The organism is Tellurirhabdus rosea, from assembly GCF_026278345.1.
In the GTDB taxonomy this organism is placed as follows: domain Bacteria; phylum Bacteroidota; class Bacteroidia; order Cytophagales; family Spirosomataceae; genus Tellurirhabdus; species Tellurirhabdus rosea.
The window spans coordinates 5420172-5582807 of the sequence record NZ_CP111085.1 but is presented as its reverse complement, the minus strand read 5'-3'; the positions used below and the strand labels follow the sequence as shown (position 1 = coordinate 5582807).

The following is a 162636-nucleotide window of genomic DNA, read 5'->3' as shown; positions in this document are numbered from 1 at the left end:
AATGTGCCAGGAGGTTAAGGTCTAAAAATTCAGGTTCACACCGAGTGTATAAGTGCGCGGAACCGGATAGTTCGACAGGTCGAGGCCCTGACTCAGGTTGCCGCCGTCCCCGTTGCCGTCGCCCTGGGCGCTGGTTTCGGGGTTGGGGCCGCCCCGGTACTTCGTGAAGACGTAGGCCTGCTGGACGGAGGCGTAGAGCCGGGCCGACTTGAAGAACTTCCGCACCGCTCCCATGTTGTAGCCGAGCGTGATGTTCCGGATGGTGAAATACGAGGCATCGGCCACAAAATGGCTGCTCGGCCAGTCGCGCTCAATCCCCGTAAAGTTCCCCCCGCCGTTGGTGACGCCAAAGATGCCCGCACCCGGCGTAATGACCCGTCCGTCCGGACCCACGCGGAAGCGGTCCTTCACCCCCGCGACCATGTTGAACACGCCGTCGAGGTTGGCCGTGCTGTAGAGGTGGCGCACCCACAACTGGTTGCCGTGGGAGCCGGAACCGACAATCGAAAAGTCCCAGTTGCCGTAGCTGAAGTTGTTGGTGATCCCGTAGACGAATTTGGGAAAGGGGTTGCCGATGATGGCGCGGTCGTCGCGGTCGCCGCCGAACGTGATGCGGCCGTCTCCGTTCACATCGCGGAACTTGATGGTGCCCACGGCCGAGCGGCCGGCAATGGTGGGTAAGGTCTGCACCTCACTGGCGTTCATATAAAAGCCCTCTTTGACCAGCCCGTAAAACTGGCCAAACGGCTGCCCGACCTGCGTGATGTGGAACGTGCCGTATACCCGGTCAATGCCCGGTGCCAGCGCTTCCACCCGGTTGCGGTTGAACGAGATATTGGCGTTGGTCGTCCACTTCAGCTTGCCCGCCGTGTTGCGGGTGTTGACGGCAAACTCGTGGCCCCAGAACCTGATTTCCCCGATGTTGTCGTTGAAGTTGCTGAAACCCGATTCCTGTGGCACCTGCACGGCGTAAAGCAGGTTGGTGGTGCGCTTGGTGAAATAGTCGTAGGTGAACTGGATCCGGTCGTTGAACAGGCCCAGGTCAAGGCCGAGGTCGAGTTGCCGGGTGGTTTCCCAGCCCAGGTTCGGGTTTGCCAGCGAGGTGACGACGGCCCCGGTGCCTACGGTATTGCCGAAAACGGCGTTCACCGTGTTATTTACCAGCGCATATTGGGTGTAGTTACCGATGTTGTTGTTACCGATGATGCCGTAGCTGGCCCGCACCTTCGCAAACGAAACGCTCGGCAGCGTTTTCATAAAGTTTTCGTCCGAAAGCACCCAGCCCGCCGATACGGAGGGGAAGGTACCCCAGCGGTTGTTGGCCCCGAAACGGCTTGAACCGTCGGAACGAAGAGCCGCCGTGAACAGGTATTTGCCTTTATAATTGTACGTCAGACGCGATAGATACGAGGTCAGTGCCCATTCGTTGACGCCATTGACGGTCTGGGGCCGGTTGATATTCAGAGCCCCCTGGATCGTCGGGAGCCGGTCGTCGGCGTACGTGTCGGCCTGAATCCGCGAAAAATCAGACCGGAAGTGCTGGTTTGTGAAACCGGCGAGCACTTCGAAGTTGTGGTCCTTGATGCTGCGGTTGTACGTGATCAGGTTTTCGTTCAGCCACGAAACGCTTTCGAGGGCCTGCCGAATAGAAACCGCCAACGTCGGAATCGGAACGTTGATCTGGTTGGTGGCCGTCGACGGGTTGAAGAAGAAGAACTTCGACCCCAGATATTCCACGTTGATGGTGGACTTCAGCGTCAGACCTTTGAGGGGCTCGTACTGAATGAAGGCGTTCGAGAGCAGGTTCGTATTGCGGGTTTCGTTGGTGATTTCCGAGGCCGCACGCACCCAGTTGGGATAGGCGAAGATGTTGCCCGTACTGCCCGGGAACGTGTTGAACTTGGTCAGGTCGCCGTTGGCGTCGTAGATGGGCATCACGGGCCAGGTGTGCAGGGCGTTGAACAGAATCCCGGTCCCCCGGTCGCCGTCCGTCCGGGGCGTATTGTCGAAGACGTAGGAGGGAGCGAGGTTGAAACCCAGCGACACTTTATCGGAAATGTTGTAGCTGGAATTCATCCGCAGCGAATAGCGCTTGTACTCGTTGTTGAGCACTACGCCCTGCTGGTTGAAGATACCGGCCACTACCGACGTTTTGGACCGTTCGCGGTTGGCGTTGATGCTCAGGTTGTAACTCTGCACCGGAGCATCGCGGAGCACGGCACCGTACCAGTCGTTGTTTTTCCCGGCATAATCGGCGGGATTGGCAAATTCGGCCGGAACGGGGCGTCCCTGGTCTTCAAAAAACTCTTTTTTAAACTGGGCAAACTCCTGGGCGTCGAGCATTTTGATGCGGCCGCGCTCGGGCACCTGCTGGACACCCGCAAAGGCGTTGAAACTGATGCTGGTCTGGTTGGCCTTGCCCTGCCGGGTCGTGATGAGCACTACCCCGTTGGCCGCCCGCGATCCGTACAGCGACGTCGAAGCGGCGTCTTTCAGGACCGAGATGTCCTCGATTTCGTCGGGGTTCAACTGGGCGATGTTGCCCGTAATCGGAAAGCCGTCCACGACGTATAGCGGGTCGCTGCCGGCCGAGACCGACAACTGCCCCCGAATCCGGATGTTGATGCCCGAGCCGGGTCGGCCGGTGGTCTGGTTGATCTGCACCCCGGCGAGACGTCCCTGGAGCTTCTGTCCGATCTGCGATACGGGCAGGTCCTTGATTTCGGCGGCGCCGATGGTCTGTACGGCCCCGGTAACTTCCTTCTTGATCTGGCTGCCATAGCCCACGACCACGACCTCCTGCAGGGATTTGGTGTCCGCCTTCAGCTGAACATTGACGGTCGTGCGGCCCCCGATGGCGACTTCCTGTGTTTCGTAGCCCACGTACGAGAACACCAGCGTACCATTGGCCGCCGGGACCGATATGGTGTAGCTCCCTTCGCTGTTGGTGCTGGCCCCGGTCAGGCTGCCTTTCAGCACGACGCTCACGCCGGGCAGTCCGTTACTCTCTTCGTCGGTTACCTTCCCCGAAATGCTCACCGCGGCGACCTGGGAAGCGGCTGTCTGAAGACCGGGCGCGGTGGCCGACTTGGGGTCGGTCTGTCGAAGCAGAATCCGGTTGGAAACGAGCTGGTAGGAGATGTTCAGCGGCTGGAGCAACTGCTCCAGAGCCAATCCAAGTTTTTGATTCTGAACCTGGAACGTGATTTTCCGGTCCGTCCGGATAAGTTCACGGCTGTAGACGAACTTGACGCTGGCCAGCTCTTCAATTTTGCGAAGAACCGTTCCCAGATGCTGGTCTTCCACGCGCAGGGAAATGTGGCGGTCCATCACTTCCTGAGCATGTCCCGGACGCGCCAGCGAGGCGGCGGTCAGCAGACAGGCGATGACCAGTTGTACCAATGATCCTTTCATAAGGCTGTAGATCAGTACACGTAATTGTAGATGTCGCGTTTTTTTCATACTTTCGACATGTTTTATTTTGAGAAAATAAGACAATAGACCCTTAACTCTTCCGGATCGGAGGAGGCTCAGCAGAAACGGGGGTCGACCGGGCCAATGGTGTTGCAGCACCGTTGGCCGATTTTTGAAGAGGGGTTTTCAGGACATAGGCGGGCTGGTTAAATGGTTAAGAGTTAAGGATTAAGGTTTAAGGTATCTGTTGAAGAACTACGCTTTGCTGATTAAAAGCCATTCCAAATAACCGGTTCAGCGACACCCCCGGCCGAATACCAGAATGTGAGTCCCCCGAACCTCATAAGCTGCATTGACCGACTCGCAGATAAGCTTCAGTTTTTCCTCCAGCGACAAACCGGTGAGGTCACCACTGAACGAGCAGCTTTCCAGCTTTTCTTCCGCCAGCATAAATTCAACGCCATAGCCTTTTTCCAGCGTCCGGAAGACCTCGGGCAGGGGCGTGGCATCAAACGTAAAGGCAGGGATTTGCTGCGGAGGAATAATTAACTGAGGGCGGGCCACCAGCCCGGTTACCAACTGGCGCTGCTGGGGATAAAACACGACTTTCTGATTGGGCGTCAGCACCACTCCGTTGCGTTTGGGGTACGCGGGCGTGCTCCTGACGCCGCTGGTCTCTTTGGCGTTTTCGAACACCGTAACCCGCCCCGAACGCACGGCTACCTCCACCGGCGTCTCTTTGCCCTGCGAACGAATCCAGAACCGGGTGCCCAGCACCTGGGTAATGGTTGGGCCGCAGTAGACCAGAAAGGGTCGGTCCGGAACGCGGACAATGTCGAAAAAGGCGTTCCCCTGCAATTCAACTTCGCGCCGTTCGCGGCCAAACCGGGCGGAAATGTACAGGACGCTCCCCGGCTGGAGCACCACCCGGCTGCCGTCTGACAAAGAGACCGTCCGGGGGTTGCTCTGCGCCCGGTGCACAGCCGGAGGGTTCTGCTGTGCCGATAAAAGGGGCGCATCTCCCGGGGCAGCGTCGGGACCGGACTGGCTGAGGTAAAGCCAGAGGCCGGAAAGCCCCAGCAACAGAAACGCCGCTACCCAGCCAAAGGGCCGGGTCTGCCAGAGCCGCCGGAGCGGCACGACCGGAGTCGTTGATTCAGTCCGCCGCCGAATATGCGCCAGCATGCGGGCCTGAATCGCTTCTCTCTCGGCCTCGTCCAGTTCCTGAACCGAGCCGGACGCCAGCTGCGCAAACCACGTTTCAACGCGCCTTGCTTCGTCCGATGTGCAGGTGCCCTGGCTATAGCGTTCCAGTAATTGTTCGAATGCGGCTCTGGTCATTTTCCGGCGACATTTTCCGTGAATAAGTCGCAGGATTTAGGATAAACCCTAAAATATTTTAAGGAAATATGAGAAAAATTATACGAATTGCAAATTGATTTCCTAAAAGTTCCTGAAAAAGCGCAATCGAGAAAAAGTCGGAACTTTAGGCGAGCGGGAGGAGCATCGTGCAATACAGGGCGTTGCGCAAATAAAGCCGCAGTACTTTCAGGGACTTCGTAAGGTGGTACTCAATGGCTTTGTCTGAGAGGGCATAATGCTGGGCGAGGCGTTCAATGGGCCATCCTTTCAGCCGGTGTAGCACAAAAATCTGTCGGGTCTTATCCGGCAGCAGCTCGATGCCCCGGTTGAGCTGCTGCTGGGCCACCTCCAGCGAGTCTCCCTCCCCGCTGTGGTCGTCCGTCAGCATGAACAACTGGTAATATTCCAGGCGGCGGTTTTGGGAAATCTCCCGGCGGATGTAGTCGATTACAGCGTTACGGACCGCGCGAAACAGGTAGTTTTCCAACCGGTCGATGTGCTGCGTTTCGCGCCGTTCCCAAAGCTGGATAAACAGATCCTGCACAATTTCCTCGGCTGATTCGCGAACGTGAAGGCGACAATATGCAGTCCGGTAAAGAGGTTCCCAGTAGCGCCGGTAAATCTGCGTAAAGGCGTCACGGTCGCCCCTGCGCAAGGATTCCAGAAGAAGATTTTCGGAGGCCATCGCTAAACGGTTCATAATCCTGAAGAAATGGATGTGGCGGTGAATGTAGATTAATGGCTAAGCGCAGAAAAAGGCAACGGTCAATCCGCTAGCTAAAGCCTGCGGGCTGAAATGATCTACCTTTTGTTATGTACTTTTTTTAAATATTGCTATTATTTGGCCCTACAAACTTGGCAACCAGGGCAGAAATTGGGCCTGCAATGCGGGAGAGGCATAATTATTCGTTAAATAGCTACCTTTAAGCATGCGGACACTACTTTTGCGTCCGAAACCTATGATGATGGATTCTGCTCCTAAAATAAAACCTCTGATCAACCGTCGAACCTTCACAACGGGCCTCTTGGCGACCGGCTTTCTTTCGGCCGCCGCCCGATTTGCTGAACCGTACTCTTCTATCCGCATGACTGATTTGACTGCTACCGAGTCCGACAAACTTGTTATTTACCAGATTTTCACCCGCCTCTTCGGAAACCAGAAAACGACGAACAAACCCTGGGGCAGCCGCGACGAAAACGGCGTCGGGAAGTTCAACGACATTACCGAAAAGGCCCTCGACGAACTGAAGAAATTCGGCGTGTCGCACGTCTGGTACACCGGCGTGGTTGAACACGCGCTGATGACGGACTATTCGGCTTTCGGCATCAGAAAAGACCATCCGGCCGTGGTGAAGGGCCGGGCCGGGTCGCCCTACGCCATCAAGGATTACTACGATGTCAATCCGGACCTGGCGGTGGACGTTAAAGCCCGCATGAAGGAGTTTGAGGCGCTGGTGAAACGTTCGCACGCCGCCGGGCTGAAGGTGATTATTGACTTCATTCCCAACCATGTGGCCCGGCAGTACCATTCGGATGCCAAGCCCCGCGGGGTGAAGGACCTGGGCCAGGGCGACGACGTAAAGACGGGCTTTAGTCCGTCCAACAATTTTTACTACCTCAACCAGCCTTTTGAGGTGCCCAGCGAAGTGCACGTACCCGTCCCCGCCGATGGCCCGTATACCGAAAATCCGGCCAAAGCGACCGGAAACGACGTGTTCAGGGCCCAGCCGGACATCAACGACTGGTTTGAAACCACCAAACTCAATTACGGCGTCGATTACCAGAACGGCCGACAGACCCACTTCGACCCCATTCCTTCCACTTGGGCCAAAATGCGGGATATTCTGCTTTTCTGGGCCAAAAAGGGAGTGGATGGCTTCCGCTGCGATATGGCCGAAATGGTGCCGGTCGAGTTCTGGGCCTGGGCCATTCCGCAGGTGAAGGCCGCCAAACCGGGCATTGTCTTTATCGCCGAAATCTACAATCCGCAGCAGTACCGGAATTACATCTTCACGGGCAAATTCGACTACCTCTACGACAAGGTCGGCCTCTACGACGCCCTGCGGCGGCTGATGGAAGGCAAGGGCTCGGTCGAGGACATTACCCGGGTCTGGCAGCAGGAATCCGGCGATTTCGCCAACCACATGCTCCGTTTTCTGGAAAACCACGACGAACAGCGCATTGCCAGCAAATACTTCGCCGGGAATCCGTGGACGGCCGTTCCGGCCATGACGCTGTCGGCGACCCTGCACACGGGTCCGGTCATGATCTATTTCGGACAGGAAGTGGGCGTCAACCCGACGCAGTCGGAAGGGTTTCAGGGCGAAGACGGCCGCACGACGATTTTTGATTACTGGGGCGTGCCGGAATTTCAGGCGTGGGTGAACCGCCGGGGCGACGGACCGGGCAAATTCGACGGCGGCGGGCTTACGGCCGACCAGAAGGCGCTGCGAGCCTTTTACCAGCAGCTTAATCAGTTGGTCAACAGCTCTGACGCCATCCGGACGGGCGGCTTTTTCGACCTGCAATACGTGAACAGCAACGGCCAGAGTGAGGGCTATGACCAGCACCGGCTCTACAGCTACCTCCGGCATTCGGACGGGCAGAAGCTGCTGATCGTCTGTAATTTCGATAAGGAAAAGCCGGCAAAAACCACCGTACGGATTCCGGAAGCGGCCTGGCAGGCCATGAAGCTTGACGCCTCGAAAACCTATGCCTTCAACGACATCTTCCGGACCAAAACCCGTTTGAAAGCCGCCGCCTCCGCGGGCGTCCCCATCGAACTGCCCCCGCTGGGTGTACTGGTGATGGAAATTAAGTAGGTTTAGAGTTTATAGTTTAGGGTTTATAGTTGCTTCGCAAGGCCCGGAAATGGCGGAGCAACTTTAAACTATAAACCCTAAACCCTAAACTATAAACCCTAAACCTTAAACGACTTTTAAAATAAACTATATGTCCTCCGTTTCAACAACCCTTCGTCGCAAACCGTTGCTGAGCTTTGCCCAGATCTGGAACATGAGTTTCGGATTTCTGGGAATCCAGTTCGGATTTGCCCTGCAAAATGCCAACGTCAGCCGGATCTTTGAAACCCTCGGCGCCAACGTGGACGAAATTCCGGTGCTGTGGGTGGCCGCTCCGCTGACGGGCCTGATCGTACAGCCGATCATCGGTTACTTCAGCGACCGGACCTGGACCCGCCTCGGTCGTCGACGGCCGTACTTTCTGGTCGGGGCCATTCTGGCGACCGGGGCGCTTTTCCTGATGCCCAATTCACCCGCCCTCTGGGTCGCCGCCCTGATGCTCTGGCTCATGGACGCCTCGATCAACGTCTCGATGGAACCGTTCCGGGCGTTCGTGGGCGACAACCTGCCGTCCCGGCAGCGCACGACGGGCTTCGCCATGCAAAGCTTCTTTATCGGCGTGGGCGCGGTCGTGGCTTCCGCCTTGCCCTGGATGCTGACCAACTGGTTCGGCATGTCCAACGAAGCGCCGGCGGGCACCATTTCGGATTCTGTGAAATGGTCGTTCTACCTCGGCGGGGTCGTGTTCCTGCTGGCCGTGCTCTGGACGGTCTTCACCTCCAGAGAATACTCCCCGCAGGAACTGGCCGAGTTTGAAGACAATGTCGAAGAACCCGCCGGACGCGAGTACGACCGTCCGGAAGTCTACGCCGCGGCGGGCGCCCGGCAGCTCCGGAACGGCCTGATTGCGGTGGTGCTCGGGGCGCTGCTGTCTTTCTGGTTTACGGCGCAGAACCTCGACAAGCAACTGCTTATTTTCTCCGGAATGATTACCATCGTCGGGCTACTCTTCGCCGTTTCGGGCCTGATGCAGCGGCAGGGAAGTTACCGCAACAGCTACGTCGGGATCATCAACGACCTGGAAAACATGCCTTCGACCATGAAGCAGCTGGCCGTGGTGCAGTTCTTTTCGTGGTTCTCCCTGTTTTCGATGTGGATTTACACAACGGCGGGCGTGACCAGCCACATCTACGGCACCAAAGACACCACCTCGGCGCTTTACAACGACGGGGCCGACTGGGTGGGCGTGCTGTTTTCGGTCTACAACGGCGTGGCGGCCATCGTGGCCTTTGCCATTCCGCTGCTGGCCCGCCGGACGAGCCGCCGCATGGCGCACCTGATTTGCCTCGTCATCGGGGGGCTGGGCCTGATGTCGGTTTATTTCATCAAAGACCCGAATCTGCTGGTGCTGTCGATGGTGGCCGTGGGTATTGCCTGGGCGAGCATTCTGTCGATGCCCTACGCGATGCTGGCCGGGGCGCTGCCCGCCGGTAAAATGGGTTACTACATGGGCGTTTTCAACTTTTTCATCACCATTCCGCAACTGGTGGCGGCCGCTTTGCTGGGCTTCATCGTCAAGAATTTCTTCAACGGCGAACCCATCTACGCCCTGCTGGTCGGTGGCGTCGCGATGGTGGTGGCCGGGCTGCTGAGCCTGATCGTGAACGACCGGGACGATATTCGGGTGGAGGAAATCGGCAAATAGCCCCGCTTGCTGCCGGGTTTGGCCCCTATTTTGTTTTAATCGCTCAACAGCGGACGGAATATTCCGTCCGCTGTTGTATTTTCGTCCAGTTTGATGCCCACTTGACCGGAATGATAAGAAGTTTTACCACGCTGTTTGTCCTACTGTTTACCGCTTTTTACGTCCAGGCCCAGAACGCGCCCGTTTCGGAATTCGCTTCCTTAACGCTAACCACCGGTCGTACCCCTGCCGAAACGATGCTGCAGGTCGGCAAGGCCTTTTTGGGGAAACCGTACGTGCCGCATACCCTCGACGGAACCGAGACCGAACAGCTAATCGTCAATTTCGAACAGTTCGATTGTACCACCTACCTCGAAACCACGGTGGCGCTGACGCTGGCCCTGCAGCAGACAAACGGCAGTACCGCCGCCGCAAAACTGGAGCCTGCGTTTCGCAAAATGCTGACCCAGCTGCGTTACCGGGCCGGAGTTATCGACGGTTACGCCAGCCGCCTGCATTACTTCTCCGAATGGCTTCAGGATAACGAAAAAAAAGGACTGATCCGGGACGTGACGCGGCAGATCGGCGGCATGCAGGTTTCCAAACCCGTCAATTACATGACGGCCTGCACCTGGAAATATCCCCGCCTGAGCGACCCCGCCATTTTCAGACAGATTGCGCAGGTGCAGGAGTCGATCAGCAAACAAAGTTTCTGGTTCATTCCCAAAGCGCGCCTCCGCGAGGTGGAAGCCAATATCAAAGACGGGGATATTATCATGCTGACCGCCGCCCGGCCCGGCCTGGACATGAAGCATGTCGGGTTTGCCGTCTGGCAGAACGGGCGTGTGCACCTCCTGCACGCTTCCTCCGACCTCGGCGAAGTGGTCATTACCCAGCAACCGCTGGCGGAGTACGTCCAGTGGAACCGGCGCCTGTCGGGAATCCGGGTCGCCCGCCTGAAGGAATCCGGCCAGCCGATGATGGTACGGGCGGAGAAGTGAAGAAGGCGTGCTTTCGCAGGTTATTGGTTCCCGATGCAGATTAGTTCTCGAAGATTTACGCTGATTGTTTCTGCGTCTGTCTGCGTTTAAAAATCGGCGTCGCAACGGCGAACCGTAAACCTGCGGGAACCAACCTATCGAATCATCACAAACTGCCCTTTGTAGGTTACTTCCTTGTAGCCGGTTTTGATGCGGTAGCTGTAGATTCCGGCAGGAAGCAGGTTGCCCTGATAGCGGCCGTCCCAGGTTTCCTCGTATCCTTTCGAGAAAAACACCAGTTCGCCCCAGCGGTTGTAAATCATCACTTCGCAGTTCCGGTAGGTATCGATGTTCTGGATGACCCAGGTGTCATTGATGCCGTCGCCGTTGGGCGAGAAGGCATCCGGCATATAAAGCCTCCGGGCAACTTCCACGGCCACGCTGGCGGTTGCCGAGCAGCCCGCGGGCTCCGTGATGGTCAGGACGTAACTGGTCGTCTGAGTCGGGGCGGCGGTCGGGGTCAGAATCTGGGTGTTGTTCAGTCCGGCCGGCGGGGTCCAGCGGAAGGTGCCCTGCTGCACGTTGGTCTGAACATTCAGCCGCACGCTGTCGCCTTCAAAAATCAGGTAAGACGTTTCCGCCTGAACGGTGGGAGGAGGCAGCACCTGTACGGTCCGGGACGTCTCGTTACTGCACCCGTTGGCGTTGGTCGCTTTGTAGGTAATCCGGTGCTGACCGGGCCCCGCCACGGCCGGATTAAACTGGACTCCCTGCACTCCGGTGCCCGTAAAAGCTCCTCCCGACGGCTGGCCGCGCAGAGTCAGAGTCCGCCCCGCGGCGCTGCAAACGGGCGCCAGGGAGTCCATCGTGACCACCGGTTTGTCGTAGCGGACCAGCGTGGTGGTGGCTGTCACCCGGCAAAGTTCAGGCGTAGTCACCAGCACGGAATACGTCCCGGACTGGCGGGCGAAAATCTGGTTGGCGGTAGGAGAAAGGCGGTTGCCGTTCAGCGACCAGGCGTAGGTAAAGTCAGCCCCAACGGCCGTCGAAAGCCGGAGCGAATCCCCTTCGCAGAAACGGGTGGCCGTGCTTTGAATGGTGATGTTGGGCGGCGAAACGGTCCGTACCCGCAAGGTGTCCGAACTGACGCACTCGGCCCCGGAGGCCGACACCCGTACGGTGTATAAACCCGGCGTCCGGATGAGAAGGCTCGGCCGGTTTGCGCCCGCAAGGGGTTGCCCGTCGAGCAGCCAGCTGTACTCCTGACCCGCGACGGCGGTACTGGTCACCGCGCTCAGCGTGAGGGTGTCGTTGTCGCAGATGGGAATGCGCCGGGCGGGGTTGATTTTAACGGTAACGCCGGTCCCGATCATGACCTTTGCTTCCTCCGAAATGGTATCCCTGGAACATTGGTTTGAAAAGCTTTTCACGACGCTGTAAACGCCGGATTCCTTGACGGTGAGGGTAGGTCTGTTCTCGCCGGGAATGTTGTTGCCGTTCAATTGCCACTGGAAAGCCCAGCCCGGCTGCGCCTCGACGTTCAGCACCAGCGGGTCTTTGCTGCACCAGTTAAGATCCCGGACCTGCGTCGTGCCCTGCATGATGACGGCCGGGGGCGGGGTGTTCATGGAGCAGTCCACGACCGGAAGCTGAAAATCCCGGCGCACCAGCCCGATGACGGCTCCGTTCCGAACTTCCTCCACCAGGACCGTAAAGACGTACATGCCCACCTGCGTCGGTCGGACGGTCAGTTCGCCCGTTCCCGGATTGATGCGCAGGGCGGGGCTTCCCGGAATGGCATTCTGCTCATTGATCCCGGGGGCCCAGGTAACGGGCGGGTAAAAGTCCCGCGGCTGCGTGGTGCCGTTGAGGTTACTGCTGGTGGTGTAGCCGCGGTAGGGAGTCACCAGCGAATACCGGAGCTGGTCGCCATCGGCATCCCGGGCGCTGAAATTCATGGTAAACGGGGTGTTGACGCAGATATAGGCCCCGTTGGGCGTCAGAAATTCGGGCGACGAATTGCGGAAGGGCTGCCCGTTGCGGTTCATGGCCGGAAATTCCATGTAGAACGCCATGCCGGTGTCTCCGGCCCCCGCCAGGTTCGTGATGTCGTTGTCCCGGCAGCAGCGTTCCCAGACGATGTAATACCCGCCCGGATCGGTATACCGGCTCACATCAAACTGGTACTGAATGGAGTACCGGATGCGGACAATGTTCAGTCGGCGGGCCTTCGAACAGGCTTCGTTGCCGTAGACGAGCTGGGTGATTTCGGGGTTTCGTAAAGTTATGCCTTCAATAAGCTGGGGATTTTGTTTTTGAAAAATGTTGATGCGAATCTGCGGGTCAATCGTCGAGGGATCGTAAACCGCTCCGTTGACAAACTGGTTGACTTCGATCCGAAAAAGCCCGGTGGTGTTCAGGGCCTGCATGGTAATGTCGCCGCCGTGGATGTGTCGGCTGTGGGCTGTTATTGCGCACCACAGCAGCAACCATACGGTCAACAGACGCTTCATTATCGACATGAGCGCTCAGGTTCAGGAATTAAATGGTGTGTGAAAACTCAGCTAACCTAATTCGCTTCTACTCTTAATCGAATTAGTATATGTTAGCTGTAGACTGATAAAGTTAACAAACCGTTGCGGGAAGAGCGTTGGATAACGTGCTAATTTTATTAAATGAATCAATAATCTTTTTAAATGAAAAAGACGCCCCGAAAGGCGTCTTCTCCAGGCGGAAACGAAGGGGTGATCAGGGGAATTTCGGAAACTTGCTGAAATCCGGCTTCCGTTTTTCCAGAAAGGCGTTTTTGCCTTCCTTGGCTTCGTCCGACAGGTAATACAGCAGGGTGGCATCCCCGGCCAATTGTTGAATACCGGCCTGACCGTCGAGTTCGGCGTTGAAGGCGGCCTTCAGCATGCGGAGGGCAATCGGGCTCTTTTCCAGCATCTTACGGCACCAGTCGAGCGTGGCGTCTTCGAGCTGCTCCAGCGGAACTACTTTGTTGACCAGACCCATGTCTAAGGCTTCCTGCGCGTCGTACTGGTCGCAGAGGTACCAGATTTCGCGGGCTTTTTTCTGACCGACGATCCGGGCCAGGTACGAAGCGCCGAAGCCGCCGTCGAACGAGCCGACTTTCGGGCCGGTCTGTCCGAAACGGGCGTTATCGGCCGCAATGGAAAGGTCACAGACCACGTGCAGCACGTGACCGCCGCCGATGGCCCAGCCCGCCACCATCGCCACGACCGGCTTCGGAATCCGGCGAATCTGCATCTGCAAATCCAGCACATTCAGGCGGGGAACGGAATCTTCGCCGATGTAGCCGCCATGACCCCGCACCGACTGGTCGCCGCCCGAACAGAAGGCCTTGCCGCCTTCGCCGGTCAGAATAATGACGCCCACGCGTTCGTCCTGCCGGGCCAGTTCCATCGCCTCGCTCATTTCCCTGACCGTCAGGGGCGTGAAGGCGTTATGTTTCTCCGGTCGGTTGATGCTGATTTTCGCGACACCTTCAAAATACTGAAACTTGATCTCGCGGTACTCTTTGAGGGTCTCCCAGGGGTATTTGCTTTGCATAAAAAGATTGAATTTTGAATGACTGAATGATTGATTGACTGAATGACTGAAAAAAATAGCAGAGCAATTCAATCATTCTGTCATTCAATCATTCAGTCATTATTTTGATAATCATGGTACGTCACGTCCCACGTATGGTCGGCCAGCAGGCGGACGGTGGCGACGCAGCGGTTGAACGGAAATTTACGGCCCCATTCGTTCGGGGCGATCATCGAGAGCAGGTCCGTGCCGTCCCGTTTTTCGTAGAGATAATACGTGTGATTGATGATCGGCTCGAAGCTCATCTGGGCCATGTAGATGCGCTCGGACACTTCGACCCGGTTGCGGATCGCCGTCGCCTGTTCGGCCAGCAGCTGCATCTGGCGGTAAAGCTGCGCCAGCTGCATGTCGGTCTGGTCGTGCATGGCGGCCACGGCCTTACCCTTGATTTTGCCCTTGTCTTCGGGGCGGATAATGGCGCTTCCGGCCGAGTGGGCGTACTCCAGCAGGCCCGGCCGGTCGGTCACTTTATCAGGAGAAATCGGATTCTGAAACTGTTCTTCGTCCATATCGGAGAAACCCGTCGTACGGGGCAACGGTTCGGGATTGTGCAAAAATCCTGTAAAAGTAGTTAGTTTTGGCTGATATGATGCAACTGGATGGCAGATCCGACCATTGGCCGGACCCGCAAACCGATTACGAACGGGAAGCGTTGTCGTTTTGCCGGGACTGGCGGAGCGGACGGGAAACTTTTGTTTTGCAGACCTCCGGGTCCACCGGCACCCCCAAACCCATTCCGCTGACCCGGACCCAGATGCAGGCCAGCGCCCGCCTGACGGGCCAAACGCTCGGACTGACGCCCGGCGACGGGGCGCTCGTCTGCCTGAATATCCGGTACGTGGCGGGCGTGATGATGCTCGTGCGCGGACTCGAACTGGGGCTGCGGATGACGGTGGTCGAACCCGCTTCCGACCCGCTGGAAACGCTGCCGCCGCCCATTCCGCCCTTCGACTTCACGGCGCTCGTGCCTCTGCAACTCGAAACGCTGCTTTCGGTGCCGGGCCGCCGGGAGGTGCTTAACCGAATGAAAGCGGTCATCGTCGGCGGGGCAGCCGTGAGTCCGGCACTCGAAGAAGCCCTGCAGGCCGTGCAGGCCCCCGTGTACAGCACCTACGGGATGACCGAAACGGTTTCCCACATCGCCCTGCGCCGCCTGAACGGATCCGACCGCTCCGATCTGTTTACGGCCCTGGAAGGCGTGGAGCTGGGCGTGGACGACCGTTCCTGCCTGAATATCCGCTCCGCCGCCACGGATTTTGCCCGTATCCAGACCAACGACGTGGTGGAATTGCGGGAAGGCGGCCGGTTTCGGCTGCTGGGTCGGGCGGATTCCATCATCAACAGCGGCGGACTGAAAATTCAGCCGGAACAGGTAGAAGCGGTGCTGAGTCCGCTGCTGGCCCCGCGTCGGTATGTCGTGGTCGGGTTGCCCGACGAGCGGCTGGGCGAGCAGGTAACGCTGGTGCTGGAGGCCGAAAAACTGCCCGAAGCCTTGCTGGCCGAAGTCCGGCATTTGGTTCGTTCGCAAATGGGGCCGTTCTTTGTACCCCGCCAGCAGCGGACCCTGCCGGTTTTTCCCCTGACACCGACCGGCAAAATTGACCGAAAAACGATTCGAACGACACTTATTCCCTGAGGCCAGCCGCCGGGGAACTTTCTATGGACGCATTACAAAACCTGCAGATACGCTTTCAGTCGGCGGCCGAGATGCCCCCGCCGTACACCCATTTCTATACCCTGACGGTTCGGCCGCTGCCCGACCGCCAATTGGAGGTCGCCTTCTCGATTACCTACACCGACCGCGACGAACTGGATGCCGACGAGATCATCGCGGAAGGATTTACGGCGGATGATGATTTTGACTGGAAAGGCAAACTGCCCGCGGTATGGCATCCGGCTCTCGAATCGCTGGTTTCCAAAACCCGCCTTCAGCCGCTTCGGGCCGACAGGCTGCCTAACGACCGGGACTTTTTTGAGCTGACCATCGGTGCCGAAAATGACAAAGGCGGCCAGCCCGCCAACCAGCCCGACTGGCAATACCTGACGCAGGAACTGATTCAGGCCATCTACGAAGCGGCCGGCCGCGAACGGCCTTTTGAACTTACGTTTGTGGATATCCAGCGCGGAACAACGGCGGAAACCCAGTTGACGGCTTCGTTCGTGAAACGAGAGTTGCTGGTCAAAAGCGGGCAGCGGAGCAAAAACCTGCCGTGGGCCGAGTTGCAGCCGCTGATGAGCGAGGTATACGGCGTTCAGTATCTGTATGAAGAGGCGCTGCCGAAACTGCCGAAACGCGACGGGCAATTTCTGAATCTGGGCGAAGAACTCTGGTTTGAACTCGGCCGCGCCGTGGTCGATCTCGACGAGCCCGGGGCCGTCGCCCGCCTGCGGAAAGCCCTCCGCCGACTGGCCGAATAACCACCAAAGACTCTAAAATCAAAGCCCGTCCCGGCAGATTCGCCGGGACGGGCTTCTTTTATTTGCGGAACTCCATTCGTTCCAGAATCTGCCGCAGGTAGTACTGAACCCGTTCCAGGTCTTTTTCCAGCAAAATCTGCTTTAGCTGGATGGCGGCGAGACTTTCGTGCAGGGTTTCCAGCGTAATCTCGTCCGGGGTTTCGATCTCCTCCGGTTCTGCGGACACTTTGGGTTCGCCAATCCGGATGACGTCCCGCGGCTTTTCTTCCACCAGCCGCGGGCCGAGGGCGGGCTGCGTGTTCGGGTCGAGGCGGTGCAGCGTGAGCACCACCTTGCGGGTCGTTTCGAGACTGGCCCGGTCGAGCAGCACCTTCTGAATGTCGTTCTGCCCGGTTCGGGTCTGAAAAAAATCATCCGCTTCGGCGAGCTTTTTCTTGATCGAACGGCCACCCAGCGATTTTTTATAACTCGCAAATAAGTCCCGCCAGTACGAAATATCGCCCTGTGGGTTAAGCAGTAACGGTTTTTCAGCCGTCATGAAGGGTAGGGGGTAATGGTTACTAAATCGTTGAAGGTTTACGGTGTGTGATCGACGGCTCAGCGCCCGGAATGCCCGGCTACTTAATCCGTTCCAGTTCGAAGTTCAGCTCGTTCACCAGCGACCGGACGCGGTCCAGCGAGGGCGGCGGCTCCGGCAACTGCTGGCTCATGAACGCCTTCACTTCCCAGACTTCCAGCACATCGCGGATCGGCACCTCCCGGCTCGGAATGGCCGATTGGTCGGAGGCAAGCAGCAGTGCCCCTTTCAGTTTCACCTGATTAAAGACGCGCCGACAGACCAGCCCCTGGTGCTGAATCAGCAGCATGTACAGTTTTCCGTCGGCAATCTCAAACCAGTTGCGGACAAACTGCCCGACCAGCAGAGCCCCCGGAAAGACAAACTCGTCGCCCGTCTCGAACGCCCGGTAATGGCCCGGCGGCAGCAGAGGCATCTGAAAGGAGGGAAGCCGGTTCAGGAAATCGAGGTGCTGATATCGCTGCTGGTATTCTCCGGCCTGGCTGAGCCGGACAAGCTGGATGGACGTCTGCGGGTGCAGGTCTTCGGCTACCGGTCGGGCGGCCGGGGCGGAGCTGTTTTCGTAGGTATTGTTGAACGCCGGGGGCGGCGGTGCCTGGTAATTGGTCACCACGAACGGAATCGAATTCCGACCGGAAACGGGCCGCGGAACAATCCGCTGCGCGACGAGCCGGATGGGTTCGGGCCCGACCGGACCGCGGGTAACCGACTTGTAATCCGGAATCAGGTCGCCCCGGCGGGGTTCGGGCGCCGGTTCGACCATCCGGGCCGGTTCGGGCGAGTGGTAAAACTTATCCAGAATGGCCGCCAGAGGTTTGGGTTCGGGCTGGCGGAGTTCAGGCTGGCGGGGTTCGGGCGCTTCGGGCAGTTCGCGGGGCAGGGGCGCGGCCGTGCCGATGGGCTCCAGCCGGTCCAGCGGAATGCTGAGGTCCGGCGTTTCGCGGAGCCGCCGCAGGTCGTTTTTAAGCAGGTGATCGACCGTCGTATTAAAGGCCCGCGCGATGGCCATCAGATTGTCCAGGTTCGGATTGGCCCGGGCTTCTTCGTACGCCCCGAGCAGCGAGCGTTTGATGCCAATCCGTCGGGCAAACTGCTCCTGGGTCAATCCGTTCAGGCGGCGCAGATATTTTATATTATTGCTGACAATGCTCATAAAATGCCTTTTGCCAAAGTTATTAGTAATCCCGCAGAAAACAACCGAAAGGCACAATTTACCCGGGCAACGGCCGAAGACCAGCGTTCGGACCCCGCTGGTTTTTAGGGAAAATTTGTATTTTTATTTCCCTGCAAGCGCCTAACCTTCACCAATATGACTACTCTTTCTCCGGAAAAAGACCTTCAAACCGCCTTAAAAGCCCTTTTTGAAGCGCAGCGGCAGCACGCTCCGCTCGTAGCCCAGACCACCGCAGACGAACGCATCGGCAAACTGAAACGGATGCAGGCGTACATCATGGACCATCTGGAAGACATTCAGCAGGCCATGTTCAACGACTTCCGGAAGCCGGGCGCGGAGGCGCTGATTGGGGAGGTCTATTCTCTCAACGGAGAACTGAAACATACCATCCGGCATCTGCGCCAGTGGATGAAACCCCAGCGCGTGCCGACCTCTCTGGCGCTCGTCGGCACGACCAGTTACATCCGCCACGAACCGAAAGGCAACGTCCTGATCATTGCCCCCTGGAACTACCCGTTCGCCCTCTGCATCAAACCGCTGATTTCGGCCGTGGCGGCCGGGAACGTGGCTATTCTGAAGCCGTCGGAGATGACGCCCCACACCGCCGCCGAAGTCCGGAAAATGATCGAAACCCTGTTTCCGCGCGAAGAGGCGGCCGTGGTGGAAGGAGATGCCGCCGTTTCGCAGCAGCTTCTCGAACTTCCCTTCAACCACATCTTTTTCACCGGAAGTCCGGCCGTCGGGAAGGTCGTCATGGCCGCTGCCGCCAGACACCTGGCTTCGGTTACGCTGGAACTTGGCGGCAAATCGCCCTGCATCGTCGATCGCACGGCCGACCTGAAGGCAACGGCCGAAAAAGTGGCGTGGGGAAAGTGCATCAACAACGGGCAGACCTGCATTGCGCCGGATTACCTCCTCATTCACCAGAGCGTCAAGGAGGCGTTTATGGAACAGTACGGCCGGGTCATCAAGAACATGTACGATGCCGAAGGCAAGGGCGTGGAAACGTCCGACAGTTACGCCCGCATCGTCAACGCCCGGCATTTCCAGCGCATCAAATCGCTGCTGGACGAGGCGGTTCGCGGCGGGGCGACCATCACGCTCGGCGGACGCACGCGGGCGGAGGACAATTTCATCGAACCGACCGTGGTCGAAAACGTCACGGATTCGATGCGGATTATGCAGGAGGAAATTTTCGGCCCGGTCCTGCCGGTGGTCACTTACCGGAGCAACGAGGAGGTGGTGAAGCTGATCAACAGCCGGGAAAAGCCGCTGGCGCTGTATATCAACAGCCGGGACGAGGCCAGCATCCGGTATTTTCTGGAGCACACCACGGCCGGCGACACGATCATCAACGACCTGCTGCTCCAGTTCACCAATCCGGAACTGCCGTTTGGGGGAGTCAACAACAGCGGAATCGGGAAGTCGAACGGCTTTTTTGGCTTTCAGGAGTTTTCCAATGCCCGGGGCGTGATGCGGCGGCAGTTTGGAACGATGAAGTTTATTTATCCGCCCTATACCGAAAAAGTCAGAAAACTGATCGGCTACCTGGTCCGGTACGTCTGAACCTACTCGCTGTCCATCGGCAGGCTCACGGTGTCGCGCCAGTAATTCATCAGTTCCTTCACCATCTGGATCAGGTCCGCAAAATGGACGGGCTTGACCAGATACGAATTGGCCCCAAGGCGATAGGCTTTTGCCAGTTCCGCCCGCGAGGAGGTGAGCATCAGCACGGGAATCGTCCGGAAGCGGCGGTCTGCCCGGATGGCCTGTAGGGTTTCAATGCCGTTTTTCAGGGGCATGTTGACGTCCAGAATGATCAGCGAAGGCAGCGTCTGGCCGGATTCCGGGTTAAAGCATTCCTGTAGATACGCGAGGGTCTGTTCGCCATCTTCGACAAACCGGCTATTGTCGAACAGGCCGTTCTGCATAAAGGCTTCCTCCAGCAGCATCCGGTCCTCTTCATCATCGTCGGCAATCAATACGGTAAACGGACGTGTCGATAACATACAAGTTGTGGTTGTGGGGATCACCCTGACTCCCGATTTTCCAATCGGATATTGAAGATAACCTTTGTAAAAGGTTGTAACCAACGAATTACACGAATTTAAAAGCTTTTTAATTATATGTGACCCGATTTGACTGTGCGGTTACAATTAGAAGGCAACATTTGCAGGATTTTTGTATTTCTAGCAAAAAATAAAGTACCATTGCAGAAACGGCTGCTACCTAATCTATGCGATTACTTTTCCTCGCTTTAATCTTCGTTAGTACCCTTTGTCGGGCGCAATTTCTGACCGAACCCGACCAAAACCCCACCTCGCTGCATTGGTTTGTTATCCGAAGTCCGCATTTCCGGGTCATCTATCCCCAGGGAATGGATTCCACCGCCCGGCAGACGCTCATCCGGCTCGAAACGGCCCGGGAGCCGGTCAGCCAGTCGCTGGGGCGCAGACCCCGCCCGCTGTCGGTGATTCTGCAGAACCAGACCACCGTCAGCAACGGATTTGTGACGCTGCTGCCCCGACGGAGCGAGTTTTTTTCAACGCCGCCCCAGAGCCCTTTTCTGGCCGGAACCCTGAACTGGCTCGACCAACTGGCTCTGCACGAATACCGGCACGTCGTCCAGTACGAAAAAGGGCTGACCGGCATTTCCGGAGCGTTTCGCACGGTATTTGGCGATGGCATGCTCGCCGTGATTGCGCAGGGCATGCCGGACTGGTTTTTCGAAGGCGATGCCGTCGGGGCCGAGACCGTTCTGAGCCGCAGCGGACGCGGACGCATCCCCGAGTTTGACCTCGGCCTGCGGGCCAACCTCCTGGCTGGTCGCCGCTATTCGTACCCGAAAGCGGTCAGCGGATCGTTTCGGGACAATGTGCCCAATCACTACGTCCTGGGCTATTTTCTGACCACTTACCTCAAACGCAATCAGGGAGCCAACGCCTGGGACCAGATTCTGAGCCGGTATTACCGATTCCCGTTCTACCCGTTTTCTTTTTCCAATTCCCTGAAAAAAACGACCGGCTACCGGGTGGAAGAACTCTACCGCCGGACGATGCAGGACCTCGAAACGGAATGGCGGGCGCAGCAGGAAGGATTGCCGGTGACGCCGGGAACGCCTCTGGTCACGGGCAGAAACCGGGCGTTTACCAACTACCAGTTTCCGCAGTTTATCGACAACCGCCGGACGGTCGCCGTCAAATCCGGGCTGGCCGACATTCAGCAACTGGTCATTCTGTCCCCGGAAGCTCCCGAACGGCGGGTGCATGTGCAGGGACTTTTCAACGACCCGGACCAGATTTCGGCCGCGGCCGGAAAAGTCGTCTGGACGGAATTTATTCCCGATCCGCGCTGGGGTGCCCGGATTTTTTCGGACCTGAAACTGCTGGACGTCGCCTCCGGAAAAGTGCGTCGGCTGACCTACCGCGGGCGTTTTACGACGGCTTCCCTGTCGCCGGACGCCAGCCGCCTCATTGCCGTGGAGAACGACGAAAACGGGCTGACGCGGCTGGTCGTGCTCGAAACGGCTTCGGGCCGGGCGCGGCGGTCGTTCAGCGGCGCGGCCGGGGTTTTCTACCAGCATCCGCGGTGGGCCGACGACGGCCGGACGGTGGTGGTGGTCCGGCTGGCGGCGGGCCGCAAAACGCTGGAAGAACTGGACACCGAGACGGGCACCCGGCGTCTGCTGCTGCCCGAACGAAACGAAAACCTGAGCCATCCGCAACCCTGGCGAGAGTGGGTGTTTTACAATTCGCCCCGCTCGGGCATGGACAACATTTATGCGCTTAACCGACGGACCGGCCAGCAGTTTCAGGTGACCTCCCGGCCGCTGGGCGCTTACCATGCCGCCGTTTCGCCGGATGGCACGCGGCTGGCTTTTCAGGATTTTACCGCGGACGGGCACCGCATTCTGGAAATGCCGCTGGAACCGGCGCGCTGGCGGCCGCTGGCGGAGGTCAGGGAAGAGGCGGTCCGGTACTTTGGTCCGGTGGTGCGTCAGGATGCGGGGGTGGTGCCGCTGGATTCCTCGGCTGGCCGGACCGTGGCCCGCGCCGAACGGTACCGGCCTCTGGTGCACGCCTTTAACATTTTCAGCTACGGTCCGCTGGTGAGTTCAAGCGGACAGGAACTTCAACTCGGTATTCAATCGCAGGACCTGCTGGGCACGACGCTGCTGGCCGCCGCTTACTCGTACGATGCCACGGAACAGACCGGGGCTTTTTCGACCAACCTGAGTTACCGGGCCCTGTTTCCGATTATTGACCTGGGCTTTACGACCGGGCAGCGCCGCACCTCGGTTTATGTCGACCGACGCGAGCCGCTGGATTCCCTGCGCTCGGACCGCTGGAACTACAACCAGTTCCGGGCCGGACTCCGCCTGCCGCTGAATCTGACCCGGTCCCGGTATCTGCAGAGCCTGAATGCTTCGGTCTTTTATAATTTCCAAAGTGTAAAAGGCTACGAACTTCCCGCCCGGTTTTTTACCGAAGCCGGGGGCAATTCCCTGCATTTCATGAACTACGGGCTGTCGTACAACCTTAGTTTGAAGCAGAGCAAACGGGATGTGGCTCCCCGGTTGGGTATTGGGCTGTCTGCCACGTTGCGTCACACGCCCTTTGGCGGGGCTTTGCGCGGGGAATTGTGGGGTGTTTCGGGCGGGTTGTTCCTTCCGGGTATTGGCCGGCACCACAGCATTCGCTTCCGGGGCGCTTACCAGCAGCAGCGCGGCCTGACCGATGGCGACCGTTCGCGTCTGTACCGGTTTGCCCCGGCCGTGCTGTATCCGCGCGGCGCACCCTACATTGCGTTTGACCGGTTGCTGATTGGCGGGGCCGAATACCACCTTCCGCTCCTGAACACGCATTGGGCGCTGGGCCGGTGGCTTTACGTGCAGCGGGTCAAAGGAATGGTGTTCACCGATGTGGCGCAGGGGCAAAGCCGTATCCCGGCCTCGGGCAACCGGATTCAGCAGGTGACCGGCGATGAGCACACGGTCGGAGCAGACCTTTCCTTTGTTTTTAATCCGCTCCGTTTACGAACCAACCTGGAAGTCGGCGTCCGGACCATCTACAACGTCCGCACCGGCCTCTGGGACCTGCAGCCGCTGGTAATTGATGTTGGATTTTAAAGTCCTAACTCGGAAAGTCGTAAGTCGCTCCGCCATTCCCTAACCTGGCGAAGCCGCTTACGACCGCTGGTACTGTCGTGCTTTGCAAGTTTTGAGTTAGTATTTTTTCAATATCTTTGAATTACCTGTGGGACAAGATGGCTTCGGCCTCTTGGTCCTGTGTAGTCCCGCTAGTCGGGACTATTTTTTTAGCCTGGTCCGATACGTTCTTTGTCGTAGTTGGAGAGTAACTAGGCTCGTACTCAGACCCGTTGCGCCAGAGAGCATAACATAGAGTAAGCAGCTTTTTCTGGACGGCTACATACGCTTTCATTTTGATGCGTGATCGGCTATAGACCCGCTCATAAAGGGCGGCACAGCCAGGTTCACCAAAACGCACCGCATTGAGAGCGGGTAGATGCAAGATACGACGAATGCGACTGTTCCCCTTTTTTGAGATGCGCGTCTTACCGATATGTTTGCCCGATTGGTTTTCCACTACGTCATAGCCAGCAAAGCTCACTAGTTGCCGTACGTTCTCAAAGCCCGTGAAGCCATTTGTCTCTGCCACTAGTGTAGCGGCCGACAGTCGGCCCAGCCCCTTGATGGCACTCAGCCGATCAATGCCTTCCCGTAAAGGTTGATCATCGTCCAGCAGATCATTAATGGCCTGACTGATTTCGGTCAACTGCCTGTCATAGAGAGTAATGAGGTTGTCAAGCTGTTTGAGGATGAACCCATCGCTGAACTGGCTGTACTCAATAGAGTGCTTTTGATTCTGGCTTTGGGTCTTCAGTTCCTGTAACCTTTGGTGTTGACGAGTTAGCATCCGCAGACTGTATATGTTCTTCGAGAGTGGTTGCCAAAGCGGCAGTTGCTGTTCAAGCGTCATACGAGCCAGCCCTTGTGCATCAATGCGGTCATTCTTAGACTTGAGACCCAGGCTTTTGAGGTAGTGCTTTGCTTTGTTTGGCAGGACCACACTGACCGATTGGTCTTTGGTAAACAGATACCAGGCCAGGGTCTCATGATAAACGCCTGTGGCTTCCATGACATAGCGAACCGGTAGGTCTGTCTGCTTACAGTGCTTTCCTAGCCAGGTCATTAGTCCTGAGAAAGCGGCCGCCTTGTTAACTAGTTTAGTGGTTCCTTTGACCGTCACTTTTCCGGTGGTGTCCATAACGGAAACACAAACGTGAATGGTGTCTTTGCCAATGTCAAAGCCCACCCCGTAACGTAGGAAGGTAGCTGTCGCTTTCATAGTGGATAAGGGTTAGAAGTGAACTGACCGCTTTTCTCGTCTTTTGCACATGTATGCAGGATTACAGTACAGAACCGTATCCATAGGTACTGTTGAAGTTACTGAGAAAAAGCAGGGTGGACAGATAGACCAGCGGTACAACATCGTCATCATAGACGTGTTAGCGGCGGAACCCGGGCTGCTGCCCACCCCTGTCAGGGACTAACCCAAAATTGCACTCTTTCCAACTATATCAAAGAAAACCAAAGATATGAGCGGCGGACCGCTTACGACTTTCCGACTTACGACTGATTAATAAACTTCTCTCCTTGCCGCTTTGACTGTATTCTGCATGAGGGAGCAGATGGTCATGAGGCCGACGCCGCCGGGGACGGGCGTGATGAAGCCCGCTTTGGGCGCTACTTCGTCGAACTTGACATCGCCTTTGAGGGCAAATCCGCTTTTCTTGCTGGCATCCGGGACTTTTTCGAGGCCCACGTCGATCACAACGGCTCCTTCTTTCACCATTTCGGCGGTAATAAACTCGGGTTTCCCCAGGGCGGCAATCAGAATGTCGGCCGTCCGGGTGATTTCCGCCAGATTTTTGGTCCGGCTGTGGGTCAGGGTCACGGTGCAGTTGCCGGGGTAGTCGTTGCGCTGCATCAGAATGCTCATGGGCAGTCCCACAATCTGGCTCCGGCCCACCACGACGCAGTGCTTTCCGGCCGTTTCGATTTCGTACCGTTTGAGCATTTCGAGGATGCCCTGGGGTGTGGCCGACACGTATGCCGGGAGTCCCTTGGCCATCCGGCCGATGTTGATGGGGTGAAAGCCGTCCACATCCTTGGAGGGATGAATCGTTTCCATCACCTTATCGGCCGAAATATGGGCCGGCAGGGGAAGTTGCACAATCAGTCCGTCCATGTCCGGATTCTGGTTCACCTCTTCCACTTTGGCCAGCAGTTCCGCCTCCGTGACCGAGTCGTCGAACCGGATGAGGGTCGATTTCATGCCGACTTCTTCGCAGCTTTTCATCTTGCTGGCCACGTAGGTTTCACTCCGTCCGGCGGTGCCAACCAGAATGGCGACCAGATGTGGGATTTTTTGACCATTGGACCGAATTTCGGTGACTTGCGTGGCGATTTCCTGCTTTATTTGCTGCGAGAGAAGTTTACCGTCCAGAAGTTGCATGCGTGATTGGGGCAAAGTGGAGATGCAGTATTGTTTTGTGCCGCGAAAGTAAGTCGTTTCTGACGATTTTCAAGAATTCTACCAGAAAGAGGGGTGTAAGCCGCAGTGGCCCGGATATCGATTGACTTGTCTCAATGGCTTTTAAGAACGACAAATACGACTCCGCTCTCCCTCTTTTTTATGCTCTGGATTCTGATTGGCCTGAATGGAATCATGGCGGTCCTTACCGTCAGGCTGCTGGTCATTGACCGGGAAGTTCTGGCCGAACAAGCCCGCCGCCGGATGATTGCGGCCGTTTTTCTGTTCAACATGGTGCTTCTGACCATCGCGGTGCTCCACCTCTGGAGCCGGTAACTTTCCAACGGAAAAACTCTTCGATCCGGGGTCAGGCCAGAAGCTGCTCGGCGAGCCGCGAAAGGCCCGTCGTGGCCGGTTCCTGAATAAACGTGAGGTTTTTGCGGGGCCGGACTTCCGGACTGTGGGGGTCCACCACGTAGATGGGCACGCCCGGACGCACAAAATTGATGAGGCCCGCCGCGGGGTAGACCGCCATCGAGGTACCGACCACGATAAAAATATCCGCCTCGGCGGCAATCTCCATGGCCGGTTCAATCATGGGCACCATTTCGCCGAACCAGACGATATGCGGCCGGAGCTGGGAGCCTTTTTCGCACAGGTCGCCCCGGTTGAGTTCCCAGCCTTCCACCGGGTACACGAGGGTTTCGTCGGCGGTACTCCTGGATTTGAACAGTTCCCCGTGCAGGTGCAGGACGTTGGACGAACCGGCCTTTTCGTGCAGCGGGTCCACGTTCTGCGTAATGATGAGCACCTCGTACTTTTCTTCCAGTTTGACCAGGGCGTAATGACCGGCGTTGGGCGCAACGTCCAGCGCCTGTCTGCGGCGCTGGTTGTAAAACTCCAGGACCAGGTCCGGGTTGCGCTGCCAGGCTTCAGGCGTCGCCACATCCTCGATCCGGTATTCTTCCCAAAGGCCGTTGGAATCCCGGAACGTACGGATACCACTTTCGGCACTGATACCGGCACCAGACAGAACAACAAGTTTCGGGCGTGGATTCATGATTGAGTAGAAGGCTCGGATGCACAAAGGACACCGGTGACGACTGTCAGGTCCGGTGTCCTCTGCTTACGAAAATTATTTCTTTTTGGCTGCTACTTTCTTCGTGCCTGTCTTGGCCGCCGCAGCTTTCGGTTTGGCCGCCGCAGCTTTTGGTTTGGCGGCCTTCGGCTTTTCGGCCGCCGCCGGTTTTGCGTCGGAGGATTCACCCGCCAGTTCAAGGCATTTTTCGAGCGTCAGCGTCGCCGGGTCCACGTCTTTTGGAATCTTGACATTCCGCTTGCCGACCGCGATGTACGGGCCGTACATGCCTTTGACAACCTTCACCGCCGGATTCTCGGCGAACTCCCGGATGTATTTGTTCGACTCGGTATCGCGCTTTTGCAGAATAAGTTCAATCGCCCGGTCGAGGGTAAGCCCGGCGAGCGTTTCGCCTTTCGGCAGCGAGATGTACTTGTCGTCGAACTTGACGTAGGGGCCGAAGCGGCCTTTGCCCGTCGAAACCGGACGGCCTTCAAATTCGCCCAGCGTTTCCGAGGAGCTTTCCGCCCGTTTCTGCTGGATCAGTTCGATGGCGCGGTCGGCCACGATGGTATACGGGTCGTCTTCTTTCGTGAGCGAAACGTACTTGTCGTCGTGCCGGACATACGGCCCGAACTTGCCGATGGCCACCGTCATTGGTTTGTCTTCAAAGAATCCGACTTCGCGCGGCAGCTGGAACAGGCTCAGGGCTTCCTCCAGCGTCACGTTCTCGATGAGCTGGCCCTGCCGGAGGTTGGCAAACTGCGGTTTTTCCTCGTCGGAAGCCTCGCCGATCTGCACATACGCCCCGTAGCGGCCCATCCGAGCCGTCACCGGTTTGCCTGTTTTCGGGTCGATTCCAAGTTCCTTCACGCCGGCGGCCTGTTTCAGGGACACGGTCGCTCCCGCCACGTCGGTCACCTTCGCGTGGAAACCGCCGTAGAAGTTCTTGATCATGTCCTGCCAGCCCAACTTTCCGCCCGCGATTTCGTCAAAATCCTTCTCGACGGTAGCGGTAAACTTGTAATCGACAATATCCGGGAAGAATTCGACCAGAAAGTCGTTGACCACCATGCCCGTATTGGTCGGGAACAGCTTGGACTTTTCGGAACCGAAGTTTTCCTTGTCGGTCTTCTGCTCGATGGTTTTCGTCCTGCCGCTCAGCACCAGTTCCTGGAAGGTCCGTTCCTGGCCGGGCTTGTCCTGTTTGACGACGTATTCCCGTTTGATGATCGTGGAAATCGTCGGGGCGTAGGTCGACGGGCGGCCAATGCCCATTTCTTCCAGCTTTTTCACCAGCGACGCTTCCGTGTAGCGCGGGGCCGGACGGGTGAACCGCTCGGTGGCTTTCAGCGTGTCGAGGTTGAGCTGCTGGCCGACGTTCAGCGGCGGCAGCATGCCCTTGCTTTCCTCGTCTTCGTCGTCGCGGGATTCCAGGTACACTTTCAGGAAGCCGTCGAACTTGATGACTTCGCCCTGGGCGATCAGCTCTTCCGGGGTCGTCGAGATGCTGATGGTGGCCGTCGTCCGTTCCAGCAGGGCGTCCGACATCTGGGAGGCGATGGCCCGTTTCCAGATGAGTTCGTACAGCCGTTGTTCGTTGCGGTCGTTGCTCGCTTTGCGGTTGGAAAAATCGGTCGGACGGATGGCTTCGTGCGCTTCCTGAGCCGAGTCGTTTTTCGTTTTGTACTGCCGGGTATGGGCGTATTTTTCGCCGAAATCGGCGATGATGGCGTCTTTCGCCTTCTGAATGGCTTCCTGCGAAAGGCTGGTCGAATCAGTACGCATGTACGAAATCTTACCGGCCTCGTAAAGTTTCTGCGCCAGCGTCATGGTCTGCGAAACCGAGAAGGAAAGTTTGCGGGAAGCTTCCTGCTGCAGGGTCGAGGTCGTAAACGGTGGGGCGGGCGACTTCTTGGCCGGTTTGGTTTCCAGGCTTTCGATGGTAAAGATCGCCTGGCGGCAGCGTTCGAGGAAGGCCCGGGCGTCGTCCAGCGTAGGGAGGTTTTTGGGCAGTTCGGCCGTCAGGATCTTGCCGCCTTCGATGAGGAACTGCGCCACTACCCGGTAGCTGGATTTGGCCTTGTGGCCTTCCACTTCCCGTTCGCGCTCGACAATCAGGCGAACGGCCACGGACTGCACCCGTCCGGCCGACAGACCGGCTCCCCGGGCCTTGATTTTTCGCCACAGCACGGGCGAGAGTTCGAAACCGACGAGGCGGTCCAGCACCCGGCGGGCCTGCTGGGCATTTACCAGGTCGAGGTCGATCCGGCGCGGTTGCTGGATGGCGTTCAGAATCGCATTTTTGGTGATTTCACGGAAAACGATCCGTTTGGTATCTTCCCGCAGACCAAGGGCTTCTTTTAGGTGCCAGGATATGGCTTCGCCTTCGCGGTCGTCGTCCGTCGCGAGCCAAACCTCTTCGGCCTCCTTGGCTAATTTCTTTAACTCGTTGATTACCTGCTTTTTTTCCGGCGAAACTTCGTAAACAGGACGAAAGCCGTTGTTCACGTCGATCGCCATGTCGTCCTTGGGCAGATCCCGAACGTGACCGAAGCTTGATTTTACCGTAAAATCCTTACCCAGATAGCCTTCAATGGTCTTCGCCTTAGCCGGCGACTCCACGATTACCAGGTTTTTGGACATAGAGTTATTCAGGTTAATTTGTAAAAATGCGTGTTCCCATTCCCCTCGTTTGCGCCAAAGATAGACGCAAAACCGTCAATAAATGCAAATAGTTTGATGAAACGGTTGCGAAGAGGAGCGGTTCGCAGTTGTAAAAAAGTAACGTTTTGTAGCGGCCGAACGTTCGGAAAAACCGGACCAAAATGCAGGAATAAGCTGCTGGCAAAAAGCGGAATCCGGAAAAATAGAACGGCGACCTTTTGAGAGCCGCCGTTAAAATAAAGTACGGAAGGGAGGCTATTTCTGCTCCGTGATGTTGCCCCGAATCTCTCCGCCGGGGAAAGCCGCCGAGTGCAGATTGACGTAAAACCGTCCGGCCACCATGCTGTCGATCCGGCTCTGGGCCAGCGTTGTCTGCCCGGTGATGGGCGAGGTCAGGCTGTTGAACGGAATAACGACCGGGCCATTCTGCCCCGGCGATCCGGCATGGATGTGCCCGGCTGTGGGCGTAAAGCCGCTGTAGCGGACTTCGTAAGTCATGACCCGCGTGGTCCGGTCGATGCTGCCGGTGAAGGTGCCGGTCGCGGCGGAGGTGGTGGCCGGTACTTCCTGCTGGCCGTTCAGCGTGGCCGTCAGGCGGGTGGTATTGTTTGCCGGAACGTCGTCATCGTCATCCTTGCAGCCAGTAAAAACCAGGGAGGCCGCCATCACCAGCGACAGAGGCCAGAGGAACAATTTACTTTTCATGGGTAGATCAGTAAGCGTGGAATATTTTGTTATCGAAACAAGATACGAACCGGCGCGTCATTTGGATTTTTCCGGTCGTTTTTCCGACAATACGGTCCCGGCTTATTTATATCCATTTCAATTTAGCAACATAAAATTCCGCCCGTTTTTACTTTAGACCTAAAATCATCTAATTTTGGCACGCTGAGCGGAAACCGTCCGGCCGTGAACCGAAACCCTTCCGTAAATGGTTGGTTCAATAGAGTAGTCTTAGTTTTGTTACCCGTACTTTTCACCGAATCAAATTCCTATAGCCTATGGCGTTCGATTTTGACATGATTCAGCGCGCCTACGCCCGTTTCGGCGAGCGCGTTGAAGCCGCCCGGAAGGTTGTTGGGCGTCCGCTCACCCAGTCCGAGAAGATTTTGTATGCCCACCTGAGCGCCGGCATCGCCGAAAAAGCGTATGCCCGTGGGAAAGATTACGTCGACTTTGCGCCCGACCGCGTAGCGATGCAGGACGCAACGGCCCAGATGGCCCTGCTTCAGTTCATGCAGGCGGGCCGTCCGCAGGTGGCCGTTCCCTCGACGGTTCACTGTGACCACCTGATTCAGGCGGAGGTTGGTGCCGCGCAGGACCTTGCCAACGCCAACAATAAAAATAAAGAGGTCTACGACTTCCTGGCTTCGGTCTCCAATAAATATGGTATTGGTTTCTGGAAGCCCGGTGCCGGGATCATCCACCAGGTTGTGCTGGAAAACTACGCGTTTCCGGGCGGCATGATGATCGGCACGGACTCGCACACGCCGAACGCGGGCGGTCTGGGCATGATTGCCATCGGTGTCGGCGGCGCGGATGCCTGCGACGTGATGGCGGGTCTGCCGTGGGAGCTGAAAATGCCCAAACTGATCGGGGTGAAGCTGACCGGCAAACTGTCGGGCTGGGCTTCGGCCAAAGACGTGATCCTGCGCGTAGCCGGTATCCTGACCGTAAAAGGCGGAACGGGCTGCATCGTGGAATACTTCGGCGAAGGCGCCGAAAGCCTGTCCTGCACGGGGAAGGCGACCATCTGTAACATGGGTGCTGAAATCGGGGCAACGACCTCTATTTTCGCCTATGATGAGAAAATGGCCGACTACCTCCGCAGCACCGAGCGCTCCGACATCGCCGAAGCGGCCAATGCCGTGGCGGCTCACCTGCGCTCGGATGACGAGGTTTACAACGACCCGGCTACCTACTTCGATCAGGTGATCGAGATTAACCTGTCGGAGTTGGAGCCGCACATCAACGGTCCGTACACGCCTGACCTGGCGTGGCCGCTGTCCAAATTCGCCCAGGCCGTGAAAGAAAACGGCTGGCCGGAGAAGCTGGACGTGGGCCTGATCGGTTCCTGCACCAACTCCTCGTACGAGGACATCACCCGCGCCGCTTCCGTTGCCGAGCAGGCGATTACGAAGAATCTGAAAACCAAGTCGGAATACACCGTAACGCCGGGTTCCGAACTGGTTCGCTACACGACCGAGCGCGACGGGCTGCTGAATACCTTCGAGCAGATCGGCGGCGTCGTGTTGGCCAACGCCTGCGGGCCCTGCATCGGGCAGTGGGCCCGTCATATCGACGACCCGAACCGGAAAAACTCCATCATCACGTCCTTCAACCGGAACTTCGCGAAGCGGAACGACGGGCTGGCTTCGACGCACTCGTTCGTGGCTTCTCCGGAAATCGTGACGGCTTTCTCGATTGCGGGTAGCCTGACGTTCAACCCGATGACGGACACGCTGACCAACGAGGCCGGTGAAGAAGTAAAACTTGACGAACCACAAGGTATCGAACTGCCGGTCAATGGCTTTGCCGTAGAAGACGCGGGCTACCAGGCTCCGGCCGAAGATGGCAGCGGCGTGCAGGTACTCGTCAGCCCGACCTCGGACCGTCTGCAGCTGCTCGATCCGTTCCCGGCCTGGGAAGGCACCGACCTGACGGGTCTGAAGCTGCTCATCAAGGCGAAAGGCAAGTGTACGACCGACCACATCTCGATGGCCGGTCCGTGGCTGAAGTACCGCGGTCACCTCGACAACATTTCCAACAACATGCTCATCGGGGCCGTGAACTTCTACAACGAGAAGACCAACACGGTGAAAAACCAGCTGACGGGCGAATACGCCGAAGTGCCGACGGTACAGCGGGCGTACAAAGCGGCCGGTATCGGCTCGGTGGTTGTCGGCGACGAGAACTACGGCGAAGGTTCGTCGCGGGAGCACGCCGCCATGGAGCCGCGTCACCTCGGCGTTCGGGCTATCCTGGTGAAATCGTTCGCCCGGATTCACGAAACGAACCTGAAAAAGCAGGGCATGCTGGGTCTGACGTTCGCCAACCCGGCGGATTACGACAAGGTCCAGGAAGACGACACCATCGACATCCTCGGCCTGACGGAGTTCGCTCCGGGCAAGCAGCTGACAATTCGCCTGAACCATGCCGATGGCACGTCGGACGAATTCCCGGTGAACCATACCTACAACGAACAGCAGATCGAGTGGTTCAAAGCCGGTGCGGCCCTGAATCTGATCCGCCAGAAGGTAGGCGCGTAACTGTACCGACGCATTAAATAGCGTCGATTCGGAGGCGGCAATCGTGAAAGCGGTTGCCGCCTTTGTTTTGGCTGACCTTAATCACGTCTGCGGCAAACTTTCTTCATGGGTGTGGTCTGCCGAAGCCTCTACTTTTGGTCATTCACCAGTTAAGACCAACTACCATGACAACCGAAAGCAAATACCTCTTCGACCTGCATACAGAACACACCGAATGGATAAACGCCCTGAATCTGTTTGAGGACCAGCTGCAGATCATGACCGAGCGGCTGGCCGAAGTCAGCGCGAAAAACACGGCTCCGGAGGTGAAGATGGCAGTAGAGCAGTTTCAGAACCGCCTTTACATTCAGAAAAACGAACTGGATTACCTGCGCCACGACATCAAACAGGCCGAGAATGCCGTGGTGGCGGAGGTCGAAGCGAATCCGGTGGCGACCGATCACCGCAAGATGCAGGATGATCCGCAACTCCGGGATCGCGTCAATACCTACAAAGCGTTACTGAAAAACCTCCGGGCGGAATTCAACCAGTTTGCAGGAGAAAATCTGTAGTTTCTTCATCTTCAAACGGAATGGCCGGCTGTGCAAGCCGGCTTTTTTGGTTTTATGGGCGGGGAGGAGTGGGAGAACAGGAGGGTGGGCGGCTCGGGCTAATGTAAAAGTAGTAATGAAGGAGAACACTATTTTGTCATAGAATGAAATAGAACTTCGTGTAGTTTTCGTGTCTTATGAAACAAAATTCATAGAAGGCGAATGATATTTCCTGGAAAGCGAATATTATTGCATCATATTACGCGGAGAGCTTCCTCTGATTCATCACCTGATCATGGCTCATGAAAAGGAGATTCTTAACTTGGAAACTGGAGTACTTGAAAATGTGCACAACAACTTCATGCAGCTTTAAATCGACAAGTTAGTTCTAATCATTAAGATAACCGGAGAAAACCCAATGGCCGTCAAAGTGTTTACCTAGCTTCTAAAGCTGAAGAACAAACGTAATGCCTAGATCGTATCACAGCCAACTCAAGCAGAAGTATTAAGAGTAACGACTAAAACATTTCAGTATTCTATTTTATACCGCAAAGAAAAAAAGTCTATAACAATTCTAATATCAGGAAACACAAATAGTTACGCTGTTAACGCCCAGATAGCATGTAAGCCAGACGTCCAATGCAAAAAAAAGATTTGTTTGTTGTAGGGGTTTATATCGTTGGTTCATAGCAGGAGAAACCGCTTTCTATAATACACTAATTATAGGGATGCAAAGGCCGGGCCAGTTTACAAACAGTGTACAAAATAAATTACCTAAGATGAAAGCGTAATCAGTTCTACTGGGGAACAACTGGCGAGATAAAGGTTGATTTTGCGTATATAACATGTAAGTTCTTGGACTGATAGTTGCAAGCTAGCTGGTATTTTATTATGTTAAAACTCTCAATATACATATAATATGTTGCAAAGTATTCGTAAAGATGTGATTGTGAGTTTAATTACATCGTTTATAGTTTTTGCCTTTATAAATCCTATCTCAAATTTTATATTTGAGATCCTAAAAAATTTTTTTGCTGATTATCTAGATGGCGCTTATTCTAATGCTTCGCTGGGCCAGAGGAATTGGATTGATTTTCTAGTTTACTTTATGATACATATTGTCGGTTTTGCGATTCTCTTTGATTCTTTCGCGAGTTCTGTTCGAAGGAGAAAGCGCGCAGATAAACTTAGGAATGAGCGTCGAAAAGAACGTGAAATAAAGGATAGTGAAGAACTTCGACGTATATCGAAAGAAAGTATTAAAGATTTAGAAACGCAAATTGCACAGTTAGACAGAAGATTAAAGTTTTATGATTGGAGTTTTTATATTACTACGTTTATTGGTGTTATAACTCTTATAGCTAGCGTGTTTTCAGCTTACGTCGATTTACAAGTGAATTCATCATTTAATCGTAGTTTAAACGCTATTGCGCCATATATTTCAGACTACGAGGAGGAAGTTTTAAAGTCAAAGTGGGCATTAATGAAGAGTCGTAAAGACTACGTAGAGATAAACAAAATACTTAATGATATGGGTAAAAGAAATAAAGTGTCTCTACCTGATGTCCTATTTGAATAAGTATTTCGGACGCTAAAGTGTATAGGCTTTTTGGCACATCGCCGCTCCACAGTCTGCTCCAAAAGAATTAACATGGCGGTTTTGGCCTGTCCTGTCCCCTATAAAATGAGCCATGCTAAGTAAAGGTAATTAAAGAAAAGGCAGTTGGGAGGCACAAGCGACCGAAGGGTTTGAGGTTTGGTCGATGAGAAGCCCTGGTATGGCTTTCTACAAGGCTCGACCCGGAAAGCCGAAAGTCGTTGCCCCACGAAAGGCAAAAATGGTTTAACCAAAGTTTGCCTTCGCTGGTTATGGTTTTAATGAAACCCGCGGCCTCTCTTTTTCTGCTTCTTTTCCTATCCGTCGATGTCTGGGCACAGGATGCGCCCGCCCGGAAGTGGTGGCACCGTTTTCACCCGGACTCGCTCCTGAAACGGGACGTTAAGTTTATTCCCATTCCGGTGATTCAGTCGAGCCCCGAAACGGGTCTGAAGGGCGGGCTGGCGATCGATTATTTCTTCAATACGGGCAGCAGCGATTCGACCCGGCCCACCCGCGACTCCTACGCCTGGGTGCAGGCCCTGTACAGCACCCGCCGCCAACTGATTCTGGAGCCTTTTTGGCAAATCTACACCCGCGACGAACGGTACTTCCTGCGCGGACGCGGCGGCTATCTCGATTTTTCGGAATACGTCTGGGGCGTAGGGCAGGAGACGGTCGATAAAAAGGCGTACGACAATGTGCTCTACAACCGGATCTACCTGCAAACGAAGGTGCTTCGTAAACTGTATGGCCGCACCTTTCTCGGCGTGAACTACAACTACAGCGATACGCGGAACATTCGCTTTCCCGCCGGGTCCGACATACTGCCGACCCTCCAGTCAGGCACCGGTGATACGCCGGGCCTGACGCAAAGCCGCGTTTCCGGGCTGGGTCCGAACATCGTTTTCGACTACCGGAACAATGCCTTCAGTCCGACGCAGGGCTGGTATGGCGAGTACGCCGTGCATTTCTATACCGACGAACTGGGCAGCGGCCACCGCTACACCGAACACCAGCTGGATGTCCGGAAATACTTCCCCTGGCGGGGTCGCAACCTGCTGGGTTTTCAGGCCGTGGCGCATCTGAACGAGGGCGCGGTGCCCCTGCGCGAACTGCCCCGGCTGGGTGGGCCTTTCATCATGCGCGGCATGATTTCTGGCCGGTACCGGGACCGGCAGATGGTGGCTGCGCAGGCAGAATACCGCCGGGCGTTCAACCGCTTTCTCGGTGGGGCCGTCTTCGGGGCGGTGGGGGGCGTGGCGCCGACCCTGGCCGGATTGGCTGATGCGAAAGCCCAGGTTACGGGCGGGGCCGGTCTGCGGCTGCTCCTCAACCGGAAGAAAAACCTGTATGCGCGGGTGGACCTCGCTACGTCTTCGGATCGCAACCTGGCGGTCTATTTTCGGGTGATGGACGCGTTCTGAATTGGGCAAACGCCGCTTTCAGCGTATATTGCGCCGCCCGTACAACGGGTTTTTCCGACTCATGCTTACCAAAATCAGCCAGTTTTTTAACCGCCCGTTAGCCGAAGACTTCAGTTTCCGTTATCAGTTTCGGCTGGCGCTGCAGGCGGGGTTTTACGTGGCGTTGCTCCTGTTTTTTCTCGGTGGTCCGCCGGACGCGAGCCGGGTGCTCAGTGCGGGCCTCTTTGGATTGGGCTGTTTTGCGGCCACGGTTCTGGCCAACTGCCTGATTCCGGCTCTACTGCCCCGTATTTACAATGAAGAAAGTTGGACCGTGTGGCGGCAGATTCTGCACACGCTGTTTGTGCTTTTGTGCATTTCGGCGGTCAACCAGACGCTGTTGTGGGCCCTAAACCAGAGTCGCCCGCCATTCTGGGCCATGTACGTGTACGTAACGGTGATTGGCTTTTTTCCGATTACCCTCGGTGTACTGCTCATGGAACGGCGGCGCCTGAAACGGAACATCGAACACGCCCGGACGGCCAACGAGCAGATCGACCGGCTTCACCACCCGGTTCCGGAAGTGGCCGACGAGATGCCCGAGGTCCTGGAACTGGTTTCCACTAACGGTAAAGAGCGACTGAGCCTGCTCCCGAATCAACTGTTGTACGTCGAATCCACCGGGAATTATGTGGAGGTCCACTACCTGAATTTCATGTTTCCCCAAACGGCCACGCTCCGCAGCACCCTCAAAGAAATCGAGGAGGCACTGGCCAACCAGCCGCAGTTTCTGCGCTGCCACCGGGCGTTTATCATCAACCTGAAAGCGGTCGAGAAAACGGAGGGAAACGCCCGCGGTTACCAGCTTACCCTGAGCGGCTCGCAGCGGCAGATTCCGGTCTCCCGTTCGTACCTGGAGGCGTTTGACGAGCGGATGCAGGCACTTTCGTAGCTTCCCATTCGTCCCAAAATGTGCGTTTCGTCCCAAAAAACGTACATTTGTCCCTTCCCGTTTGTCAAGCGTCCCACGCTCTTGCGGGAGGCTTCCCGGCTCCCCAATTTTGGGTCAACGATTCACCAACCGCACTCGTTGACTTTTATGATTCGCCTTACAATTACCCTCCTCGTCGTTCTGGCCGCTCTGCTGATCCGGCCTTATGAACTCTTCGCCCAGACCCGGATTACGGTTTCGGGGAAGGCGACCTACAACGGCATCCGGCCGCTCCCGGGCGTCAGCATCACACTCGATGGCACCTACGACGGAGCCACGACCAACGAGAAAGGGGAGTTTCATTTTGAAACCGAAGAGACCGGCCCCTTCACGCTGTCGGCCAAAGTCGGCGGGTTTGTGGATGTGGTGCAGAACGTCACGCTGGAAGCCGGCAAGCCGCTGCGCCTGAACGTCGTCTTTACGACCAAAGCGTTTTCGTTGAACGACGTGGTGGTCCGCCCGCGGCTCTTCGACCTCAACGATAAGAATAAATTTACCACCCTGTCGCCGCAGGACATTCTGACCACGGCCACGGACGGAAACGTCAATTCGGCCCTCAAAGCCCTGCCGGGTGCGCAGGCGGTGGGCGAGAGCGGGGACCTGTTTGTCCGGGGCGGGACCGGAACCGAAACAAAGGTGTTTATCGACGGCCTGCAGGTGGCCAATTTCAACCAGAGCGGCCCGACCAACCTTTCCACCCGCAGCCGTTTTGTGCCGGGCATGTTCAAAGGCACGTTCTTCACGACGGGCGGTTATTCGGCGCAGTATGGGCAGGCGCTTTCGGCCGCGGTGATGCTGGAGACGGAGGATGTGCCGACCAAAAGCAGTGCCGAATTCATGATTTCGCCGGTGCTGGCCAGCGGCACGGTGCAGCAGCTCAGCCGCGACCGGAACACCGTTTTCGGCGGCGGGCTTCAGCATACCAATCTGAACCTGTATCGGGCTATCGACCCCGGTGTCGTTCGCTTTACCCGCAATCCGCAGTTCTGGGACGGTAATGTCTTTCTCCGCCGTAAAACCCAATCCGGCGGCGTCCTGAAAGCGTTCGTCAACGGCGGATACAGCCGCATGGGCCTCGACCGGGATAACCTGGACTATGCCGGCGTAACCAACCGGATTGGCCTGACCAACCAGAATCTCTACAGCAACCTGACCTACCGGCAGCCGCTGAAAAATGGCTGGAAGCTGCAGGCCGGCGCGTCGTACGGCTATAACCGGGACCAGACACGGGTTGGACTGCGGTTCGAAAACGGGGTTCGGCCCGATTCCAGCCTGGCTACTACGGACGAATCGACGCTGGGGCAGGGGCGGGCGGTTTTCTCCAAACTGGTGCTGCACCGGACGCGGCTTTTTATCGGCGGCGAATACCAGTACGTTACTGAGCGGCGCAACAATACCGGTTTTACGGACCATTACGCCGCGCCGTTTGTCGAAACCGAATCGTACCTGACCGACCGGCTGTCGGTGCGGGCGGGGCTGCGGGCCGAGTATTCGTCCCTGCTCGACCGGGCCAATGTGGCTCCCCGGCTTTCGGTGGGGTATACGACCGACGAACGGGGCCTGCTGTCGCTGTCGTACGGACGCTTTTTCCAGAAGCCGGACCGCCAGTTCCTGTTGCAGAATCAGAACCTGAGCTACACGGCCGCCAACCACTACATCGTTAGCTACCAGCGCCTGACGGGCGACCGGACGTTCCGGACGGAAGTGTTCTACAAAAATTATTCAGGTCTGGTACGGACGCTGGACCGGACGGATAACGGCGGACACGGCTACGCCCGGGGTTTCGAAGTGTTCTGGCGTGACCGGAAGTCGCTGCGGGGCGTGGATTACTGGGTTTCCTACTCGCTGCTCGACACCAAACGGCAGTTTCTGGATTACCCGACGCTGGCCCGGCCCCATTTCGCGGCGCGGCATACGGGTTCGCTGGTCGTGAAGCGGTTTTTTCCGGGCTTAAAAATCAACGCGGGATTGACTTACACCTATGCTTCGGGTCGCCCGTTTGCCAATCCGAACCGGCCCGTCGCTGAATTCATGACCGACCGGACGATGGATTACCACAACCTCGGCCTGAATCTGGCCTATCTGCCGAAAATCAAGAATACGTATTCGGTGGTAGTGCTGACCGTCAGCAATGTCCTGGGCAACCGGCAGGTGTTCGGGTACCAGTACTCAGCGACGAACCCGGCCCGCCGCGAGGCCATTGTGCCCACCAGCAACCCGTTCATTTTCCTCGGTTTCATCACCAGCCTGGGCATCGACCGGCGGCAGGAAATCATCAACGCCCAGTAAACCGGTTTTCTGTTTTCTGTTTTCCGTTGCTTTTGCCATTTCAACCATTATTAACCATTCAAACCATAATAACCAGTTCAAAATCATGAAAACCATCTCAGCCTTCGTTTTTGCCCTCATTTTTACAGTCAGTTTCGCTTTCGGTCAGTCGGATAAGTACCAGAAGGCGATGGAAAAGGCCGTGGCCCAGTTTGATACCGCCCGCTCCGCCGCCGCCATTCAGACCTCCATGAACCAGTTCGAACGGATCGCCAATGCGGAAAAGAACCAGTGGTTGCCGTACTATTATGCGGGCATGTGCGCCATGCGAATGGCCAATCGGGACGACAAGACGAAGATCGATTTCTGGGCGGAAAAGTCGGATGTTTTTGCGGCGAAGGCCGATTCGGTGGGGGGCGACAAGTCGGAAGTGCTCGTTTTGAAATCCCTGAACGCGCTGGCCCGGATCAACGTCGATTTCATGAGCCGGGGACCTCAGTACGTCGGCCAGGCGATGCAGCTGTTGCAGGATGCCCGGAAAGCGAACGCCGATAACCCGCGCGTGCCGCTGATTCTGGGGCAGGTCAAGCTCAGCTCACCGGAAGGCTTCGGTGGCGACAAGGCGGGCGGCTGCCAGTTGATTGGTCAGTCGCTGGCCCTGTTTGAAAAAGCCCCGCAAGGCGGAACTCTGCCGCACTGGGGCAAGGAAGATGCCCTGCGAGTGCAGAAAAAATGCGGGGAGATGGCCGGAAAATAGGGCCGGTCGTCCCGGTTCCAACCGCAGGTGCGCGGGATTGGCGATTGGATTATGTGCCCGTGGCCGGTGTCCGCACCGGCCACGCTGAAAACGGGCCACTTGGCGAAGTTAATTCGACAGGTCTTTGATTTCTTTACGGATAAGCAATCATTAGTGAGGCATTTTTGTAAGCAGATCACTAACCTGACCGTTGTGCCGGTTCAGGTGGAAACGTAAGAATTCAATGCGTTGCTGAAAATCCAAAGGTCCTGAAATTGGGTGCGGGTGTGCCTGCAATCTCCGTTCATCGTCCTGTAGGTCTTCGCCGAATGCGCTCAGGACTTCCTGCAGGCTGCTTAGGGAGGACCGCCAGAAGGATAAGGTGCCGCCAAGCCGGGGCGCCGCCACGGCCGGCACTTTTTCCTTAGGCTGCCAGGTCAGATCAACCACCTGTTCGATGGGCATGTCCTTGTGAATCGAATCATACGTGCGGACCATACTCCCATTTCTGACGGCGTGCAGGGTTTTCCACATGCCAAGAATACCCCCTTGTTCTGCCCAGAAAAGATGTTCGGTGATTTCTACGATAGTCCAACTGTCAGGGTCAGGCTTCCAGCCCGCCTGAATCTCGGTAAGGCCGGATATGTTGTCGAGGTATGAAGTCCGGGCGATGGCTACGTCCTGGATAAGCTTTTGAACCGTATTCAATGGAAGTACAAATGTTGGGTTTACAACTATCAGTCCATTATTGCCAACACATTGTTAGCGGTTAGACGTTCTTCACGACCGTCTAATTTGCTTATTTTTTGTTGTAAGCTTAGTCAGTTGCTTCCCAAAGTTGAATTTTGTTTCCTTCTCCGTCAAGAATGTGGATAAACTTGCCATAGTCGTAAGTTTCAATTTTGTCCACTATTGTTACTCCTTCTTTTTTTAGTTCGTCAACAAGTGCTTCCAGGTTTTCTACTCGATAATTTATCATGAAGTCCTGATCAAAGTACGTTGAATCTTGTGCAAAAGGTGTCCATTGCGTTTGAGCCTTTTTGGTGCTGTCTGGACTTTCATACCACTCAAAAGTCGCACCGTAAGGATTAGTGTCAAGCCCAAGGTGTTTCTGGTACCATTCTGTTGCTGCTTTTGGGTCTTTGCATTTAAAGAAAACGCCCCCTATTCCTGTTACTCTCTTCATTTTGTTATTGTTGTTATTGTTTATCCCGTGATTGTATTAACCGCGAAACCTCAACAAAAGGCTATCGCAGGTGTCAAAATTATTGAATTTGATTTCTTTTTTACATCAAATCAATTGGCAGTTATTTAAATTTACGGTCTTTCTTTCCGCTTACCGGTGAAGTGAAACGGCTTTGCGATGTTGTGGTATTCTATGTTCCATCAATTTGAATTTATTAAAAAGGTTAATTAATAATCATTTTTTTGTACTTGATTATCAACACCATGTTGCAAACCCGATGTGCCTGCTGTTAATCTCTCTCGTTATATCGATTCAAATACTTTGCCGGCACATTGTCCGTCAACCAGACACCATTGTCTGAAAGGAAGAATTGAAAATTTTCATTGTACATTTCCTCCGCAAACACTCTAAGCACAACGGGCTTTCCATGCCGTTGCCCAACCTTGATTGCAGTTTCTGAGTCCCTACTCAAATGAACATACTGCCTGCTTTGCTTTTTAAGTCCTGAGTCAAGTATTGATTGAACGGAATTTTCGCTTGTTCCATGAAATAGTATTTGGGGAGGCTTTTGGCTATTATTTCCTAACTCAATGTCAAATGAATGCCCCTGGCTGGCTCGAATCCTTTCATAGGTATCGTTAAAAGCAAATCGTTTCTTTGAGTTCGTTGCAACGAGGTGATTTAAAGTTTCTCTGTCGAACCGTATTCCGTGGGCGTTTGCTTTTTGAATGAGATCATTGACGTCTGCCCAGCCATTTTGATCAAGTTGAATCCCAATTGCTGCGGGTTGGTGTCTTAATACAAAACTTAAAAATTTGCTAATCCTGGTTAGCTCCTTATCGCTTATCATTTCTGTCAAACTCTGAAAAAATCAACAGTAATACGTTGGCTTTTGAATGCAGGTCACGAACAGGGCTTGCCGACGTATCGGCATTAGTATTACGTCAACTTAACTTTATTGCCTTAGTTCAATTGTGTCCTATTATTTGGCGCATATCCTTTAACCTGTACATTGAGAAAACCTTGGTACCTGCCTTTAGTATTATCCATCTATTAATATTCCATTAGCTTTATAGTCGATAAAGTCTACTGTTACATGGTGACTTTCGTCATGAACGGTCGTAAAAACCATGTTCCATGTCCATGGTCTGATCTCAATACAGGGAATCGTAATACAGACAAGTTCAAACTCTTTATTGAAATCTTCAATTACAAACTCTTCTTTCCAGTTGCGAAACTCGTCCTCGATCAATGGTTTAATTTTGTCAATGTCTGATTGAAGTTGGACTGTAAATCCCGATAGAATTGCTTTTGTTCGTTGGTCGGGCCATTTTTGTCAGCCTGTATGATATATTCAATGTCATTGCCAGTCGGAGCAAAATGCCCTTTGCCTTCGAAGTAGCCTTTTGAAGCATCTTTAAAGTCTACCAAACGTAAAGCACCAAAAAAGTCATCGTTTACAATTGCTGGCTTCTTAAATAAATCAAACAGCCCCATAGCAGAGTGGTTATGTAACGGCAGATAACTCGCCAATAAAAGCAAGTTTGCCGCTCGCCGAAAGATTGAAAAAAATCGTCAAGTAACCAACAATTCCGCCCTAAAGCCCTGTACGGTCTGATCGACACCGGGTTATCTTCCAATCGCGGGCGATCATTGGACTATTGACAATACAATATACGTGATAGGGCTGGCCGGGACTAAATCGGGGTGAAGTCATTGAATCCCGAAGGAATCGGAGATTTTCCCCGGTAAAGGGGGCACTAGCGGGCGCGATGCCAAAGACGAATGCCCAAAGGCGGTGTGCAGGAAAAGCGAAAAGCCACCGCCGCCGTCCGTCCGACCCCGCTTTCTGCCTACCTTTGCGGGAATCTTAACCTGTATGCTTAAAGCCACATTTCCTTTTTTCGCCCTGCTTCTCTCCGTAACGGGACACGCCCAGACGCTGGAAACCGATACGCTTCGCCTGAACGAGGTGACGGTCCGCGCTTTTGAAAGCAACCGCCGACTGCTCGAAACGGCCGCGCCGGTGAACCTGCTCGGCCGCCGGGATTTACAACAACGCTTTGCCGGAACGCCCACGCTGGTGCCCGCCATGAATACCCTGCCCGGTGTCCGGATGGAAGAACGCTCGCCGGGCAGCTACCGGCTGAGCATCCGGGGCAGCTCGCTCCGGTCGCCGTTCGGGGTGCGCAACGTCAAGGTGTACTGGAACGACCTGCCCCTGACCGATGCGGGCGGCAATACCTACCTGAATGCCATCGATATCCGCTCTCTTGGGCGTGTGGAAGTAATTAAGGGCCCGGCAGGCAGCCTTTACGGAGCCGGAACGGGCGGTACGCTGCTGCTTTCGGGATTGAACGTGCCAGCCGGAGCGGGCCGCGCCGAAGTCGGGACGCTGGCGGGTTCGTACGGACTCTTTGGTCACCAGTGGACGGTACAGAGCGGCAAGGGAAATAATGCCCTTTCGCTGAATTACAACCATCTGCAAAGCGACGGCTACCGGCAGAACAGCAGCGCCGTTCACGACAACCTGAACCTGATGGCGACCTTCCGGGTGAGCCCCGACCAGTCGATTTCGGTGCTGGGCTTTTATTCCGACCTGAATTACCGGACGCCGGGCGGGCTGAACGAAGCACAGTACCGGGCCGATCCGCGGCAGGCGCGTCCGTCTACGCGGACCGTGCCGGGCAGTGTGGACCAGCAGGCGGGCATTTACCAGAAAACGGGGTATCTGGGCGTTTCACACCTGTACCGGTTCAGCCAGCGGGTGCAGAACACGACCGTACTGTACGGCTCGCTGGTCGATTTCGCCAATCCGTTTATCACCAACTACGAAAAACGGGCCGATCAGGGTGTCGGGGGCCGCACAACCACCCAGGTTCAACTGCTGACAGAACGCCTGCCGACCGTGCTGACTTTCGGGGCTGAATGGCAGCATAACTTTACGATTACCCGCAACTACGGCAACCGGCGGGGCGTCCTGGATACGCTGCAAACCGACGACGAACTGAAAGCCACCCAGTCGGTGCTGTTTGCCCAGACGGAAACCGACCTGCCGCTGGGTTTCCGGTTGACGCTGGGCCTGAGCCGCAACGAGGTGGCCTACGGGTTTACGCGCTTTTCCACGGTGCCGGTCCGGACCCAGACCCGGGCGTTTGAGCCGGTCTGGCTGCCCCGCGTTGCGTTACTAAAGAAAATCGGAGAGACAATGTCGGTTTTTGGCAGCCTGAGTACGGGCTATTCCGCCCCGACGGTCGCCGAAATCCGCCCGTCCGAGCGGACGTTCAACACGACCTTGCAAGCCGAGCGGGGCGTTAACGCTGAAATCGGCCTTCGGGGCCGGATTCTGGACCGCTTGCAATTCGACGTGGCCGCTTACCGGTTTGCCCTGCGGGAATCCATCACGCGGCGCACGACGGAAGACGGGTCCGAGTTTTTTGTCAACGCCGGACGAACCGAACAACTGGGTCTGGAAACCCAACTGGCCTTTGACCTCGTCCGGCCGGGTGAGGGGCGGGTTCTGCGGGTGGCGAGGCTCTGGAATAACCTGACGCTGAACAACTACCGTTTTCGCGACTTCCGGCAGGGAGCTGCCGATGTGTCGGGCAACCGAATTACCGGTGTGGCCCCGACGGTCGTGGTCAGCGGCCTGGACCTTGAAATTCAGCCCGGTTTTTACGCCCACGTGACCCAGCAGTTTATCGACAGATTTCCGCTGACTGATGCCAACACGGTCCAGTCGGAGGTGGCGCGGCTGCTGAACGCCACGGTCGGTTTCCGGCGCGCTTTCGGGGCCTTCACGGTGGACGCTTTCGCGAGCGGCGACAACCTGCTCGACCAGACTTACAGCCTCGGCTACGACCTGAACGCGTTTGGCGGCCGGTACTACAACGCCTCCGCCCGGCGCAACTTCTCGGGCGGCGTACGGCTGGGCGTGCGGTTCTAGCGCCTGCGTGGGTGTTTGTCCCGTAGACCGGGCTGGGAGCCTGATCAGGCCGCTTGTTTAAGAGTGAACCTCCTGCCGGACAAAGGGTCGCCCCGGTCCGGCAGGAGGTTCTTTTGTTAGAGGTTTTCTAATATGAAATCCGCCCGGTCAGTTCAGGGTCGTTCGCTGATTGGGCAGGAAAATGTTCTTTTCCCGCAGAAACGCCGAAATCCAGAGCAGCACCAGCGGCGTAATGGCGTTCAGGGGAGCTCCGTGCGAAAGCTCGGTTGAAAGCGCCCCGGCAAAGTAGCAGGAGAGCAAGATAAAGCCCAGTTTCATGGTTTTGGGATACAGGTACAGCAGCGCGAAACCGATCTCCATCGCGGCCAGAAACGGAATGAAGTCGCCGACTCCGGCTTTGGTCAGGCCCTCCACCACATTAGGGGCCCGCATCAGCTTGAAAGCTGCGCTGAGGAGCGTCGTTCCGACCGATAAAACGGTGAACAGAATTGTTAAAATGCGTACTATTGAAGGTTTCATGGCAAACTGAATTTGGGTGAAAAATTGAATAAAACCCGTCTGGTATGACCGGAACGACCTTGAATTAATAGACAAACGCCTGCTCCCCGGGCAGGGTCGAAACGTGTTTCATCTTGCCCGCATGGTAGTCTCCGTAGAGCCGCATGATGTCGCGCTGGGTGTCGCCGATAAACGGCCCGTACGAAACGATGGGGTCGCCCTGCGGTTGTCCGGCGTAGAGCACAACCCGTCCGCCGGTCGGTCCGCCTTCCAGTTCGAGAGTGCTGTCAGCTTCCTCCGTCCGACGGTCCAGCCAGCCGACCTGATTTTCGGCCAGCGGCGTCTGTTCCTCCCCAACGGCGACACTTCCGCCGATCCCGTACAGAAAGGCGTTGAACGAAGCGGGGAGTTGGAGCGTCGTCCGGACGCCTGCTTTCAGTTGGATATCCGCCAGAATCAGCGGTACGTGGTTTTTCAGCGGGGAGGTCACACCGGCGAGCGAGCCGCTATACACACGGATTTCCAGGCCGTCGCCGAGCACTTTGGGCACGCTTTCCAGCGCCATGTCCTGCACCCGCGGCTGGGCCCAGCGGTCTTCTTTGGACAGCGTCAGCCACATTTGCAGCAGCCGCATCCGGCTTTTTTTGTCGATTGTTTCCGTGTGAATGATGCCGCTTCCGGCCGTCATCATCTGAAAATCCCCGGCTTTCATCCGGTGCTCGCCGTTGCCGAGTTCGCCTTCGATCAGGAGCGAAACCGTCTCGAAGCCCGCATGCGGATGCGGACCGCCCGCCGGTTTTTCGTCTTTTTTATCCAGCACGTCATCCATGAGCATGATGAACGGGTCGCTTTGCGCGAAGCCGGTCTGGATGACGGCCCGGGCCTGGTGACCGGCCCCCAGAAAGCCCGGCTCGGCAGCAGGCGAGTGAACAGTGACCAGTTTACGACGGATGGTCAGGTCGTTGGGTATCAGCGTTGTCGTTTCCATAATTTGAACAGTTCCCGTTTGTTGCCGCCCCGGCAAATTTTTCGGGCGATTGACGGAGAACTGAACAAAAGTAGCTACCTTTACTATACAATTGTAAGTACTATACTTTGTGTAAGTACTATACTCTAAGGAAGTAAAGCCGATAACGATGGAAAATCTCCCGGAACTGGAGCATTCTCAATGCAGGGGTATCCTGCGGCCGGTACGCGACGCCCTTGATATTCTGAACGGCAAGTGGAAACTGCCGATTATCGTGGCCCTGATGTTCGGCGAAAAGCGATTTGGAGAAATTGCCCGCGAAGTGCAGGGCATCACGGACCGGATGCTGTCGAAAGAACTGCAGGATCTGGTGATGAACGGGCTGGTCAAACGGACCGTCGAAGATTCGTTTCCCATCAAAGTAACCTACAAGCTCACGGAGCACAGCGAGTCGCTGAAAGAGGTGATCGAAGCGTTGCGGAAGTGGGGGGCGGACCACCGGACGTACCTCAGGCAGGAAGACAAGGTGTTGTAGAGTCAGTCTATCCCATTAGGCCGCGCGAAGGATTCCCGTGGCCTTCTTACCTTTTGGCTATGGACCAGGTTAACCATCTGCTCTGGCAGGCTCTCGAATGGACGGGTCTGGAGTATTTTACGCTGCGATCCGAATCGGGCGGCTGGCTGGCCGCGGGGCAGCTCGTTGGCTTGTACGAAGACAGGCCGTACTCGATTCGTTATCGGGTACAATTGGATTCCGGGTGGCAGGTGAAGGAAGCGGCTTTCTGGAACGGGCAGGAACCCCAGCCCTTTCTCCGGCTTTTTTCGGACACGAACGGCAACTGGTACGATCACGAAAAGAAGCCGCTGCCCCGGCTGAGCGGCTGCGTTGATGTGGACATAACCCTGACGCCCTTTACCAATTCGCTGCCCATCCACCGGCTTTCTTTTCTGCCCGATCAACCCCGGTCCATTGCCGTCGCTTACATTCAGCTACCGGAAGGAAAGGTTGATCGGGCCGAGCAGATTTACACGCAACGGGCGGCCGACCTGTATCGCTTCGAGCAGCCCGCCTTAAACTTCACGGCGGATATCCGGGTGGATGCCAACGGCTTTGTGACGGATTACCCGGACCTCTTCAGACGCCTATACTGACCGGATCGTCTGCCCGGTCAAAGGACACTTACCCGCCTTATTCCCAGTGCGTTGACACGCTTTACTCTTCGTCGAAAAAGAGGTAATTCAGGTAGTCGCAGTAGGGCTTGAGGAGCCGCATGCCTTTCAGAATTTCCTCGGCAAAACCGGGACTCAGGACTTCCCGGTCCGAATACCGGTGCATGAAAAACAGCTGTTTCCGGCGCAGCAGTTCGATTTCCGGATGATCGGCGGTGTAGCCTTTCGGGGCTGTTTTCATGGTTTCGCCCCAGATTTCCGGGAAGTACGCCTTAAAGTCGGGCGCTTCGATAATGCGTTTCAACTCATCCACATTGTAATCAATCTCCTGCCGGAACTTGGCCAGATGCTGCGGCGTGGGCTGCCACATGCCCGCGCCCAGCAACGTTTCACCGCCGGGCTGGATATGGACGTAATAGTCGATCCGGCCCGAGTGCCGCCCGCCGGGACCGATGGCAATGGCAAAATTGAGTTTGTAAGGCGATTTGTTTTTTGAAAAGCGGATGTCCCGGTTGATCCGGAAAATGCAATCTTTCACCTCTGTATTGGGCAGGGGCTGAAACAGTTCCACGCCCTGTAGCAGGCTGCGCACCAGTCCTTCCACTTCTGCTTTGGCGGCCTCGTACCGTTTGCGGTTTTCGGCGAACCACTCCCGGTTGTTATTGTCAGCCAGTTCACGCAGAAAGTCGAGTGTGGCGGCCGTAAGCTGGCCCTGGGTTACGGTTTTCGTTTTCATCGTGTTTCAAAGTTAGCGGGATTTGCCGAAGTTTGCGCACGACAAAAAAGAATGACTGAATGACTGATTGACCGAATGAAAGCAAGGAGGCAGTAATTCAGTCAATCAGTCATTCAGTCATTCAATCATTCAAAATTCTCAATGGCACGCATTCTCACCGGCATTCAAAGCAGCGGACGACCGCACCTGGGCAACATTCTGGGCGCGATTCGTCCGGCAATCGAACTTTCCAGGGAACCACAAAACGAATCGTTTTTCTTCATTGCCGACCTGCACTCGCTGACCAGCCTGCGCGACGGGCAGCAGCGCCGCGAATATACCCGGGCGGTGGCCGCTACCTGGCTGGCCTTCGGACTGGATACCGAAAAAAATACCTTCTGGCGGCAATCCCGCGTTCCCGAGCATACCGAGCTGGCGTGGTACCTGAACTGCTTTACGCCCAAGCCCATGCTGGAAAACGCCACCTCCTACAAGGATAAGATGGAGAAACTGGGAATTGCCAACACGGGCCTGTTTACCTATCCCGTGCTTCAGGCGGCGGATATTCTGCTCTACGACGCGAACATTGTGCCCGTAGGCAAGGACCAGAAACAGCATCTGGAAATGACCCGCGACATTGCCAGTTCGTTCAACCGCCAGTACGAAACGGACATTTTTGTGCTGCCCGACGCCCGCATCGACGAGCGACTGATGACCATTCCCGGCATCGACGGCCAGAAAATGAGCAAGTCGTACAACAACTACATCGACATTTTTCTGCCGGAAAAAGAGCTCAATAAGGTCATCAAGAAAATCCTGTCCGACTCCACGCCGCTGGAAGAACCCAAGAATCCGGACTCCGACATTACCTTCCAGCTCTTTTCGCTGCTGGCTTCCGAAACCCAGGTTGCCGAAATGCGGGAAAACTACCTTCGCGGCGGCTACGGCTACGGCCACGCCAAAAAAGCCTTGTATGAACTGATGCTGGACGTCTTTGCCGAACCCCGCCAGCGCTACGATTATTTCATGAACAACCCCGACGCCCTCGAAGCGGAACTCCAGCGCGGCGAAACCAAAGCCCGCGAAGTCGCCAGCCAGACGATTGCCCGCGTCCGCGAAGTGCTGGGATTTAGTTAATGATTGAATGTTGAATTTTGGCGGCGGTGGGGGTTGAATTTTGAATGATTGATAGGTTGATGGGGCGAGCGGAGCCAGTTATTCAGAATTCAACCCCGCGGCGGCCCTCCATCCAACATTCAACATTCAAAACTCAAAATTCAACATTCAAAATTTCCCCATCAACCCATCATGCCCACCTCGCTGCCTTTCCGGAATTCACATCTTGCTGCTTACCACTGGCCCGTCGACGAGGCGAAAGCCGTTCTGGCGATCGTGCACGGGTTTGGTGAACATGCGGGGCGGTACGCCCACGTGGCGCAGGCGTTCAATGAGCGCGGCTATGCCGTGACGGCCTGCGATTTGCCGGGGCACGGGCATTCGCCGGGGAAACGGGGGCATGTGGATGGGTACGAGGTGCTGCTGGACAGTGTGCAGGCGCTGCTGGATTTCACCCAGAGCCTGTATCCCGGTAAGCCGGTGGTGCTGCTGGGCCATTCGATGGGCGGAAACATTGCCGCTAATTTCCTGATCCGGCGGCAACCGGACGTTCGGGCGGCGGTCATCCAGGCGGCCTGGCTCCGGATGCCCTACGACCCGCCGAAACTGGAAATCTGGCTGGCCCGACCATGCGGGGTATTTACCCCTCGCTGCAGGTGTCGTCCAGGCTGGATGCTTCGGCCATTTCGTCGGACCCGGCCGTGGTGGAGGCCTACCGGAAAGACCCGCTGGTTCACGGAAAAATTACGCCGGGCTGGTTCTTCGGAGCCTTCGAGGCGCAGCAGTTCGCCATTGACCATGTGGCCCGGATCGGGGTGCCGACGCTGGTCATGCACGGCACCGGCGACCGGATTGCAGCCCCTTCCGGCTCGGCCGATCTGGCCCGCAACGGAGGCCCAAACCTGACCTACCGGGCCTGGGAAGGACTTTTTCACGAACTGCACAATGAACCGCAGCGGGCAGAAGTCCTGCAATTCATGGTTAACTGGGTGGATTCTAAACTTCAATAGACAGCAGAAAGAAAGAGAAAAGACAAAAGAAACAGGACCCGGGTTCTGATTGGGAGCCTCCGGGTCGTTTGCCTTTTCTCTTTTTTCTTTTGTCTGAATAAACCGGAACGGCCTTTAGTTTAACAGCCTGATATGGAGACCCTCAATCGCTTCGATACGGAGCTTTTTTTGTACCTGAATAACCTGTACGCGCCCTGGCTCGATCCGATCATGATCCGGATCACGGAGCGCAATACCTGGATTCCGTTCTACGTGGCGCTGGTAATCTGGCTGGCGTACCGCTACCGGAAAAGGGCCATCGGCCAGGTGCTGATGCTCGGTGCAGCCGTTGCCCTGAGCGATCAGTTTGCGTCCGGCCTGCTCAAGCCGCTGACCCTGCGGCTGCGGCCCTGCCACGAACCTGCGCTGCAAAAGCTCATCCATCCCGTCATGGAATGCGGTGGCACGTACGGCTTTGCTTCTTCCCACGCGGCCAATACGTTTGCCCTCGCAATGGGGTTGTGGCTGCTGCTCGGGAAGGAGTACCCGCCTGTCCGGTGGGTGTTTGTCTGGGCCGTGCTGGTGGCCTACAGCCGGATCTACGTCGGGGCGCATTATCCGCTCGACATTCTGGCCGGCGCGGGCGGCGGGGTGCTGATGGCGGGCCTGAGTTATGCGGTTTACCGGCAAATTTCCCGTAAATTGGGAATAGTTGCCTGAGATTCCGTGCCGATGATAAAATTGCCTTTTTGCCTGAAGATTGTTTTCCTGTTCGCGGCCTTGGCCGGACTGCTTTCCTGCCGGGAGCCGGATTCCGAAATAACGCATTGCTGGAAAGTAAACCGGATTCAGATTGAGGAGCCCGTTCAGATGGCCGCCTTCCCGGACTTTCGGGAGCCCCAAACGCTGGACAACTGCTTTCTGCGGTTTTACCCGAACCAGACGGCGGTGATCTGGCAGAAGGAGCAGGGCTACTCGGTTTATCAATGGAGTTACTCGCCCAAAAATGAAGCGTACCTCGTCTCGGGGCCGGGCGCGCAGAGCAGTCTGCAGTTCCGCATGGTCCGGCGGGAAGGCGAATCGGCTAAACTGGCCGTCCTGAACGACGCCGACCGGGAAACGGGCGTCAACCTGCTGATTTCCACCACACGATTGTACGAGGACGACGAAATGGACCTGCTCCACCCGGACATGAACGCCTGGCGCTTCCGGCCCGCGCGCCGCGAAAGCCCCAAAGAACTCGAAAAGCGGGTCTGGGGCATGGTCAACTTCGTCGTCAATTATTTCGAACTGATCGAACGGAAAGACCAGCGTTATTTCGAAACGCCCATCCTGCAAAGTCCCTTCCGCTTCTACAGCGGCGGCATCGGCATTACGAGGGAAGAAGCCCTGCCGGACGTCTGGGTCAATTGTTTTTACGACAAAGAGGACGTTCACAAGGCGTACCTCATTCTGACCGATGCGTTTGATAAGGACATCGAGTATCCCAAAGACACCCGGAAGCACACGGAGGGATACCTTAAAGTGCTGAAGGCCGTCCGCTTCAATCTCGAATAAGCCTGCGAACCCGACGCTTCATCGTGTTTTCGGAGGATGTACAGCCCCGGCCAAACGGCGTGCTGAGTACTGGAATGCGCCCATCGCGGGATGCAATTGGCTGCTATTTTGAACGGCTCCGGGTTATTCTCCGCCAAAAACATTCCGGACGGGGGTGTCAAACCTCAAACTATTTCCGTACCTTTGCGCAAATTTTAAGTACCCATGGCCTCGCTGAACACCGTCAAAATCTTCTCCGGTAGTCAATCCCGATACCTATCCGAAAAGATCGCCCGTCACTACGGAAAAGATTTGGGAGGGTACACGCTCCGCCGCTTTTCGGACGGCGAGCTGTCGCCCAGTTTTGAGGAGTCTGTCCGGGGCTGCGATGTGTTTCTGATCCAGTCGACGATGCCGCCGGCCGACAACCTGATGGAACTGCTCCTGATGGTCGATGCCTGCCGTCGGGCTTCGGCGCACTATGTGACCGTGGTGATTCCGTATTTCGGTTACGCCCGTCAGGACCGGAAAGACAAGCCGCGTGTGTCGATTGCCGCTAAGGTGGTCGCCAACATGCTGGAATCCGTCGGCACGGACCGCCTGATGACCATCGACCTGCATGCCGGGCAGATTCAGGGCTTTTTCGACTTTCCGGTCGATCATCTGGAAGGAACGTCGGTGTTTGTGCCGTACATCAAAAGCCTGAACCTGGAAAATCTGATCGTCGCGTCTCCGGACGTTGGCGGCGCGGCCCGGGCCCGGAACTTTGCAAAGCACTTCAACGCCGAAATCGTGCTTTGCGACAAGCACCGGAAGCGGGCCAACGAAATCGCCTCAATGCAGGTCATCGGGGACGTGGAGGGCGCGAACGTGGTGCTGGTCGATGACCTGATCGACACCGGCGGCACGCTTTGCAAAGCCGCGCAGATTCTGCGCGACAAAGGGGCCAAGTCCGTCCGGGCGGTGTGTACGCACCCCGTCATGTCGGGAGCGGCCCACGACAACATTGCCAACTCGGTGCTCGAAGAACTGGTGGTGTCGGACACGATTCCGATGCGCCACCCGAACGACAAAATCCGGGTATTGACCGTAGCCGAGCTTTTCGCCAAAGCCATCGGCCGCATCCGTGACCATGAATCTATCAGTTCACTTTTTATAAATCACTGAGGGGAGACAAAAGAGAAAAGACAAAAGAGAAAAGACTGTTCCGGCTCCAAGGCCTTTAATTCTTGTCTCTTGTCTCCTGTCTCTCTTCCAAAGTCAAAAAAACATGAAAAAACACGAGATTGTAGGGTTTAAAAGAGCGAATCTCGGTCGTAGTGAGTCTATTGCACTCCGCGCCGAGGGTTATGTTCCCGGCGTACTGTACGGGGGCACTGAGCAGGTTCATTTCTACGCGCCGACGATTCTGTTCCGCCAGTTGCTGAGCACGCCGGACGCTTACGAAGTAACGCTGAATATTGAAGGTGACGAATACCGCGCTATCCTTCAGGAGACGCAGTACCACCCGGTGAGCGATCAGCTGCTGCACGCCGACTTCCTCCAGATTGTTGACGGCAAGCCGTTGAAAGTGGAGGTGCCTATCCGCTTCGTCGGTACGGCTCCGGGCGTTCAGAAAGGTGGTAAACTGATCCAGAAGCTGCGCAAAATGAAACTCAAAGGTCTGGCCGAGAACATTCCGGATTACGTGGACGTGGACGTAACGACCCTCGACCTCGGCAAGACCGTGAAAGTGGGCCAGGTAACGGTGGAAGGCGTCGAAATCCTCGACAACGTTTCCAACCCGATTGCATCCATTGAAATTCCGCGTTCGATGCGGGGCAAAGTGTAAGGTCCGCCTGCACTTCATTGCTGATAGATTACAGAAAACGCCAGCCCGCGAGGGGTGGCGTTTTTTTTGGTTTTGGATTTTCGCGTGGCTTCCAGTGAATAAAGCAGTAAGATGTTGCAAGCCGTTTTGTCGCGTAGCGACCTAATGTTTGTAGCCTTCAAGCAGTCAATAGCCTTTCGCGTGCCGTAGGTACGCTACTTACCTGAGGTTATGAGTGGCTTACCTACGGCACGCGATGCTAGGTCGCTACACGACGAACGAACCGGAAAAAAGGACCAGGCAACAAAGCCATTTCGTTTTACCAATTTAATGTCCCGTACCATTACCGCAAAATACAATTGCAACCCGGCTATTTTCAGAAGCTTCAGTTTATTCTAATTTCCTTAAATCACCTCCCGCTAAATCCAGGTTTTCAACTATACAAAACGACCCAGCCCCCTCGCGGAAACTGGTCTGTTCACTCATACGAGACAGGCGCGGTAAGGTTTACCGCTGCTCTTCCTGCTCCGGTTTGTTGGGCGTTTCTACCTCCTCGTTGTCCGCTCCGGTCGATTTTTCGAGGTCAACGTCTTCCTGACCCCCCACGGCCTCAATGCCTTCGCGGTTGGTGCGGGTGCCGGCATCTTCCGGAATGACGGCAATGTGCGGGGCGATCACCAGCGACACGATGGACATCAGCTTGATGAGGATGTTCATCGACGGGCCGGAGGTGTCCTTGAACGGGTCGCCCACCGTGTCGCCCGTCACCGACGCCTTGTGCGGCTCGGACTTTTTGTAGTACATCTGCCCGTTGATTTCCACGCCTTTCTCAAACGATTTCTTGGCGTTGTCCCAGGCGCCCCCGGCGTTGTTCTGGAAAATCCCCATCAGCACGCCCGAAACCGTCACACCCGCCAGCAGACCACCGAGTACTTCCGGGCCAAACACGAACCCGACAATCACCGGCACCGTCAGGGCGATGGCACCCGGCAGCATCATTTCTCGGATGGACGCCTGCGTCGAGATGGCGACGCACTTCTCGTATTCGGGCTTGCCCGTTCCTTCCAGAATCCCCGGAATCTCGCGGAACTGGCGGCGCACTTCCTCCACCATTTTCATGGCCGCCCGGCCCACGGCCGCAATTGCCAGCGATGAGAAGATGAACGGAATCATGCCTCCCACAAACAGCCCGGCCAGAACATCCGCCTTGTAAATGTCAATCGAGGAAATGCCCGAAATCCCGACGAAGGCCGCAAAAAGGGCCAGGGCCGTCAGGGCGGCCGACGCAATGGCGAAGCCTTTTCCGGTCGCGGCGGTGGTGTTGCCCACGGCGTCGAGGATGTCCGTGCGGCCGCGCACTTCTTCCGGCAGGTGGCTCATTTCGGCGATCCCGCCCGCATTATCCGCAATCGGCCCGAAGGCGTCGATAGCCAGCTGCATGGCCGTGGTGGCCATCATCCCGGCCGCCGAAATAGCGACCCCGTACAGCCCGGCGAAGTGGTAGGAGGTGTAAATACCCGCCGCCAGCACCAGAATCGGCAGGACCGTGGACTCCATGCCCACCGACAGACCACCGATGATGTTCGTAGCGGCCCCCGTCGCCGACTGCCGGATGATCGACAGCACCGGCCGACGGCCGATGGCCGTGTAATACTCCGTAATGATGGACATCAGCGCCCCGACAACCAGGCCCGTCACGATGGCGTAAAACACGTCCATCCGGTCAAATTCCACGCCCCGGATTTCCATCGTGCCGGTCGGCAGGATCGCCACGACGAGAAAGTAGGAAGCGATCAGCGTCAGGATGATCGAACCCCAGTTGCCCGTGTTCAGCGCGCCCTGCACGTTGCCGTTATCGTCTTTGATCCGGACAAAATAGGTGGCGATAATGGAAAACAGGAGGCCAACGCCCGCAATCATCAACGGCAGGATGATGGGCGCGTGGCCGACGATGTTGGAAGCTTCCGGCACCACGATTTCGCGGCCCAGTACCATCGTGGCCAGAATGGTCGCCACGTACGAACCGAAAAGGTCGGCGCCCATGCCCGCTACGTCGCCCACGTTGTCGCCCACGTTATCGGCGATGGTGGCCGGGTTGCGCGGGTCGTCTTCCGGAATTCCGGCTTCGACTTTACCCACCAGGTCAGCGCCCACGTCGGCCGCTTTGGTATAAATACCGCCGCCTACCCGGGCAAACAGCGCAATGGATTCGGCCCCGAGCGAAAAGCCCGCCAGCACTTCCAGCGTTTTCTCCATCGGCAGGCCATTCACGTCGGCCAGACCAGTGATGTACATATTATAGAAGACAATAAAAAGGCTTCCCAGACCCAGAACGGCGATGCCCGCCACGCCGATGCCCATGACCGAACCACCCGTGAAGGAGACGTCCAGCGCCCGGGCCAGACCCGTCCGGGCGGCGTGCGTCGTGCGGACGTTCGCCTTGGTGGCGATGTTCATGCCCACGTAACCGGCCAGCGCTGAAAGAAACGCCCCCAGCACAAAGGAAAGGGCAATGACCGGACTTGAATTTTCGACCAGCGTGCCCGACCAGCCGAGCAGGATGGCAACAATGATGGCAAAGTAGGTGAGTACGCGCCATTCGGCTTTTAAAAAGGCAATGGCCCCGGCCGAAATGTACGAGGCAATTTCCGTCATCCGGGCGTCTCCGGCTTCCTGTTTCGACACCCATAAAAACTTGGTGTACATAATCACCAGGCCAATTAGCCCCATAACCGGAACTAAGTACATACTATTATTCATGCGAAAGGATTAAAATGGTTAAGTTGGAATGTTTGCGCTCAAATATAGAGGTTGGTTCCGAAAAACAAAGGTGGATAAAATCCTTTATTAGAATTTTTTCCGGGAAAGTTTGGCTTTTTCTGGTAATAAAGTATAGCTGAGTAACAAACCCCGTATAATGCCTTTCAGAATTTTATTTTCCTGATAGAATGAGTGTTAACCGGCTTCTTTATTTTTGTTAATTCCAATCCCCGAATCGTAACAATGAAGAAAATCCTGCTCCTTTTCGGTCTGCTGACGCTGTCCGGTCTTTTCGTCCTTCAGGCCCAGCCGGCAAAATCCACGCACCCCGGTCAGCTGCTGCAAAACCTCAAACGGTTGAATGTCCTTGGCTCGGTCCTTTACGTGGCGGCCCATCCGGACGATGAAAATACGCTGTTCCTGACCTGGTTAGCCAACGAAAAGCAGGTCCGGACCACCTATCTGGCCCTCACCCGCGGCGATGGCGGCCAGAACCTGATCGGGACGGAGCAGGGCATCGAGATCGGGCTCATCCGCACGCAGGAACTGCTGGCCGCCCGCCGCATCGACGGACCGGAGCAGGCGTTCAGCCGGGCGTACGATTTTGGCTTTTCCAAGTCCACCGACGAAGCGGTCCGCATCTGGGGACAGGACAAAGTGCTCGGCGACGTGGTGTGGGCCATTCGCAAGTTCCAGCCCGACGTGATCGTGACCCGTTTTCCGCCCGATGCCCGCGCCGGTCACGGCCACCACAGCGCCTCGGGTTTTCTGGCCGAAGAAGCCTTCCGGATTTCCGCCGACGCCACCAAATACCCCGAACAGCTCGCGTTCGTCAAGCCCTGGAAAGCCCGCCGCATCCTGTGGAATGTCTTTATCCCCGGCGCTTTCGGCAGCAACAAGCGGCCGGAGGAAGCGGGGAACATGCTGGGCATGGAAACGCAGCTGTACAACACGCTGCTTGGGAAATCGTACGGCGAAATTGCCGCCGAAAGCCGCTCCCAGCACAAAAGCCAGGGATTTGGCGTGGCCGCCCAGCGGGGCGAACGCATCGATTACCTGCTGCTGAAAGACGGCGAACCCGTGCAGCAGGACCTTTTCGACGGCGTCGATCTGTCGTGGGGTCGGGTTCCGGGCTCCGGGCGCGTGCAGGCGCTCATCCGCGACGCCATCAACCATTTCAACGCCGCCAACCCGTCGGCTACCGTCCCGGTGCTGGTAGAGATTCACCGCGAATTGCAGAAACTGGACGGCAACAACGGCTACGTCGCCGCCAAAAAGAAAGAAACCGAAGCGCTGATCCGCGACTGTCTAGGTTTGTGGCTGGAAGCCAACCCGACGGACTATGCCGCCGCGCCCGGCGAAGGCATCCGGGTGAACATCAGCGCCGTCAACCGGTCGGGAGTGCCGGTCACCTGGACGCGCCTCCGGCTGCCGGAGGTCGGTCGGGATACCAGCCTGAATCTGAGCCTGAAGGCTAATGCCCAGCAGGTGCTCCCGTTCTTTGTGCAGGTAGCCCGAACGCAGAAAATCAGCCAGCCGTACTGGCTCGAAAAACCCATCGACAAGGGATTGTTTCAGGTGGCGGACCAGCGGTTGATTGGCCTCCCCGAAAATCCGCCTGCCGAAACGGCCGAGTTTACGGTCGAAATTGCCGGACAGCCGTTCACCTTCACGCAGCCCTGGATGTACAAGTCGGTCGATCCGGTGGACGGGGAAATCTACCGCCCGTTCGAAATCCGGCCGGAAGTGACCGCCAATGTCGTGGAGAAAGTGTACGTTTTTTCGGACAATGCGCCGAAAACGGTGGAAGTCATTTTGAAAGCCAACCGGGCATCCGTCAGCGGAACGCTGGCGCTGGAAGTGCCTAAAGGCTGGCGCGTGGAACCGGCTTCGCTTCCTTTTTCGATTGCCGAAAAATACGGGGAACAGCGGGTTTCGGTCAAGGTATTTCCCAACGGTTTCGGCGAAGGTACGCTCCGGGCACTGCTTAAAACGTCCGCTGGCACACTGACAACCGGCATTCGTACGATTCAGTACCGGCACATTCCCGCCCAGACTTATTTCCCGCCCGCCGAGGCCAAACTGGTCAAACTGGACGTAAAAGTGGCGGCGAAGCGGGTCGGGTACATCATGGGCGCCGGGGACGAAGTGCCGACGGCCTTGCGCCAGATGGGTTGCAGCGTGACCATGCTCGACGCTGGCGAACTGGCCAAGGACCTGAGCGGCTACGACGCCATTGTGGTAGGCGTGCGGGCCTACAACACCGAAGACTGGCTGCGCTTTTACCAGAGCAAGCTGCTGGAGTATGTCAAAAACGGCGGGACGATGGTGGTTCAGTACGTAACCCCCGGCGGGGGCGGATTTATCCAGAACGGCCTGAAGGTGAACCAGCTGGGGCCTTACCCGTTCTCCGTGGGCCGCGACCGGGTCACGGAAGAGGAAGCCAAGATGACGTTTCTGAATCCGCAGCACCCGTTGCTGAACGTGCCGAATAAGCTGACGGACAAAGACTTCGCCGGATGGGTGCAGGAGCGGGGCATTTACTTCGCCGTCGATTGGGACAAAGCCTACGAGCCGATTTTTTCGGTCAATGATACCGGAGAAGCCGCGAAACAGGGCAGCCTGATCTACGCCCGATACGGCAAAGGCCACTTCATGTACACCGGTCTGGTCTTCTTCCGCGAACTGCCTGCGGGCGTGCCGGGGGCTTACCGGCTGTTTGCCAACATGATTTCGGTCGGAAAATAATGGTCCACATCTGGATTGATACCGGCGGTACATTCACCGACGGCATTGCCCGGGAACCCACCGGCGAACTTCGGCGGGTTAAAGTACTGAGCAGCAGTTGCCTCCGAGGCCGGATAACCGCCGAAGGCCGGGTGGAAGCGCCCTGGCTGACCGCCCCGATTTTCACCGATTATCGGATAACGATTCTGGAAACGGGTGAACAGAGCCGCATTGTCGGGCTGTCTGCGGACGGGCTGCTCCGTACGGAACCCGCCCTGCAAAGTCCGTTTCCGGCCACGGTGGAGCTTTCCTCGGGCGAAGAAGCGCCCGTGCTGGCGGCCCGCCTGTTGACCCAAACGCGTTTGGGACAGCCGTTTCCGCCGCTGGAAATGCGGTTGGGAACCACCCGCGGCACCAATGCGCTGCTGGAGAAAAAAGGCGGCCGCGTCGCGCTGCTGGTGACCAAAGGGTTTCGCGACCTGCTTCGAATCGGCACCCAGCAGCGTCCGGACCTGTTTCAACTCGCCATTCCCCCGGCGGAAGTGCTGTATCAGCACGTACTGGAAGTGGACGAACGGACGGCCGCCGATGGCACCATACTCCGGGCGCTTTCGGAAGACGAAATCCGCCGCCTGGTCGATTGGGTAAGAGAGCAGGCCGCCGACGCCGTGGCGGTTTCGCTGCTGAATGCCTACCGGAATCCCGCCAGCGAGCAGCGGTTGAAAGACGCCCTGCGGTCGGCGGGTATCGGCCCTGTCACGATTTCCAGCGACATTTCTTCGGCTATTCACTACGTTTCGCGGACCCAGACGGCGGTCGTCAATGCCTACCTGTCGCCCGTGCTGAACGATTATCTGGCGAACCTCCGGCGACAACTGGGCGGCCATCCCGTTCGGGTGATGACCAGCGCGGGCGGACTGGTGCGGGCTGATTTGTTTCAGCCCAAAGACAGCCTGCTGAGCGGTCCGGCGGGCGGGGTCGTCGGTGCCGGGAAAATCGCCCGGATGCTGGGGCATCACGTCCTGACGCTCGACATGGGCGGAACCAGCACCGACGTGGCCCGTTATGAAGGAGACGTGGACTACCGGTTTACGACCCGAATAAACCAGTTCGAACTGCAACTTCCGTCGCTTTCCATCGAAACGGTGGCGGCGGGCGGGGGTTCGGTTTGCTGGTTCGACGGCGTCCGGCTGCGCGTGGGACCGCAGAGTGCCGGAGCCTCGCCGGGTCCGGCCTGCTACGGCGGGGGCGGCGCACTCACCATCACGGATGTTAATCTGCTGCTCGGCAAACTCAGTCCGGCCCATTTCAGCATTCCGTTTTTTCCGGAAAAGGCCCGGCAGGCACTGCGGACGGTCCAGAACCAGCTTAGGGAACAAACCGGGGAAATTCCCGACGAACAAACCCTTTTACGCGGCTTCGAACGGATTGCCAACGAAGCAATGGCGGGCGCCATCCGGAAAATTTCGGTCGCCCGCGGCTTTGACCCGAAAGAGTACGCCCTGCTGGTTTTCGGCGGCGCGGGTGGATTGCACGGCTGTTCGGTAGCGGATTTGCTGGGAATCAAAACGCTGATTCTGCCGTTCGATGCGGGCTTGCTGAGTGCCTACGGCATCGGCCACACGCCCCTGAAACGGATGGCCTCCCGGACAATTCTCCAGACACTCAGCGATTTTGCCGAATCAGCACCGGCCGTTGCCGAAGAACTTATTCGGGCCGCCACCGCGCAACTCCAGGACGAAACCGGGCCGCAGACGGCCACGTCTGTTCAGGAAATAACGCTTAAACTGCGGTTGCAGGGCCAGGAATCGACGCTGGACGTACCGTTTTCGGAGCGGGCAGAAAGCGACTTCCGGGTCTTGTACCAGAGCCGGTACGGGCACCTGCCGGAAAATCGGGCGGTGGAGGTGGAACGGATGGTGGTCTGGGTCAGCACCATCGGCGAGCGGGAAATTCCGGCCCGGAAGCCGCCGGTCTTTCGCCTCCTCCGTCCGCCGAAATCCGGTACTTATCCGGTCTACGAGGCAGGTTCTCTGGAGGAAGGCGATGTCTTCGACGGCCCGGCGTTGCTGCTCAACAAAACGTCTTCCTCGTTTATCGAAGCCGGTTGGCGGGTCACGGTCTGGGCCTGGGGAAATGCCGTTGCCGAACGAATGCAGGAACCGGCGGCGGACAACGCATCGGGAGCCGGACAGGGAGCCATTCAGGCCGAACTGTTTACGCGGCGGTTCATGGCTATTGCCGAAGAAATGGGCGCTCAGTTGCAGCGAACGGCCTTTTCGGTCAATGTGAGGGAGCGGCTGGATTTTTCCTGCGCCTTACTGGATGCGGACGGGTACCTGGTGGCCAATGCGCCGCACATTCCGGTGCATCTGGGAAGCCTTGGTGTTTGCACCCGGCTGGTACTCCAGCAGTTGACGCTGGGACCGGGCGACATTGCCATCACCAATCACCCTCGGTTTGGCGGTTCCCACCTGCCCGATGTCACGCTGATCATGGCGGTTTTTTCCGGGGAAGGCCAACGGATTGGCTACGTGGTGAACCGGGCACATCATGCCGAAATTGGCGGGAAAGTGCCCGGCTCGATGCCGCCCGATGCCGTCCGGCTGACGGAAGAAGGCGTGGTGCTGGCCCCGCAGTACGTGGTTCGCAACGGTGAATTTTTGTGGGAAGGGGAGAACGGCCTGGCGGCTCAATTCGTCGGCGCCGCTTACCCGACGCGCGCCCTGACCGAGAACCGGGCCGACATCGAAGCGGCCATTGCCTCGCTGAAAGCGGGAGAAACTGTCCTGCGGGCTCTGGCCGAAAAAGTTGGCCCCGCCGAAGTGCAAAAGCAGATGCAGCGCCTCCGGCAAACGACGGCCGAAACGCTCCGAAATCTGCTCCGGCGCCATGAGGGAAAGCTGTTCAGGGCCGAAGAAAGGCTGGACGACGGACACCGGATTGCCGTGCAGATTCGGGTGGAGAAAGGCGAAATTACATTTGACTTTTCAGGAACGTCCGCCGTTCATCCCCACAACCTGAACGCCAACGTGTCCATTCTGTACAGCGCCATTCTGTACGTGCTGAGGCTCTGGGTGGCCGAGGACATTCCGCTGAACGAGGGCTTGCTCGACCCGGTGCGCGTAAGGCTGCCGGACGCCTCCCTGCTGAATCCGGTCTTCCCCGACAACCCGGCCGACTGCCCGGCCGTGGTGGGCGGCAACACCGAAGTCAGCCAGCGGCTGGTCGATACGCTGCTGAAAGCGCTGGGGCTGGCGGCGTGCAGTCAGGGGACGATGAACAATTTTCTGTTTGGAAACGAGGCGTTTGGCTATTACGAAACCATCGGCGGCGGGGCGGGGGCGACCCAAAGCGCCGACGGACGGTCGGCGGTCCACCAGCACATGACCAACACCCGGCTGACCGACCCCGAGGAACTCGAACGCCGTTATCCGGTGCGCCTGCGGGAGTTTGCCATCCGGCCCAATTCGGGCGGAGCCGGTGAGCGGCGCGGCGGCGACGGCATCATCCGCGAACTGGAGTTTCTGGAACCCGTTCAGGTCACGCTGCTCAGTCAGCACCGCGTCGAACGGCCTTACGGCTTGGGCGAGGGCGAAGCGGGCCAGCCGGGCCGCCAGTTCCTGAGCCACCCAGACGGTCAAACGGAGGAGCTACCCGGTATTTTCACGCGGGCCGTGCAGCCGGGGCAGCGCATCCGAATCGAAACCCCCGGTGGCGGCGGCTATTCCCCGGAGCGGCGCTCGAAGGAAGTTTGACGCATAATTCAATTGGAAAAGACTTACTCCGGCGCAGTTAGCACTTTTGCCGTAACGAGCACTTGCCCCAGGTGCCGCATCGTATGTTCGGCGCTGTGAAAAAGCAGTCCCTGGACGGTCGAAGGAATCTGCGCGCGGCCCACACCCCTGACGTCCGTGAGGGTTTGCTCGTCGGTCTGGCGCAACTGGTCGAGGGCTTTATCGACCTGCTGGCCGAACCGCAGAAGCAGCGTCGAAACGCTCAGGTCGGCGGGTTGACCTTCGGCCGAAAGGTACGCCAGTTGTTCGGACGATAGCTGCTCTCCGCGGGCGTAGGTCAGCAGGCGGTCCAGCACGCCGGTCAGGTGCTGCAGATGGAAGCCGACCGAGGCGACCCCGGCGGGGCGTTCCCAGAGCAACGGGTCGGGGAAATCGGCCAGGGCCGTTTGCAGTTCTTCGCGGGCCTGGAGCAGGGCGTGGGCTGCCGGTTGGAGCAGGGCGGGCATGTCGGGCAGCGGGCCGCGCAGCCACACTTCGCGGGTTTCGGGAGAGGTCATGGGGAGAACGAACGGATGGTTTTGCTTTTTAACACAAGCAAATTTTCCGATTGGTTCCATGACCGCTGACCGCCGCCGTTTTCTGCAAACCCTGACCGCCCTTTCCGGCGCCCTTTGCCTGCCGGAAACCCTCGCTGCCGCCCCCGCCCGTCCGGCCGTGGCCTGCAACCAGTACAACTGGATCACCTTCTACCAGCGCGAAGGCAAACAGTGGATGCAGGACCCCGACGCCTCGCTTTCGGACTTTGTCCAGTCCGGCCTGAAAGGCTACGAACCGTCCTTCAACAAGGCCGAAGAGGTCCGCAAACTGGCTCCGTTGCTCCAGAAATACGGGCTGGAAATGCACTCGGTTTACGTGGGCAGTACCCTGCACCGGGCCGACGAATCGCAGCAGTCGATGGAAACCCTGCTGGCCATCGCGGAGGCCGCCAAACCGCTGGGAACGCGGATCATTGTTTCGAATCCCAGTCCGATAAAATGGGGCAGCGGTGAAAACAAAAACGATTCCGAACTGGAACGGCAGGCGCGTAATCTGGACCAGGTGGGGGCGGAACTCCGCAAGCGGGGCATGACGCTGGCGTATCACACCCACGACCCCGAACTCCGGGCGGCCGCCCGCGAATTTCACCACATGCTGCTGGCGACCGACCCCAAAAATGTAGCCCTGTGCCTCGACGCCCACTGGATTTATCGGGGTGCTGGAAACTCGCAGGTGGCCCTGTTCGACATTGTGAAACTGTACGGCAAACGGATTGTAGAACTGCACCTGCGGCAGTCGCAGAACGGCGTCTGGTCGGAGGTGTTCGGACCGGGCGATATTGATTATCCGCGTCTGGTTAGAGAGCTAAAGGCCCTGAATGTCAGGCCGCATCTGGTGCTGGAGCAGTGCGTGGAAAAAGAGTCGCCGAAGACCATGAACGGGGTGGAGGCTCACCGCCGGGACTTGGCTTATGCCCGGGAGATTTTCGGGCAATAAAAGGCCCGCCGCTTCTGCCGCGGGCCTGAAAAACGGACGCCAATCTTAAGGACGGGAACGCGAGACAGTTTCGCTTTTTAACCGGGAGAAAAGGTATTCCAGAACCGTATCCCGTCCGGCCTGCGTGTCCTGAGGCGACTGGGCTATCTCTACATCCGGCCGGACGCCCTGGAGTTTCGGTTCGGCGCAGGGATGCACGAACACCTTGCAGGAACAGAACGCCTGAAGGCCCGTATTCGGCAGCGCAAAATCAATCAGGTCGCCGTAAGCTATGGTCACGCCGCCGGTTTCCTGTCCGACAATAGTTCCTATTTTGTAGCATTTGAAAGCGGTGGCAAACATGTTGGCGCTCGAAAACGTGTAATGGCTGGTTAGCAGAAAAACCTTTCCGCGAAAGAACAGCGTTGAGTCCCGGAGTGGGGCCGGTTTCTTTGCTTCCTGGGTGTACGAAAGTCGTTGCCCGTCGTCCCCGGCCGATGCCGTCACCATACCCCGTTCCCGAACAATGGGAGAGATTTTGATTTCCACCCGTTCGACCTGCCGGATCGGTTTGTCGGTCAGATAGCGGAACAGTTCGTCGCCGAGGCCGGAGTTGCCGCCCCCGTTCTGGCGAAAGTCAAGGAGGAGGTTCGCTATTTTCCGGTCGCGAATCACGGTAAAGGCCGAGTCCAGAAACGATTTGAACTTATCCGGATTATTCATGGCGTTGACATGCAGGATGGCGGTGCTCTGCTCCGGACGGAGGCTGAGGGCGTAATCCTGCCGGCTGCCAGCCACCTTCAGCTGGTAAGCGCGCAGGGCGGGAATGAGTTCGGAGACCGGATTGCCCTTTATCTCGACCGTTCGCCGCTGTCCGTTCGCTTCTTTCAGCACCAGCGTGTAGGGCGCTTCCATTCCCGTTACGGACCAGAGCAGCCGCCGAAAATTGTCGGAAACCCGGTTCAGCCGGAAGTGTTCCAGCTCGCCGCTGGCGCTTTCCTTCAATTTGGCCAGAAGGGTCGCGGCGGGCATCCCGTTGAGACTGATAATTTCCGTGCCTGCCGGAATCGGGTTTTCGCTGAAATCAACTTTAACAAACAGCCTTTTCTGTTCAACGGACACGCCTAACGGGAGCAGCCGGGAGGTCTGGGTGTAGGCATTCCATTCTTCCATAGGGTAGTTCAGGCCCGTATGACCGTCCCGGAAAGCCGCCGAAAACGGAACGACCAGCCGGGCGAATTCCAGGCGGGTCATCGGACGCAGCTTTTTTTCGATGTTCTGCACCTGCTGCTCAATTTCCTTTTTGCCGACGTAGGCGTAAAGATTGGGATGAATTTGTTCGTAATTGGTGAGCAGAGCGCGCAGGTCCGCCCGGAGTTCTTCGGCCGTAAAGATTCGTCCCGGATTTTCCGCCGGAGATTGAGCGGAGGCTACTTTCGGAAAGCAGCCCAAAAACAGCAGTAAAAGGAGTTTTTTCATCGATCCGTAAAGGTTTCGGCGGCAAATTGGGCAGACTTTGGGGACGCATCAACGCTTTTATGATGAACTGTTATTATTTTACCGTCAACCGGAACGAACCCGCCGGAAACCGAAAACGGGTTCCGATTTCCGGCTTTCCCAATCCGCTCTTTATGCCAAAAAATGTCAGCTTTCGCTCCGGCTTTTCCAGCGTCCTTTTCTGGTCGATCATCTCCGCCGCCTTCATTGGACCCGGAACCGTCACGACCTGCTCAATGGCCGGTGCCCGTTTTGGACTGGATTTACTCTGGGCGCTGACGTTCTCGACCGTCGGCACAATTGTGCTGCAGGAAGCCGCCGCCCGGCTGACCATCGCGTCCGGCCGGAATCTGGGCGAAGTGGTTTCGCAGGTGGTAGGGGGCGGTGGCCGCAGCTTGTCCATGCTTCTCTTCGCGGCGGTGGCGCTCGGCTGCGCGGCTTACCAGGCCGGCAATATCGTGGGGGCCGTTGCGGGGCTGTCGCTGCTGACCGGACTTTCGACCGCCGGGCTGACGGTTGGGGTCGGCGTGCTGTGCATGGCTCTGCTCTGGGTTGGTTCTACCCGGCTGATCGCCAATTTTCTGGGGGTCGTGGTGTTCGGCATGGGGCTGGCATTTGCCTATGTGGCGTACCAGACGGGCCCTTCGGCGGCGGACACGGGGGCTGCGCTGGTGGTTCCGGCGCTGCCCAACGGTTCGCTGGTGCTGGTTATCGGACTGATCGGGACGACCATTGTGCCGTACAACCTGTTTCTGGGTTCAGGAATCGGGCAGCACCAGTCCATTGCCGAAATGCGCTGGGGAATTGCAGTGGCCGTGGTCATAGGCGGGCTGATTTCCATGGCGATTCTCGTGGCGGGAACCGGCCTGACGGGCGAGTTTACGTTTCAGAACGTGGCCGCTTCGCTTTCGGCGCGTCTGGGTGCCTGGGCGGGCTGGCTGTTTGCGTTTGGCCTGTTTGCGGCGGGATTTACCTCGGCTCTGACGGCTCCGCTGGCGGCGGCGGTCACCGGCAAAAGCCTGCTGAACTGGCCGGAGTCCTCAGCGACCTACCGGGCCGTCTGGCTGACTGTCATGGGCGTGGGGCTGCTGTTCGGGTTGCTGAACGTCAAACCGGTTCCGGTCATTATTCTGGCGCAGGCCGTCAACGGGGTGCTGCTCCCGTTCGTGACTATTTTTCTGCTGCTGGCCGTCAATACGCCCGGGGTGCTGAGCGAAACCTACCGCAACAGCCTCTGGCAGAACGGCCTGATGGTGCTGGTGGTGATGGTGACCGCCTTTCTGGGGCTGCGCAATCTGGCCCTGGCCCTGTCGTCCTTCGCGCTCTGGCCCTCGGGTTCCCCGTTCTGGGAGGTCTATCTGCCGGTGCTGGCGACGTGCCTGCTGGTGGGCTGGCTGGTGGTTCGGCTGTCGCGGCTGCGCCTGACCTAGACCGGTCGCTTTATCTTGACTTTCGGCCGTTTAGCAAAAGTCATTTGAACCCTTTTGTTCCAAATGGTATCTTTAAGACAAACAACTGGTGAACAGCATGAAACGAACGATATACTACCTGATTCTGCTTCTTTTTTCGGGAATTGCAGGCTGCGCGCCCCCGGTCTACCGCCTGACTCCCGAAACGGGCGAGGTGGCCTATGTGGAAGGGCGGCCCACGACCAAAGTAGAGCAGAACGGCCTCAAAATCGTGGCTTCCTACGAACGCCTCGACCTGAATTTTGTCGCTCTGGACGTAGAGCTAAAGAACCTGTCGGATACGCCGCTGGAAGTCAATCCGGCTAATTTCAGGTACGCGGCCCTGCAGGCGAATCAACTCGATACGCTGGAGACTCTGACGAATCCGGTCCGCAAACAGCTTTTTTCCGCCGCCGACCCGATGGCCGAAGCGGACAAGGTAAATGCCAGACAGAATCAGGAGGTTAAACGGCTGAAAACCGCCAGAATCATCAATACCGTCCTGATGGTGGCGGTGGTCGCCAGCGACATTGCCTCTTCCACTTCTTCCAGAAACCGCAGGGAGCCGGCCCGCTGGGTGCAGAACCGCGTGACGCACGAAAATCTGTACACCGCCCTCCAGGCCAAGCGCATGATCGACCACGGCATGTTCGCCGACCGGATGCAGCGGTACGATTACGAAGCCTACCGCTGGAACGAACTGGCCCTGAAACGGACGACGCTCCAGCCGGGCGAATCCGCGCGGGGTCAGGTGTTTCTGCCCCTGAGCCGGGACGCCAGTTACCTCCTGCTGAGTTATCCGGTGTCCGAAGCGCAGCCGGTCAACATCCGGTTTCGTCAGGAATGGGTCAAACGCGAACGGCCGAAGCGAACGCGAAACAGATAAAATAACCCCGGCTTCCTGTCGAGGAAGCCGGGGCAACTCAGTCGTTGATCAGCGCATAACTGCCCACCGGCGCGTTGCTGTGCTCTTTGCGGGCTTCCGGCGGTACCGGCAATGGATTCAGCGCCTTCGTCCGGTCGATGAAAATGAAACTGTCGTACCGCTGCGTCAAATCCGTCGGGACGTAGTTTCCGGCTTCCCGGTTAGGATTGTACACGACCCCGATGGCCCGCTGGCCGCGTTCGGTCCGCAGTTCCGGGATTTGCCTTAGCGACTGTAGGCTCACCAGTTTATTTTCGGCCGAGGCGGTATGCAGCAGGTCGGCCCAGCTGCCCCGCGCCGCTTTCGGAACGGGCATTCGCTGCAGCGGGGCTCCCCAGCGATTGGCGGCAATCACTTCGCCTTCGTAGGTGCCGAAGCCGACGATGTGCACGCCCTCCGTGCCGTGGGATTCGCGGACCAGTTGTCCGAGGTTGACCATGCCCGCTTCGGCCATGTCGGTATGCTGGGCGTCGCCGACATGCGTATTGTGCGCCCAGACGATGGCTTTTGCGTTGGGACCGTGCAGCCGCATGAGGCGGTCGAGGGTTTCGGCCATGTGCCGGTCGCGGACGTTCCAGGACTCGGCATCATCCCGGACCATGGCGTAATAGTACCGTTCTCCGTTTACCGCCACGAGGGCATTCTGTTCCAGATTGAACTGCTCAAGGGCCGATAGTCCGGCCGGGGGCTGTGCCCGGAGCCGTTCCAGCAATTGGGTCAATTGGGGAGCGCACCGCTGGCCGCGCAGGGTGCCCAGGGCATACGCCTGTTCATCGCCCCGGTAGACGGCCAGGCACCGGGCTGCCTCCTGCGCCAGGGCCGCGGCCTGCGGGTCGGTGTTTTGCAGGCCGGTGCGGAGCCGGTCCATCGACTCCCAGAGGCTGTAAACGTCCAGTCCGTAGAAAGAAGCCTTCTGTTCGTCCGAACGCGCATCGTTATACGTCCGCATCCAGTCTGCCAGACTGGCGACTTCTTCGTTGGCCCACATCCAGGTCGGCCAGCGGTCAAAAGCCCGGAGGACATCGCGCGCCCGGTCTGGACTGCCCGCTCCCCGGATGTATTGGTTCAGCTCGTACGCATCCGGCCAGTCACCTTCGACGGCTACGAACGTAAAGCCTTTTTCCTGAATCAGCCGTTTGGTAATGGTGGCCCTCCAGGTGTAAAATTCGGCCGTTCCGTGCGACGCTTCTCCCAGCAGGACATAACGCGCGTCGCCAATCTGGCGCATGAGCGAATCCAGATCGTCCTCGTTCGTCAAAGGCTGTGACGCTGATTGCAGGGCTTTAATGATTGCGTCGGGCTGCTCCCCGCGGGCCGTGACTGTCTCCTGTCGGCAGCCGTTAAGACTGCTCAGAAAGTATCCGAATAAAACAATGGGTAACTTTTTCATGACCCCTCCGTCCTTTTTCACCTGATTGCTAAAAGACGTGGGGAGAAAATGGTTTGGAGCAGAGACCGTCAGATGAGCTTTCGGACTTGCCTTTCCCGGAAGCGTCCGCAAACTTTTAGACAAAAGTCTTTGTTGTTCGGACAAAGTTCCTATTTTTGTTTCCACTAAACCGGGTTCGTTATGTCCAATGTTGTTCAACGCCGTCAAATTCCGCAGGACCGTTCCGCTCTGGTGCTGCTGGCCTTACAGGGCATTCCGGCGGCGGCTTTTTTTGACATTGCCGAACAGACCGGGTATCGCCGGGAGCAGTTGGCGGAGGTTTTTGATACGTCCGTAAAGACCTTCCAGCGCTATGAGCGGGAGGACCGGAAGCTGAATCCCCAGGATAGCGAAAAGGCGCTGAAAATCATGGCTTTATTCGAAAAAGGAGAGGAGCTTTTCGGCTCGAACGACCACTTCCGGCGCTGGATGGACAAGCCGGCGTTTGGTCTGGGCAGTCAGGTTCCGTTCGACCTTCTGCATACCTCCGGCGGCATTGACCTCATCATGGACGAACTGACCCGGATCGAGTACGGGGATCTGGCCTGATGCTCGTCTACCGAATCACGAAATCCCGTTATGCCGGTCAACTGCTGGCCTCCGGCGGGGCCGCCCGCTGGAACTCGCGCGGGATGTTTGTCTTGTACACGGCCGCTTCCCGGGCGCTGGCCTGTCTGGAGAACGTCGTTCACCGCTCGGGCGAGGGTTTGCAGGACGACTTTCGGGTGATGGTCATCGACGTGCCCGACCCCCTGGCCGTGGAGACCATTCCGCCCGAAAGCCTGCCTGCCGACTGGTTCGATTTCCAAAACTATTATACCTGCCAGCAGCGCGGCGACGACTGGCTGCGTTCGGTCCGGACGCCGGTGCTGCAGGTTCCGTCGGCGATCATTCCCGGCGAGTTCAATTTCCTGCTAAACCCCGCCCATCCGGAGTTCCGAGCCGTTCAGCTTCTGCGGACCGAGCCGTTTGTATTTGATCCGAGAATCAAGGAATAATATGTCAAAAGCCTATCCAAACCAGCTTTCCTACGGAGCCAACAACACGGTTATCGCGCTGAGCCGCACCGAAGTCGCCAAGATTTTCCGGGGCGATACCCGTTCAGATATAGGATCGGAGGCTGAGAAAATGAAGGTTGCCAATCAGATAAATGATCTGGTTGTAAAGTTCATTCGTTTAGATTACGACGAGCAAAATGATTGGGATATGCTGGTGATGGAGCGCCTCTACCCGCAGGATTTCCGGAGCATCGAGCAGGCCAAACGGGAATTGCTGCTTGATGTTTTTGAAGACGAACTAACGGCTTTGCACCGGGCGGGGTTTGTGCACCGCGACCTCTGCCGCCCGTCGAATCAGGGTGGGGAGCGGTACGATAATATTTTCCTGACCGATACCGGTATCCGGCTGATTGACGTGGGTATCTCGGCCCTGCAGCATCAGGTGGGCGAGAAGTTATTTGCCAAGTATATCGAGGTTGAGTTGCGGGAGCTTTCCGAATTTCGGGCGTATTTTTTGAACCGGTAAAACCGGGTATAAAAGCCAGCCTGTCAGGAAGGTAGTTGGACGGGAGCTAAAAAAAGCGCTTAAATCTAAGTGAAAGGCCGGGGTTTCTACGTCTTAACTCTGTATTTTTAACCTGAATTACATTTAGATCCTCCCTTCAGGAGTTTACTAATACAGCAACGGATTCGATGCAATTTTCCCACCTTCACTGCCACACGCAATACTCCCTGCTCGACGGGCAGGCGGATATTAAGAAGCTGATCAAAAAGGCGAAAGCCGACAATATGCCCGCCGTGGCCATCACGGACCACGGGAACATGTTCGGCGTGTTCGAGTTTGTGGCCGAGGCGTCCAAGCAGGGCATCAAACCGATTGTGGGCTGCGAATTTTACGTCGTGGAAGACCACACCCGGAAACAGTTTACCAAGGAACAGAAAGACGTCCGCTACCACCAGCTCCTGCTGGCCAAGAACCCGACGGGCTACAAGAACCTGTCCAAGCTCTGCTCGCTGGGCTACATGGACGGCCTGTACGGCAAATATCCCCGGATTACCAAAGCCCTCATCGAAAAGCATATGGAGGGGCTGATTGCCACCACCTGCTGCATTGGGGCGATGGTGCCGAAAACCATTCTGAAAAAAGGAGAGGCCGAGGGCGAAAAAGAGTTTAAGTGGTGGCTCGACCGCTTCGGCGAAGACTATTACGTGGAGTTGCAGCGCCACGAAATTGCCGACCAGATCAAGGTCAACGAGGTACTCGTCAAGTTTGCCCGGAAGTACAACGTCAAAATCATCGCTTCCAACGACTCCCACTACGTCGATCAGGAAGACTGGGTGGCGCACGATATTCTGCTCTGCGTCAACACGGGGGAGAAGATGAGTACGCCTTCCGCCAAAGAGTTCAACGACGAGGAAGGCTTCCCGAAAGGCACGCGGTTTGCCTTTTTCAACGACCAGTTTTATTTCAAGAATACGCAGGAAATGTCGACGCTCTTCAGCGATTTGCCGGAGGCGATCGACAATACGAACGAGATTGTCGGCAAGGTCGAGACGCTTAAACTAAAGCGCGACATCATGCTGCCTAACTTCCCTATTCCCAGGGAGTTCCAGGTGCACGACGACGATGTTTTGAACCAGTGGGAATACCTCAAGCACCTGACGTACACCGGCGCCAAGGAACGCTACGGCGAGATTACTCCCGAGGCGCAGGAACGGCTTGACTTCGAGTTGTTTACCATTAAGACGATGGGCTTCGCCGGTTACTTTCTCATCGTATCGGACTTCATCAAAGCGGGTCGCGACCTGGGCGTGATGATCGGGCCGGGCCGGGGCTCGGCGGCGGGCTCGGCGGTGGCCTACTGCATCGGCATTACGAACATTGACCCGATCAAATACAACCTGCTGTTTGAGCGATTCCTGAACCCCGACCGGAAGTCCATGCCCGATATCGATACGGACTTCGACGACGAAGGCCGGCAGAAGGTAATCGATTATGTGGTGCAGAAATACGGCAAGCAGCAGGTGGCGCAGATTGTGACCTACGGCACGATGGCCGCCAAATCGGCCATCAAGGACGTGGCCCGCGTGATGGAACTGCCCCTGTCGGACTCCAACGCCCTGGCGAAACTGGTGCCCGACAAGCCGACGTATAACATGACGCTCCGCAAGATTTTCGAGGACCCGATTGACTCGCTGGCCAACATGATTCAGCCCGAGGAGGTCGAGAACGTCCGGAAGATGCGGGCGCTGGAATCCGGCGACGAACGGACCGTCCGGGAAATGAAACTGCTGGCCGATTCGTCCCAGATTTCGAACGTGCTGCGGCAGGCCCGGAAGCTGGAAGGAACCGTCCGGAACACAGGTATCCACGCCGCCGGAATTATCATCGCGCCCGACGACCTGTCGAACATCCTGCCCGTAGCCACCTCCAAAGACTCGGACCTGCTGATTACGCAGTACGAAGGAAAAATCATCGAGGACGCGGGCGTTATCAAGATGGACTTTCTTGGTCTGCGCAACCTGACCATCATCAAGGAGGCCCTCCGGCTCATCAAGCAGAACCACGGCGTCGAAATCGACATCGATTACATCCCGCTCGACGACCAGAAAACCTACGAGCTTTTCCAGCGGGGCGAAACCAACGCTATCTTCCAGTTCGAATCGGACGGGATGAAGAAGTACATGAAGGAACTCAAGCCCGACCGCTTCGAGGACCTGATTGCCATGAACGCCCTCTACCGCCCGGGTCCGATCGCCTACATTCCGAACTTTATCAACCGGAAACACGGGCGCGAGGAGGTGAAATATGACCTTCCCGAAATGGAGGAGCACCTGGCCGAAACGTACGGAATCAACGTCTACCAGGAGCAGGTGATGCTGCTTTCCCAGAAACTGGGCGGCTTTACCAAAGGCGACGCCGACGTGCTGCGGAAGGCCATGGGGAAAAAGCAGAAGGAAGTTCTGGATAAAATGAAGGTCAAATTCATGGAAGGCTGCGCCAAAAACGGCCTGAACGTGAAAGCCTGCGAGAAAGTCTGGACCGACTGGGAAGCCTTTGCCTCCTACGCCTTCAACAAATCGCACTCGACCTGTTACGCCTTCGTCGCTTACCAGACGGCCTACCTGAAGTCGCACTACAAGGCCGAGTACATGGCGGCCGTTTTGACGTCCTGCCTCGGCAACATCGAAAAAATCACCTTCTTCCTCGAAGAATGTAAGAGCATCGGGATTCCGGTTCTGGGTCCGGATGTGAACGAATCGGAGCGCTTTTTTGGGGTGAACAAAAAGGGCGAAATCCGTTTTGGGCTCGGCGGCATCAAAGGCACGGGCGACGCGGCCGTGGAATCGATCATCGACGAGCGCCGCAAGGGCGGGCCTTACAAGGACCTCTACGACTTCATGATCCGGTCGAATCTGCGGACGGTGAACAAGAAAACGCTGGAATCACTGGCCTATGCCGGGGCGTTCGACAACCTCGACGAGTGCCACCGGGCGCAGTTTTTCGATGTGCCGCAGGGCGAAACGGGCACCTTCCTCGAACGGCTCATCCGGTACGCCAACAACTACCACGCCGAGAAGTCGGCCGCGCAGCAGTCGCTGTTTGGAGCCATGAACGGCGGCGAACCCGACCTGCCCCGCCCCAAAGCCCCGAACGTGCCGACCTGGAGCGAAATCGACAAGCTCAAGTTCGAGAAAGACGTGGTCGGCTTTTACATCACCGGCCACCCGCTCGACGAGTTCCGGCTCGAACTCGAAAGCTTCTGTACGTGTACGCTAGACCGGTTGTACGACGACGTCAACAAGGGCAAGGAGATCACCGTCGGCGGGATCGTCACGAGTTCTCAGCTCCGGCAGGCCCGCAACGGGAACCCGTTCATTATTTTCAAACTGGAAGATTATAACGGGTCCGTCGAAATGAGCTTGTTCGGCGAAGATTACGTGCGGCTGAGCAACTACATCGAAGTCGGGCACTTCCTGCACATCAAAGGCAAGCTGCAGAACCGCTGGAACTCCGATCAGTTCGAATTCCGCCCGAACGCCATCCAACTGCTGACCGAAGTCCGGCAGAAGTACAGCCGGGAGTTGTGCGTGCAGCTTGATCTTCAGGTGATTAACAACGAATTTGTGGCTCATCTGACCGATCTGGTCAAGGCGTATCCGGGGCACTGTAACCTGCTGATGTCCATCCGCGACCGGGACGAACCGGTGGAGGTGAGCTTGCTCTCCCGGCCGTTCAAGGTGGCTCCGGTCAACGAACTGCTGAAAGCCCTGGATGCGCTGGATGGGGTAAAATGCCGCCTGAATTAAGAAGTGACTCTATCTCAAACCTTTCGGCGGACCGTTATCGAGCCAATTGATAACCGATAGCTTTTAATGATTGGAAACCGGCCCGTCTGCTTCGACATACATGAACTTTTTCCAGATTCAAAACATTGTACCGGTACTAATGAGTTAATTTCTACAAAACAATTCCATACAAACATGGCAAAAGCAATAGAAATCACCGACTCCAATTTTGCTGAGGTGATTAATTCTGACAAGCCGGTACTGGTTGACTTCTGGGCGGAGTGGTGCGGACCGTGCAAAATGATTGGTCCCGTTGTCGAGCAACTGGCAACTGAATACGAAGGAAAAGCCGTAATCGGCAAAATGGACGTGGATATGAACGCGCAGGTTCCTGCCCAGTTCGGCATTCGCAGCATCCCGACGCTGATGGTTTTCAAGAACGGCCAGCTGGTGGATAAGGTGATCGGTGCGGTGCCCAAGTCTGTTCTGGACCAGAAACTGCAGGCGCAGCTGTAAGCCATGTAGGCCAATAGATAAAAGCGAAAGCCGGACCATCAAAGTCCGGCTTTCGCTTTTACGCCTTTTTTTCAGAATGTTTCGGGCTGGACATCGTTCTCCTCGCACCAGAGCTGAATCAGTTCGAGAAGTTCCGGCCCGAACTGCCGGGCCTTCAGTTTGCCAATTCCCTTGACCTTCTCCAGGTCCCGAAGGGTCTGCGGAAGGCCGTTTGCCAGTTCCAGAATGGTTTTTCGAGGAAGCACCATGTAGCCTTTTACGTCGCTTTCGGCCGCTAGAGCGTCCCGCCACCGAACAATCGTCCGGTACAGGCCGGGATAGGCCACGGGGCTTTCGCCCTCCGCCTCGCTTCCCGCCGACGCGGCCGGAACCACCGCGGCGGCTTTACCCAGACCCGATTTGAAGGACAGTTCGGCTTCGTTCCGGGCTTTCAGGTAGGCCATTGACTCAAAGCCGGTCCGGCAGCGCTCAAAGCAGCTCAGTTTTGTATTCAGTTCTTTTTCAAACTCCTGGACCGCTTCGAGCATCGCGGTCCGCACCTGCTGGTTGTCCGAACCCGTCGGCAGGCGGTGCAGCGGCTGGAGCAGTTCTTGCCACAGAATCTCCTTGAAATACAGGCTTGCCTTGCCGATGCGCTCCTGCAGCGGCTGGTTTTCTTCCGGCAGGCAGCTTTCGGAGAAATAACGGGCCAGATCGCGTTCAAAACGCTCCGTGACCCGAACGGCTTTTTCCAGAAAAATGCCTTCCAGCTTTTCGAAGGCCGGCATCAGGTCGGCATCCAGCGAAGACGCATTTTCCCGGACGACTTTATGGGCTTTCTGCAACAGAAACGCGGCCTGCCGGAAAGAGAACAGCTCCTGAAGCAAGGTTTCCTGATAGGCTCGCTTCGACTCTTCGTACTCCCGTTCGGTCGGCGTTTTCTGCTGAACTTCCTGATGAAATTCGTCCAGAATCCACTCATTCTTGATGCTGCTGGAGGGAATGGGCGCGCTCAGCACGATGCCTTCCAGCGTTTTACAGCGGCTGAGGGCAACGTACACCTGTCCGTGCGTGAAGGCCGCCGCCGCGTCGATGATGGCCCGTTCGAAGGTCAGGCCCTGGCTTTTGTGGATGGTGATGGCCCAGGCGAGCTTCAGAGGGTATTGCGAGAAGGTTCCGATCACGTCGGCCCGGATTTCCTGGCTGCCGGGGTCGAGGCCGTACCGGATGTTTTCCCAACTGACGGGCGTGACGCTGATCTCTTCCTCATCCTGCGGGCAGCGAACGTAGATGACATCCTCGTCGATTTCCGTAATCCGGCCGATTTTTCCGTTGAAATAGCGCTTTTCGCGGGAAATGTCATTTTTGACGAACATCACCTGCGCCCCGACTTTCAGCTCCAGTTCGGCCTCGGTGGGGAAGGCATGGGCGGGAAATTCCCCGTCAATCGTTGCCGTAAAAACCTGCGATTCTTCGTCCAGTTCGTCCAGCCGCTGGCTGTTAATCTGTTGGGCCGCCGAGTTGTGCGTCGATAAGGTGATGTAAGGCAGTTCTTCTGTCGGCCGGAAATCCGGCTGGTGACGGGCATTCAGGACCTGGAGCTGCTGAGCCGTAATCTTCTTCTCCCGAATGGCGTTCAGAATTCCGATAAACTGCTCGTCCGACTGGCGATAAATATGCGTCAGTTCGATGGACACGTAGGGAATCTGCTGAAGCGCGCGGCTGCCGAAGAAGTAGCCCGTTTCGTAATACGGCCGAAGCAGCGCCCAGTCCTCATCCCGGATAACGGGCGGCAGCTGCTGCATGTCGCCGATCATCAGCAACTGCACGCCGCCAAAAGGCTGAGTCGGGTTTCGGTACCGGCGCAGGACGGCATCGATGCCGTCCAGGACATCGGCCCGCACCATGCTGATTTCGTCGATCACCAGTAGGTCCAGCGTCCGGATCAGGCGCAGCTTGTCTTTGGTAAATTTGCGGGTGGGCTGCCGGTCGGAGCCGGGTACCAGGGGGCCGAACGGCAGTTGGAAAAACGAGTGGATCGTCACGCCGCCCGCGTTGATGGCCGCCACGCCGGTGGGCGCGACCACCACCAGCCGTTTGCCGGTTGCATATTTGATCGAGTGCAGAAACGTGGTTTTGCCCGTTCCGGCTTTTCCCGTCAGAAAAACGTTCCGGTTGGTGTGCAGGACGAAATTTCGGGCTAATTCGAGTTTCTGGTTTACGGCGGCGGACATACTGTTTCTTTTAACGATAGCTTATAGCAATAACGGTTCACAAAGGCGGGGTGGTTCGGTCAGAACAAAGCTCAATTTACCAAAAAGCCGCCGTTTTTGCACAAAAAAGCGGTAATTGGCAAAAGGGCGCGTTTTGAATAATCTGCCATGTAGACACCGCCCTGACTCAGTGGTAGCCGCGGGTATTCAGGTACAGAATCGTATAATTGGCCAGCAGCCCGGTGGGTTGCTCGCAGAGGGTCGCAGATTTTAGGCGCTGATTTACGCTGATTTTTCTGCGGGCATCTGCGTTTATCTGCAAGAAAAAACGTCAATCAATCGCTCCCAGAATCAACGTACACGCCTCGTCAATCTCCGCCTCCGTAATTACCAGCGGTGGGGCAATGCGCATCGAATGGTCGCAGAACAGGAACCAGTCGGTCAGGACGCCCGCCGAAATGGCCCGGTCGATAACGGGTTTGAGCACGTCGAACGACGCGAATTCTGCCGCCAGCATCAGCCCCTTGCCCCGGACTTCCCGAATGGCCGGATGCACCAGCCGTTGCCGGAACAACTGGCCTTTTTGCTCCGCTTTGGCATATAACTGCTGGTCCCGAATGATCTGTAACGTCGCCAGGGAGGCCGCACAGCTGACCGGATGCCCGCCAAAAGTGGTGATGTGGCCCAGGATTGGCCCGGTTTTGAACACGCTCATCACCTCCGTTGGCGCGATAAAGGCCCCGATGGGCATACCGCCACCCATGCCTTTGGCGCAGACCAGCACATCCGGCATAACGCCGAAATCTTCAAAGGCCCAGAATGTGCCCGTCCGGCCGAAACCGGTCTGGATTTCGTCGAAAATCAGGAGGGCCCCCACTTCGGTACACCGTTGCCGGACGGCCTGAAGGTAAGCCGGATCGGGAACGCGAACGCCCGCTTCGCCCTGCACGACTTCCATGATGACGGCCGCCGTCCGGCAGCTTATCTTCTGGATGTCCTCCCAGCGGCCGTGCTGGATGTGCCGGATACCGGGCAGCAGCGGCCGGAAGCTGTTTTTGAACCACTCGCCGCCCGCCAGCGAGAGGGCACCCTGCGTAGCGCCGTGGTAGGAGTTGAAGCAGGAAATGAGTTCGGTGCGGCCAGTAAAGCGTTTTGCCAGCTTCATGGCGCCTTCGATGGCTTCCGTACCGGAATTGGTAAAATAAACGCTTTGCAGGGGACCGTAGGCCGTCGGGGGAAGCCCGGCTGCGGCCACCGTTTCGGCCAGCGCGTGGGCCAGCTGCACCTGCGGCGTCTGGACAAACTCGCCGTACACCATCAGGTGCATGTATTTGTCCAGTTGCCCGTAAATCGCCTCCAGCACGGCGGGGTGGCGGTGGCCTACGTTGCTGACGCCGATGCCGGAGATCAGATCAATGTATCTCTGCCCTTCGGTTCCGTACAGGTAGATACCTTCGGCCCGCTCGATTTCGAGGGCCAGCGGGAAGTCGGAGGTCTGGGCGACGTGCTGAAAAAAAAGCTGCCTTGGGGTAAGAAGCGTATTCAAAAGGGACCAGTTGATTAAAATGTAAAATTACAACCCATTTGAATTTGAGCCAGTTCACATTCTTGCTTATCTTTCGTTTAATACAATCCGGCTTGCGTATGAAGCAACTGTACTCCCTGATTTTTTGCTGTTTACTGGTTGTGGAGGTGTGGGGACAGGATGTCTACTACGAGCCTATCCGAACGATGATTCCCGGAACGTACGAGTTCCAGCTGGCGGACGGCAGTCGGCTGCGTGGACAGCTGGTCCGCAACGACAGCGCGGTGTACCACATCCGCACGCGGGAAGGGCTGGACAAGCAGGTTTCCATGAGCGACATTGTCCGGGCCGACCTCATCGGCGGGACGTTTCGCCTGGTGCCGTCGCATCCCAACGGCTTTCCGTTCCGGCTTCATTTCATGCCCACCGCTTATATGCCCGAGAAGAAGCGGTTGTACTACCAGAACGCCCTGCTCATCATGTCCAAAGTAGACGTGGGCGTAACCCGGCACTGGAGCATTGGAGCCGGGTTTCACAACCTGCGACCGCATGATTTTTTCACCCTGTCGACCAAGCTCGGCACTAAGGTGACCGAAAAAATGCGGATCGGCTTGCAGGGCCAATACCTGTCTCTGCGGGTTTCGGAGCAGTCCAACGTGCGGTTTACCCTGGTTCAGGGACTGGTGACGGTAGGCAGCCCGGAACGAAACATTACGGTCGGCGTGGGAGCCACCCTGTCGGAAGGGGGCCTTGGCACGTCGGGCGTAGCGACCATCGGTTACGTGCGGAAAGTTGCTCCGGACCTGACGCTGGTGAACCAGAACACCATTTTCATCGGAGAAAGCGTGGACCCGCAGTTTACCTACCTGTCCGGTATTTCCACCTTTGGCCTCCGCTTCGACCGCCGCCGCCACGCCTTCGACCTCGCCGCCATGCTCCCCGTTTACACCGTTAACCGCCTCATCCGAACCACCGTGCTGCCGTACGGGAGCTACCAGATTCGGATAGGAAGGTAAGGAAATGACTGAATGATTGAATTTTGAATGATTGATTGGCGGTCCGACGCTACGGCTGATTGGCACCGTAGAGGCAAGACAGCGAAGCTATTCAACATTCAATCATTCAACATTCAATCATTCAAAAAAGCCTACCGTTCCGCCGACCCAGTCGAAGTTTTTGTTGAAGTTGACGCCGATCATTTCGCCGCGGCTGAGGCGGGCGAGGTTGGTCAGCAGGATGGGGTGCGGGTCGCCTTCGTGCCAGACGTACAGCATCCGGATCTCGCATTTCACCAGCCCGTCGGGCGACTGAATGACCGGCTCGTACTGCACCTTTTTCTGAATCAGGTAGTTCTGTTTGTCCGGAATACGGTCCAGGTCCTCCCGGCTGATGTGCAGTTTGACGCCCGAACCGGCAAAGGAGAACAGGGGCTTGAGGACGTAATTTTCCAGATCGGCAGGGTACTCGGTCAACTGATCGAGGTAGTAGCTCTGGGGCACAAACGGGGACGACGAACCGGGGCGGCTGAGCAGCGGAAGCGTGTATTTGCTGATCCGGAAAAACCAGTTCGGGTGGGCGACCCATTCGACGTCCACATCGTCGGTAAGCCGGAAGTCCGTTTGCAGGTCACCGAGGGTTTCCAGTTCGTCGAAAATAAGCCGGTTGTAAATCCGGTGAATGTGGATGCGCCGCCCGTCTTTTTCGTAGTACAGTTTCCGCCCATCTTTCCGGATTTTGGTCAGACAGACCGGCTCAATGCCCAGCATGTCCCGCGTGATGGCGAAATCGAGCCGGGTTTTCTGCTTTTCCGGATAAATCTCCAGCAAAATGACGTTTTCCGGTTCGTTGAGGCCCACGATCAGCCGCCGCAGGTGCTGCCGGTACGTTTCGTCACTGTCCACGTTGAACAGGTGCGACACGCTGTCCGGAACCGGGTAAAATTTCCGGAACAACTGCGCCAGATACGACTGGTAGCCGTAGAGCGACGGAAATCCCTGAAGCTCGATTAGCTGCGGGGCAAGCTCCCCGGCCTCATCCCGACAGACCGCAAAGTCGATGGCCAGAAAAGACGTGTGCCCGTTTTCGTTCGGCACCCGCTGGTGGGCCGGAATGGCCCGTTCGGTCAGCTCCTTGAAGTTTTCGGCGCTGATGACGTCGATAATGGCGTTACAGGCGGCGATTAATTTATCTTTCAGTTCGCGGGGCACAAAAACCGGCGTTTCGGCCACCCGGAAGTCCAGCAGACCCGGATAGTCGTGGTCGATATGCTCCAGAAAAGCCCGGTACGTTTCCGGCGAAAAAGCGTTATTGAAGGTTTGGCGGATGTGGTGAATCATAGAATGGAAGCGAACGCGGGAAAGGCAAAGGGGGCGGATTGTCACAAATTACATCTGCGATGATCCGCCCCGCTTACCTCATCCGCGTTCCATGTAGGTTTCAACGGGAATCAGTCCCCGAATGGCCTGCCGCAGAAAATGGGGCAGAATCACCGATTCGGTCAGTTCAATCTTGTCGGGGTCGCGCAGGTGCTCGACCATTTCGTTGTATTTATCCTCTCCGTGTCCGGCAATGACCTGCTGCCGCTTCTCTTCTTTCTGAAAATACCGCAGCATCCCGTCGCCGTCGGCTTCCGGGTGAAACTGGGTTCCAAATATCTCGTTCGTAAACCGGATGGCCATAATGGCCCGTTCCAAAGGAATGTGCGGACGGTCTTTCTCCAGGCACAGCACTTTGGCGCCCAGGTGCTCAATCCGTTTCCAGTTGGGCTGCGTCAGCTGATAATCCCGCGAATCCACCACGTAAAACGGGTCCGGCAGGGCGTCGAAAAAAGGCTCATGGTGGCCCAGCTCATTCTTGAGAATGGGAAAAATGCCGAACGATGTAGACCGGCGCTTGCTCAGAATCCCGAGGTTCATGTGGCGGGACACCAGCTGAAACGAGTGGCAGATCAGAAAGAGGTACTTTTTCCGGCGTTGGGTCCGGTTATGTTCAAATATCCGGTCAATCAGGCCGAAATAGTGGCGTTCCCAGTCGTCGGGGCTGGGCAGCGGACTGCCGGGACCGCCGGTCGAGATGTACACATCGAACTCCAGTCCCGGCAGCGGCTCGCCTGCCCGCACGTTGAAGGTCTGGTCGGCCAGACGGATTTGTGTTTCCTGCTCTACTTTCCGGATCAGTTGAAGAATACAGCGCATCCCCTCGTTGGGCGCGTTGTCGTACATGTCCAGAATAGCAATGTTTAATGCACTCATGTCTGTTACGGTCTATGTCGTTGATTTTCCACTGCTTAGGACGCTGTTTTGTCAAAAGTCATGGAATAATAACTGTCACATGCCGCAACAAGTTTCCTCCACGATATAATCGACTACGGCCTGCAGGCTGTTGGTCTGGTTGAAAACGGCCAGTTGGCGGTCGGCGCCGGTGCCCCGTTCGAGGATCGTTTTGAGGTATTCCACTTCGTGCCGGCTGCCCAGTTCGTCCACCACATCGTCGACGAAATAAAGCAATTCCTGTACCAGGTGGTCGAACGGAACTTCCTCCTGCTTCCCAAAGTCAATCAGCTTCCCTTCAATCCCGTAGCGGGCGGCGCGCCATTTGTTTTCATTGATGAGAATGCGCCGGTAAGGCCGGAAGTTCAGGTTCTGGCGATGCAGTTTGTAGATTTTGGCAACCAGCGCCTGCATGAGCGCCGCCAGACAGATCGTTTCGTCAACCCGCATCGGTACGTCGCAGATCCGGAACTCGATGGTGTCGAAAAACGGGTGCAGCCGGATGTCCCACCAGATTTTCTTGCCGTTGTCGATGCAGCCCGTTTTGACCAGCAGATTGATGTACTCGTCATATTCGGCCGCCGAGGAAAAGAAATCCGGAATCCCGGTGCGCGGAAATTTGTCGAACACCTTGGAGCGATACGATTTGAAACCCGTATTCCGCCCGCACCAGAACGGCGAATTGGTCGAAAGCGCGTAGATATGCGGCAGGAAATACCGCACGGCGTTCATGATCTGGATGCCTTCGTTGCGGCTTTCGATGCCCACGTGGACGTGCAGGCCAAAAATCAGGTTCGACCGGGCCACGTCGCGCATTTCGTCAATGAGTTTGTCATACCGCTCATTGGGCGTAATGAGTTGCGCCTGCCAGTCGGAAAAGGGGTGCGTGCCAGCCGAGGCGATTTTCAGATTCTGCTTGTCGGCCAGATCGATGATCATTTTCCGGAGGTAGGTCACCTCGCGGCGGGCTTCTTCGATATTGTTACAGATATTGGTGCCCACCTCGACGACCGCCTGGTGCATTTCGGCCTTGACCCGTTCCTGGAGCACAATTTTGCCGCCATCCACAATCTTCGACATGTGGGAGCGGAGCTCACGGGTCTGCGGGTCTATCGTCTGGAATTCTTCTTCTATTCCTAGTGTAAATTGTGGCATGGCGTAGTAAGGATGAGGTTTTAGGTATGAGGTATGTGGTGAGAAGTATGAGGTGGCTTCGCCCAAAAGCCAGCGGCCCGGCATAGCAACCTCATACCTCATACCTCATACCTCATACCTACTACCTATTTTTTCGCTTTCTTTTCTCCTTCCTCTTTCACCTTCTTGGGTTTGTCCGCTTTTTTGGCTTTCGGCTTTTCCATTTCGGGTGCTTTGTTTTCGAGCTCCTGCTCGCCGCCGAGGTCGTGGCCCCGCACCGAACTCTGGACGTAGGAGCCCCAGGTCAGGTTGTCCCGGCCGAACTCCTGGGCCTTCGCGCGTTCGATGGCCATGTTGGCCGACGCTTCCACCACCCATTCGAAGTTTTCCTGACCCACCGAGTAGATATCGGCGTCCGGGGCCGGATTGCAGAAGTCGATGGCGTAGGGAACGCCGTCGCGCACGGCAAACTCGACGGTGTTAAAGTCGTACCCAAGGGCTTTGTTGAGGGCAATGACGTAGTTTTTGATGGTCGTCGTCATCTTCTGGTACGCTTCGCCCTGGAGTTTTGGTTCGGCGGCGTACCGGAGGTGGTGGGGGTTGCGGGGTTCGTACGGCATGATGCGCACGTCTTTGCCGCCGATGCAGTAGCAGCGGAAATAATCCTCAAAGACGATTTCTTCCTGGAGAAGCATCACGAGCTGGCCCGTTTCGCCGTATTTCTGCCAGAGGTCATGGGCGTCGTAAATCTTGTAGACGCTTTTCCAGCCGCCGCCCGAGTGCGGTTTCATGTAGGCCGGGAAGCCGATGTAGTTGAAAATATGCTCCCAGTCCATCATCCGGAGGTTGCGGAAGGAGTTTTCGTTGGTATCGTCCGGGCGGTCCTTCGACGGCAACAGCACCGTTTTGGGCACCGGCACGCCGAGCTTGGTCGCCAGACAGTTGTTGAAAAACTTCTCGTCGGCGCTCCACCAGAACGGGTTGTTGATCACGGCCGTGCCCGTCAGGGCGGCGTTTTTGAGGTAAGCCCGGTAAAACGGAACGTCCTGCGAAATCCGGTCGATGATGACCGCGTAGTCCGTCGCCTCGCCCTGAATGACTTTCTCGATGGAGACGAACTCCGCCACGACGTCCTTGCCGTCTTTCTGGTTGACACGGTCTACAAATGCCTGAGGAAACGAGTTTTCCTGACCGAAAAGGATGCCTACTTTTTTCATAATTTGTGGTAGAATGATGGGGTTTGCGGGAACGCGGATGACGCAAATGGGGCAGATTTACGCTGTTTTGCCGAGTCGTTTGACTGCGTCTCCACTGCATTCCCCGGATTTTATGGCTACAATAATGACAAATAATGCGGAAACATCTCGCGCCAGACGGGCCAGTCGTGTTCGCCCCACGGACGCACATCGAGCCAGTGCTGAATGCCCTTGCGGTTGAGAATGTCCGACATCTGAAAGTTTGCGTCCTTGCAGAAATCGAATTCCGACGTGCCCAGAATGATTTTCATCCCGTAAAAATGGTCGTTGTGGGCGTTGGGCAGGTAGTCCGGCGGGTTGTTGAAATAGACGTTATCGTCGTAATGCCCGTCCATAAACGACCGGATGTCGAATTTGGCCCCCATCGAATAAAGGTGGGAAACCTTTTCGGGATGCCGGAACGCGAAATTGAGCGCCTGGAAACCGCCGAAACTGCACCCGCCCACGGCGACCTTCCCGACGCTGCATTCGTGCTGGATCATCGGCACCAGTTCGTCGTTGACCATCTGGTCGTAGAAATTGTGATTTTGAATCCGGACGGACGGGTGGAGGTGTTTGGCGTACCAGCTGTCCCGGTCGATACTGTCGATGCAGTAAATTTTGACCATGCCGTTTTCGAGGAACCAGCGCGCCGAATCGATCAGTTTGAAATCGGCGGCTTCGTAATACCGGCCCATGGTTGTCGGAAACAGCAGGAGCGGGTAGCCCCAATGGCCATAGACCAGCATTTCAATATCCCGCCCGAGGTGGTGGGAGTACCATTTTCTGTATTGCTGATGCAAAATGTAACGAATTTGGTGGATAGATGAAGCGAAACAGAATCAGGCAGAAATATAACCATATTTTACCGGCGACAAGGCCGAGTCGCTATTTTTTCCAAACTTTGCGGTTCATTCCCCGCCAGCCCATGCCGTTTTTGCAGCTACTCATTTTTTTCTTATTAATGAATATACCAACCGAAGCGTCCCCGGGCGACACCGTAACCATGCAGCGGGACGAAACCCTGACCTCCGTGTACCTGAACCGTCCGGTTCGGCTCGACATTCTGCTGCCGCCCGGCTACCGCCCCGACCAGCAGCGGTATCCGGTCCTTTACCTCAACGACGGGCAGGACCTCGACCGGCTGCGGATGAAGCCGGTCCTCGATTCGCTGTACGCCAGCGGGGGCATCCGGCCGTTTGTGCTGGTCGCCATCCACTGCGGCGACCGGATTCAGGAGTACGGCACCGCCGCCCGGCCGGACTACATGAACCGCGGGAGCAAAGCGGCGGATTACGCCCGTTTTGTCGAAAAAGAACTGCTGCCGCATGTGCAGCGGCACTGGCACGTTAGCAGCAACCCCGACGAGTCGGCTTTTGCCGGCTTCTCGCTGGGCGGCCTGTCGGCCTTTGATCTGGTCTGGAATCACCCGGAACTGTTTCGCCGGGCGGGCGCTTTTTCGGGTTCGTTCTGGTGGCGCAGCAAAGCGTTTGATAAAGCCTACACCGACAACGACCGGATCATGCAGCAGCTCGTTCGCGAGGGAAAGCGACGGCCGGGCCTTCGGTTCTGGCTGCAGACGGGCACGCTGGATGAAACCGATGACCGCGACAATGACGGCGTTATTGATTCCATCGACGATACCCTCGACCTCATCGCCGAACTGGAACGGAAAGGCTACCGCTGGGGCAAAGAAGTCAGGTATGTGGAGGTAAAAGGCGGGCACCACAACCCCGAAACCTGGGGTGCCGTCATGCCCGACTTTCTGCTTTGGGCGTTCGGGGCAAAGTAGGTTCGGGGCTTTCCCGACTTTTTCCAAAAAAAGCCCCCAGCCGTGTCCCAAGTCTTTCTGACTGCCGTTCTGCACGCAGTCCTGTTTCTCAATTGTCAGTCGTCAACGGTAGATTCCAACCCGCCGGCCAAACGCAAACTGGTCTGGGCGGATGAGTTTGACAAACCCGGTTTGCCGGATACGAAGAAGTGGAAATACGATGTCGGCGGGCACGGCTTCGGCAACAACGAACTCCAGTATTACCTCGCCTCACGCCCGGAAAATGCCCGGGTCGAAAACGGCCTGCTGGTGATTGAAGCCCGGAAAGAAAAGCATGAAAACCGGGAGTATACCTCCGCCAAACTGATTACCAAAGGCATTGCCGAATGGAAGTACGGCCGCATCGAAGTCCGGGCCAAACTACCGTCGGGGCGCGGAACCTGGCCCGCGATCTGGATGCTGGGCAGCAATATTTCGCACACCCGCTGGCCGCTCTGCGGCGAAATCGACATCATGGAGCACGTGGGCTTCGACGAAAATGTGGTCCACGGCTCGCTGCATACCGACGACTACAACCACGTCAAAGGCACCCAGAAATCGGGCCGCCTGACGGTTCCGAACGCCACCGCCGACTTCAACGTCTACGCCGTGGAATGGACAGCGGACCGGCTCGACTTCCTGATCAACGACCAGCGGTTTTACTCCGTGACCAAAGCGGATTTGGGGGCCAAGGAAAGCCAGTGGCCCCTGGACCAGCCGTATTACCTCATCCTGAATCTGGCCGTAGGTGGTAACTGGGGCGGTCAGAAGGGGGTGGATGAGACCATCTGGCCTCGCCGTCTGGAGATCGATTACGTTCGGGTTTACCAGTGAGGCATCAGGGTTCCGGCTTGCCGGGATCGGGTGCGCCAGAACCGCCAGCCGCCGTAAAGCGCCGCGCCGGCGAACAGAAGCAGACCAGCTGTCCACCAACGGCCCGTGCCCGTAGAAAGCGGGTGGCTGTCGCCTACCAGAATCGGCCCGGCCCAGTGGACGGGCAGCGCCCCGCCGCGGTCCGCGTCTTTCAAATAATCAATTTTGGCTCGCTGCAAGGCCAGGTCTTTGGGAAGCCCGTCGTTGAGATAGGCAAAAAAGCGCTCGGCAATTGCATAGGTGGGCCGGTCTTCCACGCTCCATAAGGTCGTCAGGATGCTCGGAACGCCCACGCTGGTGAAGCCGCGCGCCAGACTAAAAACGCCTTCTCCCCGCTGGTGAATACCCACGGCTGTTTTGCAGGCCAGCAGGGAAACCAGCTGCGTATTGGGCAGTTCGAACTGGAGGTCCGACAGCCGAAGCGTCGAGTCGGCAAAATACAGGATGGGTTCACGGCCTACACTATCGGCATCGGCATGCGTGTAGAGGTGAATGGCTTTGTAATCCGGGGCATTTTCCAGAAAAGCGGCCTTCGTGGCGTCCTGCCGAAGCAGAAGCCGGGGGCTGGAAAACTGCTCGCTGATCTTTCCCAGCGCCTCATCCGAACCGGGCAGCGACGTTTGTCCCAGATGAGAGTAATACTGCACCGGCGCTACACCCAGCAGGGAACCGGCCGAACGAGCCTCCGCCCGGGGCCGGAGCAGGTTCTGGACCGAGTACGTGTAGCTGAAAGCGTAGTCGTTGACGGCATATTCGGGGGCCGCCGTTGACCGGCTTAGGGCATCAAACGGAATAAAGGAGCCGTCGGGCGAGACAATCACCCGGCCTTTGGGAAGCCGCAGGGGGGCCAGCAACTGCCTGTGCAGCGCGTTGGAACTGCCCAGAAAGAGGGGCATGTTTCGGTTCTGGGCCGACCCGTCCGACAGCAGGCGCATGAAGGTGTCGGCGTTTTGGCGGTAGTTGGCAATGGGCTGGCGAAGCAGCACCTTGCTTTGGGGCGTTACGCCCAGCACATAAAGATCCTGATCACCGACAAAGTACGTAACCAGCGAGGCGTTTTCTTTTTTCAACCACTGCTGGACGAGCGGCAGCGTATCGACCCGGTTGTCGAATTTGTAGCGGAAGTAAGCCGGGTTGGAGGTTTCCAGGCGTCGGCGAAAATCATCCAGCTGTGCCTGCGCGGACAGGAGCTGGGCCAGCACCTGATCGTACCGGGCCGTACCGGCCTGGGGTTCGGCGAGCCGGTTCTGAAGCGAACTCACCTGCTGAACCAGACGGGCTTCTTCTTCCAGTTGCCGGGGCAGCAGTTTCTGGCGGGCGCCGAGTTCGTTCAGCCGGTCCATCAGGAGCACCGCCCGGCTTTTTTCGAAGAACCGGTAAGCCGCGTTGGCATCGTTCAAATGGGCGCAGGTTTCGATGGCCCGTTCGTACATGCCTTTGGTTTGGCTCCGCCAGAAGATTTTGGAGAGAGTGCCCGTATGCTCCCAGCGCATGAAGTCCACCATTTTGTCGGCCAGGGCGTAGGTGTTCAGCGCGTGACGAAAATAAGCCCGGTTTCCGGTGGATTTTGCATAATCGAGCCAGGTGTCGGCCTTATCCTGTACAAGCGTGAGCAGGTACTCCTTCTGGGCCGACAGACGCATGGCCTGCCCGGATGGATTCAGGGCAAGGTTCAGTGTATCGTTGAAGCCCGTTTTGAGGACGTGAAAGCCTTTCTGGTAGTATTGCAGGGCCGTTTCAAAGTTTTTTTTCTTCCAGTAAGCCGCACCGATGTTGTTATAGAGCCGGGCTTTCCGGTTGAAGTCGGTGGCTTTGGCGAGCGCCTGCCCGTAGTAGTACAGCGCTTTTTCGTACTGGGCGAGGTCGTAATAATAAAAACCCAGCTCCAGTTCGCAGGAGGCGATTTGTTCTTGATTATTAAGCGATTTCGTTAATCGGAGCGCCTCAAGGAAATACGGTTCAGCCCGGGCCGGCTGCCCTTTTCTTTTCAGAATATTGCCGATAGTCCGGTTGTAAAGGGCCTGGTCGGACAACAGACTGCCGCCCTGTCGGCTTTCCGCAAGAATGGAAAGACACAGGGCGAGTGCTTCATCCAGTTTACCGCTGTTTTTCATGGTTTGCAACACCCGCACCCGTTCGTACTGATTGTACAGCAGTGCTTCGGTGTTGCGGGCTTTGCGGGCCCAGCCGATGCCTTTTTCGGACCAGCTCAGGCTGACTTCCAAATCGCCGGTCGAGTAACTCAGAAAAGCTTTTCCCGCGGCGGCCAGCGCGGCCCAGCGCCAGGTGTTTCGGGCCAGACTGAGGGTGATGCTCTGGTCCAGGTAAGCCCCGGCCTGTTCCCGCTGGCTAAGCAGCGTCGAGACCTTGCCCAGTCGAAACAGGGCTTTGGGTAAATCCGACGGACTCAGGGCTGCGGACGGGTGTTGGGCAATGGTCAGGGCGCGGCGGGCGACCCCCAGCGCCACCGAGTCGGCCCGGTGGTTACCCGCATCCCGGCCGATGTGGTAGAGCAGGTCCAGAAACAGGGAATCCTGCGGGTAGCCGCAGGATTCCCATTGCCCGGCAATCCGGAGCAGGTCCGGGTATTGCGGAGACACCGCCGAGCGGGTCAGCGTCTGGTACGACCGTACCAGGGCCGGGCGCGGAGGGCACTGGCCAAACACAGTTCCGCCGAAAAACAGCAGAACTAATGCGCTATGGAATGACTTTGTATCTACCATTCTTGATAAATCCAGTAGTGGGCGAAAGGATACGGGGATTTATTGCGTAGAGGATGGTTTCCCGTAGATGGGTCGCTGTTAATGTCGAAGCGCCGTAGTGGTGCTGTAAAACAGCGGCCGCCATGCCCGACATGTACGCCGTTGCAAAAGAGCTTCCGGCAAACGAAAACCGATTACCATTTCCATTACGGGGAAATAGATAATAACCGTCGTTTGCCTCCTGGGGGTGATTGGCCTGAATGGCGATATTGACAAACCGATCCGAATAGTTTTCAAAGCCCCACGGGAGACCATCCTGAGTTTGGTCCGGCTCTTCCCAGATCGTGGTGGCGGTGATGATATTGCGGTAAGTTTCGCTGTAGCAGGCGGGAAATAGGTTATAAGCCAGTTCAGTGCCTCGCTGGACATGTCGGTTCGGTCGGTTTCCGGCGGCACACACCAGCAGAATATTGCGGTCTTCCAGTTCCGTAAGACACCTCTCTAACAACTCAATACCGCCGGTGGCGGGAATGACAAAACTGGCGTTGATGATGTCAGCCTCATGCTCCTGGGCATAACAAAGGGCGCACAACACGGTGAAAAGCGTACCGATGCCCTTCGAATCGAAGGCTTTCAGGACCATAATAGACGGACTGGGTCCACCGGAGGTCTGACGGGCCGTGTCGGTGATAATGGCCGACACCAGCGTGCCATGATGGCCAAAATGGTCGTCGTCGGGATTGCCGTTTTCAAAATCGTTTACAATCTGGTTACCTACCTCTCGGATGCCTCCGGTAATCTCGGCAATGGTCGGTCTGCCGACAAAATTCCAGCCTTTTTCGTCGCCGGTAATCCCGCACGCTGACGTTTGGCTACCGCCCCGCCAGATAGAAACGGCCACGCCGGTGCCCTGCAGGTAGGTTGCCCGAAACCCCGAGTCAATCACCGCCACCCGAACGGGCTCCTTCCTGCCAGAGACCATGCCGTGGCTACCTTCTCCCCAAGAAGTTGAAAGTTCCTGTTCTTCTCTCGGGTGTAATAAACCTTCCAAAGCAGCGGATTGGGCCTTAGCGAGCACGTCATTGTCCGAAGAGGTAAGCGAGCCCGTGCGGGAATTGTCGCCGCCGGGGGAACTGAACGCATACGCGTTAATTGACATTACCGCAAGCATGGAGCCCGTGGGCGTATTGTCGCCGCCGGGACTCAGCAGGGCCCGGTCATTTAAAGCATCCAGGATTGGCTGATCACCAATAACTTCGATAACCATAAACGGGCAGCACCTGCACAGTTGAATAGCCCTCGTTGTTACTTCCCCAATTCTGACAGTGGTATTCTTCGAGTGATTCCAAAGGCGCACTTCCGCTACACATTCCTTTCCTTTTTCCATCTCACGCAACCACTTTCTCATCTGGGGCGAAGGCCCGTTGTTTTTTAGAAAGCCTCCGGATGGAATCTGTACAATATACTGGTTGGGCACAGCGAGACTGCCGTTGACGAGTTTGACCGGATAGTTGTTTCTGAGCAGCAGCGCCTGCAGCGATTCCAAATCGTTGGGGGAGAACAGCGAAGAAGCGTCCATAGCGGTAGAGGTTTAGTGTGGATTAGTTAAAATTCTTCCAGAAGGCGACTGGCTTCGCGGCTTCCATCCAAGTTCCTCTTAATCAAGGTCTCCAGCAACTGGCGGGCTTCCTTTTTATCATTCGGTAAATTCCGTTTCAGAAGCGCCACGGCTTTGTAATACAGGCCGGGATTGGAGGCTAACTCGGTGCGGCGGCTCAGCCGGTCGAACTGGTTGATGGCTTGGTCGTAATTCCCGGTGCGGAGGGAAACAATTCCCGAAAGTTCGAGCGCTTTTTCGTTGGCCGGATCGCGCGCCAGCTGCTGATCGAACAGGGCAAGGGCCTCGGAAAACCGGCCTTCGTTATACAGGCGGATGCCCCGCTGCAGCGAATCCTGCTCACTGCCCATCGTCCGGCCGAGCGTGGTGATTTCGGTGGCGTACTGGTCGGCCATTTCCTGAGCGGACGGGTTTGCCTCCTGGAGGTACCAGCTCACGCCCAGCAACAGCGCCAGGCTGGCTGCCGCGGCGTAGGACCACACCCTGACCCGGCGGGGTTCGGCCTCCGGCACCACCGGGCGGCGGGCTTCCCACTCCTGGCGGCGCTGCCGACGGTATTCGGTTTTGGCAGCTTGCCGGGCACTCAGATAAAAGGCAACGGCCTCGGCCAGTTCCCCGTCGGTCCGGATGGCGTCCTCGAAGCGGCTGCGCTCCTCGGGCGGCATCTGTCCGTTAAAATAATCGTCTATCTGTTCGAATGGCGTCATGACTTGCTGGTCCGATAAAGTTCCCGCAATTGTTCAAGGCAGCGTAAGCGGCTGGTTTTGGCAACCGCGGCAGAATGGTAGCCCAGGGTCTCCGCAATTTCGGCGTCAGAGAAACCTTCTGCCCAAGTCAACAGCATCTCCCGGCACTTGCCGGTGAGCGTTTGCAGGCGGGCCCGCAACAGGTCGTGCTCCTGCTGGCTGATGAGACCCTGGACGACCGATTTGACCGAATCCGGAATCTGAACGGCCAGATCGTCGAGCGACACGGCCTGGTTTACGCTACTTCGATTAGTCGTGTTCTTTCGAATAAAGTCAACACACTTGTTGGTGAAAATCCGGGTCAGGTAGGTTTTGAGCTTCGCCAGGCCCTCAAAACGGCCGTTGCTGATGTGCTCAATGACGGTAAAAATAGCGTCCGAATAAGCGCTGGCGGCATCCTCTTCGCTCAGGCGGTTTTTGCGGACGCCGTCGCGGATCAGGTAAGCAAACTGATCGTAAAGCTTGTTCTCGAAATAACGACGCCGGGGGCCTTCGTTCCGGATACCTTCTACTAATTCCTGGTCGGATAGTTGCCTGGAAAAGAGCCGCATAGGTTCTGGGGTGGTGCGAAGAAAGATCACGAAAATTACCGGGACCGCAAAATTTTTTTCCTAGTTGTTACCGCGCAGCCCCGTTCCCGCGACCAAGCAGCCAAAACCAAATCCTGCTCGTTATGAAAAATGAAAGCTACCTCCGATTCGCCCGGCTGGTTGCCCTTGGAGCGTTCCTGCTGCTGGCCGCCCCTTTGCTGGCCCAGGAAAATGACTCCGTTCAGGAATATTTCAGCCATCCGGGCTACGGAAAGGCAGAAAGGGCCTCCAAGCCTTTCTGGAATGTGTACACCGATTACAAAGCCAACCGGACGAAGATCCGCTTCTTCGGCGCAGACAGCCAGATGGTGCACGAAGAAGAACTGGCCGGGCAATACATCGCGCTCACGCGGCGAAACGTCCGGGAACTGGATCGGATTCTGGCGAATCTGACTACTCCGACCCGGGTGACTACCCCGACCCGGGTAGCGGAGTCGCTGAAATCGTCGTCCCTGAATCTGGCCAACGCTGTCCGTCAGGGCCATTCGGGACCCGGATTTCAGATCAACGCCTTTCCGTCATACGACGGGTATTATCTCAATCTGTACGTGGTCAACCCGGCTCGGGAATCGCTCCGGATTGTGATGAAGAATAACCGTGGCGAAGTGCTTTACGAAGCGTATTGCAAGATGGACAGGCATCATTACAAATTTGATATGACCGAAGTGCCGGCCGGCGACTACAATCTATCAGTGATCGGGACCAGCCAGCAGTTCAACAACGTGATTGGGTTGCGCAATCCGGTCCGCAAACTGGATTTGAATGTCCAGTCGCAGCAGCCCATCGCGGTCCTGAAAAAGAAAAAGGAGAAGGATTGACCTTCTCCGAATGAGCCGACTCTGGCGGGTCGGCTTTTTTCTGCGGGATGATTCGGCTCAGAGGCTTTCGAGGAAGCGCATCGTGTCCACTCCGTCGGCATAGTCCGTCAGGCCGGGCCGCTGGGTTTGTCCGAACGGGACGCTGCCGGGAAACGTTCCCTGCCGGGAGGCGATCACCTGAATTTTGTGGCTCCGTTCGGCCAGCCACTGGGCGGCGGCTTCGGGAGAAGCATACGGCTGGCAGTAAACCACCGAAATGGGCGAAACCAGCCCCGGGTTTTCGGTCAGCAGCAGGAATCCGTTGTCCAGATGGGGCACGCCGTTGACGAGGTAAATCGACTTGTTGTAATCGTAGTTGTTGACGTATTTATGGTGGTTGACGTAGGTCGGCGCCATCGGCATCAGCGTATCGAGCAGGGCGGTATAATCATAGTCCTGCGGAACGAGCAGGGTAGACACGTTCCGGCAGCCCAGTCCGAAGTAGTCCAGAATATCGTGGCCGAGTGCCCTGAAGTCGTCCGGCGTTTCCTGTCCGTCCAGAAGGGCCACGGAACTGCGGTTCTTGCGGATGATATGCGGCTTTTTGGCAAAGTACTGTTCGAAGTACCGGGCCGTGTTGTCGCTCCCGGTTGCGATGTAGGCTTCGGCTTCGTTGATGCGTTCCACGAAGCGGACCCGTTCGCCCAGTTCCGGGCTGATTCCTGTTATTTTTTTTATTAAAAATTGGATAAGTGCAATATCCTGGGAGCTTGGCTTCAGCAGGGCCCGGTGTCCGCTGATGAGAATGCTCAGAAGGTCATGAAAACCGACCGCCGGAATGTTACCGGCCATGACCACGCCTACAGAACGGCTTACGGAGGGTTCTGGTGAATAGTTTGAGGTCCACTGCGTCAGAGCCTCCCGGGTCAGAAAAGTACCGGCCAATGCTGCCAGTGCCTGGAGACTGTTCTCGACCGTAAACCAGGGATTGCCGCCGCGGGCGCGTTCGGCCGCCTCCTGAATTTCCGGTTGATTATCCTTGTCTCTCAGGAAGTTACCCAGCTGAACAAAAGCCTCTATTCTTTGCGGTAATAGCATATAATAAATTATGATAAGCAGTATGTTGGTATTCAACCCCCAAAATTAAAATTAAGTTTGGCGTCAACCTTTAAATAATTATATTTGTTGTTTAATAAGCGCCCAGAAACCGGGCGAAATAAATAGCATAAATTCACATACAGAGCGGCCGCTTTCCGAAACAGGCCTTCTGCTTATCGATTTCTAATCGTTAAAATATTGTACGACATATGGCAATCATGATCACAGACGAGTGCATCAACTGCGGTGCCTGCGAACCGGAATGTCCGAACACGGCCATCTATGAAGGCGGCGTTGAGTGGACCTGGGGCGGGGGAACGGCGCTTGATGTAGTTGATTTCGGTGATGGTACCGTCGTTAGCGGCAAAGAAGCCCAGGCTCCGGTTTCCAACGAGTTTTATTATATCGTTTCTGATAAGTGTACGGAGTGCGTTGGTTTCCACGAGGAGCCCCAGTGCGCCGCGGTATGTCCCGTTGACTGCTGCGTCCCGGATCCTGAACATGTCGAAGAGGAAGGAACGTTGCTGGCCAAGAAAGCCTGGCTGCACGCCGAACCCGTGTAAATAAATACCGTCCTCAATAGGAAGCCCCGCCAGCTGGCGGGGCTTTTTTTATGGCCTTATCTGTATAGCATTAATGGTTGAAAAAATTTCACTATGGCAAGGATTGTGAAAAATTGCCGATTGGATGGATTTTATATGATGGTTTAGGTTTTAAGTTTTTAAAAAAGGGAAAAGTCAAAGAAAAGTGTTCGAATATGGAAAAACAGGTTCTGGAATAGGGATAATTTTTAGATAAACATGTAAAAAGTAAGAAAGTTTCCTTCTTTTTTGACTCCATGCTTGATTTATAAAATTGTATTATTAATATTTGTTCCGACAAAACATTATTCGCAATCTGCTACCTACAACCAAAGTTTTATTATGAAAAAACCTTTATTACTAGTAGGCTTTATGCTTACCTCCCTGCTTTCGGGAGCTCAGGACGTAACTGTAGATTCCGCTAAGCCCAAAGAAGAAGAAAACAAGGGGAAGTTCACCTTCTCCGGTTATATTGACAGCTATTACCTCGGCAACCTGAACAAACCCAAGAGCCGCAGCAACCTGGGAGCTTCCAACGCCCGGGCTTTCGACATCACCGCCGGCCAGTTTTCCCTCGGCCTGGTACAAACCAAAATCGGTTACAGCAACGACAAGTCCGACGTCGTAGTTGACCTCACCTTCGGTCCGAACGCCGACCTCGGCCAGTACGGCAACCTGATCGGGCCGCTCGGACGGGGCACCACGGCCCTGGCCATCAAACAGGCTTATTTTAACTGGAAAGCCACCGACAAGCTCAGCATCACCGCCGGTCAGTTCGGCACGCACATTGGCTACGAGGTGATCGACGCCCCGGTCAACTACAACTACTCGCTGTCGAACCTCTTCAACAACGGTCCTTTCTACCATATCGGCGTCAAAGGGACCTATGCCTTCAGCGATAAATCGTCCCTGATGCTGGGTCTGGTCAACAACGTGGACAACCTCAACGACAACAACCGGGCAAAGGGCCTGATCGGTCAGTTCTTTGTGTCGCCTGCTTCCGGCTGGAACGTTTACCTGAACGGGATCGTCAGCAACGAAGCTTCGGATGACTCGCTCGGCAAAGTGAGCGGTTCGTACGCCCTGTTCGACCTGACGACCACCTACCAGATCACCGAGAAGTTCTTCCTCGGCCTGAACGCGGCCGTTGGCTCGCAGAAAAAAGACATCCAGGGCTTTGCCCCGGTGAAAGACGGCAAATCGGGCTGGGGCGGCGTTGCGCTCTACTCCAACTACGCCGTGTCGAGCAACTTCTCCCTGGGTGCCCGCTACGAATACTTTGACAACACCAGCGGCGCCCGCGCTCTGCGGAACCGTCTGGGGGAAGGTACGAACGTAAATTCCGTCACACTGACGGGCGTTATCACGGCCGCTTCGGGCCATCTGCTCATCAAACCGGAGTTCCGTCTGGACAGCTACGCGAAGCCGGACGTTCGCGGTGCTGAGCGGCAGCTCCAGTTCGAAGACAAGGACGGCAACTTTACGAAGTCGTCCCAGTCCACGGTGGGTCTGGCGTTCATCTACAAATTCTAAAAAAAGGTGGCTGGTCGTTTTATCGGATAACCCAAAGTCAGATTACACTTCACCACGATCAGCCACCAACCCATACGTAAACGGACTTATCATTAGTACAATCAAAACCAGTTGATTCTTGCCATGAAAAAATCCTCTTACCTCCCTCTCCTGGTACTGCTGCTCATCAGCGTACTGGGCATCCTGCCTCAGTTTAATGCCGTTCCGGGCCAAATCGTAACCGAAGGAATCAATTCCGGTGATACCGCCTGGATGCTCGTCTCGTCTGCCCTCGTTCTGCTCATGACCCCCGGTCTGGCTTACTTCTACGGCGGCATGGTGAACAGCAAAAACGTTATTTCGACCATGCTCCAGAGCTTTATCGCGATGGGTGTCATCAGCATTCTGTGGGTGGTGTGCGGCTTTAGCCTTGCTTTTGGTGAATCAATTGGTGGTTTTATAGGTAATCCGGCCACGTTCTTCATGTTCAACGGCGTGCTCGACGGCAAGCCCTGGAGCCTGGCCGCGACCATTCCTCTGGTGGTGTTCGCCTTCTTCCAACTGAAGTTCGCCGTCATTACGCCCGCACTGGTAACGGGTTCAATGGCTGAGCGGATCAACTTCCGGTCTTACGTCCTGTTCATGATACTTTTCAGCCTGCTGGTTTATACTCCGCTGGCGCACTGGACCTGGCATCCGGACGGCTTCCTGTTCAAGATGGGCGTTCTGGATTTCGCCGGGGGTACGGTAGTACACATGTCGGCGGGCTGGGCAGCTCTGGCCGGTGCCATTTACCTGAAGCGTCGTAAGTCACACGAGGAAGCCAACTTCCTGCCCCCCGCCAACATTCCGTTCGTGCTGCTGGGTACGGGTCTGCTGTGGTTCGGCTGGTTTGGTTTCAACGCCGGTTCGGCGGTAGGCGCTTCGGCGCTGGCGGCTTCGGCCTTTGCAACGACCAATACGGCGGCAGCGGCGGCCGGTCTGGCCTGGGTGCTGTTCGACGCGGCCCGCGGCAAGAAGGTTTCTGCCCTTGGCTTCGCAATCGGTGCGGTCGTTGGTCTGGTGGCCATTACGCCGGCTGCGGGTTTTGTAACCATCCCGACCTCCATCTTTATCGGTACGATTGCCGCCCTGGTTTCCAACTTTGTGGCTCACCTGCGCTCTAAATCAAACCTGGACGACACGCTGGACGTATTCCCCTGCCACGGGGTAGGCGGTATGACCGGCATGGTCATGACGGGCATCTTCGCTACCAAAGCCGTAAACTCAGCCGTTGCGGTGGAAGGTCTGGCTTTCGGCGAATTTGAACTGTTCTTCCAGCACATGAAGGCCCTCCTCATTGTGTCGGCCTTTGCTTTCGGAATGTCGTACCTGCTGCTGGTGATCACCAACGCGATCCTGCCGCTGCGCGTTTCTGAAGAAGACGAAAAAGTAGGTCTGGACGTCAGCCAGCACGACGAATATCTGGTTGATGCCTAGGTCTTAACGATACGGCGACAGAGCCACAGGGTTGCATCTTTCGTAGTAGAGTATGCAGTGCGACTGTGGTTTTGTTGTACTCGATAGAGCTGTCTGCCGGTTGGCGGGCAGCTCTTTTCTTTTTAACATGTGTCTGCTAAATGGGGGCTTTTCCAAAACGCAGGACACTTTGGAAAGGGAATGGACTGATATTTGCAGACGGATGGTCAGATAAAATCATCGTAACCAATGTCCGTTAAAAGCAAGTTATCGGTCTATATCCTAACACATAACAGCGAAAAGTACCTGCACAAGGTGCTGGAGGCCGTCAGCGTCGTGGCCGACGATCTGGTCATTCTTGACAGCGGCAGCACGGATGCCACGGCGGATATCGTGGCCCGTTGGAACGGCCGTTTTTTGTCCCGCCCCCTCGACAATTTCAGCGCTCAGCGTCAATTTGCCATCGATAACTGCCGCTACGACTACGTTTTTTCGCTCGACTCAGACGAAATTCCCGATCAGGAACTGCTGGCTCATATTCAGGAATTGAAGAAAACCGGTTTTACGGAAGATGCTTACGCCATCCAGCGCCACTGGTTTGTGGCCGGACAGCCGGTCCATTGCCTTTACCCGGTGACGAGCCCGGATACAACCGTCCGTCTGCTGAACCGCCAGAAGGTGGATTTTCGGCGTCCGGCGCACCTGCACGAAAGTCCGAGAGGCTACGAGCGGAAGCAGGATTTGCGGGGTTCGGTGAGCCATTATACCTTCGAAACCCGGGAGGAACTGGAGCGGAAACTGGAGAAATACAGCAGTCTGGCCGCCGTGGACCTGATTCGCAACAAGCGCAGCCTCAGCCTGTTCCATCAGGTTGCCGTGCCGCTGGCACTCTGGGTTCGGTGGTACCTGCTCCACAAAGGTTTTCTGGACGGGGCGCTGGGCTGGCGACTGGGCCTTTTTGCGTTCCGACACTCCTGGAAAAAATACGCGAAAGCCCGGGCGATTGTCCGGCAGGGAGGACTGCCTCCGGTGAATGAAGTGAAGGCTGGAGGAACGGTGGATGAAGAAGTTGCCGCTTGAGTCCATCCGGAAACTGCTGAACAGCAACGTCGTCCTTTCCCTGCTCGGCAACGGGGTCGCGACAGTACTCAGCCTGCTTTCCTTTACGCTCCAGGCCCGCTGGATGTCCACCTCGGCCCTGGGCGGGTTTATTTACCTGTATACGATCTACACGCTTTTCGATACGGTCCGGACGGGGTTGATGTACAACGCCCTGCTTCAGCAGGGAGCGGCTTCTACTTCGGAGAAAGGGTTCCGGCGCTGGGAGGGAGCCGTCTGGCAGATCAACCTCCTGTTCAGCGCCGTGGGCGTGCTGCTCGGAACGGCGGTGGTGCTGGTCGGCCAGACCTGGATTCCCATCGACGGAAAAGCACTGGGGTGGCTCGCACTGTCGATCATGGTTTCCATTCCCGGAAATATATCCAGCTGGATGCTGCTGGTTCGTTCCCGGTTTCGGCCGATGCAGATTCAGAAGGTGCTGTACCCGGCCATCATGATTGTGATTCTGGCCGGGATGCAGTTCCGCGGCGGAATCACGCAGGAGAAAATGATGCTGGCCAACCTCGGTCTGACGGCCGGTTTGAGTTTGCTCTCGATTGGAGCCGGCTGGTGTCTTCCCCAGTCCGTCACCCGGGGCACCCTTCAGGAACGGAAGCACTTTTACCGCTACGGCAAGTTCAGCATCGGCGCGCTGCTGGGGTCGAGCCTGCTGCGGAATTCGGACATTTACCTGCTGCGGTTCTTTGTGGGGCCGGAAGCCATCGCGCTGTATTCCATTCCGCTGCGCCTGATTCAGATTATCGAAGTACCGCTCCGGAGCGTGGTGTCGGCTTCCATTCCGGCGATTGTCAAAGCGTTTCACCACGACACGCCGCGCGTCCTGAGCCGGATGGTGGCCCGGGAAGCGGGCGGACTGGTCATCTGCCTGGTGCCCGTTGCCGCACTGGGCTTTCTGCTGGCCGATTATCTGGTCGTCTGGCTGGCTGGGGCGCAGTACAAAGCTGCGGCCCCGCTGGTGCGAATCTTTATGGTTTACAGTCTGCTGCTGCCGCTGGATCGGTATCTGGGCGTCACCCTGGATGCCATCGGCAAGCCGAAAGCCAATCTGATCAAGATGTTCGGCATGCTGGCGATCAATGTCGTGGGAGACTGTCTGGCCCTTTGGCTCTTTCCGACTCCCGAAGCCGTCGCCGCCGTTTCCATCGTGACGTTTGGCAGCGGAATCCTGATCGGACTTCATCACGCCAACCAGCATAAGGTGCCGTTGACCCTGAGATCCATCGGGGCGCAGGGGCTGTTCTTTGTCCGGGAACTGTTGGACAAAGGCCTCAAAAAAGAAAAGGCCGAGCCGGCCTCTTCCGCCTTAACGAAATAAGGCAGGATTCAGAAAATCCTGCCTTATCCCAACGTTGATTTAGTGGGGCACGACTAATGATGCACCACCATATCGGTCATTATTTCTTCGGCTTCCATCAGGCCCGCCGGGTTGATGGCCGTCATCCGAATCTGTTTAAGTTCGTTAATCAGCAGCGGATCGTACTTGGCCGTGACTCGAACGTAGTTCTCGGTAAAACCCTGCATCTGCCCGTTTTCAACGTCTTCTTCAAATAGAACGGTCGCTGTCCGGTTCAACTGGGTTTCGTAAAAGGCCCGCCGCTTTTTGTCCGAGAGAATATGCAGCATTTTTGACCGCTCCGCCCGCTTGGAGCCCGGCACCACCGGCCGGATGTCCAGGGCCAGCGTGTTGGGCCGCTCCGAGTAGGTAAAGACGTGCAGGTAGGAAATGTCCAGCTCGTTCAGAAACTGGTAGGTTTCCCGGAACAACTCGTCCGTTTCGCCCGGGTGCCCGACGATGACATCCACCCCGATGCAGGCGTCCGGCATCAGCCGTTTGATCTGCGCCACCCGGTCGGCGTACAGTTCCCGGCGGTAACGGCGGCGCATCAGCCCCAGTACTTTATTGGAACCCGATTGCAGCGGCACGTGGAAATGCGGCACAAAGCGCTTCGACTGGGCGACAAAGGCAATCACTTCGTCCGTCAGCAGGTTGGGCTCGATGGATGAAATGCGAAAGCGCTCAATGCCGTCCACTTCGTCCAGCGCCCGGATCAGGTCCAGAAAGGTTTCGACCCGCTCACCATTGACGAGGCCAAAATCACCGATATTGACGCCCGTCAGAACGATTTCCCTGACGCCCCGGGCCGCGATTTCGCCCGCCGCCCGAACCACATTCGCGATGCTGTCGGACCGACTCCGGCCCCGGGCCAGCGGAATGGTGCAGTACGCGCAGGGGTAATCACAGCCGTCCTGAACTTTCAGAAAGGTCCGGGTCCGGTCGTTGAGCGAGTAGGAGGCGTGGTACTCCAGCGCTTCCTCGATGGGCGAATTATAAACCTGGGCCGTCCCGCTGGTCGCCTTCACAAAGGTCGGCAGCAGTTCGTGCAGGCGAAACTTCTCAGAAGCGCCCAGAACGGCATCGACGCCCGGAATTTCGGCGATTTCCTGCGGTTTCAATTGGGCATAACAGCCCAGAATAGCGACGTAGCCTTCGGGATTGATCTTCTGCGCCTCGCGAACAATTTTCCGGCATTTTTTGTCGGCATTGTCCGTCACCGAGCAGGTGTTTATGATAAAAACATCCGGCTGCTGGTTGAATTCCACCCGTTCGTACCCCAGATCTTCCAGCATGCGGGCCAGGGTAGAGGATTCGGAGAAATTCAGTTTGCAACCCAGTGTATAAAATGCAACTTTTTTCATCTCAGGCATTTATCCTGCAAAAATACGAATATCAGGCGGATTGAACGAAGCTTTATCCGGCTTCCTCTTATCCAACCGGATTATTTGATTAAAAATTCACCGTACGAAATGGCTTCATACGCTTCGCCGACTTCCACATCTTCCTGCGTAACCTTACCCCGGGAGGAACTGACCTGACGGCTTTCGTTATCAAAAATCAGCCAGCGGTCCGGTTGAACCAGCCCGAAGCCGTTGTTGAAGGCGAAATAGGCAAACGGACGGCTGCACGGAGCCAGCAGGTCCCGGCTGAAACGGAAGGCCGACCCATCCAGCCGCAACTGGTTCAGAAGCGTAGCGGCCAGGTCGGTCTGGGAGCCGGTATTGCCGATTACTTTGGATGAAGCTTTCAGGGCGCCGCCCAGCCAGAGCATGGGAATGTGAAAATTGGCCACTTTGTCGGGCGAGAGGACCGGAAGCCGGTGCCCGTGGTCGGCGACGACAACAATCAGCGTATTGTCCCACCAGGGCTGCTTTTTGGCCTCCTCGATGAACCGGCCAAAGCTTTGGTCCGCGTAGTGCATCGCGTTCAGAAAGCGGGACTCCTCATCCGCTCCGGAAATTACGGTGGGAACGGGCGTTTCGAACGGTTCGTGACTGCTCAGGGTGAAGAACGTGGCAAAAAAAGGCTTTTGCTGCCTGTTCAAATCCTGGAGGAGCCGGTCGTAGACCACATGGTCGTGGGCGCCCCACTTGGAATTCCAGTCGGAGGAGTTGAAATCCGCTTTGGACACAATGCGGTCGTACTGGCTGTTGAGCAGGTACGATTTGATGTTGGCAAATTCGGTTTCACCCCCGTAATAAAAGGACGTTTCGTAGCCCGCTTTTTTGAGGTGCTGGCTCAGGGTGGGCAATTTGGCGGCTTTCCCCGGAATGGTCATGATGGAGGCCGTGGGCTGGGCGGGAAAGCCGCTCAGGACCGCCACCAGCCCTTTATCACTCCGGTCGCCGCTGGCGTACAACTGGCTGAACAGCAGCCCTTCCTGACTCAGGCGTTCAAACTGCGGCGTGATGCCGGTCCGTCCGCCGAGACCCGCCACGGCTTTCGCCGTCAGGCTTTCCCAGATAATCAGGACAATGTTCGGCTTTCGGGTTTTGAGCACCGGCTTGGCCCGGGCACCGAACTCATACAGGTGCTGGACATTCTGCCGGGCCTGATTTTCCGGTAAAAAGGCAAACGGATTGACATTGTCCGCCGGTCGTTCGAGCACCGAAAAAATGAAATTCCACTGCGGATTGATCGCCGCGTGATTGTCGAACAAACTCCGGGAGAAATAAACCGCGCTCACGTTCATCGGTGCCAGTTGCAGTCCGCCGCGGATGGGAATAATCAGTCCGGCGGTGGCCAGCACCAGCGGAACGGCTTCAAAGGGTGACCTGTACGCGATGCCGGGCTGCCGGGAGAACCACCGGTTGACCGTCAGGAACAGGGCCGCGCCCGTTATAGTCAGCAGAATCAGGATGAACGCCAGCCAGCCCAGCGGCGATGAGCCGATGGATGCAAACGCTTCATTGGGCGTGCTGAGATAGCGCAGGGGAGTGGTATCGAGCCGGAATCCCCAGGCCCGGTATAATTCCAGATCGACCGTAGTGAGGAAGCTGACCACGATAACCATCAGGGACGAGTAAGGCCGGATCACCGGAAAAAGCCAGCGGGCGGGGGCAAACGCCAGCCAGAAACCCGGCAGCAGCGTCAGGTAACCGGCCACCGAAAGGTCCATGCGGAGGCCGTGCCCCAGAATCGGCAGCCAGTTGGCGGGGTCGGCCCCGTTCTGCTGCACGAACTGATACCAAAGAAAAACAAGCCGGGACCCCTCAAACCAGGCGCCCCATAACAGGAAATAAGCGGCGAGCCAGCTGATGCGACTACGCATAAGGATAAGCCATGTTACGGTAATGTTAACGACAAAAGTACTATACGTAACGGTTATTTCACGTCCGTTCGTTCGCTGACCGTACAATAATCGTACTGATTTAGGGAAAGGCGGATTGGGAGAGGACAGAGAGGTTGTAGCGGAAAAGACGTTCGTGGGAATAGTAATAGATGAAAACGAAAAATCTAGGTGTATAAAACCGGTCTTTTGGTAGAAATATATGTGTAATTCTGAAAAAGGAGTTTCAGATTGCATGGGTCCTATAATGCAGGTTTTTGTTGATATTATTGTAGTTTGCCAATGATTATTGTGAAATTTTTGTAAAAAAAATAGGGGATATAAAGAAAAAGCAAAAATGCTTTGCATTTATTTGGCAAACGGACTTACATTTGTTCAACAGAATCAGTCGTTACCTGTATAAACCGAATAAACGTATCCTAATCATGGTTAAGTCCAAGCTCGAGTACATCTGGCTCGATGGCTACAAGCCCACGCAAAGCCTCCGTTCAAAAACCAAAATCGTTAGCGACTTCTCCGGAACTCTGGAAGACTGCGAAATGTGGTCTTTCGACGGCTCGTCAACCGAGCAGGCCCCGGGTGGTTCTTCAGACTGCCTGCTGAAGCCGGTGTTCATCTGCCCGGACCCGCAGCGCAAGAACGGATACCTGGTGATGTGCGAAGTTCTGAACTCGGACGGTACGGCCCACGAGTCGAACGGGCGGGCAACCATCGACGACGACGATAACGATTTCTGGTTTGGATTTGAGCAGGAATACTTCCTGTGGGACGAGGCCATCGACAAGCCGATGGGCTTCCCGGCAGAAGGCTTCCCGAAACGCCCGCAGGGCCCTTACTACTGCTCAGTAGGCGCTAAAAACGCGTTTGGCCGTCACATCGTAGAGGAGCACCTGGATGTCTGCCTCGATGCCGGTCTGAACGTGGAAGGCATCAACGCCGAAGTAGCAACGGGCCAGTGGGAGTTCCAGATTTTTGCCAAAGGAGCAAAAGCCGCCGGTGACCAGGTTTGGGTAGCGCGTTACCTGCTGGAGCGCATCGGCGAAAAATATAACGTTTCCATCAACTGGCACTGCAAGCCCCTGGGCGACACCGACTGGAACGGTTCAGGCATGCACGCCAACTTCTCGAACGGCGTTCTGCGTACCTGCGGCAGCAAGGAGGTGTACGCTACCATCTGCGAAGCGTTTGCTCCGGTGGTGAAAGAACACATCGACGTCTACGGTGCCGACAACCACATGCGTCTGACGGGCAAGCACGAAACCCAGTCAATCGACAAGTTCTCGTACGGCGTATCGGACCGCGGTGCTTCGATCCGTATCCCCATCGCTACGGTTGACCGCGGCTGGAAAGGCTGGCTGGAAGACCGTCGCCCCAACTCCGCCGCTGACCCCTACAAAGTGGCAGCCCGGATCATCAAGACCGTTAAGTCGGCTGATGTTATGGTGGAGAACTAATCCTGAGTTTGTTAGGAATCCCTAATATTTGATTTTTCTTACAAAGTCCGCCTTCCAATTAGGAAGGCGGACTTTGTGTTTTATGCCGTTTTTCTTAAATATCAGTTAAAAAACAAAGCGATTTTCTGGGAAAGAAGCTGAAACTACGTATGTTTGGTGCCGTTATTGACTCAAAAACCACAAATCATCCCTCATGTCTAATTTCCGCTTCAAAGCCTTAGAAATTGCACAGGCCCGCCATGCGCTGCCGGTGGCGCCACCGGCTGACCGCGTATCGGACTTCTACGCTTCGCACGTATTCAATAACGAAGTGATGCGCGCCCTGCTTTCTCCGGAAGCATACCTGAAAATGACGCAGGCCATCGAAACGGGCGGCAAAATTGACCGGGATATCGCCGATGAAGTGGCCAATGCCATGAAATCCTGGGCTACGTCGAAAGGCGCTACCCACTACACCCACTGGTTTCAGCCGCTCACCGGTTCGACGGCCGAAAAACACGACGCCTTCTTCGACATTACGATGGAAGGCAAAGCCATTGAAAAATTTAAGGCTTCGGCCCTCGTTCAGCAGGAGCCGGACGCTTCTTCGTTCCCGAGCGGCGGACTGCGCAATACCTTTGAAGCACGCGGCTATACGGGCTGGGACCCGGGCTCACCGGCTTTCCTGATGGACAACGGGGCCGGCGGCAAAACGCTCTGCATTCCTTCTGTCTTTATCTCGTACACGGGCGAAGCCCTCGACTACAAAACGCCGTTGCTGAAAGCGGTGCACGCCCTCGACAAGGCCGCCACGGCGGTCTGCCAGTTCTTCGACCGCAACGTATCGAAAGTAACGCCTACGCTCGGAGCTGAGCAGGAATATTTTCTGGTCGACAAGGCGCTGTTTCTGGCTCGCCCGGACCTGGTGATGGCGGGCCGTACCGTTTTCGGGCATTCCCCCGCGCGCGGCCAACAGCTGGAGGACCACTATTTCGGAACGATTCCCCCGCGGGTGAACGCCTTCATGGTCGATTTCGAATTTGAAGCCATGAAACTGGGCATTCCGGTGCGTACGCGCCACAACGAAGTGGCTCCGGGGCAGTTTGAAGTAGCTCCGACCTTTGAAGAGGTGAACCTGGCCATCGACCACAACGCCCTGCTGATGGACCTGATGGAGAAAGTGGCCGAACGGCACAGCTTCAAAGTCCTTTTCCACGAAAAACCGTTCGCGGGAATCAACGGCTCGGGTAAGCACAACAACTGGTCGATGGGGACCGATACCGGCGTCAACCTGCTCGGTCCCAGCACGAAGCCGAAAGAAAGCCTGCGCTTCCTGACGTTTGTCGTAAACGTCGTCAAGGCGGTTCACGACAATGCCGATCTGCTCCGGGCTTCCATCGCTTCCGCCGGCAACGAGTTCCGCCTCGGGGCCAACGAAGCGCCCCCGGCCATCATGTCGGTTTTCCTCGGCGAAACCCTGACCAAGGCGCTCGAAGACCTGGAAAATAAGTCGGAGATTTCGCTGCAGAAGGGTGATAACGTCTATTACAAGCTCGGCATCAACCGCATTCCGTCGCTGCTCCGCGACAATACCGACCGCAACCGGACCTCACCATTTGCCTTCACCGGCAACAAGTTCGAATTCCGGGCCGTGGGCGGCGGAGCCAACTCGGCTTCGACGATGATTGTGCTCAACACCATTGTCGCCGACCAGCTGGCCAAGTTCAAAATTGAACTGGATGCCCGTCTGGCTAATGGCGAGAAGAAAGAACTGGCCGTTGTCGATATTCTGAAGCAATACTACCGCGAGACGAAGCGCATTCTGTTCGAAGGCAACGGCTATTCGGACGAGTGGGTGGAGGAAGCGGCTCGTCGCGGACTGTCCAACATCAAATCGACGCCGGAGGCCCTGGGCGTATATACCAAGCCGGAATCGATCAGCCTCTTCGAACGGGTGGGCGTGCTGAACCACCGCGAAGTGGAAGCCCGGTACGAAATTGAACTCGAAAAGTACATCAAGAATGTGCAGATCGAGTCCCGGGTGGTGGGCGATCTGGCCATGAACCATGTCGTTTCGACGGCCCTGAAATACCAGAACAAACTGGCCGAAACGGCCAAAGCCCTGGTCGATATTGGCATGACGGCCGAAGCCGAGCCGGTAAAGGACATTATTCGGGAAATTTCTACCCGGGTGGTGGCTATCAAGAACGGGGTGGAGGAAATGACCGAAACCCGGAAGCGGGCCAACAATACGTCCAACACGCACGAAACGGCCCGCATCTATGCCACGGAGGTGAAAGACTTCTTCGACAAAATCCGGTACCATGTGGATAAACTGGAACTGGTGATCGACGATGAAGATTGGCCGCTCGTCAAATACCGGGAGATGCTGTTTATCAAGTAAACGCATAAGTTTTGGAAAACAAAAAGTCGCCCGGCACCGGGCGACTTTTTGTTTTTTATACCCCGCAACGGCGGGAAGAGAAGGCGATTGAAGTAAAATATATGAACGTATGATAAATTTTATGGTAACAAAAACGCTCATTTTAGCTCCTGGGAAGGCTTTTTGTTAAGTTTGACATGGAAACTTGTACAAGCTAACATTAAGCGTTATGCAACGCACCGCAACCTGTATTTTACTCTGTTTATTGTCGTCTCTGGTTTATGCCCAGATGTCGATAAGTTTTCCTTCTTCGCGCACTGTTTTTCAGCGCAATAACCAGAATGAGGCCGTCATTCAGGTAAGAGGTACCTGTCCCTCGGAATCGGGTAGGGTGGAAGTACGCCTCTTTAATCGGAGCAATCAAACCACAATTGATTGGCAAAGTATCGACAATACCGTCGAAAGCGGCCAGTTTTCGGGAGGCGTCACAGCGAGCGGCGGATGGTACAATCTCGAACTGAGAGCCGTCAGCAGCAACGGAACGCCACTGGGTACCACGCTGGTCGAGCGCATTGGCGTGGGAGAGGTGTTCCTGGTGGCGGGGCATTCCGTGGCCCAAGGAGATGAAAACCCCATTGAAGCCGCTTCTGACGACCGGGTGAATCACATCCAACAACCTCTGTCACAAATTTACGAGAGTACCGCCGATCCCCAGTACCTAACCAATCCGCCGTATGCACAGCTCGGAGAGGGTGCCCGCATCGGACCGTTTGGGCACAGCGCTCACTTCTGGGGAGCTTTTGGACAGCATCTGGCGCAGCGTTTAAACGTACCGGTTTTGATTTTCAATGCGGCATTTGGGGGAACGAGTCTTGAACACTGGGCGAAATCATCACAGGGGCAATGGTTCGAACACGGTTTTGTCCGCTGGGATATTCGGATGCCCTACATCAACGTAAAAAATACGCTGACGAAGTACATACGTGATATTGGGGTTCGCGGAATCCTGTCCGACCAGGGGCAGAACGACCATGCCAACACAAACGTTGATGAGGTGCTGCAATACTACCGGACCTGGGTCAACCAGGCGCGTGTAGATTTGAACTATGGGGCATTGGCCGTGATGGTGAACCGGCAGACCCCCTATATTACCACGGACCCCCGCTGGGCCATTCGGCAGGCGCAGAACCGCATGGCCGCTGAACCCAACTGTTTTCCCGGACCGGATTATGATACCGGACTGGAGCCACAGCACCGACCGGATCAGGTTCATTTGAACGATGAGGGAAAACGCCGCGCCGCTCAGTTGTGGGCAGATGCCGTTACCAACACCGGCTTCCTGAACACTTCCCAGCCGTGGCAGCCGGGGTATACGAGCACCGCTGCTGTGCCCGGTACACCCACCCCGCCAAACCCGACAGGAACAGCAGCGCCGGAGGGCTTTGTCGAGATGGTTTCCTGCGAGCGGGTAACGGGCTGGGCGGCGGACCGTTCACGGCCCAACGTTTCGGTAAGCGTAGAGGTGTATGTCAATGGTCAGCTGGCCGGGACAGTGGTCGCTGATCGGCCGCGGGCGGACGTGGGCGCATACCTGAATGACAACGGGCTGCATGGCTATGAGTTTGTGATTCCGGCCCCTTTCCGCCGCAACGGCAACCAGACCATTCAGGTGCGTTACAGCGGCAGCAGCCGGGAACTGAGCAACAGCGGTCAGACGGTGGGGGGCTGCACGGCGCCGGCTACCGATTCACCCGTGACGCCCTCCCCGGCTCCGGCCCCTTCGGCAACGGACAACTACCGACAGCCGGAGGGTTTTCTGGACAATGGTTTTTGCGACCGGGTGACAGGATGGGCCGCTGACCGATCCCAGCCGAATGTATCGGTTAGTGTCGATGTGTACGTAAATGGTCAATTGGCCGGCACGGTGAGGGCCGATAAGATACGCTCGGACGTGGGCGCATACCTGAATGACAACGGGTTGCATGGCTATGAGTTTGTAATCCCGAATGCCTACCGCAGGGCAGGAAACCAGCAGATTCAGGTGCGTTTTTCGGGGAGTAGCCGGGAACTGAGCAACAGCGGCCAGACAGTAGGGGGGTGCCAGGCACCCCCGTCAGAGGCTACTCCAACTCCTACCCCGACTCCCACGCCGGTTCCGGCACCTACAGGTGATTACCAGCGTCCGGAAGGATTTCTGGACATCGCTTCCTGCGAGCGGGTAACGGGCTGGGCGGCGGACCGTTCACGGCCCAACGTTTCGATAAGCGTAGAGGTGTATGTCAATGGTCAGCTGGCCGGGACAGTGGTCGCTGATCGGCCCCGGGCGGACGTGGGCGCATACCTGAATGACAACGGGCTGCATGGCTATGAGTTTGTGATTCCGGCCCCTTTCCGCCGCAACAGCAACCAGACCATTCAGGTGCGTTATAGCGGCAGCAGCCGGGAACTGAGCAACAGCGGCCAGACGGTGGGGGGCTGCACGGCGCCGGCTACCGATTCACCCGTGACGCCCTCCCCAGCTCCGACCCCTGCGGCTTATCAACAGCCTGAAGGTCACCTGGATCATGCTTCCTGCGACCGGATTACGGGCTGGGCGGCCGACCGGGCAAAGCCCAATACGTCAATTGGTGTCGATCTGTACATTGATGGACAACTGGCCGGTACACTGACCGCGGACAAACTTCGGACAGACGTAGGCGCTTACCTCAATGATAATGGTCTGCATGGCTTTGAGTTCGCCATACCGTCGGTTTACAAGACCTCCGGACAGCATACGGTCGTGGCCCGTTTTGCGGGTTCAGCCCAGTTGTTTACCATGAGCACCCGGCAGTATACCTGCGCTAATGGAGGGCGACTGGCGAGCAAAGAAAAAGGCAGGACCGGAACGGCCGAAATTTCTGATTTCCGGATATTCCCCAACCCGGTAGAAAAAGAATTGACGCTGGCTATTCCTGCCGGATACCAGCCCGGACAGCTTTCGTTTAGCGTAACAAACAGTTCCGGGCAGGTCATGGGACCTGTCACCACGCCCGGTTTTCTGGACCAATCGGCTACGCTTAGCGTAGGCTCGACAGCTCCTGGAATCTATTTCCTAAGAATCAGCCAGGCGGGGCGCTTATTAAAAGTCCTGCGGTTTGTAAAGAAATAAACCACACAATCGTAAAAAGCCGGTATTCATACCGGCTTTTTCGTTTTTATATCGTTTACTTGGTTTGCGACTGAACAAAATCAGTTACAAATGATTGGCCGTTAATCTGTTTTTTGGCTTACATTCGTTCTCAACAAAGCGCTCTGTTCGTATAACCGGAACCGTAAAGTATGGCCTTTTCGATTGAATCCTTTTTGCGTGACTTGACTAAACTTCCCCACCGGGGGGCGGGCACCCGGTATGAAGGGGTGGCCCGCGAGATTTTAACGGAAGCACTCCGGGAACAGCGGGCGGAGGTCGTGACCGAATCCTTCCAGACTCCGCGAACCTACGTCTCCGTTGTCTACTGGCTCATCGGCGGACTGCTGCTGGGACTGATCGGACTGCCGTACCTGAAAACGTTTTCCATCCTGATAACCTGGGCCAGCACGGTCGCGGCATGGCTTTACTTCAACTGGCGTTTTTCGCCCGTCGTTCTGCTGCCTCCGCTGGTTCAATCGCATAATGTAATCGGCCGGTGGCGCGACTCCGGAGAAGGGGCGGAGCCGGCGATGAAGGTGATTCTAATGGCCCATTACGATACCGCGCCCGTTTCCCTGCTGTACAGTTCTGGGCAGGTAAGGGGTTTTCGGTCATCTCTGATCGTTTCTCTCCTGCTGATGCTGCTGGCCAGCGGGCTGGTCGTGGTGAACCTTTTTGATCTGGAAAACGAGTATCTCCTTTCGATTCGCTACGCACTGGCCGGGTATTTCCTACTCCAGGCGTTGCTCGGGACGCTTGGCTACTGGCTCAACGGCTATACCAACGGCGCCAGCGACAATGCTACCGGCGTGGCGGCGGCACTGGCCACCGCCGAGCGCCTCCGCCAGTGCGGACTACCGGGACTTGACCTGGAAGTCGTCCTGACCGGCGCCGAGGAGGTGGGGATGATCGGGGCCCGGCAGTACCTGGAAAGCCACATTCAGGAATGGCCCCGCCACCGGACATTTGTCATTAATTTCGACACGCTCGGGAACGGCAAACTGAACCTGATCAAAAAAACGGGCACAGTGGAGTCCATCCGTTACGACAACGACCTCTTTCGGCAGGCGCAGAAAATTGCGGGTGAGCGTAATTTTCGGGGGCAGGTGAGCATTGGTGCCTGGCATACGGCCGATTTTGATACGGTCTGGTTTGTGCGGGAGGGCATCCCGGCGATTACCCTGTCGGCCCTCGATGAGCACGGACAAATGCCTCACATTCACCGCAAAGAGGACCAGCTTCTCAACACAAACCTGTCCGCCCTGCCGCTCGCCGTCGATTTTGCCACCCAGACCGTGGTCCGGCAGTACCAGGCAGGGTCGGTGGTGCGGGCCTGAAAAGTGTTGAGATTTCGGGCTGGAGTCAGTAGTTTTGACATTTTGGTGAACTGCAGCCCGGAAATTGTGTTCTACTCCGGAATAGACAACAAAATAACGCATCACTCATGGCAGCGACGTACAAAAACAAAGGCTACGAGCCGGAAGAAATCCAGCTTCTCAAAGAAGAAATCCAGAACGAAGGGAAACCTTATGTGCAGGTAGAAGACGAGGAGGTGGATATGCTGGAATCGGGCGAATGCGTTCACATCCAGTTTGTGGGAAATGAAAACGGGCAGGAAGTAATTTGTGACGCGATCATCTACACGCTCCGCCTGCACCACAGCAGTCTGGTCTATGAAATGGCCGTCGAAAAGGCCAAAAAATCATTTCCGCAGTACGTGGCCCCGGAAGACCGAAAGCCGAATTACAAGATCAATCCGGAACTGGACGAAGAAATTGAACTGTACGTGACCGAACTCATCGAGGAACTGGAGGAAACCGAAGCCGTTCAGGTTCAGGAATATCTGGAAATCGACCGGGACTTTGAATACGGCATTGGCCTGGATGTGAGCCTGAACGTGGACGAAATTACGGATGAGGTCATTCTCAAGTTTATTGACGATTATAACAACCAGACCGTCCAACTGGACAACACCCTGTATTCGTTCAAAAGCGAAGAAGAAGATTGATGCCCCTGTTTTACCAGCCTAATGCGTTATCAGAGCCTTTTCTGGGGGAGGAAGAATCCCGGCACTGCGTCAAGACACTCCGGTTGAAAAAGGGTGACCCGATCGAGGTGACGGATGGGCAAGGAAATCGGCTCGCGTGCGTTATAGAAACAGCCGACCCGCGTCGGTGTACCTTCCGTATTTTGCAGCAGCATACGGACCCGGTTCGCCCGTACCAGATTCATCTGGCGGTGGCTCCCACAAAAAATCTCGACCGAATAGAATGGTTTGTCGAGAAGGCTGTCGAAATTGGTATCGACAGCCTGACGTTTTTTGTGGGCAAACACTCCGAACGGCGCGTGCTGAAAATGGACCGGGTCGAAAAGATTGCCGTGGCGGCCATGAAACAGTCGCTTCAGAATCGTCTGCCGGCCCTTGCTTTTCTGGAACATTTTCGGGAAGTCCTAAACTTATCGGCCGATCAGCGGTTCATAGCTCATCTGGACGAGGAGAATCCGACGCCCCACCTGCTGAAAGCCGCCCGACCTGCCGGTTCCGTGCTGGTGCTGATCGGACCGGAAGGGGATTTTTCGAAAGACGAGCTGGCGGCCGCCCTACAGTCAGGTTTCAAGCCGGTGACGCTGGGGAAGACCCGCCTGCGGACCGAAACGGCGGCCTTTGCCGCCTGTCATACCGTGCATCTGGTGAATGAGTTATAAGCGTTACGCATGAAACGACTACTATTCTTTCTGCTCCTTGCGATTGGCCTGCCTACGGCGGCTTCAGCTCAGTATTCGTACAAAATTGCCAAACTGAAGTACGGCGGCGGCGGCGACTGGTACGCCAACAAAACGTCGTTGCCAAACCTGATCCGGTTTGCCAATTCAAACCTGCGGATGAATATCTTTCCGGAAGAGGATATTGTGGAGGTGGGCAGCCCAGAGCTTTTTTCGTACCCGTTCGTGCATATGACCGGTCACGGAAACGTCGTATTTACCGATGCCGAGGCGCAGAACCTGCGCCGCTACCTGATGTCGGGCGGCTTTCTGCATATCGACGACAACTATGGGCTGGACAAATTTATCCGCCGCGAGATGAAAAAAGTGTTTCCGGAGCTTTCGTTTATCGAACTTCCGTTCAACCATCCGGTCTACAACCAGAAGTTTCGCTTTGCCAACGGCCTTCCAAAAGTACACGAACACGACGGCAAGGCCCCGCAGGGTTTTGGCCTCATATGGGAAGGTCGGCTGGTGTGCTATTATAGCTTCGAATGCGATCTGGGCAACGGCTGGGAAGACCAGAGCGTACATAATGACCCGGAAGAGGTCCGTCAGCAGGCCCTGCGGATGGGCGCCAACCTGCTCCAGTACGCCACGACGGTGTACTGAGCCAACCCGAAAAATTTATAAAAAGTAAAACATTCGGGCCGACTTTGTTGTAAAATAGGTAACTTTGCTTATCTGCCCTGCAATCTTATTTGTCTTTAGTTCTGTACAATTAACCCTCTTAGTCCCTGTGGCAATTGTCATTTTTGTCTTTCTGGCGCACTGGTATCTGTCTCTTTTTTGCCAGACCTTCTTCCTGCACCGCTATGCTGCCCATAAAATGTTCACCATGAGCAAGGTGTGGGAGCGCTTTTTCTATTTTTTGACGTACCTCTCGCAGGGGTCGTCGTACCTGAGCCCCCGGGCTTACGCGGTCCTGCACCGGATGCACCACGCGTTCAGCGATACGCCAAAAGACCCTCATTCGCCGCATCATACGAAGAACATTTTTACGATGATGTGGAAAACAAAGGATCTCTACAACGCCGTTCTGCACCGCAAACGGCCCGTCGAGCGGCAGTTCGACCGGAATTATCCGGAGTGGCACCTGATCGAGAGAATCGGGGATTCCTGGGTTTCCCGGGTCGGGTGGGGCGTTCTGTACGGTCTTTTTTACGTCTTCGCTTTCCTCTATCTGGATATGCACTGGGCGTTTTTCTTCCTGCTGCCGATTCACTTCCTAATGGGGCCTATCCACGGTGCCATCGTCAACTGGAGCGGACACAAATACGGCTACGCCAACTTCGATAACCACGATAGATCCAAAAATTCGCTGGTCTTCGACCTGCTGATGATGGGCGAACTGTTCCAGAACAACCACCACAAACGTCCCAACGATGCCAATTTTGGGGCCCGCTGGTGGGAATTCGACCCGACGTATCCGATCATCCGGCTGCTGTCGAAAGCAGGCATCATCAAAATGCGCCCGGCCAAGGTGGTCAGCCCGGAATTCGAGACGGGTCACGAACGACAGGTAGAGGTCAAGTAAATATCGGCTTCCCAACTAAAAAAACGCCGGTGTCCTTCCAGAAAGGGCACCGGCGTTTCTATTTCTACCGGACTCAGAGTAGCAGCCCGGCGATTTCGTCCCACGACCGGACCCGCCGAAACTCGTTGTCGTCCGTGTTGTGCGGGGCGTGAAAAAGCAACCCTTCGCCCTCAAATGTCAGGAGATTGCGCGGCAGGTCGTCGATCATGTACTCGGCCCGGATGATGCTTTTGTCGCCCAGAAATACCCAGTTCTGCCACGGAATATGCGAAAAGTGCCGCATCAGCCAGTCGTATTTTTCTTCGAACGAATTCCGAAACTCCATCGCCGCCGTTGTGACGAACAAATCGTATTTTTCCATCAGCGCCCGCGTAACGTCGATAGCCCCTTCCATCACCTCGATGTCGGTGAAGAAGCCCCGGTCGTGCACGTAGCGGAAAAGCCGACCGTAGGTTTCCTGATCGAGCAACTCGTGAAACGATTTCTCCCGGAATCGTTCGGGTGCCACAACCGGGTCGAAGTCGCGGCGGTAGATGTCGATGAACTTGCCGGTCGTGTCGGCGAGGACATCGTCCATATCAATGGCAATGCGTGGTTTCATTCAGGTTGTCAATTCTATTGTTGCGCAAAAGTAAGACTTCCGACCGGCCGGTGCTTACGGCAGGAGCGTAAACTGAAAAATTAGGCCTTCCGAAGCCGCGCTGTACGGGTTGGGAAACTGGTAGCCGACGGCGAGTTCCAGCTTCTTCTGAATCCGAAAATCCAGCCCGGCGGTAGCGGCTCCGTACGAATGCGTACCTCCCATATAATCCGCCACCAGCAGCAGTTTGTTATGAAACAGGGGCTGCTCAAACCCCAGTTGGATACCCAGGCCGGGCGGACGCAGAAAAAAATCGTTTCGGTAGCCCGGTCCAAACAACGTCCGGTCGGCATGGTACAGGCCGGTAATCAGGCGGGTGTTCAGTTTGGGCAACTCCGTAATCAGGTTCCCGTACGCATAGGCCCCAACCCGGACGTCGTTGTTCTCCGGAAAATGAAAGCCGTACTGACCCCCGACGCCGAGACTGAGCCATTCGGTCAGGTAAAAGCCTTTCTGCGCGTTGAGCAGGACAAACGGACTGAGGGGTTCTTTCTGCGGGTCGGAGTTGGATTCCAGTCCCAGGGGGCGCGTATGGCCCTTTACGTTGAACAGGTTGAAACCCAGCTCCAGATTGCGCCCGATTCCGTAGCTAAAGGTGGTGTTCGACTGCAATTCCTGCCCCGATACGTTGATCTGCTGCTGAATAATGAACTGATGGCGGCGGGTAAGCTCGGAAGTCGGGACGTTGAAGATGTTCTGCTGGGCCTTGACGGAATTTAGAAAACCCGTCAGAAAAGCAAGGGCAATAAAAAATCGCTGCATGGTGGATAAGACATGGAAACGTCTTATCCAACCAGCAGCGAACGGGAGAGTTCGGATCTGTTCCTGAACGGTCCCGGTTTAACCGGAATTCTTAAACCAGTCCCCGGTCCGGATCAAAACCTTCCAGATAGTCGGAAACCCGTTTGACGAACTGGCCGCCCAGCGAGCCATCCACCACCCGGTGGTCGTAGCTGTGGGAGATAAACATCTTCTGCCGGATACCAATCAGGTCGCCCTGGGGCGTTTCGATGACGGCGGGTTTTTTCTGGATTGCACCAAAGGCCATGATCGCCACCTGCGGCTGGAGGATGATTGGCGTTCCCATGATGTTGCCGAAGGTGCCGATGTTCGAAACGGTATAGGTGCCGTTAGCCAGGTCGTCCGCCGTCAGCTTGTTTTCGCGGGCGCGGCGCGTCAGGTCGTTCACTTTCCGGGTCAGCCCAACCAGGTTGTACTGATCCGCGTCGTGAATGACCGGCACAATGAGATTCCCGCTCGGAAGGGCCACCGCCATGCCGACGTTGATGTTTTTCTTGACCAGAATGCGGTCGCCGTCCACCGAAACGTTGATCATCGGGAAATCCCGCAGCGCTTTAATGACGGCTTCCAGCAGGATAGGCGTGAAGGTGATGTTCTCGCCGTATTGCTGCTGAAACGGCTTTTTGACCCGTTCGCGCCATTGGGCGGCCACGGTCATATCGGTCTCAACGAAGGAGGTGACGTGCGGCGACACCCGTTTGGATTCGACCATCCGCTCGGCGATCATTTTCCGCATCCGGTCCATCTGCACAATGTCGGTCTGGCCGTTAAGGGACACCGCCTTGGCGGGTTGCGGTACGGGTGCCTGTACGGGCTGCGGCTGGGGCGCGGGTTTGACTTCGGCGGCGGGCGGCGGTGCCGGCTGCGCCTTCCGCTGCTCCACGTAAGCCAGAATATCTTTCTTGGTCACCCGGTGTTCCGCACCGCTGCCCGCAATCCGGGCCAGTTCTTCCTGCGAAATCCCTTCCGTACGGGCGATGCTGAGCACCAGCGGCGAGTAAAAACGGCTGCCGGCCGGAGTTGCCTCAGCGTCGGTCCGGATGTCGGGGTTGCGCGGCGAGAGGGTACTGATGTCGGCTTCCAGCTGGGCGGCCACGCTCGCTACATCCTGCTCGGCCGTCTCGGTAACGGCGGCCGGGGCCGGGGCGGCGGGCGTATCGTCGGCCGCTTCCGCCCCGGCTTCGGTTTCAACGCGGGCAATCGGGCTGCCAATCGCCACCACGTCGCCGTCCTTGACCAGCCATTCTTTAAGAATACCGCTGCTGGAGGCCGGTACTTCGGTATCTACTTTATCCGTTGCTACTTCCAGAATAGAATCATCCGTTTCGATGCGGTCGCCGGGCTTTTTGAGCCACTGGATGACCGTGCATTCCATGATGCTTTCGCCCATACTGGGCATTTTCAATTCAATTAGTGCCATGTTGGTAAAGTTAAAGGCGTCTCGTATGGTTTGTTGTGAAGTAGGTTATTCCATCAAAGTCTGTCGCAGCAGATTGAGCACCTGGACGTTGGTGTGCTGGATGTTCCATTCGCGGAACTGACCCAGCCGGAGCAGGCGGGTAACCGTTTTCTGCGCCGTTGAAACGGCAATCCAGATGGTGCCGACGGGCTTGTCCGGGGTGCCGCCGTCGGGTCCGGCGATGCCGCTGGTGGAGATGCCCACCTCAGTGCCCAGCACCTGCCGAACGCCTTCGGCCATCTCCCGAACGGTCTGTTCGCTGACGGCTCCGTGGGCGGCCAGCGTCTCCGGACGAACGCCCAACTGCCGGATTTTTACCTCGTTGCTGTAACTGACCACGCTTCCCCAATAATAAGCCGACGACCCCGGAATGCTCGTAATCCGGCTCGCTACGTAGCCGCCCGTGCAGCTTTCGGCGGTAGCCAGGGACCAGCCTTTTTCGACCAGCAGCCGCCCGATGACGGTTTCCAGTTCGTCGTCGTCGAAGCCATAAACATACGGTTCAATCAGCGGTAAGACCCGGCGTTCCTGCTCGGCTACCTCGGCCTGGAGTGCCGTCCGGTCGGCACCGGTAGCCGTCAGGCGAAGTTTCACCTGTCCGAAACTGGGCAGGTAGGCCAGGCGGATGTGGGGGGGAAGGGCGTCCTCCCAGTCGGCGATCGTCTCGGCAAGAAACGATTCGCCGATGCCCGCCGTCCGGATGATGCGGTGATAGATTTCCGGCGTTTCAAAATGCTTTTTCAGCAGGGGAATCACGCGGTGTTCCATCAGGTTTTTCATTTCAAACGGCACCCCGGGCAGGGAAACGTAAACGGTGTTGTTTTCCTCGAACCACATACCGGGCGCCGTGCCCCAGTCGTTAGGAACATAGGTGGCGTTGGTAGGCAGGGCGGCCTGCATCCGGTTCAGGTCCGTCATCGCGCGGCCCCGGCGGGCGAAGAAGTCCGTCACGAAAGCCAGGGCGTCCTCGTTGAGGGCCAGTTCGGTGCCGAAAAACTGACAGAGCGTTTGTTTGGTGATGTCGTCCTTGGTGGGGCCCAGGCCGCCGGTCAGGATCACGACATCGACCCGTTCGGTGGATTCCTGTAAAATTTCCAGAATGGCCTCCCGGGTGTCGCCGACCGAGGATTTCCGAACGGTCCGGATTCCGATTTTAGTCAGTTCGGCGCTGATCCACTGGGTGTTGGTGTCGGTAATCTGACCAAACAGAATTTCGTCACCAATTGTAATAACTTCTGCCGTTATGGTTTTCATGAAAATTTTACGGGACTGCGGCCGGGATTGACTTTACTTTTGCCTGTTTTTTGCGTCTAATTGGCAAACGCGGCCGGTATTTAGTCGGTTACGTATGAACAGGATATGGCTCAAAAGTACGTAAAAAAACGATTTTGGAGGTGTCCTGACCGGATTCACTAGTTAGAGAACAAGAAGAAATGAAAAGAAACGGATTCCTGGTTGCCCTGCTGACGGCGGCCTCTTTTGCAGCATTTGGCCAGACCGACACGGCGCAGCCCCGTCGGCAAACCGGCTTTGGACGGATTCTCGAACAGGTCACCAAAAGCACGTCGTCGGGCGGGGTGACCAGCAGCGAAATTGCCAGCGGCCTGAAGGAAGCGCTGCGGATCGGGATCAACAAAGGGGCCGATAAGGCCTCGGCCGTGGACGGATATTACAAGAACCCGCTGATCAAGATCATCATGCCGCCGGAGGCCCAGCAGGTGGAGAAACGACTGCGCCAGGTGGGCCTGGGAAAGCAGGTGGACAGTTTTATCATGGAACTGAACCGTTCGGCAGAGGACGCGGCCAAGGAAGCTAAGCCCATCTTTCTGACCGCGCTGACGCAGATGACCATTCAGGATGCGGTCGGGATTCTTCGCGGAGAGCCCAACGCGGCTACGCAATACCTGAAACGCACCACCACCAGCCAGCTGGTGACCGCCTTTACGCCGGTGATCGAAAAAGCGCTTAAAAAGAACAATGCCTCGCAGCATTACGCCGACATCGTCAACACCTACAACCGGCTCCCGTTCGTCGCCAAAAAAGCGGACCCGGACATCACCCGTTACGCCACCACCAGGGCCGTGGACGGCATGTTTACCCTCATTGAGCAGGAAGAGCGGGAGATTCGCAAGAACCCGGCCGCCCGCGTGAACGATCTGCTGCGGCGGGTGTTTGGCAGTTAAGGCCGGGTGGCCGGTTGACGGGACAGGCTTTTCTGCCACGCTTCGTCACCCGGCCACTTCGTTCCTTTTCCGTTCGTCCCGTAGTCACTTTGCCTCTTCCTTCGTACTTTTGCGGCTATGAAAAAATCAGACATTCATTTTACCGTCGAACTGGACAATCAGAACATTCCGGAGAAAATTTACTGGAATGCCACGGATAACCCCAACGAAGGACTGAGCGATACAAAGGCCATCGCCGTAGCCATCTGGGACCACTACCACCGGAGTACCCTCCGGCTCAACCTGTGGACGAAGGAAATGGAAGTGACGGATATGAAACGCTTCCTGATCGAAGTAATCGGCAGCCTCGCCGACACCATTGTAACGGCCACCGGCGACCAGCAAATGGCCGACGAAATCGACAATGTGTGCCGCACGATGAGCAAACGGGTCGAAGACGAATACAAAGCTCAGCAACAGAAATAATAATTGAGTGTGATTTAAGGTTTATCGGGTATAGGGCATCTATACCCGATAAACCTGTTCTTTTTTCCTCAATAAGCCCATTTTATGAGAAGACTTGCCGCCGTAACCCTGCTCTGGTTTTTGATGTTTGCTCCGGCTCTTGCGCAGAAAGGAGGCATTCAGTTCCGGCCGGCCACGGTCGCTGCGGCCTTCGATGCGGCCCGAAAAGCGCGCAAACCCCTGTTTGTCGAAATCTATTCCCCCACCTGCCACGTTTGCCAGAGCTTTATTCCGACCTTCAACGACAGCCGGGTTGGGAAATACTACAACGAGAAATTCGTGTCGGTAAAGTTTGACGTGACGAAGCCCGAAACGCAGAATTTCCTGAAAAAAAGCCGGCTCTTTGTGCCGTCCCTGCCGCTTTTTCTGTATTTCAGCCCGCAGGGCGATCTGGTGCACATGGCCATGAGCAACAATGCGGCGGACGAAGTCATCCGTCACGGCATGAATGCCCTTACGCCGACCGCCCGCGCCGCCGGGTACCAGCAGCGGTATAACAGCGGCGAACGGTCCGCCAACTTTCTGATCGATTACGGGATGTATGCCCGCGTGACGTCGGATACGGCGACCAACATCCGGCTCATGAACGAGTATGTCCGCCAGGTTCCGGCCAACTCGTACGCCAATCAGACAAACTGGCTGGTGCTGCAGAAACTGATTATGGACGTGGACAACCCGCTATTTCAGTATATGGCTGGTAACCTGGGTCAATACGCGCCCAAATACGGGGCCGATCTGGTCAGGCAAACCGCCGAGAATATCCTGATGAGTTCGCTCTACAGCAGCCGCGGCAACCAGTACCCGGCCCCCAAAATCCAGAAAATCCGGGAGCAGCTCGTGCAGATCGGCATCAGTCCGCAGGTGGCGAGCAACCGGACGTTGCTGCCTGAGGTAAACGCCTATTTCCGGGCCGGGCAAACGGCTAAAGCCGTTCAGCGGATGGATGCCCACGCTACCCAGAACAATTTTTCGGTGCCCGAATACCTGTACGTCATTCGCCTGTTTAACGGAAAAAGCACCGACGCCAGCGATGTCCCGACGGTCACGAAGTGGGCCAACAAGGCTATCTCGCAGGCCACCAGTCCGAAAGACCAGGCGGAGCTGTATTTCGAACTGGCCGAAGCTTACCGCCGGGCCGGACGGAAAGCGGACGGTCTGAAGGCGGCTCAGAAAGCGCTCGAAACGGCGAAGTCCGCGAAGCTGGACACCCGCCGAAACACGGAACAGATTTCGCAACTACAATAAAAAATCCCCGGTTGGCCAACCGGGGATTTTTTGTTCACCGGGAAGGAACGGCCCGGGTGAAAGGAGGTTGTCTGAGCAGGTAAACCGAGTTTTCGTCCCCCAGATTGACGGCCCGCCGCAGATCATTTTCGGCCTGCTGGATCTGCTGCAACTGAATGCGGGACAAGGCGCGCCACCGGTAGGCATTGGGGTCCTGCCCGCGGGTAAACCAGACGCCTTTATCAAATTCCAGAAACGATTCCTGGTAGTGGCCCAGGGTATAGAAGGCCATGCCCCGGTCGAGATAGCTTTCGGCGAACGTATTATCCAGGGCCAGGGCCTGCGTAATGTCGTACAACGCCGAATACGGATTGTCCTGCATGAGGTGGCATTTGCCGCGCATGGCGAGGGCAATGGCTGACTTGGGATTCTCTTTGACGGCCTTGTCGAAATACAAAAGCGCGTCGTCGTACTGACGGCTCTTGATCAGCCGAATCCCTTTGGCAAACCGGGCCAGATCTTTCTCTGCCGGTGTATCATGGTCGATAAAGTAATACCGGATGACCAGATAAGGAATAAATAACAAACAAAGGAGCGCTACTTCCATAACTCAGGTCGGTTCTCAGGAGTCAACGAAAATACCAAAATCAGCGCACAGAGTCAAAACACTCACTCATTTTCCAGCGTAACCCGAACCGATTTCGGCAGACTTTGCCGGACAAGTTCATACGAGTGATCAATCCACTCCCGCAAATCGGCCTGCCGGATCGATCCATCGACGATGACGGTGTTCCAGTGGGTCTTGTTCATGTGGTAACCGGGCCGCACCGCTTCAAACTGCTCACGAAGCTCAACGGCCCGTTCCGGATTGCATTTCAGGTTGATGGAGGGCGGGTTGGCGTCCAGACCGGTCAGGGCAAAGATTTTCCCGCCTACTTTGAAAACAAGGGTGTCCTCCCCAAAAGGCAGGCTTTCCGTCACCCCGGGCTTGGCCAGGCAATACAGCCGCAGTTCTTCTACATTCATCGGATGAAGGCCCGGTACAGCATCACCAGGATACAGAACAGAAACATCAGAATAGAAATCCGGTTGATAATGTGCATCGTCCGGAGGTTGATGTTGGTGGGGGCGTTCGGATCGGGTTTCTGAAAAACCCGGATGAAATACCGGAACACGTCGCCTATCTTGAAATATTGACCAATTCGTGACATAGAAGGAAAATCGTTAGGGGGTTGGAGGTGTAATAAATTGAGAAAGCCAAAAGTTTTAAGTTTTCCAAAAAACTTTCGGCTTTCGGTTAGCCTTCCGCGCCGGGGCTTTCCGGTTCCAGCCAGCGACCGTCTTCCCGGATGAGTTCGATGAGTTCATCAACTGCCCGGTCGGCCGTGACGGACTTCTTGATGACCTGTTGGCCCCGGTAAAGCGCAATCTTGTCTTTGCCGATTCCCACGTACCCGTAATCGGCATCGGCCATCTCGCCCGGCCCGTTGACGATACAGCCCATAATGCCAATTTTGACGCCTTTCAAATGATCGGTCCGCTTCCGGATCATCGCGGTGGTTTCCTGGAGGTCGAACAGGGTCCGGCCGCAGGAGGGGCAGGAAATGTATTCCGTTTTGGTGATGCGCGTGCGGGCGGCCTGCAGAATACCAAAAGACAGGTCGTTCAGGCTTTTCAACGCCGCTTCGTCCGGTTGGGCCGTTTCGGCGAGCATAATTCCGTCGCCAAGTCCGTCGATGAGCAGTCCACCGGCATCCGTGGCGGCAAATAGCGGCAGGTCCGCCCGGGGAATGTCGCCGTACGTACGCCGTATCACGACCGGGTTGGTGAGGCCGCGACCGAGCAGGTCCACAAACAGGCGGCGAAGGGCGGGCATGCCGTGCGCGTTGGCCGTTTCGGCCAGCAGCACCACCGAGGGGTTCGCCCGGAGGACTTCGGCCAGTTCGTCCGGCAGGGTCGGCGCTTCGTACCGGACAAAGTTGAGGGTGCTGTCCAGCGTATCGGCCTGCCGCAGCTCGTCGGCCGTCAGTAGGGGATATTTGCTTTTTTTATCGTCGAGCGTACGCCAGACGGCATAATCCAGAATTTCTTTCAGTCCATTCGGCAGCATGAATGCCGCGGGCCGGGAACCGGTATAGATGAAATCGACGCCCAGGTCGTTCATTCGCCATTTATCCGGCAGGGGCAGGTAAAAGTGGCCGACCGGACGGAGGTCTTCGTGTTTCTCAACGGGCGTTTGGCTAAAGTCGGCAATGACGCGGGGAACGTTGCTGCCCCCCAGATTACCGGCTTCGTGGCTGGCCCGGCGGGTATAGACGAACGGATTGATCGGATAATTCCTGATTTCGGGAATGGGCTGGCTGCCGGCCGCCCGCTGGGTGTACCGCTCGATCAGCGCGCGGGCCACCGGGGCCTCAAATTCGGGATCTTCCGTCAGCGACACCCGAACCGTGTCGCCAAGTCCATCTTCCAGCAGGGTGCCAATGCCCACGGCGGATTTGATGCGTCCGTCCTCGGCCTCTCCGGCTTCAGTCACGCCGAGGTGTAGGGGATACGGTTTCAGCTTTTCCTCTTCCAGTCGCTGAACCAGCAGGCGATACGCCTGCACCATCACCTGCGGGTTGCTGGATTTCATGGAAAGGACAATGTTGTAGTAGTTTTCGTCCTCGCAGATGCGGAGAAATTCAAGGGCCGATTCCACCATCCCGACGGGCGTATCGCCGTAGCGACTCAGAATCCGGTCAGAAAGCGAGCCGTGGTTGGTCCCGATGCGCATGGCCGTGCCGTATTCCTTACAGATCCGGACCAGCGGCAGGAATTTTTCGCGGATGCGTTCCAGTTCGGCGGCGTAGGAGGCGTCGGTATAGTCGATAAACTCAAACCGTTTGCGGTCGGCGTAATTGCCGGGGTTGATCCGTACTTTCTCCACGATCCGGGCGGCCAGTTCGGCGGCATTGGGCGTGAAGTGAATGTCGGCGATCAGCGGCGTTTTGTAGCCGCGCAGCCGCAGTTCTTTCCGGATATTGTCCAGATTCTGGGCTTCCTTGACGCTCGGGGCCGTGATGCGGATGTATTCGCAGCCTGCTTCAATCATCCGAATGCACTGTTCGACCGATCCCAGCGTGTCCATCGTATCGACGGTAGTCATGGATTGCACGCGAATCGGGAAGTCCGATCCCATAGGAAGGTCGCCGATGGTCACCGAAACGGTTTTACGACGTGAATACTCGGTCAGCGAGTTGCAGTACAGAATCGGGTTGGTGGTGAGTGTTGGTTGCGGAGCGAGAACGTCCATACAGGCTTGATTTCGTCAAAACTATCTGCAAAGGTAACGAAATAAATAGGCAAGACGTTTCCGGCTACCCACCCGATTGCCGATTATGCCCGGCGTCCTCCGGAAAGAAAGCCCGGAAGCGGCGCTCCGTGCTTCAACACTCCACTACCCGTCGTCCGATTGGCGAAGTCAGGGGATGACTGTCGGTTCGGCCAGCGTTCCCTGGTCAATGTTGATGATGTAGGCCAGTCCGCCTTCCCGCTCAATGGCCTCGGCCACACTGGCGGCATGACCGGGCGCATAGGCAAACATGCAGCCCCCGCCGCCCGAACCGTTAATTTTGGCCCCCAGTGCCCCGGCCCCCAGCGCAGCGTCAATCATCCGGTCGATTTTGGGCGTTGAAATCTGCTGGGCAGTTCGCAACACGTTCTGATGCTGGGTCAGCAGTTCGCCCAGCCGGACATGGTTAAGGTCGGCGGCTTCCAGCACCTGCCGGGCTTCCCGCAGCAAATCCCGGTTGGCGACGGTCCCCGACAGCAGCCGGAACTCGTCTTCGGACAACATTCGGCTGAAATTATCCAGTTCAAGGGTGTCGGTCAGGTGCAGGGAAAAGTCCGGATTCAGCTCCTGAACCTTTCTGACGATTTCCTGAACCCCGTTTCGGACGCGGCGGAGAATCCCGATGGTGTCTTTCGGCTCCTGCGAATCTCCCAGGACGAAGGCCCCGAGTTTGGGACGAAGTTCCTCGATGCGAACCGCAGGCTCCGTCTCCAGATAAATGACATTGCCCAGGGCCGTGGCATAATGGTCCATCGTTCCGCCCGGTTCGCCAAATTCCTGCACCTCGGCCTCATGGGCCAGTTCGGCCACCCGGCGCCGACTCAAAGGCCGGGGCCGGTCGCTCATTTGAACCAGAAAATGAATCCAGGACGTAACGAGGGCCGTGGAACTGGAGGTGCCCGAATTCAGCGGAATATTGCCCCGCACGGTGCCTTCCACGCCTTTTGAAAAGGTGAAGTCGTGTTTCAGCAACACGTTGTAGGCCGACCGGAAATAGTCGCGTTCCTGCCCGTAGGCCAGCGGCTCGTCCGTAAAATCGAACTCAACGCGGCTGCGGATGTCGGGCAGTTCGATGATTGTGTGCCGGTCGGCGCGGCGGGTGCCCGTGATGGAAACGCGCCGGGAAATGGCGGCGGCAATGACGGGCAGGCCGAGGTAATCAAGGTGCTCGCCGAAAAGGCAGATTCGGCCGGGCGTGGAAGCGGTCAGAGCGTTCATAAAAGAAGAAAGCACGCGAGGCCGGGTTTCTAGGCTTCGCGTGCCGTAAAATTACCAGCGGGTTTTCTTGTAACCCGAAACGGCGTAGTAAAGAATAAAGCCAAACAGCGGCAGGAGCATGGCGTAAGCTATCTTCGGACTTACTTCGTCGGTCAGGTAGCCGTGCAGCAGCGGCAGCAGGGCTCCGCCCGAAATTCCCATAATCAGCAGAGCCGAGCCGATTTTGGTAAACCGTCCGAGCCGGTTAAGCGCCAGAGGCCATACCGCGGGCCAGATGGGGGCGAGGCCGAAGCCCATCAGCGCGATGCTCAGTACGGAAGAGAATCCATCGGTGAGCAGGGCGGCGGTCGTCAGCACCAGTCCCCAGATCGCGCCGAAACGGAGAGCCGTTTGCTGCGAGATTACTTTCGGAATCAGGATGATCCCGGCCACATAGCCCGCCAGCAGGCCGTAAAGCGTGTAGGTCGTAAAGTATTTGGCCTCGTCGTTGTTGAAGCCCAGCGCCTTGCCGTAGTTGATGATGGTATCGCCCGCAATGACTTCCACGCCGACGTAGCAGAACAGGGCCAGCACCCCGAGGACCAGATTCGGATAAGCCCATACACTGCTGTGCTGGGTCGCTTCGGACGCCGGGAGATCATCCTGCTCTTCGGAAACTTCGGGCAGGCTTGAAAAACGAATCAGCAGAGCCAGCACCACCAGCACGCCGGTCAGAATCAGGTAGGGCGTAACTACCTTTTGCAGGCTGGCGGCTCCCGAAACGACGTTGGCGCCGGTCAGCAGCAGGCCCCCAAAGATATACTGACTGATGATGCCCGCCATTTTGTTGGCAATGCCCATGAAGCTGATCCGCTGCGCTGCGCTTTCCCGCGGCCCCAGAATGGTCACGTACGGGTTGGAGGCGGTTTGCAGCACCGTCAGGCCGATGCCGATCAGGAAGAGGCCGACCAGAAACAGCGGATAGGAAACGGCGTTGGCGGCGGGCACAAAAATCAGGGTCCCAACGGCCATCACCAGCAGTCCCACCGACATGCCATTCTTGAAACCGGTCTTTTTGAGCACCTGGGAGGATGGAATGGCCATCAGGGTGTAGGAAATGAAAAAGGCGAAGGCCACCAGATTCGAGCCGAAGGTGCTCAGATTGAACGCCTGCTTGAAGAAGGCAATCAACACGCTGTTGACCCAGGTAACAAATCCAAAAATAAAAAACAGGGCGCCAATGATGAGCAGAGGGCCCAGAAAGCTTCTGGTTTGGGTCGAGGGGGCAGTTGGAGTCATTTTATGAATTTGAAAAGATATGTAGCAAAGAAATAGATTTTAAAAAAGTTTAAAAATTTTTGGTCTTCAATCTTTCACGCCGTTGGCTTCCGGCAAAAAATTTGGGGAACAGAAAAGGCTGGCTATCTGTTCATTAAATGAGGCTGTCGGTTTTGTTTAACTTTTTGGTGTAAACTTTGAACAAATTGCCCGGGCAGCCTGTTAGCTTTGCGTGACACTTACCCGAAGGCGCGACGAATTACCGGCTAATCCTACCGCCTGACGGCTCAAGCTGTGTTGCAGACAACCTTTCTGACGACAGTTGAGTTGCTGAATTTTACACCAATCCGAAGCCAAACGGTTTCTACGTTCAATGACAAGCAAACGGGTAGCGGTGTTCCGCAGGGAACACTTTAACGCGGCGCATCGTCTTCACAATCCAGCCTGGAACGATGAAGAAAACCAACGCGTTTTTGGAAAATGCAATAATCCGAATTTTCACGGTCATAACTATGAACTGATTGTTCAGGTGACCGGGGAAATTGATCCGGGTACGGGTTACGTATACGACATGAAACTCCTGAGCGACCTTATTCGGGAGCAGGTAACCGATCGTTTCGACCACCGAAATCTGAATCAGGACACCGAAGAGTTTCAGAACCTGAACCCGACCGCCGAAAACATTGCGGTGGTGATATACGAGAAACTGCGCGAGCGCATCGACGCCGCCTATGACCTTAAAATTCGTCTTTATGAAACCGAACGGAACTTCGTTGAATACCCCGCCTAACGGAAAAAACGGCCACAACGGCCATCACCACGGCCTGAGCCTGGAAGAAATCGGCGAAGAACACGTCGGTACTTCGTATGAAACGCCCCTGCGGGAAGACGCCTTTGCCCTGGACGACGATTTGAAAATCGAACTCATCGAAAAGCACTTCCGGGAAATCATGAATATTCTGGGACTGGACCTGACCGACGACAGCCTGTCCGGCACACCCCGGCGGGTGGCTAAAATGTACGTTCAGGAAACGTTCAAAGGCCTTAACCCGGCCAACAAACCCAGCGCAACCCTGTTCGAAAACCGGTATCAGTACAACCAGATGCTGGTGGAAAAAGACATTACGGTGCATTCCACCTGCGAACACCATTTTGTCCCCATCATCGGGAAAGCCCACGTGGCCTATATATCGAGCGGGAAAGTAATCGGGCTGTCGAAGCTGAACCGGATTGTGCAGTACTACGCCAAGCGTCCGCAGGTGCAGGAGCGTTTGACGATGCAGATTGCGGCCGAACTGAAAGAGGTTTTGCAGACCGAGGACGTGGCGGTCGTCATCGACGCGCGTCACCTGTGCGTGTCTACCCGCGGTGTCAACGACATTGCCAGCTCAACCGTTACGGTACATTACAGCGGAAAATTCGCTGAAGAATCCGTTCGGAGCGAGTTCCTTAAGCACATCAGCACGCCATCACCGGCAGTTTAACAGGATTTGGCAAAACATTTTTAATGAACAAAGATTAATGAGTGGGAGGGACGCCTCCAACTCCATTATTCTTTGTTTTTTTATGACCCTATTTTCCGGAAAAACCATTCTGATCATCGGCGCCAGTTCGGGTATCGGCCATGCGCTCGCTTTACACCTGCAGGAACAGGGCGCGACCCTCATCACGGCCGGTCGCCGTCAGCCGGAAGGCGTTCAGTCGCAGCATTTTACCTGGGATGTCAGCCAGCCGGCAGGGGACACGTTCGCCACGCTGCCGGACACGCTGCATGGCCTGGTGTACTGTCCGGGCACCATCAATCTGAAGCCGTTTCAGCGTTTGCAGCCGGATGATTATCAGACTGACCTCCAAATCAATGTACTGGGGGCGGTTGACGCGATCAAAGCGGCCTTTACTGCCCTCAAAAAGCCCAAAAATGCCAGTGTGGTTCTGTTTAGCACAGTAGCCGCCAAAGTAGGCATGGGCCTGCATTCGTCCGTTTCGGTTGCCAAATCCGCCGTGGAGGGGCTGGCGAAATCGCTGGCGTCCGAGTTTGCTCCCTACCAGATTCGGGTCAATGCCCTGGCCCCGTCCCTGACCGATACCCCGCTGGCCGTCAACTTGCTCGAAGGCGAACGGCGGGATGCCGCCAATAAACGCCATCCGCTCGGTCGGGTCGGGCAACCGGAAGACATCGCCGCCATGGCTGCCTTCCTGCTCTCCGACCAGGCCACCTGGATCACCGGCCAGGTCATCGGCGTCGACGGCGGAATGGGAACATTGAAGTGAAAAGTTAAAAATTAAGAGGTAAAAGTAGGGCTCCGCTGATTCAGATTTCTGACTTAGCGGAGCCTACTTTTACCTCTTAATTTTTAACTTTTAATTCGATCAAACCATCGGTCCCACCCGGTCCAGCAGGGCTTTGGTCTTTTTGATGCCTTCGTATTCGTCGAGCTTACTGCCTTCGAACTCGATGCCGACGATGCCTTTGAACCCACTGTCTTTCACAATTTTGAGCATCCGGTTGTAGTCCGTATCCAGGCAGTTTCCGCTGGCGTCGAAGTCATAGGCCTTGGCGCTGACCCCTTTGGCAAACGGCATCATCTCGGCTACTCCTTTGTAGCGGTCGTACTCTTCGACACACTTTCCGCCCCATTCGGTGCCGTCGGAGCGTTTGATGCAGAAGTTGCCGAAATCAGGCAGCGTACCGACGTTTTTCATATTGACCTGCTTCATGACGCCGACCAGCCACTGTCCGTCCGAAGAGTAGCCACCGTGGTTTTCGACGATTACATTGATACCGAAAGGCTTGGCGAATTCGCCGAGCTTGCCCAGTCCCTCGACCGCCGCTTTGGCCACCTCCTCCCGACTTCCGCGGCCAAACGAGTTGACCCGGATGGTTTTGCAGCCCAGTGTTTTAGCGCACTCCACCCATTTTTTGTGATTCTCGACCGCCTGGTTCCGCGTACCGGCGTCTGTTTCGGCCAGGCCGCCTTCCCCGTCGATCATAATCAGGTGGTTGCGTACCCCATTGTCTTTGCAGCGCATCATCAGTTCCTTGAGGTAAGCCGAATCCTGGGCCTTGTCCTTGAAAAACTGGTTGACGTACTCGACAATCTCGATTCCAAATTCTTTTTTGGCCAGACCCGGAAAATCAAGGTTGGTTATCTTCTTGTCAAACAGTGCTTTATGAAGCGACCATTCCGCGAGGGAGATTTCGAAGAACGATTTTTTGGCGGCTGCCTCCGCGAGCGGGGGGAAGGTAAGAGCCGCGACGGACAAAGCTCCGAACTGTTTGAGGAAAGAACGGCGGTTTTGCATAGTAAATAGGTTATGGGGTGTAAATGGCTTCTTTTCGCGTAAAAATAGCAGATATTCAGAATCCCGGCTACTCCAAAAGAAAAAGGCCGCCCGAATGATGCGGACAGCCTTTCTGGTTATGAATACAACCTGAATTAAGTATCTCTCTAAGGGAAACACTAAAATTTCACCGTAAATTACAAATTAATCTACCTATGTCAAGAGAATTTGATAATTTATTCTGATTTCTTTTCGGTTACATAGTGCGATGCAGACTCGAAATGCTTCTGATTGCTGGAAATGTTGGCTACAGTCCATTGAATATCACGAACAAAGGCATGACCCCGAACCGGGCAGTCGGCGACATGGCAGTAATGACAGCAGTCCTGAAGGCACGGATCGGCATGGACGAAAATTTCCACCTCCCCGTCGCTCTCCCGTTTCATCACCGCTTCGAAGTGCTGAACTTCGGTATGAACCCGCGTTAAATCCCAGTAATACGGCATGGTCAGGTGACAGTCGATGTGCAGATCGGCTCCGTAGCGCTGTACGCGAAGGTTATGGACATCGATCCAGTCGGGGTGCTTATGCTGGTTCAGAATGGAAATGATCCGCTGCAGGAGGTCCAGATCCGTTTCGTCCATCAGTCCGGCCACCGACGCGCGGATGAGCGTAAAGCCGTTAAACGTAATGATGAGCGACAGCAGAAGCGACAGGGCGCTGTCGATCCAGAGCTGGCCGGTCAACATGATCGCACCGATCCCCAGAACAACGAACAAGCTGCTGAGGCTGTCGGTGAGGAGGTGGCGGCCGTCAGCGATCAGCGTAATGGAATTGGTGAGCCGACCGTTTCGCACCAACAGCCAGCCCACCAGTGCATTGGCCGCCGTGGTGATGGCAATCAGCCAGAGTCCCGAGTCCAGGTTTTGGATCGGGTGCGGGGCGAAGTAAGAACGAACCGCCTGAATACCAATAAAAATGCCGGCCGAAAGAATCAGGGCACCTTCGAAGCCGGAAGAGAAAAACTCAATCTTCCCGTGCCCGTACGGATGGTTGCGGTCGCGCGGCTGGCCCGCCAGATAAATGCTGTAGAGCGCAAACCCGCTGGCAACGACGTTGATGATCGATTCGAGGGCATCCGTCAGGATGGCGGTAGAGCCGGTCAGCCACCAGGCCGTAAATTTTAGGAGCATCAGCACCAGGCTCAGGCTGAGGGAGATGCTCATCCACTTATATTTTGTCCGCTGGACGGAATTCATACCGGAGGAAGGGGATTGTTGTTGAAGCCCGCAAAGGTACAAAACCATACAGGATTTCTCCGTACCTTTACGGCCATGAATCCAACCGAAAACCCCTGGAAAACGCTAACCAGCAACGTTGTTTACTCGAATAACTGGCTTCAGATCAGGCATGAAGAGGTAGTAACGCCGTCCGGCACGCCCGGGATTTACGGCGTTGTCAGCTTCCGCAACAAAGCCGTGGTGGTCGTTCCCATTGACGAAGCAGGCTATACGTATCTGGTTGGGCAGTACCGCTACCCGCTGGAAGAGTATTCGTGGGAAGTGCCGGAGGGCGGCTCGCCGCTGGGAACGGATATTCTGGAGTCTGCCAAACGCGAATTGCAGGAAGAAACCGGGCTGGTGGCGGGAAAATGGACAAAAATCGGACGGATTCACACCTCCAACTCCGCGACCGACGAGGAAGGGTTCCTTTTCATTGCGGAAGACCTCGTACAGGGAGAGCACGCGCCCGAAGAAACGGAGCAGCTGCAAATCAAGCGGGTGCCGCTCACCGAGGCGGTGGAGATGGTCATGAAGAGCCAAATAACGGATGCGCTCAGTGTGTGTGCCCTTCTGATGGTCGCGCGACTGAAACAACTCTGACCTATGGTTGAAGCTTTTTTCTACGGACTGGCTACCGGCATACCCTTGTGTATGACCTTCGGCACGGTCTTTTTTTCCCTTTTGCAGAATAGTGTCGACAATGGCTACCGGGCTGGTGTTAAAATCGCGCTGGGCGTGATCGTCTGTGATCTGGTGTTGATTGTCTGCGCCCTGTTCGGAACGGCTTTTCTGCCCAGAGTAGAAGGTTTTGAATACTACGTGACGGCCGTTGGAGTTGTTTTTCTGCTGGCGATCGGCATGGCCAACCTCTTCCGGGGAACGCCGCGACTTGCTTATCCCAAAACGCGGTTCGGCAATTTTGTCTATTATTTCTCGACCGGTTTCCTGCTGAACGGCTTAAATCCGATCAATTTCATCACCTGGGTAGCGCTGGCAGCCTACCTGGACAAATCACTTCATTACAGCCTCAACGAGCGGGTTGTTTTTCTCCTGGCCAGCGTCCTCAGCATCTTCCTGACCGAATCGGCGATTGCTGTGTCCGCGCACAAACTCAAGCGATTCTTCACGCCGCGGGTCGCTTTCTGGTTCAACAAAACAACCGGCATCGTTTTCATCGGCATCGCCCTGCAACTCGCCTGGTCCCGGCTGTGGGAACCCGTGGTGGCGCTGATTAAGGATTGAATATTGAATGAAAGAATGATTGATTTGCTCCGCAGTGCTGGAATGTGCGATGCCAATCAATCATTCTTTCATTCAACATTCAATCATTCAACCCCTCGGCTCTGACTTTCCGGTCGGCTTCGATCTGAACGCCTTTGGTGGCCAGGAAGACCTCCCAGTCGCTGATAAGGGTCTTTTTCAGAACGCGGGGAAATTTATGCTGCCCGCCCATTTTCCCCTTGGATTCCATCCATTTGTAAAACGTGGACGAGGGAAGAACCGTCAGGAAGACATCCCGCAGCGCGTGGCGGCGTTCGACGGTATAATCGTCGTTGAGTTCTTTCAGCTTCTGATCGATCACCTGCCGAAGCGTTTCGGGATCGACCGGATCGTCCGTTCCGACGTACCAGTGGTGCGCAAAAAGCGGGTCATACCTGATACCGGCCACCGTAAACTCCCGGACGGTGATGCCCAGTTCATGCGAGGCCAGTTCAACGGCTTTGTTCATGTTGTCCACCGACAGATGCTCCCCGCAAAGGCTGAGAAAATGCTTGGTCCGGCCGGTGATCACGATTTCGCTGTGCGCTTTTGAGGTAAAGCGGATGGTGTCGCCGATCATGTATCGCCAGGCGCCCGAGCAGGTAGACAGCAGCAGCGCATAGTCCCGGCCTTCTTCTACTTCGTCAATCATCAGCGTTTTGGGCTTGCCGAGCAGTTCGCCGTCGGCGCTGAAGTTCTCCTCCGTAAACGGGATAAATTCGAAGAAAATGCCGTTGTCGAGCACCAGCTGCATGCCGTCGGCATTCGGATGGGTCTGGTAGGCAATGAATCCCTCCGAAGCCAGGTACGTTTCGATGTAGGTAATCGGGCGCCCCAGCAGCTTTTCGAAGCCTTGTTTATAAGGTTCAAAAGAAACACCGCCGTGGCAAAAAACCTCCAGATTCGGCCAGATTTCGTGGATGTTTCTGACTTTGTAATGGGCGATGATTTTCTCCATCAGCAACTGGATCCAGGCCGGTACGCCCACCACAAAACCGATGTCCCACTGGGCCGCCTGTTCGGTGATTTCGTCGAGTTTAACGGCCCAATCGCGTTCCTGCGCGATTTCTTTGCCGGGCTTGTAGAACCGCTGAAACCAGAATGGAATCTGGCTGGCCGTGATGCCGCTGAGGTCGCCTTCAAAGTGGTTGCCACGGAACGTTAGGTTGGTACTCCCGCCCAGCATCAGGTAGCCTTTTTCGTAGACCGTCGAAGGCAGGCTGGGGTAGCGGCCCAGCGTCAGAATCTGTCGAATGCTCGTCTTCTGAATGGCCTTCGACATGGACTTGGTCACGGGAATGTACTTCGAAGCGGCCTCCGACGTTCCGGAGCTAAGGGCAAAATAATTCACCCGGCCCGGCCAGGTAATGTCCTTTTCGCCCTCCAGCGTCCGGTTCCACCACTCCTCGTAAATTTTATTGTAATCGTAGATCGGGACGTTCTTCGAAAAAAGGCGGTAATAGGATTTGTCATCCTCGAAAAGGGCGGCGCTCAGCACTTCCTCGAATCCGTATTTCTTTCCTATTTCAGTATACCGTGCTTTGGCAACCAGTTTGGAAAAGGTCTTTTTCTGCATTTTGGCCGGATTCAGCTTTTTCCGCTGAACGACATTTGTCAGCTTGATGCCCCGCTTTAGCAGACTGCCTAATATTGCCATAATTATCTGGTTTGCAAGTTGTTGGTGACGTGTTACAGAAGCTTTGGTTTATTGATCGACGGCCTGTTCTCCGAACGGATGCGGCACCCCGCTCAAGTCCCAAGTCTGCATTTGCCGGATCGTTTCGTAGCTGGTCAGGTCGTACTGGCAGGGCACCACCGAAGTGCAGTTCTCCGACAGCGCAAACTCATCGGTGTCCTTGCCCGTGTCAAAATTGACGAAGTTACCGGCCAGCCAGAAGTAGCCGCGGCCGTGCGGGTCCCGGCGGTGATCAAACTGCTCCTGCCATTTGGCGTTGGCCTGGCGGCAGATGCGGATTTCGCGCAGCGGTTCGTCTGATTTGGCCGGAAAGTTCACGTTCAGAGCCACCCCTTTGGGCAGGCCGTTCGTCAGCACCATGGAGGCGATTTTCAGCACGTGATCGTGCACATGGGAAAAATCGGCTTCCCGGGAAAAATCACAGAGTGAAAAGCCAATGGCCGGAATACCCTCAATGGCCGCCTCGATGGCCGCCGACATCGTTCCCGAATACAGCACGCTGATGGAAGTGTTGCTGCCGTGGTTGATTCCGCTCACCACCAGGTCCGGTTTCCGGTCGGCCAGCACATGGTTTTTTCCCAGCTTTACGCAGTCGGCCGGAGTGCCGGAGCATTCGTAGGCCGGAATATCATCAAAAATGTCCGTTTTATACAGGCGCAGGGGCGAGGCGATCGTGATGGCGTGACCCATGCCCGACTGGGGGCTGTTGGGGGCTACAACGACGACTTCTCCCAGTTGTTTCATCAGTTCGACCAGCGTACGAATGCCGTGGGCCGTAATGCCATCATCATTCGATACCAGAATCAGCGGTTTGCGTTCCGACATGGTTTGTTGTTTAAATGTGTGAGAGGGCAAAGGTACAAATTGCGGTCGTCTGGACTTTATCAGACGGGAACTTTGTATACCATTAAAACGCAAAAGACGCGGATTGGATTGATTTTCGCGGCCGGCGCCGCCTGTCTCAATCCAATCCGCGTCCCGGGCGCAGACGCCACCGGCTTATTTCAGGGCCAGCGATTTCCGACTGATGTATCCCTGAAGAGGCGTGTAGCCTTCCGTTTTTTTGCTGTAATACCCCGTTCCGTCGTAAGCGCGGAGGTGAGGGTCCGCCTTGCAGGCATCCGCGCAGGTGCCCTGGTGTTCCCAGCCGCATTCTTCGCACATGGCCACGTGGTTGTTGCACGAGGGGCTGGCGCAGTTGATCATGCGGGCCGTTTCGGTACCGCAGCGGAAGCAGGTCGAAATCACCTTCGGATTGACCTTGTTGACATCGACGGCTATGCGGTTGTCGAACACGTAGCATTTGCCTTCAAAATCCTGTCCGCCTTCTTCCTGGCCGTATTTGATGATCCCGCCGTGCAGCTGGTAGACATCCTTGAAGCCCTGCTGCAGAAGGTAAGCACTCGCTTTTTCGCATTTGATGCCGCCGGTGCAGTAGGTAATGACTTTCTTGTTTTTCAGATGTTCGATCTCATGGATGTGCTCCGGCAGTTCGCGCAGGTTCTCCATATCGAACGTGACCGCGCCTTTGAAGCGCCCCACGGCATGTTCGTAGTTGGACCGCATATCGACCAGAACCACGTCTTCGTCGTCGAGCATCTGCCGGAACTCGGCGGGTTCGAGGTGCTTGCCCGTTTCGCGGCGCGGGTCTACCGGCAGGTCCGAATTGACAATCTCCTCTTTCAGGCGCACATGGAGCTTCTGGAAGGCATGCGTATCGTGTTCTTCCACCTTAAAATCAATCCCGGCAAAACGGGGGTCGGACGCGACAATCCGCATGTACGCTTCGCAGTCGGCCGCCAGTCCGGACACCGTTCCGTTCAGGCCCTCGGGGGCAACAATAATGCGGCCCAGGAGGTTGAGTTGCAGGCACAGGAGATGGTGCTCATCCCGGAACTGTTCAGGGTTTTCAAGGGGAGTATAGAAGTAGTAAAGCAGAACGCGGTACGGTTTCATACGCAATGTTAACAGAATGGGCAATGAATGCGCAAAGATAACGATTCTGGCCGGAAAGGGGTTCATGGTACCGGCTGACTTGCACGACTGGCGGAACCTGATTAAAATCACAGACGGTTATAGGAAAATGAGCCGGGATTTGCGATTTTCGCGACCCTTGTTCTATTAAACTTGTACATATGCACATTGCCATTACGGGAAATATTGGAGCCGGTAAGACCACACTGGCCAGATTGTTGGCTCAGCATTACGGCTGGGACGTGCTGGAAGAGGCCGTAGAAGGCAATCCCTACCTGAAAGACTTTTACGAGGATATGGAGCGCTGGTCGTTCAACCTCCAGATCTATTTTCTGAACAGCCGGTTCGAGCAGGTCATCCGGATTAGGGAGTCCGGACGGAGCGTGGTGCAGGACCGGACCATTTACGAAGACGCCTTTATTTTTGCCAAGAACCTTTTCGACAGCGGTCTGATGACGGAGCGGGATTACCTGACGTACCGGACCCTGTTTGACAACATGCTGGCGCTGGTTCGTCCGCCGGACCTGATGATCTACCTCCGGGCCGACCTTCCCAAACTCACGTCCCAGATTCAAAAACGCGGACGGGACTTCGAAAAGTCGATCAGCGAGGAATACCTCGGCAACCTGAACCGGCATTACGAGGATTTTATCGACGGCTACACCGCCGGCAATCTGCTCGTGATCGACGTCAGTCAGGTGGACTACGCGGCTCGTCCGGAAGACCTGCAGGCCATCATCCGGCAAGTGGACGCAACCCTGACGAACGTTTCGGTTTAGATAAATCTCTTTTGAACGCAAAAAACCGGCCCCGAAAAAGGCCGGTTTTCTTTTGCGATTTGGCACAGGCACAAAAAAGCCCTGCAAACATTTGTTTGCAGGGCTTCTCAGTGTCCACGGAGGGATTCGAACCCTCACACCTTACGGCACCACCCCCTCAAGATGGCGTGTCTACCAATTTCACCACATGGACGTGTTCGGTTTGTTTCCCGATTTGGTGGTGCAAAAGTAGGTCTAACAAATGATAAAACCAATATCCACGTTCATCATTTTTTATGTTTTAAGGCCAAATACAGCGTTTTCTGAGAAAATTTATAGAATCACAGAGTATATACGTCCGCCTGTTTTCTTTACTCATTATAACAGGACATGCTTCTTTCCAGACAGACAGTCAGGAGAATTGAACATAGAGCTGTTTATCATAGGTTAGCACTGGACCTGGCTCTTCTCGGGAAAGAGGAGCCAGTGTTTTTTTGGGGCCTGGCCGGTTTTTATGAAAAATCCTGCCGGAGAAGAGGCAACGTTTTGTAGGATTTTGCAGGAATTTCCGCTAGAAAGTCGTAAATTGTAACCTAATAGCAGTTGCGGCAGGGTTGTCGGAACAGGTTTATTTGACAGTATAATGGCACTCGAATTAATCGGAAAATTAGTCAAGGTCCTGCCGGAGCAGACAGGACAGGGGAAAAACGGAACCTGGGTTAAACAGAACTTTGTCATCGAGACAGTTGACCAGTTTCCCAAGCAAGTTTGCCTGACGGTTTGGGGTGAAAAAGCGGCCGATCTGAAGATGTACGCCCCCGGCGACAGCATCCGGGTGATGTTCAGCCTGGAGTCCCGCGAGTATAACGACCGCTGGTATACCGACGTCAAAGCGTGGCGCATTGAGGCAGCCGAAGGCGAGACCTCGTCTGCACCGGCTGAATACAGCGCCCCGGCTGGCGCTTCTTCCGGAAGCAGCCGTTCGGCGGCATCACCCCCGCCCAATTTTATTGGAGAAGACGATAGCGAATTACCCTTCTAATGGAAAAGCGGCCTTAGCGCCGCTTTTTTTATTGAGGAACCTTTTCGAACAGTTTGGCCATGCTTTCATTGGCCCGTTTCTGGCGCTTGTCCGGCTTATCGGGAATGACGCCTTCCGCCACACCCTGCCAGACCATTTCGTTGCGGGACCGGTCCACCAGATGAATATCGACCGTTCCCTGCTTGTAGCGCCCCACTTCCACCTCACGCGAACGCCAGGTGTACCGGCGCTGGCCGATGTAGTTCGGCGGGTCGGTCAGGAGGGAGGTTTGCCGCGTCTGAACCTTCTCCGCCACGTTGAGGCCGATGTTGACCAGCAAGTCGGGCTGGGCCGCCCGGCGCAGACCACGGCTTTCCAGTTCGCGGGTAATGGCTTCTTTCAGCCGGTCCACTTGCGGCCGGATTGAAACGCGTCCGGAATCGCCGGTGGTTTCGACCGAATAGAAATTATACGTCTTGTACCTAGCAAGCGAAAATCCGTTATCGGCCTTGGTGTCGACCACCCGCACGGAACTGCAGGCCCACACCAATCCGGTCAACAGAAGGAAGATCAGTTTTTGTGTCATCGATTTAGGGAACTTGACCGTTCCTAAAACGCCGCAAAACTGTCTTTGTTTGAATCCGGGTCGGTTTGGGGTAAAACAAAAAAGCCGCTCGAAGCGGCTTCTGTTGTGATCCGGCTGGGACTCGAACCCAGGACCCATACATTAAAAGTGTATTGCTCTACCAACTGAGCTACCAGATCAGGATCTGTCTGCAGAAGTTCGCTTCGTGAAGCGAACACTGTACTTTAATTAGGTTACTTTTTGGTGATCCGGCTGGGACTCGAACCCAGGACCCATACATTAAAAGTGTATTGCTCTACCAACTGAGCTACCAGATCAGGATCTGTCTGCAGAAGTTCGCTTCGTGAAGCGAACACTGTACTTTAATTAGGTTACTTTTTGGTGATCCGGCTGGGACTCGAACCCAGGACCCATACATTAAAAGTGTATTGCTCTACCAACTGAGCTACCAGATCAAGGTCTGTTTGCGGAGTCCGCTTCGCGAAGCGAACTTTTGCACTTTAATTAGGTTACTTTTGGTGATCCGGCTGGGACTCGAACCCAGGACCCATACATTAAAAGTGTATTGCTCTACCAACTGAGCTACCAGATCTTGTATATTTGCCGTTTGGGTTAGCGTTATTTCTTTCCCGAATTGCGAGTGCAAAAGTAGGCCTTTTAGATGCTCTATGCAAGCTTTGTTCGGTAAAAAAAGTGCATTTTTTTCATTTATTCTGCTTTGGCTGACACAATTTGCTGTCGCTCAGCGCCCAGAGGATTTACTAAAAAAAGCCGATTCGCTCTTCCGGCTCGGCGAGTACCGGCAGGCCGGGCGTTTGTATGCGCAATACGAGCAGAAAGGGTTTCCGCCAACCGACCCGCTGCTGCTGAAACAGGCTTTTATTTTTGAGAAACAACAGGATGTTCCCCGGCAATTGTTTTATCTGCAGCGTTATTTCGACCGACTGCCCAACGAGGCCGTCCTGCGTAAAATGAACGAAGTGGCGCTGGAGAACAACTTGTCCGGTTACGAAGCCGACGACCTGAACTATTTTTACCTCTTTTACAAGCAATACAGTTCGTATTTCATCATTCTGCTGCTGGTCCTCGGTTTTTATGTGTTCGGGGTCTTCTGGACGAAATACCGAAGGCAGGAAACCATCCGCCGTGAACACAAATGGATCGTGTTCTTCTACCTCATCGGTCTGCTCATGCTGGTCAATCTGCCCGAACGCTACCAATCGGGAATCATCAACCGGAACGCCGTCTATCTCCGGCAGCAACCCTCGGCGGCGGCTCCCGTGGTGGGCGTCATTGGCAAAGGCAACAAAGTGAATATTCTGGGCGGGCAGGACGTGTGGCTGCGCGTGTACTGGAACAATGGCCTGTACTACGTTCGTCAGGATGCCGTCTGGCGGGTGTAAAAAAAGGCAACCCGTCTACTGTGAGTTGCCCTTGAAAGCCAGAAAACCTTCTATTCAGCGCCGGAGCGGCGAGTCTTTCTCCTTGGCCAGCGTGTTGTAAACGAGTTTGTCGGTCAGCGCCGGCAGCCATTTGTTGAGGAAAACCGTCAGCTTTCCCTGGGCGGTCAGCACCAGATCGCGCTTCCGCTTTTTGACCGCCCGCAGGATGTGGTCGGCGCATTCTTCGGCGCTCATCATGTTGCTTTCGTCGCGCATCGTCTCTCCGCTGGCATTTCCTTCCTTATCGAGGGCCGCAAACCGAATGTTGGAAGCCGTGAAACCCGGGCAGGCCAGCAAGACATGCACCCCGCTATGCAGCAATTCGGTACGCAGCGCCTCCAGAAAGCCGTTGACGGCAAATTTGGAAGCCGAATAGCCGGTCCGGACGGGGAGGCCGCGGTAGCCGGCAATCGACGATATGCCGACGATCGAACCTTTTGTTTTTTTGATATGGGGCAGAGCGTGGTGCGTTGCGTAGACGGTGCCCATAAAATTGATGTCCATGACCTTGCGGATCACCTCGGGGTCCAGGTCTTCAAACATCGAGCGCATGGAGATGCCCGCGTTGTTGATCAGAATGTCCAGACGCCCGTAGTAGCGGATCGTTTCCTCAACGAGGTGTTTCACCTCAGCTTCCACGCTCACGTCGGCGGGTAGCGCCAGATGGTCAATACCGGCCGCGGAGAGCTCGCGGCTGGCGGCCTCCAGGGAGTCCAGGCGGCGGGCACAAAGGACAATGCGGGCTCCTTCGCGTCCAAAGGCAAAAGCAAGCGCCTTGCCAATGCCGGTGGATGAGCCGGTAATCAATACAACTTTATCCGTCATGGAGGGTACTTTTTAACAGAAGACCGACTGTTTTAGGCCAAACAATAAAATATGCCGGGCCCGGAAAGAAACATTGGCCTTAAATTCAGTTATGTATGCAAAACGGCTCCAGATGCCGTGTTGGAATTGCTGCAAAGTTAGTATTATTGCGCAGCATTAGTTGTGATCCTATTAATTTCACCCATTATGAAAAGAACGTTTGCGTTTTTCTTCCCCGCTCTGCTTGCCGTGCTGCTGACTTTTACTGCCTGTGAAGATAAGGATGCTCCGGACAAGCGGGATACCGTCGACCTGACCGCCACCATCAACGGAGCACAGCAAATCCCAGCGAATACTTCCACCGGAACGGGGACGTTCACGGGGACTTACAATAAAGTAACCAGACAGCTCCAGTACCAGGTCAATTACTCCGGGGTAACTCCGGCACCGACGACGGGCGGCCTTTATTACTTCACTGACTATAATTCGCAGGTTGGTCCCGCAATCACGACCTTTACCACGACGACGGCACCGATCTCGGGTACGGTTCAACTGAACCAGGCACAGGAAAACATGCTCTTCGGCGGCATGACCTACGTCAACCTCGGACCCATCCGCGGCAATATCCGGCTCAAAGATTTTTAAGGAAAAACCAATCACAACAAAAAAGTCCGCTCTTCAGCGGACTTTTTTGTTGTTAGCGCAGAAGCGTGACCGGACCCCTGAACGCCTGGCGGGTGTATTTGATCAGATAGAAGTACTGGCCCGTGGGGAAGCCGAGGCCGTCCCAGCGAAAAAGGCGGCTGGTGGAGGCGTAGACTTTGGTGCCCCACCGATTGTAGATTTCAACCCGTTCAAACTGTTCGGAGCAGGTCGATTGCGGCAGTTCAGGCACCGAAAACGCGTCGTTTTTGCCGTCATTGTTCGGCGTAAAGACGTTGGGAACGGTAATCTCAAAATTACTGCTTCGGTCTTTCAGGATAATCGTGACCCGGGTTGTATCGAACCGGTTGGGCAGGCAGCTGTTGTCTTCGGTCAGAAAGTCCATTTCAAACCGGGCTTCGGACTTGCCGTTCATAACGCGGCACTCGGGCGTCCAGGCAAAAGGAGAGGTCAGCGGCCCCTGGCCCGACTTCTCCTGAAACTGCATGCCGACGGATTTCCAGTCAAAACCCCTGCCCTGGGCACTCAGCTTCAGCACATCCGGGTCTTTGTCGTTGGCGATGGCGTCGAAGGCGACGGAGGCCTCCTGCGGCGCTTCGGGGTTCAGCGTTAATTCAATGACGGGGTTGGGCAGGGTGGTCCGCACCTCGGGTTTATTGCTGTTCTCGGGAAGGGCCGCCAGCCGGACCGTAACGGTATCCCGCTGGCTGCCGTTACATCGCTGGTCCGTCACGATAAAGTCAATCACGTATTCATTGCTGCGAACCTGGCCGCACTGCGGAGTCCAGCGGAAAACCTGCGTGACGGAGCCCGTGCCCGAAACCGAAGCAAAGCTCATGCCCGCCTGCGCCAGCGTAAAGCCGCGCCCGACGGCCACCAGCGTAATCTGGTCGCGGTCCAGGTCATTGCCGAACACATTGAACGAAAGCGCCTTGCCGACGACGGCCGTAGCCCGCTGGTTGGGCAGGTCGGTGGTGGCGTCGGGCACCGCGTTCGGGTCCGGCTCAATCTGTAGGCGGATTTGGAGCGTATCCTCCAGCCCCTGCGGGCATCCATCGTCAACGGCCAGCAGATTGATGGTCACGGTCCGCCCGTCGGGCGGGGCCAGACAGCGGTCAAAACAGACCTGGGTGCGGGCCGTATCCCCGGGCATCCGGATAAAAACCTCCGAATTCTGAAGCGTAATCCCCGGTTGGTTCCCGAGCGGCAGCAGACGAATCCGCTGATTCCCGTCCCGGTCGGTGATGAGGAGGTCAAAACATTTGTTGTCGTTGCGGGAAAGCGTCACCAGACTTCCTTCCCGATAAAAGGCGGCCTGCCCCGTCTGCCGCATCAACAGCCGCGGAGCGGCGTTGGAAGGACATTCGATTACTTTCAGCTGAAAATCCCGGCGGACCAGTCCAATGCGGCGGTACTGGCCGGAGGCGTCTTTCCGGTATTCCTCAACCTGTACGCAGAACACATACAGACCGGTCCGGTTGGCGGTCACGGTCAGCAGGCCGGTGCGCGGATTCACCTGAAGCGGCTGCGGACCGGGGATGATCTGGCCGAGGCCGATGCCCGCCGCCCAGCGGACTTCCGGGTAGGAGGAACTGCCAGTCGCAGTCTGCGGGCTGGGATTATTCCGGCTACTGAAACCGTTGTACGGCGTGACCAGCCGGTAGATGAGGCTGTCCCGGTCCGGGTCGCGGGCGCCGAAATCAAAGGTGAACGGCCGGTTGACGCAGATGTAATCGCCCTTCGCCAGTCCGAAAACCGGGGAGGAGTTGACAAAATTGTTGCCGTCCCGGGTAATCGCCGGAAATTCCAGATAAAAAGTAGAACCAGCACCGCCCGGGTCCTGGATGTTGTTGATCGCACTGTTGCGGCAGCAGCGTTCCCAGACCACGTAATAGCCCGAAGGGTCGTTGAAGGTCCGGACGTTAAGGCCGATTTCGGAGCCGTAGCGGATGAAGCGTGTCTGCAGGGTCGAGTTGGCACAGTCCGGATTGGTGTAGTTGACCATGCTGGTGGTTGTGCGGGGCAGGATGGCTTCACCCATCAGGGCGTTATCCGACTTTCGGAAGAAGAAAACGGTCACGACTGGGTCTTCCGCCTGGGGATTGCCAAACTGGGCGTCGAAGTAAAGATTCAGGTTGAACTGGTAATTGACAAAGTCCCGGCCATTGGGTCCAACGTACTGCATTTCCAGCTCGCCTCCCACGATATGCGTTGCCAGAGCAGGGAGTCCGCCCACTAAACACGCTCCTCGGATGAACCAAAGGAAGAAAAAATAAAGTTGTTTCATTCAGGAAGAGGATAGGAGTTGCGCAAAGAGCGTGCTTAATTTACGGAATTTTTGAAATTATGCGTAAAAAATACAGGAAGCCGGACGAACGCCTGGAGCGCGTCCGGATTGACGACGTGGCGGCGGAGGGGAAATGCCTCGTCCGGACGTCGGAAGGAGTGATCTTTGTGGAGGGCGCCGTGGCTCCCGGAGATGTCGTCGATATTCGGATTGTCAATCAGAAAAAGCAGTACCGCGAAGCCGTCGCGGAACGGATTCATGAATTCTCGGATGTCCGCACACAGCCGTTCTGTCAGCATTTTGGTGTCTGCGGCGGGTGTAAATGGCAGCATATCAAGTACGAGGAACAGCTTCGGTTCAAACGCCAGCAGGTGGTCGATCACCTGACCCGAATCGGCAAAGTCCAGTTGCCCGAAATTCCCGAAGCCCTGGCTTCGGCCGAGACGACTTATTACCGCAACAAACTGGAATTCACCTGCGCCGACGGCCGGTGGCTGACCGATGCGGATATCCAGTCGGGCGCTCAGCTCGACAAACGGGCGGTTGGATTTCACGTGCCCAAGCGGTTCGACAAAGTCCTTCCCATCGAGCGGTGCTATCTGCAGCCGGACCCCTCGAACGCCATTCGGCTGGCGGTGGCCGATTACGTCGTTCAAAACGGACTGACGCTCTATAATCTGAAAACGCACGAAGGGTTTCTCCGGACGCTGATTATCCGAACGGCATCAACCGGGCAGATTATGGTTACCGTGCAGGTGGCGCAGAACGACCCCGAACAGATTGCCGCCCTGCTCGACTTTCTGAAAAGCACGTTTCCCGAAATCAAATCCCTGAATTATATCCTGAACACGAAGAAGAACGATTCGTATCAGGACCAGGAGGTGATCAATGTCCACGGAAGCCCGTTCATCGAAGAGCGGATGGAGGACCTGACCTTCCGGATCGGAGCGAAATCGTTTTACCAGACCAACTCGGACCAGGCTTACGAGCTTTACAAAATAACCCGGGAATGGGCGGGTCTTACCGGACAGGAGCGGGTCTACGACCTTTACACGGGCACCGGGACAATCGCGCTGTTTGTGGCCCGTCAGGCGCAGCACGTGCTCGGCATCGAGTACGTGGAGGCCGCGGTGGAAGACGCCCGCATCAACGCCCAGGTGAACGGAATCCGCAACGCGGAGTTTCTGGCCGGGGATATGCAGAAACTGCTGACGCCCGAGCTGCTGAACCAGTATGGCCGTCCGGATGTGGTCATAACGGACCCGCCGCGGGCCGGCATGGACGAGCCGGTGACGCGCAACCTGCTCCAGGCGGCGCCCCAGCGCATTGTGTACGTCAGCTGCAACTCCGCCACGCAGGCAAGAGACCTGGCAATTCTGGATGAACTCTACGAAGTAACGGGCGTGCAGCCGGTAGACATGTTCCCCCACACGCACCACGTGGAGAATGTCGTCCGGCTGGAGAAGAGAAAGTGAAGGAATACTGAATGTTGAAGGTTGAATTTTGAATGGACTCTGTTAAGAGAGGCAAAGTCCATTCAAAATTCAACCTTTTCAAAACGGCGTTGGCTGGTTCGGGTCGATGGTGCCGAAGCCGCCGGTAAGGTTGTTGGCACGGCTCTTAATGACGCCGCCCGCCGGGGGCGCAGGCGCTTCGAAGCTGCTGAGACCCGAGACGGAATTGTCAAAACCGCCGCCGGGAGGCGCAAAGCCGCCGGGGCCGGGGCCGTTCTGGGGCGGCATGAAGTAGCCGTCCATATCCGCAAACTTGGTGTATTTCCCGATAAAGCGAAGCTGAACGGTATCGAGGGAGCCGCTTCGGTTTTTGGCCAGGATGACCTCGCCCATGCTGGTGGTCGGATTGCCCGCTTCGTCCGCCGTAATTCCGTAGTATTCCGGACGGTACAGGAAGATAACCATGTCGGCATCCTGCTCGATGGAACCGGATTCCCGAAGGTCGGAGAGCTGGGGCTTTTTGTCGCCGCCGCGCGTTTCCACGGCCCGGCTCAACTGAGACAGGGCAATGACGGGGACATTCAGTTCTTTCGCCAGGTTCTTGAGTGCCCGGGAAATAGAGGCAATCTCCTGTTCCCGGTTGCCGCCGCCTTTGGTACTGTCGCCCGACATCAGCTGAAGGTAGTCAATGACGACCATCTGAATATCGTGCTGGGCTTTCAATCGGCGGCATTTGGCCCGGAGTTCAAGGATCGAAAGAGCCGGCGTATCGTCGATAAAGATGGGCGCTTCGGTCAGGCGCTGGATTTTATGGTGCAACTGCGCCCATTCGTGCGGGGCCAGATTTCCTTTCTTGATTTTTTCGCTGTCAATTTCGGCTTCGGCCGAGATCAGACGGTTGACGAGCTGCACCGAGGACATCTCCAGCGAAAAAATAGCCACGGGCTGCCCAAAGTCCACGGCGGCATTGCGGAGGGCTGAAACCACAAAAGCCGTTTTACCCATCCCCGGCCGGGCGGCCAGAATGATGAGTTCGGAACGCTGCCAGCCCGCCGTGACGCGGTCGAGGGCGGAGAAGCCCGAAGGCACGCCCGTAAGACCGTCCCGGTTGTTTTTCTTCTGTTCCAGTTCGGTCAGCGCCTGCCCCATGATGGAGCGCATGTCCGCGTAGTTCTTCCGGATATTTGACTCCGAAATCTGGAACAGCGTTTTTTCAACCTTGTCGAGAAGCGTAAAGACGTCCTGAGAATCTTCGTAAGCGTCCCGGAGAATCTCGGTGGAAGCCGAAATCAGGGCCCGTTTGATGGCCGATTCGGTAATAATCCGGGAATGGTATTCGATGTTGGCGGCCGAAGTAACTTTGGTGGTCAGTTCGGTGATATAAACCGGACCGCCAACAAACTCAATTTCACCCGTTTTGCGAAGCTGGTTGGTAACCGTCAGCAGATCGACAGGTTCCGAGTTGCCAAAAAGAGTCAGAATGGCATTATAAATCCGCTGGTGCGCTTCTTTGTAGAAGCTGTCCGGCTTCAAAATGTCGATGACGGCCGAAAGGGCGTCCTTTTCAATCATCAGGGCACCTAAAACGGCTTCCTCCAGGTCAACGGCCTGCGGAGGCAGCTTCCCAAAACCAGTGGGCGCGAGATATTGGTTATTCCCGTCCGACATCCGCCGGTCGCGAACTGAACCGATGGGCTTGCGGTAGGAAGAGCTATGTGGGCGTTCGTTTTCCATATGGTGTACGCAAGTATAACCAATCAGAGCCAGAAAAGAAAAGCCATAACGGAAGGCTATCTGCTACTCATACTGCATAACTAACGCTAACTAATTGGGTCTAAACTAACTATTTTGTGGATTAAAATAGAAAAACAAATACAATTTTTTGTAACCGGTTTTTAACTACGTTGTCCCGCGTCGGTAAAACGCGGGTTTGGCCTTCAGAAAACAGGACCGGCATTTTCCCCGTCCGGATTTCCTTTTGAGGCTTGGAAATAAATTGTCGTAATTTTTGTTGTATAGGAGAAAGTTTTGCCTGAATTTAAGACAGCATTTCACAGAGTAATTATCTAAAACGATTGGAAGATTTGGTAGAAAAAGTAATCACGCTCGACAATGTTTCGTTGATTGACTTTCTCGGAGTAGAGAACAACAACATCAAGGAGGTGGCTGCCGCCTTTCCGATGAGCAAAATCATCTCGCGCGGCAACGAAATCCGAATAAAAGGAACCACACCTGAGATTACCCGCATTACCGAAATTCTGGATTCCCTTCTGGAACATTACCAGCGGTACGGCAAACTGTCGAATGAAAACGTTCGCAGTTATTTAACAAAAGGGGAGCAGCCGGGCAACCCGGTCGTGGTCAACGAGCCGGACGACGATGAGGTGCTGGTGTACGGAACCCGGGGTATTATCGTCCGGGCCAAAACGGCCAACCAGCAGCGTCTGGTCGAGGCCGCCCGAAAAAGTGATCTGGTCTTTGCGGTAGGGCCTGCCGGGACGGGTAAAACCTACACGGCGGTGGCGCTGGCGGTGCAGGCCCTGAAAAACAAGGAGGTACGGAAAATTATCATTACGCGCCCCGCCGTGGAAGCGGGCGAAAACCTGGGTTTTCTGCCGGGTGATCTGAAGGAAAAAATCGACCCATACCTGCGTCCCATTTACGACGCCCTGGACGATATGATTCCGGCGGAAAAACTGAAGTTTTATATCGAAAACCGGATCATCGAAATTGCGCCGCTGGCCTACATGCGGGGACGAACGCTTAACCACGCTTTCATTCTGCTGGACGAAGCCCAGAACACGACGCCCATGCAGATGAAGATGTTCCTTACCCGGATGGGCCCCAGTTCGAAGGCGGTCATTACCGGGGACCGTTCCCAGGTGGACTTGCCGAAAAACCAGCGTTCGGGTCTGATCGAAGCGGTTGAAATTTTGAAGAATATTCCGGGCATTACGTTCGTTGAACTGGATGGACGCGATGTGGTGCGTCACCGGCTGGTCAGAGAGATTATCACCGCGTATGAACGGGCTGAAAAATAAAGTTTTATTATCCGGGCTGGGTTTGTGGCTGGCAATTAGCGGGCTACAGGCCCAGCCTGCTTCGTTCACCGGGGAAATGCCTGCTTCCCGCTGCGGCGCGGTCCAGTACGAACAACGCCTGCAGCAGCGCAACCCGCAACGACTGCAGCAAAGGCAGACTCTGGACCGGTTGATTCAGGAAGCACTGACCGAAAAGGCCGGGGCGGCACGCGCCAGCCGGGTGGGAGAGGTGGCCTACCGCATCCCGGTCGTGGTCCACGTGATTCACAATAACGCTTCCGGAGCCTTGGGCGGAAGCAATAACCCGAATATTTCGGACGAGCAGATTCTGTCGCAGATCCGGGTGCTCAACGAAGATTATCGCCGGGTTCTCAACACCCGCGGATACAACACAAGCCCCATCGGAGCTGACACGGGCATTGAATTTTTTCTGGCCCGGACAGACCCCAACGGCAGTCCGACCTCCGGGATTACCCGGCATCTGTACACCCAGAAGCGGGAATTCGATGTCTACAATGACGATCTGCTGCTTTCGGAAATCGCGTACTGGCCGAGCGACCGGTATCTGAACATCTGGGTAGCGCCGCTGGAAGGTTCTTTTCTGGGCTATGGCCATTTTCCTACTGCGGCCTCGATCAAGGGACTGGAAGAGGAGACCGACGAACGGACCGACGGGGTCATTATCGATTACCGGGTTTTTGGCACGGGAACCGGCACGGTGACCAGTAATTACTACGCCTATGGCCGGACCACGACCCACGAAGTAGGCCACTGGCTGGGGCTGATCCATACCTGGGGAGATGTAGTTTGCGGAGATGACTACTGCGACGATACGCCTCCCACCGAGCGGGCTTTTGAGTCGCTTCCCTGCCGGGAGGTGTACTCCAACTGCAACGGCGTCCGGACGCGAAACTTGATTGAGAATTACATGGATTACTCGCCGGATGTTTGCATGAATATGTTTACGGGCGACCAGCGGGAGCGGATGCGGATGGTGCTTGAGGTGAGCCCCCGCCGCCGGAAACTGGTCCTGGCGCAGGAAGCGCTTCCCGAAACAGAAACGCTGACGGTCGCACTGGGCCCCAATCCGACATCGGCCGCCTTGCCAACTACGCTGACCGTTCAGTTTGCTGGCTATCAGACGTTTACCGTTTCCATTGTCGATGTGGCCGGAAGGCTGGTGAGGGAGCAGGAATTCAAAGAGTATCCCGGTTTAAAACTTACGTTGCCCTTGCATTCGATGGGCCCCGGCGTTTATTTCGTCAAGGTCCGTACAGCCGGGGAGTCCGCCACGCGCCGTTTGCTTGTCTACTAATTTGATTTTGAATGATTACAGTACAACAGGTTACCCATCCGGAAGAGTTGAAAACGGTGTTCGCCATTCGCGAATCCGTGTTTGTGCAGGAACAGAACGTTCCGGCGGAGGAAGAGTACGATGAATTTGAAACCAGCAGCCGTCATTTTCTGGCCTTTTCGGACGGTACACCCTGCGGCACGGCCCGCTGGCGGACAACCTCCAATGGGGTCAAACTGGAGCGGTTTGCCGTTCTGAAAGCGTTCCGCGGACAGGGCGTAGGCCGTGAACTGGTTCATTCTGTTCTGGAGGACGTGTTCAGCCAGCAGCCCGAACCCCTGGGCAAAATTTACCTTCACGCTCAGGTAACGGCCATGCCGCTGTATGCCGGTTTTGGCTTTGAACCGGTAGGCGATTCGTTCGATGAATGCGGGATACAGCATTACAAAATGGTACTTCCGACCCACCGTTACTCCAAAAATTGATGCTACGCTGGTCCGCTCAGCCCTTCCTCCGGTATGTGCTGGCTTTGATGGCAGGGATTGTCTGCTACGCAGTTTTTCCCGGGGCCAAGGCTATCGGTGGAGCTTACCCGGTAGGAGGGGTCCTGCTTCTTGCCCTCCTTTACCTCTTTCTGCTGTTTAAAAAGAAATTCGGCGCCAGGCGGACGGGTTTGGCGGGTCTCCTGCTGCTGAGCAGTCTGGGCTTTCTGGTGTCGATGGCACACGATGAGCGGCAGGCCGACGACCATCTTGTACACCTTCCCGGGCGGGTACTCGCGTACGAAGCCCGGGTGCAGACGCAGCCGGAGCAACGGCAAAAAAGCTTCCGGTTTGTCCTGCGGGTCGAACGGGTCAGGACCGCCGGGGGCTGGCAGAATGCTTCCGGCCAGATTCTCAGCTACCTCAGCCGGACCGCCGCAACGCCACCCCGGTACGGGGAGCGCTGGCTGATTGCTGGGTCTCCCGAACGGGTCGAAGGCCCCAGAAATCCCGGCCAGTTTGATTACCGGGCCTTTCTGGAAACGCAGCAAATCTATCACAGGCATTTCCTGAAGCCGTCGCAACGGCGACTGCTCGGCCTGCAGCCACCTTCCCGGAGTGTGCAGTTCGCCTACCGGATCAATGGGTGGGCGGATAGTCTGTTTACCCACCATCTGAAAGGGAATCAGGAGTTTGCTATTGTCAAGGCCATGATTCTGGGCGTGCGCGATGCCATTGACCCCGATTTGCAGCAGGCCTATTCCGCGGCGGGTGCGGTGCACGTGCTGTCGGTCTCCGGCCTGCACGTAGGCGTCCTGTTCTGGGTGTTAAGTGCGGCCTTCGGTTGGATGCGCAAGCAACCGAGAGGGAAGGCGCTCTTTTTTATCCTGGTGACCGGCACGCTCTGGTTCTACGCGTTGATGACCGGTTTCTCGGCCCCGGTTCTGCGGTCGGTTGGCATGTTCTCCCTGTTCCTGCTGGCTCAGTTGCTGAATCGACAACACAACCTGCTCAATACGCTGGCAGCTTCCGCTTTTCTGATTTTGCTGTTTGACCCCAACGCACTTTTCTCAGCGGGATTCCAATTGTCGTATCTGGCCGTGGGAGGGTTGGCGATCTGCCAAAAGCCGTTGTACCAGAGCCTCGTGTTCAAAAACCGGGTGGCCAACTGGTTGTGGGAAATGACGTCAGTTGCTCTGGTGGCGCAGTTGTTTACGTTTCCGCTGGCGGTCTATTATTTTCACCAGTTTCCGACCTACTTCTGGCTGGCAAATCCGCTGGTCATTCCGCTTTCGTCGCTCGTCCTGATTCTGGCGATGGCGTTACTGGGGACCGGCTGGATAACCGGGCTTTCGGATGTTATTGGATTTCTTCTTTCCAAAAGCATGTGGCTGCTGAATCAGGTCGTGCTGCTGACCGAGCGCCTGCCGTACTCCGTGCTCGGCCCTTTCCGCCTGACGGGGTTCGAACTAATTTTGCTGGCGGGTCTGCTCGTCTGCCTGCTGTTGATCGTCATGGAGCGAAGGGCCGGACTGATCTGGTGGGCCATCGGGATTAGCGTGGTGTTGAGTTTTTTGAATTTGAGCCTTCAATGGCAGCGTGAAAAACAGCGGATTTTGGTCATTCATGCGGGCGGGAAGCAGCCCATGATTAATCTGATTCAGGGAAATACGGCCGAATTTTTCCATATTATTCATTTTTCCGACTCTGACCCTGCCTTTACCTTCAACGTGCAGGGTACTTTCGATAGCCTGGGGGTGCCGGGAAGCGGGATAACATTTAGCCAGTTGGACTTACATCACCAGTCCATCCAGATCATCGCGCGTCGGGGGAAAACGATCGGCGTGATCGGGCGTGCTTATGCCAGAAACAACGTCAGGTTAGCCATACCGCTTGATTATCTGGTCGTTACTCAAAATGCGGTCAGGGACTGGAAGCAGTTGTCGGGGCGACTGGGTGCCCGGACGATTATCCTGGATGAATCAAACGGGCGCCGGACGGCCGAGTCGCTGATGATTCAGGCCCGGACGGCGGGTTTCAAGTCTATTTTCTGGACTCGGGAGACCGGTGCCTTTGTAACGCGTTTTGAGTAACTTGCGCGCTCATGACCACAATTCAATCTTCGTATGGCCTCCTTTGATGTCGTTAGCAAAGTCGATATGCAGACCCTGGACAATGCAGTGAATGTAGCTGTCAAGGAAATTACAACCCGGTATGATCTGAAAAATAGCAAAACCGTCGTTGAACTGGATAAAAAAGCGCCCGCCATCCGGGTAGAGACAGACAACGAAATGAGCCTGCGCTCCATCGAAGATATTCTGGTAAGCCGGATCATCAAACAGGGACTGGATGGGCGCTGCATCGATTTCAGCGTGGAACCCGAGCAGGCCGGAACCCGGCTCAAGAAAGACCTAAAGGTTCGGCAGGGACTGGACAAGGAGCAGCAGCGTAAAGTCCTGAAAATCATCAAGGACAATGCCCCCAAAGTGACGGCCCAGATGATGGATGACCAGATTAGGGTGACCAGCAAAAAGATCGATGAACTGCAGGCGGTTATTGCTGTGCTGAGGCGGATGGTGCAGGAGTTTCCGCTTCAGTTTGTTAATATGAAAAGTTAAAACTTTTTGAGGAAACGGGACGTTTTTCCAGTATGGAAAAGCTCGAGAAAATCCGTAAAGCATACACGGAATTTGTACTTGAAAAAGGCACACCGCCCCCTACCGTTTACCAGTTCGCCAAAAAACTGAAGCTCACCGAAGCGGAATTTTACGAGGAATACACTTCCTTCGAAGCCATTGAAGCCGATGTCTGGCTGGCATTTTTTACCCAGGCCCGGCAGACGGTCGAAGAGGATGCCGTTTACCAGACCTATTCGGTTCGCGAAAAGCTGCTGGCTTTTTATTTCACCTGGTTTGAAGTGCTCAAATCCCAGCGAAGCTTTGCGGTGTACAGCTACGGCCGCCTCCGCGAGACGGCCCGACCCCAGAATCCGGTTCTTCGGGCACGGGCGGCCAATCGCCCCGCCGCTTCCCCCATCCTGAAACCTTTTCGGGAGGCGTTTTACGATTTTGCCCGCGACCTGCTGGCCGAAGGCCGGGAAAGCAAAGAGGTTGAACCACGGCCGTTCCTCGGCGACCGGTACGTCGATGGCCTCTGGACCCAAACCCTGTTTTTGCTCGATTTCTGGATCAATGATGTCAGCAAAGGCTTCGAGCGGACGGATACGGCGATTGAAAAAAGCGTCAACACCGCTTTCGATCTGATAGGCCGTACGCCATTGGACTCGCTGTTCGACCTGGCTAAGTTTATTTACCAGAATAAATGAGTGATTCAGCGAACGGGTGATGGGCCAATCTGCCCTTTCCATTGTTCGCCGGATCACTCTTTCACTCCTTTTCTCATGAAAGAGCAAAATCAGATTCCCACATCCAAGGTTGCGCGGGCCAGTCAGTTTGTGAAAGCGGGTATTAAGGTTGGGGGAAACTACCTCAAGCATTACAGCAAAAAGCTGGTGCAGCCTGACCTGCCCAAGGACGAACTTCACAAGGATAACGCCGCCGATATTTACAGTACCCTGAGCGAGCTGAAAGGCAGCGCGCTGAAAATGGCCCAGATGCTGAGCATGGACCGCAACATTTTGCCGCGGGCCTACGTCGACAAGTTCACCATGTCGCAGTATTCGGCGCCGCCGCTTTCCGGGCCGCTGGTCGTGAAGACGTTCCGGACCTTTTTCGGGAAATCGCCGCAGCAGTTGTTCGATACCTTTGAGATGGGGGCTGTCAATGCCGCCTCCATCGGCCAGGTGCATCTGGCGACTAAAGACGGCAAAAAGCTGGCCGTCAAGGTGCAGTACCCCGGGGTGGCCGACTCCGTCAGTTCGGACCTGCGGATCGCCAAACCGCTGGCAATCTCCCTGCTGGGTCTCAACGAACGGGACATCGACCGGTACATGGGGGAGGTGGAGTCCAAGCTGCTCGAAGAAACGGACTATGAACTGGAACTCCGCCGGTCGGTGGAAATTTCCAACGCCTGTTCGCATATCGAAGGGCTGGTGTTTCCGGCCTATTACCCGGAACTTTCCAGTAAACGCATTCTGACGATGGACTGGCTGGACGGCCTGCACCTGAAGGACTTTCTGCGGACCAATCCGTCCCAGGAAATTCGGGACCGGGTTGGGCAGTTGCTCTGGGACTTCTACGACCACCAGATTCACCAGCTTCGGCAGGTGCATGCCGACCCCCATCCCGGAAATTTTCTGATGCGGCCGGACGGCACCATGGGCGTCATTGACTTCGGATGCGTAAAAGTGATTCCTGACTTCTTTTACGACAATTACTTCCGGCTCATCAATTTCGACACGCTGGATGAAGAAGAGGCCACCGTGCAGATTTTCCGCAACCTGGAATTCATCGTTCCGGAAGACAGCCCGCGGGAACAGGTGTTCTTTTCGGACCTGTTCAAGCAGATGATCTACCTGCTGGGCAAGCCGTTCAGCGTTCAGGAGTTTGATTTTGGGGACGATTCCTACTTCGATTCCGTGTACGCCTTCGCCGATGAATTATCCCGCGTTGAAGAATTGAAAAATTCAAAGGTCGCCCGCGGCTCGCAGCACGGCCTTTACATCAACCGGACCTACTTCGGGCTCTACTCTTTGCTGAACGAATTGAAGGCCCGGGTGGTAACCAACCGACCCTCGTGGCTTCAGTCCAAAGCTTTGATGGCATCGAATAAATGAGTAAATCGAATAGGAATTACATTAACGATCCATCGTATCCCTTTGAATCAGGAGCTTTCACATTCGGACGAGCGGCTGAAGCCCCGTTTTGAAGATATTTTTATGGAGCTGGCCGTGAATCTTTCCCGGCGCTCGCATTGCATCAAGGCCCAGGTCGGCGCCGTTTTAACCAAGGAAACACGCATCATTTCCATTGGTTACAACGGACCGCCGGCCGGGACGCACAACTGTGACGAGGAATTTCCGGACACCGGCTGCCCGCGGGATTCCAAGGGAAGCTGTTCGCTGGCGCTGCACGCGGAGCAGAACGCGATTCTGTATGCGGCCAAGAACGGATCGAGTGTGGAAGGGGCGACCCTCTACGTGACGCTGTCGCCCTGCATCGCCTGCGCCCGGATTATTTACAGCATGAAAATCGCCAAGGTAATTTATTTGCATTCGTACGCCCGCTACAAAGGAATCGGGGTGGACGAAGGAGTCGAGTTTTTACGAAAATTCGGCGTGCAGGTGGAAGCCTACCAGCCCTCGGCCGGTTTCGAGGCAACCTTTGCGATCGGCGACCCGCATTTATGAATATTCTGGCGCATACTGTTTTGTCCGGTCCGCAGGAGGCGATCATCCTCGGTAATTTTATCGGTGATTTCATCAAAGGCGATCCCGCCCACGAAAAGCACGGGTTACCGGCGGCGTGGCAGCAGGGAGTCCGGCTGCATCGCCGGATCGACACCCTGACGGATGAACATCCGATTTCGGCCGGGTTAAGAACGCTGCTCCACCCGTATTGCCACAAGTACGCCGGCGTAGCCCTCGACCTGATCTACGACCATTTTCTGGCCTTAACCTTTCAGACCCGGACCGGGCTTTCGCTCGAACCGTTTGTGGATTCCTTTTACGCCGTTTTGACCCGAAGTGCCGGTAAAATGCCGCCACCTGCCCAGCGGCTGGCCGAGTACATGATCCGGGGAAACTGGCTGGTGGGTTATCAGACATTGGACGGCCTCGACCGCGCCCTCCGGGGCATGACCCGCCGGACGGTTTTTCCTTCTCATCTGGACCAGGCGATGGTCTGCCTGACCGCAAATTATGCTATTTTTGCCGATGGTTTCGCGGCGTTTTTCCCCGTTCTTCAGCAGGAATGCGACCGCTGGTTAGAGGAGGCGGCCAACTCGCCCGATTGATTTTTGCTGCATTTGTATGACACCCGCTATTGAGCAGATTCTCAAGGATATTCGAAAAAAGAAGTTTAGCTCTGTGTACCTGGTGCATGGGGACGAGCCGTACTACATCGAAAAAATAGCGGATGAAGTAGAATCCCATGCCATTCCGGAAGCGGAGAAAGGCTTCAATCAGTTCGTCGTTTTCGGAAAAGATACCGATGTCGGGGCGGTGCTGAACATGGTCCGCCGGTACCCGTTCATGGCGGAGCGACAGCTTGTTATTGTCAAAGAGGCGCAGGACCTCGGCGGGTTCCGCGATAAAAAGCAATACGAACTGCTGCTGGACTACCTCCGCAATCCGTTGCCATCGACCATTCTGCTGCTGTGTCATAAAGACAGCCGGGAAGACAAGCGGATGGTGCCGGCCCCCATCTTGAAAGCCTTCGATGGAAAAGATGCCGGGGGACGGGTGCTCGTGCAGTCCAAAAAAATGTACGATGACAAGGTTCCGAACTGGATCGGAGATTACTGCCGTGCCCAGGGAGCCAAAGTGAGTCTGAAGGCCATTCAGATGCTGATGGACAACATTGGAAACGACCTGAAGCGGCTGGCCGGTGAAATCGACAAGATTCTTCTCAATCTGCGTCCGGGCGAAGAGATAACCGCCGAAACGGTGGAGCGCCTCGTGGGAATCAGCAAGGAATACAACGTTTTCGAGCTGCAGAAAGCCCTGACCCAGCGCGACGTCGTCAAAGCCAACCGCATTGTGGCCTACTTCGGGCGCAATCCAAAAGATAATCCGCTGCCGCCCATGCTGAGTCTGCTGCACCAGTTTTTTTCCAAGGTCCTGATGGTGCAGGCCTCTCGGGACCAGTCGGAGAAGGGACTGGCGGGTTTACTGGGCGTAAACCCGTATTTTGTGAAGGATTACCTGATGGCGGCCCGGGCCTATCCGCTCTGGAAGGTCGCCGCGATCATGGCTTCGCTCAGGAAGGCGGATGCTCTTTCCAAGGGGGTGAATGCGCCCACGCTCTCCGAAGCGGATATCCTGAAACAACTCGTATTTGAAATGCTCCATTAATTGTCTTGCCGGAACCGATCGGCTCACAGAGGCAGGACGAACGCCGGGTTCGTCAAGGCCGTAGCGAATCGGCTCGTTGCAACTCTAACTCCTCTCCCGAAGGCGAACCCGGCCAGCGGTTCATAAAATAAAAATTCTTCCAACGCCGTTGACGGCTTTTCCTCTTCACCGAAAAAACTGGTGCAAAAAGTCGTTGCCAAAACCGGAGAGTTCAGGAGCCGGGTACGCCCGCCGTTGCCGTGGGTCATCCGTGCCCAGCCGTTGGTTGCCTTCAGACGGGAAGCTACTCCGCCACCGGACAGGCTTTAATTAATAGACTTAGTGAGGAATCGAAACCGCAAAAATTGGCGGTTTCCGGCACCTGGGCGGGCCGGGACAAAATAGGACTTCTGACGACGGGTCCTTCAAAAAGCTGCGCCATTGCTCCCCGAATTTGGCAAGTCCGTCAGGGTACGATTCTCCAGTGCTTATACAAGAACTTATCTACTAATGTGTTATTGTTTATGTTCGTCGCCGGGTGGCCCGGTAACGGAAAGCGGAACACTGACCGGAGCCGGGAGGCGCTGAAAGCGGTTTTAACTTTTTCCGGGATTGCGCCTGTGAGGAACGTAGGGAAGGAGCGGTAAAAAAAGGAAAATTTATCAGAATTTTCCAATCCCCGGCCTTGGGCCTGCGGGAGAAAGGCGGGCACAAAAAAAGGTGCACAACCTTTGGGATGTGCACCTGTACGCAGTAGCGGGGACGGGAATCGAACCCGTGACCTCAGGGTTATGAATCCTGCGCTCTAACCATCTGAGCTACCCCGCCGTCATTTGATGGTGCAAAAGTAGCGAAAAAATCAGTTTGTGCAACCTTTTTTTTGATTTTGGCGAAGATTTTGAGCATTTCAAAATTCTGTTACCTTTGCCAACAGACCCTTATTTCCTGTATATGACCAAACAAACGCGCGAAAATGGAGAAATATAAATTTGTTGCTGAATACGAACTGCGTGCTTCCCCCAAAGTCCTATTTCCTTACATCAGTACCGCTTCTGGGCTTTCTCAGTGGTTTGCGTCCCGGGTGAACGTCCTGCCAAATCATCTGTATGATTTTTACTGGGATGACGAAAGCCATCCGGCCCGCCAGGTATCCATCCGGCAGAACAAAAGTGTTCGCTTCGAATTTCTGAACGGCACCGACGGCGAACGGTCCGATAATAACTACATCGACTTTCGCGTTGACGTCAGTGAACTTACCCAGTCCACTTTTCTGCGAATCGTCGACTATTCCGGGAATACCGACGCGGAAGAACTTAAATCGATGTGGCAGGGTTTAATTGAAAAGTTAAAAGAGATTGTCGGGAGTTGATCGCGGATGATAAAAAAGATTGATAAGCTTGTTTTGAAGTCCTTCTGGGGGCCCTTTTTCCTGACCCTCTGTGTCGTCATCTTTATCTTTCTGATGCGGCTGATGATGTTCTATGTCGATCAGTTTGTCTCGAAAGACATCGATTTACTCACCTTTGGGAAGGTCCTTTTTTACTTTAGTCTGAATACTGTTCCCATTGCCCTTCCGCTTGCCGTCCTGCTGTCATCGCTGATGACGTTCGGAAACCTGGGTGAGTTTTTCGAGCTCACGGCCATGAAAAGTGCAGGCATTTCCATGACCCGGATTTTGCGGCCGATTCTGGCCGTGGCCGTTTGCATCAGTGTTTTTTCCTTCTGGTTTAACAACAAGGTGGCTCCCTGGGCCAACCTGAAAGGCTACAGCCTGCTCTACGACATCAAATCGGCCAAAGCTACGCTCAACCTGAAGGAAGGAATTTTTTACAACGACCTGCCGGGTTACAGCATCAAGGCGGACAAGAAGATGAAGGACAATGTGACGCTGAAACGACTGGTGATCTATAAACACCAGGAAAGCGGCGTGCAGACCGGCAACCGGGAAATCATTCTGGCCGATTCGGGCCGGATGTATACCTCTGCCGACAAGCAGTACCTGTTCTTCGAACTCTTCAACGGAAACGATTATACGGAGTACTCCGACAATTCCCGGCCCTCGTTTACCAGTACTGGAGTGTCGGGGGCGCAGTTCCTGCGAAACTCCTTCCGGCACTACAAGCTCGTCATCAGCCTCGCATCTTTCGGGCTGAAACGAACGGATGAGCAGCAGTTCGAGTACCACGAGTACATGAAAAACCTCAACGAACTGTCGGTTCTGACGGATTCGCTGAAAAAAGACTTTAAATCGGCCAGAACCGGCGTCGCTTCGACGTCGCGTCAGTACTACTCCTACCAGTTCAAGCCCGAGCAAACCGTGACGACCCCCAAGCCGATCAAAAGCGGGAAATGGGTGGACTCGGTGCTGGCCCTGCCGCTGAAGCCGCAGACCAGAACAGAAATGCGGGAAATGGCCCTCGGACAGGCACGCAATGTGCTTTCCTTTGCCGAATCGAACGAGGTGTACCTCCGGGAAAAGGAAAAAGTGGTCTTCCGCTATGAACTGGAAAGCCATCACAAGTTTACCCAGGCTATTTCCTGTTTTATCATGTTCCTGATCGGCGCGCCGCTGGGAGCGATCATTAAAAAAGGAGGCTTCGGCGTTCCGGTGCTGGTGTCCATTCTCTTTTTTATCCTGCTCTACGTGCTGACGCTGACCGGGGACAAATACGCCAAGGAAGGGCTGGTTTGGGTGCCGATGGGTGCCTGGCTGGCCAACGCCAGTCTGCTTCCGGTTGGGCTGTTCTTCATGCAGAAGGCGCGCAACGATTCGCGTCTGTTCGACAAGGATGTGTACCTGATCTGGTGGGAACGGCTGCGCGCGGGCCGCTCGCTGCCGTCCTTCGACCTGACCGCTTTTCTGCCGACCCGGCGGCAGGCGCTGGTCTGGGGAGGTGCCGTACTGCTGGCGGGCCTAGGCTGGGCAGGTTACCAGTACCGCTGTACCCTTGTGCCGTCGCTGTGCCGCGAGGAGGTGGTCCTCAAAAATACGCCGGTTCCCGCTACCCCGGCAGAACCCACCGGGGTAGCCGAACCGAAGCGGGAGTCGAATCCGGATGCGAAGGCGAGCCGTCCGGAAAGTGCCCGTACGCTTCCGACAGCGCCCCCGGCCAGTGCCTCCGTTGCCAGGCCGGCCGCAGCCGCCCCGGTCCGCGAAACGGCCAGGGTGGAGGAACGTCCGCAAGCCTCTCTCAAGGCAGAACGGACCATTCCCCTGCGCCTCAAGGCGCCGGAAACGCGTTTACCAAATAATGTTGAGGCGGAGAAATCCAAAACCCGCATTCCACCCGTACGTATAGTGCGCGAGTCGGTAGTGCGTCGGCGGGTAGCCCCCAAACCGGCGGCGGTTGGTCGTCAACCGAAGTCCCGAACGGCGGCGCCTCCCGTTGACCCTTCTGGGGAAAGTGAACTTGAACGGGAGTTGAATAAGAAGTCTGGTCAATGATTGCCAACTTTTATATCGCTCCGTGTTATGAACCGTTTTCTCCCCTTGTGGATGCTGCTTTTGTGCGGCAGCATCCTGGCCGAGGCTCAACCTGCCAGGAACACCCGGCAGGCCATTCAGTTTATCAAACTGGCCAATACGCTTCGCGAACTGGACAAAACGCCGGAGGCCATTGACCTGCTGGTCCGGGCGCTGCCTACCGTTCGCTCCTCGGATTTGTACTGGAGCGCC

The 162636-nt window shown here is 56.2% G+C and carries 135 protein-coding genes, 6 tRNA genes and 1 pseudogene (1 of these 142 cut by a window edge); 77 read left to right on the top strand and 65 right to left on the bottom strand.

Features of this window, described 5'->3' with window-relative positions:
- Positions 1–21: 21 nt before the first annotated feature.
- From ORG26_RS23495 to ORG26_RS23485, 3 genes are all read right to left on the bottom strand, one after another.
- Entirely contained in the window at positions 22–3414 is a 3393-nt protein-coding gene (locus ORG26_RS23495; RefSeq protein ID WP_266366151.1) for a TonB-dependent receptor, read from the bottom strand.
- Between the two features lie 294 nt (positions 3415–3708).
- The gene (locus ORG26_RS23490; RefSeq protein WP_266366149.1) at positions 3709–4755 is read right to left on the bottom strand and encodes a FecR family protein; all 1047 of its coding nucleotides are present in this window, start codon (positions 4753–4755) and stop codon (positions 3709–3711) included.
- Positions 4756–4900: 145 nt separating this feature from the next.
- Complete coding sequence (locus tag ORG26_RS23485; protein WP_266366147.1) at positions 4901–5476, bottom strand: sigma-70 family RNA polymerase sigma factor; 576 nt, start codon at positions 5474–5476, stop codon at positions 4901–4903.
- Between the two features lie 385 nt (positions 5477–5861).
- Here ORG26_RS23485 and ORG26_RS23480 point away from each other — a divergent pair, with 385 nt between their 5' ends.
- From ORG26_RS23480 to ORG26_RS23470, 3 genes are all read left to right on the top strand, one after another.
- Entirely contained in the window at positions 5862–7598 is a 1737-nt protein-coding gene (locus ORG26_RS23480; protein WP_266366145.1) for an alpha-amylase family protein, read from the top strand.
- Positions 7599–7728: 130 nt separating this feature from the next.
- A complete protein-coding gene (locus ORG26_RS23475) occupies positions 7729–9282 on the top strand; it encodes an MFS transporter (protein ID WP_266366143.1) in 1554 nt (517 codons plus the stop codon).
- A gap of 110 nt (positions 9283–9392) precedes the next feature.
- Positions 9393–10262: an N-acetylmuramoyl-L-alanine amidase-like domain-containing protein gene (locus tag ORG26_RS23470; protein ID WP_266366141.1), complete on the top strand. Its 870-nt coding sequence runs from the start codon at positions 9393–9395 to the stop codon at positions 10260–10262.
- A gap of 134 nt (positions 10263–10396) precedes the next feature.
- On the opposite strand, the gene ORG26_RS23465 is transcribed toward ORG26_RS23470, so the two are convergent.
- The 3 genes from ORG26_RS23465 to ORG26_RS23455 all read right to left on the bottom strand — a co-directional run bounded on the left by ORG26_RS23465 (position 10397) and on the right by ORG26_RS23455 (position 14362).
- Positions 10397–12754 (bottom strand): T9SS type B sorting domain-containing protein, encoded by a 2358-nt coding sequence (locus ORG26_RS23465; RefSeq protein ID WP_266366139.1) that lies wholly within the window; start codon positions 12752–12754, stop codon positions 10397–10399.
- Between the two features lie 235 nt (positions 12755–12989).
- Positions 12990–13814 carry a 1,4-dihydroxy-2-naphthoyl-CoA synthase gene (menB, locus tag ORG26_RS23460; protein WP_266366137.1) on the bottom strand — a complete coding sequence of 275 codons (825 nt, stop codon included), beginning with the start codon at positions 13812–13814 and terminating at the stop codon, positions 12990–12992.
- Between the two features lie 92 nt (positions 13815–13906).
- Positions 13907–14362 (bottom strand): DUF2452 domain-containing protein, encoded by a 456-nt coding sequence (locus ORG26_RS23455; protein WP_266369467.1) that lies wholly within the window; start codon positions 14360–14362, stop codon positions 13907–13909.
- 77 nt (positions 14363–14439) lie between these two features.
- On the opposite strand from ORG26_RS23455, the gene ORG26_RS23450 reads away from it, so the two are divergent.
- Both ORG26_RS23450 and ORG26_RS23445 read left to right on the top strand, forming a co-directional pair.
- A complete protein-coding gene (locus ORG26_RS23450; protein ID WP_266366135.1) occupies positions 14440–15489 on the top strand; it encodes an AMP-binding protein in 1050 nt (349 codons plus the stop codon).
- 23 nt (positions 15490–15512) lie between these two features.
- Positions 15513–16271: a hypothetical protein gene (locus tag ORG26_RS23445; RefSeq protein ID WP_266366133.1), complete on the top strand. Its 759-nt coding sequence runs from the start codon at positions 15513–15515 to the stop codon at positions 16269–16271.
- Positions 16272–16329: 58 nt separating this feature from the next.
- Here ORG26_RS23445 and ORG26_RS23440 read toward each other — a convergent pair whose 3' ends face one another.
- The gene (locus ORG26_RS23440; protein ID WP_266366131.1) at positions 16330–16809 is read right to left on the bottom strand and encodes a hypothetical protein; all 480 of its coding nucleotides are present in this window, start codon (positions 16807–16809) and stop codon (positions 16330–16332) included.
- 79 nt (positions 16810–16888) lie between these two features.
- Positions 16889–18001, bottom strand: a complete 1113-nt coding sequence (locus ORG26_RS23435) for a helix-turn-helix transcriptional regulator (RefSeq protein WP_266366129.1) — start codon at positions 17999–18001, stop codon at positions 16889–16891.
- Between the two features lie 156 nt (positions 18002–18157).
- Here ORG26_RS23435 and ORG26_RS23430 point away from each other — a divergent pair, with 156 nt between their 5' ends.
- The gene (locus tag ORG26_RS23430; protein WP_266366127.1) at positions 18158–19588 is read left to right on the top strand and encodes an aldehyde dehydrogenase family protein; all 1431 of its coding nucleotides are present in this window, start codon (positions 18158–18160) and stop codon (positions 19586–19588) included.
- 2 nt (positions 19589–19590) lie between these two features.
- Here the strand turns inward: ORG26_RS23430 and ORG26_RS23425 are convergent, their stop codons facing one another.
- The gene (locus ORG26_RS23425) at positions 19591–20031 is read right to left on the bottom strand and encodes a response regulator (protein ID WP_266366125.1); all 441 of its coding nucleotides are present in this window, start codon (positions 20029–20031) and stop codon (positions 19591–19593) included.
- A 227-nt stretch (positions 20032–20258) separates the two neighbouring features.
- Here ORG26_RS23425 and ORG26_RS23420 point away from each other — a divergent pair, with 227 nt between their 5' ends.
- Positions 20259–23150 (top strand): hypothetical protein, encoded by a 2892-nt coding sequence (locus tag ORG26_RS23420; protein ID WP_266366123.1) that lies wholly within the window; start codon positions 20259–20261, stop codon positions 23148–23150.
- A 121-nt stretch (positions 23151–23271) separates the two neighbouring features.
- Here the strand turns inward: ORG26_RS23420 and ORG26_RS23415 are convergent, their stop codons facing one another.
- On the bottom strand, positions 23272–24390 hold the full coding sequence (locus tag ORG26_RS23415; protein WP_266366121.1) for an IS110 family RNA-guided transposase: 1119 nt from the start codon (positions 24388–24390) through the stop codon (positions 23272–23274).
- A gap of 291 nt (positions 24391–24681) precedes the next feature.
- Entirely contained in the window at positions 24682–25560 is an 879-nt protein-coding gene (locus ORG26_RS23410) for a bifunctional 5,10-methylenetetrahydrofolate dehydrogenase/5,10-methenyltetrahydrofolate cyclohydrolase (RefSeq protein ID WP_266366119.1), read from the bottom strand.
- Positions 25561–25740: 180 nt separating this feature from the next.
- On the opposite strand from ORG26_RS23410, the gene ORG26_RS23405 reads away from it, so the two are divergent.
- On the top strand, positions 25741–25914 hold the full coding sequence (locus tag ORG26_RS23405; protein WP_266366117.1) for a hypothetical protein: 174 nt from the start codon (positions 25741–25743) through the stop codon (positions 25912–25914).
- A 31-nt stretch (positions 25915–25945) separates the two neighbouring features.
- Here ORG26_RS23405 and ORG26_RS23400 read toward each other — a convergent pair whose 3' ends face one another.
- The 3 genes from ORG26_RS23400 to ORG26_RS23390 form a co-directional block, all read right to left on the bottom strand.
- Positions 25946–26638 (bottom strand): SIR2 family NAD-dependent protein deacylase, encoded by a 693-nt coding sequence (locus tag ORG26_RS23400; protein ID WP_266366115.1) that lies wholly within the window; start codon positions 26636–26638, stop codon positions 25946–25948.
- 75 nt (positions 26639–26713) lie between these two features.
- Positions 26714–29302 carry a type I DNA topoisomerase gene (topA, locus tag ORG26_RS23395; protein WP_266366113.1) on the bottom strand — a complete coding sequence of 863 codons (2589 nt, stop codon included), beginning with the start codon at positions 29300–29302 and terminating at the stop codon, positions 26714–26716.
- A 276-nt stretch (positions 29303–29578) separates the two neighbouring features.
- Entirely contained in the window at positions 29579–30028 is a 450-nt protein-coding gene (locus tag ORG26_RS23390; protein WP_266366111.1) for a CHRD domain-containing protein, read from the bottom strand.
- A 296-nt stretch (positions 30029–30324) separates the two neighbouring features.
- Between ORG26_RS23390 and ORG26_RS23385 the strand changes: the two genes are divergently transcribed.
- From ORG26_RS23385 to ORG26_RS23355, 7 genes are all read left to right on the top strand, one after another.
- The gene (locus tag ORG26_RS23385) at positions 30325–32592 is read left to right on the top strand and encodes an aconitate hydratase (RefSeq protein WP_266366110.1); all 2268 of its coding nucleotides are present in this window, start codon (positions 30325–30327) and stop codon (positions 32590–32592) included.
- 164 nt (positions 32593–32756) lie between these two features.
- On the top strand, positions 32757–33143 hold the full coding sequence (locus ORG26_RS23380; RefSeq protein ID WP_266366108.1) for a hypothetical protein: 387 nt from the start codon (positions 32757–32759) through the stop codon (positions 33141–33143).
- Positions 33144–34041: 898 nt separating this feature from the next.
- On the top strand, positions 34042–34701 hold the full coding sequence (locus ORG26_RS23375; RefSeq protein WP_266366106.1) for a hypothetical protein: 660 nt from the start codon (positions 34042–34044) through the stop codon (positions 34699–34701).
- A gap of 290 nt (positions 34702–34991) precedes the next feature.
- Positions 34992–36146: a BamA/TamA family outer membrane protein gene (locus tag ORG26_RS23370; RefSeq protein ID WP_266366104.1), complete on the top strand. Its 1155-nt coding sequence runs from the start codon at positions 34992–34994 to the stop codon at positions 36144–36146.
- 61 nt (positions 36147–36207) lie between these two features.
- Positions 36208–37077: a LytR/AlgR family response regulator transcription factor gene (locus ORG26_RS23365; RefSeq protein WP_266366102.1), complete on the top strand. Its 870-nt coding sequence runs from the start codon at positions 36208–36210 to the stop codon at positions 37075–37077.
- A gap of 147 nt (positions 37078–37224) precedes the next feature.
- Positions 37225–39405, top strand: a complete 2181-nt coding sequence (locus tag ORG26_RS23360) for a TonB-dependent receptor (protein WP_266366100.1) — start codon at positions 37225–37227, stop codon at positions 39403–39405.
- A gap of 85 nt (positions 39406–39490) precedes the next feature.
- Entirely contained in the window at positions 39491–40141 is a 651-nt protein-coding gene (locus ORG26_RS23355; protein ID WP_266366098.1) for a hypothetical protein, read from the top strand.
- 150 nt (positions 40142–40291) lie between these two features.
- Here ORG26_RS23355 and ORG26_RS23350 read toward each other — a convergent pair whose 3' ends face one another.
- The 4 genes from ORG26_RS23350 to ORG26_RS23335 form a co-directional block, all read right to left on the bottom strand.
- The gene (locus tag ORG26_RS23350) at positions 40292–40828 is read right to left on the bottom strand and encodes a DinB family protein (protein WP_266366096.1); all 537 of its coding nucleotides are present in this window, start codon (positions 40826–40828) and stop codon (positions 40292–40294) included.
- A 109-nt stretch (positions 40829–40937) separates the two neighbouring features.
- Positions 40938–41306: a VOC family protein gene (locus tag ORG26_RS23345; RefSeq protein ID WP_266366094.1), complete on the bottom strand. Its 369-nt coding sequence runs from the start codon at positions 41304–41306 to the stop codon at positions 40938–40940.
- Positions 41307–41595: 289 nt separating this feature from the next.
- Positions 41596–42156, bottom strand: coding sequence for an RNA 2'-phosphotransferase (locus tag ORG26_RS23340; protein ID WP_266366092.1), 561 nt, complete (start codon positions 42154–42156; stop codon positions 41596–41598).
- 398 nt (positions 42157–42554) lie between these two features.
- Complete coding sequence (locus ORG26_RS23335) at positions 42555–42803, bottom strand: hypothetical protein (protein WP_266366090.1); 249 nt, start codon at positions 42801–42803, stop codon at positions 42555–42557.
- A 382-nt stretch (positions 42804–43185) separates the two neighbouring features.
- Here ORG26_RS23335 and ORG26_RS23330 point away from each other — a divergent pair, with 382 nt between their 5' ends.
- Positions 43186–45252, top strand: coding sequence for a TonB-dependent receptor (locus ORG26_RS23330; RefSeq protein ID WP_266366088.1), 2067 nt, complete (start codon positions 43186–43188; stop codon positions 45250–45252).
- Positions 45253–45399: 147 nt separating this feature from the next.
- Here the strand turns inward: ORG26_RS23330 and ORG26_RS23325 are convergent, their stop codons facing one another.
- Complete coding sequence (locus tag ORG26_RS23325) at positions 45400–45771, bottom strand: DoxX family protein (RefSeq protein WP_266366086.1); 372 nt, start codon at positions 45769–45771, stop codon at positions 45400–45402.
- Between the two features lie 64 nt (positions 45772–45835).
- Positions 45836–46738, bottom strand: coding sequence for a pirin family protein (locus ORG26_RS23320; protein WP_266366084.1), 903 nt, complete (start codon positions 46736–46738; stop codon positions 45836–45838).
- A gap of 148 nt (positions 46739–46886) precedes the next feature.
- Here ORG26_RS23320 and ORG26_RS23315 point away from each other — a divergent pair, with 148 nt between their 5' ends.
- Together ORG26_RS23315 and ORG26_RS23310 are read left to right on the top strand one after the other, a co-directional pair.
- Positions 46887–47252 (top strand): winged helix-turn-helix transcriptional regulator, encoded by a 366-nt coding sequence (locus ORG26_RS23315; protein WP_266366083.1) that lies wholly within the window; start codon positions 46887–46889, stop codon positions 47250–47252.
- Positions 47253–47311: 59 nt separating this feature from the next.
- Positions 47312–47869, top strand: a complete 558-nt coding sequence (locus tag ORG26_RS23310; RefSeq protein WP_266366081.1) for a putative glycolipid-binding domain-containing protein — start codon at positions 47312–47314, stop codon at positions 47867–47869.
- Between the two features lie 61 nt (positions 47870–47930).
- Here ORG26_RS23310 and ORG26_RS23305 read toward each other — a convergent pair whose 3' ends face one another.
- On the bottom strand, positions 47931–48623 hold the full coding sequence (locus ORG26_RS23305) for a DUF2461 domain-containing protein (RefSeq protein ID WP_266366079.1): 693 nt from the start codon (positions 48621–48623) through the stop codon (positions 47931–47933).
- Between the two features lie 141 nt (positions 48624–48764).
- Between ORG26_RS23305 and trpS the strand changes: the two genes are divergently transcribed.
- Positions 48765–49739 (top strand): tryptophan--tRNA ligase, encoded by a 975-nt coding sequence (gene trpS, locus ORG26_RS23300; RefSeq protein WP_266366077.1) that lies wholly within the window; start codon positions 48765–48767, stop codon positions 49737–49739.
- Between the two features lie 198 nt (positions 49740–49937).
- On the opposite strand, the gene ORG26_RS23295 is transcribed toward trpS, so the two are convergent.
- Positions 49938–50120 carry a hypothetical protein gene (locus ORG26_RS23295; RefSeq protein ID WP_266366075.1) on the bottom strand — a complete coding sequence of 61 codons (183 nt, stop codon included), beginning with the start codon at positions 50118–50120 and terminating at the stop codon, positions 49938–49940.
- On the opposite strand from ORG26_RS23295, the gene ORG26_RS23655 reads away from it, so the two are divergent.
- From ORG26_RS23655 to ORG26_RS23270, 5 genes are all read left to right on the top strand, one after another.
- A complete protein-coding gene (locus ORG26_RS23655) occupies positions 50034–50624 on the top strand; it encodes an alpha/beta fold hydrolase (RefSeq protein WP_407704837.1) in 591 nt (196 codons plus the stop codon). The two genes, ORG26_RS23295 and ORG26_RS23655, sit on opposite strands and share 87 nt — an antisense overlap.
- Before the next feature lie 236 nt (positions 50625–50860).
- A complete protein-coding gene (locus ORG26_RS23285) occupies positions 50861–51427 on the top strand; it encodes a phosphatase PAP2 family protein (RefSeq protein ID WP_266366071.1) in 567 nt (188 codons plus the stop codon).
- Between the two features lie 12 nt (positions 51428–51439).
- Positions 51440–52264: a hypothetical protein gene (locus ORG26_RS23280; RefSeq protein WP_266366069.1), complete on the top strand. Its 825-nt coding sequence runs from the start codon at positions 51440–51442 to the stop codon at positions 52262–52264.
- Positions 52265–52468: 204 nt separating this feature from the next.
- On the top strand, positions 52469–53410 hold the full coding sequence (locus tag ORG26_RS23275) for a ribose-phosphate pyrophosphokinase (RefSeq protein WP_266366067.1): 942 nt from the start codon (positions 52469–52471) through the stop codon (positions 53408–53410).
- A 103-nt stretch (positions 53411–53513) separates the two neighbouring features.
- Complete coding sequence (locus tag ORG26_RS23270; protein WP_266366065.1) at positions 53514–54074, top strand: 50S ribosomal protein L25/general stress protein Ctc; 561 nt, start codon at positions 53514–53516, stop codon at positions 54072–54074.
- 486 nt (positions 54075–54560) lie between these two features.
- On the opposite strand, the gene ORG26_RS23265 is transcribed toward ORG26_RS23270, so the two are convergent.
- Positions 54561–56813, bottom strand: coding sequence for a sodium-translocating pyrophosphatase (locus ORG26_RS23265; RefSeq protein WP_266366063.1), 2253 nt, complete (start codon positions 56811–56813; stop codon positions 54561–54563).
- A gap of 243 nt (positions 56814–57056) precedes the next feature.
- Here ORG26_RS23265 and ORG26_RS23260 point away from each other — a divergent pair, with 243 nt between their 5' ends.
- Complete coding sequence (locus ORG26_RS23260; RefSeq protein WP_266366061.1) at positions 57057–59561, top strand: PIG-L family deacetylase; 2505 nt, start codon at positions 57057–57059, stop codon at positions 59559–59561.
- Positions 59561–63298, top strand: a complete 3738-nt coding sequence (locus tag ORG26_RS23255; protein WP_266366059.1) for a hydantoinase B/oxoprolinase family protein — start codon at positions 59561–59563, stop codon at positions 63296–63298. The genes ORG26_RS23260 and ORG26_RS23255 overlap by 1 nt, the downstream gene beginning before the upstream one ends.
- Before the next feature lie 23 nt (positions 63299–63321).
- Here ORG26_RS23255 and ORG26_RS23250 read toward each other — a convergent pair whose 3' ends face one another.
- Positions 63322–63834: a DinB family protein gene (locus ORG26_RS23250; protein ID WP_266366057.1), complete on the bottom strand. Its 513-nt coding sequence runs from the start codon at positions 63832–63834 to the stop codon at positions 63322–63324.
- A 58-nt stretch (positions 63835–63892) separates the two neighbouring features.
- Here ORG26_RS23250 and ORG26_RS23245 point away from each other — a divergent pair, with 58 nt between their 5' ends.
- Positions 63893–64810, top strand: coding sequence for a sugar phosphate isomerase/epimerase family protein (locus ORG26_RS23245; RefSeq protein ID WP_266366055.1), 918 nt, complete (start codon positions 63893–63895; stop codon positions 64808–64810).
- A 45-nt stretch (positions 64811–64855) separates the two neighbouring features.
- Here the strand turns inward: ORG26_RS23245 and ORG26_RS23240 are convergent, their stop codons facing one another.
- Positions 64856–66268: a S41 family peptidase gene (locus ORG26_RS23240; protein ID WP_266366053.1), complete on the bottom strand. Its 1413-nt coding sequence runs from the start codon at positions 66266–66268 to the stop codon at positions 64856–64858.
- Between the two features lie 59 nt (positions 66269–66327).
- Between ORG26_RS23240 and ORG26_RS23235 the strand changes: the two genes are divergently transcribed.
- The gene (locus tag ORG26_RS23235) at positions 66328–67716 is read left to right on the top strand and encodes an Nramp family divalent metal transporter (protein ID WP_266366051.1); all 1389 of its coding nucleotides are present in this window, start codon (positions 66328–66330) and stop codon (positions 67714–67716) included.
- A 97-nt stretch (positions 67717–67813) separates the two neighbouring features.
- Complete coding sequence (locus tag ORG26_RS23230; protein WP_266366049.1) at positions 67814–68620, top strand: hypothetical protein; 807 nt, start codon at positions 67814–67816, stop codon at positions 68618–68620.
- Positions 68621–68657: 37 nt separating this feature from the next.
- On the opposite strand, the gene ORG26_RS23225 is transcribed toward ORG26_RS23230, so the two are convergent.
- On the bottom strand, positions 68658–70049 hold the full coding sequence (locus ORG26_RS23225; RefSeq protein ID WP_266366047.1) for an erythromycin esterase family protein: 1392 nt from the start codon (positions 70047–70049) through the stop codon (positions 68658–68660).
- A 180-nt stretch (positions 70050–70229) separates the two neighbouring features.
- On the opposite strand from ORG26_RS23225, the gene parS reads away from it, so the two are divergent.
- From parS to trxA, 5 genes are all read left to right on the top strand, one after another.
- Positions 70230–70637, top strand: coding sequence for a type II RES/Xre toxin-antitoxin system antitoxin (gene parS / locus ORG26_RS23220; RefSeq protein ID WP_266366045.1), 408 nt, complete (start codon positions 70230–70232; stop codon positions 70635–70637).
- On the top strand, positions 70637–71086 hold the full coding sequence (locus ORG26_RS23215; protein ID WP_266366043.1) for an RES family NAD+ phosphorylase: 450 nt from the start codon (positions 70637–70639) through the stop codon (positions 71084–71086). Before parS ends, ORG26_RS23215 begins: the two co-directional genes overlap by 1 nt.
- Before the next feature lies 1 nt (position 71087).
- Positions 71088–71612, top strand: a complete 525-nt coding sequence (locus tag ORG26_RS23210; protein WP_266366040.1) for a hypothetical protein — start codon at positions 71088–71090, stop codon at positions 71610–71612.
- A 167-nt stretch (positions 71613–71779) separates the two neighbouring features.
- Positions 71780–75397 (top strand): DNA polymerase III subunit alpha, encoded by a 3618-nt coding sequence (dnaE, locus tag ORG26_RS23205; RefSeq protein ID WP_266366038.1) that lies wholly within the window; start codon positions 71780–71782, stop codon positions 75395–75397.
- A gap of 174 nt (positions 75398–75571) precedes the next feature.
- Positions 75572–75892, top strand: a complete 321-nt coding sequence (gene trxA, locus ORG26_RS23200; protein WP_266366037.1) for a thioredoxin — start codon at positions 75572–75574, stop codon at positions 75890–75892.
- A 71-nt stretch (positions 75893–75963) separates the two neighbouring features.
- Here the strand turns inward: trxA and ORG26_RS23195 are convergent, their stop codons facing one another.
- On the bottom strand, positions 75964–78105 hold the full coding sequence (locus tag ORG26_RS23195) for an HRDC domain-containing protein (RefSeq protein ID WP_266366036.1): 2142 nt from the start codon (positions 78103–78105) through the stop codon (positions 75964–75966).
- Between the two features lie 310 nt (positions 78106–78415).
- The gene (locus ORG26_RS23190) at positions 78416–79630 is read right to left on the bottom strand and encodes an aspartate aminotransferase family protein (RefSeq protein WP_266366035.1); all 1215 of its coding nucleotides are present in this window, start codon (positions 79628–79630) and stop codon (positions 78416–78418) included.
- Between the two features lie 98 nt (positions 79631–79728).
- Between ORG26_RS23190 and ORG26_RS23185 the strand changes: the two genes are divergently transcribed.
- A complete protein-coding gene (locus ORG26_RS23185; protein ID WP_266366034.1) occupies positions 79729–80625 on the top strand; it encodes a hypothetical protein in 897 nt (298 codons plus the stop codon).
- 117 nt (positions 80626–80742) lie between these two features.
- Here the strand turns inward: ORG26_RS23185 and ORG26_RS23180 are convergent, their stop codons facing one another.
- From ORG26_RS23180 to ORG26_RS23160, 5 genes are all read right to left on the bottom strand, one after another.
- Positions 80743–81945, bottom strand: coding sequence for a hypothetical protein (locus ORG26_RS23180; RefSeq protein ID WP_266366033.1), 1203 nt, complete (start codon positions 81943–81945; stop codon positions 80743–80745).
- A gap of 78 nt (positions 81946–82023) precedes the next feature.
- On the bottom strand, positions 82024–82860 hold the full coding sequence (locus tag ORG26_RS23175; RefSeq protein ID WP_266366032.1) for a type 1 glutamine amidotransferase: 837 nt from the start codon (positions 82858–82860) through the stop codon (positions 82024–82026).
- 75 nt (positions 82861–82935) lie between these two features.
- Positions 82936–84033: a carboxylate-amine ligase gene (locus ORG26_RS23170; RefSeq protein ID WP_266366031.1), complete on the bottom strand. Its 1098-nt coding sequence runs from the start codon at positions 84031–84033 to the stop codon at positions 82936–82938.
- Positions 84034–84158: 125 nt separating this feature from the next.
- Complete coding sequence (locus tag ORG26_RS23165; RefSeq protein ID WP_266366030.1) at positions 84159–85229, bottom strand: ATP-grasp domain-containing protein; 1071 nt, start codon at positions 85227–85229, stop codon at positions 84159–84161.
- Positions 85230–85345: 116 nt separating this feature from the next.
- Positions 85346–86050 (bottom strand): esterase family protein, encoded by a 705-nt coding sequence (locus tag ORG26_RS23160; protein WP_266366029.1) that lies wholly within the window; start codon positions 86048–86050, stop codon positions 85346–85348.
- Positions 86051–86211: 161 nt separating this feature from the next.
- Between ORG26_RS23160 and ORG26_RS23155 the strand changes: the two genes are divergently transcribed.
- Together ORG26_RS23155 and ORG26_RS23150 are read left to right on the top strand one after the other, a co-directional pair.
- Positions 86212–87039 (top strand): alpha/beta hydrolase, encoded by an 828-nt coding sequence (locus ORG26_RS23155; RefSeq protein ID WP_266366028.1) that lies wholly within the window; start codon positions 86212–86214, stop codon positions 87037–87039.
- Between the two features lie 42 nt (positions 87040–87081).
- Positions 87082–87891 (top strand): glycoside hydrolase family 16 protein, encoded by an 810-nt coding sequence (locus tag ORG26_RS23150; RefSeq protein WP_266366027.1) that lies wholly within the window; start codon positions 87082–87084, stop codon positions 87889–87891.
- Here the strand turns inward: ORG26_RS23150 and ORG26_RS23145 are convergent.
- Genes ORG26_RS23145 through ORG26_RS23130 form a run of 4 tightly spaced genes read right to left on the bottom strand, consistent with a single transcriptional unit; the run spans position 87882 to position 93547 of the window.
- Complete coding sequence (locus tag ORG26_RS23145; RefSeq protein ID WP_266366026.1) at positions 87882–90653, bottom strand: CHAT domain-containing protein; 2772 nt, start codon at positions 90651–90653, stop codon at positions 87882–87884. The two genes, ORG26_RS23150 and ORG26_RS23145, sit on opposite strands and share 10 nt — an antisense overlap.
- On the bottom strand, positions 90628–92211 hold the full coding sequence (locus tag ORG26_RS23140; protein WP_266366025.1) for a S8 family peptidase: 1584 nt from the start codon (positions 92209–92211) through the stop codon (positions 90628–90630). The genes ORG26_RS23145 and ORG26_RS23140 overlap by 26 nt, the downstream gene beginning before the upstream one ends.
- 26 nt (positions 92212–92237) lie before the next feature.
- On the bottom strand, positions 92238–92957 hold the full coding sequence (locus tag ORG26_RS23135) for a tetratricopeptide repeat protein (RefSeq protein WP_266366024.1): 720 nt from the start codon (positions 92955–92957) through the stop codon (positions 92238–92240).
- Complete coding sequence (locus tag ORG26_RS23130) at positions 92954–93547, bottom strand: RNA polymerase sigma factor (RefSeq protein ID WP_266366023.1); 594 nt, start codon at positions 93545–93547, stop codon at positions 92954–92956. Before ORG26_RS23130 ends, ORG26_RS23135 begins: the two co-directional genes overlap by 4 nt.
- A gap of 122 nt (positions 93548–93669) precedes the next feature.
- Between ORG26_RS23130 and ORG26_RS23125 the strand changes: the two genes are divergently transcribed.
- Positions 93670–94404 (top strand): hypothetical protein, encoded by a 735-nt coding sequence (locus ORG26_RS23125; RefSeq protein ID WP_266366022.1) that lies wholly within the window; start codon positions 93670–93672, stop codon positions 94402–94404.
- Between the two features lie 57 nt (positions 94405–94461).
- On the opposite strand, the gene ORG26_RS23120 is transcribed toward ORG26_RS23125, so the two are convergent.
- Positions 94462–95481 carry an acyl-CoA reductase gene (locus tag ORG26_RS23120; protein ID WP_266366021.1) on the bottom strand — a complete coding sequence of 340 codons (1020 nt, stop codon included), beginning with the start codon at positions 95479–95481 and terminating at the stop codon, positions 94462–94464.
- Positions 95482–95690: 209 nt separating this feature from the next.
- Here ORG26_RS23120 and ORG26_RS23115 point away from each other — a divergent pair, with 209 nt between their 5' ends.
- The 5 genes from ORG26_RS23115 to ORG26_RS23095 all read left to right on the top strand — a co-directional run bounded on the left by ORG26_RS23115 (position 95691) and on the right by ORG26_RS23095 (position 101466).
- On the top strand, positions 95691–96044 hold the full coding sequence (locus ORG26_RS23115; protein ID WP_266366020.1) for a 4Fe-4S dicluster domain-containing protein: 354 nt from the start codon (positions 95691–95693) through the stop codon (positions 96042–96044).
- Between the two features lie 360 nt (positions 96045–96404).
- The gene (locus ORG26_RS23110; RefSeq protein WP_266366019.1) at positions 96405–97595 is read left to right on the top strand and encodes an outer membrane beta-barrel protein; all 1191 of its coding nucleotides are present in this window, start codon (positions 96405–96407) and stop codon (positions 97593–97595) included.
- A gap of 123 nt (positions 97596–97718) precedes the next feature.
- The gene (locus ORG26_RS23105; protein WP_266366018.1) at positions 97719–99053 is read left to right on the top strand and encodes an ammonium transporter; all 1335 of its coding nucleotides are present in this window, start codon (positions 97719–97721) and stop codon (positions 99051–99053) included.
- Between the two features lie 228 nt (positions 99054–99281).
- Entirely contained in the window at positions 99282–100112 is an 831-nt protein-coding gene (locus ORG26_RS23100) for a glycosyltransferase family 2 protein (RefSeq protein ID WP_266366017.1), read from the top strand.
- Positions 100093–101466 carry a lipopolysaccharide biosynthesis protein gene (locus ORG26_RS23095; RefSeq protein WP_266366016.1) on the top strand — a complete coding sequence of 458 codons (1374 nt, stop codon included), beginning with the start codon at positions 100093–100095 and terminating at the stop codon, positions 101464–101466. Before ORG26_RS23100 ends, ORG26_RS23095 begins: the two co-directional genes overlap by 20 nt.
- A gap of 53 nt (positions 101467–101519) precedes the next feature.
- On the opposite strand, the gene mtaB is transcribed toward ORG26_RS23095, so the two are convergent.
- The gene (gene mtaB, locus ORG26_RS23090; protein ID WP_266366015.1) at positions 101520–102848 is read right to left on the bottom strand and encodes a tRNA (N(6)-L-threonylcarbamoyladenosine(37)-C(2))-methylthiotransferase MtaB; all 1329 of its coding nucleotides are present in this window, start codon (positions 102846–102848) and stop codon (positions 101520–101522) included.
- Positions 102849–102928: 80 nt separating this feature from the next.
- A complete protein-coding gene (locus tag ORG26_RS23085; protein WP_266366014.1) occupies positions 102929–104758 on the bottom strand; it encodes an LTA synthase family protein in 1830 nt (609 codons plus the stop codon).
- 443 nt (positions 104759–105201) lie between these two features.
- Here ORG26_RS23085 and ORG26_RS23080 point away from each other — a divergent pair, with 443 nt between their 5' ends.
- From ORG26_RS23080 to ORG26_RS23045, 8 genes are all read left to right on the top strand, one after another.
- Complete coding sequence (locus tag ORG26_RS23080) at positions 105202–106230, top strand: glutamine synthetase beta-grasp domain-containing protein (protein WP_266366013.1); 1029 nt, start codon at positions 105202–105204, stop codon at positions 106228–106230.
- Between the two features lie 193 nt (positions 106231–106423).
- Positions 106424–108613, top strand: coding sequence for a glutamine synthetase III family protein (locus ORG26_RS23075; RefSeq protein WP_266366012.1), 2190 nt, complete (start codon positions 106424–106426; stop codon positions 108611–108613).
- Between the two features lie 370 nt (positions 108614–108983).
- Complete coding sequence (locus tag ORG26_RS23070) at positions 108984–111740, top strand: sialate O-acetylesterase (protein ID WP_266366011.1); 2757 nt, start codon at positions 108984–108986, stop codon at positions 111738–111740.
- Positions 111741–111943: 203 nt separating this feature from the next.
- Positions 111944–113098: a M20/M25/M40 family metallo-hydrolase gene (locus ORG26_RS23065; RefSeq protein WP_266366010.1), complete on the top strand. Its 1155-nt coding sequence runs from the start codon at positions 111944–111946 to the stop codon at positions 113096–113098.
- 107 nt (positions 113099–113205) lie between these two features.
- Positions 113206–113769, top strand: a complete 564-nt coding sequence (locus ORG26_RS23060) for a hypothetical protein (RefSeq protein ID WP_266366009.1) — start codon at positions 113206–113208, stop codon at positions 113767–113769.
- Complete coding sequence (locus ORG26_RS23055; protein WP_266366008.1) at positions 113769–114467, top strand: 16S rRNA (uracil(1498)-N(3))-methyltransferase; 699 nt, start codon at positions 113769–113771, stop codon at positions 114465–114467. The genes ORG26_RS23060 and ORG26_RS23055 overlap by 1 nt, the downstream gene beginning before the upstream one ends.
- 9 nt (positions 114468–114476) lie before the next feature.
- Positions 114477–115136, top strand: coding sequence for a DUF4159 domain-containing protein (locus ORG26_RS23050; RefSeq protein ID WP_266366007.1), 660 nt, complete (start codon positions 114477–114479; stop codon positions 115134–115136).
- Between the two features lie 127 nt (positions 115137–115263).
- Positions 115264–116061: an acyl-CoA desaturase gene (locus ORG26_RS23045; RefSeq protein WP_266366006.1), complete on the top strand. Its 798-nt coding sequence runs from the start codon at positions 115264–115266 to the stop codon at positions 116059–116061.
- Positions 116062–116134: 73 nt separating this feature from the next.
- Here ORG26_RS23045 and ORG26_RS23040 read toward each other — a convergent pair whose 3' ends face one another.
- The 4 genes from ORG26_RS23040 to ORG26_RS23025 all read right to left on the bottom strand — a co-directional run bounded on the left by ORG26_RS23040 (position 116135) and on the right by ORG26_RS23025 (position 120215).
- Positions 116135–116662 (bottom strand): 5' nucleotidase, NT5C type, encoded by a 528-nt coding sequence (locus ORG26_RS23040; RefSeq protein WP_266366005.1) that lies wholly within the window; start codon positions 116660–116662, stop codon positions 116135–116137.
- A gap of 54 nt (positions 116663–116716) precedes the next feature.
- A complete protein-coding gene (locus ORG26_RS23035) occupies positions 116717–117463 on the bottom strand; it encodes a hypothetical protein (protein ID WP_266366004.1) in 747 nt (248 codons plus the stop codon).
- Between the two features lie 91 nt (positions 117464–117554).
- A complete protein-coding gene (locus ORG26_RS23030) occupies positions 117555–118922 on the bottom strand; it encodes a dihydrolipoamide acetyltransferase family protein (protein WP_266366003.1) in 1368 nt (455 codons plus the stop codon).
- A gap of 45 nt (positions 118923–118967) precedes the next feature.
- Positions 118968–120215 (bottom strand): competence/damage-inducible protein A, encoded by a 1248-nt coding sequence (locus ORG26_RS23025; RefSeq protein WP_266366002.1) that lies wholly within the window; start codon positions 120213–120215, stop codon positions 118968–118970.
- 179 nt (positions 120216–120394) lie between these two features.
- Between ORG26_RS23025 and ORG26_RS23020 the strand changes: the two genes are divergently transcribed.
- The 3 genes from ORG26_RS23020 to ORG26_RS23010 all read left to right on the top strand — a co-directional run bounded on the left by ORG26_RS23020 (position 120395) and on the right by ORG26_RS23010 (position 122893).
- A complete protein-coding gene (locus ORG26_RS23020; protein ID WP_266366001.1) occupies positions 120395–121144 on the top strand; it encodes a DUF4197 domain-containing protein in 750 nt (249 codons plus the stop codon).
- 117 nt (positions 121145–121261) lie between these two features.
- Positions 121262–121609, top strand: coding sequence for a gliding motility protein GldC (gldC, locus tag ORG26_RS23015; protein ID WP_266366000.1), 348 nt, complete (start codon positions 121262–121264; stop codon positions 121607–121609).
- An 84-nt stretch (positions 121610–121693) separates the two neighbouring features.
- Positions 121694–122893 (top strand): thioredoxin family protein, encoded by a 1200-nt coding sequence (locus tag ORG26_RS23010; RefSeq protein ID WP_266365999.1) that lies wholly within the window; start codon positions 121694–121696, stop codon positions 122891–122893.
- Between the two features lie 34 nt (positions 122894–122927).
- On the opposite strand, the gene ORG26_RS23005 is transcribed toward ORG26_RS23010, so the two are convergent.
- From ORG26_RS23005 to ORG26_RS22980, 6 genes are all read right to left on the bottom strand, one after another.
- Positions 122928–123479, bottom strand: a complete 552-nt coding sequence (locus tag ORG26_RS23005) for a tetratricopeptide repeat protein (RefSeq protein ID WP_266365998.1) — start codon at positions 123477–123479, stop codon at positions 122928–122930.
- 62 nt (positions 123480–123541) lie between these two features.
- A complete protein-coding gene (locus ORG26_RS23000; protein ID WP_266365997.1) occupies positions 123542–123898 on the bottom strand; it encodes an MmcQ/YjbR family DNA-binding protein in 357 nt (118 codons plus the stop codon).
- Positions 123895–124083, bottom strand: a complete 189-nt coding sequence (locus ORG26_RS22995) for a DUF6728 family protein (protein ID WP_266365996.1) — start codon at positions 124081–124083, stop codon at positions 123895–123897. The genes ORG26_RS23000 and ORG26_RS22995 overlap by 4 nt, the downstream gene beginning before the upstream one ends.
- Positions 124084–124169: 86 nt before the next feature.
- The gene (gene ispG / locus ORG26_RS22990; protein WP_266365995.1) at positions 124170–126167 is read right to left on the bottom strand and encodes a (E)-4-hydroxy-3-methylbut-2-enyl-diphosphate synthase; all 1998 of its coding nucleotides are present in this window, start codon (positions 126165–126167) and stop codon (positions 124170–124172) included.
- Between the two features lie 168 nt (positions 126168–126335).
- Positions 126336–127424 carry a mevalonate kinase family protein gene (locus tag ORG26_RS22985; RefSeq protein ID WP_266365994.1) on the bottom strand — a complete coding sequence of 363 codons (1089 nt, stop codon included), beginning with the start codon at positions 127422–127424 and terminating at the stop codon, positions 126336–126338.
- A 51-nt stretch (positions 127425–127475) separates the two neighbouring features.
- Positions 127476–128702, bottom strand: a complete 1227-nt coding sequence (locus tag ORG26_RS22980; protein WP_266365993.1) for a sugar MFS transporter — start codon at positions 128700–128702, stop codon at positions 127476–127478.
- Between the two features lie 352 nt (positions 128703–129054).
- Between ORG26_RS22980 and ORG26_RS22975 the strand changes: the two genes are divergently transcribed.
- The 3 genes from ORG26_RS22975 (at position 129055) to ORG26_RS22965 (ending at position 130952) form a co-directional block, all read left to right on the top strand.
- Entirely contained in the window at positions 129055–129471 is a 417-nt protein-coding gene (locus ORG26_RS22975; protein WP_266365992.1) for a 6-pyruvoyl trahydropterin synthase family protein, read from the top strand.
- Positions 129434–130165, top strand: coding sequence for a GTP cyclohydrolase I FolE (gene folE / locus ORG26_RS22970; RefSeq protein WP_266365991.1), 732 nt, complete (start codon positions 129434–129436; stop codon positions 130163–130165). Before ORG26_RS22975 ends, folE begins: the two co-directional genes overlap by 38 nt.
- A gap of 82 nt (positions 130166–130247) precedes the next feature.
- A complete protein-coding gene (locus tag ORG26_RS22965) occupies positions 130248–130952 on the top strand; it encodes an SDR family NAD(P)-dependent oxidoreductase (RefSeq protein ID WP_266365990.1) in 705 nt (234 codons plus the stop codon).
- 99 nt (positions 130953–131051) lie between these two features.
- On the opposite strand, the gene ORG26_RS22960 is transcribed toward ORG26_RS22965, so the two are convergent.
- Together ORG26_RS22960 and ORG26_RS22955 are read right to left on the bottom strand one after the other, a co-directional pair.
- Entirely contained in the window at positions 131052–131984 is a 933-nt protein-coding gene (locus ORG26_RS22960; RefSeq protein ID WP_266365989.1) for a sugar phosphate isomerase/epimerase family protein, read from the bottom strand.
- A 215-nt stretch (positions 131985–132199) separates the two neighbouring features.
- Entirely contained in the window at positions 132200–133222 is a 1023-nt protein-coding gene (locus ORG26_RS22955; RefSeq protein ID WP_266365988.1) for a cation diffusion facilitator family transporter, read from the bottom strand.
- 75 nt (positions 133223–133297) lie between these two features.
- Here ORG26_RS22955 and ORG26_RS22950 point away from each other — a divergent pair, with 75 nt between their 5' ends.
- Positions 133298–133846, top strand: coding sequence for an NUDIX domain-containing protein (locus tag ORG26_RS22950; protein ID WP_266365987.1), 549 nt, complete (start codon positions 133298–133300; stop codon positions 133844–133846).
- 3 nt (positions 133847–133849) lie between these two features.
- Positions 133850–134488: a LysE family translocator gene (locus ORG26_RS22945; RefSeq protein WP_266365986.1), complete on the top strand. Its 639-nt coding sequence runs from the start codon at positions 133850–133852 to the stop codon at positions 134486–134488.
- Positions 134489–134567: 79 nt separating this feature from the next.
- Here the strand turns inward: ORG26_RS22945 and ORG26_RS22940 are convergent, their stop codons facing one another.
- The 3 genes from ORG26_RS22940 to trhO form a co-directional block, all read right to left on the bottom strand.
- Positions 134568–136163, bottom strand: a complete 1596-nt coding sequence (locus ORG26_RS22940) for a GH3 family acyl-acid amido synthetase (RefSeq protein ID WP_266365985.1) — start codon at positions 136161–136163, stop codon at positions 134568–134570.
- 48 nt (positions 136164–136211) lie between these two features.
- Positions 136212–137027 (bottom strand): 5'/3'-nucleotidase SurE, encoded by an 816-nt coding sequence (gene surE, locus ORG26_RS22935; protein ID WP_266365984.1) that lies wholly within the window; start codon positions 137025–137027, stop codon positions 136212–136214.
- Between the two features lie 174 nt (positions 137028–137201).
- Positions 137202–138158: an oxygen-dependent tRNA uridine(34) hydroxylase TrhO gene (gene trhO / locus ORG26_RS22930; protein ID WP_266365983.1), complete on the bottom strand. Its 957-nt coding sequence runs from the start codon at positions 138156–138158 to the stop codon at positions 137202–137204.
- Between the two features lie 179 nt (positions 138159–138337).
- On the opposite strand from trhO, the gene ORG26_RS22925 reads away from it, so the two are divergent.
- Positions 138338–138955, top strand: coding sequence for a deoxynucleoside kinase (locus tag ORG26_RS22925; protein WP_266365982.1), 618 nt, complete (start codon positions 138338–138340; stop codon positions 138953–138955).
- 111 nt (positions 138956–139066) lie between these two features.
- Here ORG26_RS22925 and ORG26_RS22920 read toward each other — a convergent pair.
- Positions 139067–139148 (bottom strand) — tRNA-Leu (locus tag ORG26_RS22920).
- A gap of 429 nt (positions 139149–139577) precedes the next feature.
- Here ORG26_RS22920 and ORG26_RS22915 point away from each other — a divergent pair.
- Positions 139578–139976 (top strand): DUF3127 domain-containing protein, encoded by a 399-nt coding sequence (locus tag ORG26_RS22915; protein ID WP_266365981.1) that lies wholly within the window; start codon positions 139578–139580, stop codon positions 139974–139976.
- A gap of 28 nt (positions 139977–140004) precedes the next feature.
- Here the strand turns inward: ORG26_RS22915 and ORG26_RS22910 are convergent, their stop codons facing one another.
- From ORG26_RS22910 to ORG26_RS22890, 5 genes are all read right to left on the bottom strand, one after another.
- Positions 140005–140541 carry a DUF4136 domain-containing protein gene (locus tag ORG26_RS22910; protein ID WP_266365980.1) on the bottom strand — a complete coding sequence of 179 codons (537 nt, stop codon included), beginning with the start codon at positions 140539–140541 and terminating at the stop codon, positions 140005–140007.
- Positions 140542–140647: 106 nt separating this feature from the next.
- Positions 140648–140720 (bottom strand) — tRNA-Lys (locus ORG26_RS22905).
- Positions 140721–140782: 62 nt separating this feature from the next.
- Positions 140783–140858, bottom strand: a tRNA-Lys gene (locus ORG26_RS22900).
- Between the two features lie 62 nt (positions 140859–140920).
- A tRNA-Lys gene (locus ORG26_RS22895) sits at positions 140921–140996 on the bottom strand.
- 61 nt (positions 140997–141057) lie between these two features.
- Positions 141058–141133, bottom strand: a tRNA-Lys gene (locus ORG26_RS22890).
- Between the two features lie 76 nt (positions 141134–141209).
- Here ORG26_RS22890 and ORG26_RS22885 point away from each other — a divergent pair.
- Complete coding sequence (locus ORG26_RS22885) at positions 141210–141944, top strand: SH3 domain-containing protein (protein ID WP_266365979.1); 735 nt, start codon at positions 141210–141212, stop codon at positions 141942–141944.
- 54 nt (positions 141945–141998) lie between these two features.
- On the opposite strand, the gene ORG26_RS22880 is transcribed toward ORG26_RS22885, so the two are convergent.
- Entirely contained in the window at positions 141999–142808 is an 810-nt protein-coding gene (locus ORG26_RS22880) for an SDR family oxidoreductase (RefSeq protein WP_266365978.1), read from the bottom strand.
- Between the two features lie 186 nt (positions 142809–142994).
- On the opposite strand from ORG26_RS22880, the gene ORG26_RS22875 reads away from it, so the two are divergent.
- The gene (locus tag ORG26_RS22875; protein ID WP_266365977.1) at positions 142995–143432 is read left to right on the top strand and encodes a CHRD domain-containing protein; all 438 of its coding nucleotides are present in this window, start codon (positions 142995–142997) and stop codon (positions 143430–143432) included.
- A gap of 52 nt (positions 143433–143484) precedes the next feature.
- Here ORG26_RS22875 and ORG26_RS22870 read toward each other — a convergent pair whose 3' ends face one another.
- Positions 143485–145737, bottom strand: a complete 2253-nt coding sequence (locus ORG26_RS22870) for a gliding motility-associated C-terminal domain-containing protein (RefSeq protein ID WP_266365976.1) — start codon at positions 145735–145737, stop codon at positions 143485–143487.
- Between the two features lie 59 nt (positions 145738–145796).
- Here ORG26_RS22870 and rlmD point away from each other — a divergent pair, with 59 nt between their 5' ends.
- The gene (rlmD, locus tag ORG26_RS22865; RefSeq protein WP_266365975.1) at positions 145797–147212 is read left to right on the top strand and encodes a 23S rRNA (uracil(1939)-C(5))-methyltransferase RlmD; all 1416 of its coding nucleotides are present in this window, start codon (positions 145797–145799) and stop codon (positions 147210–147212) included.
- A gap of 78 nt (positions 147213–147290) precedes the next feature.
- On the opposite strand, the gene dnaB is transcribed toward rlmD, so the two are convergent.
- On the bottom strand, positions 147291–148925 hold the full coding sequence (gene dnaB / locus ORG26_RS22860; RefSeq protein ID WP_323134324.1) for a replicative DNA helicase: 1635 nt from the start codon (positions 148923–148925) through the stop codon (positions 147291–147293).
- 350 nt (positions 148926–149275) lie between these two features.
- Here dnaB and ORG26_RS22855 point away from each other — a divergent pair, with 350 nt between their 5' ends.
- The 10 genes from ORG26_RS22855 to holA all read left to right on the top strand — a co-directional run bounded on the left by ORG26_RS22855 (position 149276) and on the right by holA (position 158981).
- Complete coding sequence (locus ORG26_RS22855; RefSeq protein WP_266369465.1) at positions 149276–150232, top strand: PhoH family protein; 957 nt, start codon at positions 149276–149278, stop codon at positions 150230–150232.
- Positions 150213–151547, top strand: coding sequence for a M43 family zinc metalloprotease (locus ORG26_RS22850; protein WP_266365974.1), 1335 nt, complete (start codon positions 150213–150215; stop codon positions 151545–151547). Before ORG26_RS22855 ends, ORG26_RS22850 begins: the two co-directional genes overlap by 20 nt.
- 11 nt (positions 151548–151558) lie before the next feature.
- A complete protein-coding gene (locus ORG26_RS22845; protein ID WP_266365973.1) occupies positions 151559–152011 on the top strand; it encodes a GNAT family N-acetyltransferase in 453 nt (150 codons plus the stop codon).
- Positions 152011–154101, top strand: coding sequence for a ComEC/Rec2 family competence protein (locus ORG26_RS22840; protein ID WP_266365972.1), 2091 nt, complete (start codon positions 152011–152013; stop codon positions 154099–154101). Before ORG26_RS22845 ends, ORG26_RS22840 begins: the two co-directional genes overlap by 1 nt.
- Positions 154102–154134: 33 nt before the next feature.
- Entirely contained in the window at positions 154135–154626 is a 492-nt protein-coding gene (locus ORG26_RS22835) for a YajQ family cyclic di-GMP-binding protein (RefSeq protein WP_266365971.1), read from the top strand.
- A gap of 32 nt (positions 154627–154658) precedes the next feature.
- A complete protein-coding gene (locus ORG26_RS22830) occupies positions 154659–155333 on the top strand; it encodes a TetR family transcriptional regulator C-terminal domain-containing protein (protein ID WP_266365970.1) in 675 nt (224 codons plus the stop codon).
- A gap of 75 nt (positions 155334–155408) precedes the next feature.
- Positions 155409–156743: an ABC1 kinase family protein gene (locus ORG26_RS22825; protein WP_266365969.1), complete on the top strand. Its 1335-nt coding sequence runs from the start codon at positions 155409–155411 to the stop codon at positions 156741–156743.
- 102 nt (positions 156744–156845) lie between these two features.
- Positions 156846–157316 (top strand): deoxycytidylate deaminase, encoded by a 471-nt coding sequence (locus ORG26_RS22820; protein WP_266369464.1) that lies wholly within the window; start codon positions 156846–156848, stop codon positions 157314–157316.
- The gene (locus tag ORG26_RS22815) at positions 157313–157921 is read left to right on the top strand and encodes an acyl carrier protein phosphodiesterase (RefSeq protein ID WP_266365968.1); all 609 of its coding nucleotides are present in this window, start codon (positions 157313–157315) and stop codon (positions 157919–157921) included. The genes ORG26_RS22820 and ORG26_RS22815 overlap by 4 nt, the downstream gene beginning before the upstream one ends.
- 16 nt (positions 157922–157937) lie before the next feature.
- Positions 157938–158981 (top strand): DNA polymerase III subunit delta, encoded by a 1044-nt coding sequence (gene holA / locus ORG26_RS22810; protein ID WP_266365967.1) that lies wholly within the window; start codon positions 157938–157940, stop codon positions 158979–158981.
- A 733-nt stretch (positions 158982–159714) separates the two neighbouring features.
- Here holA and ORG26_RS22805 read toward each other — a convergent pair.
- Positions 159715–159788 (bottom strand) — tRNA-Met (locus ORG26_RS22805).
- A 145-nt stretch (positions 159789–159933) separates the two neighbouring features.
- On the opposite strand from ORG26_RS22805, the gene ORG26_RS22800 reads away from it, so the two are divergent.
- From ORG26_RS22800 to ORG26_RS22790, 3 genes and pseudogenes are all read left to right on the top strand, one after another.
- Complete coding sequence (locus ORG26_RS22800) at positions 159934–160329, top strand: START-like domain-containing protein (protein ID WP_266365966.1); 396 nt, start codon at positions 159934–159936, stop codon at positions 160327–160329.
- A 9-nt stretch (positions 160330–160338) separates the two neighbouring features.
- A pseudogene (locus ORG26_RS22795) lies at positions 160339–161784 on the top strand (LptF/LptG family permease); the annotation flags it as partial.
- A 648-nt stretch (positions 161785–162432) separates the two neighbouring features.
- Positions 162433–162636, top strand: partial view of a tetratricopeptide repeat protein gene (locus tag ORG26_RS22790; protein WP_266365965.1) — the 5' portion only. It continues 1221 nt past the right edge of the window; the window shows 204 of its 1425 coding nt (coding positions 1–204); it begins with the start codon at positions 162433–162435; its stop codon lies beyond the right edge, outside the window.

Excerpts from the sequence above, each read along its gene's own strand:
- ORG26_RS23495 (WP_266366151.1), bottom strand. The coding sequence starts at position 3,414 with ATGAAAGGATCATTGGTACAACTGGTCATCGCCTGTCTGCTGACCGCC.
- ORG26_RS23490 (WP_266366149.1), bottom strand. The coding sequence starts at position 4,755 with ATGACCAGAGCCGCATTCGAACAATTACTGGAACGCTATAGCCAGGGC.
- ORG26_RS23485 (WP_266366147.1), bottom strand. The coding sequence starts at position 5,476 with ATGAACCGTTTAGCGATGGCCTCCGAAAATCTTCTTCTGGAATCCTTG.
- ORG26_RS23480 (WP_266366145.1), top strand. The coding sequence starts at position 5,862 with ATGACTGATTTGACTGCTACCGAGTCCGACAAACTTGTTATTTACCAG.
- ORG26_RS23475 (WP_266366143.1), top strand. The coding sequence starts at position 7,729 with ATGTCCTCCGTTTCAACAACCCTTCGTCGCAAACCGTTGCTGAGCTTT.
- ORG26_RS23470 (WP_266366141.1), top strand. The coding sequence starts at position 9,393 with ATGATAAGAAGTTTTACCACGCTGTTTGTCCTACTGTTTACCGCTTTT.
- ORG26_RS23465 (WP_266366139.1), bottom strand. The coding sequence starts at position 12,754 with ATGAAGCGTCTGTTGACCGTATGGTTGCTGCTGTGGTGCGCAATAACA.
- menB (WP_266366137.1), bottom strand. The coding sequence starts at position 13,814 with ATGCAAAGCAAATACCCCTGGGAGACCCTCAAAGAGTACCGCGAGATC.
- ORG26_RS23455 (WP_266369467.1), bottom strand. The coding sequence starts at position 14,362 with ATGGACGAAGAACAGTTTCAGAATCCGATTTCTCCTGATAAAGTGACC.
- ORG26_RS23450 (WP_266366135.1), top strand. The coding sequence starts at position 14,440 with ATGATGCAACTGGATGGCAGATCCGACCATTGGCCGGACCCGCAAACC.
- ORG26_RS23445 (WP_266366133.1), top strand. The coding sequence starts at position 15,513 with ATGGACGCATTACAAAACCTGCAGATACGCTTTCAGTCGGCGGCCGAG.
- ORG26_RS23440 (WP_266366131.1), bottom strand. The coding sequence starts at position 16,809 with ATGACGGCTGAAAAACCGTTACTGCTTAACCCACAGGGCGATATTTCG.
- ORG26_RS23435 (WP_266366129.1), bottom strand. The coding sequence starts at position 18,001 with ATGAGCATTGTCAGCAATAATATAAAATATCTGCGCCGCCTGAACGGA.
- ORG26_RS23430 (WP_266366127.1), top strand. The coding sequence starts at position 18,158 with ATGACTACTCTTTCTCCGGAAAAAGACCTTCAAACCGCCTTAAAAGCC.
- ORG26_RS23425 (WP_266366125.1), bottom strand. The coding sequence starts at position 20,031 with ATGTTATCGACACGTCCGTTTACCGTATTGATTGCCGACGATGATGAA.
- ORG26_RS23420 (WP_266366123.1), top strand. The coding sequence starts at position 20,259 with ATGCGATTACTTTTCCTCGCTTTAATCTTCGTTAGTACCCTTTGTCGG.
- ORG26_RS23415 (WP_266366121.1), bottom strand. The coding sequence starts at position 24,390 with ATGAAAGCGACAGCTACCTTCCTACGTTACGGGGTGGGCTTTGACATT.
- ORG26_RS23410 (WP_266366119.1), bottom strand. The coding sequence starts at position 25,560 with ATGCAACTTCTGGACGGTAAACTTCTCTCGCAGCAAATAAAGCAGGAA.
- ORG26_RS23405 (WP_266366117.1), top strand. The coding sequence starts at position 25,741 with ATGCTCTGGATTCTGATTGGCCTGAATGGAATCATGGCGGTCCTTACC.
- ORG26_RS23400 (WP_266366115.1), bottom strand. The coding sequence starts at position 26,638 with ATGAATCCACGCCCGAAACTTGTTGTTCTGTCTGGTGCCGGTATCAGT.
- topA (WP_266366113.1), bottom strand. The coding sequence starts at position 29,302 with ATGTCCAAAAACCTGGTAATCGTGGAGTCGCCGGCTAAGGCGAAGACC.
- ORG26_RS23390 (WP_266366111.1), bottom strand. The coding sequence starts at position 30,028 with ATGAAAAGTAAATTGTTCCTCTGGCCTCTGTCGCTGGTGATGGCGGCC.
- ORG26_RS23385 (WP_266366110.1), top strand. The coding sequence starts at position 30,325 with ATGGCGTTCGATTTTGACATGATTCAGCGCGCCTACGCCCGTTTCGGC.
- ORG26_RS23380 (WP_266366108.1), top strand. The coding sequence starts at position 32,757 with ATGACAACCGAAAGCAAATACCTCTTCGACCTGCATACAGAACACACC.
- ORG26_RS23375 (WP_266366106.1), top strand. The coding sequence starts at position 34,042 with ATGTTGCAAAGTATTCGTAAAGATGTGATTGTGAGTTTAATTACATCG.
- ORG26_RS23370 (WP_266366104.1), top strand. The coding sequence starts at position 34,992 with ATGGTTTTAATGAAACCCGCGGCCTCTCTTTTTCTGCTTCTTTTCCTA.
- ORG26_RS23365 (WP_266366102.1), top strand. The coding sequence starts at position 36,208 with ATGCTTACCAAAATCAGCCAGTTTTTTAACCGCCCGTTAGCCGAAGAC.
- ORG26_RS23360 (WP_266366100.1), top strand. The coding sequence starts at position 37,225 with ATGATTCGCCTTACAATTACCCTCCTCGTCGTTCTGGCCGCTCTGCTG.
- ORG26_RS23355 (WP_266366098.1), top strand. The coding sequence starts at position 39,491 with ATGAAAACCATCTCAGCCTTCGTTTTTGCCCTCATTTTTACAGTCAGT.
- ORG26_RS23345 (WP_266366094.1), bottom strand. The coding sequence starts at position 41,306 with ATGAAGAGAGTAACAGGAATAGGGGGCGTTTTCTTTAAATGCAAAGAC.
- ORG26_RS23340 (WP_266366092.1), bottom strand. The coding sequence starts at position 42,156 with ATGATAAGCGATAAGGAGCTAACCAGGATTAGCAAATTTTTAAGTTTT.
- ORG26_RS23335 (WP_266366090.1), bottom strand. The coding sequence starts at position 42,803 with ATGGGGCTGTTTGATTTATTTAAGAAGCCAGCAATTGTAAACGATGAC.
- ORG26_RS23330 (WP_266366088.1), top strand. The coding sequence starts at position 43,186 with ATGCTTAAAGCCACATTTCCTTTTTTCGCCCTGCTTCTCTCCGTAACG.
- ORG26_RS23325 (WP_266366086.1), bottom strand. The coding sequence starts at position 45,771 with ATGAAACCTTCAATAGTACGCATTTTAACAATTCTGTTCACCGTTTTA.
- ORG26_RS23320 (WP_266366084.1), bottom strand. The coding sequence starts at position 46,738 with ATGGAAACGACAACGCTGATACCCAACGACCTGACCATCCGTCGTAAA.
- ORG26_RS23315 (WP_266366083.1), top strand. The coding sequence starts at position 46,887 with ATGGAAAATCTCCCGGAACTGGAGCATTCTCAATGCAGGGGTATCCTG.
- ORG26_RS23310 (WP_266366081.1), top strand. The coding sequence starts at position 47,312 with ATGGACCAGGTTAACCATCTGCTCTGGCAGGCTCTCGAATGGACGGGT.
- ORG26_RS23305 (WP_266366079.1), bottom strand. The coding sequence starts at position 48,623 with ATGAAAACGAAAACCGTAACCCAGGGCCAGCTTACGGCCGCCACACTC.
- trpS (WP_266366077.1), top strand. The coding sequence starts at position 48,765 with ATGGCACGCATTCTCACCGGCATTCAAAGCAGCGGACGACCGCACCTG.
- ORG26_RS23295 (WP_266366075.1), bottom strand. The coding sequence starts at position 50,120 with ATGCCCCCGTTTCCCCGGCGAATGCCCGTGCCCCGGCAAATCGCAGGC.
- ORG26_RS23285 (WP_266366071.1), top strand. The coding sequence starts at position 50,861 with ATGGAGACCCTCAATCGCTTCGATACGGAGCTTTTTTTGTACCTGAAT.
- ORG26_RS23280 (WP_266366069.1), top strand. The coding sequence starts at position 51,440 with ATGATAAAATTGCCTTTTTGCCTGAAGATTGTTTTCCTGTTCGCGGCC.
- ORG26_RS23275 (WP_266366067.1), top strand. The coding sequence starts at position 52,469 with ATGGCCTCGCTGAACACCGTCAAAATCTTCTCCGGTAGTCAATCCCGA.
- ORG26_RS23270 (WP_266366065.1), top strand. The coding sequence starts at position 53,514 with ATGAAAAAACACGAGATTGTAGGGTTTAAAAGAGCGAATCTCGGTCGT.
- ORG26_RS23265 (WP_266366063.1), bottom strand. The coding sequence starts at position 56,813 with ATGAATAATAGTATGTACTTAGTTCCGGTTATGGGGCTAATTGGCCTG.
- ORG26_RS23260 (WP_266366061.1), top strand. The coding sequence starts at position 57,057 with ATGAAGAAAATCCTGCTCCTTTTCGGTCTGCTGACGCTGTCCGGTCTT.
- ORG26_RS23255 (WP_266366059.1), top strand. The coding sequence starts at position 59,561 with ATGGTCCACATCTGGATTGATACCGGCGGTACATTCACCGACGGCATT.
- ORG26_RS23250 (WP_266366057.1), bottom strand. The coding sequence starts at position 63,834 with ATGACCTCTCCCGAAACCCGCGAAGTGTGGCTGCGCGGCCCGCTGCCC.
- ORG26_RS23245 (WP_266366055.1), top strand. The coding sequence starts at position 63,893 with ATGACCGCTGACCGCCGCCGTTTTCTGCAAACCCTGACCGCCCTTTCC.
- ORG26_RS23240 (WP_266366053.1), bottom strand. The coding sequence starts at position 66,268 with ATGAAAAAACTCCTTTTACTGCTGTTTTTGGGCTGCTTTCCGAAAGTA.
- ORG26_RS23235 (WP_266366051.1), top strand. The coding sequence starts at position 66,328 with ATGATGAACTGTTATTATTTTACCGTCAACCGGAACGAACCCGCCGGA.
- ORG26_RS23230 (WP_266366049.1), top strand. The coding sequence starts at position 67,814 with ATGAAACGAACGATATACTACCTGATTCTGCTTCTTTTTTCGGGAATT.
- ORG26_RS23225 (WP_266366047.1), bottom strand. The coding sequence starts at position 70,049 with ATGAAAAAGTTACCCATTGTTTTATTCGGATACTTTCTGAGCAGTCTT.
- parS (WP_266366045.1), top strand. The coding sequence starts at position 70,230 with ATGTCCAATGTTGTTCAACGCCGTCAAATTCCGCAGGACCGTTCCGCT.
- ORG26_RS23215 (WP_266366043.1), top strand. The coding sequence starts at position 70,637 with ATGCTCGTCTACCGAATCACGAAATCCCGTTATGCCGGTCAACTGCTG.
- ORG26_RS23210 (WP_266366040.1), top strand. The coding sequence starts at position 71,088 with ATGTCAAAAGCCTATCCAAACCAGCTTTCCTACGGAGCCAACAACACG.
- dnaE (WP_266366038.1), top strand. The coding sequence starts at position 71,780 with ATGCAATTTTCCCACCTTCACTGCCACACGCAATACTCCCTGCTCGAC.
- trxA (WP_266366037.1), top strand. The coding sequence starts at position 75,572 with ATGGCAAAAGCAATAGAAATCACCGACTCCAATTTTGCTGAGGTGATT.
- ORG26_RS23195 (WP_266366036.1), bottom strand. The coding sequence starts at position 78,105 with ATGTCCGCCGCCGTAAACCAGAAACTCGAATTAGCCCGAAATTTCGTC.
- ORG26_RS23185 (WP_266366034.1), top strand. The coding sequence starts at position 79,729 with ATGAAGCAACTGTACTCCCTGATTTTTTGCTGTTTACTGGTTGTGGAG.
- ORG26_RS23180 (WP_266366033.1), bottom strand. The coding sequence starts at position 81,945 with ATGATTCACCACATCCGCCAAACCTTCAATAACGCTTTTTCGCCGGAA.
- ORG26_RS23175 (WP_266366032.1), bottom strand. The coding sequence starts at position 82,860 with ATGAGTGCATTAAACATTGCTATTCTGGACATGTACGACAACGCGCCC.
- ORG26_RS23170 (WP_266366031.1), bottom strand. The coding sequence starts at position 84,033 with ATGCCACAATTTACACTAGGAATAGAAGAAGAATTCCAGACGATAGAC.
- ORG26_RS23165 (WP_266366030.1), bottom strand. The coding sequence starts at position 85,229 with ATGAAAAAAGTAGGCATCCTTTTCGGTCAGGAAAACTCGTTTCCTCAG.
- ORG26_RS23155 (WP_266366028.1), top strand. The coding sequence starts at position 86,212 with ATGAATATACCAACCGAAGCGTCCCCGGGCGACACCGTAACCATGCAG.
- ORG26_RS23145 (WP_266366026.1), bottom strand. The coding sequence starts at position 90,653 with ATGGTAGATACAAAGTCATTCCATAGCGCATTAGTTCTGCTGTTTTTC.
- ORG26_RS23140 (WP_266366025.1), bottom strand. The coding sequence starts at position 92,211 with ATGGACGCTTCTTCGCTGTTCTCCCCCAACGATTTGGAATCGCTGCAG.
- ORG26_RS23135 (WP_266366024.1), bottom strand. The coding sequence starts at position 92,957 with ATGACGCCATTCGAACAGATAGACGATTATTTTAACGGACAGATGCCG.
- ORG26_RS23130 (WP_266366023.1), bottom strand. The coding sequence starts at position 93,547 with ATGCGGCTCTTTTCCAGGCAACTATCCGACCAGGAATTAGTAGAAGGT.
- ORG26_RS23125 (WP_266366022.1), top strand. The coding sequence starts at position 93,670 with ATGAAAAATGAAAGCTACCTCCGATTCGCCCGGCTGGTTGCCCTTGGA.
- ORG26_RS23120 (WP_266366021.1), bottom strand. The coding sequence starts at position 95,481 with ATGCTATTACCGCAAAGAATAGAGGCTTTTGTTCAGCTGGGTAACTTC.
- ORG26_RS23115 (WP_266366020.1), top strand. The coding sequence starts at position 95,691 with ATGGCAATCATGATCACAGACGAGTGCATCAACTGCGGTGCCTGCGAA.
- ORG26_RS23110 (WP_266366019.1), top strand. The coding sequence starts at position 96,405 with ATGAAAAAACCTTTATTACTAGTAGGCTTTATGCTTACCTCCCTGCTT.
- ORG26_RS23105 (WP_266366018.1), top strand. The coding sequence starts at position 97,719 with ATGAAAAAATCCTCTTACCTCCCTCTCCTGGTACTGCTGCTCATCAGC.
- ORG26_RS23100 (WP_266366017.1), top strand. The coding sequence starts at position 99,282 with ATGTCCGTTAAAAGCAAGTTATCGGTCTATATCCTAACACATAACAGC.
- ORG26_RS23095 (WP_266366016.1), top strand. The coding sequence starts at position 100,093 with ATGAAGAAGTTGCCGCTTGAGTCCATCCGGAAACTGCTGAACAGCAAC.
- mtaB (WP_266366015.1), bottom strand. The coding sequence starts at position 102,848 with ATGAAAAAAGTTGCATTTTATACACTGGGTTGCAAACTGAATTTCTCC.
- ORG26_RS23085 (WP_266366014.1), bottom strand. The coding sequence starts at position 104,758 with ATGCGTAGTCGCATCAGCTGGCTCGCCGCTTATTTCCTGTTATGGGGC.
- ORG26_RS23080 (WP_266366013.1), top strand. The coding sequence starts at position 105,202 with ATGGTTAAGTCCAAGCTCGAGTACATCTGGCTCGATGGCTACAAGCCC.
- ORG26_RS23075 (WP_266366012.1), top strand. The coding sequence starts at position 106,424 with ATGTCTAATTTCCGCTTCAAAGCCTTAGAAATTGCACAGGCCCGCCAT.
- ORG26_RS23060 (WP_266366009.1), top strand. The coding sequence starts at position 113,206 with ATGGCAGCGACGTACAAAAACAAAGGCTACGAGCCGGAAGAAATCCAG.
- ORG26_RS23055 (WP_266366008.1), top strand. The coding sequence starts at position 113,769 with ATGCCCCTGTTTTACCAGCCTAATGCGTTATCAGAGCCTTTTCTGGGG.
- ORG26_RS23050 (WP_266366007.1), top strand. The coding sequence starts at position 114,477 with ATGAAACGACTACTATTCTTTCTGCTCCTTGCGATTGGCCTGCCTACG.
- ORG26_RS23040 (WP_266366005.1), bottom strand. The coding sequence starts at position 116,662 with ATGAAACCACGCATTGCCATTGATATGGACGATGTCCTCGCCGACACG.
- ORG26_RS23035 (WP_266366004.1), bottom strand. The coding sequence starts at position 117,463 with ATGCAGCGATTTTTTATTGCCCTTGCTTTTCTGACGGGTTTTCTAAAT.
- ORG26_RS23030 (WP_266366003.1), bottom strand. The coding sequence starts at position 118,922 with ATGGCACTAATTGAATTGAAAATGCCCAGTATGGGCGAAAGCATCATG.
- ORG26_RS23025 (WP_266366002.1), bottom strand. The coding sequence starts at position 120,215 with ATGAAAACCATAACGGCAGAAGTTATTACAATTGGTGACGAAATTCTG.
- ORG26_RS23020 (WP_266366001.1), top strand. The coding sequence starts at position 120,395 with ATGAAAAGAAACGGATTCCTGGTTGCCCTGCTGACGGCGGCCTCTTTT.
- gldC (WP_266366000.1), top strand. The coding sequence starts at position 121,262 with ATGAAAAAATCAGACATTCATTTTACCGTCGAACTGGACAATCAGAAC.
- ORG26_RS23010 (WP_266365999.1), top strand. The coding sequence starts at position 121,694 with ATGAGAAGACTTGCCGCCGTAACCCTGCTCTGGTTTTTGATGTTTGCT.
- ORG26_RS23005 (WP_266365998.1), bottom strand. The coding sequence starts at position 123,479 with ATGGAAGTAGCGCTCCTTTGTTTGTTATTTATTCCTTATCTGGTCATC.
- ORG26_RS23000 (WP_266365997.1), bottom strand. The coding sequence starts at position 123,898 with ATGAATGTAGAAGAACTGCGGCTGTATTGCCTGGCCAAGCCCGGGGTG.
- ORG26_RS22995 (WP_266365996.1), bottom strand. The coding sequence starts at position 124,083 with ATGTCACGAATTGGTCAATATTTCAAGATAGGCGACGTGTTCCGGTAT.
- ispG (WP_266365995.1), bottom strand. The coding sequence starts at position 126,167 with ATGGACGTTCTCGCTCCGCAACCAACACTCACCACCAACCCGATTCTG.
- ORG26_RS22985 (WP_266365994.1), bottom strand. The coding sequence starts at position 127,424 with ATGAACGCTCTGACCGCTTCCACGCCCGGCCGAATCTGCCTTTTCGGC.
- ORG26_RS22980 (WP_266365993.1), bottom strand. The coding sequence starts at position 128,702 with ATGACTCCAACTGCCCCCTCGACCCAAACCAGAAGCTTTCTGGGCCCT.
- ORG26_RS22975 (WP_266365992.1), top strand. The coding sequence starts at position 129,055 with ATGACAAGCAAACGGGTAGCGGTGTTCCGCAGGGAACACTTTAACGCG.
- folE (WP_266365991.1), top strand. The coding sequence starts at position 129,434 with ATGAAACCGAACGGAACTTCGTTGAATACCCCGCCTAACGGAAAAAAC.
- ORG26_RS22965 (WP_266365990.1), top strand. The coding sequence starts at position 130,248 with ATGACCCTATTTTCCGGAAAAACCATTCTGATCATCGGCGCCAGTTCG.
- ORG26_RS22960 (WP_266365989.1), bottom strand. The coding sequence starts at position 131,984 with ATGCAAAACCGCCGTTCTTTCCTCAAACAGTTCGGAGCTTTGTCCGTC.
- ORG26_RS22955 (WP_266365988.1), bottom strand. The coding sequence starts at position 133,222 with ATGAATTCCGTCCAGCGGACAAAATATAAGTGGATGAGCATCTCCCTC.
- ORG26_RS22950 (WP_266365987.1), top strand. The coding sequence starts at position 133,298 with ATGAATCCAACCGAAAACCCCTGGAAAACGCTAACCAGCAACGTTGTT.
- ORG26_RS22945 (WP_266365986.1), top strand. The coding sequence starts at position 133,850 with ATGGTTGAAGCTTTTTTCTACGGACTGGCTACCGGCATACCCTTGTGT.
- ORG26_RS22940 (WP_266365985.1), bottom strand. The coding sequence starts at position 136,163 with ATGGCAATATTAGGCAGTCTGCTAAAGCGGGGCATCAAGCTGACAAAT.
- surE (WP_266365984.1), bottom strand. The coding sequence starts at position 137,027 with ATGTCGGAACGCAAACCGCTGATTCTGGTATCGAATGATGATGGCATT.
- trhO (WP_266365983.1), bottom strand. The coding sequence starts at position 138,158 with ATGAAACCGTACCGCGTTCTGCTTTACTACTTCTATACTCCCCTTGAA.
- ORG26_RS22925 (WP_266365982.1), top strand. The coding sequence starts at position 138,338 with ATGCACATTGCCATTACGGGAAATATTGGAGCCGGTAAGACCACACTG.
- ORG26_RS22915 (WP_266365981.1), top strand. The coding sequence starts at position 139,578 with ATGGCACTCGAATTAATCGGAAAATTAGTCAAGGTCCTGCCGGAGCAG.
- ORG26_RS22910 (WP_266365980.1), bottom strand. The coding sequence starts at position 140,541 with ATGACACAAAAACTGATCTTCCTTCTGTTGACCGGATTGGTGTGGGCC.
- ORG26_RS22885 (WP_266365979.1), top strand. The coding sequence starts at position 141,210 with ATGCAAGCTTTGTTCGGTAAAAAAAGTGCATTTTTTTCATTTATTCTG.
- ORG26_RS22880 (WP_266365978.1), bottom strand. The coding sequence starts at position 142,808 with ATGACGGATAAAGTTGTATTGATTACCGGCTCATCCACCGGCATTGGC.
- ORG26_RS22875 (WP_266365977.1), top strand. The coding sequence starts at position 142,995 with ATGAAAAGAACGTTTGCGTTTTTCTTCCCCGCTCTGCTTGCCGTGCTG.
- ORG26_RS22870 (WP_266365976.1), bottom strand. The coding sequence starts at position 145,737 with ATGAAACAACTTTATTTTTTCTTCCTTTGGTTCATCCGAGGAGCGTGT.
- rlmD (WP_266365975.1), top strand. The coding sequence starts at position 145,797 with ATGCGTAAAAAATACAGGAAGCCGGACGAACGCCTGGAGCGCGTCCGG.
- dnaB (WP_323134324.1), bottom strand. The coding sequence starts at position 148,925 with ATGGAAAACGAACGCCCACATAGCTCTTCCTACCGCAAGCCCATCGGT.
- ORG26_RS22850 (WP_266365974.1), top strand. The coding sequence starts at position 150,213 with ATGAACGGGCTGAAAAATAAAGTTTTATTATCCGGGCTGGGTTTGTGG.
- ORG26_RS22845 (WP_266365973.1), top strand. The coding sequence starts at position 151,559 with ATGATTACAGTACAACAGGTTACCCATCCGGAAGAGTTGAAAACGGTG.
- ORG26_RS22840 (WP_266365972.1), top strand. The coding sequence starts at position 152,011 with ATGCTACGCTGGTCCGCTCAGCCCTTCCTCCGGTATGTGCTGGCTTTG.
- ORG26_RS22835 (WP_266365971.1), top strand. The coding sequence starts at position 154,135 with ATGGCCTCCTTTGATGTCGTTAGCAAAGTCGATATGCAGACCCTGGAC.
- ORG26_RS22830 (WP_266365970.1), top strand. The coding sequence starts at position 154,659 with ATGGAAAAGCTCGAGAAAATCCGTAAAGCATACACGGAATTTGTACTT.
- ORG26_RS22825 (WP_266365969.1), top strand. The coding sequence starts at position 155,409 with ATGAAAGAGCAAAATCAGATTCCCACATCCAAGGTTGCGCGGGCCAGT.
- ORG26_RS22820 (WP_266369464.1), top strand. The coding sequence starts at position 156,846 with ATGGAGCTGGCCGTGAATCTTTCCCGGCGCTCGCATTGCATCAAGGCC.
- ORG26_RS22815 (WP_266365968.1), top strand. The coding sequence starts at position 157,313 with ATGAATATTCTGGCGCATACTGTTTTGTCCGGTCCGCAGGAGGCGATC.
- holA (WP_266365967.1), top strand. The coding sequence starts at position 157,938 with ATGACACCCGCTATTGAGCAGATTCTCAAGGATATTCGAAAAAAGAAG.
- ORG26_RS22800 (WP_266365966.1), top strand. The coding sequence starts at position 159,934 with ATGGAGAAATATAAATTTGTTGCTGAATACGAACTGCGTGCTTCCCCC.